Source organism: Rhizobium sp. CRRU65, assembly GCF_048551595.1.
GTDB classification, from domain to species: Bacteria; Pseudomonadota; Alphaproteobacteria; order Rhizobiales; family Rhizobiaceae; genus Rhizobium; species Rhizobium leguminosarum_J.
The window spans coordinates 225,594-450,691 of the sequence record NZ_JBLYZH010000005.1 but is presented as its reverse complement, the minus strand read 5'-3'; the positions used below and the strand labels follow the sequence as shown (position 1 = coordinate 450,691).

Genomic DNA, 225,098 nt, shown 5'->3' with positions numbered 1-225,098 from the left:
AGATCCTGGTTCGCATGGGCGCTCGGCTCGACAGCCGCATCGCTCCCATGGCGCATCAAGTGGCAATCGACATGCCGCGTTTCGGTTTTTCGACCGCAGAAGCTCTGGAGCGCGGGCGCGATGTCGATACGGTTCGGGCTTTCCTCGGTGGCCAAGGCCCAGTCGCCCTATTCGACCTTCCTTGGGTACCCCTCTATCTGATCTTCGTCTACATGCTTCACCCCTACCTGGGTGCGCTCACCTTCGCCGGCGCCTTCGTCCTTTCCATGCTGACGATCGCGACGGAACTCATGACCCGTCGGCTGGCAAGCGCCACACACAGGTCGGGAATAGAGCGCAATGCGATCGCCGATTCCAACGCCCGCAACGCCGACATCCTGAAGGCCATGGGATTTGCGGGACGCGCGGTGGATCGTTTCAACCGCGCCAATCAGGATCATCTCGAGCTACAGACCCGCACGAATGACATCAGCGGCACATTTGGGGCCATATCCCGTGTGCTGCGAATGATCCTGCAGTCGGCCGTTCTCGGTCTCGGTGCCTGGCTGACGATCCAGGGCGAGCTATCGGCTGGCGCAATCATCGCCGCTTCGGTTGCCTCGGCGCGCGCGCTTGCTCCCGTCGATCTCGCCATTGGAAATTGGAAGAGTTTTGTTGCTGCCCGCACCGCGTTCATTCGGCTGAAGGAGACGGTCATAGCACTGGCGGGAACCACACCTCCGATGACACTGCCTGCACCTGCCCACTCGCTGAAGGTGGAGAAGATGACCGTGGCTGCTCCCGGCTCTGGAAGGGTCCTGCTCAGTGAAGTCAGTTTCGAGATCGCTGCGGGACAGGCGCTCGGTATCATAGGGCCAAGCGGCGGCGGCAAGACGACGCTCGCACGCGCGCTGACCGGCATCTGGCCGACCCTTCGCGGTAGCGTCAGGCTTGACGATGCTGAACTCACGCAGTGGTCGGACGCCGATCTCGGTCAACATGTGGGATATCTGCCGCAGGATGTGGCGCTGCTGGATGCAACGATCGAAGAAAACATATCCCGGCTGGAACCAGAGGTCGACGCCCGTGCCATTGTCGACGCGGCCCAAATAACAGGCATTCATGAGATGATCGTGCGAATGCCAGACGGCTATCGCACAGCTTTGGGTCCTCAAGGCGTTTCGCTTTCGGCCGGGCAGCGGCAGCGCATCGGCCTTGCAAGGGCACTTTATCGCAATCCCTTCATCGTCGTCATGGACGAACCCAATTCGAACCTCGATGGGGAGGGGGAGATGGCGCTCACCCAGGCGATCAAGGCGGTCCGCGCCCGCGGCGGCATCGCGATCGTGATCGCCCATCGACCCAGCGCTCTCGCGGCGGTCGATACGGTTGCTGTTATCCAGAACGGAAAGATGGTGGCGTTCGGTCCGAAGGACGAAATCCTCAAGCCATCGGCGACAGAAACCTTCAGCAGACCCGCGGGCGCGACTCAGGTCGGGTCACGCATCACAGCGAGGATGTCGGAATGATTGAGGTAAAGGGAACAAAATCCGCCAAGATAGAAGACGATCCGCACGACCGGTATGTGCTCAAGTCCGAGGACAAACATTCAAGGGTTCCGCTGTTTTTTTCGCTCCTTTTGACGGGATTCGCGCTCTATCTGAAAAGTGCTCTGTCAAGCCGGCAAGAGGCCCCGGATGCAGAACAGCAACCGGCCGACGACCTTCCCGACGCCGCGCCGGTAATCGACACCAGCACGACCGGCTCCACGGTTCAGCCGCAGGACGAGGCGGATGAACGCGCACCAGCGGCAAGGAAGGCGGTGGTTATTCCACTCTCCAACCATAAAAATGCCGTGAGTTACCCTCTGACGGAATCCCTGCCAATAGAATTCAACCGGATCAACTTGCCAAGTTTGGCGCTGCTGAAAACCTTCAACGGCATCTCTGTTTCCTTCCATGCATCGAACGACAATGTCTGGATGGCTCCGAAGCAAGCACTTTCGGTTGTGAGACCTCCTCCGTCCAGCGGAGATAAAGCCCGTCCTTCCAATGCCCAACCCGCAACCGAAAAGGCTGCCAACCGTGCGCCTCGCGTCAGCGGTCCGGTCACGCTCGCGGATGTTTCCGGTTGCGCAGGTGCATTGATCGGTCTGGTCGATCTTCTGCGAGGCAGCGTGGATCCGGACGGCGACGCGATGTCGATCAAGGACATCAGCGTATCTTCGGGCCGACTGGTGCAGACAGCCGGCGGCTGGACATACGATGCCGCCATGCTCGGCCCGGTGACCATCACCTACCAGATCAGCGACGGCAAGGTCTCGGTGTCGCAGACCGCCCAGTTCTCCGTCGTCAAGCCGCCCCCTGTTGTCGGAACGGCTGGCGACGACCTGCTTGTTGGCAGCAATTGCGCCGACGACATCGATGGACTGGCCGGCAATGACAACATTGACGCCAGGGACGGTAGCGACACTGTGAGCGGCGGCGATGGAAACGACAATATCGTTGCTGGTAGCGGGAACGATATTGTTTTCGCAGGCGACGGCGATGACGTTGTTCTTGCCGGATTGGGCGACGATCAGATCTGGGGAGGTGCAGGCAACGACCGCTTGTATGGCGAGGAGGGCAGAGATAGCATCTTTGGCGACGCTGGTGATGATGTGCTCAGCGGCGGTGCAGGCAACGATATGCTGCTCGGAGGTGACGGCCACGACATCTTGACCGGCGATGCCGACAATGACGTCATCGATGGCGAAGGTGGCAACGACAGGCTCGACGGCGGAGACGGCAGGGATATCCTACTCGGGCACAAGGGCACCGACAGCCTTGATGGCGGCGCCGGCGACGACGTGTTAAGCGGCGGTGACGATCGCGACACGGTCAAGGGAGGCTCAGGCGATGACGCGATTATCGGCGATGCTGATCGGGCAAACGACGGTTACGACGGTGGATCGGGTATTGATTTGCTCGATTATTCAGCACTCGCCGAGGCGGTAGAGATCAATCTGGCAAACGGCACAGCTTCCGGCGCCGAGATTTGCAACGATTCAATCTCGAATTTCGAAATCGTGCGCGCCGGTTCCAGCGATGATTCAGTCACGGGCAGTGCAGAGGCCGAGGAAATACACGGCAACAAGGGAAACGATCATCTCCGCGGCGGCGCCGGCACGGACCTCGTGGAAGGTGGTGACGGGGATGATATCGTTGTCGGTGACGCCGATGGGGCCGCAGACAGTTACGATGGTGGAAACGGCATCGACACCCTCGATTATTCTGCAGCCGTCCTGTCGATTGTCGTTGATCTCGTTGCAGCAAATGCAAACGGGGCTGAAATTGGCAGCGACAGCATAAAGAGGTTCGAAGTCATCAAAACTGGCGAAGGCGACGACATATTGCGCGACGATGAAGACGTCGATTGCCTCTCTGCCGGCGACGGTGATGATATCGTGGTGGCGGCTGCCGATGCGTCGGATGACGACTACCGAGGTGAGGAAGGTCTCGACACGATCGACTATTCGCAGGCCGCACATGGCGTGCTCATAGACCTGAATACCGGCACCGCCACCGGTTTTGATGTCGGGCAAGATCTCATCGACGGCTTCGAAAAGGTCGTGGGCGGCGCAGGCAATGACGTTGTCCGCGTCGGGTCGGCGGCCGTTCTCATCGAAGGCGGAGCTGGCGATGACACGTTCGAGTTCAGCGTGCCGGCCGGCGAAAGCAGCGCCGATCTCGTTCATCAGATCCTGGATTTCATGGTGGGAGACCGCATCGATGTATCGAAGTACAAGATCTTCGAGGAGGTCATGGACGGCCTGGAGGAACGCTTCGAGAATATTTATGGCGAAAAGGCTGCTGCAGAAGCCCTGCCGATCCGGGTTCGCCATGAGGGAACGGACGAATTGAGCCAGACCTTCATCGAAGTCGATATGAACAAAGACCAGCATTACGAAATGACGATCAATCTTACGGGCCACCACTTGCTCGTGATCGTCGAGAATGCATGAAAAACGGCTCGGGAGAAAAGAAGTGTTCCATACCCAGACGAAAGCACCGCCTCCGCTCGCACCTGATACGAACAATACGTTTCCGGTGGCATCGCGCGTTCTTGCCGGCGTAACTCTAGGACTGCTGCTCTTTGCTGGCGCAGGCGGATGGGCGGCGACGACCCAACTGCAGGGCGCCATCATCGCACCAGGCATCATCAAGGTTGATCGCAACCTGAAATCAATTCAGCACCGCGACGGCGGCATTGTCAGTGAAATCGCGATCAAGGAAGGTGATTTCGTGTCGAAGGGGCAGATCATGCTACGCCTCGACGACGCCCAGACTCGTGCCGAACTTTCCATTGTCAGGACGCAACTCGTCGAATTGGCGGCGCGGCAGGCGCGGTTGGTCGCTGAACGCGATAACCTGGGTGAAATTCTCTTCGCGCCAGAGTTCGCCGCAATCCTCTCCGAATTTCCTCTTGTCTCCTCCGGCGAGCGCCGTCTATTTGATGGAAACCGGCGCAATCGCCAAAATCAAAAGCAGCAGCTGCAGTACGGAATATCGCAGCTCGAAGAGGAGCTAAAAGGTCTCACTGCCCAGCATACCGCAAAAACCGACGAACTCGAACTCGTGCGGATCGAACACGTCAAGATCAAGGGTCTGGCCGACAAAAAGCTCATCGACACGTCACGCAAATATTTCATCGATCGCGAACTGTCAAAGCTGACGGGCGAGAACGGAGAGGTTCAGGCCAATATTGCGCGCTCAAGAGCACGCATGAGCGAAATTCAGGTTCAGATCATCGCCATCGATGAGGCGGCACGTACGGAGGCGCAGCGCGAACTAAGCATCATAGAACCTAAGATCTCCGAATTGACGGAACGGCGTATCGCTGTTGAAGATCGCCTGTCGCGCACCGATATCAGGGCGCCATTGTCGGGAACGGTGAACGAACTCTTCGTTCACACGATCGGCGGCGTCATCACACCCGCCGAAAAGCTCGTGACGCTGGTGCCGAATGACGCCGCACTTAAGATTCAGGCCAGACTGTCACCCACCGATATCGATCAAATATTTGTCGGGCAGGATGCAAGAATGCGGTTCTCTGCCTTCAATCAACGTGCAACGCCGGAGCTTCACGGCAGCATCGCCTACGTCTCGGCGGCAACCAGCACCGATCCTGCGACAGGGCAAATATTCTACCTGGCAGATGTCGCGGTGCCCCCCGCCGAGCTTGCAAGACTTGGCCACAATCGGCTTCTGCCTGGAATGCCGGTGGAAGTCTTTGTCTCCACCGAAGAGCGAACCGCGATGTCATTTTTTGCCAAACCGCTCACCGATCAGTTCAATCGCGCATTCCGCGAGGAATAACTCGTTTTGTGCAGCTATGCCGGTGAGTGGTAGACCCGCTCGCTGGGCAATGAGGGTAAATAGCCGCGTTTCGACGCGATGTTGGGTGTCGTCGACGACGCCTCGGGCGACCGGCTCCCCGTCCGGCTCGGTCGATCCATTCCCGGCCCACTTAGCATCGGCCTTCGCGTCGACAAAGACGACGCGAAACGGCCTCGAAGTTTCTGAAATTGGTTCCGGTGTCGAAATTGCCTCGCTGCTATCGCCTACAATATGAAACGCAGTTTGAAGTCATCGCCATGGCTGGATAGCGGGCAAAAATACCGCTGCCGCTCATAGGAGAGCGTCAGAAGACACAGCCGACGTGGTCGGCGCTAACATCTTTCCGCCCTTCACGCTCGAAGCCGAAAAGATCTAATCAAGGCGAAGCTCTTCCCGCGCACAGGTCTCATCAATCGCGTCATATCGCGCATGTCGGTTACCATCGGGATCCTTGAAGCAGTACTAGGAAGTTCCATAAATACCCTTTACGCCACTGACCCTGAAAATAGCGGCTCAATGATTCTGGCAGGGCGAGAGCTTCGAGGCCGGCGTCCGACTTGTTGTGGGGTTCACGTTTTAAGCCAGGCAGATCGCATAATGGATTGACGGGAACTCACGATCTACTCGTGGTGATCAGGTGCAAGGCAGCATTGCCCCTTGTAACCGCTGCTGCTGACAGCTTGCGATCGAATGTCGCCAGCTGGCGCCCACGCGCCTTGGCTAGCGCAAGCAGGTAGGTGTCAGTCACCTGCCCCGATGTTAGAATTTTCGTGGGAGCGATATCACCTGACCCGACAAGGCTCACATCGTCCGGCCAAAAACTGTGACCGGGGAGCGACCGCAATTTGCGGACAATTTCCATCACGAGTGACGGTGAACCGGGAGAGTTGGGATATTTGGGGTTGCCGACAATCCGGATGACACCATTTTCGGTAATGGGGCAGGTAGCCCACGCGCTCTGACCTATCGCCGCGAACCATTCGTGCGCATCATCATGGGCTACATGGCCCGGATCGATTAAGGCAATCAGCACATTGACGTCGAGCAAGAAAGTCACGGCAGTTCGTCACGCATGGCGTTCACAATTTCGAGCGTCACCGGCGGCGTATCCGGGCGTGTTGACAGGAGAGGAATGCCATTGCGCTCGCCGCTGCTCGGGGGTCGGCGCAGAGAACGTCTCGCCAGCTCAGAAATGACCTCGCCGACGCTCCGGTGCTGCTGGGTTGCCATCGCTTTTGCGGCGGTCAGCACGTCGTCGTCGATTGTCAAGGTCGTTCTCATCTTCGCCTCATCGCGCATCAAGCATCACGCATCATATAAAGCAAGCGGTCGACCTTCTCAAGGCGGGTACCGAAAGAACGCACCACTACGCCAATCTGTTCACCTGCGAAAACGGTCAATCACGTTCTCAAATGTGCGCAAACACGGGTCTCCGGTTCGAACCTGCTCAGGCGGCCAGATCATTCGAGGTCGCTGACCTTCGGAACCTTATCCGTATCCTCCAAACGCGAAAGCATTCCGCATTTACAGCCGTTGGGAAGTCGTCAGGGAGGTCTGAGTGGAGTTGGGCAACATGCTTAAACCTCCCTGACGTCCTTGCAAGGATCAGGAGAATCTAGGCCGGATGGTGCCGAGGGAAAGGCGGACTTGAGGCCGGCTGGTGATGTCAGGGCACGCCGCTCATATCTAATGCGAGGTAATGTGTACGTCCGTGGAGGGGCGGGACAGGAGGAGAAAATGAAGTTCGGCCCCGATAACTACAATCACGAAGAGCGCTGCTCGCAAGGCCATAGTTCGGCATCCACGATCGCCACAATCGAAGCCACCCTTGCCGCCGATCCTGATATTGACAGCAGTGCCATCGAGATCAGGATGCTCGGCCCTGTCGTCCTGCTCGAAGGCTTTATAACCAAGGCTGTGGACCGCGACAAAGCCATCTCGCTTGCCGCGATGATCGTCGGCTGGAAAACGTCCACGACCGTTTTCCCACGCAGTAGGCGGGCGAATCCTACGCTAGGACCAAGGTCGGATCGGCCCCGGCATGAAGTCCGACATTTGGAACACTTCCTCGATCTTTCGGTTTGTCTCCGCAGCGGAATCAACCGCATCCAAGGAGGAAAACAGACGAATATCAAAGTAGTAGGAACCGCCAACGGGTGCAATTGTCGGCGGCCCGGTCGGTGCTGCTGTCGGCGGCATCGTCGGCGGCGTGGCAGGTAGCGTCATCGATCCGCCGCCGCAGCAGGTGTTGACCTATGTTCAGCAGGCTCCCGCCCCGACCACGCGCGTCGTGGTGAAGGAGAAGGTCGTCGTCGGACAGCCCCTGCCGGAGACCGTGGTCGTCACCCCAATTCCCGACGACCCGAAATATGGATACGCGATCGTCAACGATCAGCGTGTGATCGTCGAACCGTCCTCCCGGAAGGTCATCCAGGTCATTCAGTGACCACGTGCGACCAGGAAGAACGCTCCAGTGCGCTCCGGCGACGGAAGCTGCAAGTTCAACCACAAGCCGCCGATCGAGCCGGTAGCCATCGCTGCGACGAAAGCGGATATTATAGGTAGGAACATGGGCAATACTGAACATATGTCTCTCTCGCAGCGACCGCGAAAGCATTCAGTTCCCGCGCATCGGCCTGGAGACGAATCCGGCCGAGCGAAGGTGAGCCTATTGCTATCATCGCCCCGGTCATGAGGTCGACACCACTTTGATATCGCCCCGGCGGTCGATGACCTCGACGACAACCTGCCGCCCCGACCGGCGCAGCGCGACATCAACCGTGCAGTTCGAAAGCTGCAGGTTCCGCAGCGTGACATCATCAACGAACGACGGCAGGGTGGGCTCGTCAAAGCTGATCTGCCGACCGTTCGGATCAAACTCCAGACCTAGGCATGACTGCAGCAGCAGGAGAGGGGCTGCCGCGGCCCAGGCCTGCGGAGCACAGGCGACAGGGTAGAAGGTCGGACCCTGCGCCCGTTGGCGCGACATGCCGCAAAACAGCTCGGGAAGCCGGCGCAGGTCGATGTAGGTCGACGCTGCAAACAGACCCTCGAAGATCCGCGCTGCTTCAGCGCGATATCCATAACGTGCAAGACCGCTGGCGATCATCGCGTTGTCATGCGGCCAGATCGAGCCGTTGTGATAGCTCATCGGATTGTAACGCGCCTCGGTCGAGGGGATCGTGCGAATACCCCAGCCGCAGAAGGATGAGGCACCCATCAAAGTGTGGGCGACCTGCGCAGCCCTTTCGGGATAGGCGATGCCGGTAAACAATGCATGGCCGGCATTCGAGGAACGGACCCGGCAGGGGCGCTTGTCCCCGTCGAGCGCCAGTGCGTAGGTGCCAATTTCCTCATCAAAGAAACTGATGTCGAAGGCACGGCGGAGCCCTTCCGCCCTTGCCAGGAATTTTGCCGCCCGTTCCGGCCGCTCGAGCCGTCGAAAGATCTCAGCGGCAGCGTTCCACGCACCATAGACATACGCCTGGACCTCAGCAATCGCGATTGGACCTTTGGCAAGGGTCCCATCGCCATGGAAGACGGAGTCGTGGCTGTCTTTCCAGGCCTGGTTGATCAGCCCTTCTTCGCTCAGTCGCCCATACTCGACGAAACCGTCGCCGTCGCGATCGCCGTGCTCGTCGATCCAGGTCAGCGCCGCCTCGATATTCGGCAGGACCGTTTTGATAGTGGTAAGGTCGCCGGTGCGCTTGAGGTATTCGCCGGCCAGCATCACAAACAGGGGCGTCGAATCGATGCTGCCGTAGTAGCGCCGGAAGGGAACCTCGCCAAGTTCTGCCATTTCGCCGTAGCGCACCTCGTGCAGGATCTTGCCGGGCTCGGCATCCGCGGCCGGATTGAACTCCGTCGCCTGGTTGGCAGCCAGATGTCCAAGCACGCCGTGGGCAATCTGCGCATCGAGCCAAAGCGTTTCCAGGGCGGTAATTAGCGCATCACGGCCGAAGACCGTGCTGAACCAGGGGATGCCGGCATAGGGATAAGGTCCTTCTGGCGTATCCGTCATCAGCATGTGGAGGTCGGACACACTGCGTCGCGCCACCTCGTTGAATATCTCGTTGGACGTTACGATCGACGCCGCACGCGAGGCGGACGAGCGCAGTGCGCGGCGGGCGTCGCGAAATGCGAAGAAAAAGGAAAGGTGGTTCGGTGCCCGGGCTTCGGCTTCGTCGCAGCCGATCTCGACAAATAGCGATCGGGTCTCGTGCGGGGCCAGGTGAAGATCATAAACGGCAAGATCGCCTGCCAACCTATCGGGAGTAGGATCGAAGGATAAACGCGTCGACCGCTTTCGATCGTCGAGCCCGAAATACGAAAGGAGGATGCTGTCCGCCTCGATCACTGCTGGAAGAGAGCGTCCTTTCTTTGCCCTGACGGTTCCCCGAACCTCGAAAAGGTCGGCGAAATCGGCCGCAAATGCGATCTCGATGCGGACCTGCTGGGGCCGTTCGTCGTAGTTCTTGACGGTCAGCCGCTCGTAACAGCGCCTATCCCAGAGGAAGCGTGTCCTGCGCAGGTGGACAAGGTCATGCGCGAGCGCAAGCTTGCCCTTGTTATCGAAGAGATCGGGATTGGTGAGGTCACAGGTCAGCGCCGCGTTGTCGTCGCGGAGCGTCGACGACAGCAGCATCGGCCGCGTGCTGTTGATCGTCAAAGAGAGGTGTGAGAGATACCGCGTATCTCGGTGAATCAGGCCTTCGGGGCTGCCGGGCCCGGAAAGCGCGTCGCCATTATGGTCGAAGACAGCGAAGGTGTCGCCGTGCTTCAAGGTGCGCGGCCGCCGCTCCTGCAGCGATGCGGTGGCCGGAATGAAAAACTGGCCCGTAGGCGACAACTGCGTTGACGTTGCCGGCATCCCGTTGCTGTCTGTCAGCTCGCTCGACATGGCTTCTCCTTACGAGGCGACGTTAAGGTCGGGAGCCGTCCCATTGGACCGGCGCATGCGAGCGGTCTCGGTGCGCACTCCCGGCAGACGTCGGTATATATCAAGGTAGTCGGACGCCATGCGGCTTGCGGAAAAGCGTCTCCCGAACGTTTCGCGCACCCTGTGACGATCCATGCGCAGAGCCCATTCGACGTTTTCCACCGCTTCCGTGACTGTATCGACGATGATGCCAGAGAGCCCGGGGTCGATCAGTTCAGGCACCGAGCCGCGGTTGAAGGCGATAACGGGTGTCCCGCACGCCATGGCTTCGATCATCACCAGCCCGAAAGGCTCGGGCCAGTCGATCGGAAAGAGCAGGGCACCTGCATTGCCGAGAAATTCCGCCTTCTGATGTTCGTTGATCTCTCCGATGAACTCGACGTTGGGATGGCTCTTGACCATCGGTTCGATCACCGTGTCCCAGTAGGCCTGGTCGGCATTGTCGACCTTGGCGGCCATCCTTAGCGGCATCCCGGCTTTCGCCGCGATCTGGATCGCTCGATCGGGACGCTTTTCCGGCGAGATGCGGCCAAGGAAAGCGAGATAATTGCCTTTCGGCTTGGCGGTGAAGGGCAGGCCATCAGTGGCAAGCCCGTGATAGACTGTTCCGGCCCAATTGACCGGCGGCATGGGATGGCGCTGGTCGTTGGAGATCGACACCAGCGGAATATCGGGGAACGCCTTGTAGAAGGGCCTGAGGTCTGGCAGATCCAGCCGCCCGTGCAGCGTCGTGACGGTACGATCGGCAAAATCCCGGATCAGCGGGAAATGCAAGAGATCGATGTGGAAGTGTAAGACGTCGAATTCATGCGCCCGGCAGCGGACTTCCTCCAGCATGACGACATGATGCGGCAGGTGGTCCTTGACGGCCGGATTAAGCCGCAGGGCGACGTCAGAGCACGGCACCAGCCAGGCATCGGTGACGGAATCGCCGCTGGCAAAGAGGGTGACATCGTGACCCCGCCGAACCAGCTCGTCGGTCAGGTATGAAACAATGCGCTCGGTGCCGCCGTACAGCTTGGGCGGGACACTTTCAGCGAGCGGCGCGATCTGGGCGATCTTCATCGGCAAAACCTCCGCAATTGAGCAAAGAGTCGACGGTAAAAATCAGATCCGCATCCTTGCTAAGGCATGCGGCAGATTAAGCCGTTTCTACATCTCGAATGGCTGTCGCAGGCGGTCTCCTCTCCGGAAGCTACACAGGCTGAAGCCGCCCATCCGGCGTGGTTGTGGTCTGCGGCGCTGGCTTCGGTGGATGTTGGCGGCAACGGGTAAACCTTGCTCTCCAGCGCGCATATCGCCCTCGTCCAGATGTTTCAGCGCTTGGATGATCTCGTCATAAGAGACGGCCTTATCCGTGCCGGGGTAAAGTCGTAGGGCGGGTGCGGATTCGATCGCGAATATATCGGATGCCCACGAAGCGAGAATGGCCCGCTTCTCTTGCTTGCCAATGCCCTCGGCCGCAAGCACGTCCCGCGGGTGATTGAAATGTTTGGCCGGATGCAGGAGATGGGCAGCACTGATGGCCGCGGTGGCTTGCTTTGGAAGAGTATTCTCGATGTCCTTTCTCATAGGTTGGCTCCATTGATGTTGCTCGACGGAACGGCTGGTACGGATATGAAATGTAAGGGAAGGCCCGCTGTGGCGGCCTGCGCGGGCCTTCCCGCAGGCCTTAGAAGTCCATGCCGGCCCCAGCGGGCAGGGCGGGGGCGGCATCCTTCTTCGGCTTTTCGGCGATCATCGCCTCAGTTGTGACCAACAGACCCGCGACCGAGGCCGCATCCTGAAGCGCGGTGCGCACCACCTTCGCAGGGTCGATCACGCCCTGCGCGTATAGATCGCCATATTCGCCGGTCTGGGCGTTCCAGCCGAAGGACAACTCCGACTTTTCGCGCAGCTTGCCGACGACGATCGAACCTTCGGCGCCAGCATTTTCGGCGATCTGACGCACCGGCGCCTCGATCGCCCGACGGACGATGTCGATCCCGACGCGCTGATCGTCGTTGGCCGTCGGAAGACCGTCGAGCGCCTTGACCGCACGCAGCAGGGCGACACCGCCACCGGGCAGAATACCTTCTTCGACGGCAGCACGTGTCGCATGCAGCGCATCGTCGACACGGTCCTTCTTCTCCTTGACCTCGACCTCGGTCGAGCCTCCGACGCGGATGACGGCAACGCCGCCGGCGAGTTTGGCGAGGCGCTCCTGCAGCTTCTCACGGTCGTAGTCGGAGGTGGTTTCCTCGATCTGAGCGCGGATCTGGGCGACCCGTCCATCGATCTCTGCCTTGGAGCCGACGCCATCGATGATGGTGGTGTTTTCCTTCTCGATCGAGACCGTCTTGGCGCGGCCAAGCATGTTGAGTGTCACGTTCTCCAGCTTGATGCCGACGTCTTCGGAGATCACGGTACCGCCCGTGAGGATGGCAATGTCTTCCAACATGGCCTTGCGGCGGTCGCCGAAGCCCGGGGCCTTGACGGCGGCGATCTTCAGACCGCCGCGAAGCTTGTTGACGACGAGGGTCGCAAGGGCTTCGCCTTCCACGTCCTCGGCAATGATCAGCAGAGGCTTGCCGGACTTCACCACGGCTTCCAGGACTGGAAGCATCGCCTGCAGATTGGAGAGCTTCTTCTCGTGAATGAGGATGTAGGGCTCTTCGAGCTCGACCCGCATCTTGTCCTGGTTGGTGACGAAGTACGGGCTGAGATAACCACGGTCGAACTGCATGCCTTCGACGACTTCCAGCTCTGTCTCTGCGGTCTTGGCTTCCTCGACGGTGATCACACCTTCGTTGCCGACCTTTTCCATCGCTTCGGCGAGATACCTGCCGATTTCCTCGTCGCCGTTGGCCGAAATGGTGCCCACTTGGGCGATTTCCGAATTGCTGGTGATCTTGCGGGCGTTCGCCTTCAGTTCCTTGACAACGGCGTCTACGGCAATGTCGATGCCACGCTTCAGGTCCATCGGGTTCATGCCTGAGGCGACAGCCTTTGCACCTTCCTTGACAATGGCCTGGGCAAGGACGGTCGCCGTCGTGGTGCCATCGCCAGCAAGGTCATTGGTCTTCGACGCCACCTCGCGCAGCATCTGGGCGCCCATATTCTCGAACTTGTCTTCCAGCTCGATTTCCTTGGCGACGGATACTCCGTCCTTGGTAATCCGGGGCGCTCCGAACGATTTGTCGATCACGACGTTGCGTCCCTTCGGGCCGAGCGTAACCTTCACGGCGTTTGCCAGAACGTCGACCCCACGCAACATGCGTTCACGGGCATCGGTATTGAATTTGACTTCTTTCGCAGCCATTGTTCACTCCTTCAATAGGCAGCTTTTTGACTGATGAGCGGCGTGTTACGCGGCCTGCTTCTGTTCGGCCTGGGCTTCGATGATGCCCATCACGTCGCTTTCCTTCATGATCAGCAGGTCTTCGCCGTTGATCTTGATCTCAGTGCCTGACCACTTCCCAAACAGGATGCGATCGCCGGCCTTGACATCGAGCGCCTGGATCTGACCGGCTTCATTGCGAGCGCCAGAGCCTATGGCGATAACTTCGCCTTCCTGCGGCTTTTCCTTGGCGGTGTCAGGAATGATAATCCCGCCCTTGGTCTTCTCCTCAGAGTCGACGCGGCGGACGAGAATGCGATCATGCAGCGGTCTGAACGACATGTTTTCCTCCATGGACAAACAAGATGACGTTGACCCCGCGCCGAACCAGATGACCGGTCCAGCCGGGTGCGAAGCCTCTTCGAGCGTTTCGCGCGAAAGATTTATTTTCCCGATTTTCCGATTTCAAGAGGGTGCCGCAGAAAAATTAGCACTCTCGCACGTTGGCTGCTAACGTGCTGGAAAGGAACAATAAGGCATGGGTTTCCGTTTGAAAAACAACTGATGACCGGGCGTACTTGCGGCATCCGTCCAATGTTACGAAAAGGAGATGAAGCATGCAGTTTTCGTCGGATCTTGAGCGGCAACTCAATGGTTATGGCCTCACTACAGCGCATATCCTGTATCACATCCCCGATTTCGAAACCGTCCTGCAAGCGTACGTCTGGCAGGACTACGATCTGGCGCCGAATTTCCCGGAGATGCAGAAGTTCCTCGACTATTGGCAGGCCAATCTCGACGGGCCTCTGCACTCGGTCCGCTATACCCATCAGCGTCTCATCGGCCCGAACGAATGGCGGCGCGTCGACGGCGAGTTCAAGCTGCACTGAATCTTGAATCCGGATTTTTCTCTTCCCAATTCTCCGAGCGATCGAGGCTCCACGAGCTCGGTCGCTATCGAAGGTCTGTTTAGAGTGAGATGATATGGAAGAGCAGATCAGGAATATCGGAGACCTCAGCATCGAGGAACGGGAAGAGGTCTTCGTCGTTGTCGCTACGGCCCTCGAGGGCACGGCACGTGAGGCCTTTGTTGAAGGTAACCGGCACTTTGCAGCGCTTTCGGCCAATATGGCGCAAGCAATCCGCGTCAACGCCGATGAGCTGGCTCGTGACGATTTGACAAACACCGAACGTATCTTGCGGCAAGCAGCTGCCATGATTTCGCAGTTCAACGCGACGCATCCGTATCGTATGGTCAGTCACGCCGTCCACTAGGCGCTGCTTCGTTGATCCGGGCGCAGTCCTGGGCGGTCGCTCAGAAGTGCCAGAGTGCGGCGGCGGTACGAGCTAGAACGAACGGGCATCGAAATCTTTATCCAGGGCGGCACGTAAGCGTCGCTTCACCGCTGGAGCCTCGTTGCCGATAGCCGAGATGAGGTCGCGCATGGCCATGCGAAGACCGTGAAGCTGATCGACGAGATCCATGATGACGTCGATGCCGGCCTCGTTGACGCCCATGCAGCCGGGCGCGGGCGAGATCTGCATTCCAGGAACTGGCGCTGGTCCTCGTGAGTTTGCGGCTGAAGCCAACCTTCCTGGATCCACAGTTCGAGCTCGGTTACTTCGATCTTGAGGCGATGACGGGATTCACGATCGTCCCCCAGCCAGTTAGCGTTTTCACACGGTCGGGGCCATTTTTCTCGCACGGCGGCGGGCTGTTGGGCCGACGGTGCCGTGGAACCGAGACGGCTGTCAAATCTTTTGCCATTGCTTTGATCGAGATAAGGCAGATGAACACGAAGATAAAACCCGAACGCGCCGAAATCCTCCGTCTTCGCGCCCGCATTGTTGCCGTCGAGCGCGCAACCCTCGCAGCACTCGAACTCGTCCTCCTCCTTAAACCAAAAGAGCTCGAAGCTTTCCTCGAAAGCCGGAGGAAAGAATTATCGCAGAACTATTTGGACGAGACGTTCGCGACGGATTTGGTAGATCCGGCTGAACGAGACTTCGTCGCTGAAGAGGTGGAAAGATTGATGCGTGCGCTTCAATCGGAAATGGATTTCAAGGGTGGAGTTTCAACTCCGGAAAGCGGATGATCAACGCCACGGGCCTATAAGCCGCTCGTACTCTGCTTCCGATACACCGTAGCAACCGTTAGACCGTTTGGCCAAGCCAGCACGGTCAATGATCTCGATTGTGCCCCGGCTGGCCTTGATGAGCCGCTCGCCTTCAAGAATGTGGGTTGCATCAGTGACGCTGGGCCGTCTCACGCCCAGCATCAGCGACAGAAAGTCGTGGGTGAGGGAAAGGGGTGACCCCAGACGATCTGCCGACATCAATATCCAGCGGGCGAGCCGTTCTTCAACGTTGTAGCGGGCATTGGCGTAAGCGGTCTGACCGACTTGCAGCTGGAAGACGTGAACATAGCGCAGGAGAAGCTTTCGCAGGGATTCGCTCTCGTCGATCGCTCTCAAAAGGGGTGCGACCGCTATGCGTCTAGCTGGACCGCCAACCTGCATGAATGTCTTGTGTGGCGTTTGCATGGCGCCAAGGATGACCGGCACGCCAATAAGCCCTTCGTAGCCCTGCGCACCGATCTCGGCCGAGCCGTAAACCTCGTCAGGCATTACCGTCGAACCCAAGCCGCCGTCCAGAAAGTATACGTGGGTCAGCGGTCGCTGGCTCTCTATGCACACATCGCCCCTGTTGAGGGCGACGGGCTCGAGGTGATCCCAAAGCAAATCCCCATCCGCTTGCGATAAGGCGCGGAGCAATAGGTTCGATCGGCCAGCGGGCAATGTAGACAGTTGGTTCATGGTAAAATCGTCGAAATAGCTTTTGGCAGAACGCATGACAGCCATCAAGAGTTCAGTATAAGATTGAAAATGGTCTTCAGTTTTCAGAGGCAACACGTAGCTGTCGGAGGCGTTCGTTCTTCTCCTCGCGTCGTCTGCGTTCCTCTTCAGCGGCTTCGGCCGCGGCCTTGTTTGTTCGCTCGAATGCTTCCGCGCGTTCCTGCACGGTCAGAGTGCGTCTGATCCTGCTTACCATTGGAATGTTCCTTGAGGGTCTTCTGATATATGGGTGGATTGCCAAGCCGCTTCAACACCTTGAGCGAAGTGTCTGTAGCGTACCGCCCTTGAGCGGGCGCTTGCGAAGGGCGCGATCGGGCCACCTCATAATCGTGAATCTCCCCAGATGTCCGCCGGCGTCCGCCTCGATGCTCGCGCGTCGGGTGAGAGGGCGGCTCCCATTCTCGGGTGAGCCCCCTCGGTCCAGTTCAGCAAGCTACGGAAAATCATGGCCGCTTACGATCACCTCGTCATTTTTCTGCACGGCATCGGGGCGTCTGGCGCTCAGCTCATGCCATTGGCATCATCCTGGCGAGCACAGCTTTATCCTGTGTGCAAAGAGAGATGAATGAACCGGCGTTCCACTTAGTTCATGACGCGCTTGCCTGGCAACCCTACTCGGTCGACATTCGCGTCAACCACTCTCCTGCCTCCGCCGCAAACGTCGCCGGGATGGTTCGGGCGCTCCCCATCGGGTCGAGCGTCCTTTTTTAACCGCTTCCTGGTGACACGCTCTCATCGCCCTTGTCGGGCAATGCTCCGGCGCCGGGCGTCTTGCTTTCGTCCTGCAGGTGCTCCTTGTCATGAGGACCTGCAGCGGGTTGATCCTGACCGTCGACTGGTTTCTTGCGTGTCTCCTCGATTGCCTGCTCGGCTTTGATGTCCTGGACAGAGCCGTTCGGCGGCACTTTGAGGATGCCATCGTTGGAACGGCAGTCTCTCAGAGCAGCCCATTTCCCGACGGCGATGGTCAGGGATGCGGCGTCGTTCGGTGTCCCCGGTGCGAACGACCTTCCAGACCTGCGGAACGAAGCTGCAGACGGAACAGACGGAGGCAATATCCGACAATGAGCGCTATATCCATAATTTCGATCTCCTGACTCCGCCATTCACGGCCGTCGGGAACTATCGCCGCTAATCCGTGTTCCAAAACGCTCCCTCCGCCTCAGGGCGGTTACCGATAATGGATGATGGAATGGATCTAACAAAAAGAGACTGCATCATCGTCGGAGGTGGGCCTGCCGGACTGACGGCGGCGATCTACCTGACGCGCTATCACCTGTCTGTGACGGTTTTTGATGACGGAACCAGCCGGGCAGCCAACATCCCGGTGTCCCATAACCATGCCGGCTTCCCCAGCGGCATCAATGGTGCCGACCTGCTCCGCCGGATGCGCGCTCAAGCCGTCATGTACGGCGCGGAAATCGACGATAAACGAGTGACCGCACTGCGCAAGGCAGAAAAGGATTTCGTCGTCTCTTTCGCCGACGGCTCCTTATCGGCCCGAACGGTTCTCGTCGCCACAGGTGTTGTGAACCGCATGCCGTCGATGCCAAAAGACAAGCACGACGAGGCAGTGAAACGAGGGCTCATCCGCTACTGTCCGGTTTGCGACGGCTTCGAAGTCACGGACAAACGCGTGGCGATCATCGGGCAAGGCTCCCAAGCGTTCAAGGAAGCGGTATTTCTCAGAAGTTATAGCCGTGACATTACTTTGGTGTCACCCTCCGGCGAGCATGAACTCAAGGCGAGCGAGGAGACGCGGCTGCAGCAGCTGGGCATATTGGTGAAGGGTGGCCCTTTCGAAATCGATGTCGAACAAGGCGCGATCGCGATCCGTACAAGCAGGGGCACGCATCGGTTCGACTCCATCTACCCCGCGTTGGGATCGGACGTCAGATCGGAGCTCGCCTTAGGGGTGGGTGCAACGGTTTCGGGGGAAGGATGTATTTGCGTCGACGGTCACCAACGCACAAACGTCCGGGGCCTGTATGCCGCTGGAGACGTGGTGATTGGACTGGATCAAATTAGCCACGCGATGGGCCAGGCTGGTGTCGCGGCCACGACGATCCGGAATGATCTTAGCGATTTGTCAGCATTGATCCGCTGAGCCCAGCGGGCCCGATGCGTATAATTAATTGCTGAGCGACGTTGCATGAGTGTCAAGGAAGTCGCACCTCAGCCATATTAGCGACGAAGGCTGGCCGACGCGTTCCGAGAACGCGGCGGATGGACGTCATTAGGTGCTCCTGACCCGATTCGCGTGGGGTGACAAGTTCTGGCCAGACGCAAAAAAGGGCGCTCGTCGAGCGCCGTTTTCCATTCTGGTTGGGATCGGGCTGCCTTGTTCCCCTTAACATTCGCGGACGCTTCGGCGAGCTGCGTCAGTTTCTGGTCGGTCACTTCTTCCTCGGCAAGGTTGGCTTGCAAGAGCGGTACGGCGTCTTTAAGCCCCAGCTGCTTCGCCCATGCGAACAGCGTGCCGTCGCGGGCGATCTCGTAGTGTTCTACACCCTGTGCAGACGAAATGAGACCAGCGTCGAGGGCCACGGTGCCGTTGTATTCCTCCATGATCTCCTGGACTTCGGCGATAATACCCTGGATGGCTTCGCAGGTCTTGCCACGGGCCGTCCCAGGACGGCATGCCGGAGGGTTGAGGAGTGTTATGAAAAATGCTTGAATTACATGGCCGGCCGCAAGGCCGATTAAATATCTCTCGGACGGGACCAATTTGGCTCCGCGGACCGTAAGGAGTCGGGTCGTGGAGAGATTTGATGGCAGCCACCTTACACTTCAATGTGCGGCCCGCCGCAATCCAAACCTGCCCCGTCTTAACTAAGGCGGGGCTTTTCTTGGCGTTTCGCCGATCGGCTTCGACATTCCAGGAGGTTGGATGAGCGATACCGACAAGCCGGCGTTCCGCATCGATGGCCGATATCACTGTCAATGATGCGGTCGACCTCTATAATGAAGGACATAGGACGCGCGAGGAACTGGTCACGCTGCTGATCATGAAGTTTGATAGCCTTCACTCGCTGCAGGTAAACGCGTGTGCCGGTACCAAGTCTGGACGGCATCGGAAAGCACGTTTACGTCGTCCATCTGAAGTGAGAGATTGAAGTCCGTCATCTCATGCTCCTTGAGCGTCGCAACAATTCGCCCGGACCGCGATAGGAAAACTGGTACTGCATTAACCTCCCAAGGACAACCATCAGTACGGTTGCGAACGGTTGCCGCGAGCCTCCGCCAAGTCACCGCGATCCGCTTCTCCAACGATTTGTACGGAACCGCGCAGGAACCGGTATCGCACGCGCCCGGTTAGAAAGGCGGATCGCGGGAGGGGAAGCCATGTTTCCTTGCACAACGCCCTTGCACTCTCCGCGATCCACCCTCCCAGGGGATTGGCCGCGCGGAGGCAGGGTTGTTTGGTGTTTCCATCCAATGCCTTCGGTAACGCTCTGCGCGGCCTCCTGTTTTAAATCTGCCGACGAAGGAACAAGAGTGGCCGCCGAGAGTAAGGCGGATGGGCCACGCATCCGTTTCCTTTTACGCGGCCTACTCCTCCAAACTTCCCCAACTAGCCCCGCCTTTTACGCGGGGCTTTTTTCTGAGTCTCATGCGGCTAGGTTTGAATGTGGTCGATCGACAGCCCGGGTGGAACAACTTTGCTATCGAGAGGTTCGGCGGGATTCTCGTTGGTGGAGCAAACCATGCCGAAGTATTTTTTCCACGTCCGCAGGAACGATGTCTTCGAGGAAGATTTAGAAGGCATCGACTTGGCTTCGCCTGAACAGGCACGGGAGGAAGCGGTCGCGGCCGCTCGTGAAATAGTGGCGGAGGGGATCCGGAGGGGCGATCCGGCAGACGGAGCGACTTTCGAGATCATGACCGAAGAAGGCTCGCTGGTCGCAACCGTTCCTTTCCGGTCGGCTGTCGGCCTGGAATAGCGCCCTCGCGCAAACGGTTTCAATTGTCAAAACCGCACAGAGCCTGAAGCCTTCGAACGAAAGGAGTAGGTTCTCGTTTTACCATTCGACGGATGGTGCGATGTTATGACAGAATTGCTGCAGAGGCGAGTGAATAACAGATTGTTGCGGCGGTTTCCGGAGGATGCCTTCGAGCTTCTGGCGCCGTTCCTCGAACCCGTCGATCTTCCTGTCAAATGCCCACTCATGCTGCCGCGCAAACCGATCGAGCATGTCTGCTTTATCGAAAGCGGCCTCGCCTCGATGGTCGCCGAAAGCGCCGAGGGCAGAAGCCTCGAAGTCCGCCACATCGGCCGCGAAGGGATTGCCGGATACCCCGTTATCCTCGGCGTGGATCGGACGCCAAATAAGACCTTCATGCAAGTGTCAGGCCACGGGCTTCAGGTCGCTAAGGAGAATTTTCTTCCAACGCTTGAGAACGCGGATGTGCGGCAACTGCTGCTGCGCTATGTCCACACCTGCGAGCTGCAGCTTGCCCACACGGCGCTGGCTGCGGCGAAATTCCACACGCATGAGCGCCTAGCGCGCTGGCTGCTCATGTGTCACGACCGCATCGAGGGCAATGATCTGCCGCTTACGCATGATTTCCTGGCATTGATGCTGGGTGTCAGGCGAGCCGGCGTCACCGATGAGCTGCACATCCTTGAAGGCATGCACGCCATCAAATCGACACGCGGTAACGTCCGCATCCTTGATCGCGACATGCTGATCGAAATCGCCGGCGGCTGCTATGGTGTGCCGGAGCAGGAATACGAGCGGCTGATTGAGAACTCGCCGCAGCCGTCGGCTCTGCCCGTCCAACTAAACGGCAATCGCCATCATCATACGCGTTGAGCAGCCGCCCCAGGGCCCAAAGCTTGCACCGACCCGCACCGCGCGTAATATAATCCCACGTCGTCCCCGCGCGCGCCATCTCCCAAAACTGACCCAACAGTGAGGGTTCCTTTTTGAGCACTCCCACTAAGGGCATCCCAGGGGTATCGCTAAGGAACCGAGCGTCGGCGGCATAAAGGATCGCACCGACATTCATTGTTCGGCCCTCAGATCGTATCGGTTCGGCATGCGCAAGCATTCCGTCTGGCAACTTCCGCGAACTGGGCACAGGCTTAATAGCCCGGTCCCGGAGAACCTCACCATATGCATGCAACCAGTCTGCGAGTTTGCGATGAAACCAAATCGCAGCAATATATGGCGTCTCATGCGTGCTCCGTGATTAATGAGCGATCGGCAAAGTAACGTGATGGCGTGGTCCCAAGCGCCTTCCTGAACATGACGATGAAGGCTGTCGTGGATTCATACCCCAAGTCTCCTGCTACCCGCTGGACTGTCGCACCGCCGGCAAGTTCCCGCAGCGCGATGACCAGATGTAGCTGACGCCGCCAACGGCCGAAGCTCAATCCTGTCTGTTGGACCATAAGCCTCTTCAACGATCGCTCGCTCACCGCGACATGCTCAGCCCATTCGCCAAGGGTTCGGCGGTCGCTCGGGTCTGCCAAAAGAGCCGCGGCGATCAGGGCGATCTTTGGATGGTCAGATACGGGCAGCTCCAGCCTCTCCCGCGGCATCAGCGCGAGCTCATCGAGCATGACCCGCACGAGGCGATCGACATGAGCGTCGCGGGCGTGATTTTCCGATAGGTCCGCTACCCGGTGTATCATCTCCCGAAGCATCGGCGATACCGAAAGCGTGCAGCATACAGCCGGAAGCATGGCCGCGCCGGGCTCGACAAACAGGTACGTTAGACGAGCATTGGACGTGACCTGATTGCTGTGAGGAACGCCACCTGGTATCCAAACTCCGCAGTCGGGCGGAACGATCCAGACCCCACTTTCCGCTCTGCAGGTCACCGCGCCATGGAGCGCCAGGATCAGTTGACCCTGCGGGTGCTGGTGCTGCACCCCCTCGGCTTCATAGTCGGCGAAGTCCATCCTGATCGCCATCGCAGGCCCATGCAAGAGGCTTAGATCTATCGCGGCACTGCAGGGTGGCTTATTCGAAGGTTGGCCCGATTTCGAGATCATATGGCATTATCTCCACTTTTGCTCGCGGGGCAATCCTTTAGGCTCCTGGTTTAGCAACTCTCAGGAGATCACCCATGCGTATAGCCGTGGTTGGCGCGACCGGCAGGATCGGTGCCAAACTTACCGAGAACCTCTTGGCCAAAGGCCATTCAGTCAAAGCTCTTTCAAGAGGAGGGCCGGCCCTCGATGACCTTGTCGCGAAAGGAGCAGAATCGTTCCTTGGCAGCTTCGATACGGGTGCTGGTGAACTTAACGCGTTCTTCGAAGACGCTGACGCTGCGTTCCTCATGGTCAAAACCATCTGGGGCTCGGAGGACCTCCATGGGCACTACCCTACGGTAGCGCTTCGGTTTTTCGACGCCCTTCGGGATTCCCCTGTGAAATTGGCCGTGAGCCTGACCGGAATGGGATCCGAGGTCAGCGGAAACACCGGCCATTTTCAGGGCTTTCATATCCTGGATCAGATCCTCAACCGACTACGCGACATCAAAGTGGTGCACCTGCAGGGTGGCTGGTTCATGCAGGATCTTGCCGGGTGGACCGACTCCATCGCGCAGCACGATAGGATCGGCTGGTCGCTTGACCCAAACGTGAAAACTCCTTGGATTGCCATTCAGGACATCGCGGATCTCGCGGCGAAAGAGTTCGACGCGCCGACTGACCAGCACCGATCCGTAAAGCAACTGGGCATCGATTACACGATGACCGAGATCGCCGCGATTATCAGCCGGGCACTCGCTAGAGAGGTGGACTATCGCTTCATCGATAGGAGCGATCGCGAGGTCGAGGCGGTATTCCGGGAGAGGTTCGGAGCTCTCGGACGGTGGGTCTACGATAACGACACCTTGGCTGCTCTTAACGATGGGCGTGTAAAGTTTCACGATGATCGTCCTGCACTGCGCACCACAATGGAAGAATTCGTCAAAGACACACTCCGGCCGCTGATCGAGAAGGCGCGGACGGATGGCGTCAAACCAGAGACCTTCCTAACGTGGAGCTCACATCGCTAGAGCTTTCGGAGATTCCGCAGCGAGCGGGCAGTGGTGGCTGAGCCAATGACAACGATCAACTTCTCGGCGCGTTTGAGAGCCTGATCGTTGATGAATTGGCGACCGATGAAGCGGCTGGAATCTGCCGATGAAGATCAGGCATTCTCGGTGAGCCGCCGCCCACTTTGGACGTGATTGCGCAGTTTCCATCTACACCGCCGAAGGTTTCTTCCGGATCAACGGCTTCGCTAATAGTAAACACGTCGGCGGTTAGACCCCGTTCAAGGCGGCTGCCATGGACCAGGCCCCAGGTCGTTCCAATCATCGGTGGCAGTAAGGATCTGCATCCAGGCCGCCGCATCCGGCGTCGCGGCCAGCTATACGTTTTGAGGCACGTCCACAGCCTTATCACGGGACGATGTTTTAATCGTCTGACCGATCCTGAGCAGAAAGGCGGCGACATATGGCAGCGAGGCGGGCACCCACATCAACAACCCGGCCAACTGCTGATCTTCGAGGGGCGTGAGACCGTAAAGGTCGGTGGTCAAAAAATGCGGGCTGAACAGAGGGTGTGGAGTGAGCGTCAGAAATGCCCCAAGCATCGTCATCTGCAATATCGTGCCACCGCAGATGGCGAGCGCACTGCCTGAGGCGCGTCGCGGGTAGAGGATTTCACGCCAAAGCCACAGGGCCGACAGAAGGAGAGGGATTTCCATTGCCCAATAGGCAAAATTGCTGGAGAGAGCCCAGGCGTAGGGAAGAGGCAGATGCCAGAGCCAGACCATCACTGTGTGTACGACGAATGCGGCCATGGATGGAAAGCGATCAAGCGTAACAGATGATCCAAAGAAAAAGCGCCAACCGAGCGGCGCAGCAAGCGATACCAAGACAATATGATGGAAGGCCCGTGCCGAGAAGAGGGCGGAGCTGAAGGCACATAGGGGCGAGACAAAGGCGAGGACACAAAGACCCATGAACAGGGCCCACTGACCCACCCGGTCTTCCGCCATAGCTCGGCGCCATGTCCACAGCGCCACTAGAGCGATTGCCGACAGCAGGATTGGGTCGAAGTTCCAGTCCGCCATCAGGGCCTCAGGTGCTGGAGCGTTACCGCAGTAGGGTTCGAGCTGGAAGGTCATGATAAAGCCATCACCGGACAATTGACGAGGAACCAACGCTCGGCCGAATTGTTCCAGGCTTGCCAGTTGCGTCGAGCTGGGAGCTACTATGTGTGACCATGTCAAATCGAAAGAAACCTGCGAAGGCCGCGACTTTACCGGACAAGCTGTTCACTGGCCCGTTCCGGCAACAATATGGCGCTCTCTGTTTTCGGCGGACTGAAGGCGCCGCGATCGAGATACTGGTCATCACTTCGCGCGACAGCGGCAGATGGATCATTCCGAAGGGGTGGCCGATGAAGCGAAAGAAACCATACGAGGCTGCTGCGATCGAAGCCTGGGAAGAGGCAGGCATTCGCGGTGCCGTTCATAAGAAACCCGTCGGCCGTTACACCTATCTCAAGGAACTGGATGACGGAGACGTCGCGCCATGCGTCGTTGAAGTGTTTCAGATCGAGGTCCACGAGCTGAATGCGGACTTCAAGGAACAAGGACAGCGTACGCGTGAATGGGTCAGTCCGGATGAGGCTGCGAGGCGTGTGCGGGAAGTGGAACTGAAGTCAATGCTCGCGGATTTCAGGCCAAGGACAGGGCGAAAGATGCAAGCCGAATGATCGCGACTAGGCCGCACTCAGAACGGAGAGATCTCAACGAAATGTCGCGTCTGCGGGAACCGGCTGCCTAAGAGAGGGTTTTCGCCTCAATGTGGAGGTCTCAACTATGCGCTGGCGTTCCTGGTTGACGGATTTAGGCACATGGACTGCCAGCCCCATCGCTTTTGCCATTGTAATTTTCTATGGGATCTCCTGGCTCATCTTCAGCCCCGAGACGCTGGAATGGCACGGCCTCGCCACGCTGATCACCTGGATGATGACGCTTTTCATCCAGCGGGCGGAACATCGGGATACACAGGCAATCCATGCCAAGCTCGATGAACTGCTACATGTGCATGGCGATGCGAAAAACGAAATCACCCAGATTGACGAGAAGGAGCCAGAGCAGATCGAGCGCTTTCGGGCAACACATACCGAATCGGAGTAATGGGTATAGCTGGAATGTGTCGCTGTGGCATAATTTTAAACCGTCTGTCTATTCGAAGACATCCACTCGGCAGGATGTGGGATAACTCGGGAGCGAAGGACCATCGGTGAAGACGCGAGTTCGGACAATTTTCTTGGGGGCCGCTCTTACTGTTGCAATGCTCGCCGCTGGCGCGTGGCTCATCACCAAACCAAATATCCCTTTTGAAGAGAATGATCCGGCGTTCGTGAAGCCGGGCGATCCTGCTCGTGGCGAATTGATATTCGCCGCAGGAGATTGCTCATCGTGCCATGCGACACCTGGGCAAAAGCATCGGTTGCAACTCGGCGGCGGCCTTGCGCTCGCCTCGCCGTTCGGCACGTTCCGGCCTCCCAATATCTCGCAAGATGCGAAGGACGGAATTGGTTCGTGGACCGCCGCCGATCTTGGCAACGCGCTGATCGGGGGCGTCTCTCCCGACGGACAGCATTATTATCCGGTCTTTCCCTATCCAAGCTACACCGGAATGACGGTGGACGATGTTCGGGACCTGTTTGCCTATCTGAAGACTCTACCAGCAGTGTCGGGCGGCGCGCCGCCCCACGACCTCGTCGCACTCTTCCGCATCCGGCGGTTCGTCGGCTTCTGGAAGCTGCTGTTTTTCAACGAGGGAAAGTCCGAAGCCGTGCTGAGTGGCGATCCCATCCATGACCGAGGCGCCTATCTCGCCGAAAGCGTTGCCCATTGTGCCGAGTGCCATTCGTCGCGCAATGTCTTTGGAGCGATCAAGCAGGCGACGCGATATGCCGGGGGCGAGGATCCTGAAGGAACGGGGTTCGTTCCGAACATCACGCCCGCGCGTATTGGCGATTGGTCTCAGGCCGATATTTTCGAGGTTTTGACCAGCGGCAACACCCCGGACCACGGGCGCGTCGGATCCTCCATGGCCGACGTTGTCACTAACACCGCCAAACTCCCCGCAGGTGACCGCGATGCCATTGCAACTTACATTAAGTCGCTGCCAGCACGACCGACACCGCAGCCGTAGTCACTGCCCGTAAAGATAGGCAGCCAAGTCCCGCGCTTCGGCTTCTGAAATACCGGTGTCCGGCATCGCCGTTTTGGCATCGAACGCACTCGGCGCCACAATCCAGTGGACAAGCGCCTCCGCGTCATTATTCGCGACTCCCGCTAGGTAGACGCGCTGGCGTATGTCGACCAGTGGGCCGCCGACCTTGCCGTTGGCTCCCGCGATGCCGGGAATCGTATGGCATCCGGTGCAACCATAACGCCGGAAAATCTCAGGCGCACGGGCGGGATCGCCGCGAGCAAGTAAACTTGCGACTTCTGTCCTCTGGTTGCGATCTCTAACCTGGTACGTGAGGACCCCCGCCGCGAGCCCGAGCATCGTGACCAGTAACAGAACTACGATCTTGACGGGAAACCCTTCGCCGCTCATTTTCTGTCTCCGGCACCGTTTCGGATCAGTGTTGACAAGGGTTTATTATAAAAGTGGCCGCAGCCTGCATCGCCAAGGCAAACGCAAATGCTGATCCCGCGAGAACGCTGATCGTCCTGATGAACGTATCTGACCTCGATTTCGGGCTTCTAGGTGCCGCCAAAGGCGCCAGAACACCGACAACCGCCAACAGTGCTAGAAGCACCGTGGCCATCACGGACCATGGCCTGCCCATCCGGCAGTCCACATAGGGCATGACTTGGCCAATCTGTGTGCTGACGGCCCAAGCTAGTGGGGCGAAAACCAATCCTCCAGCGACTGCGATGGAATATCTCATAGACGCGGCACCCAATAAAGACAGAGATAGAGCGGAACCCACGTTGCGACAACAAAGTTCCAGTACATGACGTTGTCCTCCACATCGCCATAGCGCCTAGGATTGTCGCCGTGCCGCGTGAACATCAGGCACATCAGAACCAGCGTGTCGATCAGATCGGTCAGGATGTGGGTGGTGTGCAGTCCGAGCAGCACCCAGGTGATCGAACCATAGGCGTTGCTGTCCCACATCACGTGGAGGGCCGGGAACTCAAATACCCGCAGGAAGAGCGGGGCGACGCCGAGCAAAGCCATGACGATCAGGCCGATCCGGACCTTTTTTAGCTCTCTGCGTTCAGCCCAGCGCGCCACCAGCACGTTCGGTATTACGCTGACAGCGAGCACAGCGGTCAAAAGAGTGCCAGGCAGCAGATCAGGCGCCGGCGCGTTGATCGGCCAGACGCTGGCGATGCTCATCAGGTAAAGGTAGACGACTATTCCGAGAGCAAAGCCGGTCCCTTCGATCAACATGAACGCCAGTGTTCCCCACCAGGTCGGGCTGGCGGTGCCGGAGCCGTGCAATGGCAGGTGCGAGACATCGAGAACCAGGCGCTCTTTCATGACTCATCCTCCGGGTCGCCCTTTGGCCAAAACCAGCCGGTCAGGGCGATTGCGATCGGGATTGAACCCCAAACGACCGCCCATGGCGAGAACATCGACCATATCAGCATGATCGACGTCGCGATGGCTGCAATGAGTGGCCAGATCGAATTGGTGGGCGAGGACTCCCGTGCTTCAGGCTCGGCCTCGACGACGCCACTGACGATCAGTTCCCGTCGGTCCAGCCGCATTCCGCTGACCACCGGCAGATCCGACGAGCCTGACCATAACGGTTCACGCTGGCTGACAACCGGGATGCGCCGGAAATTATAGGGGCTGGGAGGTGAGGTCGTTGCCCATTCCAGCGTGGATGCGTTCCATGGGTTCTCTTCGGCAACAGCGCCGGAGCGCGCACTGCGGACAACGTCCATGAAAAACAGGAGAAATCCTACGGCGAGAATAAAAGAGCTGAGGCTGACGAACAGGTTCAGACCGGCCCAAGGCATCTCGGGCTGATAGGTATAGATACGACGCGGCATACCGAAGAGACCGAGAAGATGCATCGGGAAGAACGTCAGGTGGAAACCGGTGAATATCAACCCGAATACCCAGCGGCCGATCCGTTCGCTCATCATCCTTCCGGTGAATTTTGGGAACCAGTAATAGATCGCTCCAAGCAGCGGGAAAACAGAGCCGCCAACGAGGACGTAATGGAAATGCGCGACGACGAAGTAGGTGTCGTGCACCTGCGTGTCGAATGGCACCGACGCCACCATGACGCCAGTCAGTCCGCCAAGCACGAAGGTGATGATGAAGCCGATAACGAACAGCATTGGTGACTTGAACACCGGTCTTCCATCCCACAGTGTTGCGAGCCAGCAGAAGATCTGAATGCCGGCGGGCACGGCAATAGCCATGCTGGAGGCCGTGAAAAAGCTCTCGCCAAGTCGCGGTAGGCCGACGACGAACATGTGATGCACCCAGAGGCCGAAGGCGAGGACGCCCGTCGAAATCAACGCCATCACCAGGGCCAGGTACCCAAACACCGGCCTGCGGGCGAACGTCGAAATCATCGTCGACACCATTCCCACCGCCGGCAGGAAGATAATGTAGACTTCCGGATGGCCAAAGAACCAGAAAAGATGCTGCCACAACAGGACGTCGCCGCCCTCGGCGGGATTGTAAAAATGGGTACCAACTAGACGGTCGAGAATCAAGGTGCTGCTTGCAAACATGATCGCCGGCATCGCCAGGATCACAAGGAATGAGGTGACCAGCATCGACCAGACGAAGAGCGGAATTCGATCCAGGGACATTCCCGGTGCGCGCTGCTTGAATACGGTAACGACGATCTCGACAGAGACAGCAAGCGCCGAAACCTCCGTGAACGTGATCATCTGCGCCCAAATGTCAGCTCGCTTTCCGGCACCATATTGGGGGCCGGAGAGGGGGACATAGGCAAACCAGCCCACATCGGGACCGACGTCCAGCGCGAATGCGATCCATAACAGCAGGCCGCCGGCTAAAAATATCCAGTAGGAAAAAGCGTTGAGGCGCGGAAAGGCGATGTTGCGGGTGCCGAGCATCAGCGGCACGAGATACACGCCCATGGCCTCCATCACCGGTACGGCAAACAGGAACATCATGTTGGTGCCGTGCATCGTGAAAATCTGATTGTAGCGATCGGGACTGATATAGCGCGCCTCGGGCGTGGCCAGCTGGAGGCGCATCGCCATCGCCAGGATGCCGCCAAGTAGAAGAAACACAAAAGCCGTGACGATGTAGCGCCGGCCGATGATTTTGTGATCGACGGTCGAAAGCGCGCCCCACAAGCCTGTTGGCGTTTTCCAAATCTGATGAAGCCTGAGGTCGATCACCTCGTCGCCAAGATCCACATCGGTCAGCGGGGGAGGATCAGCGCTCATTTGAGACTTTCTAGGTAGGCGGAGACCTGTTTCAACTCTTCCCCGGAGAGCGGCACGAGCGGCATGTTGTTGCCGGGCTTGAGCGTCTGCGGGTCAGCGATCCAAGCAGCGAGGGACCCGCGAGTATTCGGCAAAAGCCCTGCCGCGATCGTCTGCCGGCTTCCAACGTGCGTCAAGTCAGGCCCGGTTACCCCGGCCGCCGATGTGCCGCGAATGGTATGACAGGCGGCACAAGGCTTGCTCATGAACACCGTTTCGCCGGCTGTGACCTGTGGATCTGCCGGCGGGAGCCGTTCACGCTGCTGCCCCTGCACCCATTGCCGATAACTCACCTCGTCTTCAGCAATGACAAGCACCGCCATGTGGCTGTGCTGCAGCCCGCAATATTCCGCACACTGGCCGCGATAGATTCCCGGTCGATCAGCATGCAACGTCAGTTCGTTGATCCGGCCCGGTATTAGATCCAGCTTTCCCGCCAGGCTCGGAACCCAGAAAGAATGAATGACGTCGGCGCTCTCCAACCGTAGTTTCACAGCTTGTCCGACAGGGATGTGCAGCTCGTTGGCCGTCTTGAACTCTCGCCCCGATCCATCATCGGGATAGATGAACTGCCACCACCACTGCTGACCTCGCACGGTGACGGTCAACGCTGTTTCGGAGGCTTCGCCAATCTTGCGCGTCGTATAAAAACTTATGATCGTCAGACCGGCGATGATGAAAGTGGTGGCCGCCACCGCTCCGGCGATAACTTTACGCGCTTTCTGGTCGTTGCCAGCAACCCCGCGTCCGTCACGCGGTCGTAGCAGGGACCATGCCAGCACCAGCATCACCAAAAGCCAGACAACAGCGCAGACCACGACAATGACAACGATGAGCTGTTTCAGGGCGGAAGCCGATGCGCCGGCTGCGTCAAGCGCAGACTGCGACCCCGTACAGCCTGAGAGACAGAGAGACGCAAGGGACGGGCCGATGATCGAAGAGCGCGTCAAGGCGATGGCCCCTGATCAGGGTGCGCGCCGGCGGGCCCCTCGTCGAAGAGAGCCGCGGCCGGTGCGCGGTTCTCGGACGGCCGGGTGTTCTTGTCGTCATTGCGACTGGGCGCGGTCGTTTTTGCCGAATAGGCGCCGATCGTTCTCACATAGCCGGCGAGCTGCCAGATTTCATCGATCGTCATCTTGTCACGAAAGGCAGGCATTCCGTGGGGCCTGCCATCGCGGATGGATGCTACGACCGAGATCATCTCAGGACCGTAAAGCCACCATCCGTCCAGAAAAGATGGGCCGGCCGCACCCCGGCCGTCGCCGTGGCATGCCGGACAGCCAAACCAGGAATAAAGCCGCTTTCCCTGGCTCAAATCGTAAGCGGTACTTTCGTATGGCTTTCCCAGCTTGAAATAGATTTCTGGCGGCGCTCCGCTGATGTCATTCGGCATCAAGCGGATCTTCTCGAACTCGGCCGAAAGCGGCGGATCCAGGCGCAAGGTGCGGCCTTCTCGTGCCCAGCCCACGAGAGCGCCCGCGCCGACGACAACGGCGCCACCAAGTGCGATGGCTATAGCTGACCGACGATTACCTCGAACACTGCCCATGGAAAGCTTCCCGTGCCGGATCAGTCCTTCGGCTGCTGCTGTGACCTGGTGATGAATACCGGGAGCAGCTTGTAGGACGGCGTCTTCGACTGGGCATCGTGGTGTCCCAACGGAAAAAGCGGGTTGCATTCCGGATAGTATGCCGCGCAGCAGCCTTGCGGAATATCGTACTCGACGACCCTAAGCGCGCCTACCTGGCGCGCGGTCGAGTGATCGATGGCCGTGCGCAAATCGACGCTGTCGCCGTTGGCGAAGCCGAGGCGAGCGACGTCATCGCGATTCATGAAAACGACTTTGCGTGTTCCGTTGACGCCGCGAAACCGATCGCTGTAGCCGTAAATGGTCGTGTTGAACTGGTCGTTCGATCGCAGTGTCGACAGATGCAGGACGTCTTCTTGCGCGCCATCGATTGCAAATTCAGGAAACAGCCGGTCCGGCGTCAGGAAGTTCGCCTTGCCCGTCTTGGTAACCCATTTCCGTTCGCGCGCTGGCAGGGGCCGAGCGAACCCACCCGGCTGGAACAGCCGCTTGTTGAAGTCGCTGAACGTTTCGGGATAGGTGCGCTCGATCGCGTCTCTGATCCGGCTATAGTCGTCGATCCATGCATCCCAGGGGACGTCACCACGGTCCAAGGTGGCTTTCGCCAATCCGGCAATGATCTCTGGCTCAGATCTTAGATGGCTACTCGCCGGTGTCGCTTTGCCGCGCGACCCATGGAAGTGTGCGACTGAGCTCTCGATCGATACAGCCTGTGGACCGGTGGCCTGGTTGTCGATCTCCAACCGCCCCAGACAAGGCAGCAGATACGCGATCTCGCCGTGGAGCACATGGCTGCGGTTTGGTTTGGTCGCGATCTGCACCGTCAGGCGCAATTTCCTCCAGGCCGCCTCCATCGCCTCTGTCTCCGGCACGGCACGCAGAAAGTTACCGCCGAGGCCAATGAAGGCACGCGCTTGGCCATCGAGAATTGCTTTGCAGGTGTCCACCGTCGATCGGCCCGTCCAACGCGGCGGTTCGAATTTGTACAGCTCGGACAGCTTGTCCAGGGGCACGAGCCCCGGCTTTTCGGTAATACCGACCGTTCGTTGTCCCTGGACGTTGGAGTGGCCCCGAATGGAGCAGATATTGGCGCCTGGTTTACCGATGTTGCCACGCAGGAGCGCGAGGTTGGCGATCATATGGATGTTGTCGACGCCCATCACGTGCTGCGTGACACCCATCCCATAGGCTATCAAGACTGCCTTGGCTTTTGCATAAGTCTGTGCCGCATGCGTCATCTGCTCCCGTGTGAGACCGGAAACTCGCTCAAGCTCCGCCCAGCTATAGGACCGGGCCGCATCGGCAAACTGTTCGAAACCGGTTGTGTGCTCCTGGATGAAGTCGTGGTCGAGGACATGCTTCTTGTCGGCAGCTGCAATCGACGCGGCAAATGCGATCGTTCCGGCCTCAGATGGGTCATCTGGGATGTCGTCGTTCCCAGCGATTTTACTTGTTCCTGACGCTTTGAGCGCATCGTCGGCCTCGATCAACGCCTTGCACACGCCAAAGAGCGCTGCGATATCGCCACCATTCTTCACCTGATAGTATTCCGACGAGATCAGTGTTTCCTTCGAGGACAACATCTCGGTTGGCGCCTGCGGGTTCTTGAAACGTTCAAGGCCCCGTTCCCGCAGCAAATTGAATGTAACGATAGGAACGCCGCGGTGTACGGCATCCTGCAGGTCATGCAACAGCCGGGGCGAGGACGTCCCGACATTCTGGGCGATATAAAATATGCAGTCGGTGTTCTCAAAGTCCGAGAGGACCGCCGTTCCGACCGATGCTCCGATACTTTCGGGCAAAGCCACCGAGGTGCTCTCGTGACACATGTTGGAACAGTCGGGGAGATTGTTGCTGCCGAACAGTCGTGCGAAAAGTTGATACATATAAGCCGCCTCCAGAGAGGCGCGACCGGACGTATAAAAGTCGACTTGTTGGGGCGTGAGGGCTCGAAGTTCTTTGCCGATTTCGGCGAATGCCACGTCCCACTCGACCGGCTCATACTTATCAGTTTCTGCGTTCCACCGCATCGGCTGCGTCAACCGACCCTGTTCCTCAAGATCATGGTCGCGCCAGGCTTCTAGCTCCCTCAGCGTATGCGCGGCAAAGAAGCCGGCATCCGCCCTGCGGTTTGTTACCTCCCAGGCGGTAGCCTTGGCGCCGTTCTCGCAAAATTCCAGCGGATGCGTCTTGGCGGGCTTCGCCCACGCGCAGCTGACGCACATATAGCCTTCGGGCTTGTTTTGCTTGTCCAGCAAGGCGGCGCCGCTCGCCGGGATATGCTCACGGAGCAGGATCCCGGCAACTGATTTTGCGGACCCCCATCCACCGGCCGGGCCAGTGTATGGCTTGATCGAGGGTTTGTCTTTCGGATGTGCTGTCATGATCGCTCCCAAACTATCTAAAGCTCTCTGAAAACGACAAGTTCCTTAGTGTGTGCTTTTTTCGCTTCCGGCCGGCTATTTCGCCAAACAGCGCTCGGTGTCCGCGCCCGGAAAGGGCGTCAATGTAAGCCCGAACATCTATCGATCAGCCATTCTCGCGCGTAGGCGTTGGTGATTTTAGCGATAGCCGTCGGAAGCCGGTTGAAACCATGCGGCCCGGCCGGAACGATGCTTAACGATGCGTTTCCGTTTGCGTCTTGCCAAGTGCGGAACATCTGAATGCTGTCATCGACGATGGGATCGAGCTCGCCCGCGATGAACAGAGCCGGCGGGAGGCCTTCGAGCTGCGCATGTAACGGCCCATCCCGTTCATTCCAGGGCAAACTGGAACGTAATCTTTGAAGATTTCGAAGAGCAGCGGGAGCGTCCACGATGAGGGAGGCGCTATTGGCGCTCCTGAGGCTGCGCGATCCCTTGAAATCAAACGCGCCGCATGTCGAGATAAATCCCCGGAATGCTTCGACCATTCCCCGGTCCCGCAGACGCAGCAAGGCCTGGGCGGCAAGGTGAGCCCCAGATGACTCACCGCCCAGAACAATCCGTCCGACGCCGAGATCTGACAGGTTCCGGACCACCCAGTTCAGAGCGATTTCACAGTCGTCTATGGCAAGGTCGACGCGATCATCGAGGGCGTTACGAAAATCGACAGCGACGGCGATGAGTTGGCACTCTTTAGCGACACGTGACGTGATGCCATCATCGAGGCGGGCATTGCCGAGCACCCACGCGCCACCGTGAAAGTGCACATAAACACCTCTTGGCGCTCCATCGGGCAGGAGAAACCGCAAGCCGACGCTACGTTCGCCGGCCGCGATGCTTCTGCTGAAAACGCGGCAGTCGTGAAACAGGCGCGATGGAAAGACGGATTGCAGCCCCAAGACTATGGCGTTGGCGACTTTCGCATTCCACCTGCGATCGGTGTAGTATCGTGGAAGTAAATGCAGAAGCGCGTTCAGCCGCTGAGCGCGGGTGACATGTTTTTCTTCAAGGCGGCCGATCAAGTCGCAGGCGCGTGAGCTCATCCGGCTGCGCCTTCTTCATGCATCCGCGGTCCGACTTCGTCGACGTCTACCGGTTGGGGAGGTGGCGCGCCTGCATCGCAGCCTTGGAATTGTACAGCGAGGCTATGGTCGCCAAGGCGGTCCTGCATCATGCCGGCCATCACGTTGAGAGAAGCCTCGACGCCATGCCTGGCCTCGAAACTGCGACACGCTTCCTTGAGTGCTCTGGCATCAGCGTTCATGATCTCATGCCGTCAGGACGACCTTGATGCAGTTGTCCTTCTTGTCCCTGAAAGTCTCGTAGAGAGCCGGGCCGTCTTCGAGCTTCGCCCGATGCGTGATGATAAAGCTCGGATCGATCTCGCCTTCCTCGATGCGGCGAAGCAAATCGAGTGAATAGCGGTTGACATGGGTCTGACCGGTGCGGATCGTCAGTCCCTTGTTCATTGCGGCGCCAAAAGGAATCTTGTCGAGGAAACCGCCATAGACCCCAGGAACCGAGACGATCCCGGCGGGTCGGCAAGCCATGATCGCGGTTCGTAGCGCATGCGGGCGGTCAGTTCCAAGCAGGGTGGCGGCCTTGACCTTGTCGACGACGGCATCAAATGATGCTGTAGCATGGGATTCCGCACCAACAGCGTCGATGCACTTGTCGGCGCCATGACCCCCGGTCATCTCCTTGATGCGGTCCGGGATTGTGCCGTCCACTTCGTCGAAATTGATGATCTCGGCTCCAGCCGACTGCGCCAGCGCCAGACGCTCCGGAACATTGTCGATGGCAATGATCCGCGCGGCACCCTGCATCAGCGCGCTTTTGATGCAAAACTGACCGACCGGACCGCAGCCCCAGACGGCGACGATATCGGTGGGTTCGATCTCGCAGTTGGCTGCGGCCATCCACCCCGTCGGAAAAATGTCGCCTAAAAACAGCGCCTGCTCATCGGTCATTCCATCGGGAATGACGATTGGAGAAACGTCTGCATAGGGAACACGCACATACTCCGCCTGACCGCCGGCGTAGGCGCCCGTCAGATGCGAGTATCCGAACAAGCCGGCGGTTTGATAGCCAAACGCCTTGGTGGCGTTATCGGCATTGCGGTTGGTGCGTTCACAAACCGACCAGTTGCCTCTGAGGCATTGCTGACATTCCCCACAGCAGATGGTGAACGGCACCACCACCCTGTCACCAACCTTCAGCTTCTTGTTGTCACGTCCGACCTCAACGACCTCGCCCATGAATTCGTGGCCGAGCACGTCGCCCTTTTCCATAAAGGGAATGTAGCCATCCATCAGGTGCAGATCTGAGCCGCAGATGGCGCAGGCGGTCATCTTGATGATGGCGTCGCGCCCATCTTCGATCTTGGGATCCGGAACGCTGTCGCAGCGGATGTCGCCCTTGCCATGCCAGCACAGTGCCTTCATCGATAAGCTCCTTGTAAGTTCAATTGATCGCGGCCGTTCCTTCAGCACGGATTTGCGTGGTGATAGCAAGAATGAGCGCAACAACCCCGATTGCGTAGACCGGCCAGCGCGTATCCATGGGAAAGGGAAAAAGCCAGGGTGAGAGCAGCATTGCTACGCCAAAGATGGCATCAAGCAACGAACGGATCCGTAGGAACCGCACAGCGTCAATTTCATGGTCGGTCAGGAGCCTGTAGAGCACCATAATGATGCCGAGCGCGATAAGCACCATTCGAGGAGTGCCATTGAGTTCGAGAAAAAACGGCAGGCCGATCACAAAGGACCCGACGGCATAGTCAGCAATTCCATGAAGCATGGTCGGCACGAAGCGCATTGTTCCCCCTATCCTTTCCGGCCTTCAAACTTCCAAATGAGGCGCTGGTTCCCGTTTTTCAGGGAGCTTACGGATCCGCAAAAACTCAGCTACGCGTGGTCCCCCGATGGCGGGAAGTGGCTTGGGCAGTTTTTGTAGGATTGTAATCTGCTGTCCACCATGATCGTATATCACCTTGCAGCGACGGCTCCTGACGCGGTGGTTTCACCGAGCGCCGAAATTACGGCGGCCCTTGCACGCGAGATACGGCTTTTGATCGTGCCGAGTTCGCACCCGCACACCCCTGCGATATCCTCGTAGCTGTCGCCATTTGCCGCCATCAGCAACACCTGGCGCTTGTCGGCGTCGAGAGCTGAAATGGCTTTATCGACTTCCCCCGTGCGCAAAGACCATTCCTGGGTCGATTGTACCGCCTGCCCGGATGTAGCGACTTCCATGTCCGCACAGAGGGTAAATCTCTGGCGGATCTTGTATTTCGTGCAATAGGTGTTGCGGGCAATCGTGAACAGCCAGGATTTTACGTTGGTCCCGGGCCGAAATTGATCAATGTGAGCGAGCGCCTTGAGCATGGTATCCTGCGTGAGATCGTCCGCATCTGTCACAGATCGTTCGAACCGCATCGCGAACCGGTGCACCGCCGGCATTAACGCAACGATTTCCTTTTTGATCTCCACACCCGTTCCACCCAGTCCGCTCATGTTCTCTCTCCTCGTGGCCGAAGAAGAATGAGGATGGAAGCTACGCGTTCCCGCTCGTTCGGGAACAGTGCGGAACCGTACGGGCGATTCTAGCGGCGGGAAGGCGTAACGTTTCACCACGACCTAGACTATTGCTGGGCCGCGTCGAACATCATCCTGAGGATGGCGAAGACACAGAGTAGACAGACCAGCCAGGTGAAGGCCGAGTTCAGAAACAGAAGGACGAGCTTTCTCATGTGTCCATGGACGTAGTCGTCGATGATCGTCCGCATGCCGATATCCATGTGGACGGCGCTGAGAAGAATGAACGCGAGGAGGGCGGGGCCAATCCAGAAGCTGCCGATCGAAGCAACGACAAAGTCGCGATCTCTTCCAAGCAGATAGATCCCGATCCCGATCAAATAAGGGGTCAAGATGCCCAATGCCAAACCCGATGCTTGTTTGAGAACGTAAGGCCGGGTGCCTCCCTTCGCTGATCCCAAACCCCGAACGCGTCCGAGCGGTGTCGTCATCGTGGTCCTCCCAACTCGCAAGCGTCCTCTTGCGTCGGCTCGCTGTTGAACCAATTCACCTTTCAAGCAAAGCGAACTTACTTGACCGAAGGCCTTCGCCGTATTCGCTCACCTGCCTTGCTCACGAAGGTCGCGGCCCCTGTTTTAACGACCTGAAGGTCGGGCCGGTCTTCAGGATGAGCAATGGCATGCTCATCAAACTCTAGCTCGCGCTGGCTATCACCATGGTCAGAAATGACTGGGGGTGCAGCTAAGGTTTCACAGGGTCCCGCGCTGGGCCGTTCCTCCGCCGCCCGACAGTGCTCAGACTGCTTTCCGGCCGGTCGGCCCGCTGCTCCCCGGATCCGATTAGCGCGTCGGCCGATGACATCATCTTGACTTGCCATTCCTTCTTTCTCCCCTGGTCGATCATCAACGTGAGACTATCGGTCTACCGGTAGGCGTCGTTTCCGCTCTTGCCAGGCTTTGCCGGGTCGAGCGCATACGGTCGTCCGTCAGGCACGGCAATTGCTGAAAAATTCGCGGCAAGCTCGTGGAGACGCGCACGCATGTGTTCGCCCCGAACCGGCTGGCCGTGCCCCGTGATGACCAGTTCCGGTTCCAGACTAGCCAGCATGACGACCGAGCGTTCGGCCTCGTCCCAATCGGGTGTCAGGTAGCGCGGTGGCCCGTGCATCTCCGGTTTTTGCGTCAGGACCTCGTAGACGGATTCCTGGCCTGTCGTGACGATCGCGTCGCCGGCTATCAAGGTGCGGTCACTTTCACGCCACAACGAGATGTGACCCGGCGTGTGCCCTGGCGTATGCAGCCACTTCCATCCCGGCATGGCTGGTACACTCCGATCCGGCGGCAGCATCTTCAGCCACCGACCCACATCGACGGGGGAGCGTGGAAAGAGAGGCGACAACAGCGCCATGGCGCCACCGCCGACAAAGGCATCGGCCGGCGGATAAGAAGCTTGTCCGTTTAAATATGGAAACTCGAGAGGATGCGCGTAGACTGGAACGTCCCAATGCTCCGCGAGCCCCTCCAGGGAGCCGGCGTGGTCGAAATGGGCATGCGTCATGACGATCGCAGACGGGCGTGTATTTCGTCCGAACCGGGCTTCCGCCGTCTCGACGATTGTATTCTTCGACGTCGGCAGACCGGTGTCGATCAACACCCAGTCATTACCCTTTGCAGGGTCGCCGTGGAAAATCACATTGACGATCGACATCAGGCGGTATGCCAGATCAGGTGCAAAGACCCGTGCTCCAGACGCGCTTTCCGCAGTCGGCGCAATATCGTCGGTCTCAAGTGAAAGCTGAACAACCATCAAAATCTCCTTCGTGAGCGCAACGAACTCCGCTCCGAGGGAGAAGTTCCCTCTGCTCATTCTTCGGAAGGCGCAGACAGGAGGGAACCTGATCGGCTGTCGCTTGTTTGCGGGCTTCACAACGAAGGAGAGCTCCATGTTCGACACTGACGGTAAGCTGCAATATCCTGTGGCAGACGCCGGCGGATTGCGGGCGTCCGCCATTGGAGAGCGATGAGCAACGCGGCACGTCCGCGCTCGTTTGGTGGGCACTAAGCGTCAAGCGCGGGAACTCGCAAGCCCGACAGAGGTTCGTGGGGAAAATATACATGAGGTCTCCCATGAATGAGATTATCGACGCCGATTTCTGCGTCACCTGGCAATCGCCTGTCTTCGTCCGGATCGGTAACGGCATGCGGGAACGTCTCGACAGCCCCGATGCGGCATTGGCGGCGCTTCTCCATCGCTGGCCATCAAGCTATGGTTCCGAATACGAAGTTGCTAAGCGCCGATGTGTCGATGCGATTGCAAGTCACGGCAGCCCGGAGCTTGCCCGCAGAGCGTTCGTAGAAGCGGCGGTCGCTGCCAAGTTGCTCGCATGACGGGCTTGGAGAGGCGACCCACGCGAAGCTTCCCTCTGTCCGCTGGCCTGCTTCTGGGCTTGGGACTCGGAGGTTTCTTTGATGGAATTGTCCTCCACCAGCTTCTGCAATGGCATCATATGCTCAGCTCATGGTATCCAATCACCACGATCGAGAACCTCGAACTGAACACCTTCTGGGACGGCGTCTTCCATTCCGGTACATACGTCTTCGTGCTCGCCGGGCTTTTTATTTTGTGGCGGTGCGGCCGCCTCAGCCATTTCCGCTGGTCGACGGGCGATCTTGTCGCCACCATGCTCATCGGCTTCGGAGCGTTCAACCTCATCGAAGGCGTCATCGACCACCATGTCCTCGGCCTGCATCACGTCAATGAGATGGCTCCCCGCGGGCAGTGGCTATTCTGGGACCTCGGTTTCCTTGCCTGGGGTGGGGCGATGATAGGCGTTGGGTTGTTGATCATGAGGCGGCTCCATGACTGAGATGCTGCGCGAACTCCGCACAGCGGCGATCTGGGCGGCCTTCGGTCTTGGCCTCCTCTTCGCGACGCGACCGGTGTGGTCGTTTCTCCTGTTCGGCCCCCTGATTACCCTGGAAGACCTGCTTTCATTGCGCTGCCTCGGGCTCCCGACATAAAGAGTCGGTTGAATAAGCGATATCGGCGAAGCAGTCGAAAATTTTTTCGATGAACGTAAATGAAGATCGAGCTACCATCGGTGCAGAATGCCGCTCCTCCCGCCGTGTCGTCATCATCGGCGGCGGTTTCGGCGGTCTCGCGTGCGCAACCGAACTCGGTGCCGCTGGGGATATCAAGGTCACGCTCGTTGACCGACGCAACCATAATCTCTTTCAGCCGCTCCTTTATCAGATCGCCACTGCAGCCTTGTCGCCGGCCGACATCGCCGAGCCCATTCCTAAGACGCTCGCGCGTCTCAAAAACTTCAACAAGATCATGGCTGAGGTGTCGGCTCCATCCTCGCGTAGCGTATCACTGTCCGATGGCGACTCGCTCTCCTATAATAAGCTCGTCCTTGCGACAGGTTCTGACTAGAACTATTTTGGACACGATGTTTGGCGGACGTTCGCGCCCAGCCTCAAGAGCATCCATGAGGCGCGCCAGATCCGCCATCGGCTGCTTCTGGCTTTCGAGCGAGCGGAGCGGGCGAAGAGCGAGGCTGAGAAGCAGGCCAGTTATTGGCGGGGGACCCACAGGCGTCCAAATGGCGGTCGCGATTTTTGAGCTCGCTCACTTCATGATCAGCCGCGACTTCCAAAACTTGCAGCCCGACGATATGCGAGTGATCCTGGTTGGGGCCGGACCACGTTTGACGAAACGGCAGGGGAGACCGGCGCCGGCCATCATCTCGCAGCGGCTGATGGCGCTAGCAACAGGCCAGTTGATCGCGTACGACCATAATCTTAATATTCGCCGAGTCTAAGTTCGCGATCCGCGATGTTGAGGGCGCATACCGGGCGATGGCCGCGGGGTGTGCTGATGCAAAGCGAGCGGAGCTCGCTGGCGAGGCTATTCCCATCATCGCAGCGCTTTATGAGGTCGAGGCCACTTTGATATCCCCCCGGCGATCAATGACGTCGACGACTTGCCGCCCCGACCGGCGCAGCGCGACATCGACCGAGCAATTCGAAAGCCGAGGTTCCGCGGCGTGATGCGCCGACCTTTTTCGGAATCTTCAGTTTTGCCATGACGGGCTCCTTTTGAGCGGGAGACTCCAGCAACGCACCTCAAGTTCCTGCGCTAAGTTCAATGGTAGCTAAACTGCTGTCGGTTCCGCTTGAAATCCACGCATTTCATAACCAGGTCGCTCGCCGGCTGCATCGCCGAAGAACTTCTGGGGGCCACGCCAGCCAGAGCCGATATCATGATAGAGCCCTACTGCTCATTTAGCGAAATCGCTTGCCGGACGAGGGCGATTTAATGACGCGTTGCCCGATGCAAACCGCTAAGACATGCGTTGAAGCACTCGTTCGGGCAACGCTGATCCGGAAGGGGATCAAGCAGCATTATGCAAATTTTTGCAACTGGACGGCTGCGCATGATCCCTCCGAGGATGTAGAGTGGTGGAAATGCCGCTTTCAAGGAGCATTTATGGTGATCCTGGCGAGAGAGCAGCGGCATTTCCTGTCGCGAGAGACCTCAGCAAGCGTTGGCCGCACCGGATTGCGCCGAGCTGGTGGGAGCAGGATTACCGGTGCCAGTTCCCGCTGCGCGCTGGCAATCATTCGGATCGCCGCCGGAGGCACCTGAATTGCTGGTGCTGTCCGTGGGATTGCCAGCGTCGGCTCCAGTGCCAGTAGAATTGCCGCCGCTGTTGCCGCTCCCGGATGCGGCGCCGCCAGACGACGAGCTATTGCCCGAGGTCCCGCCGTTAGCAGCCCCCGAGTTTCCCGAGTTTCCCGAGCTTCCCGACGACTGGGCGATGGCGGATGTCGCGAGTGTGAGTGCGAGCGCCGACGTTGCGAGGATCTTTATGATCATGAGTATCACCTTTGGGTTAGGACATCGTTACTATGGTCCAACCTCAAAAACACGACCGGGTTCCTGCGAGAGAGCCCGCGTTTCGGATATGTCCGTCAACGTACAGAGGAAGGCTCGATCAGGCTTTTATCGGCGGGTGGTGATAGGCAGCCATTGATCTGACTTCGGGATGAAAACTGGCCAACGCCACTCATGCGCTTTGGCCGCCGCGCTGGCCAAATTTGGCCGAATGGAGGAAGCAAGAGTGGCCGCAGCTCGCGTGCTCCAGCTTTCGTTTCGACCGCCAGTTTGTCGGTGTAAACTAAGGCTCCAGCTCTGACATCGGTTTTCTGTAGCGTCCCGCGGAACGAAGAATGCCGGAATAAGCCGCCGTTGCCCTTGGCGATACCCGACGCAAATCAATGCATCGCAAGCTAGCAAACTGTGGATCGTTTGCGGAACGCGCGCTTCTGCAATGCCATCAGCATTCTTAGAGCACGTTTACTTGCGTAGGTCGGTTGCCTTTTGATCCAAACCAACGGCGGCGCGCGAGAAAGTTCGGCAGGATGTCGTGGCTGCCAGTTCGGATAACTGCTACTGGTGCCCGGAATATTGGTCGGCCTTGTTTCGTCGGTGAGGTCAGCATGCCAAGCGGCGGAACTTCCATATTTCGTCTATGTTTTATGGACATGAGCAACACAGCGCAAAGAGCCACGAAAGGCATGGTCAAACTCGGTCTGACTATCTTTGTCGTCGCGGTAATTATTGCGGTGGCGTATTTGGCTTTCTTCACGCCGGGAAAAGTCTAGTCCGACGCTGCGACAGCGGCCAACAACAGCAGCACTGACCCGGCGCCGGCGGAAATGGATTTTGCCCCTACTGGAGCAGGCGAGATGGAGCGATAACTTCAGCGCGAAAGAGACCTTGGCCATATATGGCGCGTGCGCGACCACGATCACACTCGTCCGGGATGGCTTTTTCACCGAGGAAAAGACGCCGACGATGCAAGATGCAATCGACTACCTTAAGGCATTGGACGCTGCCCCACTTGGCGTCGTTCTCCACATCCGCGTCCACGGGCGCAACATTCCATTCGGCCGGGACAACGTATCGAAGCTGATGGGGGAGCTTTAAGTAGATGCCGGTCCTTTTTCCGATAGGACATGATCCGGGGTGGCTGCCTTGCGCAACTCGTTTCGCTGCTTAACTGTTGAAGGCGGGGTTCGGCTTCACGCGCTCTTTCTCGTGCGGTCCACCACTCCGAAGACGAGGAATGCAAGCTCGCTGCCAGCCAAAATAGCTGAAATCGCGACGGCGAAATCTACCCGCCGATCGCATCTGCGAGATCTCCGTTGCGCTGCTAATCCGCCCTAGCTCGACTTCCGCGACTGGAACGATGGACGTCCGACAGAATTCGCCCTGCTAGCGACAGCTATTCCACCTGGAGCGATCCCGGGAGAGCTCGGTCATTACTGGTTTCGGTACGGTTTTGGACCGTGCGGTTGGGTTTTGGAACGCAGTCACCATTCGGTTGTTGAGTTCGACGCTACATGGAGATCCTCATGTCTCAATCTGATCACCCACGCAGCCCAATGAACTTCCAGTATCCTGGTGAGCAGACCCGCGGCGATCCTACCATGGGCATGATCAATGCCGAACTGGCCGACAAAGGCTTTCTCGTCACTAGTACGGATGAGTTGATCACCTGGGCCAGAACCGGCTCGTTGATGTGGATGACGTTCGGCCTTGCATGCTGCGCCATCGAGATGATGCAAATGTCGATGCCGCGCTACGACGTCGAGAGGTTTGGTGTTGCTCCGCGCGGCAGCCCCAGGCAGTCCGATTTGATGATCGTTGCGGGGACGCTCTGCAACAAGATGGCACCAGCGCTTCGCAAGGTTTACGATCAGATGCCCGAGCCGCGATACGTAATCTCGATGGGCTCTTGTGCCAATGGCGGCGGATACTATCACTACTCCTATTCCGTCGTGCGTGGCTGCGACCGTGTCGTTCCCGTGGATATCTACGTTCCAGGCTGCCCACCAACGGCTGAAGCATTGCTCTATGGCATCTTGCTCCTGCAGAAGAAAATCAGGCGTAACGGCACGATCGAGCGATAGATACGACCGTTCCTATTGCCGCACCTCTCGGTTTGCCGCGGCGGCCGAGGCCGACCCGAAACTACTCCAAATTCGAAGTCATTCGCTTTCCAGCTCTGGGCGACTTTCAACGAGTTCGCGGTCGAGGATCTGGAAGAATTCTGAGCAGGGAGGAATGCAAGACTCGCCGCCGCCGGCGTCTCCTGGACTTGGCGGGTCCCAATTGTACCAGCACAGCCGGGATCGACACCTTCGACAACGGGCCGCCCTACGACATCCTCAAGACGGTCGAGGATGAATGCCACGTCGAAATGGCTGCGGGATTCTTCCAGGACGAACTGACGATGACGCAGGAGCAGAACCTGCTCGTGGTCGCGGGAAGCAAGGCGGACAGCGATGACGACGCGCAATATCTTCATCGTAGCGTCGCTCGGCTAAGCTTCCAGCGCCGCTTTGAGCTTGCCAACCACATCAAGGCGGATTCGAACATCATCATCAGGATTGCAAACGCACACAGTAGGCAACCGACCAGCTGAACGCAGCATTCAAAAACAGCAAGGCCAGCTTTCTCATGGGACTGTCCAACGTAGTCCTCAATGATGATCCTCATCCCGATGTCCATGTAATGGCGCTCAGGATAACGAAAGCCAGCGAGGGCGCGCCCCAAAAGCTCCCGGCGGCATCACGGTCGCGACCGAGCAATATATCCCAAGGGCAACCAGGTAGGGCGTGTCAGAATGCCTAGCGCGATGCCAGATACCTGCTTTCGAACATAAGATCTCGTCCCCCCTTTGGCTGACCCAAGGCCACGAACTCGTCCCAACGGTGTAGCCATAACTTCTCCAAATATAGGCTGTTCGGCATCATCAGTCGATTGTTACGTACCGTCGGTTAACCGGACCGGCAGCAGGGACAAGCCGCGCCCGGTTGCTCGTGGTGGAGCGTGTCCAGGGAACCGGACAAAGCTACGGAGCTGGCAAACCGATTTGGTTTATTTTCATCGCGGGGACCCAGCAATGACCAGTAGGCGTTTGGGCTTCTCGAATGCGAGTCGTAAGTTTGGGTAAGACGCCGGCGATATCGCCGACGTCTGTCACCTCAGAGCTGCTCCGTCTGCGCACCGCTGTTCGGTTTTGCCGGACCGAGCACCGGTTTCTGTCCAAGCGCTGCCGTCATAGGCATGGAGGTGAATTCGCCCTTTCCATCAACAGAGGAACCCTGTGACCACCGGCCGGGGACCGGATCGCTGGCGTCGGCTTGAAAGCCGAGGAAGGTATAGCTGAATTCCTGCTTTTCCTGCTCTTGCGGAAAGCTGTTTGGGATTGGGAATACACCCGATGTCCCGCCCAATTCCTCGAGAGCGGCTAGCCACTGGTTCTGGTGCATGGTATCGCGGGCGATCAGAAAGGATAACATATCCTTCATGCCAGGATCGTTCGTCATGTTGAACAGGCGGACAGCTAGCACCCGCCCGGTCGATTCGGCAGTTACGTTCGCGGTCATATCCGCGGCAATGTTTCCGCTTGCATAGATATGCGACATGTCGAATGGCACGCCGTCGGAATCGACGGGCATCGCCGAAAGTCCGGCAGAAAGCAGGTTCTTGAGGTTGATGCCGCCAAGGACGGCTCCCCCGATCGGATCGGCGGCAATTTGCTCTTTGAGTTTGAGCGGCGCGCCCTCGAGGTTCATGGCAACCGCGGTCGCGAGCATTTCGATATGTCCGAGTTCTTCCGCAGCGGTGTTCATCAACAGGTCGCGGAACTTGGGGTCCCCGCGAGCGCCGCATGCCTGAAAGAAATATTGCATCGCCACGCGGATCTCGCCCTCGACGCCGCCGATCGCCTGCTGCAAGGCGCGCGCGAACAGGGGATCGGGGTTCTCAACCCGGACAGGATATTGCAGCTTACCGTCGGTATAAAACATGGAGACTCTCCTCTGATGTGAAGCCACACGAACAACTCATGGCGGTTTCGGTTCCATGCCACCCACGAATTTCACCAGTTAAAGGCTGCAGGCGTTGTCGTTCGCTGTCGATCAAAGCTGCATCGGAAAAATTCCCGTACGTTACCGCGCGGTTCTCGAACCGTTCGGAACGCGCAGACGCCATGCCCATTCCTGTTCCAGCACAGTAGGAGAGGGATATGAGTGGACCGGGTTCAGCAGGTGCCAAAATGGAAAGGGAAATTGTTCGTTGATGCCGACAGTGCGCCGGTTTGTAAAGCAGCTCGAGCGATCTGCACATATGCAGACGGATCTCACGCAGGATACGATGTTAAAGGCGCTCGCCCACCGGATAGCACCCCGGCGCAACCGGAAGAATCGCCGTTGGGGGAGAAACCTCTCGCTGCCAAGCGATGGGATTGGGCGACAACAGACACCGGTGGCGCCGCAGCAAGCTTCCCGAACTACAGCGAGGAGATGCACTGGGGCAGTCGCCATGCCTCGTCGCCGCCTCGGGCTGCTGGCCTAACTCTTCCATGGACATTTCCGCTAAAGCCGGCGGTTGGCATGCCACCGCGCGCAATTCTTCAGAAGCGCGCTCCCATTGTTCTCGGTCCCGTCCAGCGGGTGAGCCCTCCCTTATCCAAACGTCATAAGCTCGACGGCGGATTTCTACTTCGGAATCTTTCGGCATCCAAGTGCCTCCTCTGTGCTCGCAATGGCTTGGAAAATCAGACATCACCGCCGGGCTCGCGTTGGTCCGTACAAATTGGTTCGTGCCAACTTTTTATCTGGCCCGCGTCAATCCCGCGTTCTGTCGGCATCCACCCGATGTCTTTGATCACCTAGGGAGACGAGGTTCATTCCAGTGCCTCCGTCGAGTGGGCAAACGCGACCCGGTGCTGGTCGTGCTAATCGGAAACACCTATTGCAGTTAGACCTTGGCAGTCCGCCCATCTTCCTTGAGGCTTGCGAACCTGGTAGTGACAGCAGCCACGTTCTCGTCCAGCCACTGGGCCATTGCCTGTTCTTCTTTCAAGTTCGCCAGGCGCGCGGAGGTTACATTTCCGTGACCGCCAAGCTCAGCAAGGATGAGGAGCGATTTATAAGCTGCGATTTCAAAATTCTCGAATGCAAAGTTGGCGAACGAGTTCTTGAGGATTTCGTCACCTGCTATCGTATGCCCCATCGCCGCCATGCTTCCGGAGAAGGAGAGGGCAAAATCCTTCAACGTAGAACTGTCAGCGCCGAACTGATCTAGCAACTCGTCAATGCGTCCAATCTGACCCTCCGTCTCTTTGATGTGCTGCTCAAGACGGCGGGCGACCTCGGGATAGCTTTCGATGCGAGCGACCTGAGGACGCATGATCGACAGAGCTTGGTTTTCCATGGCGTGTGCGTTCTTTAGGCTGTGACGATAAGGGTTTCGTGTCGTGCGTCGGGCATGTTTCTCTCCTGAGTTGAAGGCGATCTAACTTCCAGGGTGTCCCGCGGCTCCCCTGTCCAGCTTTGAAGATTGGAGGAACTAACCGTCAGCAGGCGGCGCTCCAAAGCGTTGCTTTCCGCAATGGCCGTCGTAGCGATTCATCATCCTGAGCAGCGGGGAAGGCAAAAGCTCGGGTCAATGGGCGTATCAGCGCAACCTTTGTGTCGGAGGTGTTGATGACGGGAACGTTCGCGCGGCGCTTCTTGCAAACGAATTTGAGCACGGCGCGTCACCAAGCGAGCTGCGGTTTTCTGCCCGGCCGACGAGTGGGATTTGAGGGAACCCATCCATCGATCTATAACCAGCCGCAAAGCAGCAGCTACAGCAACATGTATCTGTCATGACACCAGTAGGGATGAAGGAGATGATCCACGCACAAATGACATGACTTGTCTCGTGGTGACGATCCTGCGGTGCCCTGCTCGAATCCGACCAAGGCAAGACGAGTCAAGGACGCACGTGCGGGCCTGTCATCGGCTAGAATGGTTTCGAGCTCGACGAGGAGGACCTCCGGCATGGTCGCAACTATTGTCAAGAGCTCGGTTGTGATTGCGCCGGTCTGGAACTCTTCTCCCACATAAAAAGCTATGAGGGCGTTGTCTTCGAAGGCATCGATAGCCGTTACTACTGCGTTCCCTGGAAAGGCGCTGATCGTGCCGCCAATCATGTTGATACGGTAACCGGCGAGATCGGCGAGCCCGCTGCAGCTCCGACCCCGAAACTGATAGCAGATCCGACCTCTTTTCAGATACTCGACGGAGAACCGGAACGAGAACCCGCTGTCACACGGGTAGGTTAAGGCCGTGAGCTGGGCGAGCGTATCTTGAAAGGCTGTCCGGGCATCAGTCATCGGCTTTCAAACTAGGCCTGCCCCCGGATGTTCCAGGAAGGCAGCAAGCTAGCGAGTTCCAACTGTGATTGGCCAGACATAGCTGCCTGTTATTCAAGAGGGCATATCCGAGGGAGCGATACCGCCGCCTCGAAATCGCCTGAAGTCAAAAGTCTTTTTACATCACGTTCAAGCTAGCCTCCCACTTGCAGCGTCCGCAATCGTACTGGAACTAGCTGCCCCCTGCACGGTTTCAGAGGGCAGCCGCGTCTAAGGACGCAGGCGAAGGAATAGGCGAGAGTACAAGAGCCCCAGGGAACCCAATGTACAATCTGGAAATCGAGCCGGGTCTGCAACCGGCGCAGAAACTTCGCGTGCAAGAGGTCGGCGTCTACCGTGGCCCGAACCTTCACAGTCGAACCAAAATGGTCCGCATCCAGTTGGACCTTGGGAAGTTGGAACAGTATCCGACAAATCTTCTGCCTGGCTTCGTTGATGCCCTTCTGAAACATGTTCCCGGATTGCGCGAGCATGGTTGTAGCTACGGCGAACCCGGAGGGCTAGTTCTGCGCATGGAAGAAGGCACGTGGCTCGGACATGTCGCCGAGCATGTTGCTATCGAACTGCAGAACATCGCGGGCGCTGATGTTGCCCGCGGCAAGACCCGCTCGGTGACCAACATGCCCGGCGTCTACAATGTCATGTTTGAATATGAGAATGAGGATCTCGGCCTGTTGGCGGGACGCTTCGCGCTAGAGCTCGTCAATTTTCTCTTGCCCGCCGATTTGCAGGGGCTCGCTGGCGCCGACATGATAGCGCCGTCCCCCCTTGCGCAGTTCACGATGGCTGAAGCTCTGCGCGTTCTCCGCGCGGCGCATTCTGAGATTGCCTTCGGCCCCACGACTGCATCGATCGTTCGTGAAGCGGAAGCGCGCTCCATCCCCTGGCGAAGACTTGACAACAGCAGCCTTGTCCAGCTGGGCTACGGCAAACATCTCAAGCGCATCAGAGCAAGCTGCAGCTCCCTCACCTCCGAGATTGCAGCGGAAATCGCCAGCGACAAGGAACTGACCAAGCGCCTGCTGATCGAGGCTGGCCTACCGGCGCCGTGGGGGACTGTTGTCAGTAGCGCGGAAGAAGCGGTAGAGGCAGCACAGTCGCTCGGCCTGCCCGTCGTCATCAAGCCGGTGGACGGCAACCATGGTAGAGGTGTCAATATCGGTCTTTCGAGTCAGAGCGAGGTGGAGTGGGGTTTCGAGCAGGCTCGAGCGCATAGCAGCCAGGTTCTAGTGGAGCAGCAGTTTGTCGGCGGGGATCACCGCATCCTTATTATCGGCGGCAGGCTGGTCGCCGCTGCAAAGCGTGTCCCCGCCCACGTCATCGGCAACGGCAGGGTGACGATCGAGCAGTTGATCAACCGCGAGAACGAAGATCCTCGCCGTGGCGAGGGGCATGAGGCGGCACTTACCCGGATCTCGATCGACGAATGCCTCATCCACTACATCGCCCGTTCCGGATTCACTCTCTCTAGCGTTCCGGAAAGGGGGAAACCGGTCATGCTCCTGCCAACTGCGAACCTGTCAACCGGTGGCACCGCCATCGACTGCACCGAAGACATTCATCCGGACAATGCACTGATTGCCTGTCGCGCGGCGCAGATTATCGGCCTCGACATAGCCGGCATAGACTTCGTCGCGCCGGACATCAGACGCTCGGTTCTTCAGACGGGCGGGGGCATCATCGAGGTCAATGCGGGACCGGGGTTTCGCATGCATCTTTATCCCTCCCAGGGCAAGCGGCGTGACGTTGCAGGTGCGGTTTTGGATCTTCTTTATCCGCCAGGCGCGCCCAGCCGAGTGCCGGTACTGGCCGTGACAGGCACGAACGGCAAAACGACAACGACCCGAATGCTGGCTCATATCCTCGCCGCCGATGGCCAGATAGTCGGAATGACGTCTAGCAACGGCGTCTACATCGACGGCCGGCGTATCATGGAGGGCGACTGCACCGGTCCAAGGAGCGCGCGTGTTGTGCTGGGCGAACCGACCATAGACGTCGCTGTTCTCGAAACGGCGCGCGGTGGACTGCTTCGTGAGGGACTGGCATTCAACGCTTGTGACATAGGCTGCGTGACGAATGTGACGGCTGATCACCTTGGCCTTCGGGGTGTCCATTCGGTGGAAGACCTCGCCGCTGTAAAGTCGGTGGTGGTTGAAGCCGTTCATGAAGATGGCTGGAGCATCCTCAACGCCGATGACCCACTGGTCGCCGCCATGCGCGAGGAAGCCGGTGGCCATATCTGCTACTTCTCCACGAAAGCACCCAAGCAGTGGCCGGACTTTTTGAAGGACCACGTTTTCCACGGCGGCCGAGCCCTGGGATGCGACCTGGCTACCGGCCTGTTCGACATGATACTCTACGACAAGGCACAGAAAATGCTGATCTGCCGCGTCGACGAGATCCCTGCCACCATGAACGGAATGGCTGCCTTTAATGTCGAGAATGCGCTGGCAGCGTCAGCGATGGCCGTATGCAACGGTGTTCCTTTGCCCGTCATCCGTGAGGCGTTGCGTTCATTTGGAACATCCTACGAGCAGTCGGCTGGACGTCTTAACATGGTCGAGCGCGAGGGGGTCCGTATAATCGTGGATTATGCCCATAATCCGGGAGGTCTTCGCGCCCTTGGGAGGCTGGTCGGAAAGCTTAGGACCGGGAACAGCAGCTGCATTGGCGTCGTCGGCATCGGCGGTGACAGACGCGACCAGGATATTTATGAAATGGGCGAGATTGCGGCTAGCGTTTTTGACCGCTTGATTCTGAAGGAGGACTATGATTTGCGGGGAAGATCGGCTGGCGAGGTTGTTGCCATTCTTCGTCAAGGCGCGCTCAAAGCGGGCTTCGACGCTTCCAAACTCGAGGTCGTGCTCCGCGAACACGAGGCGGTCGAGCGCGCGCTGGGCTCAGCCCTAAATGACGACTTAATAGTCGTCACCGCTGACGACATCGCCCGTGTTTGGAAGCGGGTCTCTGCCCCGCCGGCCAACGAACTCGATCCTCTCCCATACAAGGGCGCTATTCCACTCCAATCAGAAATTCGGGTTTTCTGATGTGGTCAATGATTCTCCATGGCGGAGCTAAAACAATTGCAATGAAGGATATGGCTGCCAACCGTTCCGGCTGCAGAAAGGCTTTGGAGGCGGGTGCTGCGATCCTCAGGAATGGCGGCACGAGCATTGACGCCGCAGAGGCGGCAGTGCGCGTTCTTGAAGACGATCCGACCTTCAATGCGGGTTACGGCAGTGTTCAGAACGAAGATGGCGAAGTCGAATGTTGCGCGGCGATGATGGAGGGGGAACGCTTCAACGTTGGCGCGATCGCGGCGGCGAAAGGTGTTCGCAATCCGGTTGCGGCAGCAAAAGCAATGTTATTCGATAAGCCCGTGCTGATCGCAGGCGACGGAGCAAGAGCGTTCGCTGCGCAAGCCGGCCTCAGGCTCTGCGATCCGGATGCGCTCATCGTTATGCATGAAGCCAAGCAACCGGATGCCGAAAAACGTCACGACACCGTTGGCTGCGTTGCACTCGATGAACAAGCACTTTTGGCGACTGCCGTGTCAACCGGTGGATTGCAGGGAACTCCGGCCGGTCGCGTCGGCGATTCCCCTCAGCCAGGTTGCGGTTTCTACTGCGACAACAATATCGGCGGGGCAGTATTTTCGGGTGATGGTGAGGATATCGCCAGGATGATGCTCGCCGCCCGGGTCATGTACGCCCTTCACGACCTCTCGCCGCGAGAGGCGGTAGAGGCCTCGCTCGCTCATCTCGAGCGTATCGGAGGAGAGGCCGGTGGAATTGCTGTGACGCCTGACGGCAAGTTCGGCTGGGCTCACAACAGCGAGCATTTCGCCGTCGCCTATGCGAGCAGCGGTGAGCCGTCTCCAAAGGTTTATTTGAGCAAATCGGAAGAGCAAAATGCTTAAGAAGACCAAGACTGCGAACGGTCGAGATGGCACGCTCATCATCATCGGCGGCCATGAGGACCATGACGGCGAGCGCGTCATTCTCAAGGAGGTTGCAAAGAATGTCAGAGACGGAAAGCTCGTGTTGGCAACCGTCGCGTCGCACGAGCCGGAAGGATATCTCGAAAAATACCAGCGGTCGTTCGGCGATTTGGGCATACCCCATGTGACCGAGCTCTATATCGAGGAGCGGGACCAGGCGACGAGCGAAGACAAGCTTGCAGGACTTCGCGACGTCGGCGCCGTTTTCTTTTCTGGCGGTGATCAGCTCCGCATCACCAGCCTCATCGGCGACACGCCGATCGACGAGCACGTCCATGAAATCTTTGCAAATGGCGGCGTCATCGCCGGCACGTCCGCCGGAGCTTCGGCGATGAGCGATACAATGCTGGTCCGCGGCTCAAATGCTAGCTCGTTCCGGATTGGTGATCTAAGCATGGCTCCCGGGCTGGGTCTGCTCCCGAACGTCATCATCGACCAGCATTTTGCCGAGAGGGGGAGGATCGGCAGGTTGATCGGCGCCGTATCGCAGAATCCACGGGTCTTGGGTATCGGCATCGATGAGGACACCGCGATCGTCGTGCGCGGTCACCGTTTCGAGGTCATTGGCACTGGAGCGGTTTACCTCGTCGACGCTGGAGACATCACCCATACCAACATCGCTGAAGCTTCCCCGGACGAGGCACTATCGATCTATGATCTGAAACTCCATGTCCTAAGCTCCGGTGACGGCTTCAACCTCGAGACCCGTCGGCCGGACCGCGAGACCGTCGCAGTCTCTTGAAAAAAGGTGGTAACAGTATGCGGGGGCGCATGGCAACCGCTGTCGCGAGCATTTCAATGTGACCGAGCGCTTATGCAGCCGTGTTCATCAACAGGTCACGGAAATCTCGGATTGCCGCGCGCACCGCATGCTTGAAAGAAGGGTCAATCGCCTGCCGACGAGCCTTCTCAGTAGCCTGGTTCGTAGATGTACATCGCAGACGCGCGCCGCGGCTGACAGCGTTGCCGCTCGTTAATCAGCGATCGACTTCGCCGAAGACGATGTCGAGGGAGCCGAGAACGGCGGAGACGTCGGCAAGCTGATGGCCGCGGCACATGAAATCCATTGCCTGCAGATGGGTAAAACCGGGTGCCCTGATCTTGCAGCGATATGGCGCATTCGTGCCATCGGCGACAAGATAGACGCCGAATTCACCTTTCGGCGCCTCCACGGCCGCATAGGCCTCCCCCTTCGGCACTCGGAAACCTTCGGTGTAGAGCTTGAAGTGGTGGATGAGCGCCTCCATCGACCGCTTCATCTCGCCGCGCTTAGGAGGCACGACCTTGCCGTCGTTCGAGTTCACGGGGCCGGTGGACGCGCTTCCGAGCAGCAGGTCTGCGCACTGGCTCATGATCCGCACCGATTCCCGCATTTCCTGCATACGGATGAGATAACGGTCGTAGCAATCTCCGTTCTTGCCGATCGGAATATCGAATTCGAGGTCGGAATAGCACTCGTATGGATTGGCTCGTCGAAGATCCCACGCAGCCCCCGAACCCCGGATCAGCACACCGGAAAAGCCCCAGGCCCAGGCATCTTCAAGTGAAATGAGGCCGACGTCCACGTTGCGCTGCTTGAAGATCCGGTTGTCGGTGAGAAGGCCGCCGATATCTTCAATAACCTGGGGAAATTTCCGGCACCATTCGCCAATGTCTGCAACCAACTTCGGCGGGAGATCCTGATGAACCCCGCCCGGCCTGAAATAGGCGGCATGCATGCGAGAGCCGGAGGCGCGCTCATAAAAGACCATCAACTTCTCACGCTCTTCGAAACCCCAAAGGGGCGGCGTCAACGCCCCAACGTCCATCGCTTGAGTGGTGACATTCAGCAGATGAGAGAGAATGCGGCTGATCTCGGCGTAGAGCACGCGGATTAGCTGCGCGCGATAAGGCACCTCAAGGCCGAGCATCTTTTCGATCGCTAAGCAATATGCGTGCTCCTGGCTCATCGGCGCGACATAATCAAGCCGGTCAAAATAGGGCAGCGCCTGAAGATATGTCTTCTTCTCGATGAGCTTCTCGGTGCCGCGATGTAGAAGACCAATATGGGGGTCGATGCGCTCCACGATCTCCCCGTTGAGTTCCAGTACCAGCCGCAATACGCCGTGTGCGGCGGGATGCTGCGGGCCGAAATTGAGGTGGAAGTTTCGTACATCGTGCTCTGCCACTTGGTATTCTCCCTGGATCACCGCCTTTACTGCTTGGATGGGTCGGCAGCTGATTTCTCGTCGCCTGGGAGGACGTAATCGGTTCCTTCCCACGGGGAGAGGAAATCGAAGTGCCGATATTCCTGCTTGAGTTCCACCGGCTCATAAATCACGCGTTTCGCAGCGTCGTCGTAACGAACTTCGACGAATCCGGTCAGCGGGAAATCCTTGCGCAGCGGGTGTCCTTCGAAGCCGTAATCCGTCAGAATTCGGCGCAGGTCCGGATGGCCGGTGAAGAGGATCCCGTACATGTCCCAAGCCTCGCGCTCATACCAGTCCGCGCACGGAAAGAGCTCGCAGGCCGATGGCACCGCTGATTCTTCGTCGGTCTCGAGCTTAACCCGAAGCCTCAGGTTTTGCGTCGGAGATAGCAGATGATAGACAACATCGAAACGCTCGGCCCGGCCCGGCCAGTCGACGCCACAGATGTCGAGTAGGCAGACGAAGCGGCAGTTTTCATCGTTCCTCAGGAAACCGAGCAGCTCGATGATGTGCTCCCGGCCGGTGTGTAGCGTAAGTTCTCCCAGCTTGAACTGATGGTCCGAGATTGCCTGCGGCACCTTGTTGACAAGGTATGATGCGAGTTCGGGAAGATTTCCGCTCAAAGGTGGCTCCATGCGCGCGTTGAAGGCAGTCGAACCCACAAGCGCCCGTTGGGTTCCCGCTTCGGCGAGAATTCGGTGGCGGCGGGTTCGTCTTACGTCGAGGGCGCCGCACCTCGGCTGGCCGTCAGCAGAGGGTAGGGTAGCTATTGCTGGACTTATGAGACCTCGCGATGGCCGGAAATAGAGGGCCGACATTGATCGCTGGCAGTCAAGGTTGGCTTGGCTCTGACTACTGAACAAGAGCATCATGAGGTCGGCGGACCGAACCGGCACCATGGTGCTTGCCGTGCGACGCTGGCGACGGCAGGCGGAGGCTGCTGATGTCGCGCAGCCGACGGCGTCGACCACGCGGTGGCGGGTGAGTGTCATGCTTTCGGGGGAGCGGTCGATGGGATCGTCATGGACACAGAGGGTGCCGATCACCTGCAGGGCGGCGAATTCGCCATGGTGGCGAAGATCGCCATGTGTCGGCCGGCTGGTCCTGCAACTGATCGAAGAGCTGCAGAGGCGCGGCCTTGGCGTCCGCCGAGCACCTGATTTCGAAGAGGTCGACGGTACGCGGCCGGCGATCCGTCCAGCACGGTGAAGCCAGTGCGCGATGTCGTGTGGCTGACGAAGCTGTTTTGTGGAGAAGATCGAGCCCGGGATCGGGATCGGAAGCTGACCCTGTTCGCGGCGATGACCGAGCCGCTGGAGGAGCGCCAGGGATCGTCATCGCTGGTCGAGGAGGATGTCACCGACGTTACGCCGCTGATCGATATTTACGGCAGCCGAAGCCAGCTTGTGTATCGGGTGATACGACGGCTTCATGAAATTCCCTCTTGTTTGATTCTGCAGCTCGCAAACTTCGGAGCGAATTGTTTCATCGGACCTGTCTAAACCACACGCGCAAGCAGCCGCCAGTGGCAGAAATCACCAAAGCTGGTGGCTAGAAGCCCAAACGTCCGCTTGCGCCCTAAACAGCTACACGCCGGAGAAACTCCGGTCTCGGGCTGGGCGCAGATGCGATGGGGCGTCTTTGATGTCGGCAAGTATGCCGCGCTTCTTTAGGAACCGGCGAAAATTGTCTGCGACAGCCTGAGCCGGAAGTTGGCCGCTTGCTGCCTTCCTGCATGCGTCCAACATCACCTCGCAGACGATGTCGCGGTTGTTTTGCGGCCATTCGTCCAGGAGATCAAGACGTCGTCGAGACCATTGATCTCCTGTATGAAACGCTTCCGCTGCGCGTAAATCGGGCGGCCGCCGCGAGGGCAATGGATAGGGCAGCCGTTGGCGGCGAATCATTACCATGCAGATGATGCCAGGCGGCAAACGGTGTGGAGCTGACGAAGGAGATTCGCTCGCGCCGCAAGGATCTACCAAGACCAACGGTTATCCGGAGGCGGCGAAACAGGCGGCGGAGAACGAGAGCATCAAGATCCCGCGGAAGCCCAACTGTCGGGACTCGCGGATCGCTTCGGCGAACTAGGACTGTGTGTCCTTTCACCAGTCATTTGTATGGGAGCGCAGAGACGCCGATTGCGCGCCATCTTTCGGCCTCGCTGCGGGCGCTGTGGAGGCCGGGTGCTCTGGGCGTATCCGAATAGAATGCCGTCATGAGCATTGAAGAAGTGTCGAGCCATATCCGTTGCTCCTGAACAGGCAAGAGCAATAAGATTCTCCCAGTCATCCGGCGGCCTGACCGCTGCTGAGCGCGCAAGGCCATGCGCTGTCCAGTGTTCCTGCGGTAGATGCGCCAATTCGTTGTTTCCCGCACTTTGTCGTAATGGCGGGCGATATAGTGAGCAAAAATGTCGCGCATGCCATTCGCCGTCCAGATTTCGATGGGCCACTTGGGATCGAGGATCAGGTCGACGTGTGCGAACATCTCCTCCGCGGGTGGATGGTATTCGGGACCGAGCGTCCGTCCCCAGTGATACCAGACGCTGTCGCCAATAGGCGGCGGAAGCGCCAAGCCGGCCGAGAAGGGATTGACGAAGTCCAATACGGCGACAGTCGCTTGGCGAGCGCCCAACTGGGACAGCACGTCCGACGCCTCAGCCAGAGTGCGATTATACTGCACAAAGTAGTCGTACTGACCAATACTCCATGTCTCGACGAGCCGAATTCTCGAGAATTCCGGCAGCGGCATAGGCTCGCCCTGCCCGGCGATGGCGTAACGGGCATGAATGGCGACAGCCGAGGCATTGCTTATCGCCGCTGGCACAAGCAGAAATGCCAGCAGAAGCGATAGGACGAGGCGAGCCTTCCGGTGCAGTCGGGAAAGCTCGCCATTCAAAAGAGATTGAGTGATGACAGCAGCGCTCGGCCCCAGCGTCAGGATGCCCGCGCGTTGAAAGTTTTGTTCAATCAGCAGCACACCGGTTAAGACGCAAAAACCGATAAAAAAAAGACGGCGGTAGCTTGGTGCGAGGACAAGAAGGATGCCGGCGGCAATCGCGTAGACAGTGAGGTCAGCGAAATTGTTCAGGAAAACGTACCCCAGAGCGCCGAGGGCCGGCAGCCCGCCACTATTCTCGCCCGCAAGGCGCAGATCGGCGAGGTAATTGAGGCTGCCGCGCCAGAAAAGTTCGATGGCAATGACGCTTATCGCGATCATCCCGAACGCCAGCGCCGTCCAGCCGATTTGACGTCGGTCGGTTGCCAGGAAGACCAGAAATGCGAGCTCTACAACGCTATAGGTGATCTTCGTGTAGAGCATGAACAATACGAGGAAGCTTGCACAGGCGGCATCCACGGCCTTGCTCCCAGCGCTGGTTAGGCGGGGCAGGTACATGACCAAAAGAAGACCGAGCGAAGACCAGCCCAGCCGATTGTAGAACATCGCAAATGTGAGATCGCCGATCCGTTCTCCAGGATTGGCAGGAGCCGCGACGAGCAAAAGCAGAAAAGCTGCCAACGGCAAACCGAGCGCCTTGTGCATGCGGCTGCCGAGGATCGCCGCGGCAACGGCCGCGAACAGGAGGGTGACTATGGCCATTCCCACTGGCATCGCACCGCCCATACTTCCCGAAAGGCCATAGCCGACAGCGGGAATATAGAAGGTGAGCGCTCCAAGCGACGTATGGAAATCCACGTTCGGAACTTGTCCCGACCAGATGCGATGCGCACCATCGAGAAAAACAAACAGATCGTTGACGTATTTGGAGGTGATCGTCTGGCTGGGCAGAGCGAGAAGAGCTGAAAGCACCAGAGCAAATGGGACGATGGCGGTCCACCAGACGGTTTGGCGGCCCGCCCGTGGCGATGCGCCTTCCTGCTCCGGCATCGACCTCACTGCCTGGGTCATCGCGCCTCGCTTTCCAACGCGGTCTGTGGTCGCTGGTAAATCGTCCATTCCGGCGTTTTCTGCACCATGTCGTAATTCTTCGAAATGAAGGGGCCATACAGCTCCTGCAAAGGCAGGCTATTGATGCCAGTCTTCGGCACCATCACAATCTTCACGTCGGCGAACAGTGCTTCTGGTGGGATGTAAGCCTTCTCATTGATGTTGCGGTTCCAGTGGAACCACGCAGTGTCACCTGTGGGAGGACGTATCCCGAGACCCGCTGAAAAGGGGTTGACGAAATCGAGCACGAACACCCGTTCGAGCGGAATCGGCAGGGCCTGAAGTAGGGCCCCCCCACTTTCGATACTATCGAGGTAGCGCTGTATGAAATCAGGCTCGCCACCGGGCGGGTCGATTTCCCGGACGTCCTCAAAAAGCGGAGGGCCAAGGGGCTTGCCCACATTCTCCGCCGCAAGAGCCGTGTGGAGAGCGATCGCCTCTCCATGATGGACGATGGGCGGCAACAGAAAGAAGATCAGAAGCAGCGGTAGTGCAGCGGCAAGACGAGCAGGCTTCTCCATTTGCGCGCTTGGATCGACAGATTGAAAGCGCCGTGCCTTTTCCACGACGACGGCCGCTCCGCAATAGAGGGTGATGATACCCCAGCTGTGGGCGTTCTGGTTGATGATTGCCAATCCGGCACCCACGCAGAAGCCACTGTAGAGGAGGTCTCGAAGGCTGCGGATGTGCCAGAAGGCAACCAGCGCAAACACCGTGAAAACCACCAGATCCGACAGATTCTCACGGACATTTTTCAGTATGCTGCGAACGTCGTGATCACCGCTGACCCGTGCGGCGGCCCGCAGATCCTCTATATGATGAAGCGTGCCGCGCCAGAAGAACTCGATTACGATCATTGCCAGTACGGTCAGGAGCAGACTGAGCAGGATCCAGGAACGTTGCTGCCGGTCCAACAACAAGAAGATCAAAAAGGCCACGCCGCAGAGTCCGTAGGTTGCTTTCGTGTAGAATTGGACAAGTAGAAGAAAAGCCGTCGCGAGAATGTCTGCAACGTCGTTGCGCGCGGCGTCGGATCTCGGCTTCAGGTACAAAACCAGGATGAGCCCGAGAGCGACCCAGCCGATGCGATTGTAGAACATCGCGAAAGAAAGAAGCCGGACCGGACTTCCGAGATTGATAGGGACAGCGAGAATAAGAATCAGGAATATGCCCAAGGCGATGGCTAACGGCGAGCTGAGGCGCGAAAGAAGGACACGGATCATCGCAGGCATGAACGCGACGATCAGGAGCGCCATTCCTATCGGTATCGCGGCGCCGAAATTTCCGGACAGGAAGTAGCCAAGGGCAGGGATATAGAAGACCAATGGTCCGAGCGCCGTGTGAAAATCACGGTTTGGCACCTGCCCAACAGCAATACGATGCGCTCCATCAATGAATACCAAAACGTCGTTGATGAAAGCGGTGTTAATGGTCCGTCCAGGAAGGGCAAGCATCGCGGAACAAATAACCGCGACCACCAGGAGCGCAACTTGTGCGGAAAAAAGGCGGCGCTTCATCTAGACCCCATCCTTCCCGGGTGCAGGTCTCGATCCGCATCGAAGCGCGGAAAAAACCGACAAGACGGACAGCGCAATCTACCTCTTGTTCCGCCGGCTTCGATCACAGCCGCAACCTTTTGAAGATCGGTTCCGGGACGCCTCGGATTATCGCCATGAGTGGATACCAAATCCGTCTGACATAGACGACGTCCCCTCCCTTGCTGCCATCGGCAACGGCGAAAATCCTTTGAGCGACCTCTGCAGGCTCGGCCGTAAGCATTGGTGGAAGCTTCATTCCATCAGTCATCCCCGTTCGGACAAAACCGGGTTTAATGGTGAGGACGCGTACCCCGGCTGTGAATAGTCTGTTCCTGAGACCGGACAAGAACGCCGTTAGGCCAGCTTTCGCGGCGCCATACACATAGTTTGATCCTCTCCCGCGGTCGCCGGCGACCGAACTTATGCCGACGATGGTGCCGGACCCACGCGCGGCAAACCGGCTTGCCAGGAGGCCGAGCATCAAAGCCGGTCCTTCGAAATTCGTCCGCATCACCAGAGCGGCGTGTTCGAGTTCCCTTTCGGCGCGGGCCTGCTCGCCGAGTTCGCCGACGACACAAATGGCCGTGTCAGGCAATGGCGACACGGTGCTCAGGAACTCTTCGAAGCGGCCGGTATCAAGAATATCCAGTTCATGGGCTGCGACGGAGGCGCCGGTGCGCGTGACGATGTCATCGGCCTCGCGTTGAACAAGCTCACGCCTGCGTCCGACCAAATGAACGTCCCAGCCCGCCTCGGCATAGACCAGGGCAGTCGCACGACCAATATCCGACGTCGCGCCAATCAGGAGCAATGTCTTGCCGATGGCTTTCATATTCCAAGCCTTTTTCCCAGCTGGGAACTAAAGTGTCGGTCAGCCCCCGTTGTTCGTCGCACCTCCTTGAACGCCTGCAGTTGGGGGTAACCGGCTTCGAATGTGTGGCGGGATTGCCTCGCATCCTTGGCGAGATAGAGCCGTCCTCCCGCCGCGACAACCAGCTTGTCAATTTCGTCTAACAGCTGGAACACGTCGGGCGCGACCGGCAGGTCGAGCGCGAGGGTATACCCTGGCGCCGGAAATGACAGAAGGCCTGCGCCACCCCTCAGCCTTTTCAGAACGGCCAGGAACGAGGCTTTCCCAGAACGAGCGAAACGATCGAGCATACTGCTCAGAACCGCAAGTGCGTTTTCGTCAGGCACCACGCATTGATGCTGCAGAAAGCCGCGCTTGCCGTAGAGGCGATTCCATTCGAGCAGACCATCAAGCGGGAAGAAGTAGCTGTTCCAGTCGACCAACGAGGCTCGGCCTGCTTTGCGGGCACCCGCCTGATAGTAAAGTTCGTTGAATGCAGAAACACTCGCTTTGTTGAGCGCCCAACCAGGCAGATCGACCGGCAGTGAAAAACGGGCTGCCTTGATGTGAGGCAATAGCGCTGCCTTTGGCATTTGAGCGATGTCGTTCGCGATGGCGTGCTCTCCGACAAAGATCAGCGAGCGGCCGAGCGAAGCGCCCCGCGAAAGGCAATCGACCCAGGCGACGGAATAGGCCGCGTCATCTGTCTGCTTCAAGGCTTTCAGCGTATCGCCAAGGTTTTCTGTCACGACTTGGTTTTGGACAATCCACCCGGTAGTGATGGGCCTCAGCGTAAAAGTAGCTTCAGCGATGATGCCCGTCAGGCCCATACCACCGACCGTTGCGAAAAAAAGCTCGGAATTCTGGGTTCTGCTGCAGGTAAGGATCTCGCCACCGGCAACAACCAGCTTGATTTCGCTAAGGTGCTCTCCAAAGCCACCGTCGCGATGATGGTTCTTCCCGTGCACATCGGATGCGATCATTCCTCCAACCGTGACGAACTTCGTTCCTGGCACCACTGGGGGGAAATAGCCCCGGGGGATGAACGACCTGAGAATCTCTGACAGCATGACGCCACCTTCGACGGTCAGGGAGGCAGTCACCTGATCGAAGCTTTTCATCCGGTTCAATCCGCCGCAGGTCAAAGTGAGATGCTCACCGACAGCGGCATCTCCATACGAGCGGCCGTTGCCGCGAGCAATCAGACCCGCGCGCGATGACACCAGTCCAGGCAGCGTCTCCGGCAGCCTGCAATCAATCACTTCACTTTTATGGCGTGGATAACGTCCCCATCCCTCCATCGGTCTGTCACGCCCCCTCCAACTTGAAAACGAATTTTCGGTCCAGCGCGAATTTTGAGACGTAACCGATCGCCAGACCGATCGCGCCGCCGGCATACTTCGCAACATCCGTTCTCCACACTATCCAGAAGACGATTTCGAATCCCCAGAATATGATTGTCGTCACGACGCTGAACAGGCCGTAAAGGACGATCTTGAGCAATTCGTCGCCGTGCGATTCGTATCGGTCAAAGAAGATCCACCTTTTGTCGAGGAAGTACTTAAGCCCGAATCCAGCCGCAGTGCCCGCGAGCATTGACGGCGCGAGGCTTTGCGACGGGTAGATCTTCACGACAGCCGCCTGAATCGCAAAATTTGCCAAAGTCGAGACGATCGCGAACACGACATAGCGAACTGCGATCCGGGGCGGGATTCCTTCACCCCCATAGTGGGAACGCATCTCGGTCACCTCACAGTGCGGCGACAACAAAGGCGCTGGCAACGCCCAGAGTCGCAAGACTCACCTTGTCTTTGATCGCAAATACGACCGGATCGTCATGCATCAGTCCCCTATGGGCCAGCAACAGGATGCGGGCAATCCAACAAGCCAGGATTGGTCCAGCCAGCCATAAAATCCCTGGCCGAGTGTAGAGATCCTGCACGCTGTCGCTTGCAGCGTAGAGCGCATACAATGTGAGCGCGTTCATACCGGCCCCGGCCGCCAACGCGCCGACCATGCCGATGTCACCATTCTTGTAGTCGCGGCTCTTGGAGTCGGGTAGGTTCGCGGCTCGGCGCGAAATGAGCTCCGTGTAACGCTTGACGAGTGCAAGCGATAGGAACCAGCTCATCATGAAGGCGAGCAGCCAAGGAGAAGGCCAAACAGAGATCGCCGCCGACCCTCCTACCACGCGTGCGGTGTAAAGAGCGGCAAGGGTCACGACATCCAGGATCATCTTCCGCTTCAGAACGAACGAATAGGCGGTGGTCAACGCAAAGTATCCGGCGAGCACCAAAATGAAGGCGGGTGTAATCGTCAGGGCGACCATAAACGACAGCAGAAGGAGAACGGGGATTGCCATGAGCGCGTGTGAGAGCGGGATCTCGCCACAAGCGAGCGGCCTGCGGCATTTGCTGCGATGTCCGCGGTCGTCCTGAAGGTCGACCAGGTCGTTCAGCACATAGACGCTCGACGCGCAAAGCGAGAAGGCGATCAAAGCCAGAGCGGCATTGGCGAGACTATGGACGTCGAAGAGCTGATTTGTCAGCAACGGGATAAAGACGAGCCCGTTCTTGACGTATTGATGCGCCCGCAGCAACCGCGCCCAAGTCCGCCAGGTCGGTCTGTCGTGCGCAAGATGTTCGACATTGTCGCATTGGCGCGACAATCGCCGAGCAACCCTGGCGGACGACCGAATTGCGTACGCTTTTCCGGCATGACGCCATACAGGCAGATCTGCCGCGTCGTTGCCGACATAGTCGAAGCCGCCATCGCTAAAGGCCGCGACGAGCTTTTCCGCCTTCAACTCGGCGGCGCAGTTTGTCATCTCGTCGGTTGCAAACCAGCCGTTGAAGACACCTAAATGGTCGGAAATGCGCGAGACAAGGCGCTCGTGAGTCGCGGATGCGAGATAGACCTGACGTCCCTCATGCCGCGCCGTATGGATCAAGTTCAGAACTTCGGGATCAAAGGGCAGGATAGCCGGATCGAAATCCGCCGGTGTGGAAAGACGGTGCTTGAGGCATGCCTTTCCCCTGCACGTTGCCAGGACAAGGTCAACGATGGAAAAGGGGCGGCGCCTGAGTTCAGAAAAGGCGGTCTCGATCAGAAGGTCGGATCGAACCAAGGTGCCATCGAGGTCGATGACCAGCGGCCGCGACGAATCCGAACTTTGCGGTGTCGAAGAGCCACCCACCGATGACATCGTTCGACGAGGCAAAATCCACTCGTTCTCCTGGCCCGTCGGCAGAGAATCTCTTCGAAGTTCAAACTCCTGGCGCAATTCGCTCAAAGGATTTCCCTTTTTTACCTTGGCTCGGTGGAAATCGCCGAACAACGGCCACGCCGCTTAGTTCCATGGCGTCCCAAAAGAGGCGTCGTGACGGCTTGCACGACGTTCCCGCACCTCCACTTTCCAGCAGGCAGCGGATATTCCTGGATGATCAATAATCAAGCGAGCACCTGCTCGTTGCCATGTCACGAGCAGGTTGCGCTGAGCGACGTACTCTACCGGACGGAGTTTCGACGGCGGGAACAAAACGGTCATGTACCGGTTTTGTGCCCCATACAAAGGACCGGATGATCGAAGCGATGAACTTGGCACTTGTTTTTGGGACATTGACACTGACCTGCTGGATGATTGGCGGGGCTATTGCAGTCTTCGGAAATGCGGAGCAATGCCATCCCCACCGTCAGCAGATCAGCGAGTTCGTCACGCTCGGCTTGAACATCCTTGGACTCCTCTGCGCAATCATGATGGGAGCCGTTCTGGTCGCGCAGTAGTGACGATACGGTTGAGCGGCTTTTAATTGCCAGAGGCTCCGCTTGGCGTAAGATCTTTGCCTACCCTTTTGTCAAGCTTGGGGCTCATGTCAGTGGGATGGCCTGCGCCGTCTTTGAAACTGCGCGGCTTCGGCAATCCTACACCTAGCTTGTCAGGTGTAAATCCAGCTCGCGATCGCAACTGCCAGCGCAACAAGAGCCAGTGTGGCGATGAAGATGCGCAGAGGGTTAGAGCGCGTCGTCTGGGGTGTGGTCTCTGCACTCCCCGGTTCACGCATGGCGACATCGTAGTCGCGCTGGCGATCGGCCGCTCCCCTGCTCTGGGTATGAAGCGCCGTTTCGATTTCTTCGTGGCTCATCGGCTGACCGGCGGCCTCAGCATCTGTTTCGAGGGGTGCGGCTGCGGGGTCAAATCCCGACCTGATGTCTCCACTGTCTCCTGATTGGATTCGACCGCGCACCTCGGCAGCGGTCTTGCCATCTTTCTTGGTCATCGCGGTCCTCCGAGTTGGCTTGATGTTGATGCCGCCCGTCACCCCCCACTCAATCTCCGGATCGAGATCGAGCCCCGCGGTGACGATGAGGCCGACAATGATGCCAGCGGCCACATAGGATGACAGCTGCATTTGGGTGAACCTTCTCGATTGTCGGCCCTACTCCTACTCCTGGTAACCCTTCAAAAGAAGGCATATGCCTGCAGATGCCGCTAACAATAAAGGTCGGCAAAGGTTCCAAGGGCGGCTCCTCGATCCGGTAGGCTGCAACAGTCGAGTGCGCCTCCGAGCGCTTGAGAACGACTTATCAACGCTCTCGGACGCGCTGACGACGGAACGCCGATGCTCCACGGGCACGGGCGCTTCGCAACTGGCACGGTTGACGCAAGGCATCGAGGTTCGGAAGTTAAGGGCGCGCCAGGACGCGACGAAGCGATGACAAGTACTCGTCACAATGATCTCCCACTTGATAGGAATCCCTTTTTCAGCGAACCCGTCTTTCAAGCTGTCGATGACGTCGTACCGGGTATCCGTCCACTCGCTGGTCGAAGTCCAGTACTCGATCTTGAGCGTCGTCTTGTCGGCCGTCAGGTCATCGGAAAGAACGCGAGGCGAGGGATTTTGTTTGACGCGATGATCGGCTGAGACGATATCGAGGATGATTTTTTTGACAGACCCTACATCGACATCATTGCCGATGGCGATGGAAAGCTCCTGTAGCCGGTCCGGTTCGCGGCTGTGATTGAGGATCGGCGTGTTCCAGAGGTTCGAATTCGGAGCCATCAAGTATAGTCCGTTCGCCGTTCTCAGTTCAGTCGCAAACAAGCCAACTTCAACCATTTTGCCCTTGACGCTGGACGTCTCGATGTATTCCCCAGTCCGAAACGGCCGAAGCACCAAAAGCATGATGCCGGCGGCGATATTCTGCAATGTTCCTTGCAAAGCAAGTCCGATTGCCAGGCCGGCTGCACCCAGGGCTGCGACAATCGATGCGGTCTGAACGCCAAACTGTCCAAGGACCATGACGAAGACCAGGACCAACAGACCATAGTGCAACACATTTTCGAAGAAGCGAGCAAGCATCTCGTCAATGCCGTGGATCCGGGACAAGCCCTTGTAGGCCCACCTGCTGACGAAGCTCGACAAAATCCACCCCCCCCACGAGGAGAACAACGGCCCCGGCGAGCGAAAGGCCGTAATGAACTGCTAAGGTGCCGATTTGAGCAAGAGCAGTCGGGGTTTTGAGAATGGCATCAGTCGTTTGGTTTTCCATGCTGTTTCGACACTCGGATGAATTACAGTTGGGTTCCGCAGCGACGATCGTCACAAGCGAAGCGAGCGAGATGTCTGAAGGAATGACGGCAGGTGCGTCCTCGGCAAGAACCGTCGTCTTGTTGGTCAGCTCGGCCTCGAGAATCTGATAGAAATCGTGCTCTTCGGCGTTATCACGGTCTTCGATCTTTGCTCCCCATTTTCCTCACCCGTTTCGAGAACTTCTGAACTGGGGTTCACTGCTTTCGGAAGATGTCCTTTCAGGCATCGAGGAGCGCGAAAAGCAGCGGCAGTACTGCGGCGCCTGAATCAGTCCCACAGAAAATCTGGGCCCGTGACCTGATAAGTGAGTTTGAGAGTGCCATCTGGCTGAACCTGATATCGCTCAAAGACCCGGTAGCCGAATTGATCGAGGAAGGTGTTCTTCACGATCGTTCCTGGCTTATACCGGGAGTAGACCACCTTGCCGTAGGTCAGACTGCCTGGCATTGGCCGCTGCGGGTCTGTCAGTGAACAACCGCTGACCGCGATGAGCAGTCCGAGCACCAGGTACATCATTGTTCCTTGTACGATTGCAATCGCTCGCTCCCACAGCCTGTGCCACAGAGAATGTCTCGCTTAACCACTTTGTGCTGGGGATGTTCCCGACATATTGTTGGAAGGAGGTGTATGAAGGAACGGAAACTGGCGCTGATTGCAAAACCTAGGCTGAAACAGCTTTGGCTGAAAAGGGATTTCACCTCGGTGGCGCGGTGGGCAAGACCAAACGCACCGGCTGCTAGTCAATATCTACCGTTCGGGTGGAGAGATCGGTAAGACGCGGTTCAAGGAAGGGTTCGCCAAGAAGTGGAACCGAAACGGAGGAACGACGGGCTCATGACCTATTGACGAAAGCCGGCGTTCCGCATCGATGGCCGATATCACTGTCAATGATGAGACGCGGACGATGGCGCGTTTACTTGCAGCGAGTGAAGGCTATCAAACTTCATGATCAGCAGCGTGACCAGTTCCTCGCGCGTCCTATGTCCTTCATTATAGAGGTCGACCGCCGCGCTGCAAAGCAGCTGCATTGATTGTTCCGTCGGCGCAGCGTGATTGTGCCGGTACCAAGTCTGGACGGCATCGGAAAGCACGTTTACGTCGTCCATCTGAAGTGAGAGATTGAAGTCCGTCATCTCATGCTCCTTGAGCGTCGCAACAACTCGCCCGGACCGCGATAGGAAAACTGGTACTGCATTAACCTCCCAAGGACAACCATCAGTACGGTTGCGAACGGTTGCCGCGAGCCTCCGCCAAGTCACCGCGATCCGCTTCTCCAACGATTGGTGCGGAACCGCGCAGGAACCGGTATCGCACGCGCCCGGTTAGAAAGGCGGATCGCGGGAGGGGAAGCCATGTTTCCTTGCACAACGCCCTTGCACTCTCCGCGATCCACCATCCCAGGGGATTGGCCGCGCGGAGGCAAGGTTGTTTGGTGTTTCCTCTCATCCAATGCCTTCGGTAACGCTCTGCGCGGCCTCCTGATTTAAATCTGCCGACGAAGGAACAAGAGTGGCCGCCGAGAGTAAGGCCGATGGGCCACGCATCCGTTTCCTTTTACGCGGCCTACTCCTCCAAACTTCCCCAACTCGCCCCGCCTTTTACGCGGGGCTTTTTTCTGAGTCTCATGCGGCTAGGTTTGAATGTGGTCAATCGACAGCCCGGGTGGAACAACTTTGCTATCGAGAGGTTCGGTGGGATTCTCGTTGGTGGAGCAAACCATGCCGAAGTATTTTTTCCACATCCGCCGGAACGATGTCTTCGAGGAAGATTTAGAAGGCATCGACTTGGCTTCGCCTGAACAGGCACGGGAGGAAGCGGTCGCGGCCGCTCGTGAAATAGTGGCGGAGGGGATCCGGAGGGGCGATCCGGCAGACGGAGCGACTTTCGAGATCATGACCGAAGAAGGCTCGCTGGTCGCAACCGTTCCTTTCCGGTCGGCTGTCGGCCTGGAATAGCGCCCTCGCGGAAGCCGGGCTTAGCTCTCCACCGTTCAAAGATGGATGGATTGACGGCGTTGTTTGGAACTGTGGCATCTCCAGTGCGTGAGCGTTCGACATTTCTATCCTTCATCTTTGCAGCCAATAAGTTCGCATTTTGGCTTCCGGCCCCTGCTCACGAAGTTTTTTATTCGCAAGGCTACCACTGAACGCACTTCCCGCAATCACTCTCCGTCAACGTAACTGTCAGCAGGCGACGCGAATTTGCTGAGGGCTTTTGCAATGGCAAGCACCAGTCCTGCGGCCGCTTCTGTCCGTCCTTCCTCAGTTGTTGCGTTGACGAGCACGAAGCCGTGCCGGCGAACAATGCCTAGTGCTTGGTCCACAGCCCAGGAAGGAAGAGTGTGGGCGGGACGGGACATGCCGCCAGCCCCTTCATTTGCGCGCATCATCATGAGTATGGTGGCTGTCGCGTTCGCCACCTCCTCCCGATACGCCGCTTCGCGCTTTGTTATCCGATACCGCCGGGGGCTTTTTTACCTCCAGCGGCGCTCTGCTGCTTTCGTGCGACGCACCAGGGCCGCCCTGACGAACTGTGGATGGATGCTTCGATGATGTCGACATGGCTCCTCGCTTTATCGATCCTGCTGGTAACCCTGATGGGTCGTGTTGACCTTGCTGTTGCCTTGCTGTCCGACCTTGTCTGGGTTCTTGGCGGCAGCTACCAGCCTGCCGTCATTATCCGCGTGGGAAGTTTCGCCGGAACCCTTGTCGGAACGGTTGGCCTCCGGCGTCGGCGGCACTTTGCTGCTCATGATATCCTCCTAATCTGGCTCTCTGTTGGCGGCATGGTCTTGATACTGCTCTGTCTGCACGGTTTTGCCATCGAGACCGCGCTCGCGTGAGTGCTGCGCCTTGTCTCTGTTGGACAGGACCATGTTGGGCGGCAGAGTGTCCGGGTCGAGATCAGTCATTGCGCCTGACCCGTCACCTTTGCCTTTGGCGCCGGCGCCGATGTGCTTTCGATCCGCATTGGGCATGAAGCTCCTCCTTCTTGGCTTGCTTCGTGGGCTCTCAACAACGAAAGGCTCCTGAAGTTCCCGACGGAGTGATTATTGGAAATCAGAGCTTACTTCGAAGGGCTCAACCGATTTTGCCGCACGAAGCTTCGAGACGGATGTGCTGGAATAGTGGTCCTCATGTCGAGGAGCCGGTGATTGCCGAAAGCACCCCTTGGTGGTTTAAGCCTCGGCTCATTGAGCCGACCCAAACCTGGATCCACGACGTGCCGCCAGCGGACGACAAACTAAAAAATCATTGGCATAGTCCGCTGCAGATGGAACTTGACCAATGCTGCTCGGTTCGCGGGTCACAGGAGGCAACACATGTCAAACAAAGCGGATAACGGAAGCAAGCCATTGGCAGCACCGATGGTGGCCAAGATAGAGCCGGAGGATCAGCGGTCGCTCAACCTGGAGGACGTCGACATGAGCCGGGCGTGCGTCCAAGGAGACGTGCTGGTTTCCAAAGGCCAGTCGAGCACCTTCGTCTCGAAGCTCAGAAAGCCGAAGGATGGCTGACGCAGCTTACATTCCTGAAGCCGGCTTCTTCCACTCGTTGCAGGTCAGCGCAGCTTGAATTGGACCGTGAATACTGTCGACCGTTGGACGTTCGGCTGCTTTGGCGGGTGACTGGATGGTCGTGGCATATCCCCTTTCGGGATTCGGTGATCGACATCACCCCGGGATGGGGCGCCATCAGCCAAAGTGGTGAGATCGATCTTATGAAGGGATTGGAGGGACTGCAGGCCGTCAATAGTGTGGTGCTGTCCCTCCTTCGCACAAAGCCCGTCAAGGTTCCGGATCGCGCCACCGCACCCGATGGCGGTGACGGTGCCCATTCAGGCCATAGATGAGAACGGCTCCGGTCAAGGCGATGGCGACAGCTGTGATCGTTTTTGCAGACGGCACACGCTTTCTCACGCGCCAGCCGCCGCTGGTCCCGGTTCCAGCAGCATTTGGTGACATCACGCTGCCGTCGGTGTTAGGCACTGGTTTGGCTTTCTTCCGGATCGCTGCAGCAGTGGCGCCGACGAGACGCTCGACGGGACCGCGTGCAACCGTATAGGCCACCTGACCGGCACGGGCCGGCCACCCAACGGCGACCTCGTCGCGCGGTATAAGAGCAACGCCGACGATGGCCTCGGCCACATCCTCAGGATCGTACAGGAAAGGGGGCGGCTCCAAAGCATGGCCAGTGTAGTTCGCACCGTGCTCGATAATCGGCGTGTCGATGACGGCGGGAAATACTCCGCAGACGTGAATGTGGGGCATGCCTACCAGCTCCTGTCTCAGGCTGGCGGCAAAACCTCTCAGCCCGAATTTGCTGGCCGTGTAGGACGCGGCAAAGGGGTTCGGCACCCACGCTGCCATGGAGACGACATTGATCAGGGTTCCTCGGTTCTGTCGCATGAAGATCGGCAACACGGCGTAAGCACCGGACATCGCGCCAAGCAGATTTACCTCGATCGTCTTGCGATGCAGTTCGAGTGGCGCGTCGTGGTATGAGCCTGCGACGCCAGTGCCAGCATTGTTGATCCACACGTCAATCCCGCCGAACGCGACTTCGGCGGCATCGGCCAGCGCTGCCACTGCGTCAGCATCCGTGACATCCATCGGTACTACGATTGCTTGAACACCCAGCGACTGACATTCGCGAGCCACTTGCTGCAAGACATCTGCGCGGCGCGCTGCAAGGCAGACACGAGCGCCACGTCTGGCGAAGGCGAGCGCTGTCGCACGACCAATCCCGCTCGATGCGCCGGTGATGACGACCGATGATCCGCGAAGATCCTGCACGCTTTTGGCTCCCACTTATTTTACAGTATTCGACTGTTTCCAAGAACCCTGTCGCCGGGCTGTGGTTCCGATCTTCGACTACGCGCTGCCGAAGGTCTTCCATTGGCCGATCATCCGGAAGAAATGTGTAGTGCCACTCCGCGAATTCGTCGGGATGGCGACTACCTTGTCCCTCACTGTGCTCGTTCCCGTTCGATGGCGAGACGTCGCCGGAGCCAATCAAAGCCACAACGTCGCGAGCTAAAGACCGCGGCTGCGTGCGTTATCGTACTGGAACGGCTGTTACCTGGCTTGGTTCGGCTGCCGAGGAGGATGCATGCAGTACCAAGAGGCAATTCGATCACTGACAGATGCGGTGGCGAGACGGCAGGCGATCCTATTCGTTGGAGCCGGGGTTTCCATGAGCGTTGGTCTTCCATCATGGGAAAGCCTGATTGCTCATATCCAGTCAGACCTTGGAATTGACTGTTCGACCAACGATTGTCATCGAAGCTCGTACCAGGAGATTGCGGAGTTCTATCGTCTCAAGCATGGCTCGATTTGTCCGCTCGTCGAGTGGATGAGCCAAGAGTGGCGAGTCGATCCTGATTGTCTGCGGAAATCGCATCTGCACCGCCTGATAGTGGATGCCGATTTCCCGTTTATTTACACCACCAACTACGATGCTAATCTTGAAGCGGCCTATGAGGCGTTCGGCAAACCATACGTTAAGATAACGGGGGCCGCGGATCTGGCCGCAGCTTTGCCGGGCCTCACGCAGATCATCAAGTTCCACGGGGACTTTTCCAATCCCGAGGGTCTCGTCATCACTGAATCCGATTATTTCGACCGGCTGTCATTCGACGCTCCGATGGACATAAAGTTCAGAGGTGACGCATTTGCCTCGACGCTTCTTTTCGTCGGCTACAGCATGACGGATCTGAACATCCGCTTCCTGCTCCACCGGTTATGGAAGACGTGGCGCGATACCGGCCAGGAGCGGGCCCGACCCCCACTCTACATCGTGATGCACGACGCCGACGATGTGCAGAAGCATGTTCTTGACCGATGGGGCGTTACAGTGATCGAAGGAAGGGGTGGAAACGCTGAAGAGTCTCTTTTGCTGTTTCTACAGGAGTTGAAAAACTCTCTTGCGGCTCAGAGGGCGTCCTGTGGATCAGCGGACGCTTTGACTTTCAGCCGAGCCTCGCGACAAACGAAATCCGACAAACTGGTCTCCGATGAACCTCGTTCCTGTTCGACGACAGCCTCTTCGTTGCAAGGAACATCTGTCGCGGCTTTCGATGAGGCTTCGAAAACATGATTGGCGAGCTGGAAATCGATCTCGCCGCGATAGCGTTCCCCATCGCATCGGTTCTTCATGAGGTCAGCACTTGAGGGCGAGCCGGATGTGGAAGACCGCGGTGCGTCTGGTCGGGTGCGGCGGTCTGGGAATCGTATCATCATGACGCCCGAATTGGCCGCGCCTCTATTTGCGACGAGCAATTCATCCGGTGCCAGTGCTACATACATCCGCGCAATCGCAATTCGCGATATTGTCATCGGCCTCTGCTTGGTGGTTGGTCCTTATTTTTCGATTGCCGGCACAACCATGTCGATCGCTGCAATCAGCGTCATTCCCTGCGGCGATCTTGTTCTTGTCTGGCTCGCGGGTGGCGGGCTGCTTTCGCTTCTCCCTCATGTCGGGAGCGTGGTGTCGCTACTGGCGCTTGCTGCGTGGGGAAGCCGCGTTGCCTGACCCCCAGACGCTTGATCATAGTACGATGTCGTACAGGAACAGCAACGACAAAAGTGACGTTCGGCAGCACGATATTTGAGGTTCCCCAAGCATGATCGAATGGTGGCAACGTGCCGCGATCTACCAGACTTTCCCTCGATCATTCCAGGACAGCGACGGCGATGGAGAGGGGGACATTCAAGGTATCATCCGGCGCTTGGATTACCTCCCCTGGCTCGGCATAGACGCGATATGGCCAGGGCCGACCTACAGGTCGCCGCTCCTCGATAGCGGTTATGATGTCAGCGACTTCCGCTCCGTCGATCCTGTCTTCGGCAGCATGCAGGATTTCGATGCGCTGATCAGTGAAGCTCACGCCCATGGCGTAAAAAGTCATTCTCGTTCAGCTAAAGTGAAGAAGATTGAAGACAGGCAGGAACCTCCAGGCGCGATCAAAGTTCGCGTTGACATAAATGAGAACCCACTTGGAGAAAGCAATGAGCAGCTCTGACACGACAAACGATCACGGCACCATTCAAAAATGGGCAGAAGCGCGCGACGGTCGGCCCTCCGTTGTTCGTACTGGCGGAAAGGGTGGCGTCCTTCGGATCGATTTCGGCGAAAAGGAAGCGGATTTCGAGGAGGTCAGTTGGGAGGAGTTCTTCAAGATCTTCGAGGAGAACAAGCTGAGCTTCCTTTACCAGGACAAGACAAAGGACGGGAAGACGAGCCGCTTCAACAAGTTTGTCGAACGTGAGTGACGTTTGTTTGCCCTTCATGAAGTCGCCGTCACCGGTGATAATGCGCGTGCCTGCAGATGCCCTGCGAGGATACCAGATAATGCTTGTTCGATCTTCGCCGGGCTGTCTTGGAGCAGCCGAACGACAAAGACGTGCCCCCTACCGCTTTTGGGCTCCCCTTTACGATTAGATCCATGGCGGCGTTCTCCGCCCCGCCCACCGCGCAATCGTCGAGCTGATGCCAGCGCAAGAGGGACGCGTTCTCGAGGTGGGAGTCGGGCCCCGGCTGTTGCTGCTTCAATACCCGGCGCACCTGCAGGTGACCGGTCTCACATGCTCGCCAAAGCACGCCAAAGAATACAGGATCACCGGCTTGAACATGTCGTCCTGCAGGTGGGTGACGCGCAAAAGCTTGATTTCTCACCCGCGAGCTTCGGCGTTTTGGTGCTGCCGTTCGTGTGCAGGGAGCGATAGAGCGAGCAATCGCTCCGGCGTTCGAGCGGATCTGCTGGAGTGCGACATTTTGGTCTCAGCGTCTTTTGCGATGGATCGAGGGCCGAGGCGATTTCGAAGTTAGCGAATGGCGGCCTGTTTCCCCGCTTGGACTGTTCAAGGTGATCAAGTTGACACGGGTGGCGCGAGGTAGGCGAAGCCTGATACATTCTCTGCTTTCACCCAGCTTCATAGCGCGAGGGATCGCACGGTGCGAATTCCGACAATGCCGGACGAGGTCGCCAGGACGGTGTATAACTGTGGCGCTTGCACAGAAGGAGCTGAAAATGACGCTTTTGCCGACGGTGTTGCTGTTAGAGGACGAAGCTTTGATCGCGCTCGACATCCAACAGACTTTGCTGGGCGCCGGTGCGAAAGACATCGTACATCTCACGTCGTGCAGCGCCGCAACTGACTGGCTAGGGATTTACATGCCTGATCTTGTGATCCTCGATATATTCTTGCTCGACGGCGAAAGCACGGACATTGCGAGCCACCTCGTCGAGCGCGGCATTCCCTTTGTGGTCCATACGGCTCGTCGGAAGGTGACGCAGGAGAGCCATCAGGTGTTGCTCAATGGAGAATGGGTTTGCAAACCGGCACGACCTGACGAACTAATCCGGGCAATCGGTCGGTGCCTCGAACAACGCCGCGACAAAGGCGGGCTTGGCTGCCGCGATCTGAATACACGTCACGCGGCTTGATTGTGGCTAGTCGCGACAGTTGAGTCGTAGTTAGACCAAGGCGGCTGTGCCGGCATAGCCTGCGTTGCTGGCGACGGCCTCGAGGCGCTGCGGAACGACTTACAGCAGGTTTTTCAGGTGTTTTTTTGTGGTCAGCTTGTAGATGTCCAGCCGATTTCGCCGTGGCGGCATCTGATCGAGAGCACGATCAGCCGTGTTCCGTCCTGGTAGCCCCGGCCCCAACGCGCACCGATCGACTTCCGGGAGTAATCGAACGTCTTCATCCCGATTTCGCCTGCGGCGTTTTCGTAAGCCAGGGGGATGATCTCGATCTCGGGACCATCCTACCGGCGAACCGGCTTTTCAGCGCGGCAAGCCCATGCTCGCGCTCTTGGCAAAGAGGGGGTCGGTTGTCCCGCCTAGCGCTCCATCAAGCGAGGCCGGGACAGCGCCTTCTGTCGAAAAGAGATCGACGCGAATACACGTCACCGGATCGGTGGGTTCTTCCGATAGCAGGCAAGCTATTGGGAGGTTGGCTGACACTCCAACAAGTTCCCGACCGCCAATTTCGACCGGCGGGTAGAAGATTGGCAGCGCAGTACCTTTCATGATGTGATCGACGTTCAAAGCCACGATATCGCTGTCGAACACGATGTCCTCGCCCTTCATCCAAGGTGGTAACGACCAGAGAGATGCCGCCGCTGCCGATCCGGTCGAACTCGATCAGGCGTTCCAAGGTTTTGCGCTGGGGCTGGGTGTCGAATAGGCTGTCGTCTACGCCCATGAAGGGAAGCGTCGACCACAGCCGGGGAAGCCCGGCTTGTACAGCGCGGGTCGCCCCGTCAGCAATTCCTGCACGGTCACGGTCGAGCAGCTTTTACCAGGCGGCATGAACATCGCCGGACCGTCGTCGCTAACAAACTGCCAGAACTCCCGCAGTCGCGCCATCCGCTGGTCGAGGGCGTTTCCGGCGATCAAGGCGCCAGTGACTGCTCCTATCGACGCGCCTGCGATGCGCGATGGTTCGACCCGAGCGTGCAGCGCCTGGTAGACTCCGGCATGGTAAGAGCCGAGAGCATTGCCACCGGAAAGACAGAGGCAAGGGCCGATCGTCATTTCGATGCCCCCAGAATGAACGGGAGGTCGCATCAGCCGCCATGGGCGTCATGCCTTGCTGGCCGCGCCTAACATTGTAGACGTGATCAAGCGTCATGATGGTTTGAAGACCTAGGCTTTGAATGGCCTCGATGTAATGAGCAGCGTGCGGCGAAAATGACCCTGAGGATGGATCGGCACCAAGTCATCGTCGTCATTCCCCTGGGCCGTCAAAAACTGCAGACAAACTTGATTTTGCCATTGTGGTTCCAACGAGGGCAGCCTTCGCTGAGCGGGAACATTGGGGCTCCGCAGAAGTTCGCGACCGATCATGAAACGTCACCGCTGTTCAGGAGGATAAGATGGGACAGGAAGGCAGAGAAGATCTCATACGGGATCGCGCCCAGCAGATATGGGAGCGAGAAGGTAAAAAGGATGGTGATCACGAACGCCACTGGAGGCAGGCTGAGCAGGAGATCAGAGAAGAGCAAGTCGGCGAGGAGGGGGCCAGTGATACCGGAAGCCAAACCGGCCGCAAAGCGGGTGGCGCGAAAGGCATCGCCAGCGGCGTGCAGCCAGGCGGGATGTCTCCAGGAGGAGGACCGGCAGCCGGCGCCGATAGCATGGGCGTCAAGAATAAAGGCGGCAAAGGCATCTCCGGTCCGAATTAACAAGGCATACTGATATGAATGATGTTACCGAGAACGATGCTGAATTTCTCGAACCAGGTCCAGGCCGGCGGGTCGAGGCGCTCGCCGGTCGCGTCGCTGTGGTCACCGGCTCCGATTCCGGAATGGGCCGCGCAATTGCCGAAGCCTTCGCGCTGGAGGGTGCCGACGTTGCAGTTACCTATCACAGAGGAAGGCGCCTGAGCGACTGCGGCGCAAGTGGAAGCCGCCGGTCCACCCGCGATGGTACAAAGTCGCGACGTGCGCGACGAGGCGAGCGTGATGATGTTCATGGGTTCATTCCAAGAAACGCTTGGGTTGACCGATATTCTCGTCAACTGCGCCGGCATCGGCTGCTCCAAGCCCTTTGTAGAAACAAGGTTCGAGGACTTCGACAATGTCGTCAAGACGGATCTCTACGAAAAACGTTCTTCTTCTGCCGCGAGTTCGTGCGCCGCGGTCAGGGAAAGCTTGGCGGCAAGATCATCAACATCACCTCTGTCCACCAGGCGATCCCCAGTCGGGGAAACCCCAGCTTGCGCACGGACGATCCGCAAGCGCGGGCTAAGGAGATGCCACGCATCCCGTGGCGCGACTTGCCGTTTACCCTGCTTCTGACCATATGTCACCTGGCAAAGCTTCACTATCGACAGCAGGCTTGAGATGAACTAGGGCCAGGGCGCAAGCGGATCGGTTGAAATTTGGATGTACCCGCGGCTAGGCCGCCTGGATTTTACCTGCGATGGTTCTTGGGTCTCCGGCTGCTGTCCGCTTTCGCACAATGGCGGAACCGGCGACTAGCAGCCCAGTTTGCTAGTAATGAAACCAAGGCAGCCACACGCCCCGCTTCGGGGCTTCGACCGAGTCGTCAACGGACGCAACGTGCATCTCCTGAACGTCGGCGATGACGCTTATCCGCCCGTCGTCCTGCTGCATGGCTGCGGCAGCCTCGCTCAGGAAGTTCTGGCGCCTTTCAGGAAAACGGGGCTGCACATCGTCGCGCCCGATCGGCCTGGCTACGGTTTGAGCGACCCGCTACCACAAAGGCTGCGAGGGCCGCTGGCCCAGTCCCTATGGCTCGAGGACTTTGTCGACGCCCTTGGGTTCTCCAGCCTGACAATCGCTGGCCATTCCATCGGCTGCGCGCCGGCTATTCTTCTGGCGCGGCGGCGGCCCGATCTGGTGAAGTCTCTGGTGCTGATCGCGCCGTTTTGTCGCCCGACACCGGAGCAGGCAATGTTGCTGCTTCGGCTGGCCATCGCTCCTTGGATCGGCGGCATGTTCTCACAACACCTCCTGTATCGCTTTGCCGACTATTTTGGCGAACGAGTGATGCGCAAGGCACATCATCCCAATCCTGTTCCGGACACCCTGGCCGATTTCCCCTATCGACACGCGGCGAGCCCGCAGTCGCTGCGGATGATGGCCGACGAGCTGCTGCAGTTCAATGCCGATATGGCAGCCGTCGGCGATGAACCGATACCATGCGTTACGCATATCATCTACGGAATGGAAGATGCCGTCCTCGATCCGCATTGGCACCTCGACTGGCTTGTCCAGAGAGTGCCTCAAGCGAGAATCCGGTTGCTGCAAGGTGTAGGCCACAATCCTCACCATGCAGCATCCGCCGTCGTTCGCTCCGCTCTGCAAGATGCCGTATGGGCTGGAGCGGTACCGGGGCGCTGCGAACGCCCGCCGGTTGCTGAGGGTCTTGTACGGACATCGTAACTCGGCTCAATTGCCGTTCATTCACCCGCAATCACGATGTCCGTCAGGTAAGCGCTTCCACCCACTGTCAGGCGGTAGCTTCTTGCTCTGAGGTCATCACCCTTGGCCTCGATCAGGCCAAGCTCCTCGGCAACGAGCGCTGTTTTCAAACCGACCTGTTTCGGAAGCTTGCGCCACCGGCCTTTTCGCAGATGGTCGAGGAGCAGCTTGAGGCGGACCTGCTTCGCCCCTGATGTCACTTGCTTCCAATCAAGCGTTCGTATTCTTTCTCGGGCGCTCCGTAACAACCGCCGGCAATCTCTTCCAGCTTGGCCCGGTCGCGCACGCGTATCCGACCGCGCGTCGCCTTGATCGCCAGCATGCCTTCGAGAATATGCAAGTGGTCTGTCACACCGGAGCGGCGCACGCCCAGCATCAGGGAGAGGAATTCGTGCGTGAGCGCCATGTCGTCATCGCGGATGCGGTCGTGGCACATCAGCAGCCAGCGCGACAGTCGCTCCGCCATATTATACCTGCCGTTTGCCAGCGCCGAATGGGCAAGCTGCAGTTCACAGGTGTGGATGTAATGAAGAAACAGATCTCGGGATCGGGCATCTTCGTCGATCAGCCGGTAGACGAGTTCAACTGGAACCCTGATGCCGCTTCCATCGATCTGCATGAAGGTGCGATTGGGGGTCGTGTCGAGTCGCAGCAGCCGATGTGTGCCACACAATCCTTCCCAGCCGATATGGCCGACCTCAATGGCCTCGTCATCTACTGTCCTTGCAACGATCGACGCCAATCCCGTTTCGAGAAAGAACACGTGATGGGTTGGCTGATCACTTTCGATCAGCACGGTCCGTACGGGCAGATCGACCCACTCCATTCCGGGCTGCAGTGCGTCGAATGCTTCCCGGCCAAGGGCGGCAAGCAGCCGGTTCTGAACGTCTAATTTTTGAATCTGAGGCATCTTTGGGCTCCAGCGGGGAGGAGCCCGCACTCGAACCCATCAAGTGACAAGAGAGGCATAGAAAGATTATGGCGCAGATTGCCGAAATAGCCTAGCGTCGTCCGATAACCGTGCGGTTTTGACATAACTTAGGATTCGCAACCCGCAGCGTATCTGTTCTCACCAGCCGGCACAGGTCCTGACTGACGTTGGCACATTCCGCGAAAGGCGGTCGATGCCAAGATTCTTTTTCCACATTTTGACGCGAACGAACATCATCAGGGACGAGGAGGGCACCGATCTTACGGACTTGGGCGCGGCGCGAAGCGAAGCGATCAAGGATGCCAGGGGTATGATGAGCACGGCGATCCGGGAGGGCAAGGACATCTCGCACCGCCAGATCGAGATCTGCAATGCAGATGGCAACATGCTGCTGAAGGTACCGTTTTCTGAGGCGTACGAACCAGGCGACTGACCGTCCTGAGCAGCCTCCTCTCGCCCGAGGTTACAATCTCTTGATCGGAAACCCGATATAGTCCGCATATTCCTGCTCGGGAACGCCGTAGGAGCCTCCGGCAATGTCCTCCAGCTTTTTCCGGTTCACAATCCTGACGTTCCCGCGCGTGGCCTTAATCGCATGCACGCCTTCCAGAATGTGGATCTCGTTGGTAACGCCCGAGCGGCGAACGCCGAGCATGATCGATAGAAACTCGTGGGTGAGCGGCAAATCGTCGGTCAGTAGCCTGTCATGGCACATCAGAAGCCAGCGCGCCAACCGTTCCGGCATGTTGTAGCGGGCATTGGCAAGGGCGGAATGTGCTAGTTGCAACTCACAACAATGCACGTAGCGCAGCAGCAGGTCGTTGGCTGCCGGCACCTGTTCGACCATATTGAGGAAGACAGAGGTCGGTACGGATATTCCGCTCCCCTCGGCCTGCATAAATGTCCTGTTGGGGGTTTTCGGCACTTTCAGCAGGGCGTGCGCGCCCGACATGCCCTCATAGCCGATGTGCCCAACTTCGACGATTTCGTCGTCGCTGCTTGTGGCAACGACAGATCCGAGCCCGCGCTCCAGGAAGTACACCCGGTCGTTCGCCACACCAGGGGTCACCAACTCATACTTCAATGGAAGATCGACCTGCTGCATCGCCGGTCTCAGAAGCTCGAATGCTTCGAGAGGCAAAGCCCGCAACAGCAAATTTGAAACGGTCGATTGCGAACAGTCGGGCATCGCCCAGCCTCCGGCGGGAATGAGCCCGATCTCATGTCGACGAAAAACGAGGCGTCAGCACTGGATAGCTTATGCCGCAAACTGCCGCCCCAGGCCAAGAGCGCTCGCCGCTCTGTGCGGTTTTGACATTTGTCCATTGTGGCGGTCCTTGGAGCAGAGACACCAGGTTGGTCGATGACTTTGACTCCCCGCTCAACGACGGGACGACACGGCGTTCAACTATAGTCTCTACCGCTTCGCTACGGGCGCTTTCGATGTCGGTATGCTCAGTGCCTACCAAGTCCGGCATAGAGATGCCGTCGTGAACGTTGAAGAAATGGCCAGCCATCGATCCTCGCTCCTGTGCAGGGAAGAGCAAAAAAGACTCTCAGCCAGCCTCGCCCGTGATAAATGCCGGATGATCATCCCATATCGCATGTCACAAAGTTCTGAAGAAGATCCGACTCTCGGTCACCCTTCAACTCGGCTTGGACCAGAACCACTGCTGCCATCTCGATGATGTTCAAGCGCCCCGGAAGATTACGCGACGATGCCGCGATTCACGTCAAACGCAGTTTACCTAGGCGCTGCCAGTTTTTCTTTTGAGATCATATCGGAGATCTTCTCGGCGAGGACCTCGACCGCAAACGGCTTACCGATCATCGCCATATTGGAACCGAGAAACTCGGCCTTCGCTGTGGCATTCTGCGCATATCCCGTCACGAAAATCACGGGGAGCTCAGGACGGTGCTGACGCGCGACCTCGGCAAGTTGACGCCCGTTCATCCCGGGCAAGCCGACATCGGAGATCAATAGGTCAATCGCGCGTGGGGAGGCAATGATCGGTATCGCTGCGTCCGCATTCGAGGCTTCTACCGCTTCGTAAGAGAGATCGGCGAGAACCTCGCAGATCAGCAGGCGGACTGAATCGTCGTCTTCGACGACGAGCACTGTCTGCCCCTGACCCGCTTCGACGGCCAGGCTCTCACGGCTTTGATCCTGATCACCATTATCCGTTGCAGGAAGGAGCAGCCTGATCGTCGTGCCCTCACCAACCCGGCTGTCGATCTCGACCTGACCGCCTGACTGTTGCGCAAAGCCATAGATCATTGAAAGGCCAAGGCCCGTCCCCTGACCAATCGGTTTGGTGGTGAAAAAAGGTTCAAACGCTCTTGCGACAATCTCCGGCGGCATGCCCACCCCCGTATCGCTGACACCGATGGCAACGAACGCTCCGGGCTTCAGACCTGGCAGGGATCGCGCCTCGATTTCATCAATTCTTCTGGTCGCAGTGGAGATCGTCAGACTGCCTCCGTCCGGCATCGCGTCGCGGGCGTTGATCGCCAGGTTCAGCAGAGCGCTTTCCAGCTGATTGGCATCTGCAACGATCCAACCGGCCTCGGGATCAGCCTCGATGTCGATTGCTATGTTCTCAGGCAAGGTCCGCCGCAGCAATTCCCGCGTCGCAACGAGATGGTCGTTGACATCAAGGGGTTTGGCATCAAGCGTTTGGCGACGGGAAAAGGCCAACAACCGGGCGATCAGCGCTGCTGCGCGGTTAGCCGCGTCCGCAGCGGCATCCATGAATCGATCAACATCGTCCAGTCGGCCGCCGGCAATGCGACGCTTGGCAACGTTGATCCCGCCGATGATCCCTGTCAGCATATTGTTGAAGTCGTGTGCAATACCGCCGGTGAGCTGACCGACGGCCTCCATTTTCTGAGACTGCCGAAGCGCTTCTTCTGCCCGATTGCGCGCCGACATTTCCTCTTCGAGTTCGGCCGTGCGCTGCGCGACCCGCTCCTCGAGCGTCCGATTGAGGTCGTCAAGCGCTTGCCGCTCGATCCTCAACGCTGCTTCCGATGCCGCAAGGGCTTCCTCGGTCTTCCTTCGCTGCGTGATGTCGATGACCGTCCCAATGAAGCGAACTGGTTTACCGCCGGCAAACATCGCCCCACCCTTGGCCGCGACCCAGCGCTCGATGCCGTCTTCGATCCCGATCGTTCGAAATTCGATATCATAGATCCCGCTGCTACCAGGCTGGAGGGCTTTGGCGACAGCGTCGTCTGCCATTTGCCGGTCATCGGGGTGAAGGCCCGCGAGGAAGCTGTCTTCATAGGAGATCGCGCCGTCCGCAAAGATACCGAACATTGCCTTGCACCGGTCGTCCCAGCTCAGCCGGCCGGTGACCGGGTCGAAGTCCCACGTTCCAATCTCTGCAGCGTTTGTCGCCAGCCGCAGCCGGGTCTCACTCTCATCCAGTTCCAGGAGCCGATCGCGCATCAGGAACTGTTTCTGGCGAAGGCGCATTGCGGACGCGACAGCGCTGTGGAGCGAGGCTCGGCCGAGCGGGCGTTCGAGCACGACGCTGTTGATGGCGATGTCAAAGAGCTTTAGGTTCGTCAACTGCGCGTTGGTCGTTCGTCCGGAGCGAGGGGCGGCAAGCAGCACAAACGGCACATCCGACCACGTTGGTTGCTTTGCCAACGCGTCTTTTAAAGGAGTTAGGTCGCCGGACAGAGTCTCCTCAGTCAGGAGAATGACGCCGATATCGTCGCAGATCTCGCTGGACAACTCTTTTAGGTCACGGCAGACATCGACCTCGAACTGCTGTTCCCGCAAAAGCGCTGCGAGCGTGTCACCGTCGCGGCCGAACGGTGCGCTGACGAGAACACGCTGCCCCTCCTGCTGACGTTCAAGCATCGCTGCTGCGGTCTTCCAGTAGGGGATCCCTGGACCCGAGATATTCCGGCGTCCCGGTCAGCACACCCCGGAACTGCGACAAGGGTTCGCCGATACGCAGACCTCCACGATCGACCCGCAGCTCGCGGATCGCATCCTCATGCATGCCACCGCGGTTCTTCAGCACAGAGATCGCCTTGCGCACACGGCCTTCAGCCTCGAAGAAGCGCAGCAGTACGACCGTGTCGGCAACATAGGAAATGTTGAGGCTTGTCGACATTGTCCCGACGAGTCCGTGCTGTGGATTGAGCAGGAAAGTCACCACGCCCTTGTGGCTGAGATAGGACAGGAGCTCATGCATCTGCAGGATCAGTTGTTGTTCCTGCGGCATCGCCGCCATGTAACCATTGAGACTGTCGATAACGATCAGCCGTGAGCCGCGGTCTTCAACTTCGCGACGTACCCGAGCTGCGAACTCACCGGGGGAGATTTCCGCGGGATCGATCTGCTGCACGACGAGAGTTCCGTCGTCGATGAAAGCCTGGAGATCAAGGCTGAACGCCTTCGCGCGGGTGAGAAGCGTGCCGATGCGCTCATCGAACTCGTAGACTGTACAACGCTCACCGCGAGCACAAGCTGCATAGAGATACTGCAGCGCCACTGTCGTCTTGCCGCTTCCGGCTGGTCCGGTCACCAATGTGCAAGTTCCGCGCATCGGGCCGCCGCCGAAGAGATCGTCCAGTTCTCCGATTCCGCTTGCGATCGTTTCGCCAGTGAACTCTGTATGGTGCGTCGCGGCGATCAAGCGCGGATAAACGTGCAGCCCGCCTTTGCGAATGTTGAAATCATGGTAACCGGCGGCGAAATCCACACCCCGTAGCTTCTGGACCTGCAGGCGACGGCGCGCAGCACCGAAATCGAGCGTCAGGCGCTCCAGAGTAATGACCCCGTGACAGAGGCTATGAAGGTGCGAATCCCGCTCACTGGCATTGCCTAACATGTCGTCGACCAGAATGACGGTCGTGTCGCGACCGGAGAAGAACTGCTTCAGGGCAAGAACCTGTCGTCGATAGCGCAGGGGATCCTGGGATAGAAGACGCATTTCGGATAGGCTGTCGAAGACGACCCGTTTTGGCTGGACCTTCTCGACCTCCTCTTGGATCAGCCGGATCGTTTCGCCAAGCTCCATCTCCCAAGGATGCAGGATAGACTGTTCGCGCCCGTCTCCGAAGACGTCGGATGCCGAACTGAATTCAAAAACGTCAAATTCGCTGATGTCGAAACCGTGCGAGGCCGCGACCTCGGACAGCTCCTCCTTTGTTTCCGACAAGGTGATGTAGAGCGCCTTTTCGCCCTGCCTCACCCCCTCGCGTAGAAACTGTAGAGCGAGGGTGGTTTTGCCGGATCCTGGCGCCCCTTCGAGCAGATAAAGCCGGCGAGCCGGCAGCCCACCGGCCAGGATTAGATCAAGACCTTCATTCCCAGTAGATATAGTGGCAGACAAGTTTCGATCCCGGCCTCTGCGACCTCGGTCGCGTTTTTTGATAAAATGTATGCAATTGTTATCCGGCGACAAGATGCAACGCAATATTTCCGCGAGTACAACGAAGCCTCAGCGATTGCCCTGTTCATCGCTTGACCCAATAGCTTCGCAACCAAGAGTGGCAAGGCGGTTCGCGCAACCACGCAGGAAAACTTGTGCTGATAAATCTGCATTTCTTATAGCTCCGCAGTTTTTCTTATGCGGGCGAACCCTGATCGGATTGCTACCCGCGGAGCAATTTTGATGCCTGCGTCAGTGTGGAAGCCAATACCTCGAATTGATGGCTGGCGAACTGGTAGGCCAAATTGGCATCCGTTGTGCCGCGACACGTTTAGGGTCGCCATGGAGCTCAGGGTTGCCTCCTCGCGAGAATTCGGCACGATTACAGCTGAGATTCGAGAGGCAGCCATTTTATGAGCCACGCTGTCGCGCGCCTCGCGATACCGGCATCCGGCTCGTCGCGGACGAGGGTACGTTTCCCATCGACAACTTTCAGCCACCGCAGGGATCCGTTTTCGAGCCTTAAGGGATAGCTCAGGTCTGTTTCGGTTTCCTTGGCAAAGATCGCGTCCATTTGCGCGACAAGATCCGATGACTTAAACAGCACGCCCATCTCCGTGTTCAAGGAAACGGACCTAGGATCGAGGTTGAGAGATCCTATGAAGCCATACTTGCCATCCCTGGCAAAGGCTTTCGTGTGCAGGCTGGCTTGTTTGGAACCGCGCAAGGAGAAGGATCCCACGTCGGCGATCGATTTCAGCTCGTAGAGCTCAATGCCGGCTTTCAGCAGGGCGGGGCGGTAGCGCGAATACCCCGCGTGTACTGCAGCAACGTCGGTAGCTGCGAGCGAGTTTGTCAGGACGGAAACCTTCACCCCTTTGTCGCGGAGCTTCGTCAGGGCCCTGACACCGCGTTCGCCGGGAATGAAGTACGGCGAGGTGATATGGATGAACTCGGCTGTGCCGGTGATCACAGGAAGAAGCGTTTCCATCAGCACGTTTTGCCCGGTGCGCAGCTTCCCCGCAGCTTTTTCCGGGGGATCGGCAAGAACATCGACTTTATCGACCCAAATGTAATGGTTTTCGGCGACAGCGTCTTCCAGTGATGTTCTGTCTTGAACCCGATCAAGATAAGGCCGGGCACGCTGTTCGAAATCGAGGCGGTCCATGTTGCGTCGAAGCTTCCTCAACTTGTTGGGGCGGCGCGACAGCAACGAGCGTACAGGCACGGCAACAGAACTGTTCCAGTAGTCGTCGAAAAGACGCTCGGTTTTCGCAACGGCTTGACCGACCATCACCAGATCGAAGTCCCTGAAGTTTGCGTCCTCGCCGGCATCGAAATACGGGTCGCCGATATTGCGTCCCCCGACCATCGCGATCCGGCCGTCGGCAATCCATGCCTTGTTGTGCATGCGACGGTTGACGCTTCGAAACCGCAAGACCATCTCGAGGCCGCGGCGCAGGACATTCTCTCGCGCCTTCGTTGGATTGAAGAGCCGCAGCTCGATATTCGGATGGCAGTCAATCGCATAGAAGATCTTGTCGGACATGGAGACGCCGAGATCGTCGAGAAGGATCCTCACGCGTATGCCACGGTCAGCGGCAGCGACGACTTCCCGCATGATCAGCATTCCGGTCAGGTCCGCATTCCACATATAATACATGAGGTCGAGGCTGCGGCCGGCGGAACGGGCAGCTAAAAGGCGGGCTGCGAACGCTTCCAGGTTAGAGGTGATCAAAACGAGCCCGCTTGCCGCCTCCCGCTCGTAGCAAAGCCTGGCGCCATATCGATCAAGCTCGGTGTCTGCAGCGGCTATCTTGAGGGCTTGAGAATCCACTTGCTGGACCCGCTTCAGAAACCCGGGATCGCCTGATGCTGCCAAAACCACCCACAGGGCTAGCAGCGCGACAACCGCGATGATGGCAATGCTGAACCAACTCACACGATACCCCTCAGCTGCGACCATGAAGCAATATATTCGATCCGCCCGAGCAAAATAGGGTGTACCGACTTGCGAGCAAGATGCCGCCGAAAGAGGCGCGAGGAGGAGATAGGACCGACTTTCGAAACCTTCTCTACGCCACCTGCTTTCGAGCCGGCCATAGCAGGCGGTCTGAAAATTGCGGAACCCCAATCAAAGCAGAAAGTTATAGGTCGAACGGGAGGCGGGACCTGCGCAATGGCAATGAAGATACTCGTGGTGGAAGACGAACCAATGCTCCTGATGTTGGCGGTAGACATCGTCGAGGAAGCGGGGTTCGAAGCAGTCGAAGCCCGTAATGCTGATGAGGCAATGGTTGTGCTTGAGGGCGACGAAGACATCTCCATCCTTTGGACAGATATCGACATGCCGGGCTCCATGAACGGATTGATGCTTGCGGCCACCGCTCGCAACCGCTGGCCACCCATGGAAATCCTCATCGTCTCCGGTATGAAGCGCCCGGCAAGTTCCGACATACTCGACCGCGGCGTGTTCCTTCCCAAGCCCTACGATACTCACAAGATCACCGAAACTCTGATGAGAATGGCGGCCTGAAGATGGCCGGGCGATCTGTCCGAATCTAGCCGTCGAGAGCGCTACGCACTTTGCGGGCAAGATCGCCGAGTGTCGTGGGTTTCTGCAAGAATATGACGCCGGGAAGACGACAGGCAGGCGCGGATGCTTGCTTCGGACCTCGTCTGCCAGCTTGCGGCCATTCATTGGCGCCATGACGATGTCGGTCAACAGCAGGCGAATGTCGGCGCGCTCGTCAACGATCTTGAGAGCCGTGACTGGTCCATCTACTGCAATGACGCTGTAGCCGAGTTCTTCCAGCATCTTGGTGTGGATCTCACGGACACTGGCGTCGTCCTCCACCAGCAAGACGGCTTCGCTCGCGGTCCCTCGCGGCACACTTTCGTCCTTCACGTGGGGCGCGATGTCGTTCGTGCCATAGTCACGCGGCAGGTAGATTTTCATCGTCGTGCCGGTTCCGACCTCTGAAAAAATCTTCAGATGTCCACCCGACTGCCTGGCAAAACCAAAGGCCTGGCTGAGGCCAAGGCTGGTCCCCTTACCGACAGGCTTGGTGGTGAAGAACGGGTCGAACGCCTTCTTGATGATCTCCTGCGGCATGCCGCAGCCGGTATGCGTGACCGCAATCATCACATACTGTCCGGGCGCGACGTCGTGTTCTGCCGCGTAAGCTTCGTCGATATGAGCGTTTGCTGTCTCGATCGTCAGCTTGCCGCCGTCCGGCATCGCGTCACGCGCATTGACGGCGAGGTTGAGCACCGCGTTTTCGAGCTGGTTCGCATCGGCCTTGGTCCTCGTCTCACCAAGGGTCGAGGACAGGATCTCGGCCATGTTAGCAACCAGCTTGTTGGCATCGACAGTGTCAGGAGAAAGCGGTTGCTGTCGCGAAAACGCCATGGCGTCAAGTCGAAGTGTGGAGGTATGGACCAATTGATCTCTCAGACGAGCGTGAAATACCGCTGCGGCCTCGAACCAAGCTCCCGCCCGTGCGTTTCTGTGGTATCTGCAGAGGGCGACTTTACTCATGACAACTGACATTGCGAACCATGTAGCAAGACTTGCGTTGGATTCGACCGTGCTTCGCGCAGTCCAGGCATTGCCTCAGCATCAGCCCATCGCGGCCGACGAGCGTTTCAATGAACTCCTCAATCGCCTTTCCCAGTCAGAGCAAGGATCCTCCCTGCCGGTGCATTCGTCACCTGCGACGCAAGAACTCAGGCACGATCATAGGTAAAGGACGTCAAGAGCGTGGTGACGAAGTTGCTCACCCTTTCCTTGACAACCACTTCCGTCCATTCGTCCGTGCCAAGCAGTCGCAAATCGGTATAGTTGCTGTCGACAGAAGCTTCCTCTATGCGTTTGATATTCCTGTTCTCACTGCCGGCATGATACATGTCCCTGATGACCATGCGCAGGATTTCCTGAATGGCGTTCTGCCAAGGGGTATTGATAGCCTGAAGCTCGTGAGCGTCCTGCGTCATAGGAAGTCCTTCGATCGGGGAAAGGTCAGCCCGCTAATGCAGGAGTTTAACGGGCGCGACGATTTCAAAGGTGGCATCCATCCGGGGCCGCAGCCTGCTACTGCGGCACCGAAGAACGCTGTGGTTGACAAGAAATCTCTACGGTACATGATTCACCTTTTCCGTTATCGATCAAAGAGAGAAGTCGACGACGATCTTGCCAAAGGCTCCCCGATTGAGCTGCTCCAGAGCCGACTGGAGATCCGATAGGCCGTAGCGGGCGTCGACGATGGGCTTGATCTGAAGTTCGTCGATCGCCATCACAAGCTCTTCCTGCGCGCGTTGATGACCGACGGCAATACCCTGAATGACAGGCCCTTTCAGAAGGAGTGGGCCAACGGAAGCAGACAACTGCCCGCCTTCCAAAACGCCGATCATCGATATGCGGCCACCAGGCGCGACTGCTTCGAGAGCCTTTGCGAGGTGAGGGCCGCCAACAATTTCGAGAACATGGTCGACGCCGCGGTCCGACGTGATGTCGTAGACTTTACCGACCCAGTCCTCGCGAGTTCGGTTGATCACGAAATCGGCAAGGCCGAGTGCCTTCGCCCGTTCGAGCTTCTCGTCGCTTCCGGAAACGAGGATCACGGTCGCACCTTTTGCCTTGGCGATCTGCGCGCCGAAGATCGCGACGCCGCCCGTTCCCTCAATCAGGACGGTCTGGCCCTTCTCGACCCGGCCGAGTTCGACGAGCGCGTACCAGGCGGTGAGCCCCGCGCAAGGAAGCGTGCTGGCCCCGAGCTCGTCGAGTGATGATGGGCCTTTCGTCAGCCATGCCGCCGGAAAAGAGACGTATTCGCTCAAGACACCCGGATAGAAGCCGCCGAGGGATTGGTAGTTTGGATGTCGACCGGACCCGAGAGGACGACCATCTTTCCAGTCCGGAAAGAATGTCGAGATCACCCGGTTTCCGACCGCGAACTTTTCAACAGACTTGCCCACCTCGACAACCGTACCAGACATGTCGGAGCCAATGGTCATTGGCAGGTTGAACGCGCCCATGCGCCCGGCAATAACGTCCTGGTCGCGATAATTGAGTGCGACCGCATTGACCCTGACGAGCACTTCGTCTGGCCCAACTATTGGGGCTGGCACTTGTTCAAGGCTCAGTCCGTTCCGGTTGAAGGCTGATAGTTCCCAACGCTTCATGAGGTTTTGCATGGATTTAATCCTTCCGATTTTTGATGACCAGAAGGTAGCACCTCGAACAGCGCACCAGTCGCGCCGTTTCGGCTCGACTCTGGTGCGTAAGATGCTACAATCATTTATGACGATCTCCATGAGCGACATCCCCGTTTTCGTCTGTGCCGTCGATACCGGAGGCTTTTCCGAAGCTGGGCGACGGCTGAACCTGTCACGCTCTTCGGTCGGAAGGGCGGTTGCCCGCCTCGAAGCAGGTCTAAATGTCCGGCTGTTCGACCGAACCACCCGTCATCAGAGCGTCACGGCGGACGGACAGCTCTTTTACGAGCACTGCCAGCGGGCGATGGCCGAACTTCGTGCCGTCGAGGCCGCGCTGGATTCGGGATCGAGCGCGCCGCGGGGCAAGCTTCGGGTGTCTATGCCTGTTCTCTTCGGTCGAATGTGTGTCGCTCCCATCCTGACCAGGCTTGCCAGAGAAAACCCCGGCCTTGAGCTGGAACTCAGCTTCAGCGATCGTAAAGTCGATCTCCTGGAGGACGGCTTCGACCTCGCGATACGAAACGGTTCGCCGGGCAATGCCGCGGGCACGCGCATCCGTCGGGTCGGCCATGAGGAGACGATGCTTTACGCCGCGCCGGGCTACCTCGAAAGGCAAGGCGTTCCGGAAGCTATCTCAGAGCTCGACGCCCATGACACGGTCACGTATTCCCGCGCGGGGCGGGTGCAGTCCTGGACGCTCGAGGTCGAAGGTGTCGTCCATGAATTCAATCCTGTCTCCCGGCTCCGGTTTGACGACATCGACGCCATAGCAGACGCCGCGACAGAGGGTTTCGGACTAGCGTGGCTGCCGTTCTGGCTCGTCAAGAAACGGGTCGAGGCCGGTGAGCTCGTGCCTGTGATGCGGCAGATGCCTCCCTATGTATCCGAGGTCTGGGCTTTGTGGCCGGATGGCGCTCACCTGCCAACCCGGGTGCGGGCGGCCATAGATGCACTCGTAACGGAACTGCCGAAGCAAGCATCATCGTCGAACGGCGCTGGGAGGGATGATACATGTGTGTAAAAGTATTGCAGGAATGGTCGGAAATATCCCAGCCTTCCATACCGTAAAGGCATAAGATGGACCGGCTTTCCGAGCTCAAGGCGTTCCTTGCGGTCGTCGAGACGGGCGGCTTTACGGCGGCCGCCCGCAGAACCGGCACGTCACAGCCGGCGGTCAGCAAAGCGATCGGTGCGCTCGAAAACCGTCTGGGCGTCGCACTCTTCAATCGCAGCACCCGAAACGTCACCTTGACGGATCAGGGGCAAAGATACTTCGACAGGATGAAGCCGTTGCTCGAGGAGATCGACGACGCCAATCGCGAGGTCATAGGCAGCGCGGTTGACATGTCGGGGTCGATACGCATTGCTGTCCCCACCACCCTCGGTCGCCTTCATATCCTGCCAATCATTCCGGATCTGCTGTCCAGATTTCCCAAGCTCGAAGTGGATCTGGTTCTATCGGACCTCATGCGGGACATGGTCGAGGATCGGGTCGATTTGGTGATAAGAGTGGGGTCTGTCGAAGAGCCCGATGCCGTCGTCAGACGGGTGGCAAAGACTCCTCTCGTATGCGTCGGATCTCGCCAGTATTTCGAAAAGCATGGTATTCCCACAAAGCCTGCCGATCTTGCAGATCACAACTGCCTCGTCTACGGCGGCTTCAAGGAGTCGGCGAATTGGCCATTCGTCGGTCAAGAAGGTCACTTCAGCGTCGCAGTGCGCGGCAACCTCACCTCCAACAGCATCGAGACGATCCGTGCGGGTGTGCTTGCAGGCGTCGGGATCGGCATGTTCACCAAGGCATCGCTCGTCGAAGAGCTCTCGCATCCTGACGTCGTGACGATCCTCGGCGAATATGTTCAGGGCACAAGGGACATCAGCTTTGTCTGGCCGAAGCGTCGGCTGGTTTCTGCGCGGGTTCGGCACGTGACAGACTTCCTCGCCGCGTCGCTCGAAGGGCGGATCTAGCGGCATTTGAACGCCTTGGTGACCTTCGGTAACAAGCGCCGGAGTGTGAGATCCGCACTTTAAGCTCGCTGCTATTTATTCCAATATCGCATCAATTTCATGCCATTCGTCCGTATTATCGTTATTTTCGCCATGCGCTACAAACAGTGATCGTCACAATTCATCGAGAACACGATCATGAACATTTCACTTGAAGGTCGCAAAGCAGTCGTCACCGGATCCACCGCCGGCATTGGTCGGGCGATCGCACAGGGCTTGGCGCGGGCCGGCGCATCCGTGGTTATCAATGGCCGTAGCGAGGGCCGGGTCTCCACAGCGGTGGCTGAAGTCAAGGCGCTCTTCCCAGACATCGAGATCACCGGCGTGGTTGCGGATCTGGCCACCAAGGAAGGCAGCGCGGTTCTTGCAGCCCAGGCGCCCGATGCCGACATTCTTATCAACAACGCAGGCACAGCCAATCCCAAACCCTTCTCCGATCTTACCGATGAAGACTGGCTGAGCCTGTTTCAGCTCAACGTCATGAGTGGCGTTCGTGCAGCGCGCCATTACCTGCCGAGGATGACCGCGCGGGGCTGGGGGCGTGTTGTGTTCATCAGCAGCGAATCCGCACTCGCAATCCCAAGGGATATGATCGACTACGGCATGACCAAGACGGCGCAGTTGGCGATCTCGCGAGGTTTGGCTGAGACGGTTGCGGGGACGGGCGTGACGGTCAATTCGGTGCTTCCTGGTCCGACGAACTCTGAAATCATGGCGAACTGGATGGCGGGAACGGCTCGGGAACAGGGCATCACCCAGGAAGAGGCGGAACAGCAATTCCTGAAGGCCATGCGCCCGACAACGCTCATCAATCGGTTCACGAGCACGGAGGAGGTGGCCAACATGGTCGTCTACATATGCTCGGAGCAGGCATCCGGAACAACCGGGGCCTCCATGCGCGTTGATGGCGGTGTGCTTAGACAGATCGCATAGCTCATTCAGACAAACACACTCAAGGAAGCTATCATGGCAACGGCACAGAACGAGCTGAAGCGTGCGCAATCACCTTCATATGATCTCACTGGAAAACGTGTGGTCGTCGTCGGCGGCAAAACAGGGATAGGGCTCGGCATCGCTCAGGCCGCTCACGCGGCGGGAGCGAGCGTAACGGTCGCCAGCCGGCGCTCGGTTTCTTCAGCAGACCATCCAGAGCTGGCGCCCTTCGAGCAGCTAGTGCTCGACATTAGCGATGAGGACGACGTTCGGGCTTCCTTCAAGGCAATTGGCAATCTGGATCATTTGCTTGTCGCTGCGGGGCCAACCGATGGCAGCTGGGGTGCATTCATGGACGAAGACATGCGAGGGGCGCGCAGCTACGGCAATAGCAAGTTTCTCGGCTCCTGGGCATGTGCGCGCTATGCTGTACCAAAACTCTCCTCTAACGGGTCGATCACCTTTATGACCGGAGGGATCGCGGCCCGTTCGAAGTTCGGCATGACGAGCGTCACATCGACTTTTGCCGCAGTGGAGGCACTCGCGCGCTCGCTGGCGCTCGAACTTGGCCCAATCAGGGTAAACGTCATTCGGCCTGGGTTCATCGATACCGACCTTTGGAACTTCCTTTCCGCGACAGACGCCGCTGATGTCCGCGAAAAGGTGCGCGCCAATTTCCCAGCGCGCCGGATCGGTCAACCGGCCGACGTGGGGCACGCTGCGGTGTTTTTGATGACCAACCCCTACGTTACAGGCACTGTGCTTGAGGTGTCTGGCGGAGAGCAGCTCGTCGATTGGCAGTTCTGAGCGGTTTCTTGCCGTTTTAACATTCCAAACCCGAGACGGTTATCATCGCGCATCATACTCGTGCCCCTCGTCACCCCATCACGATTACGGATTTTCCTGGAAGCCGGTTGCCGGCTTCGAGGTCTCCGATCAGGGAAATCGCCTCGGATAAAGGGGCGGTGCGGCTGATCGGTATCGTGAACTGGCCGGTGGTGGCCAGGTCGATGATCTTTTGCAGGATGGATGTGACCTATGCTCTCGACCGTTATACTGTTTTTGAAGAACAGTATAACGCCGGAGTCGAGCTTATGAAGTCCGTCGATCTCATGTATCAGACGATGCTCGCCGAGTTGCCAGCGCTCGTTAGGTGCTAAGCTTCCCGGGCCAGGCCGTGAGTGCGATGTCGATCATCCGCTTCAGCCGCGCATTGCAGGCGCCATCGCAGGCCTGTGCGGACATGCCCTGGATAATCGCACCATAGAAGCGCGCGAGCGTATCGGTATCGGTTTGCGCCGGCAATTCGCCTTCCTCGACGGCCCGGTCAAACCGGGCTTTGAGTGTCTGCATCGAGGTCTCGCGCAATGCCGCCGTCATCCGCGCCACTGACGCATTCTCTTCCGCGTGCTGCAGGACCGCCGTCGAGACCATGCAACCTCGCGGCTTGTCCGGCTGGGTGTCACCATCAGCGATGTCGTAAAGGTAGAGGCTTAGGGCTTTGTGAACCGGAAGGTTGGACGCTAAGATTTCTGACCGGCGGCTGTTTTCACGGGCAATGCTGAAGTCGAGCGACTGACGGTATAATTCCTCCTTTGAGCCGAACATTGAATAGAGAGTCGGCGGATTGATCCCCATGGCCTTCGTGAGGTCGGCCGTCGAGGTTCCTTCGTAGCCGCGTTCCCAGAACAAGCGTGCCGCGATGTCGAGCCCGACGTCGCGATCAAGCACGCGTGGTCTGCCTCGTTTGCGGACTGGATCCGTCATTAAAATAGCAATCCCTATTAAATTGTTGACAGACTAGCTTCGCCGCTTATGATAGCGATCACTACTTAAATTAGCAACGGAGTGACCCATGTCCCAAAGACTAGCAAACAAGATAGCCCTTATCACAGGAAGTTCGCGCGGTATCGGCCGGGCGGTTGCTCTTGCGTTTGCGAGGGAGGGTGCCGCACTGATTGGCGTGCACTACACCGCCAACGCGGATGCGGCCAAGGCCACCGTACGCGACATCGAGGCGCTTGGTGTCAAGGCTGTCGGTGTCAAAGCTGATCTGAGACAGGGCAAGGAGGCGGCCGACAGTCTCTGGGCGCAGTTCAGCGAAGCCGCGCGTACCGAGACGGGCTCGTCCGCTCTTGATATTCTGGTGAACAATGCAGGCATTGCGCCGGCACTGCCGTTGAAGCAGACGAGCGAAGCTGCTTTCGATGAGGTGATGACGATTAACTACAAGGCGCCGTTCTTCCTGATCCAGGCAGTGGCCGACCACATTCTTGACAACGGCCGCGTCATCAATGTCTCCACTGGGTTTACGCGGATCGCGGCGCCGACCCATCCCGCCTATGCGGCCTCCAAGGGGGCGCTGGAGACATTGACACTGGCGCTGGCACCTGAATTTGCAGCTCGCGGGATTACGGTCAATGCCGTGCTGCCGGGCGTAACGGAGACGGATATGAATGCCGAGTGGCTGGCATCGCCGGATGCGCGCGCCGGCGCCGAAGCCCTCTCGGTCTTTTCACGTGTCGGACAGGCGGAGGACGTCGCCGACGTCATCGCCTTCCTCGCATCGAACGATGCGCGTTGGACGACGGGCCAGATGATTGATGCGACGGGTGGCGCCCGGATCTGATCGATCCCGACACTCCGCTATGTTTGTAGCCATTGCAGCTGCGGCAGAGGACGCACCCTTGACAAGGCGCCGGTTGAGGTCCGGCTCCCCGTCAAACTACTAGACAGGATCGCGCTCGCCGAGCGCGATCCTGCCTTCATCCACTCGGCGGGGCGGCTGCCCCAAGCTGGCGGGATCATTGCTCACATCGTGCAGAACGATGGAGCGGTCCGGATCGATAGTGGGAATGCATTGCTGCGCGGCCGCCGGCCCAGACCGGCGGCGTTGAGCTGCCTCCCTGGACTTGTGAGCTGGTCAGCTGGAAGTGCCTGGCCGTCAGGTGTTCGACCTCGGTCCTGGACCTGATGTCGAGTTCTCGACTGTCGTCGAAGCCGCCCGTGAAATCCGGCTGGAGGAGCTCGGTCGATGTGGCGCTGGATCACCGGTTGCTCCTAAAACCGTTCGGCAAAACACCAGTGGCTCACTTGGCTGCCACGGTTTAGCAGATCGACCAATTTATTGGCCTCCTCGGCGGTGAGCATGTCCATGACAAACCCATCGATGATGGCAGCCTGTCCGATGACTTTATCGAACACCGTCCAGTAAATGTTGAGGTTCTTGCAACGGCTGTATCTTTGTGCTGCCATCGTGAACGGCCTCCGTGTGGTAACGACTTTCGTCAATTGTGAGCGGTCGTTCAGACATGGCTGCCGGGCGTCTCTTGGACATCTGCGAGGCTCGTGACACTAGTCGGCGGCTCATCAGGAAGAGGGCTCGCACTTAGCGGGTGGCAAATGAACTCTTGCACCACGAAGAGTTAGGCCGCTCGTTGCCTTCAAGAAGGCGCTCACAGTAGAGCATTCTTGTACCCGATAATGAAGAGATGCGTTGGAATCAGGCATGCTATCTATTCGTATAACGGCCGCTTGCATCGCTGGTTTATCCACCATGCGCTTGCCGCCGCTTCCTACAGTCCTTCCCAGCTCGTGCTTCCAGTTACCGCGGCCTCGATGAAGAGCTTGCGCGCCGAGGATGGCTCAGGTGACGACCATGGCGAGCCATCGGAGGGCGGACGCAATGGCGGGCGCGACTTCCGCAGGACTGCCATTTCATTCGGCCGTTGGGCTGTGCATCGATATGCGTGGACCTCCATTCGCGCGGCAAAGAATACTGAGGGCATCTTGCAATCTAAGGGCGGCCAGCGCCCGCGTTGCTTCCTCGGCTGGCCATCCGGCTGCCATTGCCGCCGAAAGCAAGGTGGATTCGGTGTGCAACGCCAGTCTTTCGTAGAGGGGCTCAAGCGCCTCGTGGGCGGTGACAACGCGCTCGTCTCGGGGCGTGATCGGAGTCGGAGATACCGTCGGCATTCTGCGTCCTTCCCTAACGGTGACCTGAAAACTGGCCATAGTTCCAACGTTTCTGTGAATGGCTAGCGACCCCGGTGCGAGGATGAGCAGCGTGGCGAAGCCTGCACTTGCGAGCAACGTTAAAACAAAGTGCACAGGTCAACCATCATACTTGTGTATGCGGAAATTATACGGCCGCAGCAGACAAGCGGGAGCTGGGGAGCCATCCCAGGCTCAACCAGTCGTTTTCGAGGATGTTGCCCTCGGAAAAGGAGCGCGATATCGGCGTCATGGTCGTCTGTCTTTGCCGAGGGCATCTCATCGCGAAGCGGGTGACGGTCGACTTTTCAGCAGAGCCACCACGCGGCCGGCCTCGAGCAAGGCCTCCTAAACCACCGTATAAGTCATCCCCTCCTGTTTGCTACCCGATCCTAACCTCCGATCAATGGCAGGTCGGGCAGCGTCCTGCTATGGTCAGGGTACATTCTCCCGCGCGGCCATTTCGGCAAGCTCACGGGAGTTCAGCGGGGTACCTGAATCAAGAGCATTCCGGACGGCGGCTCCACCGCCGGCGAGCCCACGGGTCGCACCGTTTGCGTCGTTCTTTGCGTTCTTCCGAGGATTGGCACCATGACATATGAACTCAACCGAATCGAAATCGAGCTGGTCCCGTTGACGCTGTTTCCCAGCGCACAAGGGAAAGCTGGGCCCTGGGTTCTGACCTCTCCGCTCTCGATGCCGCCAGATGGTGCATCATGGCCGAATACGGCCTTTGAGGCTCATTTGATGACTTTTTCCACCAAGCCAAGCCAAGCAATCACGCCTCCCTGGGGACAAGCTTTGCACGCCTGGAGATCTGTCTTTACCCTATATGTGACTGGGACGCGGTTCGATCTTTGGTGCTACTCCCTCGGGCTTGTCCGTCTTGTGGAGGACCTCGAGAATCTTTGCCCTTCAGAGAGTTCCGCGACCATGCAGTAAGCCCAAGCGATCCGCGTCTTGGAAGGGGTTTTTGGGTCCGTACCCGAGGACCATCGAGCTTGGGGCCCAGACCGTTTTGCTGGTGCGGACATGGTGGTGCTGTCCATCGAGTCCAGCTTACGTCGCAAGATTTCGTGCGATGCGATGCGCTTGTTGCTTTCGCCACTGCTGCCTCCATTGGCCTGAAGACCGCGCCGTGAAGGTGAATTCAACTTCGGAAGCACCTCAGTCGCCTCGCGATGGAGAGGAGAGGCCCGCCGACGGCCTTCACACTTCGCGGAGAGCACTGCCTGCGTGAGCTTCAGCCAGTCGTTGGCCCTATTTTCCAAACATCGCGATTTGGTCGGCATGGGTTGCGCCAGGGGTTTCGTCTCGTTCTAGAGGCAGGGTAAACAGAAACGCCGCCCCACGAGGGCCACTAGCGGTGGCCCACATCCGACCGCCATGAGCCTCGATGATCGAACGGGAGATCGCCAGGCCCATACCCATGCCGCTGGATTTGGTGGTGTAGAAGGCCTCGAAAATGCAGTCCATACTTTGTGGGTCAAGGCCCGGACCCGAGTCGCGCACCCCGACGACCACATCTCCCGAGGCCTCTGTCCCCGTGCTGATCAGCAACTCGCGCTCTTCCTCATTAAGGCCGATCATCGCCTCGATGGCGTTCATGATCAGGTTTAGGATCACCTGTTGCAGCTGGACGCGATCTCCTTCCACGGATGGGAGGCTCGTCGCGAATTGGGTCCGCAGCGTGACGCCTTGTCGGAGCACTTCATTGCCGGTCAAGGCAATCACGTGACGAATGGCCTCGTTGAGGTCGAATTGCCCCTTGCGAGTGGGTTCCTTCTTGACCAAGGCACGGATCCGGCCAATGACATCGCCGGCTCGATTGGCGTTCTCGACAATCCGGTCGAGCGCCTGAGTCACCTCCTCCAGGTTCGGCGGACGGGTAGCGAGCCAGCGCAAGGCCGCCTGGGCGTTGGTGAGCGACGCGGCGAGCGGCTGATTGACTTCATGGGCGATGGAGGCTGTGAGCTGCCCCATCGTGGCGACGCGGTTTGCGTGGGCCAGTTGCACCAGCGCTTCGCGCAAGGCCTCCTCGCTCTCCCGTAACGCCTCTTCGGCCTGCCGGCGCTCCGTCAAATCGAGGACGAAAGAGACACCTTCGTTCCTGCTTTCTTCTAAAAGAGCACCGCCCATCAGCACGGGTAGACGGCTGCCGTCTTTCCGAAAGTACTCCTTCTCGAACGGTTGGACCGACCCGATCGTCTTTAACTCCGCGACGTTCCGAGCATCGCGGTCGCGCCATTCGGCCGGCGTCAGGTCCGTCCAGCATAGCCGACCCGAGGCGAGATCCTCTCGGTCGTATCCCACCATGCGGAGGAACGCGTCGTTGGCCTCAAGGATGCGACCTTCGATATCCCAGATGACGATCCCGATGATGTTGGCCTTGACGAGGCGACTGATCTTGGCTTCGCGTTCATCGAGATCGCGGTACAGCCGGGTATTCTCCAGTGAGATCGCTGCCTGAGAGGCGAGCAGCTTCAGCACTACGATCCGGGTCGGCGCGAAGACCCGAGGGGCGAGGTTGTTCTCAAGATAGAGTACCCCGGCAAGTTGGCCCTGATTGAGCAACGGAACACAGAGAATGGAACGAGCACGGTGGTGACAAATGTAAGGGTCCGCGGAGAATGGATTCTGAGCCATGGCGTCGTCGAGTACGACGCTTTCGTTTGTGCGCAAGACATAATGAAGGAGCGATTGCGGCAGGGTTGTCCCTGTCACGATCTCGTCACGCATCCGCACCACCACCGTTTCGCCGCCCGTCGTGGCCTCCGCGGTGATCCGTGACTCACCGCCACGCGGCAGGATCAACAGGCCGCGCTCGGCGCCTGCCTGCTCAACGGCTGTGCGCAAGACCGTGTCGATCAGCTTTTGAAGAACAATCTCGCCCGACACGGCTTGCGAGATTTTGATAACGGTCGCGAGATCGAGTTGTTCGACCGGTGCACCAATAGTGCTCGTTGGAGCGGGAGCACGTTCTTCCCCTCTCAGGTCGGGATAGAGTTGGTCGAGTTGCCGCACCTTGCCGTCGGCACCCCAGCGCAGATAGCAGCCACGCGCGTTGCGGAGATAAAGACGAGTGAAGTCCTCGAAGCCTCCTCGCGCATAAAAGCAGGCGGCGAGTTCATATGCGAGGGCTTCATGATGAACGAAGCCGTTTGCGCGCGCCGAGCGGATAGCTTGTTCGTAAAGGCGCGCCGCGTCGATATCGCGGCCTTCAAGGCGTGCTATCTCGGCGCCGACCAGCCCGGCTCGGTTCTCGAAGTTCTCCCGGCAATTCTTCGCGTAGATTTCAAGCTGTCGGTGGTGGGCGAGCAGCGCCTCCGTATGCCAGGCCCGCTGGTCAGCTGCGGCAGAGTCGCAGCATGCGGCGCGCGCCAAGGCGCCGTAGAAATGATGCTCCGGCGTTTCTTCGAAATGCGACACCGATGTCCATGGCAGTCTCTGTGCCCGCAATGAGGCATCCACGGCCGCCTCATGGTCGCCCGCGAAGAACCGCGCCTGCAGTTTTCTGACGAAGTAGCAGGTTTCCGCAAGATTCGGATTTTCGGAAAACCGGCGTTCGATCTCACCTTCGTCAAATCCGTCGTCGTCAAAGGAGCCGAATTTCCGTGTCAACCCGCGCAGTGTCCGGACGAGTCCCAGCTGCGCGCTGGCGAGGTCTTCAACGAACTGGAACCGCACCTCGCGCGCGAACGCGAGGCCAATCTCTGCTTGCTGTTGCACGTCGATAAGCGGATCGCCAGCCGCCAGCAGGTTCGAGTTCAAACTGACATGGCTGTATCCGGCGAACGTGAGGTCGCCGCTCTGGTTGGCGATGTCAAGCGCGCGCCGCAAGATGTCGCGGCCGGTCCGGACATGTCTCGTCCACGGTATGACGTGAGCCCCGAAGTCTTTGTAAGTCCTGGCCTGAAAGCGCTTCAGGTCGTGCTTTTCGACGAGATGGCAGCCTAGCTGACCGAACCGAAATCCGGCCTCATAGTCGCCGAAGCGCGGCCCGGCAATATAGCCAAGCGACACATAATGGTAGCAGGAGCCGTCGCTGTTACCCCGCTCGAGGCTCAGGTTCACAGCTAGGCAGATTGCCATGCAGGCCAGATTCGCATCCGTATGCCATACCGCCCCAACGAGCCGCGTGAGAATATCCAGGGTCGCGGAGGATGCTGGGTCGCTCATCAACGGAAGATCAATGAGCTCCTCGATGGCGTGGCTCCCGAGCCCCGACCATATCCGGTCATATTCTCGCTGCACCTCCTCGTCGGCCGGATGCGGCGACCAGTCAATGGCGAGATGCTGCCTGAGATAGTCGAGACCGACCGCCGCGGATCGATTGGTCTGACCGAGCGCCGCATAGAGATCGATGCGCAGGCCGGCGACAGCAGCCTGGTCGTCGCAGCAGAGAGCATGATTGGAAAGCTGAGCCAGCCGCTCCTCCGCGTCCGGCAGCGCGCCCAGGTGGAACTCGCATTCGGCTCGGTTCAGCTCAAGCGCGAAGGTCAGATTGGGCCGGCGCTCCCAGGCGTCTTCGGGCAGCAGCTTCGTGCCGGCGACAAAGTAGTTGAGCGCCGAGGCGTATGCCGTCGACGCCTCGGCGCGCTTGCCAGCCAGCAGATTGAACTCGGCCAGTTGCTCGCGCTCCTCGGTTGACTTGATCAGTGCGGCTCCCCGATTGAGCTGGCTGACAATCTCGAAAACATAATCGTCGATCAACCCCGGCGCGGTGTTCGCCGCAAGCAGTCTGCCTATGCGTAGGTGCAACTCGCCGCGTCGCTCCTCCGGGATCAGCGAATAGGCGGCCTCCTGAACGCGATCGTGGACGAACCGGTAGGCGTCCGGCAGCCGCTCGAGTAGCTCATGAGCGACGGCGGGCCACAAGGCCCCGGCGACTTGCTCTTCCGGGATCCCGAGGACGAGTGAAAGCATCGTGGTATCAGCGATGTTTCCAAGACAGGCCAACTGCTGCAACGCCTCCCGCGTTTCGAGTGGCTGGCGCGCGAGCTTGCCGACCATAAGGTGCACGACGTTGTCGGTGTATCCTTTGGCGTGAATGCGCTCGAGATCCCAGGACCAGCATGCCGCGTCATGATCAAAGGTGAGCATTCCCTCTTCGGCGAGCGAAAATAGAAACTGACGGACGAAGAACGGATTGCCACCAGTCTTGTCGTGCATCATTTGCACGAGCGGGTCTGCACGGTCGGGCTGACAGTAGAGCGCATCCGCGATCAAGGACTGGAGACAGCCTTTGGTAAGCGGCGCAAGCGTGATCTCCGCGACCTTGCCGCCGGCGCTTTTGATCGCGTGAAGTTTCCGCATCAGCGGATGGGCGGCGGTTACTTCGTTGTCGCGATAGGCACCAACCAGCATCAGGTATTGTAGATCCGGCCGGGTCAAGAGATCTTCCAGCAGATCGAGCGTCGCTGTGTCAAGCCACTGCAGGTCATCCAGGAACAGTGCCAGCGGATGCTCCGGCTGGGCGAAGACACCAATGAACCGCCGCAGTACGAGCTCAAATCGCCGTTGCGCCTCCGATGGCGGAAGGTCAGCCACCGGCGGCTGTTCGCCGATGATGAGCTTCAGTTCGGGGACGAGATCGACCATCAGCCGTCCGTTCGGTCCCAGAGTCTCTATCAGCGTCTCGCGCCAGGGTGCCAGATCGGCGTCGCTCTTAGCGAGCAGTCCTCGGATAAGGCTTTGGAACGCCTGTGCCAGGGTCGCATACGGAATGTCGCGCTTGTACTGATCGAACTTGCCGGACGCGAACAGGCCGTGCGGCGGCACCAGAACTTTGTGGAGTTCATTGACCACCGCCGACTTGCCGATGCCGGAATAGCCAGAGACCAACACCAACTCCGGCGCCCCGCTCGACACCACGCGTTCGAAGGCGGTGAGCAAGGTCTCGACCTCGTCGTCCCGCCCGTAGAGCTTCTCGGGAATCAGCAGGCGGTCGGGGATATCGCGTTCGCCGAGCGGGAATGCGTCAGTCGGGCACTGCATTTCCCATTGGCTGAGACAGCGGCTCAGATCGTGCTCGACGCCGCCTGCCGTCTGGTATCGTTCCTCGGCCGTCTTAGCGAGCAGCTTCATGACGATGGCCGAGACCGCCGGTGAAACATTCACCACCCTCTCGTTGGGCGGTGTCGGCTGCCGTGCGACATGGCAATGGACCCATTCCATCGGATCGGAGGCGGAAAAGGGCAGGCTCCCGGTAAGCATTTCGTAGAGCGTCACGCCGAGCGCATAAAGGTCGCTGCGGGAATCGATCGAGCGGTTCATGCGCCCGGTCTGTTCGGGGGCCATGTAGGCAAGCGTTCCGGCGACCACTTCGGGCGGCTCGAGGGCCTGCCGCTCGCGGGAGAGGCGCGAGGCGATTCCGAAGCCGGTTAGCCGCACCTCGACGCCCGTGCCCGCTACCAGGATATTGGCGGGTTTGATGTCCTTGTGGACGAGACCGCGTTGGTGGACCTTGCCGAGCGCAGCGGCGATGCCGATCGCGAGGCGCAAGAAAAGCTCCGTTTCCATTGCCGTTCCGAGCAGCCGGGCGAGCGGCTCGCTGCCCGGGTCTTCGAGCACCAGCATGGTCCGGCCGCCTTCGCGCACCAACTCAAGCGGTCGCGCCGCCCATGCACCATCAAGTTCGTCCTTCAATCCATATTCATGGTCGAGGTGGCCTAAGCTTGAAGGTGTCGGGTACTCGAGGGCCGAAAGGACGACCAGCACCGGGTTCAGCTTGCCGTCGGTACCCCGACGCCATTCCCGGTGGAACACGCGATCACCGTCCTCCCAAAGAACCTCCAAACTCCCATCTCCACCAACGCCGAAGAAAGAACATGTGCCTGCTTGCCGACTTCGTCATCTCGAGTGGGGCATCTGGCACCGCCACTTTCGCTTCGGAGATCCTTCCAGTCAATTTGGCCAGGGTGAGCATATATGACGAACCGCGACCACTCCCCCACCTTCTTATCACATCTCGCCTGATCGTCCCAACAACGAGCGGCCATCGCCCGCCCGTTCGATACGTGGTCCACCTATACGAAGGACCGCCCAGCGGCTGCTGGGCGGTCGGGCGGGTCGTGGACCCGCAGAGCTCCGGATGGAGGGAGCGCCGAAGCTTGGTGGTAGCATCGGGGGGATTCGCCACCTATCTCCCGAGGCAACGAATAGACTCTAGCGATAGACGGGACGATGGGAAATTATACCGTGGTTTCGTCTTTGCGATACTTTGGAATACCCATCGGCGAACTTCTGCCCGGCGGGTCATGTCGGCGAAGTCATCCTGCGCCCCGATAATGACTGGGGCTATGGTCTGAGGTACTCCAGCGCGCATGAACGTGCCGTCAGTTGCGAACCGTTGCCGGTGTTGGAGTCGAAAGTGTCTTGCCGGGACCGAGGCCAAAAAGAAAGCCTCCCGCGGGGTGGGAGGCCAAGGCGGGCCGATCGGTGGCGATCCGGCCTCTGGGAGGAGGGGAGAAAAGGAACGCTCACCATACCGCAGGGCTCCCGCCGGGGCTATTGGCCACCAGGAAGGATCGATTACCAATGAGGAGGAGATGACCTATACGCGCGGCCAAGACCTTTATATCTGCGTTTGTGGCTTTCCCGGAGCGAGCATCAGCTTATCGGCCATACGCGCAAGTTCGGGCAGGGATCTGGTGCCCATCTTCTGCATGACCTGGCTGCGGTGAACTTTCACGGTAATCTCGCTCACGCCTAGATCGCCGGCAATCTGCTTGTTGGGCCTTCCGGTTACCACCAATGCCATCACCTCGCGCTCCCGCGGGGTCAGGCTATCGAAACGCGCTCGCACCGTCGCCAATGCCTTTTCATTTTCAAGCCAGGCGCGGTCGCGCGCCAGGCCGACGTGAACGGCGTCGAGCAGATCCTGGTCTCTGAACGGTTTCGTCAGGAACTCGACCGCGCCCCCTTTCATCGCCTTGACAGACATGGGAATGTCGCCGTGCCCGGTGATGAAGACGATCGGCAGCTGAATATTTTCCCGCGACAGCTCGAGCTGAAAATCAAGGCCGCTTTGCCCCGGAAGCCGGACATCGAGCACGAGACAGGTTGGTCCGCTGGGTCGCCCAGACCTGAGGAAGTCGCCCACCGAAGCGAGGAGATTGACGGCAAAGCCGACGGAACGCAGCAGACTGCCAAGCGCCTCGCGGATTTCCGGGTCATCATCGATGACAATGATGGTTGCTGGCGCCTCGGTCAATCGTCAGAGCCCTCAAGGTGAATCGACGTCTTGGGATATATACTATCCACCCCCACTGCAGCAGCAGCGGGCGAAGCCCAACCAGCAGAGCGCCAGTCATGCGATGAGAACACTCCTCCTCTCTCCTTCGCTAGTGACGAAACGGAATTTCTTCGAACACCAGAATGCGCGATAATTACCTCGGCCACAAGGCTAGATGCGGGCGGTCCCCAAAAGCGCTTGCGCGTCCTGGAGTCCGCCATGGCGTGCCGATGCGCCACATGGCTGCGTCCACCGTCAAAAGGGGACGCGTGCTGCAAGTATCGGGCGGCGCGAGGCAAGCAAATCTCAACCACTTGCGACGCTGTGCCGAGTGATACATCGCGACGATCGAAAGAATTCCTTCGCCGGAGTATCGCAATCAGGACACCGGCACTTTTTGGGCAGATGCCCCGCTCGTTGCCGCAAGTCTTCTCTATACGATCGTATAGCTTGCGCCGCCTTTGTCTCCGTTCAATATTAAATCCATCCAGTCGAGCGCGCCACGACGCTAATTGGGATGATGCTGATCGGCGAAGTTGGGAGGCGGCAGTGCCAACCAAGAGACCTCTGATTGCGATCGTCGACGACGACGAGTCGATGCGGGAGGCTATCAAGGGGCTCATGAGGTCAATGGGATTTGATGCCGAGACCTTTTCATCCGCGGATGACTTCTTGAGATTCCCTCATATCCGCCGCACGGCCTGCCTCGTGACGGACGTCAATATGCCGGGAATGAGCGGGCTCGATCTGCACCGCCGGCTGGTCGCGCTGGGCAAGAGCATTCCGACTGTTCTGATCACCGCCTTTCCGGAAAAGAATGTGCGCGTGTCTGCGTTGGGCCCGGACATCGTCGGCTGCCTGACAAAACCGTTTGGCGAACAGATTTTGATTGATTGCATCCGTTCTGCGCTGGCTCTCAATAGCGAGGGCAAGAGCGGTTCGTGAGGTCGCAAAAGCCAATGGAATCTCACATCAAACGGCTTCGACGAACCCCCCGAGCTCTGCGCTTCGATTCGCCGCAGCAGGTCAAGGAACTTGAGCGAGGGGCGGTACCACTGGCAGGCGCCGGAACGCCGGTGATCGGAGCCCATCCAATCTAGAGCCACCCACCTGCTGTCGGGCATGGTGGCGGCCGAGAAGATCGCTGCGGTGATTTATCAGGCCGCATCTGGAAGATAGTCTCATGCGACCCGCAACGGGCCGAAGGCGACGGTTTCAGTCGGGGACGGCCTCAAAAGCCTTGACCGAAGAAGGCCGGATGAGGCCTATTTGATCCCAGCACCGCTGCTCAATGCGGCTTACCCAATGGCGGAGTTTCACTAAGTTAGGAAATCCTATTCACTCAGGCCGCGACTCCTTGTTTACGAAGTCGTCAGCAAGGATCCAGCAAGCCACTTTTAACAAAGCCAACACAGAAGGAAACCCGTGGCACTCAAATTGAAAGCCGGAATCATGTTGATTGTGGCAATTGCCGCAGCCTGTCAGGCGCGCGCCGAAGATAGTCTCCTGGTCCATGCTTTGACCTGTGAACTGCCCTATGGGGAGGTGAAGAACTTGCCGGCAGACCTTGAGGCTTCCGTGCCCGGCTTTGCTGCGCCAAAGAAAGAATTCACCTTGCCTTCCATGGATCTCTACAGCCTGGAAAAGCCAATTTTGGCCTTTGGCTATACGAGTTCAGAGGTCTTGATACAGCCGGGGCGCATATTGCTTGCGATTTCTGGCACCAACTTGGACGCTGTGATCAAATCGCAAGAATTGACGGTAGCCGATATGGATATCTTACCTGCGCTGAAACAGGTCGGCCTAAATACAGCGATCGTTGCGTTTCGGAGCGGCCAGGAAGATTTAGCATCGAAGGTATTATTAGGTTGCGAATATCAGATGCCTGAGGCTGCCTGGCCCATCGGCGGATCGGTCGATGATCTGAAGTTGGCCCAATAACCTATCGAGCCTGTCAGTCTATGATATGATAAAAGGATTAAAATATCAGGCTTTGATATGTTAATCGGTCATATAGAAGCAGGCTACAGTCTGTCTCAACGAGATCGTCTCCCGCTCCGGCTTCAGGACATGAAACCTGACTCCAAACCCAAGCCTGTCAACAAGATAGCCGATCTTACAAAGGCATCTGGATCGGCATTGCGCGCAAGCCGCAATGGCGCTGCCTGATCCTGCTCACGGGGCTTCGCCGAGATAGTTGGCGAGGGAGTGCCTGGTTCAGAGCACTCGAACCTGTTGGTCGGACGGCCGTCCGAACTTGGTGGATCAATCTCGCCTCAAGCTTGCCAGTTCCGGCGTGACGTTCAATTCGTTTGAGAGCCGGGTTCCTGCCAACGGGCGCCGTAAACCCTGCCACGGGACCGAAACGGCTCCAAAGCATCTACGGCGATCGCAACCTTTGGCGACTTGGTAGAGGCGCTCGAGGAGAGCTGGACGCAGTTCGACCGCTTTCAGTTGGGCGTCGAGGGTCACCCGCGTGGGACGCGCTCAACCGAGCAGCTGGTACATCATTATTCGAAATTCTTGGTCCTGTTTCCTGGTTCAGCGCAAAATTACATCCGGCTTGCGACAAGGAGAAATACGATGAACTTCCGAACCATCATCGCAGCCACCTGCACCGCCCTTGCAGTTATTGCTGGCTTGACCGCTCTTTCGAAAGAAGGCCGAGCCGAACCGCTTGTACTCGAGACTGATCTCAACACGAGCATCCTTCAAGCAGAGATACCGGACACTGAATTGACTCGCGACGCAACGCGCCTGGTTCGGAAGGCGGAGGGCGACTTTCTGTTTGAGCACTCTGTTCGCGTCTATCTCTGGGCTTCCCTGGCGGGCCGGCGCAAAGGCCTCCCCTTCGATCCAGAGCTACTGTATGTGGCAGCCTTGTTTCATGACTTTGGTCTGACAGGCAGGTACGGCCAGAGCCATCTGCGTTTCGAGGTGGACGGCGCAAACGCCGCACGTGACTTCTTGAACAGCCACCGCGTGTCTGAAGCTTCAAGCGAGAATATCTGGCTTGCGATTGCGCTGCACACGACGAATGGAATTTCCGCCAATCTTTCCCCGATCGCGGCTCTGGTTGCCGAAGGCGCCAATATCTTGTCGGGGCAGGCTACGATAATTTCACGAGTGCCGAGCGCAATGCTGTCGAGGCGGCTCATCCACACCCACCCCCGTTTGCGGATGGCTTCATGCAAATCCTCTACAAGAGTCTTGAGCATCGTCCAGAGACCACAAGGCACCGGGCTTGCCGACGTCATGGCTTATAAAGACCCTGCCTTTCGCCGCAGGGACTTCAGCAATCTGATGCGCAATTCGAAATGGGCCGTTAGCGACTAAGTGGACAGGCAAAAAAACCGTGCTTCCAGGAGCAGCAAACTCAAGGAGTTCATCATGACACCCGACACCACTAATCCATATCCAGAACAACAGGAGGCATCCATGATGGCGTGGCGCGTCCATGACTTCGGCTCGCCCGAGGCAATGAAATTCGAGCCTGTCCCGAAGCCGGCACCTGGCCCAGGCGAAGTTCTGATCAGGGTCAGGGCCGCTGGAGTGGGTCCATGGGATGGATGGATCAGGGCAGGCAAGAGCGCCTTGCCTCAGCCCCTGCCGCTGACGCTCGGCTCCGATCTATCCGGAGACGTCGTCTCGATCGGCGCCGATGTGGCCGATCTTGCGGTTGGGGACCCGGTCTATGGCGTAACCAATCCGAGGTTCATCGGAGCATATGCGCAGTATGCGGTGGCGTCGGCGGAGATGATTGCTCGCAAGCCTGCAACGATCAGCTACGCAGATGCTGCCTCCGTACCGGTGATCGCGGTCACGGCCTGGCATGGCCTGTTTGATCAAGCGCAACTCGTCTCCGGGCAAAAGGTGCTCATTCATGGCGCCGCCGGAAATGTCGGCGCCTACGCCGTGCAGCTGGCTAGGCGTGCGGGTATCGAGATCATCGCCACTGCTGCCAGGAGAGACTTCGCCTACCTCCGTGAACTGGGCGCGGATACTTTGGTCGACTATCACAGCGAGCGCTTTGAAGACGTTGCCCGGGATGTGGACGCTGTCCTTGATCTCGTCGGCGCCGAAACGCAAAGGCGTTCGTTTCAGATCCTGAGGCGCGGCGGAAAACTGATTTCGGCTGTCTCACCTCCCGATCAGGATCTTGCCAGGCAGCATGGGGTTGAAGCGGCGTTTTTTCTTGTCAGGGTCGGAACCGAGTACCTGACGAAGATCGCCGAGCTGATCGACAATGGCGATTTGAAGACGCGGGTGGGTGTGATCCTCCCGCTTGAGGAAGCGTACGTGGCCCATCTGATGCTTGAGGGCGTGCGCATTGCGCCAGGGGGGAAGATTGTTCTCTCAGTTTAAGCTAACTGCCCGGTAAGGTATCAGGGAGCTTGTTCAGGATGGAGCGGGCAAGCGTGACTGACCTATCACCTCGAGCAGCCGATCACACGATCGGGTAAGGTTCTTCATCGGCGTCGTCGCGACGCCGAGAAGGAGCCCGGATGCCGCGTCGTCGGACGACACGTACCAGGCCGACAGCGGCGATGGCGACATTCCAAAGCTGAAAGCTGCGCGAGCCGCTGCCACGTCTGATACATCCTCGGGCAATCTCAGTAAGACGGCCAAACCGGTCGCCTTGGCCCTATCAACACCAACACGCGACCGCAGGTAATCCAACAGCGCCTCTTGTCTGGCTGCGTAGGCGCGCTTGGTTCGGCGCAGATGGCGGATATAGTGACCCTCCTGCATGAACTCTGCGGTGGCGACCTGTATCGCAGGTCCAGGGGCCGGCGCCAGACAGGCTGCCATCTCAGAAAACCGGCCGACGAGATCGGCCGGCGCGACAACGAAACCAAGCCGTATTGCCGGGCTGATCGTCTTGCTGAACGAGCCGATGTGGATGACGCGCCCACCCCGGTCGAGTGATGCCAGCGCCGGCGCGGCGCGTCCCGTCAACTGAAGCTCGCTCAGATAGTCGTCTTCGATGACCCATGCGCCAGCGTTGCTGGCCCATTCGAGGAGACCAAGACGTCGGTCAAGCGACAACGTCGGCCCGAGAGGGGCCTGCTGCCCTGGAGTCACGACGGCAATCTTGGCGTCGGGATGCTGACGCAATCCGAAATCAATATCGATACCATCCGCATCGACGGGAATTGGTGCGAGCGAAAGGCCGGAAAGCTCAAGGCCTTTTCTTGACCAAGGGAATCCCGGATTTTCCACCCAGGCGGCATGGCCAGACAGAGCCAGGACGCTGAGCGCTAAGCCTAGGCCCGCGCCGAATCCACCGGTGATGATCACCTGCGAAGGCGAGCAGTTGATCCCTCGGGCGACGGCGAGGTAGGAGGCAATCTCGCGCCTGAGCTCGAACTCGCCGCGCGGATCGGGATAAAGCGGCAACGCACCTGCCTTTGTGCGGGCAGCCTTCGCGTGGATGCGTGAGAACAACGTCGCTGGGAAGGTGTCGGTTGCTGGGACGCCCATCTGGAAGAGCGCCGGTCCCTTCGTCATCTCCAGATAGGTCTCCAGAAACGAGCCTGCCTGTGGCAGAGGGTCGCCTTTTTTGATCGCGTGAGGGCGCTGCGCAACCCGGGTACCTGAGGCTCGGGACGCTTCGATCAATTGTGCGGCGGCTAGTTTTGCGTATGCAGTTCGAACTGTTCCCCGCGCGACACCAAGCTGGGCAGAAAGATCCTGCCATGACGGGAGTCGTGCGCCGGGCACCAACACCCCGCTTTCAATTGCCAAGACGATCGCTTTGCGGATCTGCTCCGATAGGGACGTTTTGGCTGACCGATCGACATTGAAGTTCAGTGGCTTGTTCATGAGCCATGGTACAGGATTTTGCTTCGTTCTTGGTACTTTATTCTGACCTTCCGACTGGCCATCTTTCCAGTGTCAGAAGGAGAAAACCATGAAAATCCGCATTATCCTCCCCGCAATCTGCGTCGCACTCGCCTTTAGTCTCGGCGGGCACGCCGTTGCCCATGACGGCCAAGCCGAAACGGTCATACCCAAATTCGATCAGGCGATTGCTAATATCCCCGGTAAGTCGCTTCGTGTCGTAGAGGTTGATTATGCACCGAGCGCAGCATCGCCGGCACATAGCCACGCCAGGTCCGCCTTCATCTACGCCTATGTGCTCGCAGGCGCGATTGAATCAAAGGTGAACGACGGCCAAATCAGGATATACAAGGTTGGCGACAGCTGGTTTGAACCACCTGGCGCGATCCATTCGGTGAGCCGTAACGCGAGCAAGACAAAACCCGCAAGGTTGCTCGCAGTCTTCGTTGTCGATGCTGACGAGACCACTCTTACCACCCCGATCAAATGAATGGGATCCGGACGCTAACCAATGACAAGCCGGTGGGACGACAGCCATCTCGCTCACAACCGCACCGACCCGCTCGGCGGGATACCCCATGTCATGCAGAGCGGCTCAGCCGGCCGGTTGTCTAGTTTATCGACCGGCCTCGCAGCGAAGGAGATATAGATATGAATACAGACGAGCTTTGCACCTTAGGAATTCCTGACAGCAAACTGACCCGCGATGTGACGCAGTTTATTCGCGACACGGAGAGCGATCTGCTTTTCCATCATTCTGCGCGCGTCTTCTGTTGGGGTGCCATGACAGGAAACCGCAAAGGCATGATCTTCGATCCCGAGTTGCTCTACACGGCTGCGATGTTCCACGACATTGGCTTAACGGCGCACTACGAGAAAAGCCAGCTACGCTTTGAGGTCGATGGGGCCAACGCCGCGCGCGAATTCCTCCAGAGTTACGGCGTCACCAACAACGACCTGCAAATCGTCTGGAACGCAGTCGCTCTACACACGACGCCCGGCATACCGGAATTCATGGATCCTGAGATCGCGCTGCTCCAGAGCGGGGCCGGCATGGATGTGGCCGGCCGCGGCTACGATCGGTTCACAGATGAAGAACGACAGGCTGTTGTCAAAGCTTTTCCGCGTGAAAACCACTTCAAGGAAGGGATCATTGACGCGTTCTATCATGGCATGAAACACCGCCCCCACACCACCTTCGGAACCTTCAATGATGATGTCCTGGCGTTCAAGGACCCGAAGTTTCAACGGATCGATATGTGCAGCGTCATTTTAGGTTCAAGGTGGCCGGGTTGAACTGGGTCACCGGCAGGGTGCAGTGCCTTGATGACTTCGTGTCTCGGAAAAAGCACCTCTAGCTCGCCTCGCTCACGAATTCGCGCGGGGAGCTCTTCGACAATCGGATGTCGGCTGTCGAGGGCTCGACAGATTTGCACGACGGAAGTGAGAACGAGGGTCAGGGCGCAACTCGATTTGTTGTGTGGCCGACTTCTCATCTGCCCCCCATGGGCGCATGGGCGGAACCGCCCCTTTATGAACTTCTGGCGGTCGGGTTACAGCCATCCAGCTTTTCTGAAGCGGGAGTAGAGGATACCACAGACGACGACGATGACGGTTAGGACGACGTAGTAGCCGTACTCTGTCCCTAGTTCCGGCATGTGCTCGAAGTTCATGCCGTATATGCCCGCGATCGCAGTCGGCACGGCGAGAATCGCGGCCCATGCGGCGAGCTGCCTCGTAATGGTCCCCTGCCGCTGCTGCTCCAGAAGGTTGGATGCCTCGAAGACCGATGTGATGATGTCCCGCAGGCCGCCCACGACGCTCTCCACGCGCCGGACGTGATCATGGACGTCGCGGAAGAACGGCTTTGAGTTCTCGTCGACGCAGGGCAGGTCCAGGTGGGTCAGCTTTCCGACGACTTCCGACATCGGCCCCAGCACGCGCTGGAACTTGATGACCTGACGTCTCATTCTGAAAATGCGCCTGATCTGCTCGCGTTCCAGGAAAGAGATCAGGACGTGCTTCTCGAGCTCGAGGACCCTGTCTTCCATGGTTTCCACCATCGGAAGATAGCCGTCGACAACGAAGTCTATAATGCCATGGAGAACATAGTCCGGGCCGTGCTCGAGGAGCTGCGGCGAATGCTCAAGCTGTTCCCGCAGGCCCTTATGCGACTTCGCGGATCCATGCCTCACCGAAATCAGGTGATGCTTGCCCACGAAGATGCATGTCTCGCCATAGGCTATCTTGTCGCCTTCCAAATGCGCCGTCTTGATGACCACGAAGAGTTGGTCGCCGTAGACGTCGACCTTCGGCACCTGCTGCCCGTTCATGGCGTCCTCCACTGCCAGCGGATGCAGCCCGAACATCATCTTTAGACTGTCCATTTCGTCGGAAGTGGGTTCTGCGAGCCCTATCCAGACAAACTCGCCGTCTCGGGTTACGAAGGACTGGGATTGAAGCGCTACCTCCTCGGCGCGCTTGCCGTTTCGGTAGATGTACGATGCGATGACTGTCATAGCATACTCGGAAGTTGGGGGTAGCAGCGTGGCTATTCACCGCTTCATCAACGCGGAGCGTTGGCGAAGGTTCGCTCCCGGCGCTACAGCCAGCGCAGATCAGATGCTGAACTGTTCGCCGATTTCCACGACCTTGTTTGCGGGAAGCTCGAAGTAGGTCGATGGGTCGACGCTAGCCCCGACTGCGCGATATGGAGGTCATCCTGCCACCGCGTAACGCCGAGGTCGGGTTGCCCATCAGCGTGCGTCGACCGCGATAAAACGACGTCGCGGAGGCGATCATGGTGTCGCCAATGAACAGCGCCGAACCTGTCAATCCTGCGAAGAGCGTCGCCGTACCAATGCCAGTGACGCGACGAGGCGCGATACCTGCTCGAACAGGCGCAACTTGCTTAGAGAAAGACATCCGTGGTTAGGTCTGAACAACCCGTCATGCGCTTGCACAGCGCCGCCGGTGCGTTTGCGAGGAGGGAACGCTGGCCGATTGGGTCCCAATGCTGTTGATGTTTCGAGAAACCGAAATATAACAGCAACTGCCTCCCCTCCCAGACGATGCCCGCCATCGGTCCCATTTGCGCAACACAATCCTAGCGAAAGACGAATATGACAAAACGGAAAAGGACCTCGATCGTCAGCACCGGGATTGGTGGACTTGACGAAATCCTACGCGGTGGCCTGCCGGCATCCAATCTTTACATGCTGCAGGGCGCGCCGGGATCGGGCAAGACAACGGCCGCGCTACAATTCCTGCGGGCCGGCGTCGAGGCGGGCGAAAGCTGCATTTACGTGACGCTTTCGCAGACAGCTGCGGAACTCGAAGCCATTGCCGTGTCGCACGGCTGGACGCTCGACGGGATCCGCGTCGAAGAGCTGTCCACATCCGGCGCGGTCAACGAGGCCGACGACCAGAGCATATTCTTGACCACTGATCTCCGGTTGGACGAGACCAGAAAAGCCATCGAAGCCGCGATCGAGAAACATAAGCCCCGCCGCCTCGTTTACGACTCCCTACTTGAGATCCGCTTGATCACCGGTGACTCGCCGCGTTTCCGTCGCGAGTTGATCGGCTTCAAGTCCTTCCTGGCGAAACAGGACGTCGTGGCGCTGTTGCTGGACACGCAGACAGCCGGCAACGACCGCAGCGGTGAGGAGGTGGAGGGGCTGGCGCACGGTGTCATTCGCTTCGACAAATCACTGGAAGAATATGGCGGCGTACGCCGCCGCATCGAGGTCTCGAAGATGCGTAGCGTGCCTGTGGCTGACGGCTACCACGATATGGCGATACGTGAAGGCGAAGGCGTCGTCGTCTTCCCTCGTATCACGCCGAGCACAGCGCCAGAGATCGCCAAGCCACAGCTGATCAAGTCTGGCGTGGCCGAACTCGACGAGATGTTCGGTGGTGGTCAGGAGGCCGGAACAACCACACTCGTAATCGGGCAGTCCGGCACCGGCAAATCAACGATGTCATCTCTTTATGCGACGGCGGCGCTGGAACGAGGCGAGAATGTCGCGCTGTTTCTCTTCGAGGAGCGCTTGGAGACGTTCTTCCGCCGCTCCGAAGGTTTGGGCATGGAATTGCGGCAATTCCACAAGGATGGTAAGCTGGTCCTGCGGGATTTTAACCCGAACGAGATTTCGCCCGGTGAATTCGGGCAGATCGTTCAGGAGGCGGTTACCCAAAACAGATCGCGAGTGGTGGTGATCGACAGTTTGACCGGTTACCTCAACTCTCTGCCGCATCGAGAGAAAGCCGTTCGCGACATCCAATCGCTCCTGAAATACCTCGCCCGGTCCGGTGTCCTGACCATGCTCATCGTCGCGCAGCACGGCCTGCTTGGTCAAAATGTTGGGATCGACGTCGATGTCAGCTTTCTTGGCGACACCGTCCTCCTGCTTCGGATCGTTGAGCACGAAGGCCGCCTCCGCCGAAACATCACGGTGGTCAAGAAGCGTCATGGACCGCACGATCTCAACGTCCGCGAGCTGCTGATCGAAAGCGGCAGCGTAAGTGTCGTGGCCTACAATCCCTTGCCTGATCCGAAATGAACATCGTTACGCCCGAAAGCGAACTGGACTGGGTTCTCGTCCTCGCTCCTTTTCGCAAGGACGCGGAGTATATAGCGGCGTCTCTTCGTGAGCAGGCGGTCGAGGTCAAAGCAGTCAAGGCGGACGAAGATCTGGTCCAGCATCTTGCCGTGTCACCCGGGATCATCGTTATCACCCACGAGGCACTCAGTTCCGAGGTCGTAGGCAAAATCGCAGAACATCTCGCCGAGCAGGCTGGCTGGTCTGAAGTTCCAATCGTCGTTTTGTTGGAGCGTTCTGCGCCAGTCGCGAGAATACGCACCCGATTGCAGGCTTCCTGGCCAGATGCTCGCCTTCTGTTCCATACCCGCCCGATCGCACCGTTGGAATTCGTGAACGCCATCCAGTCGAATATGCTGGTGCGACTGCGCCAGCGCCAGGTTCGCGATTCCATCGAACGGGAGCGAGAGCTGCGTCTGGAGCTTAATCATCGGGTAAAGAACATCCTGGCGAGTGTCAGCTCGATCTTCCGGATGACCAGGCGCGGCGCGGCATCTGTCGATGACTTGGCCGACGATTTTACAAGCCGCCTTCAGGCGCTTTCCAACGTCCATACTGCTGTCTTCGAAGCCGGCGGGGAGGAGGTCTCGCTGTGCGACGTCGTGGGCCTGACGGTTTCTCCGTACAACAGTGATGGCATGAGCCGCATCAACGTCAGCGGCCCTGAGATCACGGTCGGCCGCGAGGCCGGAACCACGATAGCGCTGTGTTTGCACGAACTCATAACGAATGCGATCAAATACGGCGCATTGTCAGAGCCCGATGGAACGGTCGAAATCGTCTGGACGATCGCGGAAGCGGGCGGCCCCAAATTAAGCTTGAAATGGATTGAAACGGGCGGTCCGCCGGTGCGTGAACCGACGCGGCAAGGCTACGGCACGAGATATGTTCGCTCAGCGTTCGCGTCCTTGTTCGGATCGCTTCCCGACATCTCCTTTGCCCCAGACGGCTTTCGGTGCAGCGTGAGTGGTCCGTTATCGCGCGTCACGCCGCAAAACCACAATACGGCAGATTAGCATTTGTTCAGGCAGCACTTTTCCTGCGCCGCGATTTAACCAGAGTGGTTCACCGAGCGCGAGGCCTTGCCGGGATCCCGCCGCGGTTCCATTGCCCACATCCCAGTCGAAGCCCGCGGGCCCCAGGCTGCCAATCGACCACTGTCACAACAAATCCATCAGAATCCTATCACCGTACCCCTTTGCGGCGCGTGGCGTGGTCGGACCATCCGACACCCTCTCGCATGAACTCTTCCGAGGCTTTTGCGTTGTGGTAGTTCTGCCCGCAATTCAGGTCAGCCACGAGGCACGATGGAATCCCCAATCAATTTTCCCGCCGAACGCCTTCAACAAATCCTCAACAGCGCCATCGATACCGGGATCATAACCCTCGACGCTGAAGGCAATATCACCAGCTGGAGCAAAGGTGCCGAGAGGCTGCTTGGGTGGTCGCAGGAGGAGATGCTCGGAAAGACGCTGATCGAAATCTTCCTAGATGACGAGGGCGCCCCCGATTTGCTGGCAGCTGAGCTGGAAGATGCTCGACTGAACGGCAAAGGAGGAGGCGAAGGCTGGCGGATGCGCAAGGACGAGGGACGGATATGGGCGGTGGGAGAGACAACGCCGCTCTTCGATGACGGGCGCGAGCTGGTTGGGTTCGTGAAAATCCTCAGGGATCGTACCGAGCAGCGACAAATCGAGATCGCCCTTCGGGAGCGCACCCGAGCTTTGGAGATCCTCAATCGCGCGGGCGCCAGCCTTGCACGCGAGAACGATCTGGAGAAGGTCGTTCAGTTGGTGACCGACGCAGGCGTCGAGCTGACCGGTGCGCAGTTCGGCGCGTTCTTTTACAATGTCATCAACAAGGCCGGCGAGAGCTACATGCTCTACACACTCTCAGGTGTGGCCCGGGACGCGTTTTCGAAGTTTCCCATGCCGCGCAACACCGAAGTCTTTGCGCCGACGTTCCTCGGCCAAGGCATTTTGCGCTCTGACGACATCACGAAGGATAGCCGCTACGGAAAAAACCCACCACGCCACGGTATGCCGGAAGGCCATCTCCCGGTCCGAAGTTACCTTGCAGTTCCTGTTATTTCCCGAACAGGAGAGGTTATCGGCGGACTCTTCTTCGGCCACGAGAATGTGGGTGTATTCGATGAGGAATCTGAAAAGGGCTTGGCGGGTCTTGCTGGCGAGGCAGCAGTCGCCATCGACAATGCGCGGCTATTCGACGCCGCTCAGCGCGAGCTGCTTGAGCGGCGGCGCGCCGAGGAGGCTCTAAGGGAGCTCAATGCCAATCTCGAAGATCTTGTCAGGCAAAAAAGGGATGAGCTTACACGCAACGCCGATGCTCTTCGACAAGCACAAAAGATGGAAGCGGTCGGGCAGCTGACGGGTGGTGTCGCCCATGACTTCAACAACCTCTTGCAGATTATTGTCGGCAACCTGGACACGCTGATGCGAACTTTGACGCCTGAAGCTGGCCGCCTGCGTAGAGCGGCCTCACAGGCGATGAATGGTGCGCGGCGCGCCGCGGCGCTGACCCAGAGACTTCTGGCTTTCGCTCGCCGACAGGCGCTTGACCCGAAGCCCGTTGACGCGAATGCGCTCATACGAGGCATGTCGGAGCTGCTGCACCGTACGATTGGCGAGATCTACCAGATCGAAGTAGTGCTAGCTGGTGGCCTCTGGAGGACAGAAGCGGATCCGAATGAGCTTGAAAGCGCCTTGCTCAACCTGGTGATCAACGCACGAGACGCGATGCCCGGTGGTGGGAAACTGACGGTCGAGACTTTCAACGCTCATCTCGACGAGGCGTATGCCGCAATGCACGCCGAAGTCATTCCCGGCCAGTATGCCGCAATCAGTGTTTCCGATACTGGAACGGGTATGGAGGCCGAAACCCTTTCTCGCGTTTTTGAGCCGTTCTTCACAACCAAGGATCAAGGTAAAGGCACAGGCCTCGGGCTCAGCCAGGTCTACGGTTTTGTCAAACAGTCAAAGGGTCATGTGAAGATTTACTCAGAGGTCGGAGAAGGCACGACTGTCAAAATCTATCTCCCCAGGCTGTTGGCCGAAGGCGCGGAGGAAGAGGTGGCCGAGCGCGCGCCGATCCCTGAGGCAGCAGACGGCGAATTTATCCTCGTCGTCGAGGATGATCCGGATGTGCGGGCATATTCGGTGGAGTCGCTGCGAGAGCTGGGCTCCCAAATATTGGAAGCGAAGGATGGCCCTACTGCCCTCCAACTACTGGCGGCCCACGGACCGGTTAATCTGATCTTCACCGATGTTGTCCTTCCCGGGGGGATGAGCGGAGCGGACGTCGTCGCTAGGGCAAGAGAAATGTATCCAGAAATGAAAGCGCTGTTCACCACCGGCTATTCGCGCAATGCTATCGTGCATCATGGCCGCCTGGATAAGGGCGTAAACCTTCTGACAAAGCCGTTCTCGTTCGAAGACCTGGCGGTACGAATAAGGGACGTTCTTGACCTCTGAAATAAAGTTTCAGTATGGATCCCCAGGGCGGCGAGGTGGTGGCTGAAAAGTCTCGGAAACTGCCCCATATTTGGTCCCCGCTTCTGGCGCGGCAACCGGCGGCCTTTGTGTTTTCCGGAGGCCTAGTCAGGCTTCGATCAGCCAATGGCCTTGATGCTGGTAGTCTTCTAGGGTTCCATCGACTGAGACGTCATATGACCAGCAGCGCGCCACGCAGCCCTTAAGCGGTGTTGGACATTGTATTTTAAATTGGCGCCTTTAGATTTTAAATTAGACGGAATGTGAATTAAGAATGGCCGGATGAAGACCGATCCTACCATGGGTTTCTCCTGTCTGCGTTGATCGTTTGACCGGTAAAACGGCTTCCAAACGCCAGGGATTGATCTGCTGGTCACTCACCGATGGCGGCGCGAACCAGACCGGCCGGGAAGGGTCCCCGTGTGAGGCAATTTGATTGAGCCCGGGTGACCTTTAACCCACACGGAGGCCCAACATGCTCCGGCTCGGCCGCTTGAGGGAAATCAATGAAGCGAAGAGACGGAACCTGAAGGTCAAAACGAAGTTCGGCACCGAAATTCTCCAAAAGGAGCCAATGATGGTACCGAACGCATCCCTTGTTTCGCGCCTCGCCGTTGCAGGCGCGTTCATCTCGCTCGCACAACCTGCAAGCGCTCAAACCTCTGACAAGCTGACGAACAAAGCCAAGGAACTGGTTGCCTCGATTACCGGCCAGACCGACGAGCGCCTGCAGAAGGTCGCAACCTTCGACCATCAACCAACCGGCGTTACCGTGTCCGAAGATGGTCGAATTTTTGTGAACTTTCCACGCTGGTCGGAAGATGTGCCCGTCTCCGTCGCCGAGGTCATGACCGACGGTTCAATCAAACCCTATCCCAACAATGAGTGGAACGCTTGGCGCAATGCCAAGATGTCGGAGATCTCGCCGAAAGATCACTTCGTCACGGTACAGAGTGTCGTTGCGGATCAGAAGAGCTCCCTCTGGGTCGTCGACCCAGCTGCACCCAACAGCGAAAAGACAGTCAAGGACGGGCCGAAACTGGTCCAGGTCGACCTCAAAACCAATGCCGTCAAGAAGGTCTATCCCTTTTCGCCAGACGTCGCTGGACCCGCAAGCTATCTCAACGACGTGCGAATCGCCCCCGACCGCGCCTTTGCCTATTTCACGGACTCTGGCATTCCGGGCGGCCTGGTCGTGCTGGATCTTCGCTCGGGCAGGGCTTGGCGGGTGTTGAGCGGTGATCCATCAACGCAGGCCGAAAAGGATGTTATCGTCGAAACCGACGGCAAACCATTACGCCGTCCGGACGGCCGCCAGCCGCAGTTCAACGCCGACAGTATTGCGCTTACGCCTGACGGCAAGACCCTCTATTGGAAGGCATTGACCGGCAAGACCATGTATCGGCTGCCGACCGATGCCTTGCAGAAGGCGGAAACGGATCCCAATGCGGTTCGGCCCGAGAAGGTCGCCGAGACCGAGCCGACGGATGGCCTTTGGATCGACCAGCAGAACCGCATCTACCTCAGCACGATGGCGAACAATGGCATCAAAATCCTTGGCGCTGATGGAACGGTGACGCCATTGCTCGAAGACAGCCGATTACGCTGGCCGGACACATTCGCCCAAGGACCCGATGGCACAATGTACGTGACCGCATCGCATATTCAGGACTCGCCTTGGTTCAATCAGGCTTGGACCGACAAAACCTTTACTCTCTTCAGATTCGCTCCGCCGAATTGAAAGGCACGTACCTGCTCACGCAAAACACGTTACCGCTTCAACGTGATCCACACTTAAAATAACCGCGCTAAATTTGCCGGCTTTAGCGTAAGCGGAAAGTGGCCCAATCTTGCTGAAATCCAACAGAAGCTGACCAGAGCGGGTCGGGACGCCTGTGACGACGTCGCGACGTCAAGAGGTTCTGGCGCTGAAAGCGAGGGAAATTTGTTCAAGTTGCAGGAAACTCTCGTGAAACGCGTTTCCGCAGGCGTGCTCAACGTTGGCTATTACGAGACAGGGCCTGCGGATGGCATGCCGACCATTCTTCTTCATGGCTTTCCATACGATGCTCATGCCTATGACGAGGTGGTGACTAATCTTGCCGGCGCTGGCCACCGCTGCATCGTGCCATTTTTGCGTGGCTACGGTCCAACCCGGTTCTTATCGTCGGAAACGCGGCGCTCAGGCGAGCAGGCGGCACTAGGCGCGGATTTGCTGGCGTTGTTGGACAGCCTCGGTATCGAAAGAGCTATCCTCGGAGGCTATGACTGGGGTGGTAGAGCCGGCTGCATCGTCGCTGCGCTATGGCCTGAAAGAGTAGTCGGCCTTGTGAGCGCCGGTACGGGCTACAACATCCAGGACATCGCTGGCGCCGCCGAGCCGGGACCGCCTGATCAGGAGGCACGTGACTGGTATCAATACTACTTTCACACAGAGCGTGGCCGCAAAGGCCTGGACGAGAACCGGGGCGAGATCAGTCGTTTTCTATGGAAGACCTGGTCACCATCCTGGTCCTTCGATGACGCCACATTCAAGAGAAGCGCGGCCGCTTTCGACAATCCTGACTTCATCGATGTCGTAATCCATTCCTATCGGCATCGTTATGGCGTCATTGGAGGCGATCCAGCTTATGCAGAAATCGAAGAGAGATTGGCACGCAAACCCGATATTGCCGCTCCGACCATCGTAATTTTGGGCGCGGACGATGGCGTCGACCCTCCTCAATCGAATGACGAGGAGGCCAGAAAGTTCATCGGGTTCTACCACCGTCGCATACTGCAGGGTGTCGGGCACAACGTGCCGCAGGAAGCGCCGACCAGTTTCGCGGATGCTATCCGGGAACTGCGCGAGCGGGATTGAGCGGCGTTTGGCCTTGCGATGTGATTGCTCGACCAAGCTTCTACCTCACCAAACGATTTGGCACACTCGGCCGGCCTTATCAATGCAGCTGTGCGATGAGGCGGTTACACGACCGCCTGTCCAAAAGCGATCACCTGCCATTCGCTGTTGGCAGAAATCATTTGTGGGTAGCGGCGAAGACTGGATTGGGTCATCGCCCATCGTCAATATCTTCCCTTCCCTGGCATCGGCTACATTCGTGCTGCAGGCCGGGCTCGTTCTCCTGGGGTCGAATATCGCAACCGCGCCGCCCAATAGAGCCGGACGAAACGCGCCCCCGAGCCTTGCCAGGCCAGTGAACGAACCGGCGCGGCGCGCCTATCCGAACCTTCAGGTCATCGATGAGACGGGACTGGTCGTCGCGCCGTTTCCGCAGGCGGCGCTGTTTCTTGCCGGAAAGGCCCTAACGCCGTATAGCCGGGCCGGTGGCTCGGCCGGGTGCCTGACTGATTTCTTCGTCGGCGCGCATGCTGCGGTTCATTAGGTTTTGCTACCAACGCGAGAGGTTGGTCGACACCGGTCATACTTCCCAACTGTCGTTGCGATCTCAGCGGCTCATTGATTTCGGAATTTCGGCCGGTTCGCCGCCGGGACGACCCGCTCGAAGAAAAGCAGTTGCTCCTCGCCAGTCATATTTGAGGCTTCAAATATCAGCCTGTCTACCCGCCGAACCGCCCCAGCCTTCTTAGTCAAAGCTGCAATGACCTTGGCCGGTGTCTTTGGTGTCAGCGTCATCGCAAGGGCTTTTGGCCCCGCCTCGAGTTTGGCGATGCCAAGCCGTCCCGCTGCAAGCTGCAGTCGGGTTGTCCGCAAAAGCAGGAGTACATCCTGCGGCAGTTCGCCAAACCTGTCCTCGAACTCCTCTTCGAGGTCGTCCATCTCGCTCAGTGTGGATGCCCTCAAAAGCTTGGCGTAGAGATTGAGCCTCACCGCCGGATCCGACACATAGTCCGACGGTATAGTGCCCGCCACACCGAGGTTCACGATGGCACGCAGCGGAGTACCCGCTGGTTGTTTGCGCAATCTCGCGACGGCACCTGCAAGCAGCTTCTGGTACAGGCCGATGCCAATAACCTTCATGTGCCCGGCCTGGTCCTCGCCAGCAATGTCGCCCCCGCCGCGCAAGTCGAGATCTCGAAGGCTGATTGAAAGGCCGGCGCCCAGGCGGTCGTTCTCGACGAGGGTCGAAAGCCGCAAGCGCGTTTCATCGGAGAGCTCGGCGTTTTCTGTCAGAAGAGTGGCGATGCCCTGAGCTCCGCCGCGCCCGACACGCCCGCGCAACTGATGGAGCTGTGCCAGCCCGAACCGGTCAGCCTGCCATACGAACATGGTATTGGCGCGCGGCACGTCGAGGCCGTTTTCGATGATGTTGGTGGCGAGAAGGACGTCGCCGTCGCCTTCCGCAAAGCCAACGATTGCTTCATCGATGGCCGCCGCCGGCATGTCGCCATGCGCGACCTTGACGGAAAGTTCCGGAACGATCTTTCGCAGTATCGTCTTGACGACGTCTATGTCCTCGATACGAGGCACTACAACAAAGCTCTGTCCTCCGCGGCGCTTTTCGCGCATAAGGCCGGTCCGCATTGACGCGTGGTCGAATACCGAAAGCGAGGTACGGACCGGCCGGCGTCTAAAGGGCGGGGTGGTCAAGAGGCTCACTTCGTGCACGCCCACCATCGCCGACTGCAAGGTCCGGGGGATCGGCGTCGCCGACATGGCGAGCGTATGAAGAGACGGTACGAGAGTGTTCATCGCCCGTTTTTCTTTCAACCCGAAACGGTGTTCCTCGTCGACGATTACCAACGCAAGATGGGCAAAGCGGACGTCTTTCGCAAGGATCGCCTGAGTCGTGACAATGACGCCAATCTCGCCAACGGCCAGTGCCGCCTTCACCTTTTTCGCCTCCCTCGGCTTGAGCAGGCGAGACAACATGCCGACCGAGACGCCGGTCCCTGCGAAGCGACGCGTAAACGTGGCAAAGTGCTGACGGGTCAGCACGGTGGTCGGGGCAATAACGACCACTTGCCCGCGGGCAAGTGCTACTGCTGCTGCAGCACGTAGTGCGATTTCGGTCTTGCCAAAGCCAACGTCTCCGCAGACAAGGCGATTCATCGCGCGTCCAGTCGCGAGATCGGAGAGGACTGATCTGATGGCTTCGGCCTGATCATGAGTTTCGGTAAATGGAAAACGCCGCGTGAAGGCGGAAAATCCGGCACGGGGCGGAACGAATGCCTCTGCCCGCGATGCCTGCCTGTGCTTGGCGAGCTTTATGAGATGACGCGCAGTCGACTGGATGTCCGCTGCGATCTTTTCACGCTTGTTCTGCCAAGCAGCGGTGTGAAGGCGGTCGAGTGTGACGGCCTCGGGTTCGGAGCCATAGCGCCACAGCTTTCCAAATTCCTCCATCGGCACGAGCACCGAATCCCCATCGCGGTATTCAAGGCGAGCGGCGTCGCGACAAACGTTCTCGACGGCTATGCTTTCCAGGTCTCTCAGAACCCCAACGCCATGGTCTTCGTGAACAACGACATCGCCGATCCGAAGCTCCGGCTCGACCAGAAGTGTACTGCAATTGGAAGCCGTGCTTATTCCATCGGCTGCGGCGACGACCGCTATCCTTTCTGTCACGTCGATAAACCCCTGGTCCAACTCACAGGCCAGTTTAAGAACAGTTCCGGGCTCGGCCTTCAGGACCGCCTCCCAGGTATCGATGGACTGGGGCGCCGTCCCGGTTGCTTGTCCCAGACGCCGACAAAGGGCTTCCGAGCCGTTGCCTTTCCCGGAAATGACGACCTTCAGCCCATGTCGCAGGCAGTCCTGCATCCAATTAATCAAGGCTGTGCGAGGGTAGGTGTCGGATGCCTCTGTAGGTAGGTCACCGCCTTCTTCGAGATCCAGTTCGCGTGCCGACACGCTGCTGGCCTGCCGCTCCCATTCGGCGCGGTCGAGGTAGAGCGAACGAGAGGAGGGGGCCTCCACCTCGCCGAAATCCTTGCGGGACTGGCGAGCGTCGTCGACGATCTCAAGATAGCGCTCCACCTGGTCGGCCGCACCCGGAGCGAGAACTACGGTGGCGTCGCCCAAGAAATCGAATACGGTTGGCATGTCTTGATAAAGGCGCAGAAGCAAGCGCATCACGGTATCCGAAGTCGGAACAAATTCTTCTGTAATGCCTTCGGTCAGAATAGCTTCGGATGCCGGACCGAATATCACCTTATCGAAATAACTCTCTGTCCGCTGAGACACACGGTCAAAGCCTCTCAATTCCAGAACGCTATCGTCCTTTGAAAGGACGATACGCAGAGGTCCTGGTGCGCCAGCAGGGTAGATGTCAATCACGCCTTCCCGAACTGCGAGCTCGCCGGGATCGTCCGCAACGCCTTCCTCCACATAGCCGGTCCGTTGGATGAAGTCTGAGAATGCGTCGCGATCGAACGCTTTTCCGACGACGAGTTCGAGACGGCTGTTTGCGATGACGGTCGCTGGCGGAATCCGTTGAAGCGTTGCATCGAGCGAGGTCAGAAACAATCGCGGCGCGTCGCTGGGCATGCTCCAGATCCGTAATGCGTCCATCCGCAAACCCATACAGCGCTGCGAAGGCGGCACGCGATCATAGGGCAGGCAGTCCCAAGGCGGCAAAACAATAATCTCGATGTCGGGGAAAAGGGCGCTGACGGCGTCAGCAATTTTGGTAGCCGCGCCTTCGCTCAATGCGACATAGCACAGCGATCGTTCCGAACGTCGTAGCGAGGCAACCAGCCTCGTTGCTACCAAGCCGGGCGGCGGCTTAAAACCTTGCATTTTTTGGGCTGCGGGAGGAGATGCGGATGCCTTTTCATCTCTATACTCAACGATGCTCACAGGAACTGCCATTCTCTCGTCAGTGATATTACCAACGTGTAAGAACGGGGTCTTAATCAGCTTGTTCCACTCAGACAGAGGCAGCCTATCAATCCGAAGGCATCCTCAGCGGTTTCGCCCAGTGCCCTCACGCTGAAATTCTTCGGGCTGAAGGTCGGCGAGGTCTCGGGCGGCAAGTTCGAGGAGAGGATACGCGAACTCGTCGAGGCGGACCCCGATCTGGCGGAAATCATGGAGCCCTTCCTCGCTGGTCGACGCAAGCTGCGCGAAGAGTTCGCCAAACTGGACAAGAAGGTTCTCCAGGAGGCAAAGCATGATGAAGTTTGCAAGCGCCTGATGACGGTGCCAGGGGTCGGGCCGGTTGTCTCCCTCGCCTATGTCTCGACGATCGATATTCCCAGCCGGTTTCGCAATTCGCGGGCGGTGGGAGCCGTACTGGGCCTCACCCCGGTGCTCAACCAGTCCGGCGAAAGCAAGCGGGTCGGTCACGTCTCCCTATGCGGGGATGCCATGATGCGAAAGCTCTTCCGTTCCAAGGCATGCCGACTGTTCGATACCTATCAAGGCGGCCAAGCCTAAAGTGTCCATACCGAAGACGTAAGCATCAGATCGTAACTAATACACAGGTAACAATCTCGCGCCAGACTCACGCCGGTCCGCACGCCATTTTCCGAGCAAACGCCTCTTTCGAGCTTCGTCGAGACTCCATATTCGAGTACGTTGGCGAAAAAAACGCTCCACCTTTCACCTGCCGGTTTCCTTTTGTTTTCTGCCTGAGCGGAGAGGCTTTGGCTTTGGCGCGCGTGGATCAATTTCTGCGAACAAAGCTGAAACGTTCACCGAAAGAACCCGCGCAAACGCCTCGAGCGTAGCGACGGTGACATTTTCCATGCCTCTCTCGACCCGTCCGACATACGAGCGATCGATCTCGGCCTCGAGAGCCAGTCTTTCCTGAGAGAGACCTTTGGCCACACGAAGTCGTCTGAGATTCCAGCCGATGGTTTGTCGAACGTCCATCCCATAACAAACGCATATTCACGGCTTGACAATCGACGGACTGATAGTCCCTAATTAAAGCTGCAAAGAGGGACGCTCCCATGGAACTACGCCAGCTCTCCTACTTCGTCGCGGTGGCCGAGGAGCTGCATTTCGGCCGGGCAGCGGCCAAGGTGCGCATCGCCCAGCCGGCGCTCTCCAACCATGTGCAGGCGCTGGAGCGCGAACTCGGCTGCGCGCTGTTCATCCGCTCGACCAGGCGGGTGGAACTGACCAGGGCAGGGGAGATCTTCCATGAGCGCTGCGTCGGTATCCTGAGCGAGGTCGATCTGAGTGCCGAGATCACCAGGGCGGTGGCCGGCAAGACCATCCGTCAGATCAGGATCGGCACCGTCTATCCGGCGACCACCGGCGTGCTGCCGGCGTTTCTTGGAAAGATCGCCCGCAAGTATCCGGATATCCGCATCCATATATCAAGCGGCAACACCGGCGACATCATCCGCGGCCTGGAGAACGGCCAGATCAATCTCGGCTTCATCAGACCGGTGGAAAACATCGGCTCGTTGCGCTTCTCCTCGATCGCCCGTGAACGATATCTGCTGGCGGTGGCGAGGAGCAACCCACTGGCGGAGCAGGCCGAGATTGGCATCGACGATCTGCGCGGGGAGAAGATCATTGCCTTCAATCGCAAGAACCTCTCCTACACCGAGCGGTACTTCAATGAGAAGTTCGAGGAATATGATCTGACCCGCAACATCGCCTATAGCTGCGACGACACCTATTCGCTGGTGTCGCTGGTTTCTGCCGGCCTTGGCATCGGCTTTGCGCCGGAATGGACCGAGGGCCTGCCGAACAGGGCCTTCGAGCTGAAGGCGGTCAGGGGCATCGACTTCAGGATCGGGCTGGGCGTTGCCTGGAACAAGGAGGATCCAACCGCCTCGCGCGACGACATCGTCGATATCGCGAGGTCGTTGGCACGGCCGGGCAGGTGAGGCGAGGGGTATCGCGGGTGCACCCCAAGCGGAACGGCTTGCCGGGGGCAGTCGGTCCCGGGTTCCGCTCGTTCCCGAGCGGCGCTCCGCCAACCCTCCTGCGGCTGCCCTTTTAACCGGTCAAGCCGTGCGCGAACGGGCGCCGGCGCGGACGCGCCCTCGCCTGATATGCTCATTGTTTGGAGGGGCGCCCTTGCCGTGGCAGGCAGGGCGTCGACACGAGAATTCGACCGGCCAGGAGCAGCGCATGTCGATCGCTGCCATCGCTAAAACACCGGCTCTCGACGAAGGCAGGATCGGCCTGAGCACTCAATGGGATCTGTCGACCGGTATGTGCAGGGAAGCTCCCGCCTTTTCGGCGGCTGCTCGCAAGTGCTTGTCTCTTGTCCACAACGTTGCTCGCTGCTCCAGGAGGATCGACGCCAACAAGTAGGCATCCGTGTAGCCAATACCCATGCTGAAAATGTCATGTCGATCGATCATTGTCATGACATCGTCATGCGTGGCGACGATTGCTTTGCGCTGGGCCGCAAGAAAAGCTAGGACGCTGCGGCGATTCCGCAGGCTGCCAAGAGCCATTTCGCCGATGACGCTCGGGTGCAAAGTAGTCGATCATCTTCGATCACGCAGCGCAGCTCGGCATTCATATGGCGGAAGTGATCAATCCAAATCGAGGTGTCCGCGAGTATCACTTAGACGCCGGGCTCCGGCGGCGCGGAGCTGCCTCGGCGTCGGGCATGGTTCCTCCCAGCGCAATGAGGCGTTTTCCCGATTCCACGCGAACAAGTGTCTCCAACGCTTGGCGGACGAGCGCTGCGGTCTCCTTGGTGCCGGTCAAGGACCTTGCTTCGTCCAAGAGTGCGTCATCGAGATTGATTGTTGATCGCATCATTCGCCTCCGTGATTGAGCATACCAACTAGCACCAATTGATGATAAATTCTATGCCTGGGAGCAGCCAAGGCGCGCGTCGGCCGCGTTCGCAGAAGGATGACGTCCTTGCCCTGGTCAATTCCAGTGGTCTCGTCGAGCCGAGGGACAGTGGACAGCCTACATCCCGCGTCAGCGCCTGCACGTGATTGGAACGCGACGGCTGGGCGTCTGCGCCGTGGTAGCATCCGGTCCTGTTTCAAGGGCGGCGGGAAGCAACCCAATGAGAGATGCGCTGAGGGCTGCTTTTGCCGTTGCCAGCGAGCTTGGCGCACCGGATCGACCGGCACGCCAGGCTCAAAGGTTCGTTTCACTTATTCAGCGCATCTTTTAAAGCCTTGGCCGGCGTAAACGCCAGCTTCTTGGCCGCGGCGACCTTGATGGTCGCGCCAGTTGCCGGATTGCGCGCCTCGCGCTCCGGCGTTGCTTTCACTTTGAACTTCCCAAATCCTGGCAACGAGGTTTCGTTACCGTCAATCGCAGCTTGAGTGATCGAGGCAATCACGGCCTCGACGATCGCCTTGCCCTGTGCCTTCGTCAGGCTGTGGTCGCCTGCAATCTTGTCTGCGATTTCATTCGTGGTGGTCATTGTGCTTCTCCGCATCATTGTTCCTGCGGAATCCCTGACAGCGGATTGAGCTTCTGTCATTGAGGCACTGCGGCATCGTGTGTTGAATTGCCCGGATTTCCACAGTTTCCGAAAGTCGCCAGCCTAGCCCGCCTTATCCGTGCCGCTTCCAGGAAAGGAAGCGCAGCTTCCGTCCACCGCGGACACCTGTTCCTTCTCTGCGCCCGCTTTCCAATTCTGCCCGCGCAACTCTTAGCATCGCAGGAATGAGCGCGTTGATCGAATTAGTCTCGAAGCAAAACGTCTGGCGGCCCATACTATTGCCGATCTCGGAAATCAGCAGTCGCCTTGGCTTTGACGAAGCGACCAATTTTGTAAAATTCTTTCGGCGAGAGACAGGCTCAACTCCGGGAATATTCAGACGCGAACTTCGCTGAGAGGCTATCTCCGAAACGCCGGATCGTGACCTGTCGGACGCGTTGCATCGAGGCGCAGGTGTCCATGCTGCCACACTGTCGGGCTGCGCTACGTCTAGCTCTCTGCCTTTAAGGCATGCTTGACGCGGAGGATGGTAATCACAACAGATCCCACAACCACCGGAACAGCGACGAGCATGATCACCGGATCGAAATGGAATCCTGCGTGGTCTGCTGTCTCAAATATAAATTTCAGCAAGCTCAGCAAGTAGTAGCTAATCGCGATCATCGAAAAGCCTTCGACCGCGCGCTGGATCTTGACCTGCGTCGCGGCCCGATCAGCCATCGCCTGGATCTGTGTAGAGTTCTGGAACTCAATCTCGACCTGGATTCGGGTTTGTAGCAGGTCGAGCAGGTGCATCGCAGCCCTTGATAGGTGCTCAAGCCTCAACGCGGTTGCTTCGCAGGTACGCACCGCAGGCTTGAACCGGCGCTCCACGAAGGTTCCGAAACGTTGAAAGCCGGGGACATGGGTTTCCCGTAAAAGGGCGATCCTTTCTTCAACGATTTTGGCATAGGCAGCGGTTGCGCCAAACCTGTTTCTGGTCTCCGCGGTGGCTGAAATGATATGCGACGAGAGAACAGTAATTTCCTCGAGCAATTGTTTGTGCTGATGTGCAGGCGTACTCAAGTTTCGATTGGTCAGCCGAACGAGCTCCGCGTCATATCCGCCCAGAAGCGGGGCAAGACGACGCGCCTCCGGCAATCCGAGCAGCGCCATTGACCTATAGGTTTCGATCTCAAAGATCCGCCGTACCATGCGCCCCAGCCGATGTGCATTCAGGTCCTTGTTGAACAGGATGATCCTGCTTGAATTGTCCCCTCGAACGCGAAAATCGGAGCAAACTTGCGCCGCCCCTCCGCCGATTGATGACGCGGCGGTGTCGCCGAAGTCGAGGGATTTTAGAACCGTTCCCAGCTGGTCCGGAGGGTTTCCGAGGACAAGGATACTCACGTGGCAAACGAGGAGAGGAGAGCTCAACCCTGCTAGCCGCGCAAAATCACCTTCACAAAGGTCAGTTTCCGGCCAATCCTCGGGCTCGCTGGCCAATTTTCGGACCCGCGTGACAGTCACGAACTCAGTGTGCCGTTCCACTCTGACGGAAATTCCACCATCAGCTTGGAGACTATCGTGGAACTCCTTGATCACGCCATCCGACGGCATGAAAGCAAAGTGTTCGACGATCGCCGGACCGGTGAAATAAATCGACGGTCGAGCGTGAAGCTCCGAGTTGAAGTCTGCGGGTTTCTGTTCAAAAGCAGCTGGACGAGAGACCTGTGGTGCGGAAGCAGACACCGTTGGGAAGAATGCTTCCTCTGCGCCCTTTGAATTCATGTCTGTCTTCCCCATTTCCGAAAGCACACCAATCGGCAAGCGTATATGAAGCCAATGCAGTCAACTTGAAAAGCCCTGCGTGAGTGCAAATGATTTGGCGCCCTCGTCGAGGTGCGAGCTGTTGCGGTCGACTTGTGCGGCAAGCCAGGGGCTTTGCTTTCCTGTTAACAGGACTAGACACTCGGTCGGCTGACGCCGAGCGTGCCCCCATGCACACCTCCGAGCTTTTGAACGGACATTCGGGAGGTAAGGCGATACACCTGCGTCAGGTCCGACGACGCGTTTCCTTGTTAACACGCGTCTTAAGCAACCATTCAGACGACATGAATTGTCATCTTCTAGTCTTTCCAGGCATCTTGCTCGGGCAGCTCAAAATGGCCGCAACATTGTGACGCGAGGTGAAGTTATGCTGACCGAACGCGAGGATCAGTTTTACATTGGTGGGAAATGGCAGGAATCTGGGGACGCAAACCGTCTGCCTGTTGTGAATCCCGCGTCGCAACGTGTTGTCGGGCATATTGCTGCGGGCGGTGCTGATCACGTCGATCTCGCGGTTGCTGCTGCGCGCGACGCGTTCCCAGCCTTTTCTCAAACAACGGTGGCTGAACGGCTCGGTCTGCTCGGCAGGATGCATTCTCTCCTGAAAGAAAGAGCAGAGACGTTCGCGGAGGCGCTTGTTATGGAAATGGGGGCGGCGATCAGCTTCGCGCGGGCTTCCCAGGTTCCTTTTGCTTCCGAGCACATCCGTGTCCAGATGGAAACTCTCTAGTAGTACCGCTTCGTAACGATTGATGGGCGTACCGCGACCGCCAAGGAGGCGACCGGGGTTTGTGCGCTGATCACCCCCTGGAACTGGCCACTTTAACTGCGAAAGGCGCTCCCGCGATTGCGGCAGGCTGTACCGTCGTCCTCAAGCCCAGTGAACTAGCGGCCCTCGTCGCACTGGACAGACAGATCATATGTTTGGCATTCGCGACGGCAGCACGAGCCACGGATATCAGAAGCGCGGGCGCAAGCCGGGTAAAAGGAAGGATTTCATGAGCGATCCGGACTTGATTGCTAAGCGACAGAAAGCTCTGGCTCGTATGGAGGCTGCAGAATGAATGGTGGCGAGCATATCTCAAAGCTAAAGCCGAAGGCATCTCATCAGCCCCCGCTCCTCCCTAGCAACCCGGCCTAGCCGGTCGGATCGGGGGCTGATCCGAGGAACAAGTGTCGCGTTTCTAATTGGCTGGAACCGTCGCGGCTCTAACCAGCTTTGACAAGTCGAAATAGTGGGTCCGGCGTTCTGATCCTTTCAAGAGCTGAGAATGAACGCGTAACGACATCATCTTTACGAACTTACCTTGTAAAGATGATGTCGTTACGCTATATGGTCCTTCCAGACAGGAGCTTCCCATGCCGACCTCGCACACAGGCAAAAGCCCGGACGCAAGCGTGGCGCTGAATATGCGCATCAAGCCTTCGACGCGCAACTTGATTGACCGCGCCGCCGAGATGCTAGGCAAGACACGTACAGATTTCATGCTGGAGGCTTCCGAGCGCCGTGCCGAGGAAGTACTACTTGACCGGACGATCTTCACTGTCAGCGCAGAAATCTACGCTGAGTATCTGGCCCGGCTCGATGCGCCAACACAGCCCAATGAGCGTCTTAAACGCACCATGTCGACCAAAGCGCCGTGGGATGAGGTGTGACCTTAAGCGTACCCGCGCCACTTGGTGACCATCACGAGCTAGCCGAATTCCATTCTGGTGTCCCTGAGCTTGACGATTGGCTGCGTCTCCGCGCCCGCGCCAATCAGGCGCGCGGCGCATCACGTACCTTCGTCGTGTGTGAGGCGAACCGCGTCATCGCCTACTACGCCCTCGCTTCCGGCGCGGTAAGGCAATCGGAAGCGCCGGGGCGTTTCCGGCGGAACATGCCTGATCCGATACCAGTCGCCGTGCTTGGACGCCTTGCCATTGATCAAACCTATCAGGGACGTGGTTTCGGCAGGGCGTTAGTGCGCGATGCAGGTCTGCGCTTGATCAATGCCGCCGAGATACTGGGGATTCGCGGCGTTTTGGTCCATGCGATCTCGCATGACGCACGAGCCTTCTACGAAGCGGTTGGTTTCCTGCCTTCCCCGTCCGACCCCATGATGCTGCTAGTCGGGTTGCATGACCTCAACAACGCGTTGACCTCCTTACCAAGCTGATTGCTAAATCGCTGAAACCAAATCACGAACTTCGGCGAAAGTAATGAGGTGCCGAGGGTTCCGATCCGTTCAAGAGCACTAACGGGCGGGGCCTCGGCTCAGTCGCACCGATTTACAACGATTGCTTCGAGTCTTTCTCGCAACACCTGAGCGGGAACTGTAATCTTGGACAGATTTGGCTGGATTAGAGTGATTCAGTTACGGTATCCGTCGGACTGCGAAGCGATTTGCGCGAGCGGGACAGCGAGAGAAGGCACGTCCGCATCTCCTAAAGCAGGACCTTGATGAACGCGGATATGATAGTCGCCTGGGCGGTGGAAAATGGATTCCATGCGATGGATTCCGGGAATTATCGTCGCCATGACAATGCGGGCGTGATCACGATCGAGATAAAGAGGATGCCTCTCGCACTGTCCTCCAGCTCCTGAACCGGATGAGGCTGGACTTTGCCGTTTGTAGAGCGCCCCATTCTAACATTTTGGTGCCGACGCTTGGGAGCCTTTCAAGCGATCATCGCGCGATTGTGGATGCCATCCCACGCCTGCCATTCGCGCATGGTGAAAAAGGTTAGGCGCTTGTGGTAATCCCCGTTGACGATCTCACCAATCGCGCACCTTATCACGCTTTGATAGCGCAACGATACCGGAGCCAGTTCTTGATTGGACAGCCAGCTCCGATTACGAGTCCGATGGCGACTTGCAATAAAAAGGTAGCGATGTCACCAAATGAACCAGCAAAAGCCTAGAGCAACGCTACGAACCGTTGCCCAGCACCTACTTCGGCTTTCTGTTTGCGGCGGTCGTGATCTCCAGCCTGCCGCTGCTCGTCCTCTACCTTCTGTTCAGAAAGCACCTTCAGGCCGGGTTCTCCATGGGTGCGGTCAAGGGCTAGGCTCAGCCCGTGTCGTCACTAATTTGCAAAAGCAGGAGTAACGAACATTCTTTGTGTAGAAATCCTTGGACCGCGTCAGGCGCAGGTCTCCCAACGGCCGGAACCGCAAGCCTCCGGTGATATAGTCAAGATCCAGGTCCTGATCGCGCCCATGTGCACGGAATGGCAATCTTGGCGTTCTGGCAAGCTTTCGTGTGAGCTCGGTCATGAGGCGGTCGGCGTTGTTGTCGATGCCGCACAATCAAAGCGCCTGAAGGTCGGCGACCGCGTCATCGTCATGCCGCATGCCGGCTGTGGCGTCTGCCCGGCTTGCCGCTCGGGGGAACATATCCACTGCGCCTCGCAGCGCGATCTTTTGGACGAGACGGGTTCATCGTCCGGCATCGGCTGTTACGCCGAATTCCTGTTGAAGCCGGATTACCTGTTGCAACTTGTCCCTGACGACATCGAGACGCATCACGCCGCAATGGCGATTTGTGCCCTCGGTCCGAGCTTCACGGCGATGCACCGCATGCACGTAACCGCACAGGATACCATGCTGATTTCCGGCTGCGGCGCCGTCGGCCTTGGGGCGATCATCAATGCGCGAACAATTGGCGCGCGCGTCATCGCGCTCGAATTGAACCCATATCGCGCTGCACTGGCGCAGGAGTTGGGAGCAGAGCTGGTCATCGACCCCCGTGCGCCGGACCTTATCGAGCAGGTGCGGGCCGCAAGCGGCGGTTATGGCGTGGATGGGGCCCTCGACACCAGTAACAATGAGGGCGCTCCCGCAGTGGTCCTGGAGTTGCTGCGGGCGCGGGGGAGGCTTGCCTTCGTCACCTGGAGCGGTTCGCTACCGGTCAACCGCATCACGGGCAAGGGCATCGACATCTTTGGCGCTTGGCACTGGAACCATGACGTCTTCGCCGAAGAGTTGTTGCAGCGCGTGCGCGATGCCAGGCCGCTTCTCGACAGATTGACCACGCATCGTTTCGCCATGTCGGAGGTCGCGTCTGCCTTTGCTCTTCAGGAAACCGGCAATTGCGGAAAGGTGCTGCTCTATCCGGGCAAAATTCCTCAGGCTTGAAGGCCTCAGAGACAAGATGCGGCCGGGGACGCGTTGGCCGCCGCCCGCCAACAGAATCAATTTGGGAGACTATTCATGACGTTCAGACTCGGTGGCTATGGGATCGAATATGGGGGTGATCCCGAAGCCTATGCACGCGCACATGTGGAATTCGGGTACAACGCGGCCTACATGCCGACCATCAAGCTCGAGAACCGCCAAGAAATCGCCGATCTGGTGAAAAGCTTCGCCGCCGCCGATCTCGTCATTGCCGAGGGAGGTGCCTGGAAAAACCTCATTGCCCATGATGATGTGACGCGGAAAGCCAATCTCGAATATGCCGTGCATCAACTGGCTCTGGCGGACGAACTGGGAGCAGGCGCCATCGTCGCCTACCACGGAACCGTTGGCCATCCCGATGACCGGTGGCAGCTGAGCGACAATTACGACTATGGCCCGCATCCAGACAATCAAAGCGAGGCTGGATTCCAGCGCGCGGTCGATACGGCCCGCTATGTCATCGATATGGTGAAGCCCAAGCGCACCAAGTTCTCGTTGGAGATGGTGCCGTGGCTGGTGACCGATACCCCGGAAAACTATCTCAAATTGTTAAAGGCGATCGACCGGCCGCAGTTCGGAGCCCATATTGATGCGGCAAATATGGTCATCTCGCCGCGGCTCTATTTCAATACAGGAAAGATGATCCAAGATTGTTTCGCCCTTCTTGGACCTTGGATCGTTTCGTGCCACGCGAAGGATCTGGTGATGAAAGGCGGACCTGGAACGATCTCTTTCCATTTGGATGAAGTCGTGCCCGGCGAAGGTAATCTCGACTACAAGGCTTATGTCACCGAGATTGCCAAACTCGGGCGCGAAGTTCCGCTCATGCTCGAGCATTTCGATGTGCCCGGCTATCGGCGTGGCCTCGCGCACATCAAGACGGTCGCACGCAGCGCAGGGGTTGTTTAAGAGCGGTGACCAGCTACGAAACTCTTGTGACGATTGGACGGGCCGTGCGCCCCAGGCGCGTCACCGTTCGTTTATACTCCCGAACGCATCGAGCAGGCACGCTGAACGAGCCGCAGGCGAAACCTTTCAGGTGGAAGGGGTGTTCATCGGATGCGGAATGCCGCGAGCAAATGTCACGGCTTCCTCCTTCAGCCAGTCGGCAAACCGGACCGCGCTTTTCTTCTTGCCAAATGACGGGCCCTCGATCAGGCGATAGGCATAGCCGGGCAGAATGGGTCCCTCAATTCTGCGCAACGTTCCGTCGCGCAGTTTCTCATCGACGAGTACATTGCTCGTCAACAATGGACCCAGGCCACGTTCGGCGGCGTGGAGCGCAAGTGTCTCTTCGCTGAACCAGGATATCTTGAAATCGCCGTCAAGCTCGTGGGGCGTCTCCGCCAGCCACGTTGACCACGTCGGGCAAAGGAATTCGGGGTTCTTCCACTTGTAGGCAAGCAGGGGTCGCTTGCGGTAGTCGTCGATCACGGGCTGCCGCTCGGAGTTCGATATCGATGAGGCGGCCACAGCCAGATAGACGTCCCGCAGAAGTATCATGGGCTTCGCCGCGAGATCGACCGGCCCGTACCGTATGGCGAGATCGATGCTTTCCGCCCGGAGGTCGACCACGTTTTCCGAGGCGTGGACGTTCACGATTACATCGGGAAAAGAGGAATGAAACCGGTCGAGCCTCGGCATGAGCCAGCGCTCGGCAAAAACCTTCGTCATCGAGACGGCGACGACATCGGCTTCTTTTTCTCCGGAAACCTGAGCAAAGGCTTCGGCCAACTGATCAAAGCCGTCACGCAATCTCGGATAAAACGCAGCGCCCGCCTCGGTTAGGACGACAGACCTTCCCGAGCGTTCGAAGAGCTTCTTGTCGATCAATTCTTCCAGTTGCCGGATCTGGTGGCTCACGGCCGTGACCGTGACGAAGAGTTCCTTCGCCGCTGCGGTGAAGCTGCCGTGTCTTGCGGCAGCTTCGAAGGCCCTCAACGAATTCAGCGGGGGAAGTTTTCGCATTCCAGCTCCTCGACGTATGGATCGGCGGGTCTTCATAACACGGCTGCATCTCTTGGAAGGGCGATAGAACTATTCCATCCTTGTTAGAGCCGTTGAAGCCTTGATGCCGGCCGGACGCAACGTCCTGGGCGGTCCTGCTATCTGATATCGATACCCGCATCCATGGAAAGACAAAACCCGCCTGTCCGGCGGAGCGCGCCGTCTTCATCCGATTTTGAAATGCGCCTCGGTCGGGTCCATGTTGTTTACGGGTACCATGTCCTGGGGGCAGGCGGAGAAGACGATGATGAGATCCATCTCCGCCCTGAGGGCGATGTACTCGCCCGGCTTGCTGGCCGGAGGCTGGAATGAAAGGGCACCGTCGGCTTCGACCGGAACGTTCATGAACAGGTTGAGAGGGCTCGGGGTTCCCCCGGCCTTGAGCTGGATTGCCGCAAGCGCATTGTGGAGATTGTCGGTGCAATTGTCGTGATAGCCGTGTGCACCGAGTTGTTCGTATCGGTGAATGTCGCAGGCTGCCATCAACGTATCGTGGATACCGGGGGTCGTATCCTCGACGATGGTGAGAATTGGTTGGCGCCTGTTCGTCTTGAATACATCCCCGGCTTTCGGAAACAAGGTGAGCATCGACGCCCGGCTGTGCTCCATCGACATGAATTCGGTCAGGTCGGTTGCGTTATAGGCCCAAGTATCGACAACCTGGGATCCATGGGTGTTGATGACGGTGACCACGCGACCGGCGGCGACATGTGCGGCGATCCCTTTTCGGGCGGGAATCCGATACACCGAATTCGAATCCAGCTCTGTCTGCTTGTTCATTCCTCGAGACCTTCCGTGTCGTATCGTTGTGAATCAAAGAAGCAGAGTGGCTTAGCGAATTCCAATAATAATAATGGCATTCACTATAGCTAAAACCTATAATCAAATGAACCGATCACAGGGCGACAGGTTTGGCGTAATAGGGTAGATCATCCGTCCGCGCCTGATAACGGCCGGCCTTTTCCAGCTCATCGACATAGGACACAATTTCCTCCAGCGGAGCGAACCAGACATCTTTCGTGGAAAGGGTGTGTTCAAGCCAGCGCTCGACGACGCGCCATCGGGCCAGACGCCCCGTCAGGAACGGGTGCCAGATGCCCATCCAGAATCCACCAGCCTCGTATTGCGCATCGAACTCCTCGAAGGAGGCCGCGAGACCTTCCGTCGGCGACTTTACGGGCATCATGTAGCCGATCTCCGCGAAATGCGCGAAGGGAGGCCAATCGTCCGAGCCCCAGTGCGGCGGCACCTCGAAAAGCGCGCCTCCCGCGGTTTTCATTCTGTAGGGAATGTCGTCCGCCATCAGGGATGAATCGTAGGTGAAGCCGTGTTCGATCAGGAGGTCGATCGTCGACTGAGTCGCGTTGTAGACGGGCGCTCTGTATCCCCGCGGTCTGCGTCCCGTCATCCTGACATGCACGTCGAGCGCCTTTTCGAACCAGTGGCGCTGTTCCGGCGGCGAAATCTCGCTCGGGTCCTCGTGGATGTATCCGTGATGGCCGATCTCGTGGCCGCCCGCCAAGATGGCATCAACGATGTCGGGATACTGGTTCATCGTCCAGGCCGGGATGAAGAAGGACTGCTTCAGACCAAGGCGCCTGTAGGTCTCCAGAATGCGCGGGACGGCAACCTGATCGTACCTGCCCATGGTGATCGGGTACAAACGGTCGAAACTGTCTTTTGGTTTCGCGATATGGATGAGACTGTCCGCGTCGATGTCGAAGGAGATCGAGCAGGCGCATCGTGCTCCGTTTGGCCAGGGGATCGGGTTCTGGATCATGGTTATTTTCCTTGTGATCTGAGAATATGGTCGATGCGGACCGCCGATCGAAGCAGGCGGCCATCGTGGCCATTCGGTGCTGAGAACAGAGCCGAGGTATTGCCGCCGGAACCGTCAGTGCCGGTCGGGATCGCGAAGCCCGGCATGTCGAGAAAGCTTCCGATCATCGTCAGCGACAGGGTTTCCAGGTTGACCCGCGAGAACACGTCGTCGTCTTCCACATCGAGAAGGTGCGGAGCCGCATGTTTGACCGTGGGGATGACAAGTATCCGGCCTCTGAGTGCCTGTGCCGCGTCGAGCATGAGTTGTCGCCGCTCGCGGTAAAGCGTGGTGACCTGCTCCTGAGAAAACCCTGATGATGCGAGGAGCCGCGAACGGACCCTACGGTCCAGGATGATACCGTTCTTGCTTGTCACGACGTCCTTCAGAAAAATCCACGCCTCATGGGAACCCAACCAGCCGCTTGTGGCGATGAGGTCGCGCACCCGTGAAATGACATCGACGCGGCCGGAGGTCACTCTGGCACCGGCCCGCGCAACCGCTGCCAGCGCGATTTCCAGATTTTTCCTGACGTCGGGCTGGACATCCAGTTCATTGAGGATCGCGCTATCGATCACGAGATCGAGTTGGTCCGTCGGGAGGGGGCGGACAGGCTCCGGGGCGATCCCGCGCATGGCCTGATCGATCAGCAGGCAATCCGAAGCGGAGCGCGCGATGGGGCCAAGCGTATCGAAGGAGCTGGCAAGCGGATGGACGCCCCGCATGGGATATCGACCCGTGGAGGGCCGAAATCCGTGCAAGCCGTTGAAAGCGGCGGGAACGCGAATGGACCCGGCCGTATCGGAGCCGATAGCGGCGAGGACGACGCCCCGCTCGACCGCGATCGCCGAGCCTGAAGACGACCCGCCCGGGACGCGCTGTTCCGGGGCATAGCCGGGAATCGGAGTTCCAAAATGGGGGTTGATGCCAAGGCCGGAGAACGCAAACTCGCTGAGGTTTGTTTTTCCGATCGATATGAGCCCCACACCGTGGATCGAGGAGACAACCTCGGCATCCTCTCGGGCCGGTGCCAGATTTCTGCGGATCTCCGATCCCGCGGTCGTCACGGTTCCGGCAATGTCGAGGAGATCCTTGACCGCAATCGGAACACCGTCGAAGGCACTCAGCGGCTTGCCCTCCCGGTGGCGACGATCCGACGCTTCGGCCCGAACCAAAGCCTGATCGGCCTGGATGGATATGAAGGCATGGGGCGCGGAGACGGCCCGCGACAATGCCTCATCGACAAGCTGCATCGATGTTGTTCGACCGGTGGCAAGGGCCAGCGCGACTTCGGAAAGGCTTTGCATTTGGAGTTCTTTCCGGCTCACTCGGCAGCGATCGGGCAAACTTGGCCGATCAGCTGGTCGACGAGGCACGGCACCGCCTCAAAAGCCTCCCGGACCGATTTTTCATGCCTTTCGTCGCCGAATTCCTGATAGTCGATGGCAAGCACGTGGCTCTCTTCGACGCCGAGATAGTTGGCGCAGGTGACAATGTGCGTCTCCAGATGGTTCATGTGTTCGCGAACCCCACCGACGCCGAAGCCGAACTCGCCTCTCGCGCTGAGTATGACGAGCGTCTTGCCCGACATGATCGGTGCCAGGGGGTAGTCGCCTCTTTGAAGATCGAAAGTGAAGGTTTTCCCGATCCGGATGACTTTGTCGAACCAGGACTTGAGAGCCGCGGGCATTCCATAATTGTGCATCGGCGCGCCGATGACGATCAGGTCTGAACGGCCGACCTCGTCGATGAGGGTGTCGGAGAGCTTCAGTTCCCGCTGTTGAGCCGGAGTGAGCGTCTCGGCGGGCGTGAAGACGGCGGCGATCCATTCTTCGGTGATGATCGGCGGTGGAGACCGTCCGATATCACGCGTTATGACGACCGCCGACGGATCCTTTGTCTTCCAGTGATCGACAAAGGCCGCAGAAAGCCGACGGCTTAAGGATCGGTCGCCGCGAGGGCTCGCATCAATATGCAAAATCGTGGTCATGAATATGCCTCTCGCTGAAGATCTAAGACCGTTGGATCATCGCGCAGATCGGCATGCATGCGTTATTGAGGTTTCTTTTGGAACTCTTGAGTTAAACTTAAGAATAAATCCCGGCCAGAACGCAGAGGCAGCCATATAGGGCTGCCAAGCAATCCCGTCTTACATGCTTCTCCCCTACTTTCCACTTTGGCTCAACCCGGGTTGAGAAGTTTTCATTTTCATAAATCTGTCACACCTGCGGAAAGTGGCGTCCGGGAGTAGGAGCAACAACCTGACAGGGGAATCCAATGTCAAAATCCGCCAATTTCACCTCAGACGAACTGTCGGCATACGACGTCCATGGCATCGCGCCGGTTCCAGTGTCGCACCGAACGTCGTCACCACTCGACCAATTCTGGATCTGGGCCGGCGCGAACGTCGCTCCGATCAACTGGGTTCTGGGAGCGCTCGGAATCCAGATGGGGCTTAGCCTCTGGGATACGTTTCTCGTCATTGCGATCGGCAATCTCGTGGGGGCAGCGCTTTTCGCCACATTCTGCCTCATGGGATACCGGACCGGCGTTCCGCAGATGGTTCTCACTCGGCTCGCCTTCGGTCGCCGCGGCGCCTACCTGCCGACTTTCGTGCAGCTTCTCATGGCGATGGGCTGGGTGGCGACGAACACCTGGATCGTACTCGATCTTTCGGTCGCTGCGCTCGATCGCATGGGAATTGGTGGCGGGATGGAGGTGAAATATGCGATCGCCCTCGTCATCATGGTGGTCCAGATCGGGATCGCCGCCTGGGGCTTCAATGCGATCAAGTATTTCGAGCGCTACACGATGCCGGCGATCCTGCTGATCATGGTCGCAATGACATTCATGGCGTCTTTTACGGTTGATATCCAATGGTCCACCTCAACAGTCACGGGTATCGCGCGGTGGTCCGCGATGAGCCAGCTGATGACGGCAATCGGTATTGGCTGGGGCATATCCTGGCTGGTCTATGCGTCTGACTACACGCGGTTTTCAAACCCAGGCTTGAAACCGTCCAGCGTCTTCAAGGCAACGTTCCTGGGAATGTTCGTGCCCACGGTCTGGCTCGCCACGCTCGGCGCGGCGATTGCTTCCGCCGGCGTCGGGTCCGATCCGGCCCAGCTCATCATCGCGGCGTTTGGCGTGATGGCCTTGCCGGTCCTGCTCGTGCTGGTTCACGGGCCGATCGCAACGAACATCGTCGTCATCTATTCCGCCGCGCTTTCAAGCCTTGCCATGGATATCAACAAGCCCCGCTGGGTCGTTTCGCTCGCTTGCGGCGTTGCGGGATCGATCATTCTCTACGGCTTCATGCAGTCGCAAGATTTCGCGCATGCGTTCGAAACGTTCATGGTGACGATGGTCGTCTGGATCAGCCCCTGGGCTGGCGTAACCGCTGCCGATTTCTTCGTTATGCGCCGCGGGTCGATCAATGTCGACGAATTGTACAAGCCGCACACGACGAGCCGGCTCGGTGACGTCAACTGGACCGGCGTCCTGTCATTGCTGGTCGGCGTCTTCGCTGCCTATCTCTTCCAGATGAGCGTCGTCGAAGTCCTTCAAGGCCCCCTTGCCCTTGGCCTGGGCGGAATTGATCTTTCCTGGCTGGCCGGCTTTGTCGTCGCGTTCATGGCCTACATCGTTTCTCACAAGCTCCGAAGGACCGCGGATGTCGGCGCGTCCGCACTGACGTTGCCTGTCCGTGGCGAATGAGACCGAAGGGGTCGCGGCAGCGCGACCATCTCTCCGAGAAAAGGAAATGCAATGACTATCGTTCTTCAACAGGACAGCGTCCTGAAGGCGCTTTCCGGCGGGGCTGAAACCGATTCTTTCCTCGGCAACGTGGTGGAATTGGCGATCGTCACGAGCGATCACAAACGTACCATGGACGGCCTGCTGAAGCTCGGCATTGGACCTTGGCGCGTTTACAAGTTCAGCCCCGAAAACACGGAAAACCAGACCTACAGGGGTGAAGCGGTTTCATTCGAGCTCACCGTCTGCTTTGCGCAGTCTGGCAATATGGTCTGGGAACTGATGGAGCCGGTCTCCGGCCCGACGATCTTCGCGGACTTCCTCAAGGCGCACGGCGAAGGCATTCATCACGTGGCCTATGACTGCAACAATATCCCCTTCGAGGAACGGATCGCGGAATTCGAGCGCCGCGGTTTCAAGAAGATACAATCGGGGTCGTGGATGGGGCGTAACCACTTCGCATTCTTCGCCACCGAGGAGGATACAACCACCTGCTTCGAGACATATGCGTTCCCGGATGACTGGGACTATCCGGAACCCGACTCCTGGTATCCACCGCTGCGGGATTGAGCCCGACTTAAAAATCCTGCCCGCCCTTTGAGGGGGTGGACAGGACCGACGGCTTCAAGGATGCCGAAATGGCTTGGTTTTATCTCGCGCTGGCGGGGTTTTTCGAGTGTGGGTCGGGGATCGAACCGAAATATACGCACGGCTTCACACGGACTCGGTAACCGTCCGGTGGCTCCGTTTCATGACCATACGCCCGCGTCAGGAAAACCTAGGCCGCTAATCCACGCGACCGTCATTGAAAGCCTTGCGCAGGATCTCCACGAAATCCAGTGCTACACGCGATAGCTGGTCGTGAATGGGGTAAAGAATGGCGATCTGGTATGTGATCGTCGGCTCGAAAGGGCGCAGTTCGACCTTGTCGGTAAAGGCCGCGCTGATCACAGGGTCGATAAGCCCGACGCCGTGACCGGAAGCGACGAATTCGCAAGCGCTCGTGAGGAATTCCGTCTCAACAATGACATTCCAGGCGGCATTCATCTTTGAAAAAGCAGCGGCGGTACTGAGGTAGAGGGGATCGCCCTTGAAAAGAGTCACGAAGGGAATTCCGTCGAGCTCTCGTGGCGTGAGCGTGTCGAAGCGACACAGCGGATGTCCCTTCGGAAGCATGCATACGCAATCGAACGAGAACACCTCCATATGCGAGATAGGATAATTCGTCGGAAGTTCGGAGATCGCGATGTCGAATGTATTCGTAGAGATTAGTTCCTTGACCGCCTGGGATGGCCGCGTGATGATCTTGAGTTGCAGGTCGGGCCTGTCCGCCGCGAACGATGACATGAGCCGTGGCAGCAAGCTTATCGAAACATTGGGATAGGCAACGATGCTGAGGGAACCGCGCCGGCCGGACCTGATCTCCCGCGCGGCCTGCGCAGTTCCTTCGATCGCGTCGAGGGCCTTGCTTGCTTCAACGTAAAATAGCTGGGCTTCGGGGGTCGGATGCAGCCGCGAACCACGTCTGACGAAAAGCGTCAGGCCAATCGAATGTTCAAGTGCGGCAATCGTGGTGCTGACGGCAGGCTGCGACATTCTAAGCATTTCCGCGGCGCGGGTCATGGTGCCGTGGAGCATGAGCGCGCGAAAGCATTCGAGTTGTCGTAATCTCATGCCTTCTGGTAATTTCTTCTTCGGCCAACCACAATCGTTTTTCTGCTGTCGCGGATTGATACCTTCAATCGGCATCGGCAGACCTGGTCGTCGGCGCTCCAGGTGCGGCTCGATGCATCATCGCGATCTTGCACGGCTATCTGTTCGGGAAAATATTCCGTGAAATCGAGCATGGAGGCTCAGGCGAATGAGCAGTATCAAGGTTCGGCCGCCTCTTCTGGCGATTTTTGTCATTGGCGTCGTGGGTGTCGGATTCGCGATCGGTCTAACCATCAGGCCGGGCGCGTGGTACGAGCCGCTCGAGAAGCCGTTCTTCACCCCTCCAAACTGGGTGTTCGGTCCAGTGTGGACAGTCGTATATTTGCTGATCGCGATAGCGGGCTGGCGCGTAGCGTTGAGCGAAGGTTTCAGCTCGTCGGCGTTCCGTCTTTGGGGATTGCAGATGGTGTTGAATTGGGCGTGGACCCCGATCTTCTTTGGTGCCCACTCTATCTCGCTGGGGCTGATAACGATCCTGAGCTTGTCGGCGGTTGCTATGTTTTTTATGGCCAAGGCTCGTGACGGGTGGGCGTTCTGGTGTTTCGCACCGTATATTGTCTGGCTGTGTTATGCTTCCGCATTGAACGCGGCAATCCTGGCGCTCAACTGAGATGGATTATTTCCGAGGTGCTCCTCAGGCAAACCGCAAACTATCCTTCGCGATCGCCTGGAGGACGAAGTGCTTCCCCATTTTGCCGAACGGAAGGCGATCGCAAGGCGGATGGATATATTGCGGCCACCGCCGTAGCGAACGGCCTTGCCGTCGCAACTCGCGACACAAGCCCTTTGAGGTCGCTGGGTTGAAAGTGATTAGCCCCTGGCTCCCATAAACATCCTGTGATTTTAGGTGCCGTGGGTTCGACTCCCATCAAGCCCGGCTATGCTCAGCGACTGATTGCATAGTTATTCATTCGGTATCTTCGAATTCCGGAGGACGGGATCTGCATTGCTTCACAGATGGTTGGTCTGGGCGGCAAGGCAGATAGCTTCACGAGATTCCTGATGGTTTCAGATAATTCTCACAGAAACCGGCGACCGGTGGACAACCTGTGTCCGGGATCAAGACGCTGTCACCAGGCATGATGACGGTGAGGAAAACCGACACCATAAGGCTTTGCCAGAAGACATTACCGCATCAAACGGCCCAACGAGCTTGCGCATCACATTCCATTCAAACGAGGAAGGCGTGAATTTTCAGGTGGTTCACCAAGTTCCGAACCAATTAGTCGCTTCGGGCGCGACCACTGCTCACGTGATACTTCGCTAAGAACAAGACCATGACCTGGCCGATCGGGAGCATAGGCGAATCCATCGCGAATTAGGATCGGCTGCTCCACAAGGTGATCAAAATTCTGGAACGAGTATTCGAGCCACTCGACTTCCGGGAGTGCGACGGCCATGTGGACGCCTACTTCCAGGAACGTATTTCCCAAGCAAACCGGAATGCCAAGCTCGGCAGCCAGCCATCCGATGCGCATGACGTCCGTGACCTGGCCATGAACATTGAGCAGATCGGTTGCGAAGTTCTCCATGAGAAGACGCTTTCCACTGGCATCCAGATACTCTCCGCTGTTGATCTGCGTCCAGTTCACGGCGTGACGGAGCGTACGCAAGCCCTCGAAGTCATGGCGAAGAATTGGATCCTCTACCCACAGCAGGTCATGGCCCGCATCGCGGATCGCCGTCAATTTGACGAGCGCCTCCTTGGAATTCCAGGCTTCATTCGGGTCGATCATAATCTGCGACCCGGCGGGGACGACCTCTTTGAGCAGGTCGAGCCGGCGCATGTCCCGCCGGAAGTCGGGATGACCGACCTTGATCTTGAATGCCTGGTAGCCGAGGGCGGCGGCGTGCGAGAACAGCGCGCGGAATGCCTCGTCGCTGAGATGAAAGTCTAGACCGCTGGCATAGGCGCGGACCCGGTCACGGCGGCTTCCGAGCAGCTTATGCAAAGGCAATCCCACTTCCTTGGCCGCCAGGTCCCACAATGCGACCTGAAGAGCTTCGTGAAACGGCAGCGAGAAAGCCCGCTGATTGCCGCCTCGCGGGCGGTTGACGCGATGGACCAGCCCGATCGCTTCTTGCCCCGCGATCGCGGGCCATGCTTCATGCTTGAACACGGCTTCGATCTCTGCTTGATCCGGCAGGGGATGAAAGAGCGTTTGAATAAAGCCGAGCCCAACCTTTCCGGTTTCGCCGATAAGTTCGAGAGCGGCCACGTTGACGTCATCTGCACGGACCTGACTGTCGCCGATTACCCTGTCGCGGGCGAATTGAAATCGGGTTATACGAAATCCGGATAGGGGCATGGAGCGTGCTCTCTGATCGCTTTATATTGATAACTGATCTATCAGAGGTATTATCGGACGGATGAAGAAATCGCAAGCGCGCAAAGCGAAGGCAACTGTACCGGAGGTCGCTGCCCCCCGGCTCAGCGATCTCGCCTATGATCGCATCCTCGAAAGCCTGTTTGAACGAAGGGTCCCTGTTGGCGCATTTATCTCCCAAAGCGAACTGTCCGAGATTGTCAGCGTGCCAGTTGCGCCGCTTCGCGATGCGTTGCGCATGCTGGAAGCCGAAGGCATTCTGACAATCCATCCTCGTTCCGGCATCCAGTTCGTGAGGCCCGGCCTTGAGCTGACGCGCTCGACGTACCAATTCCGCGCGATCATTGAACGCTCAGCGATTCGCGTGTTCGCCGAGGAAGCCGGAGAGGACTTGATGAACAGCCTGGAAGTCCGGCATTCCAGGCTTTTGCGAAAGCTCGAGAAGGATGGTCTAACGCCTGACCATATTGCGGAAATGGACCTCATCGAGCTCGATCTTCACGGTCAAATCATCGCCGCCTTGCGCAATCCACTCATCGATACCGCATACCGGCGCATGCACAACTATCTGCGTTTGCTGCGATTGGAGCGCAAGGTGACGCCCCCCATGCTTATTCGAACGCTGAAGGAGCATCTGGAAATCCTTGAAGCATGCTCTTCGAGAAACGCCGACACGGCCGAGAAGGCGCTTCAAGCCCATTTCCAGGCGGCGATAAATCGCAATCTCGGCTTGGCTTGATCCCAGGCTATCTAGGTCAACTCCGGTGTTGCCGTACCTTCAAAAGGCTGCTATCTCCATCTGATCGATCAGATCGCCATTCTGATATCTGGGAGGATGAAGAGATGCAGATCACCAAACGCGAATTCCTTGTTGCGACAGCAGCGCTAGCGCTTGCCAGTGGTGTCCGCTCCGCAAGTGCTGCCACAGCGATCAATTATTGGCATCACTTCGCCAGCCAGTCGGAAATGGCCGGCCTGGTGAAAATCATCGAGCTGTTTGGGAAATCCCATCCAGGCATCACGGTCACACAAGAGAGCATTCCGAATTCGGAATATATGGCCAAGGTTTCATCGGCTGTCGTGGCCGGCGGGCGGCCCGACACCGGAATGGTCATTGCGGAACGCTTTGCCGATCTGACGGCGATGGGCGCGCTGACCGATATCACCGAGCGGGTAAAAGGATGGAAGGGAAAAGCCAATCTGCCGGACAACCGGTGGGCTGGCATGTCTCAGGACGGCGCGATATACGCGGTTCCGGCCTATGCTTTCGTCGACTGGATGTACTACCGGAAAGACTATTTCGAAGAAGCGGGCCTTTCGGGCCCACCAAGGACTTTTGATGAGTTTGTCACCGCTTGCCGGAAGCTCACCGATCCGGCAAAGGGACGCTACGCTTTCGGAATGCGCGGGGGCGCGGGGGCGTTCAAATACGTCATCGACGTCATGGAGGCCTTTGGCTCGCCAATTGTAAAGGACGGTCAGGCGGCCATCGATAAGGCTGCCGCGGTGGAGGCGATCACCTTCTACTCAAGTCTGTTCTTGAAAGAGAAAGTCGTTCCTCCAAGTGTGCCGAACGACAGCTATCGGCAGATCATGGAAGGTTTCCGAACTGGCCAGACAGCCATGGTCTGGCACCATACCGGATCGCTGATCGAAATCTCGGCCGCCTTGAAGCCGGGAGAGCAGTTCGCCACCGCTCCAATGCCCGCGGGACCGAAGGCACATATCGCGCGTGTTGCCTACGCCGGCAACGGCATCATGAAGGACGACAATATCGACGCTGCCTGGGACTGGATCAGCTTCTGGGGAGAAAAAGACGCGGCGATAGCCTTGTTGGAAGCGACGGGTTATTTCCCGGCATCAACGGCAGCGCTTGAGGATGAGCGCATCAAGACCAATCCAATCTACCAAGCCGCTTCGCAGACGCTCGACTTCGGTCGTCTGCCGAACAGTTTCGTCGGCGCTGCGGGCTGGTCCGAAAATGTCGTCAATCCCACGTTCCAATCCGTTCTGACGGGTCAACTCACCCCTGAGCAGGCCGTCGACCGAATGATCGAGGGTCTGGAGACCGCGCTCCGGTAGTGAAGCCGACGCGACGAGAAGTCGTCGCGTCCCAGAGGACGGCAAGTCGCCGTGAAAAAATGAAGCCAGCCTTGCACCGTGGTCCACTTACGCTTCTCGGCGACCTGTCCGAAACACGCTACTGGGTCTACTTTCTGCTGTTTCCGAGCCTGATCCTGCTTTTGCTGGTGGTCGCCTATCCGACCCTTTATGGCTTCGTCATCAGTGTACGTGAAATGCGTCTCACCCGACCAGCTCTCAACGGCTGGGTCGGGGCAAAGCACTACGTCGCGATGATGTCGGATCGGGTGTTTTGGATATCATTGAAGAACACGGCGATCTGGGTGGCCGCAGCCATCGCAATCGAGGTGACACTTGGCTTCATCGCCGCAGTCGCGCTGAACCGCAATGTTCCAGGCACGAAGCTATTTGGTGTGTTGATCCTGCTTCCCTACTTTTTGCCGAACGTTGTCGCAGGGCATATGTGGGCGCTTTTGCTCGACCCTCGTCTGGGTGTCATCAACGATCTGCTGGTGCGCAGCGGCGTGTTGAGCACCTACAAGGCATGGTTCGCCGATCCGGCCACAGCCCTGGCCGCGACTATCCTTGTTGAGGCATGGCATGGGTTTCCATTCTTCGCACTGCTGTTTCTGGCCGGTCTCAAAGGCATTCCCGAAGATCTTTACAAAGCCGCTGCTGTCGACGGCGCAGGGCCGGTTCGGCAGTTCAAACTGATCACCGTGCCGATGCTGAGAACGGTGATCACCGCGGCCGTTATCCTGCGCGTGATCAGCCTGGTGAACTCACCCGATTTGCTGCTTGTTCTGACAGGTGGGGGGCCAGGAAACGCCACGCAGGTGCTGTCGCTCTATGCCTTCCAAACCGCCTATCGCGAATTCAATTTCGGATATGCCGGGGCACTCTCGGTCGTCATGTTCGTCATCCTCATGGTGTTCGCAACCCTCTACATCAAGTTCACGCGGGTCTCCAAGGAATGACGATTTTCAAAACCCGTCGCGGTCGCCGCCTCATGGCCGATATCCTGACCTATGCCGTGCTCTTGATGATGACGACTTTCTGCCTCGGACCCATCGTCTGGATGTTTTTGACGTCCCTGAAGAACGAAGCCGACATCGTGACCTCCCAGATGCAGTACATTCCCCGCACGATTACGTTGCAGAACTACCGCGCAATCTGGACGCAATCGAATTTTCCGGTGCTGATCACAAACAGCCTGGTGGTGACGACGATCACGGTGGCGATCTGCGTCCTGACTGGAACGCTTGCAGCCTACGCATTCTCGCGGCTATCGTTCAGGGGCCGCGACAGACTAATGCTCAGCTACCTCCTGGTGCGGATGTTCCCGGCCGTCATGGTGATCATTCCGCTCTTTGTGATGATGCGGACCGTTGGCCTCGTCGACAGCCGCTTCGGCTTGGCGCTTGCCTATACCAGCTTTCTGCTGCCGCTGTTCGTCTGGATGCTTAAAGGTTTCTTTGACGCGGCCCCGAAAGAGCTTGAAAGCGCCGCCCGTATCGATGGGTCCACCAGATTGGGCGCCATGGTGCGCATCGTCTTGCCGCTCGCGCGCAACGGTCTTGTCGCCAGCTCGGTGTTTATCGCGATCGCCGCCTGGAACGAGTTCATTTTCGCGCTGATGCTGACGACCGGACAGGGATCGAGGACCTGGCCGGTCGGTCTGCAACTGATGGTCGGCGAGTTTCAACTGCCCTGGGGCGTTCTTGCTGCGGGTGGCATGCTCAGTATTCTGCCAGTCGTCATTCTGTTTGCGTTCGTCCAGCGCGCGATGGTCCAGGGCCTCACCGCAGGCGCGGTCAAGGGTTAGGAGACGATCATGTCGAGCTTGTCCATCAGGGATGTTCAAAAGTCTTATGGCGCATTCAAGGTGCTGCACGGAGTAGACGTCGACCTCGAGGATGGTGGCTTTCTCGTGCTCCTTGGACCGTCAGGATGCGGCAAGTCGACCTTGCTCAATATCATTGCGGGATTGGATGAGCCGTCGTCTGGTGATATCGCGATCGGCGATCGATCCGTGACGGCCCTCCCACCGAAGGATCGAAACATCGCCATGGTATTCCAGTCCTACGCGCTCTATCCGACCATGTCGGTTGAGCGGAACATTGGCTTTGGCCTCGAGATGCGTGGTGTTCCGGAGCAGCAGCGCAGGGCGGAGGTGCAAAAGGCGGCCGAACTGCTGCAGATCGGCCACCTTCTCGATCGGCTTCCAGCCAACCTCTCCGGCGGGCAGAGGCAGCGCGTTGCCATGGGGCGGGCGATTGTTCGCAGTCCGGATCTGTTTCTCTTCGACGAGCCGCTCTCAAACCTTGACGCGAAGCTGCGCGTCGAGATGAGGACCGAGATAAAAAGGCTGCACGAACGCCTCGGCACGACTATCGTCTACGTGACCCACGATCAGATCGAGGCGATGACGCTGGCGACCAAAGTCGCGGTGATGAAGGGCGGCTATGTCCAGCAGCTTGCCGATCCCAGGACCATCTACGAACGACCTGCAAACATGTTCGTCGCCGGCTTTATCGGATCTCCCGCGATGAACTTCATCAGGGGCGAATTGATCTCGGACGACGGCGGCTCCCGGTTTGAGAGCGGTGGCGTGATCGTGCCTGTCAGTATACCAGATAGCGCAGCCAGACGCCGGGATTGTGTCCTTGGGGTAAGACCGGAAGAGCTTAAGGTCGTCGAGAGGGATAATGCCGCGATCCACGGAGTGATAGACGTCGTGGAACCAACGGGTCCAGACACAATGGTCACCGCTGTGGTTGGCGACCACGCGATCGTGGCCAGAGCTGAAGCGCGCTTCCAGGGACGCAGAAGCGATCAGGTTCGTTTTAGCGTCGATGCGCAGAGCATCAACCTGTTCGATGCTGAAACTCAGGATCGAATAGAAACGGGGGTTAACCCACAGCACTTGTGAATTATCGGACCGCGAGTCCGGTCTCTGTCGAGAGCAAGATGACATTGGATAAAGCCACCTCGACATTGCCCACCATCCCTCTTGCGAATGTCTTTCGCCGCGCCCAATCCCTCGCGGATTGACGAAGGTACAGCGCGAAAACGCCGCAGACAGGCCAGGAAAGCGGACGTCGTCGATGTCGTTTCGCGACCATCTCCACGCCTTGCCATCGTTTCCGACGATGCAATCAGGCTTGATGGAGAAATCAGGCTGCTCCGGGATCAACTGGCGGGGAAGCTTCGGCTGCAAAACGCACAACTGAAGAGCATGCTGGATCGGTTCGAACGCTGAACGCCGCATTATCCACTCTCCGGGTTTCGGCCTGAAGAACATATAGTCTTTAAGGCGTCGCCGAAAACGCGGCTTAGGGCTGACTAGCGACCGAAACAGTAACCTGCGCTCGCGCTCGGATGTCCGCTGATCAAAAGAACTGGCGCCGGTTCGTATCTCGCGATGACGTTTGAATCCACGCAGGCGCCGGCATTATAATCGGGCTCAAAATCGACGAGCATAATGTGTCCATCAATTTGCGTTGCTTCATCGATGGCGAGGAACAATGCGGCCTTTGCGACTTGCGGCTCACCAAGCGATGACGCTTAGTCGTGGATGTTTGTGTTTCGTTGCCTGCCTAAGACCTGCGCTGGTGCGGACCGGCAAAAGCAGGGCAACCGGGATGTTTGGAGTTCGCCCCATGACGGATCAGACCTATACGCTTAAGCAATTGGCACAGGGGCATCGACCGATCCGGATCGGCTTTTTCCTGGTGCCGGACTTCCCTCTGATGACCTTTGCAGCGGCGCTCGACTCGTTGCGGCAGGGCAATCGTCTGGCCAAGCGAAAGGCCTTTGAGTGGCTCATCCTGTCGGCGGATGGCGGCCATGTGAAGTCCAGCAGCGGACTAGGCTTCGATGCAGATGCGGCAATCGGCAGGGCGCCGCGCTGCGATATCGTCATCCTCTGCGCAGGCATCAATTATGCCGATGCCTATGATGCCAATGTCTTTGCATGGTTGAGGCGCATCCATTCGGAGGGGTGCGTGCTTGGAGCAGTCAGCACTGCGGTCTTCTTCCTGGCAAAGGCGCGATTATTGGAAGGGCGACGATGTGCCGTTCATTGGGAGTCGCTTGCAAGCTTTCGCAGCGAGTTTCCGAACTGTCTCGCCACCGACGACATTTTCGCGATCGACGGACGTTTTCTGACCTCGTCGGGCGGAACGGTTACATTGGACATGATGCTTTACCTCATCTCTGCAGTGGAGGGTCGGGAGTTGGCAGCACTCATCTCGGACCAGTTCAACCACGCGCGGATACGGCGCCAGGATGACGTTCAGAGGATGTCGCCCGAAGATCGTTTCGGCATCCGGAACGCCAAGCTCGCCTTCGTTGTTCGTCGGATGGAAGCCAGCCTCGGCGATCCGGTCGAAATTTCCGATCTCGCCAGTAGCGTGGCGCTTTCGCTTCGACAGCTCGAGCGGCTGTTTCACGCCAACCTCGGCAAGAGTCCTACCAATTTCTACATAGAGCTTCGCATGACACGCGCGAAAGAACTGCTGGTCTACACGGAATTGGCGATCGGTGAGATCGCCGAAATCTGCGGTTATCAGTCGGCTTCGCATTTCGGCCGTTCATACCGCACGCGGTTTCGCGAGAGCCCTGCCGCGACTCGAAAGGCGGAGAAACGGCGAGAGGAGCCAATGTCATGAACAATGTCGATTCGCGCAGAGAAGATGTCGGATCACCGCATGTCACAGAGGTCCATCCCGTCTTAACGTAAATCAAGACGGATGGGTGACGGACAAAAAGTCCGCTGCGACCGAGCCTGGGGCGAGTGTCTTGCCGGCCGGTCCGACCAACAAAAATTCGGAACAGTTAAAGCGCTAACCAGGAGATGACAACCGTGGACAAGTCTGAGCATTCCTATATCCCGACTCTGGTCGAACAGATGTCGAGCGGCTCGATCGGCCGCCGAGAATTTCTGCGAAAAGCGACGCTTCTTGGTATTTCGGCCGCAGCCGCATATTCTCTGGCCGGCGTTCCGGTGCCAGGCGGCGCCCGGGCCGACGATATGCCGAAGGGCGGAAACCTGCGCATCGGCATGCGTTGCATGGAAATCAAGGATCCGCATCTGGCCGATTTCGCTGAAAAATCGAACGTCATCCGCCAAGTCTGCGAGTATCTGACCCTCACCGATCGCCACAACATTACCCATCCTTATCTGCTGGAAAAGTGGGAAGTCAGCGACGACCTGAAGACGTGGACGCTCCATCTCCGCACGGACGTCAAGTGGCGCAAGGGCAGGCCATTGACCGCAGACGACGTGATCTGGAACCTGAAGCGCGTCTGCGATCCAGCAATCGGTTCGTCGATGCTCGGGCTCTTCACCGGTTATCTCGTGCAGGAATACGAAACCGGCGAAAAGGACGAGAAAGGCAATCCCAAGAAGTCGAGCAAGCTCTGGGCCGACAACGCCATCGAGAAAGTCAACGACCACACCGTCCGTCTCAACTGCTCCTCGCCGCAGATTGCCGTGCCCGAGCACCTCTATCACTACCCGATGTTCATCATCGATCCCGAAGAAAATGGCGCTTTCGGTCCTGACGCGAACGGCACGGGTCCCTTCGTTATCACCGAATACGTCGTCGGCAAGGGCGCCAAGTACAAAGCCCGCACCGACTATTGGGGCACCGGGCCTTATCTCGATACGTTCGAATATGTCGACCTCGGCGACAATCCGGGGGCCGGTATCGCGGCCATAGCTTCCAAGCAGGTCGATGGCCTGTCGGAAGCCGACGCGGTCCAGATCAATGCGATGAAGAATTTCCCGCATGTGGCGGTCCACCAGGTCGAGACGACCCAGACGGTCGTTGCCCGCATGCACCCCGATATCGAGCAGTTCAAGGACAAGCGCGTGCGCCAGGCGATGCGCTATTCGATCGACCGCGACAAGGTCATTCAGACGGCACTCCTCGGCGCCGGCATTCCCGCCGAAGACCATCACGTCGCGCCCTCGCATCCCGAATACGCGGCACTGCCGAAATATCCGCGCGACATCGAAAAAGCGAAGAAGCTTCTGGCAGATGCCGGCTATCCGGATGGTTTCGAATTCGACATGGTCACACGTCCCGATCCGATCTGGGAACTGAACACGGCGCAGGTCCTTGCCGAGCAGTTCAAGGACATCGGCGTAAAGATCAACATCAAGTCCCTGCCCAGCGCCCAATACTGGGAAGTCTGGACAACGGCGCCATTCAGCCTGACTGCCTGGGGTCACCGGCCGCTGGCGATCATGACATTGTCGCTTGCCTATCGTTCGAATGCCGCCTGGAACGAGTCCAATTATTCCAACGCGGATTTCGACAAGCTGCTGACCGAAGCCGAGGGCATCCTCGATCCGAAGCAACGCAGCAAGGTCATGGCGAAGATCGAGGCGATCATGCAGGATGACGGGCCCATCGTTCAGCCCTTCTGGCGCGTCTTCTCGACCGTCATGGACAAGAAGGTCAAGGGCTTCGAGCTCCATCCTTCTCAATACATCTTCGCGCATCAATACGCGATCTCGGCGTAACCTCCCGGCTGGCGCCTGGCCGCGTTCGCGCGGTCGGGTGCTGGGCTCGGACATTCGGATTCCTCCGGCTATGGCGAATTTCTTCCTCAAGCGCTTGGCGATGATGGTCGTGACGATGCTCTGTGCTTCGTTTCTCGTCTTCGCCGTTTGCGAGTTCACTCCCGGCAGCGTGGCGCGCAAATCGCTCGGTCCTTTCGCTACCCAGCAGCAGGTGGACCTGCTGTCCCAGAAACTGAAGGCCAATGATCCGCTGCTGGTACGCTACGGCCGCTGGCTCGGTGTGCTCGTCGGCGCAATTCCCGATCCGCTTCAGGATCCGACCACCGGGTTAAACTTCAAGGATCCGCGCGGCGCCCAGTACTTCGGCAACTTCGGCTACTCCACCCTGAATAAGCTGCCCGTCAACGATGTCATCTGGGATCGTCTCGGCAATACCTCGATCCTCGCCGGGCTGGCGTTCTTGCTGATCGTCCCGCTGTCGATCATTTTCGGCATCCTGTCGGGGTTGAAAGAAGGTGGGGTGCTGGACCGGACGCTATCGGTCATCTGTATCACCTTCACGTCTATTCCGGAGTTCGCGTCAGGCGTCTTCCTGGTGACGCTTTTCGTGATCCTCTGGCCGATCCTGCCAGGCACCAGTCCGCTCAACAGCGATGGCGGCTGGGCTGTGCCGTATCAGTTCGTCCTGCCCGTCGCGGTGCTCGTCATCTATGACTTCGGCTATGTGGCCCGCATGATCCGGGTCTCGATGATCGGCGTCATGGAGCGGCCCTATATCCGCACCGCAATCCTCAAGGGCATGAGCACGCGCCGCATGGTTCTCGGCCACGCGTTGCGGAATGCGATGATCGCGCCGTTCACCGTGTTGCTGCTGCAAATTAACTTTCTGATCAGCGGCGTCGTCGTCACCGAGCTCGTCTTTGCCTATCCGGGCTTCGGCCGCCTGATCCTCGATGCAAGTCTGTTCGGCGATATCGCAACGCTCGAGGCCGCTACATTGATCACCGTCGCCATCGCCGTTGTCACGCAGCTGCTTGGCGACCTTGGCTACATGCTGCTCGATCCACGCATCCGGGTGAGGTAAATCATGGCTGTTCGAGGCAATATCAGTGGAGTGATCGCCGCACCGCCAAAGCGTGCTGCAAGGCCCAACTGGATGCGCATCCTTCATTCGCGCACGGCCGTCGTCGGGTTGTGCCTTGTTCTCTTCTGGGTGCTTGCAGCCCTTCTTGCGCCCGTCCTGCCGCTACCGTCGCCGACTGATTCCGATGTCATGGCGATGAGCAACCCCTATCCTTCCGCTGCCCACTGGCTGGGAACCGATATTCTCGGTCGTGATATGCTGTCACGGTTGATCTTCGGCGCCCGCACAGTGCTCTCCGTTGCGCCGCTGTCGGTGGCGGTTGCCATGATCGTCGGCATCACGATGGGGATGATTGCAGGCTATTATGGGGGCTGGGTCGACGTGTTGATCAGCCGCTTCTCGGACATCATACTGGCATTTCCGGTTCTCGTTATCTACGTCATCCTGATCGCCAATATCGGACCGTCGGTCCTGAACATCGTCATTGCGACGATGATCGCCTCGGCGCCGGGTATCGGTCGCATAACGCGCGGCCTAGTGCTGGGTCTGAAGCAGCAGGAATATGTCGCGGCAGCAAAGCTGCGTGCGGAAAGCACGCTCTACATCATGATCGTCGAACTGCTGCCGAACTGCCGCAGCCTCCTGATCGTCGATGCCTGTCTGCGCATCGGCTACACGATCATCACCATCGGCATCCTCGGTTTCCTCGGCCTCGGTTTGCCGCCACCGAACCCGGACTGGGGTGGCATGGTCAAGGAAAGTGTCACTGTACTGAACGTCTGGCCACACATGTCGCTTATCCCGTCTGCCGCGCTCGTCAGTCTGGTCCTCGGCTTCAACCTGCTCGCCGACGGCATGCGGGAGGCATGGAAACCATGAACATCATCGCGTCCAGTCTTCAAGGAGCGGCCATGTCCATCACGCCAATGATCGATCGCGAACCCCTTCTCGACATTCGAAACCTGCGCATCGAGTTTCGCGGCAAGAGCGAAACGGTGGTTGCGATCCCCGATCTCTCGTTCAAGGTTATGCCCGGCGAAAGCTACGGTCTCGTGGGTGAATCGGGCTGCGGCAAGAGCACGACGGCCATGGCGATCATGGGTTATCTCGGCGCGACCGGCGTTGTTGCCGGCGGCAGCATCCGCTTCAACGGCAAGCAACTGGTCGATGCCGCCCCCAAGGAACTGCGTTCCATCCGCGGGCGGCAGATTGCGATGGTCTACCAGGATCCGATGAGTGCGCTCAATCCGGTGAAGACGATCGGTGCGCAGCTTGCCGAAGTCCCCCTGCTTCACATGGGCGCCAGCAAGAAAGACGCGATGGCCATGGCGGCAGCGATGCTTGCCGACGTCCGCTTGCCGGACCCTGGTGACATGATGAAGCGATATCCGCATCAGCTCTCCGGTGGCCAGCAACAGCGCGTGGTCATCGCCATGGCATTGCTTGCTAAGCCATCCCTTCTGCTGCTCGACGAACCAACGACCGGCCTCGATGTGACTGTCGAGGCTGCGGTCATCGATCTGATCGAAGAATTGCGCCAACGCTATTCGACCAGCCTGCTGTTCATCTCGCACAATCTCGGTTTGATCGCGGAAAGCTGCGATCGTCTCGGCATCATGTATTCCGGCGAGATGGTAGAAGAGGGAACGACATCAGAAGTATTCCGCCGGCCGAAACATCCGTATACGCGCGGCCTTATCGATTGCATTCCCGACATTACCGGCGATAAGCGCAGCCGCACGCTCGCTGCCATCCCGGGTTCGATCCCGCTGCCGCAGGAACGGCCGCAGGGCTGTCTGTTCGGGCCGCGCTGTTCGAGTTTTGTCTCCGGCCTCTGCGACCGTCCGGACCTTGCTCTGGAGCCGGCGGCGGAAGAGCATCTGGTGCGCTGCGTCCGCTGGCCCGAAATTTCGGCAGGAGAAGCGACGGTTGCTCCGGTCGAGACACAGATGATTGCAAGATCGACGGCGATAACATTGTCTGATGTGAACCGTCTCTACCCCGTCGGCCGCCGGAAGACCGTCAAGGCAAACGAAGCGGTCAGTTTCGAAGCGGCAACAGCCGAGATCGTGGCGCTGGTCGGCGAGTCCGGCTGCGGAAAATCCACGCTGGCGCGCATCGTGACGGGTCTCGACAAGGCGACGTCGGGCGAAATCCGCATGGCTGGCGAGAATATCGCCGAACTGCAGGCCAGCGAACGTCCACGCGCGCTGTTGCAACAGATCCAGATGATCTTTCAAAATCCGGATAGTACGCTCAATCCCTCGCATTCGGCCGCTTTTTCCATTCGTCGTTCGATCAAGAAATTCGGTATCCGCAAGGGAAAGGCGGAGATCGAACAGCGCGTCCGCGCGCTCCTGGAAATGGTGCGTCTATCTCCAGCCGTCGCGGACAGAAAGCCGAACCAGCTGTCCGGCGGTCAGAAGCAGCGTATCGCCATCGCACGCGCGTTTGCGGCGGAACCTTCGCTCATCGTCGCTGACGAACCTGTCTCGGCACTCGACGTTTCGGTGCAGGCCGCGGTCGTGACGCTTCTTCTCGATATTCAACGGGAAAAGCATGCCACGATGCTGTTCATCAGCCACGACCTGGCGCTGGTTCGTCACGTAGCAGACAAGGTTGTGGTCATGTATCTCGGCAAGATCATGGAGCAGGGGACCGTCGAGGAAGTCTTCAGTGAGGGTGCGCATCCCTATACCGAAGCACTTCTCTCAGCGATCCGCAGCCCGCACCCGGATGAAGCGCCGCGCGAGCGTATTCGCCTGTCCGGCGAAACACCGAGCGCGGTCAACGTACCCGCCGGCTGCCGTTTTGCGACGCGGTGCCATCGCAAGCTCGGCAGCATCTGCGACACCGCTCCGCCCCCACTGCGCAAGATGTCCGATACGCACGAGATTCTCTGCCACATCGATCAGGCAGATCTGGCCGCCCGGCCTTCCGTCCTTGCTTTCGCCGAAAAGGCATAATGATGCGCGATCCCGATCGGATTGGTGAATTCTGGCGGAAAGCCGCAGGGCTTCGTGCAATCCTGCATGTCATGGCGAGCATCTGCATCGTCGCGACTGGCAATTCTCTTCTGACGACCACGGTTTCCCTGCACCTCAGTGACCCCGCAATCGATCCCCACATCGTCCAGTTGTTGCTGACGGCGTTTCCCGTAGGCTTCCTTGCCGGCTGCCTCTCAGCTCGTGTCATGGTCGTCCGCTTGGGACACGAGCGGGCTTTCCTGGCCGTCGCATTGCTCGCTGCTTTCGGCGCCTGCGGCTACATGCTGACGCAAGCCGCTCCGGTCTGGTTCTGCCTGCGTCTGATAAACGGTTTTTCCATCGCAACGCTGTTCGTCGTGTCCGAAAGCTGGATCAATCTCTACGCTGACCAGAAGAACCGCGGAGCTTATTTCTCGCTCTATATGCTGATGACGTCGCTGGCGACCCTGTTTGCGCAATTGCTTGTCGAAGCGGCCGGAGCGGACTCTCCCCATCTCTTTCAGATCGTGCTCGGCGTCATCCTTCTTGGACTGATCTACGCCCGCTTTATCGGTGGACCCTGGCCCACCTTGCGCCTGCCGCTGGCAGTAGCGGTCGAGGCCGGCAACGCCCACTCCGGGCATCGCTATGGCATCTGGCGGCTCGTCGCTCTCGCACCGGTGGCTGTCGTCTGCGTCTTTCAAGCGGGCATGACGAATATGAATGTCTATACGATGACGCCGATCTATGCGGAGCGGGTGCACCTCGACGCGGCGGTGGCGGTGACACTGGTAACCGCTTTCAGCCTGGGCGGCATGCTCGCTCAGGCCCCGGTCGGATGGTTGTCGGATCGTATGGACCGGCGCGTTCTACTTCTCGTTCAGGGATTGGCGGGAGCAGGACTGTGCGCAGCAATCGCCTGGCCCGGAAGCTATCCGCAGATGCTTCTCTACGGTCTGTTTTTCGCCTATGGCGCAATTGCGCTGACGATCTATCCGGTCGGTATCGCTTACGCTAACTCACAGCTCGATAGCCGCCATATGGTCTCGGCATCGGGTAGCCTGCTGCTCCTTTATTCGATCGGCAACATCATGACACCTGGGCTCGCCGCCCAGCTGATGGAGCTGTTTGCACCGCAGGCACTCTTCCTTCTGCTCGGGAGCGGCGCGTTCCTGGTTGCTGTCGCTGCCTGCTTCAATCTCTTTCGCCGTCCGATCGGCGCCACCAAACCTTGCCTTGTTTCGGGAGGAAGCGAATGACGCCCGCCAAGCCTTATGACCTCGTGATCCGTCGTGGCCGTGTGGTACTGCCGGATGCGACCAGACAGATCGATATCGGCGTTCGCGACGGCGCGATTGCGGCGCTCGGGCCGGATCTGCCCGAGGGGAAACATGAAGTCGTGGCTGAGGGGCGCATCGTGCTGCCCGGCGGCGTCGATAGCCATTGCCACATGGATCAGCAGCCCTGGGAAGGGAAGGCGACAGCGGACGATTTCAACACCGGCACGCTGTCGGCGATGTGCGGCGGCACGACAACTGTCGTGCCTTTCGCCATGCAGATGCGTGGCCAGTCGCTACGCGACATCGTCGAGGATTATCACGAGCGCGCCCGTTCGAAAGCGCGTATCGACTATGGTTTTCACCTGATCGTCGGCGATCCATCAGCCGAAGTGTTGCGCGACGAGATCCCTCAGCTGATTGCCGAGGGCTGCACTTCGATCAAGATCTACCTGACCTATGACGGGCTGAAGCTCGACGATTATGAGGTGTTGAATGTGCTCGACCTTGCGCGTGCTCAAGGCGCGATGGTCATGGTTCACGCGGAAAACGATGCCTGCATTCGCTGGTTGACCGAAAAGTTCATCGCCTCGCGCAAGACTGAGCTGCGCTATCACGAAAAGGCGCATTCGGCGATCGGCGACCGTGAAGCGACCTTCCGGGCGATCAGCCTGTCGGAGCTGATCGAGACGCCGATTCTCGTCAGCCATGTCGCTGCGGGCGGCGCCGTCGAAGAAATCCGCCGCGCCAAGGCGCGGGGGCTTCCGATCTACGCCGAAACCTGCCCCCAATATCTTTTCCTTTCGGCCGAGGATATCGACACCCATGATCTCTCAGGCTCCAAATGCGTCTGCACGCCGCCGCCACGCGACAAGTCGAACCAGCCTGCAATCTGGGCCGGTATCCTGGACGGCACGCTGGAGGTTTTTTCTTCGGACCATTCGCCGTGGCACTATGCGGATAAGATAGCGGGCGGGCCGGGGACACCGTTCCACCGTATTCCTAACGGTATTCCCGGTATCGAGACACGGCTCGCCTTGCTCTTTTCTGCTGGCGTGAACGGCGGCCTGATCTCGCTGCAGAAATTCGCTGACCTGACCGCCGGCGCCCCGGCGCGGCTGTTCGGTCTTCATCCGCGCAAGGGCAGGATTGCCGTAGGCGCAGACGCCGATATCGCGATTTGGGATCCGGATCGCAGCATGACGATCACCAATTCGCTCCTGCATCACGCGACTGACTACACGCCTTATGAAGGACAGGTCGTCAAGGGCTGGCCCATCATGACGATCTCGCGGGGCGATATCGTCTGGGACGACGGAAGAATCATGGCCGAGCCCGGGCGCGGCCAGTTCATTGCCCGACAGCGACCTTTCCCACCGCAGCAAGGTCTTTCGAAGGTCCTCGCATCATGACCGCATCGATGTCACGTCTTGACGGCAAGGTGGTCTTTCTGACGGGCGCTGCGAGCGGTATCGGCGCGGCAATTGCGCGCCGCTGCATCGATGAAAGCGCTTCGGTGATCTGTGCGGATCAATCGCCGGAGGGCGTCTTGGCGCTCGCGCAATCCCTTGGCCCCCGTGCTTTCGGCATCCAGTGCGATGTGACCGACAATATTTCGGTCGGTCGCGCGGTAGGGACCGGTACCAGACATTTCGGTCGACTCGACGGTCTTGTGCACAATGCCGCGGCACCTTCGATGGACGGCACGGTCATCGATCTTGCTGAAAAGCAATGGCGACTGGAAATTGATGTCATCCTGACGGGTGCCTTTCTAGTCGGCAAGCACGCGCTTCCGGCGATGATCGAAGGCGGCGGCGGATCCGTCGTCTTCATCGCATCGCAGTTCGCGCATGTGGCGACCGGCAAGGCCGTCGCCTATTGCGCGGCAAAGGCCGGGCTCGTGCATCTCGCCAGGGCCATGGCGGTCGATCACGCCGGCGATGGTATCCGCGTCAACAGCCTGTCGCCTGGTGCCGTGGCGACGCCGAGATTGCTGCAGCGGTGGCCGGACCTCGAGGCGGCCAATGCCGGGCTCGGGCCTGCGCATTTGCTCGGCCGTATCGCCAAGCCTGATGAAATCGCTGCCGCCGCCGCCTTCCTCTTGTCGTCGGATGCATCGTTCGTCACCGGAACTGACCTCCTGGCCGACGGCGGCTACGTTACCCGCTGATACCTGCGTTGAAGATCTTTTGGATGGATTTGAAATGACCCTTCTTGTCACCGGGGGAACCGGCTTCGTCATGAGCGTCCTTGCGCGGGAATGGCTCGAACGCGATGCCAAGGCGCGTGTCGTCATTCTCGATCGCGCCGGCCTTGATGCGATGGCGGAGCGCTATTTTGCGCCGGTCCGCGATCGACTGACCGTGATCACGGCCGACATTTGCGAGCCCGCCCAATGGGAAGCGACACTCGACGACCACGATATCCGCTACGTGGTCCACGGCGCCACCGTCACCCCCATCTCGCGCGGCAGTGCCGCCGAGGCAAAGCGCCAACCCGAAGCCGAAGATCCCGCCAGGATCGTCGATATCAATTTCATGGGCACCGTGCACATTCTCGAATGGCTGAGAAAGCGTCCGGGCTTTCAACGCCTCGTCTTCGTCAGTTCGGGCTCGGTCTACCGTCATCACGGGCCGGACTGGACGGGCGAACCGCTTCCCGAAGACGGCTATGTTGCACCGCTGACACTCTATGGCATCTCCAAATTTGCAGCGGAGATGGTGGTCAACCGCTACGCTGATCTTTTCGGCCTGTCGGCGGCCTCCGTCCGGCTTGCATCGGTTTATGGGCCGATGGATCGGGTCACCGGCAGCCGTAATTTCCGGCATGTTCCGAACCGCGTCGCCCATATGGCGCTTGCAGGGGAGACCGTGCGGCCGAATAGCCTGGAACCTGTTGGCGACTATGTCTCTTCGACGGATGTGGCCGGCGCAATCATCGCGCTGCTTCTCGCAGAGCGCCTGCGTTATCGGCACTACAATATCGGAAGTGGCGGGACTTCGACCATCGGCGACATCATCGGCTGGGCAAAGGAGCGCGCGCCTTCCCTGCAGGTCGAAGTGAGCCCTGCGGAAACCGCCAACGTCATCCAGGACCTTTCACTGAAGGACGGCATGTGGGGAGCCTACGACATCGCCCGGATCGCGCGAGACACGGGCTGGCAGCCACGCAGCGCCAGGCAGTCGTTCCACGACTACATGGATTGGATCGTCGAGAACGAAAATCAGAGCGAGGGAAAGTGATGAGCGCTGGTGCAAAAGATCAGTTGCGCGATTTTGTCGGCTATGGCCCGAACCCCCCGGTCATCTCCTGGCCAGGCGGGGTCAAGCTGGCGATCAACCTCGTGCTGAACTACGAGGAGGGCGCGGAGTATTCCTGGCTCGAGGACGGACGAAACGATAATTGGGGCGAGTACAATATTCCCAACAGCCCGCCGCTGCGCGACCTCGGCACCGAGACCCATTTCGAATACGGCAGTCGCGCAGGCGTCTGGCGCCTGGCTCGCATGTTCGACCGTTACGATATTCCGGTAACGATCTCGGCCTGCGCCGTTGCGCTGGAGAAGAACCCGGCTGTCGTCGATTGGATGAGTGCCCGCGGCCACGATCTGCTCGGCCACGGGCTGCGCTGGAGCGAATATTCCGGCATGCCGCGCGATGAGGAGGAGCGGCAGCTTCACGAAGCACTGGCCCTTTATGAGAAATTGACCGGCACAAGGCCGATGGGTTGGAATTGCCGATCCTTTCCAAGCGTCAACACCCGTGACCTGATCGTCAGGGAAGGCGGCTTCCTCTATTACTCGGACCCCTGCAACGACGATCTTCCGTATTTCCTCGATCACGAGGGTACGAAGCTTCTCGTCGTGCCCTATTCGAAGACGCTGAACGACAGCCGCTATCTGATCGCGCCCGGCTACAGCAATCCGCGCGATTTTGCCGAGGATTGCCGATCGGCGATCGACTACATGATCGGCGAAGCCGACGAGACAGGCGGGCGTATGCTGACGATCGGCGTGCATGCCCGCTGGATGGGCCAGCCTAATCGCGCCTCGGGTCTGCGTGACGTGATCGAGCACGTCAAGAAAACGCCAGGTGCGGCCTTCATGCGGCGCCAAGATATCGCCCGTTACTGGATCGATCATCATGGCTGACGGCACGCATGCACTGCCGAATGACCATTTGCCCGCCGAGGCGAAAACGATGAGCGGCGCCGAATATGTTGCAGGGGTCCTGAAGGAGGAAGGCGTCAAGCAGATCATTGGCTTTCCAGCAAGCGAGCTTTTCGATGCCTCAGCGGCGCTTGACATTCCGCCGCTCATTGCGCGGACGCAGCGTGTCGCCGTCAATATCGCAGAGGGCTATGCCCGGGCGACGGCCGGCAGGGAGCTTGCCGTTGTCACTGTGCAATATGGCCCGGGAGCCGAAAGTGCATTTGCCGGCATTGCCCAGGCTTTCAACGACCGCGTACCGATGCTGTTCTTGCCGACCGGCTACCCGCGCGGATCAGAAGCCATCGCCCCGAATTTCGAATCCCGCCGCAACTTTCGGCACATTACCAAATGGTGCGAGGCGGCAACGCAGGTCGATGATCTGCCCAAGCTCATGCATGCGGCGATATCGCGTGTCAGGAATGGGTCGCCGGCGCCGGTCCTGCTCGAATTGCCTGTCGATCTGCTGGCCGAAAGGCTTGATGCTCTGCCGGCGGATCATCGCCGACCGCGCCGCAGCGTACCGCAGGCCGGTGATCGTGAGGTGGTCGATCTGGCCAAGAGCCTGCTGGCCGCCAAAAATCCCGTTATTCTCGCGGGGCAGGGAGTGCTGTCAGCCTCGGCGACGCCGGAACTGATCGAGCTTGCCGAACTCTTGAACATTCCCGTCATGACGACGCCGAACGGCAAGAGCGCTTTTCCCGAAGACCATCCGCTTGCTCTCGGAACAGCCGGGCGTGCCCGACCCGCGACCGTCGACCATTTTCTAGCAAAGGCCGACGTGGTGTTCGCGCTCGGCAGCAGCCTGACGCGCTCCTACTACATCCTGCCGATCCCCGAAGATAAAACCATCCTTCATGTCACGCTCGACGATGCGGATCTCGGCAAGGACTATGCGATCGCCCAGGGTGTGGTCGCAGATGCCGCCTCGGTCCTGAAACAGATGATCGCACTGATCCGTCGCGATCACCTGCCTCTCGGCGAACGTCAGCAGCCGGCGGCGGAAATCGCTGCCGTTCGCGCGGCTTTCATGGAAAAATGGATGCCGCTCCTGACGTCGGACAGCACGCCGATCTCACCTTACCGTGTCGTCTGGGAGATCATGCAGGCGATCGATCCGAAGACCTCGATCGTCACACACGACGCCGGCAATCCGCGCGACCAGTTCTGCCCATTTTATGTGGCAAGCACACCCGGCGGCTACATCGGTTGGGGAAAGACCACCCAACTCGGAAGCGGCCTAGGCTTTGCGATGGGGGCCAGGCTTGCTCGCCCCGATGCGACCGTCGTCAATCTGATGGGAGAGTCCGCGTTCGGAATGGTCGGCATCGACTTCGAAACTGCGGTCCGCTGCAATCTGCCTGTCTTGACCATCGTGCTGCGCAACAACGTGCTCGGCGGCTACGCGAAAAGCATGCCGATCGCCACCACGAAATACGGCGCGAATCGGGTAACAGGCAGTTACGCACCGATCGCGGAAGCTCTCGGTGGTTACGCGGAATGCGTCGTGGATCCGGAAATGCTGCGCCCCGCGTTGCTGCGTGCCCTCGACAAGGTCAAGGCCGGGCAGGCGGCGCTTATCGAGGTCGTCACGCACGAAGAGCCGCGGCTCGCGGGTCTATGGTAGGGGAGGCGAGGGCGACTATGTTCGACACGCTGATCACCGGCGGCATGGTCGTCAACGCAAGCGGTCAACTTCCTGCGGATATCGGCATTCTCGACGGAAGCGTCGCGGCCGTCCTAGCGCCTGGCGAGCCCGCCATGGCGCGCGGCTTCGTCAATGCGAGCGGCAAAAAGGTGCTGCCCGGCCTGGTCGATGCGCATGTTCATCTGCGCGAACCGGGAATGACGCAGAAGGAGGATTTCGAAAGCGGCACACACGCAGCGGCGCTCGGCGGCGTGACGACCATTCTCGACATGCCGACGGACGATCCCTGGACGGCGACTGCGCAGCAATTGTCGGATAAGATGGCGAGCGCGGCGGGCAGAATTCATGTCGACGTCGGCTTTCAGGCCGTGGTTTCAAAGAGTTATGACAGCCTGGAGGCCCTGCTTGCTTTGTCGCCGGTCTCTCTTGAACTGTTCACGGCTGACGTACCCGTCGACTATCGGTTCGATAGTCTGGATGCTGTCACTGAGACGCTGCGCCGGCTGGCGGGTACCGGCGCGGTGATAGGCGTTTCCCCCGGCGACCAGTCGATCCTCGAGGGAGCCGGCGTGCGGGAGCGCAGTGTTGGCGTTCCGGCATTTTTGGCCAGCAGACCGCCGCTCGCCGAAGCCGGCGGTATTGCACGCGCGGTACTGGCGGCGGCTGAGACCGGCGCGCGCGTGCATGTGCGTCAAATCAATTCGAGGCTCGGCGCCGAGACCTGGAGCCGTCTTCGGAGCATGGCTGATGTCACCGTGGAAACGACACCGCAGAACCTGTTCTTCACATCCGACGACTACGAGACGGAAGGTGCCCGGCTGAAAGGATCGCCTCCGTTTCGCGGTCGCGACGATGTCGCGGCCTTGCGCCGAGCGGTCTCTGAGGGCCTGATCACAATCATGGCGACGGATCATGCGCCGCACAGCCCGGCCGAAAAGTCGGCAGTCTATGGATCTTTCGCAGATATTCCCGGCGGGATGCCGGGTCTTCAGACATTGCTCTCGGTGATGCTGGACCTTGTGGCGGAGAAGGTAATAGGGCTTTCGGATCTCGTGCGGATCTGCGCCTACAATCCCGCTCATCGCTTCGGACTTGGACGTTCGAAAGGCTCGATTGCCGTCGGCAGCGATGCCGACATTCTAATTGTCGATATGGACCGACCGACTGTCATCACCAATACCGAGCAGGCCTCTCGTGCCGCCTATTCACCATTTCACGGCAGGCGCTCGGCCGGCCGGTTGACCGACGTCTTCCTGCGCGGCGCTCGCATCGTCAAAGACGGAACGCTTATTAATCCCCGTCGCGGCCAAGTCGTCCGCAGGACTGCATAAAGGAATGCCGATGCCTTTGCTCGACAGGAAAATTGCCATTGTCACCGGCGCGAGCTCCGGCCTCGGCCGGGCGATCGCACTTCGCTACGCCGAAGAGGGCGCGGTCGTCGTGATCGCCGACGTCTGCGAGGCTCCGATCGAGGGGGGTGAAACGACCCTTTCCTGCATCGTTGCGGCAGGCGGAGAGGGCATGTTCGTAAGGACCGACATCTCCAACTGGGCTGACGTCGATGGGCTGGTCTCACAAACGGTGAAAGAGTTCGGTCGGCTCGACATCATGGTCAACAATGCCGCGATCTATACCTCGACCAATCTCCTTGAAACCTCGCCCCAACAATGGGATAGGGTGATCGCCGTCAATGTCACCGGGTTCTTTTATTGCTGCAAGCGAGCCGCGCAGCAATTTCTGGCGCAGGAGCCGACCGGTGAAACGCGTGGCCGCATCATCAACATTTCATCGCAGCACGGCATGGTCGCTTGCCCTGGTGATTTCCCATACGGCGTCAGCAAGGGTGCAGTCGTACAAATGACCCGGCAAATTGCCGTCGACCATGCTGCGACAGGTATCGTTTGCAATGCGATTGCCCCCGGCAAGATCGTCACCGGCAAACCGGGTGTCGCCAACGATCCCGACGCTCTCGATTATTCGCGCCGTCGCACCCCTTGGCCGCGGCTCGGCGAGCCACACGATGTCGCGAGTGCCGCGCTTTTCCTCGCCAGCGACATGGCGAGCTACATGACCGGCGTTAACCTGATGGTCGATGGCGGCTGGATGGCGGGCTGATGATCACAGCGTATGAAGATCGCAAATAACGGAAAGGAAACGGACCATGGATCTCGGATTGAAAGGCAAGACTGCCCTGGTATTGGGCGCCGGCGGCGGGCTTGGCGGGGCAATTGCTAAAACGCTCGCCGTCGAAGGCGCGCGAATCGCGGTTGCAGATATCGACAGGGAAGCAGCGGATAAAACGGTTGCCGATATCCGCACGGCTGGCGGCTTAGCGATGGCGCTTCAATGGGACCTTGCCGAACTCGGCGTGATCGAGCCCAATCTCGCCGCCATCGACGAGCAGCTCGGCTCGGTAGACATTCTTGTCAATATCACCGGCGGCCCGCCGCCGACGCTCGTTTCCGGTCAGAGTGCCGAGAGCTGGCGTAAATACTTCGACAGCATGGTTCTGTCGGTCATAGCAATCTCCGATGCCGTACTTCCCAGGATGCGTGAAAAGAAGTGGGGACGCATCATCACCTCGACATCATCTGGCGTCGTCGCGCCCATTCCCAATCTTGGCCTGTCGAATGCCCTGCGCATGTCGCTTCTCGGATGGTCTAAAACACTGGCGGGCGAGGTCGGTCGTGATGGCGTGACCGTCAATGTCGTCTTGCCAGGTCGTGTCGCCACACAGCGTATCGCCTTCCTCGACGAACAGAAGGCGAAGCGCGAAGGGAAGGCCGTCGAGGAGGTTTCAGCGGCAAGCACTGCATCGATCCCAGTCGGGCGCTATGGTGATCCGCAAGAATATGCCGATGTCGTCACGTTCATGGCAAGCAGGCGCGCCTCCTATCTGACCGGATCGGTGATCCGGGTGGACGGGGGGCTAATCTCAAGCGTGTGATTGCGCCCTGCCTTCGCTTTCTGTTGACAAGCAGGGCCTTTGACTGAAATTTCGACTGCTTTGACTGCGAGAAGAAGCCATCGGTTGACCAGCGATGTTTGCTATGGCTTTAACTCTCAGTCATGGGCGGAGCCATTGAATTTCCAATGGACAGGCGCGGCTAACATATTTGATTGGCCGCATGCTCGCCGGGCGAGAGGCCGCTCCTCCGATGGCCTGTTGTCGCGAACGATGCGCCGCGCAGGCGCTGATTTGCATCACTTTTCAAGCAAGAGTGTTCTGACGCCAAACGATGGGTCTCGGCCGTCTTTTTCAAAAGCTGCGTGACGCGATCAAATACAGCGTCGCCTGCAGCCTTCGGTCCTTGCGCTCGAGTGCCAGCACCATCTTTTCGAGTTCGACAATCTCGGCGACGTCCGGCGTGTAGCCGCCAAACCCGTCTCCGACGGATCCGACAACCCGTTTGCCGTACGAGCTCGGCCCCAGCACGTCGTCCGCGCGGATTTAGCGGAACTCGCTTCCGCCCTCGAAAAAGCTTTCGCCAGCGGCGAGATCGACTTTGCGTCGCGTTTGGCCGAAGCGAAGGATCGAGCTGACATTGCGCGAGGCCGTGAGCCTAATCGTCAGCGGTTCGCCATCCTCCCAATCAAGGTCGAGCAGCATGCCGCCGCGGAGGCGCAAGCCACGGATACTGCCGCCCGGCCATGCCGTCGGCAACGCAGGGAGTAAATGGATTTCCCCCGGACGCGACTGCACGAGCATTTCCACGATGCCTGCCGCACCGCCGAAATTTCCGTCGATCTGAAAGGGCGGATGAGCGTCGAACAGGTTTCTGTAGCTTCGTTCCGGTGTGAGAAGCAGTTTCAGTACGTTGTGAGCATGGTTGCCATCGCGCAGCCGCGCCCAAAGGTTGATGCGCCAGCCGATGCCCCACCCCGTCGCGTCGTCCCCGCGGATCTCCAGTGAACGGCGAGCGGCGGCGGCGAGGTCGGGCGTTCTGTCCATGTCGATCTGCCAGCTCGGGTAAAGGCCGTAGAGATGCGAGACATGGCGGTGATGCATCTCCGGCGCCTGCATGTCCCAGTCTTCGAGCCATTCCTGCAACTGGCCATTCGCGCCGATCCTGTCGGGCGCAAGGCGCGGCAGCACACGATCGATGTCGGCGACAAGCTCGGGCTCTCCACCGATTGAGACCGCGAGAGGGCGCAGGAGACCCAAAAAATCGCGGATGAGTTGGCTGTCCATCGCCGGACCGGCGCAAATCGACGCTCCGTACGGGTGGGCGTTTTCGGGTGAAAGCGATGGGTTCGTCACCAGATACTCCGTGCCGGGGAACGGAACAAGCACGTCGAAGAGGAAGTGCGCCGCCTCCAGGGCGATCGGAAATAGTCGACGTCGCATCGCTTCGGCGTCATCAAGGTAGTCGCATGCGTCCAGCAGCTGCGCCATCAACCAGATACCGCCCATTGGCCAGAGTCCCCACTTGGCGCCGTCGATCGGTCCCGTTGCGCGCCAGAGATCGGTATTGTGATGCATGACCCAGCCGCGGGCGCGATAGTGTACGTGTGCCATCACCTTGCCGGTCTCGGCAAGCTCTTCGGCCATTTCGACGAGCGGCTCGAGACACTCGCGCAGATTGGCCGGCGCCGGCAGCCAATAGTTCATCTGGAGATTGATGTTGGCTGTGTATTTGCTGCCCCAGGGTGGATCCGTTTGCGCATTCCAAATGCCCTGCAGATTGGCCGGTTGCGTCCCGGGACGCGACGAGGCAATCATCAGATAGCGGCCGAACTGGACATAAAGCGCTGCCAGCGCCGGATCATCGCCGCCAGCGAATCCAGCGATACGTTGGTCGGTTGGAAGCGACGCCGCAGGCGTCGATCCGAGATCAATGGCGAATGCGCTAAACAGTCGCCGATGCTCCGCGATATGGTCGTCGCGCAACGATACGAAATCGCGCGAAGCGGCTCTTTCAAGTCTATCGATGATATCGCGCTCGGGATGTCCCAACACGTCGTCGTAGCGCCTGAAGCTCGTCGCCGCGTCGAGAAAGACCAGAACCTCGTCAGCGCCTTCTACCGACAAGCCTCCCCCAGAAGCGTTCACCGTTCCACCGCTGTTGATAAGCCGGACGCCAAAGGCGAACCGGAGAGCGGCGGCAATGCCGGATTCCGCTTTGCCCTTCCCCGAAAAGCTCAACTGCGATCCCTCTCCTATGCTCATCTCTCCCTGCTGCGGACTGTCGATGGAGATCCGGCAGCTGATCGCGCGTTTCCGGTCAGCCGAGAGGCGTAGGACGAGCACACCGTCGACCGGCGACACGAAGGCTTCGCGCAGGTAGGCGATGCCGTTGGCGGTGTAAGACGAGGTAGCGATGGCGGTATCGAGATCGAGCGCACGCCGATACCCGGAGACACTCTCGGCGAACTTGAATTCGAGGCGGAGATCGCCGATCGGCTGGTAGGACATCTGCTTGATCGGCCGTGCCATCAGACGTTTTTCGGCCAGCGCCTCGGCGTCCGCATAATGGCCGTCGAAAATCAGCTGCCGCACGGTTCCCAGATGACCAAAGGCGTCTGGATTAACGGGCTGATAGGGACCGCCGGCCCAGAAGGTGGATTCGTTGATCTGCAGGTGTTCGCGCAGGGGATCGCCGAAGACCATGGCCCCGAGCCGGCCGTTGCCGAGCGGCAGCGCGTCCGTCCATAGCTGTGCGGGCGCATCGTACCAGAGAAGATGAGACGTCATGACTACCCCGCCGGAAGGGTGTTTGCCGGGCGCGCGCCGCGGATGCGCTCACCGTCCCCACCGAAGAGCAGGGCCCTTCGTGCGGGGAAGCCGGCGGTGACGCTTTCCCCGGGGCGGCGGATGGTCTCGGAGCGGTCCTCGATGATGACGGCCTGCCCGGAACTCAGCGTGCCATAGATGAAACGGGTGCCGCCGAGATTTTCCACCACGTCGACCTTGAGGTCAATTGCGCCGCCGGCATCGTCGTGTCCGGTGAAGTGCTCGGGCCGAATGCCGGCCTTGATCAAGATGTCGCCTTCGCCGTGCAAAAGGCCCGTCTTGAAGACAGCGCCGCAATCGAGCCTGACAACGCCATTGGGGTCCAGCGTGCCATCCAGGAAATTCATCCGCGGGGAGCCGATGAAACCGGCGACGAAGAGGTTGTCGGGGTCGGCATAGAGCGTATCCGGTGTCCCTGTCTGCTCGATCTTGCCTGCTCGCATGACGACGATCTTGTCGGCCAGCGTCATCGCTTCCGTCTGGTCATGGGTGACATAGATCATCGTTGCGCCGATGCGCCGATGCAGTTTCGCGATCTCGACACGCATGGACACCCTGAGTTCAGCGTCGAGGTTCGACAGCGGCTCGTCGAACAGGAAGACGGCGGGATTGCGCACGATCGCCCGGCCGATGGCGACACGCTGACGCTGACCACCGGAGAGTTGCGCCGGCTTGCGCTTCATCAGCGGTTCTATCTGCAGTGTTGCCGCCGCAACGGCAACGCTGCGCTGGATCTCGGCCTTTCCAAGGCCCGCCATGCGCAGCGAGAAGCCGATATTCTGCTCAACGGTCATATGCGGGTAGAGCGCGTAGTTCTGGAAAACCATGGCCACGCCGCGCTCGATCGGATCGGCTTCATTCATCCGCCGCCCGTCGATCTTGAGGTCGCCTGCCGTGATCTTTTCGAGGCCGGCGATCATCCGTAGCAGCGTCGATTTTCCACAGCCGGAAGGGCCGACGAACACCGTGAACGAGCCATCGTCGACGCTCAGATTGAGATTGCCGATCGCCTCAAAGCTCCCATAGGTTTTGTCGATATTCTGCAATTCTACGCTGGCCAAAATTTCCTCCCTTTGACCGCTTGGCAAGCAGAGCGCGTCAGGTGATCCGTCGCGTCGAGCCTCGCAGGATGATGTCGCATTCGAGAACGATGCTGTGCGTCGCGCCGCTCGAGGATTCCGTCAGGCGTTCCACGAGAATGTCCGTGATCTTTTCCGCGATGCCGGCGACCGGCTGGGCGACCGCGGTAATGCCAGCTTCGTAGAGCCGGAAGACCGCTACGTCGTCGAAGCTCGCCAGCGAGATATCGTCGGGCACGTGACGGCCGTTCTCCTTCAGCCAGCTGAGTGCCCCGACCGCCATGCCGTAATTGGCGGAGAAGATAGCTGTCGGTGGGCGCTCCAGCGACATCAGTCGCTTGGTCGCCTCGTAGCCGCCATCCATGCGCCAGTTGCCGCGCACTGCCAGGGAAGCATCCACGACGATGCCCCGCTCGCGCAGCGCCTGCTCGTATCCGGCCAGGCGTTCGATGCCCGACGAATTGCGCGGGTCACCCGTCAGCATGCCGATGCGCGTATGGCCGAGATCGATCAAATGGCTGATTAGGCGGTAGCTCGCGCGGTGGTTTTCGACCATCACCCGGTCAGCCGCGAGCCCACGCACGTCGTTATTGTAGAAGATGATCGGCACGTCATGTTCGATCAGGTCGTCCACCCGGTCATAGACTTCGGCCGTACCATCCATGATCAGCGCATCGACGCGCTGCGCGGCGAAAAAGTCCAGCGCTTCAGCAACAACGCGCGGATCGCCGCCATGGCAATAGGTCAGGAGCGCGCGACCAGTCGAGCGGACCGAAGTGGCCAGGTGCTCCAGCATGCGGGCATGAAACTCATCGAAGGTCGGGACCAGAAAGCCGATCATATGGGTTAGATCGGTACGGATAGACGCTGCCGCCGCATTTCGCCGGTAGCCGAGCTCCTGGATCGCCCGCTCGATCTGCTCGCGGTTCGAGCGACGGACCGTCTCGCCGTTGAGATAGCGCGACACGGTGCCGACAGCGACGTCCGCCACCCTGGCAACGTCGATGATCGTGGCTCCCCGCCGCCTTCCGGCCGTCCGATCCGTTTCATGCATTTCAAGCGGGCTCCTGCAGTTATCATCGGATTGTGACGCGTTTTCGCGTCCATCTCCCTCGTATAGCCCGGCGCCTGGCCGCTCACCAGCATTGAGAGCGGCGGTGCGAAGTCTGACGCACGGAAGGCGTCGATCCTCATCACGCGCCTTCGAAGACCACGGCACTATGGATGCGCAGTCGTGGTACCGTGATGCTGATGGCGCCGTCTGGGCCGGCTTCCCAGGCCAGATCCTCTCCGGTCATGGCATCGAAAACCCGCTTCGGCTTTGCCGGCAACCGCACGCTGGCGTTAACCGGGCCGATCGCCGGGATGTCCTCGATCATTTCCATCACCCGTGTCGAGCCGTCATCGCCACGAACATCCTTGCCGCGGATCTGCGGCGGTCCGTAGAGAAGATGCAGGATGTGGCGATTGTGCCCAATCTGTCGGGTCAGCGTTGCCCGGCCGGATGAGGGAAGATCGGTAACCATCGCCGGATCGGGAACGAGACGATCGAGAAGCCCGCGAACAACATATTTATAGAGCGGCTGACCGATGGCCCGGTAAAGCCGAAAGATCGGGTAGGCGATATAAGCGGTGCCCCCATGCTCGGTCACGGCAGCGCCAAGCATCTCAGCGGCTGTATCGTCCGGAGCATGCTGGTGCGAGCAGAAATGTTTGTAAGACCGGTTGAAGTAGGAGGGGTAGATAGCGGCCAGCACCGTTGCGTCGACCGGGCGGACGGTTTCGGCTTCATCGTAGAAAACGAAAGCCGTTTCCGGCATGGACGGATCAAGGTCCTTGCCTGCCTTCACATAGCTCGGTTTGAACGCGACTGGCGTTGGCTGCCGCTCGATGCCGAAATCGACGGCAAATGCACCATCATCCCCGATGCCCGAATGCCAGGAGGCGATGATCTTGCCGCCACTGGCGAGATAAGCTTTCAGCCGCGACGCAAGCGCGGCATCGACCGGGATTTCGTCCGGCAGGATCAGCAGCCGGTATTCCTCGAAACGAGCGGAACTGTCGAGCACGTCGAAGGGCCGCTTCAGTTCCTGCAGCATCTGTGCCGCGCCATCGTCGCTCGGATGGTTGCGCGCGCCCTTGGGGTTCATATGCTCGGCCGACAATATGGCGATCTCGGAGACCTGCTTGGCTCCATGCAGAAACGGCTCCAGCTTTTCGACGCGTCGATAGGCCGGCGCGATCGAGGCATAGGTATCAGGATTGATGGCGCCGTTCGGATGCAGCTGGTCGCCCACCAGGCACTTCGATCCGAGCGCGATCATCTGCGCACATTCATATTCCAGTGCGTCAGGGTGCTTGAAACCGCCGAACTCGCCCCACGAAGTGTGGAACTTGCCTGTATGAGCCAGGAAATCCATGCCGAGCGTTGCCGCGTAGCGCGCGCTGGACGGAAAGTGATCGTAACCCCAACCGCCGGTCGGCAGGCTTTCGAGCTCGAGATGAGAATAGGTGGAAAAGCGCTTCGGGCCCTGCTTGTGGATATGTCCGCAATTGTAGAAGACGCGAAGATTGGGGAACTCCTTAAACAGCGCCTCGCTCGTTTCGCGGCGGAACTGTTCGTTGACGGCCTCGTCGTTCTTCAGCCGGTCCGCCGAATTTTCCGGATCGAGACCCTCGCACTGCATGCGCTCGATGCAAGCCGGGCAGACACAATCCGGCGTGAGGATGATATCGAAGAACAGACCCTGCGTGGGATAGCTTTGCGCGACTTCGCGCGCCTGGTCGAGAATGTATTTCCGTAGGCCGGCATGGTTGAGGCAGAGCGTATGCCACGCCGGGCTGAGCTGCTTACCCGCCGAAGGGTCGTCCGGACGGTCGTGGTGGTATTGGTTCGACGCGGTCATGGCGCGCCATTCGGGATGTTCGCGCGCCGTCAGCTCGTCCCACTGTACCGATATATAGATCGGGCTTTCGATATCGGCTGCCGACAGCGCCTTCACCATGTCGCCGAGGAGGTCCGGGCGGGCCAACCGCGGATGCGGCTTGCCGACCTTGGTCGGATAGTAGGACCAGCCGTGATGGCACTTGGCGAAGATCGTAATCGAGTCGACATGCGCCGCCTTCAGCGTTGAAACGAAGATATCCGGATCGAAGTCGGCGCCGATGCCGGGAATATGTTCCGACGTATGGAAGTCGAGATGGATCTGGCGGTAGCGCAACGGCTTGTTTTTGGTGTTCGGCATGGTCCTATTCCTTTGCGCCGGTGCGGGTTTGAGAGCCGGCGGCGAACTGACGTTGGAAGACAAGAAAGACGAGGAGGGGAACGATTGTCGTGATGATCGCCGCCACCGAGCGCAAGTCCCAATTGATCTCGTAGCTGCCGGAGATGCGGGCAAGCAGCACGGGCAGGGGTATGTCGTTGCGCAGGAAAAGCATCGGCAGCAGCAGGGCGTTCCAGGTCCAGAGGAACTGCAGGATTCCGACGGCGAAGATCGGCGACAGGCTGTTCGGCAGTACCACATGACGGAAAGTCGCAATCGGTCCGCAGCCGTCAATCTTGGCGGCTTCCACTAGTTCGCGCGGGAAATCCTCGAAGAAATTTTTGACGAGGAAGATCGACCAAGCAAAGGACATCCCGACATAGGGAATGAGAACGGAGAGAATGTTGTCGATCAGCCCGAGATCGCGCCACAGCGTGAAGAGCGGAATGATGACAACCTGCTGCGGCAACACGAATGCGTTGATGATGATGATCAGCAAGATGCGGCGGAACGGGAAATTGAGGAAATGAAAGGCGTAGGCCGCCGCCGGCGTCAAAAGCATCGTCAGCGCCGTCGCGATCCCCGCTGTTTTCATCGTCACCCACATGGATTGGGACAGCGGATATTTGTCCCAGACGCGGTGCCACGCGTCGAAGGTCAGATCGAAGCGCTCGAAGTGCCACCAGCCAAGCGAGACGCCCTCGGGAGGACGCAGGGAGGTAACAACGATACCGACGATTGGGATGACCCAGATGCAAGCGATGATGCCGACGAAGATGACAATCCAGCGGGGAGCCTTGCCGATCATTTCGCACCTGCCGTTCGCTGGATGATGGCGGGGATCGAGACGATGAGCACGGCCAGCAGCAGGATGACGGTCGCGGCGGCGCCATAGCCCAGTTTGAACTGGGTCATGGATTCCCGGTACATGAAATAGCCGACCGTCTCGGTTGAGCGCACCGGTCCGCCGCCCGTCAGGATGTAGATGATGTCGAAGGCGCGCAGCGAACCCAGAAGATTGATGAAAACCGCGACACGCACGCCGGGCATCGACAGCGGCATCATGATATGGCGCATGGTCGAGAGCGGCTTGGCGCCGTCCATATAGGCTGCCTCGAGCACGGATTTCGGGATTGCCTGGATGGCGGCGAAGATCAGCATTAAGGGCAAGCCCACGCCGCTCCACGATGCGGCTATGATGAGCGCCCACAGTGCGGTATTGGCGTCACCGAGCCAAGCATGCGAGAAGCCGGAAAACCCGAAAAGCTGAATCAGCGAATTGAGCAGGCCGCCGGCATCGGCCCTGTAGATGCCGATCCACATGTAGCCCGAAACTGCCTCCGAAATACCGAAGGCGGCAAAGATCATCACGCGGAACGGCAGCGTCTGTCGTGGCGCGAACGCGCACGTCATTGCCAGAGCCCAGCCAATCGAGACGGAAATCACCGTCGTCCCGATCGTGAAGATCAGGGTCGTTAGCAGCGTGCTGCGAAAGGCGGCGTCCGAAAACAGCCGCACATAATTGCCGAAGCCGATGAAGGAAGGCTTCCGCAGGCCCTGTATGTCCCAGAAGCTCAAGCGGATAGTGTCCACCAGCGGATAGACGACGGCGACGGCAAAGAGCACGATGACGGGTGCGATCAGGATCAATGCGGCGGGCGTGTCCCTGAGCAGACGCCGACGGCCTTGAATGCTGACCGCCAGCGGGGAAACCTGCATCACGCCCGCCGCCTCCCGCGCCGGGGAAGCGGAGGTGCCGGCCATCAGTAGGATCCCTGGGCCTTGGTTTCGATTGCCGCAAGGACGGTATCGATATTGGCAGCCGAGGGATCCTGGAGAAATTTCTGCAGTTGCACCCGATATTCATCGACGAGATCGCCGGGCAAGAGATCTCCGAGCACGAATTGCAGCTTCGAGCTTGCGACCGCTGATGTCGCCACCTTCTGCGTCTCGCCATAGAGCGACGTGTCGGTATTGCTGCTTGGTGACGCATAGCCGTTCTTGGCAAGAATGTTGGCGGCCTCGGCGCTTGTCCAGAAATCGAGGAAGGCGTCTGCTGCCTTCGGATTGGGGCCGTTTGCCGTGACGAGCAGTTCCTTGGTATCGACGCTCGACGTGTCGTCATGACCCATCCCGAGGGCGGGGAACTGGAAGAGACCGTAATCCTTACCTTCGGTGAGTTTGTAGTCGTTCTTGGCGCGGTTATTCATCCACATGCCGATCAGCAGGTAATTTTTGGCATTCGCCTGGAAGATTTGGTCGGCTTCCCCGTCCCAGTCGTTGGCGAGCATGCTGTTCGGCGCTCCGCAGCAGCCCGCGGTCAACATTTCGGCATATTTTGTAAGCGCATTCTTCACGGCCGGATCGGTCCACGAAATTTCGTGCGCGCCTAGCTTCGAAGCCGTCTCGACGCCTGCCGTTCTCAGCAGCAGCGTTTCAAACCATTCGGCATGCGCCCAGTATTTGCCGGGAATAGCGACCGGAGCCGCGAACCCGGCTTTTGTAAGCTTCGCAAAGCTGGCGACGAACTCGTCCCAGCTCCTCGGCGGCTCGGTGATGCCCGCCTTGGCAAGGTGCTCCTTCTTGTACCAGATGCCGGAGCGGTCGCCGAAGGTGTAGGTCAGGCCATAGGTCTTGCCGGCTATAGCGCCGAGATCCTTCCAGGATTGGCTGATGAGCCTGTCCCAGCCGAAGGATTTCCATTGGTCGTCGATCGGCCGCAGCATGCCGGCATCGAGCAATTCCTTCCGGAAGGCCGGCCAGGTGTTGTAGAGAACATCGACCACTTCGCCGCCCATGAGTGCCGTGCGGATGCCACCGCGCATGTCTCCTTGGCCGGTAATGGCAACTTCCCTGATCGTCACTTTCGGATATTTCGCCGTGAATGCAGTCTGGATCTTATGCATCATGTCGAGCTCGGAACCGCCGAGCCAATTCAGCACCACAAGTTCGCCACTGACGATATCCTGCGCTTTGGCGCTGCCCGCCAACGCCATCAATGCGGCACCTCCCGCACCCGCAAGCAGGGTGCGGCGACGTATCTCATGCGTGAATCCACTGCTGTTGGTCATGTCACATCCTCCCAAACGTTGACTTTGCCATTCGCACTCAAATTAATTGAAACGTTATCATCTATCTTGAAACTGGCAAGGGTTTATCTGATAGTGCTGCAAAACATAGGAGCATAAAATGACCCGGCTTAAGCACAGTGTAGCGGTCGTCACCGGTGGCGGTAGAGGAATCGGTCGGGAGATCGCCCTTTGGCAGGCGCGAGAAGGCGCCAAGGTCGCAGTGCTTGCGCGAACCGCCACTGAGATCGAGGAAACAGTCTCGCTGATCGAAGGTGAGGGCGGGCAAGCGATCGCTGTGACGACCGACGTCACCCAATACAGCGCCGTCGAAAACGCTTTTGTCCGGATCGCATCTGAGTTCGGTCCGGTTGATACGTTAGTCAACAATCACGGTTCCTTCCAGGCTTTCGGACCAATATGGGAGTGTGATCCTGTTGCCTGGTGGCGGGATGTGGAGATCAACTTGCAAGGGACGTTTCACACCTCCCGCACGGCTTGTTCGACCATGTTGGCGCGCGGCAGAGGCCGGATCATCAATCTCGTTGGCGGAGGGACGGGCAACAGTTTCCCGCACGGTTCTGGATACGCATCGAGTAAAGCAGCGATCATGCGGCTGACCGAGTGTCTCAATGATACGACGATCGCTCATGGCGTACGCGCCTTTGCCGTCGACCCGGGGCTCGTACGCACTGACATGACGGAAAAGCAGTTGTTTTCGGAGGCAGGCAAAACTTATCTGCCCGCCATCCAGCAGCTCTTCGACGATGGCATCGATATCCACCCTTCTCGAGCTGCACTTCTTATCGCGGACATCGCCGCCGGCCGTTTCGATGTGCTTGCTGGTCGCCTGTTGCGCGGCGTCGACGATCGAGATGTGCTCGAAAAGGAAATGGACGCTTTGGCTGAAGCCGATGGAAGGGCATTGCGCTTCAGCGCGATTGAGCAACAGAAACTCTGATGGCGATGAAACGGCGCGCCGAGCAGCAGCAGCGCTACCTCCGCCGGCAGCCCGGAGCGCCGCGCGATCTGTGCGTTGGGCGGCCGCCGAGACAGCGAGAGGATAGACCGCGTGCAGCCGGCGTCCATCAAGGCAAAGCCCGCCAGCGCGACATAGGGATGCGGCGCCGCCGACACGGCGCAGATGCCGATGGCCGAAAGAACAAGCAACATCGTGGCGACGGCGCGCGCGTCAAACCGATCGACGAGCGGATCGACGAACAGGCGCGCCAGCGCCATGCAGAAGGTAAAGAGCGTCAATCCCAGTCCGCCAATGAAGGGCTCGACCGAAAACACATCGCGCATATAGATCGCCGACCAGTCGATCCCGGCGCCTTCGACGAGAAAGGCCGCGATGCCGATCACGCAGAGCGGCATGAGGCCCCAGGTGGGAAGCGCTACCAGCGGTGCCTTGCCTTCATGCAACGCGATCCGCGCCAGCGTATGCCGATGACAACAACCCCGACAAAGGTCACGGCGAGATGGAGTTCCATCGAAATGCCCGCTTTGGCGGACGACCGATGAGAAAAGCGCCGTGACGAGGCGAACCGGACGGCGGCTCGGCCACCGTCCCAGTCCACGAACTACCGCCCACCCTCGATCTTGCGATGGCGCTGGTTGATGCCGCCCTTGCCGTAGGGATAGTCGAACGGCTGAGGCGCGCTCACATCGTTCAGTCTCGCCATCTCGTCGTCGGAGAGTTTGAGCTTCATGGCGCCGAGATTGTCGGCGAGCTGTTCCGGTGTGCGGGCGCCGAGGATCACGGAGGTGATCGCCGGCTGCGCCGCTGTCCAGGCGAGCGCCACCTGCGCCATGCTGACGCCATGCACCTTGGCGATCTCTTCGACGACAGCGATGATCGCCCAGGTTCTCTCCAGCGCATTGCGCGGTGCATAGGATTCGCCGCCGCGATTGGGGTTTTCACCGAGGCGGGTGGCGCCGGTCGGCATCTCGTCGCGCTTGTACTTGCCGGTCAGCCAGCCGCCGCCGAGCGGTGACCACGGCAACAGACCCATGCCGGCATCCTGGCAGGCCGCGACGATCTCGAGTTCGATGTCGCGCACCAGCAGGTTATATTGCGGCTGCAGCGTCACCGGACGGGTATAACCGCGCGCCTTGGCGATCTCCGAGGCCTTGGCAATGTGCCAGCCGACATAATTGGAGAAGCCGTAATAGCCGATCTTGCCGGAGGATACCGCATCATCGAGGAAACGCAGCGTCTCTTCGATCGGCGTCAGCGCGTCCCAGGCATGCATCTGGTAGAGGTCGATCTGCTCGAGGTCGAGGCGGCGGAGCGAATCGTCGAGCGCCTGGCTAAGATGCCGACGCGACAGGCCGATATCATTGGGTCCGTTGCCCATCGGAAAGCGTCCCTTGGTGGCGACGATCGCCTGGCGGGCCTCGGTCGGGCGGGCCTTCAGCCAGCGTCCGATGATCTCTTCCGACTTGCCGGCGCTGTAGACATCGGCGGTATCGATGAAATTGCCGCCCCAGGCGAAATAATCGTCGAGCAGCTTGTGCGAGGCGGCCTCGTCGGCCTCCGCGCCGAAGGTCATGGTGCCGAGGCAATAGGCGGTGACGACGGTCCCGCTGGGACCGAGCTTGCGATAATCCATTTCTTCCTCCTCTTTGAACACAACCGCGGCATCAATGGCGGCTGTCATTTCGATGTCGACGGCGGTGAATGAACGAGCAGCGAACTGCCTTCGCACGTCCCAAACGGGCACCAACCGCCGTAATGCAGCAAAATGCTACAATGTCGTTTGCGTCTCTGAAAAGCCGCGCGGCGTTGTCGTCAGAACCCGGCGACGTGCAGCGATTTGTAGGGGGCTTCGAGCGCCTTGACGTCATCACCGGTGAGTTCGAAGCCGACCGCGGCGATCGCATCCTCGAGATGGCTCATCTTGCTGACGCCGACGATCGGCGAGGTAACGACCGGCTTCTGCAGCACCCAGGCCATCGCGACCTGCGCCATGGACGTCTTGCGCGCCTTGGCGACGGCTTCGACGGCCTCGACGACGTCCCGATCGCCGGTCTTCTCATACATGCTCTTGTTGTAGCGGTCGGTGGTGGCGCGCTTGGTCTCGGTGCCCCAGGGACGCGTCAGCTTGCCGCCGGCAAGGGGGCTCCAAGGAAGGACGGCGATACCCTGATCGCTGCAGAGCGGCAGCATTTCGCGTTCTTCCTCGCGATAGGTGAGGCTGACCTGGTTCTGCATCGAAACGAACTTCGTCCAGCCGTTGACCTCGGCTGCATGCTGGAGCTTGGAAAACTGCCAGGCCCACATCGAGGATGCGCCGATATAGCGGGCCTTGCCGGCGCGCACGACGTCGTTCAGCGCCTGCATGGTTTCTTCGACCGGGGTGAACGGGTCGAAGCGGTGGATCTGGTAGAGATCGACATAGTCGGTGCCGAGGCGGTGCAGGCTGTTGTCGATCTCGCTAAGGATCGCGGCGCGGGAAAGACCCTGGCCGTTCGGCCCGGGACGCATGCGGCCGAAGACCTTGGTCGCCAGCACGATCTCCTGGCGGGGCGCCAGTTCCTTGAGCAGGACGCCGGTGATCTCTTCGCTGGTGCCCTGCGCATAGACATTGGCCGTATCGAAGAAATTGATGCCGGCATCCCATGCGCGCTTATAAAGTGGCCGCGCCTCTTCGAGCCCCAGAACCCACGGGCGTTCGTCGGTCTGCTTGCCAAAGGACATGCAGCCGAAGCAGATGCGGCTGACTTCCAGCCCTGTCTTGCCAAGTCTTGTGGTCTTCATGGTCTTTCCTCAAAGTTGATGATCGGCGGTGCCGGAAATGCGCCTCGCGGCATCATGCGCCGGTAACGTATTTTCGCCAGTTGTGTTCTTCCTTGAAACCGAGAACCTCCCGGATCTTCCGGTTCGAGAGCGGCGCTTCGAATTCGCCGAGCTCCCGGAGGATCGGCGTGTTCGGCGCCCATTTGCCGAGGAAATCCCGCGTTGGCTCGCTTGCCGTGATCGTGTCGTTGACGGCATTGAAGACCTGGAAACCGAGGCCGTCGGCCCGCAGGCAAAGATCGACGATCTGCCCGAGATCGCGGGCATCGATGTAGCTCCAGGCGTTGCGCTTGCGCGATGGCGGATCGGCAAGAAAGCCCGGAAAACGCTCATATTCATGCGGTTCGATGACGTTGGCGATCCGCAGGGCGTAGATGTCGATGCCGCTGCGCATCGCAAAGGCGCGGGCCGTCTTCTCGTTGACGACCTTGGAGAGCCCATAGCTGTCCATCGGGTCGATGTCATAGTCTTCTTCGAGCGGAAACGAATGGAAATCCTTGTCGCCCTCGGCAAAACAGACGCCGTACGTGGTTTCGCTCGACGCGATGATCACCTTGGGAATGCAGAGTTTCACCGCCGCTTCGATGACGTTGTAGGTCGAGGCCGCATTGACCAAAAAAGTCTGGTTGTCGGGCTTGAGCAGCAGGCTCGGTATAGCGGCGAAATGCACGACGGCATCGACCTTGGCCGGTCCGCCCGGCGCCTGCAGATCCTCGCCGCTGAAATGCATCGACAAGGCGTTGAAGGTCTGGCCGCTATCGCTGAGATCGGTGATCAACGTCTGCACGCCGGGGCAGTTCAAGGGAACGAGGTCGAGGTTGCGGACCTTGTGTCCTTTCCCCACCAGATATGGAACCGCATGGCGGCCGGCCTTGCCGCTACCGCCGGTAAAGATGATCCGCTTGCTCATGTGATGTGTCCGCTTCCTGATGAAGGTTCGATGGAAGCGGTACAACGCGGGAGAGCGATGAATCAATAGAGTGGAAATCACTGTACCGATGAATCAGGCTCATCGATTGGAAACAGTCGCTAAAATCCGTTCAAGCCGCGAACGATCTTGATCAGCGCGTCGACGCCGAAGGGAAGCTGCCGCCGGCTGGAATAATACATCGAAAACGGCGGGCCCATCGATGCCCATTTGGGAAGGACGACTTCCAGGCGGCCTGCGGAAACGTAGGGGCTTGCCAACCGTTCCAGGCAATAGCACAACCCGGCGCCTTCCAGAGCCGCATTGATGGCAAGATCGGTTTCGCCTGATATCAGCGCTCCGGGAACGTCGATCTCGCGCCGGTCATCGCCGCGTTCGAATTCCCACTTGTAGATCTGGCCGCGGCCCGTCCGTATCCGGATGCAGTGGTGGGAATTGAGGTCCTCCGGCATGACAGGGCGACCATGACTTCTGAGATAATCAGGAGCAGCAACCGCGACCCACTTTAAAGGAGGAGTGAGAGGAACTGCGATCATGTCTTCCGGGATGGTGCCGCTGTACCGGATACCGGCATCGAACCCGTCCGCGGTGACATCGATGAACTGGTCATCCACGGCGACCTCAAGCTCGACATTCGGGAAGCGTTGCTGGAACACCGGAATGGCTGGCCGCAAAAGCAGAACGGCGGCATCTTTCAGAACATTGATGCGAATGCTGCCGGCGCCACCTTGATAATGTCCGTTCAAGTCCTCCAATCCGGAGTTGATAAGCTCGAGCCCGGCAGAGATCTTCTCGGCGAGGGCTGTTCCGGCGGCGGTTGGTGCAACGCTGCGGCTGGTTCGATTAAGGAGGCGCACGCCCAGCCTTTGCTCAAGCGCCTTCATGCTGTGGCTCAGGGCGGAAGCTGTTACTTCTAGGTGATCCGCCGCTTTGCGAAAACTACGGTATTGGACTATCGCGAGAAAGATCGACAGCTCGTGAATTTCATTGCGCTTGAACTGCATTATTGATCTCAGGAGGCTAATTTGGCGATACTTCGCAACCGGTCTTAAAGGCTCTAGCTCGTTCGGTGCAACTCAGCACCCGGATCCTGCTTTACCGGCTCGGATTCGCCACTGCTGATCACAGAAGTACCCTGTATCATAGAGCCTTTCAATCTCCGGCCATGGTATCGAAAGCGTGAGGGCGCTCTACGACCTGATGTCGGAGCGCCCTGAGCTGCGTTGGCCAATGTTGCGATGGTTCCGTGGGTTCTTTCCGAGGCGCGGTCATTGTCGAGCACGTCCCGACCACTTGCCCTGCAGCTCGGGATCCTATTTGCAATTGGGATGCCACGAGGTGGCGCGACAACGCGACGGCAATGGCCGCGCTATTGCCTAATGGCGGCGAATGGCGCCAAGTCGAACTAGCAGGTATCCCGCACCGCCGATCTCAATCAAAAGATCTGCTCTCATTTCCCTGTCGGTTACGACCTTGATTTTGGTCCATTTGTCGACGTCAGCATCAAGAGGAAAGGGCAAACCCTCTCGCAGCATGAGGGTAAGCTCAGGCGTTCTGTCCGACTTATAGATGCAGATCCTCGTCGCACGGCGCCCAATTGCACGATTTCATGACGGTTATATTGCACTGCGTCATGATCTATTGCAACGCCGCAAAATCCTTTTCGGCAGTGCCCTCGTCGACGGCAGTTCCCTTGTCGCTAACCCCGCTGACTTCCCCACTGACCTGGGTCACGAAAGGTTAACCACGCAGAATGCCGCCCACCGTTTCAAGGCCGAACGGGTGTTCGCCGATGCTTCGATGGTCGTCGACCTCCTGATTTTGATCGACATCTCGGAGATGATCCGCGATGCCGGCTACTATGTAGCCGAGGCGACTTCCGGCGACGAGGCGTTCGCGTTCCTCGAAACGCCCGGCTCCCTGGAGCTCCAAACTCGCAGCCGTCGAGACGACGGCGAGGATCCACCAATGTCCCCGTCGTCATTGCCATGATGATTTGCCGAGAACGCCTGGATCGCAACCTGCCGACCGCTATGGAAGCTTGCCTTCCCGTTCAACGCAATCTATATTCTGTTCAACGCAGGAGCATCTCATGGGCACCCAACCACAAAGTGCGGCGGAACGCGAAGCGAAGGTCGCGTTAGCCCGCAACAAGCTCGTGCTCGAGCAAGCGAAGGCCGTCGGTCTCCTTGGCACGGCGAAGAATACCCGCTTGTCGGGGCGAGTGCCTTCGGAGCTGATCGAGGCAGCTAAGAAGCGGGCCCATGTTACCTCCGACACCGAGCTGCTGGAATTGGCGCTTTCACGGCTGGCTCTCGAAGACGACTTTGGCTCGCGCCTGGTGGGCCGCAAGGGCCGCATCCCGACGGATATCGATCTTGGGATTTGATCTCTCTGAAGCCCTCCGATCACTAAAACCCCAGAAGCACGTCGGGTCGCTCGAGCGCAGGCCCGACGAAGATCTTCCCTGGGTTGCTGACGAACCGGCAATTGGAGGGCCTCTGTTCCTGGACACCAGCGTCTATCTGGATGTGCTTCAAGGTCGCTCGCCGGTGGAGGTCGATAGGCTGATTACGTATCGACTATGCCACCATTCGGCGGTCTGCCTGTCTGAGTTGACCCATGCCTTCGGCCGACTGGACCCCAGGCACGCCTCAACAAAGGCGGTCCTCGACACAATCGCGGCGACGGTCGATGACATTCCGGAACACCGACTTCACGCCCCAGATGCAGCCATCTGGGGACATGCCGGCGTGTTGGCGGGTCTGCTCTTTCGTCTGAGCAGCCTGCCAAAGGGGGAGCGACATGAGCGCCGCTTCGTCAATGACGCCATGGTCTTCTTGCAGGCACGGCAGCTGGGTGCGAGCGTGCTGACTGGCAATGTCCGCGACTTCGATTTCCTCTCACAGATCATACCGACCGGTCGGGTCATCCTCTATCGAGCCCGAGTGGAGGCGCGATCATTATGAACGCCCAATTCTCACTCTCGGTCGCTATTCTGCACGAACTGGAACAGCTGGGGCTGGCACCGGCAACAGATGTCAACTGCCCGCGGCATACGCAGGTATTCTGCGTTTTGTGGCGGCCGGCTTGATCCGGTAGGTGATGCGCGCCGCCGCAAAGAACCTTGACGCCCGCCGTTGTCAGAGCAAGGTACGACCGCCTCGGTCGATCAGATCACGCCCCAGCCGCGTTAAGCAGCATTGATTGGCATCTCGAATGCGATGCGCGACGTCCGGTCGAACGTCACCCGTCGACGCTAGGAAGCTAGCGGCGTTGCTCGATGTAGCCCTAAAGCTGGAAGAGTGATGGCCACACGCAGACCCCCAGTCGCCTTGTTTTGCGCGGTTGCCGAACCACCGTGCCATTCTGCCGCCCGTCGTGTGATCGCCAAGCCAAGGCAGATCGCACGGATCCGTGCCGCGAGCTCGCCCGGTGAACAAGGACGTAATCATCCGCCCCGAGATTGAGACAGGAAATGCGGTCGACATCATCTCCACGAGCCGTCAGCATCAACACGGGCACATCGCTTACCTGTCGAATTTTCCGCAAGACCTCAATGCCGCTCACGCGGGGCATCATGATATCCAGAACGACGATATCGGTTGAAGGCGACATCGCTTCGCAACACCGATCCTACCATCCGCGGTTGTCTCGACAACGAAACCCTCCTCGGTCAGGTATTCGCCGAGCAAATTCGTAAGCTCGATATCATCATCGATCAAAAGCACGTTGGTCATGTAATTGCACCCGTCAATTCGATGGGTGCAGCTTAAGGCTAGCAGGCGGGGAATACAGCAGTTTTACCTAACTTAACACGTTCTTGACCGACATTAACATCGCGATCCCTATAGTGCGGCCGACAGCTTCAGGGCAGCCGGGATTTCATGCGCATAGTTTTCTCCTCAGTTTCCATCCTCGCCATTTTGGCGGTACTCAGCGGTTGTACCAGTCTTGGCGCACTCAAACCTTCGAGGTCTGTCGTGGCGCCCTATTGGCACGCGACACTGCCGCACGGAGGTCGCTCCCCCGAGCTCGTCGCGTGGTGGGCAAGCTTTAAAGATCCTTCGCTGACGGAGTTACTGACGCTGGCTGAACGGGAAAATCCCACGGTTCAGGAAGCTGTCGCCAACATTGACAAGGCGCGTGCGACGCTCGATAGCGCAAGGGCTAGCCTCTTCCCGTCGCTGGGCGGGTCCGCCTCGGCAACGCGCGAGGCTAACAACGGGGACGACCTCAACAAAATCGTGGCTGGAACGAACAGGAGTGGCGGTCTCGACGCCGCCTGGGAACTCGATTTGTTCGGCAAGACCAAGAAAGAGACACAGGCCGCGGCCTTACGAGCCCAGGGCAAGGTCTGGTCGTGGCATGACGCGCGGATCTCGGTCGCTGCCGAGGTCGGTGATTACTATGTCCAATATCGCGCCTGTCGTCAGTTGGAACAGCTTTACCGTGACGAGCTTGCATCGCAGAGAGAAACGATACTCGCGACTGAAAAATCGGCGCAGTCCGGCTTTACATCAACAGCCGATCTGGCGCTCTCCCGAGCGAGCGCTGCGACATCCTCTTCCAATCTGACGGCCCAGCGCGGGGACTGCGAAATCATCGTCAAGTCATTGGTCCAACTGACGGCCACCGATGAGTTTGTGATCAGAACATTGCTGGATCACGGTAAGAGTCGCATTCCACAGCCGTCATCGTTGCGGATCCTCTCTGTACCGGCGGATGTTTTGCGACAAAGGCCCGACATCAACGAGCTGGAAGCGGAAGTCGCGGCAACGATTTCAGATGTCGGCGCTGCGAAGGCCGACCTCTATCCCAGTCTCAGCTTGAGTGGATCCATCTCAATCAGCCAGTCCACCGTAACCGGCAGATCGGTTCCGTGGTCATTTGGGCCCGCATTGTCGATACCGCTGTTTGATGGCGGGACGAAAAGGGCTGCCGTCAGAAGCGCAGTTGCGGATTACGATGTTGCTGTCGCAAGTTACAAGTCCGGCGTCTTGACGGCTGTCGCCGACGTGGAGACAGCTCTTATTCGTGTCAACACAGCTCTGAAGCGTATCAGCGATGCAAAGACCGCCGCTGACAATTATCAAAGCTACTTCCGCTCGGTCGATGAGAACTGGAAATCCGGTGGCGCCAGTATCCTCGACCGCGAGGAGGCCCGTCGTTCGGCACAGTCCGCCGCCATCACCCTCATCGAAATCAGGCGCGACGCGGTCCAGTATTGGATCGCCCTCTACAAGTCTCTCGGCGGCGGTTGGGCTGCCCCGGCTGGCGCGCCAATTGCCTCTGCCAATGGAACACACTGATGCGTAGATTTGCTTTCATCCTGGTCGCGACGACGGTCGCGTTAACGCCCTATCTTGCGCGTAGCGAGGACACCGAACAGAGTACCGCTCAAGCAGCTGCCTTGACCGTTGCCGTCGCCGCTCCGCGGACCCTGGAGTGGCCCGTGACGATACCCGCGAGTGGTCGCCTTGCCGCCTGGCACGAGGCGGTCATCGCGGCCGAGGTCAGCGGCCTAAAGATCTCCGATGTTAGAGCGGATGTGGGCACCGCGGTAAAAAAAGGCGATCTGCTCGTCCAGTTCGACGCCGAGACCTCTCAAGCGGAACTGGAACAACAGCAGGCCACCGTTGAAAAGCAGGAAGCGGCTCTCGACCAGGCAGTCGCGGACGCTGATCGCGCTCGTGGATTGACCGGCTCAGGTGCGTTGTCCAAGCAGCAGACGACGGAATATCTGATTTCCGAGCGGAAAGCGAAAGCCGACGTCTTATCTGCCAAGGCAGCACTTGCCTCTGCCCAACTCACCTTGGAGCGCACGAAGGTTTACGCGGTAGACGACGGGGTTATTTCCGAACGCTCCGCATCTCTTGGAAACGTTGTGAATGCCGGTGATCAGCTGTTCAAGCTGATCCGGCAAAACAGAGTCGAATGGAAGGCCGAGTTGCCGGTCAAACGGCTGGCCGATGTCAAGGAAGGGACCAAAGCCGTCATAAAGACGCCGGTCGGTGACGTCGGCGGCGAGGTGAGGTTGGTTTCGCCGACGACCTCGACAGACAATGGGCGCGTGACTGTTTACGTGACCTTGCAGCCGGACCAGGGAATGCCAGCACCCAAGACGGGCATTCTGGCGAGTGGCTATTTTGAGTTCGACCAGAAAGACGCTCTGACCGTGCCTGAGACCGCGGTGACCCTCAAGGACGGATTTTCTTACGTTTTCATCCTGAAGGAGGCTGAAAAGCTCACCGTGGCGCGCAAGCGCGTCGAAACGGGCCGGCGCCAAGACGATCGTGTCGAAATCGTCTCGGGGATAGACAAGGTCGACAAGGTCGTGACATCCGGCGGCGCCTTCCTGGCTGATGGTTCGGTTGTAAGAGTGTCGGAAGACGCTCAGTCAGCGAAGAACGAGGAGGCGAAATGAATTTTTCCTCCTGGTCCATTCGCAATCCCGTTCCGCCAATTCTGCTTTTCATTTTGTTGACGGCCTGCGGGCTATGGGCCTTCAACCGTCTCGATATCCAAAATTTCCCCGACATGGACCTTCCAACGATCGAGATCAGCGCGTCGCTCGATGGAGCAGCCGCATCTCAGCTTGAAACGGAGGTCGCGCGCAAGATCGAGGATGAGCTGACGGGCCTCACCAAGCTGGACTCCGTTACCACGACGATAACGGACGGTTCGGTCAGCATCTCGGTAGCATTCGAAGTCGGAAAGGACACCCAAGAAGCCCTCGATGAGGTTAAAAGTGCTGTCGACCAGGCGCAAGATGAGCTGCCGGAAGAGATGAATGCGCCGACCGTTACGAAACAGTCGCTAAACTCTTCGCCCTTGATCACCTACGTCGTGCGTTCGGATAAGCTGGATTCGGCTGAACTTTCTTGGTTCATCGACAACGACATGTCACGTGCGCTGATGGCGGTGGACGGGGTTGGCGAAGTCGGCCGCCTGGGAGGGGTCGACCGGGAAATCAGGGTGGAGCTGAACGCAAACCTGCTCGACGGCTTGGGATTGACCGTAAACGACGTCAACAGCCAGGTTGAAGCGGTACAATCCGACCTGTCAGGTGGCAAAGGTAGAATTGGCGGCGAAAGCCAGTCCGTTCGCACATTGGCTGCCGTAAAGAGCGCCGAGCAACTTGGTGCGATGGCGATCCCCTTGCCCGAAGGCAGCTGGGTTGGCTTGGATGAACTCGGAACGGTGACCGATTCACACAGCGATCTAACCTCGCTCGCTTATCTGAATGGCAAGCCGGTGATTGCCGCTCAGATCAAACGGTCGAAAGGTTATTCGGATACGGCGGTCACTGACAAAGTCCGTGACGCCATGAAGGTATTCGCCGCGGCCCATCCCGAAGTGACGATTGAAGAGGCTTACAACACCATCGTGCCGACCGAGCAGAACTATGAGTCGTCGATGCATATGGTCTACGAGGGGGCGTTGATCGCTGTCTTCGTTGTCTGGTTGTTTCTTCGCGATTGGCGGGCGACGCTTCTGGCTGCGGTGGCATTGCCCCTATCGATCATTCCCACGTTTCTCGTGATGTATATGCTCGGCTATTCGCTGAACACCATAACGCTGTTGGCAATCTCGTTGGTGGTCGGCATTCTCGTAGATGACGCGATCGTCGAGATCGAAAATATCGAGCGACACCTCAACATGGGCAAAAACCCATTCGACGCGGCGATGGAAGCGGCAGACGAAATCGGTATGGCGGTCATCGCCACCACGTTTACACTGGTTGCCGTGTTCCTACCCACGGCATTCATGGGTGGAATTCCCGGCATCATCTTCAAACAGTTCGGTATCACGGCTTCCGTTGCCGTTCTGACTTCTCTCTTGGTCGCACGGTTGGTAACGCCGATGATGGCGGCTTATATGATGAAAGCCAGCGGCAAGGCGCACGAAGAAGACGGTCGCATCATGAGATGCTATCTTTGGCTCGTGAAAGGCGCACTCCGCCGCCGCTGGATACCAATACTCGGAACAGTCGGGTTTCTCGCATTCACGGCACTGCTTCTATCTCATCTGTCCACGGGCTTTTTCCCGGCATCCGACGATGGGCAGACCCAGGTTAGCCTAACAACGCCATATGGATCGACGATCGAAGCGACTGATGAGGCCGCGCGCAAGGCATCGGCGATCATTGCTGGCGTTGACCATGTCACGTCGGTTTTTCAGGCGACGGGCACAGCCTCCACTGGAGGGATGAACGGCACCTCGAATGCGAGCACCAACAGCGCGACGCTCGTCGTCAATCTCACGCCGATCGATGACAGAGATGTCAAGCAGTCACAAATCGAAGCCGATTTGCGCAAGGCATTGGAACAGCTGCCCGGCGTTCGCCTGGAAATCGGTTCCGGCGGCAATGGCACGCAACTCACCCTGACACTGGCAGGCGACAATTCCGAACTTCTTGAAAAGGCCGCGTCAAACCTCGAGGCTGATCTGCGTACTCTTTCGGGCATCGGTAACGTTACGTCATCGGCTGCCATGCAAACGCCTGAAGTCACGATCAAACCTGACTTGGCGGACGCAGCATCCCTGGGTGTCACGTCCAAGGCCATCGCCGAGGCTATTCGCGTTGCAACGGCCGGTGCCTACGACACCGCTTTGTCCAAGCTCAACCTGCCGGAGCGCCAGGTCGCCATTCGGGTCATGCTCGATACGGCAAATCGACAGTCGCTCGACGCCATATCGCTCATTCCTGTCGAGGGAAAAGAGGGTAATGTCGCGCTGGGTGCCATCGCCGATATCTCTCTTGGATCCAGCCCAAGCCAGATAGATCGGCTGGACCGGTCACGAAACGTCTCTTTGACTGTCGAACTGAACGGCAGAAACCTTTCCGACGTGACGGCAGAGGCCGCGCGATTGCCCAGCTATCAGAACCTGCCACAGGGTGTGAAATTCGTTGAACAGGGCGAGCTCAAGCGTCAGAGCGAGCTGTTCACCAGCTTTGGTACGTCGATGGCGATCGGCATCTTCTGCATTTACGCCGTTCTGGTCCTTCTCTTCCATGATTTCCTTCAGCCGGTGACAATCTTGATGGCACTGCCGCTGGCACTTGGCGGCGCCCTCTTGCCACTCGTTTTGACTGGCACCAGCTTCTCCATGCCAGCGGTTATCGGCCTTCTTCTCCTGATGGGTATCGTATCGAAAAACTCCATTCTCCTTGTCGAGTACGCAATCGAGGCGCGCCGTGCCGGAATGTCTCGTTACGACGCGCTCGTGGACGCCTGCCACAAGCGAGCGCGACCCATCATCATGACAACCATTGCCATGGCCGGCGGCATGCTTCCGGCAGCACTCAGCCTTGTTTCCGGTGACCCAAGCTTCCGCCAACCCATGGGTATCGTCGTGATCGGAGGACTGATCACCTCGACATTCCTGAGCCTTCTTGTCATCCCCGTCGTCTTTACATTTCTGGATGATGTTCTGAACTGGCTGAAAACAAGGCTCCAAGAAGATAACAGGCACGCCGCCGAATAGCCCTTGGAGCGTCCGATGCGTTTTCTGGCGAGGATCCCTCATCTCACCGCGGTTCCACTGACGCGCATGACCCTTGCTGGGCTTGTTTGCCTTTTGATCGGTTGCACCACGGCGCGACCAGTCTTTCAGGAGGTCGATGCACGTCAGGCGGAAATCGCGGGGTTTGAAAACATCCGCGCCCCGTTGGATGGCGAGATCGATTCAGCGATCAGGAAACGCTTTCAGAGGGCTGGATCCCGCGTCCCTCGGAAATACTTGGCGATCTCAGGCGGTGGAGCCGGTGGAGCTTTCTCCGTCGGTGTTCTAAAGGCATGGTCTGAGCGCGGCGATCGGCCAACCTTCGACCTCGTGAGCGGCGTTAGTACCGGGGCCCTCATCGCCCCCTTCGCTTTCCTGGGAACGAAGTATGACCTCGTCCTCGAACATCTCTATACAAGCGGCGTCGCGACGGAACTGCTCGACCGAAAATTCATCGTCAGCGGTCTGCTCGGCGAAAGCTTGTATTCTCAGAAGCCCCTGAGGGAAATGGTCGAGAGATATGTGGACAACCTCCTTCTCACCGAAATTGCTGACGAATACCGAAAAGGCCGAAATCTTTTTGTCCTGACGACCAATCTCGACACTCAACGTGCCGTTCTTTGGGATATGGGCGCCATAGCGAATAGCCCGCGGCCAGACGCTCTCGGCCTCTTCCAAAATGTCCTGATCGCATCGGCCAGCATTCCGGGCGTTTTCCCCGCCGTGCGGATCAATGCGGTGGTTGACGGGCGGCCGATCGTTGAGTTGCACTCCGATGGTGGGCCGTCAGCTCAGATCATGACCGTTCCGGAGGCCGTGTTGTCGAACGTCGATCTGCCGGTTCCCGCTGGGGCCCGGGGATCCGACATGTACTTACTGGTGAATAACGCGTTGATGCCCGAGTTTGCCGTGACGGCAAATTCGACGTTGTCGGTTAGCACAAGGGCGTACTCAATCCTTGTGAAGTCGCAGACGCGTCAATCGCTTTACGCGGTCTATGAATATTGCCGCCGGGTTGGTGCCCAGTTCCATATGGCTACCATCGACGTCATGGTGCCCTATAAGATAAGCGACCCATTTAATACTGGATACATGAGAGCCGTTTTCAAGATCGGCTATGACCGGATGTTAAATGGTCGGCTATGGCGTGATCGACCGACGTTCTCCACAACACAGTAATATTACGAAGGCGACTGGCTCTTCCATTCAACTCTATCCGCGCCCGCGGGCCGCCGCCGACAGGTTGCGATGATCGAGGAATTGCGAAGAAATTGCATTATGTATTCGATAAAATATGACAAGCTGATCGATGAGACGCCATCCTGGCTTGACGACCACGAGAAAATCACCCGCGCATACATTGAAAAACGGACTGACGATGCCGCGGGTTTACTCAAGGACCACATCGAGGGGGCAAGGAAGTGTTTGCTCGGGGTGCAAACCGGATGATCCTCAGGAGCGTTGAGATTGCCCTGCTCATGGAGCACCGTTCGTCGGTCTTCCGATTTTCCTGGTGCGCCAGTTCTGCTTCTCGTGCGTCCCTACCGCAATCGATCTTATCGCTGCCCCTCGCAGCCGAATATTCCATCGACCACAAGGGCCTCTACGCTACGGGTCAGTCGGGTGGCGGCATGATGACGATGGCAATGGATATCAAATACCCCGAGCTATTTTCGGCCTCGGTCGCCGGACAATGGGACCCGGCGCTGGTGAAGCCCCTGGCCCATAAAATTCTCTGGATCCTCGTGTCCCAGGACGATGACAAGGCTTGGCCCGACGAAAGTGCCATGATTGACGTGCTTTCCAAGGAAGGCGCCACTGCCGCGCGGTTTTGGGACGGCACCTGGAATGCAGAGCAGTTTCACGAACCGTTGCGGAGATCGACGCAGAACGGAGCCCGATCAACTTCGTGGCCTTCCGACAGGTAACGGTAATGTATCCAGCCTCGACGACATCTTAGAGTCGTCGTCGGCGATGATCTCTACATATTGAGGCGCGAGCACGAAGGCGGGTCGCGCGATCTGATCGGCAGGGCTCGCCCATGCCACCGCACCGAGACCCTGGAACAGCGTGGCCTCCGTCTCGGTGCTTGTGGCACCGGCGCCGTGCATGTACAGCACCAGCGGATAGGAGCGCGCGGGATCGTAATCCCGAGGTACGAAAAGATTGTACGGCAGTGTTCGCCTGGTTCGTGGGTCCATGAATTCGCGTTGGCGGAACTCATCGACGACCAGGTTGCGGACCGTGGTTGTTCGCAATGCCAACGGCCTGGCGATATGACTGTTCCATCGCTCGTCCGAATGGGTTCGATCTGGGTAATGACAGCCACCTCGCGGCTCTAACCAGCTTTGACACTATGACATCACGGTCTGCGGTTCGCAGCTCTTCAAGACCAGTCTCTTGCTACAGGCTCCGCCGATAATCGCCATGGTGCAATGAGGCGCGGTTCAGCTGGTAGATCTCCTAGACAACTGCTCGCGCAGTAGAATTCGGCGGCCTACTCCCTAGCAAGTCGGCCCAGGGCGTCCAAAGGATCAAAATTCAGTATTCTTGCCAGCTCGAGGAACTCGATGACGTCGACGCGACGTTGGCCGCTCTCCAATCGGGCGACAAACGACTGGTATTCGCCAAGTTTGTCAGCAAGCTCCGTCTGCGTGAGACCTGATGCCTCTCGCTTCTCGACCAGCAGCGCTATCAGCGCTCTATGCCTTTCCGTGCCGAGCGTCTTCGCCACGTTCACCCACCTTGTCTAAGATGGGGTCTTCGATTATATCTGATTTCCAGTTATCTTAAATTCAGATAATTTGCTTAATCCTCGCATCGATCGTGGAACCCCTCATGGAACTACGCCAGCTCTCCTACTTCGTCGCGGTGGCCGAGGAACTGCATTTCGGCCGGGCGGCCGCCAAGGTGCGCATCGCCCAGCCGGCGCTCTCCAACCATGTGCAGGCGCTGGAGCGCGAACTCGGCTGTCCGCTGTTCATCCGCTCGACCCGGCGGGTGGAACTGACGAGGGCAGGGGAGATCTTCCACGAGCGTTGCGTCGGGATCCTGAGCGAGGTCGATCTGTCCGCCGAGATCACCAGGGCGGTGGCCGGCAAGACGATCCGGCAGATCAGGATCGGCACCGTCTATCCGGCCACCACCGGCGTGCTGCCGGCGTTCCTTGGAAAGATCGCCCGCAAGTACCCGGATATCCGCATCCATATATCAAGCGGCAATACCGGCGACATCATCCGCGGCCTGGAAAACGGCCAGATCAATCTCGGCTTCATCAGACCGGTGGAAAACATCGGCTCGTTGCGCTTCTCCTCGATCGCCCATGAGCGGTATCTGCTGGCGGTTTCCCGTACCAACCGGCTGGCGGAACAGGCGGAGATCGTCATCGACGACCTGCGCGGGGAGAAGATCATCGCCTTCAATCGCAAGAACCTCTCCTACACCGAGCGGTACTTCAACGAGAAGTTCGAGGAATACGACCTGACCCGCAACATCGCTTACAGCTGCGACGACACCTATTCACTGGTGTCGCTGGTTTCTGCCGGGCTTGGCATCGGCTTTGCGCCGGAATGGACCGAGGGCCTGCCGAACCGGGCGTTCGAGCTGAAGGCGGTCAGAGGCATCGACTTCAGGGTCGGGCTTGGGGTTGCCTGGAGCAAGGATGACCCGACGGCTTCGCGCGACGACATCGTCGATATCGCCCGCTCGCTGGCACGGCCGAGCAGGTGAGGCGAGGGAGCCCACGGGTACCACTCAAGCGGAACGGCTTGCCGGGGGCAGTCGGTCCCGGGTTCCGCTCGTTCCCGAGCGGCGCTCCGCCAACCCTCCTGCGGCTGCCCTTTTAACCGGTCAAGCCGTGCGCGAACTGGCGCCGTCGCGGACGCGCCTTTGCCTGGTATGCTCATTGTTTGGAGGGGCGACTTTGCCACGCCGGGCACGGCGCCTAGGAGGTCAACCCAGCTGTCATCCAATACAATTTAAAGCTCAGCCGCACTAAGCTCCGCTCCAGCAAGCGTTCCTGCTCATGTCATTGTTGCGGCTTTTTCGTAGCGCCACAATTATTTCGCGACGGGTGGGGGCAACACAATGCGCCTCGGATGCCCTGTGCCGGGCAGACGAGCTGGACTGACCTTAGCTACGGAAAAATTCCCCACCACGATAGGCGGGGTTTCGATCTTGCTGGTTGGCCGACGGTTCTTAGAACTTTACGCCAATGCCAAACTTGAGTTCGTGCTGATCGAGGTCGACGTCAACGCCGAGAACGTCCTTCTCGCCAAAGTCGTTGTACCGATATTCACCACGAGCGAAGATGTTGTTGGTGATCGCGAAGTCGAGGCCGGCTCCTACGGTGTAGCCGTTGAAGGTCTCCGTTTCCTTGTCAAGGCCAGGCAGATCTACGTAACCGCGCGTCGCGGTCCAACCGGCTGCGCCATAGATCAGCGCCTTGTCGAAAGCATAGCCGACACGACCACGAACAGCGCCGGTCCAATCGGTCCCAACGTCAGCTCCCAGCGCTTCCTCTTCATTCCAGTTGTGTTCGAGGTTGCCCTCGATGCCAACAACAATGTTATCGAACTGGAAGTTGTAACCCACAAAACCGCCGAAGATGCCGCCGTTAAAATCCTCGGAAGCGCTGGCACCACCGGCGCTGAAGTCACCGTTAAGCCATCCCGCGCCGCCATCGATACCCAAGTACGGACCGGACCAGGTAAATGCAGGAGCGGCCGCAACGGGAGCGTCCGAAATGACCGGGACCGCATCGGCCGCAAGCGCGGTGGTCGAGACAAGAGCGAGTAGCGTTGCGGCGGCTATCAACTTCATTTTCTGTACTCCGTGTCATACTAATACAACCAGAGGATATAACTCAATCCAACAAAAAGCTGTAGCAGCGGGGGCACACTCGCGAAAATGTACGGTACAGTACACGGTGCGCGCGGCGATCTTGAAAGGCCATCGGCCACGGCTGGCGCGCGTCGCGCCCCTCCCCAGTGCTCAGGCGCGCTGTCCGCTCCGCGCTGACAATGCAGCCGCTCCACGCAAAGTCGGATTGCTCACCGGCGCGCGGTCCCTGAGCGTCTCTCGCCACAAGTTCCCTGCCGGACAAAGACGCTCCCGTTGCGGTGCCCATGAACGCCGCGGGGTAGGTTGGGACGCTCACTGGCCACCAAGCGAGGGTAGTCCGCTCATTCGCATCTCCGACTGTGCTCCGCCTCGCAAATTGGTAGAACGAGCGCCTGCGGAAATTGATAAGCTTCCACCGCCGGACCCGGGCGGTAGCAGGTGAACAATCTAGCTTGGTCGACCTAGACTTCCGTTCCTGCGAGCTTCATCTCATGGACTCTATGGCAAGTGACGCCGCGCGGGCGAACTTAGCGCTTGAACGGATAGCCTTCGCCACAACCTCCGTCGCCGCGTAAAGGATTACAGTCATGCTCGCAAAGAGTTCCAATTCGGTTCGCCTGCGCCTCGCCTGGGGTGAAGTCAGAGCAATCGAGGTCGTTAGGTTGAGCCGTAGGCTCGAAATTGAAATCGAACAGCAGTCCCCATCGCGGTCCTGATCGTCTCCGGGATCAAGCAACCGGCTAGCGCCACGATACCTGGCGTCCCAGTGTCGTCGGTTTTTGCGAAATATCGTCCGCAAGGATGCCATTACGACTGCAGCGTCCATCCGACGGCCATTGATTCAGATTTTATTAAACATGTAAGCGGATCCTAAAACGAGGGTGCAACACACCCGTGTCGAGCCGCGTTAGGCGATCACATATAGTAGGGATCGAACTTATGGCCGTTATTCTCGTCGTCGAAGACGAGCCGTTAATCCGCTTTCTCTTGTCGGATGAACTCGTGGATGCTGGACATACCGTCATCGAAGCCGCCAGCGCTTTGGAAGCCATCGCGGTGCTGGGCAGATGCGATCATTTGGACGTAATGATTACCGATGTCGACATGCCGGGCGGATTGAGTGGAATTGACCTGATGAAGCTAGTGAGATCCGCTCGACCCGAGACGAGCGTATGGGTCGCGTCGGGCCGCGATGTCCGCTCGCAGATCGACCCCGGCGTTTTCTTCTTGCCCAAGCCATACGACTACCGCGAACTGGTCTATATTATTTCCGAACGCGCTCACGTAAGGCAAGTGCTCGCGACCGACCAGCAGCGATCCGGTTGAAAGATTTCGAGAGAGCTCTTCCCGCCGCGCTAGGTACCGCCTACATCTTTCGAAACTGTGCCAGAGCCATCGCCAGGCCGGCTTCGTCGTAGGGTTTACCGAGAAGTACAGCGTCAGAGATCAGCTGGTGGCCATCGATCTGCGGAATGCCGATCATCCCCGATGAGAACACAATCCCCAGCTCTGGTTGTCGGCGCCGACACGCTACAGCGAGATCGGCGCCGGACATACCGGGCAGTCCATGGTCCGTGATCAGCACATCGAGGTCTTCCTGCCGGATCGATCCTCAGCGCGTTTGTCGGCGGACAGCTCCACGGCCTCGTCCCGATGTCGTCATGCTACAAGTCTTGCGGCGATCCTGGTGATTTCCGCGATCAAGGTATGGCGGCACGCGTGAGCTGCCTATTGACCACGAGGGTCGTCTTCCGCAACTGCATGAGCTTCAGCCTGCGACGACCAAACCTCGCATCCTGTTCTTCCGACCGTTGCCTAGCAGCGTATCCCTCTATCGTAACGGTGGGCCAGGGAAGCGGCGGCTTGATTAATGCCACTTCACTTACCCGTGATTGCGCTGTTCGTCGCTCAACTGGTTGTACTTTTTCCAAACTTCTTCGACTTCACGCGAACACCAGGCTTGCCGATCGGCATCATTTTTTCCTTCTCGTCGGGAGCCGGCGCCATGCCCTGCTGTTGACTAGACTCCTTGATGGGGGGTTCGAGGCCTGGATGTTGGTCTGGAGTATCTGTTACCTTGGTCTTGTCTGCCATGTCGCTGCTCCTCGCAGGCTCGAAACGGGGTGCGCGGCGGGCTCCTGGCGAGCGGCTGCCGCATTTAAATCGGCGGCTTTCGGCGGGGGCAGTTCGGCCTGTAGTTGATCGATGCGCTTGAACATGATTGGGCTCCTCGTTGATGGTTGCATCCTGCAAACCTCGACCGTGACGTGTTGTTCCCAAAAATCGGAACGAGGCGTACGGTCTCAAGACTGGCTAATGAAACGGCCTTCCTAGATCGACCTTGGTTGCCCCTGCCGTCCTCGGCACCAAAAGGGGTGAGCAAATCTTTCTCAGTAAAGATAGTGCCAGCCGTCGCTATTAGCGATGTCTGGCGTCCGGATGCCCTGCCAGACCTCGTTCGCGATGGCGCCAACTGACAACTTCGAGGCCGAATAGAATTTTATCAGACTATTGTCGCCAAAATCGACGATGGCCGCCACCACAGATGGCCTGGCAACGCGGTGACGCCCCCGAGGCTCGCTTCGATGTGATAACCGTCCATTTCCGCCAAGCCGTCGCCCCTGCGACCTATGAACTGAAAGCAAACCTTTCTGCGCGTCAGGTATTCGACCGAGAAATGAAACGTGTCACCGTCGGCTGGGTTCGTAAGCAAATGCCAGTTCGGCAAGGATTTCGTGGAAGACAATCGGGCGTTTGCCATTTCGTGCAAACCAGCCGAGCCATCGATTGTTCCCGCACGATGCGGCTTTCCGGCTCGACATGAGGGCCAACCAACACGTGCGACGACAAGCGGAGCTCAGCCGGACCAAGGACTTGGTACCTCGGATCCGCCGCTCGACGTGCATGCATCCGCTGTCTGGATGCGTGGTCTCGAAATCTGTTCAAGCCCTGATGTCGAAGCAATTTATCGTGCTGTGTGGGAACACCTCCCGTGACGACCATTTTGTACCATTACAGACAAAGCTCTCGCGACCCTCGCCCGAATCTCCAATCGCTCCATTTCAGGCTAAACGAAGGGTTGGCAGATGATCGACAATCGAAACGAATGGATCGCTGCGCGTGCTTATGCGCTATGGGAGCAGGCTGGTCGCCCGTTAGGCCAGGACGAACTGCATTGGGAGCAGGCGGTTCTGGAACGCAACTTGCTTGAACGGACACGTGCCTCGAGCGACGGCGCAGAGGTTTACGCTCGCGTGCCAAGGCGCGCGGATCCGGATCCGGTCGAGGGGAGAAGCGTCCTGATCGTGGAGGACGAGCCACAGCTTCGCTACAACATCGTCGATTTCCTCGACAAGGCCGGATACCGCACCCTCGAGGCGGCCAACGCAGACGAGGCGTTGATCCACTTACGGCACAACGACGTCGATGCGCTGTATACCGATATTAATATGCCGGGAAGCATGGACGGCCTGGGGCTTGTCGCCACCGTCCGCAGTCGGTGGCCGCACATGCGGATCATCGTAACGTCAGGCTTCGTGAATCTCTCGCATCGTGACCTAGAGGCTGGAGTAACGTTTGTATCGAAGCCCACCAGCGGACTTGAATTGCTCAATCTCATGGCCAATTCCGCCTAGGCGTGACCGACAATTGTGCTTGGCCGGTCGAAGCCTGGTCGTCTGCTTGAGACCGGGCCTAGTAACGTCGCAATTTGAACAGGGCATTCACAGCAAACAAAAAGTGAAATTTTCGCCCTTGTTCGAAACTAGCCTGAGTCTGCTGGTCAACCATGCACTACGAGACCAGGCGCAATGCGGAACAAAAGTGTACGACCCATGTATCTGGGACGCAGTTGCCGTGCCTCTTAGCCATCAAGAGCGACCCCGATGAACTTGCTACTTACCGTCTGGCTGAGGCCGATCGCCAGCACCTGCTCGCGCGAGCTGAACGGGTACTGCTGCCAAAAGGGATGGTACTTTTGCAGCCAGACCGTCGGCGGAGTACGTTTATTTTGCATCGACGGGCATAGGCAGGGGCGGCGATGACCTTTATTCCAGCAGAGATGCCGAAGACATACTTCTCGTGGTTGGTAGCCCCCGTCGCTCAACACGCTAGTTCCTTCAAGCGGCCGACTGGCCGGCCATTCTTCAGATGCCATAGCGCCGATCGAGTTCATCGAGGGCGGACCGCACGTCATCGATCGAAACTGGCTCTGGTGTACCGGGCGGCCGACGGAGGGCGGGCTTCGACTCGACCGCGTAAAAATCCGACGCCCAGGCGGCCAGGATCGTGCGCTTATCATCGACCGATAGGGACGGCTCTCTCACCACGTCGACCGGGCGCTTGAGCTGCATGCGCGGAACCAGAACCGCGGGGCCCATCGCCATCGCGTTGCCGATGGCCTGCCGCAGCATGTCGTGCATCATCGGACTACCTCAACGAACGTGTGGATCGCTGTCGCCTGGCAGACGAGACGCGGCGATCATGTTGTTTTCCGGCGCGAGAAGATCGTGTTTCTTCGCGAAGGCGGCAAACAGGCCCCGCGCGGTCTCTGCTTCGATCTCACCGCGCAACGCGGCTCTGCATGCCTTTAGTGCGACCGCGTGCGCCGCGTCTCTCGGTGAACCCGGGCATTCGACGAGATGCCGGTAGGCGTCCATCACACTGCGAACCTCGGCCGGAAAGCCTAAGCCGACAAAAATTGAGACAGGCTGTTTGAACATATCGGGTTTCATCGCTCTCTCCTCCTAACCCGTGTTGACGGGCGCCGTGGTCACGGCGCCCTTGGTCTGCGAACGACGCGGTCAAGCGGCCTTTTGTGCTTCGATCTGCGCGGGAGCAGCGGAATTCGGTGCGGGAGCGTTCAGTATGGAGATTTTCCGCGGCTTCAGTGCCTCTGGAATCTCGCGAACGAGTTCGATCGAAAGAAGACCATTGCTGAGCTCCGCCCTATTCACCCTCACGTGGTCGGCAAGTTCGAACCGATGTTCGAACGGCCGGCCGGCTATGCCGCGATGCAGGTAGCCTTCATGTGCGGCCTCCTGCTTCTTGCCCGTCACGGACAGCAGATTGGATTGGAAGGTGATGTCGAGATCGTTTTGGGTGAAGCCCGCCACCGCGATCGAAATCCGATAGCTGTCATCCCCGCTCTTGATGATGTCATAGGGCGGCCAGTCGTTGATCGAGCGGGCGCGCTGGGCGTTTTCGAGAAGATGAAAGACCCGGTCGAACCCGACGCTCGAACGGTAGAGCGGTGCATAGTCGTAAGATGTTGCCATAGCCATATCCTCCTTGAAGCAACATGGTACCGAAGCGCCGAAAGACGGCGCCTCCAGCAAGGCCAGCCCTTCCTTAGCGGCTGGCGGCATCGATTTGGTTTTTTACAATTTCGGATTCAAGAGCCGCAACAGAAAATTTTTCGCGGGCCTCGTCACCCGGCCTCCGCCTTCCATTGACCTCGGACTTGCTTATGCCGAGAGAAGCCTGCAAATTTTGGACGGAGTACGGATCATCGCCCCGCGCCTCCAGTCGCAAGCGTTCAGGCCTCTGCTCTTGTTCCTGCTCCTGGAGGCTGATCAGTTTGGGTAGTATTACAATGTCCTGGCTTTCATCGCGCGTTCCACTTGCTGTCCTCCGTCCTAGGACCAAGGACAGCAAAGCATGCCATGCCCCTTGTCAAAGACCCGCCGCAAACACCGGGTGTTCTCCGTTCCGCAGTGGTCTAGCCGCCGAAGGCCAAAACTTCGTTATTTTCACCAAGACCAGACCGCCTGGATCTTCCACAAAAGAGATTGATAGCAAATTTCTCGCACTAGGAGTGGCTTTACATCGTCGATGTCATAGGGCACCGCCGGAATCGGGATCGAGGGTCTTGCCGTGGATTTAGAGAGCAGTGTGCGAACAGTAGATCTTATCTCGCTGGTATCATCCTGGGAAGACGGCGCCGGGAAAGAGCTTAAAAACAGCCGCGGAGGCCCGTACTTGCTACGGGGTTTCTGGTCGGGCTTGAGGTCACGTGGCTACCTCACCTGTTGCGTATGGTACGCGAGGAAGCATTACGCTGTCTACTCGGTCGTCCCCGGAACTGGCTCTAGCGTTGATGCGCGGAAAACTGGATGTTACCCATGGCGGCTTCAATGAAAAGGCCGCGAACTTGGCGTCTCCTCTAAAGGTTTTAGACCGAAACAAAGAGAGAACATTGCATTTTTCGCCCCGATATCAATAATCCGAGTTATCGGGTCCTAGATGCGGTGAAACTACTGGCGAGCCGAGGCGTTCTGATCCTGTGACAACAACAAGCAGGAGAAAGTAATGGCGGACGACAGCACCACCACGATCCGGGCGATTTTCGAGACACGCGAGGCAGCCGACCGTGCAGTTGAACACCTTGATCAACAGCACGGCATCTCAAGGCCCGACATCTTCATTCAATCCACCACCGATCGAAATACCGTTGGCTCAGTGCCATCGGGCGGTGATGCTTCCCACGCAGACGGCGCCCGCGATGACGCAGCCCTCGAAGGCGACATCGAGGTTTCGGCGGATATTGCAGCCAGTCAGATCGCCGCCGTCCAACGCAGTCTCGGTGACGCCGGTGCGGTCCATGTATCGCGTCGATAGGTCAGTGATCGGAGCCGGAGTTCATGAGCGACAATCTTTCGAAATACCGCGCCAAGCGCGATTTCAAGAAGACCGGCGAGCCGAGCGGCGAGGCCCAGGTGAAGCCGTCGAACCGCCGGCGGTTTGTGATCCAGAAGCACGACGCTACCCGGTTGCATTATGACCTTCGGCTCGAACTCGACGGCGTCTTTAAATCCTGGGCTGTGACCAAGGGCCCGTCGCTCGACCCGCACGACAAGCGGCTGGCCGTCGAAGTCGAAGACCATCCCTTGGACTACGGGGATTTCGAAGGCACGATCCCGAAAGGCCAGTATGGCGGCGGCACCGTGATGTTGTGGGACCGCGGCTACTGGGAGCTCGAGGGCAACAGGACGCCGGAAGAAGCGCTCGCTAGGGGCGATTTCAAGTTCAAGCTGGAGGGTAAGCGCCTCCATGGCGGTTTCGTTCTGGTGCGCATGCGCAACGACCGCGATGGCGGCAAACGGACCAACTGGCTGCTGATCAAGCATCATGACGATTTCTCGGTCGAGGAGAACGGCGCGGCCATCTTGGAGGAAAACGATACGTCCGTGGCGTCCGCGAGAACGATGGAGGCGATCGCAGCGGGAAAAGGCAGGAAGCCAACGCCATTCATGATGCAGAATGGCGACGTCGAGGCGGATGCGGTGTGGAACAGCAATCACGTTTTCGCGGCCGAGGAGCGCAAAGCGGGCGTGAAGACTGCAAAAAAGCCGTCGGCCGGCAAGCGTGCGAACTCCACCATGCCGGTTTTCGTCCCACCGCAGCTGTGCGAAACCCTGGCGCGCCCGCCATCTGCCGATGGCTGGATTCATGAGATCAAATTCGACGGCTATCGCATCCAGATGCGAGTTGAGGATGGCGAGGCAACCCTCAAAACCCGCAAGGGTCTGGACTGGACGGCCAAATATCCGGCCATCGCCGCCTCAGCGTCCGCTCTTCCCGACGCCATCATTGATGGAGAGATCTGCGCGCTCGACGAAACCGGCGCCCCGGATTTTGCTGCGCTCCAGGCGGCGCTCTCGGAAGGAAAGACCGATAATTTGGTCTACTTTGCATTCGACCTCCTCTTCGTGGGAGGCGAAGATTTGCGCGAGCTGCCGCTCACAGAACGCAAGGAACGCTTGGCGACGTTCTTGTCGGATGCCGGCGAAGATCCGCGTCTACACTTCGTCGAGCATTTCGAAACCGGTGGCGACGCGGTTCTCAGATCCGCCTGTCGTTTGTCGCTGGAGGGGATCGTCTCGAAACAGGCTGACGCACCTTATCAATCGGGCCGCACCGAGACATGGGCCAAGTCGAAATGCCGGGCAGGGCATGAAGTCGTTATCGGCGCCTATGCGAAAACCAATGGCAAGTTCCGATCACTGCTCGTCGGCGTCCATCGCGGCAACCATTTTGTCTATGTCGGCCGGGTCGGCACGGGTTATGGAGCGAAGGTCGTCGACACGCTCTTGCCCAAGCTGCAGGCGATGGAGACATCGGAGTCGCCGTTCACCGGTATCGGTGCGCCGAAGAAGAGCCCTGATATCGTTTGGCTAAAACCAGAACTCGTCGCCGAGATCGAGTTTGCCGGCTGGACGGCCGATGGCCAGGTGCGCCAAGCGGCGTTCAAGGGCTTGCGGGAAGATAAGCCTGCGGCAGAAGTCGAGGCCGAGAAGCCGGCCTCACCAGCCAAAACCGAGGTGCCCGATCCCGAGACTTCGAAACCGGCGCCTGCGCGTTTCCGCAAGGGCGCGAAGGTGGAGGTGATGGGCGTGATGATCTCCAGCCCCGACAAGCCGCTATGGCCGGATGCCGGTGACGGAGAGCCGGTGACTAAGGTCGATCTGGCGCACTACCACGAAGCCGTCGGTTCCTGGTTGATCGACCATATCAAGGGGCGGCCATGCTCAATCATTCGCACACCGGACGGCATTGGCGGAGAGCAGTTCTTCCAGCGCCATGCGATGCCGGGGACATCGAACCTGCTGGAACTGGTCACGGTGTTTGGCGACAAGAAGCCCTACCTACAGATCGACCGCGTCGAGGGTCTTGCGGCAATCGCCCAGATCGGCGGCGTCGAGCTGCATCCGTGGAACTGTGAGCCTAATCAGCCGGAAGTGCCCGGCCGTCTGGTGTTTGACCTCGATCCTGGACCTGATGTCGATTTCTCCACCGTCGTCGCAGCGGCTCGTGAAATCCGCGACCGGCTGGAGGAGCTCGGGCTCGTCAGCTTCTGCAAGACGACGGGCGGCAAAGGACTGCACGTGGTGACGCCGCTTGCCGTGCCGAAGAGCAAGAAACTCAGCTGGGACATCGCGAAGGGTTTCGCCCATGATGTTTGCGAACAGATGGCGCGCGACAATCCGAATCTTTACCTGATCAAAATGGCCAAGAATCAGCGTGAGGGGCGCATCTTTCTCGACTACCTGCGCAACGATCGCATGGCGACGGCTGTCGCACCTTTGTCTCCACGAGCGCGGCCCGGCGCCGCCGTGTCGATGCCGTTGACGTGGACGCAGGTAAAGTCTGATCTCGACCCCAAGCGGTTCACGGTTCGCACAGTTCCTGCGCTGCTTGCGAAAAGCGCGGCGTGGCAGGATTATTGCGATGGTCAGCGACCGCTTGAGCAGGCGATCAAGCGCCTCGGAAAATCAAAGCAGGCAGCGTGAGCGTTCGGGGGCCGCATGGCGATCGGACGGGAATTCGAATTCGTGGTGAGGCGCCATGGAAAAGGAACTGAACGATACCGCTCCTGCTGAACCACGTGTTGGCGCGACCACTGACCTGCCCCACGATCGCATCGCCGTGCAGCGCTTTCGCTAGTCTTTCCCGCGCGCTAGTTGGAGCGATAACTTGAAGGCCTGGTTCGTGCCCGGTCGCACCGCAGAAAGGCGCATCGGAGTTGGATTGGCCGAGATGGAAGCGGAGGCCGACACGTTTGCCGACGAGAAGGAAAGGGACGCATTCGCCTTTGATCCTATCGGAAGCCGCTATCTCGAAGCCGCGCCATCGGCCTTTCAAATCCGGACGCCATACTCGCGCGCCGTCGTGAACGAAATTCGTGAAATCCCGTTTGCGCGCTGGGACGCAGATCGCCGGTTATGGACTGTGCCCTACCGATCTTACGACAAACTCCGCCGACGGTGGCAGGCAATCGAGGCGGCAGCCGAACGCAATGAACCCGAGGTTAGGAAAGCGCGCCGCGAGGCAATGAAGGGCACGGAGGAAGAGGAGGCATCGAAGGCGAGACTGAGCGAGCGTCGGCGAGCCTTGCTGAAACCAAGCCGCCGAAGGGCGACGACTGGGTTTATGAGATCATATTGGATGGCTCGCCTGTCGGTTCATATCGAGCCGACGGGCATTCGCATCCTGACGCGCGGCGGCCATGACTGGACGCATCGTTTCCCGGCGAAACAGGCGGCCATGTGGCTTCCGGCTGGCACTGCAATCCTCGATGGCGAGGGGCTGTTCTCGACGAGGAGGGCCGGTCGTGTTTCAGCCTGCTGCAACAGTCGCTCAGCGGCGGGGGCGCAAGAAGAGCTCGAGCGACGCCATCTTCATGGCCTTCGAACTATTTCGATGCCCATGATCTCAGGAGGTCGGAGCTGGACGCGCCGGCATTAGTCGAGGTTCTTGTGCCGGCCAGCGAGCAGGCGATATCAGCCTTTCCGAGGAGATCGAGGCCGACGGCGATCAGCTGCTGGCAAGCGCCTGCGCGCATGGGCTGGAGGCATCATCGCCAAGCGTAGGAGTGAGCCCTATCGATCCGGCGGCTCGGCGATTGGGTGAAGATCAAATGCGTCCAGGATGAGAGCTTTGTGATCGTCGGCTACGGGCGATCAACCGCCGCGCGCGTGCCGAGATTGGTCGGCTTCTGCTGGCCGCGCGCAAGGCTGTCTAAATATAGCTGCTGCCTAGCAAACCTTTTGTCAATTTTGACGTTGTCGGACGAGAATAAGGTCGACGGAGCAACCTATGACAACATTCTTTTTTTCGATAAAAGATGGCGACGGCGAATTCCACGTCGACAATGGGCTCGAGTTCATCGATTTGGCCGCGGCGCTTGGTTATGCCCACCATGTACTTTCGGAAATGGCGGTGGACGGTATTCCAAACTCGCCCGAGGAAGAAAAGTCAGTCGCGATCGAGGGCCCGGACCGGCAGCCCATGGCGGTGATGTCCATTCGGGTTACACTGGACTTCATCCAGCCATCGGCGCCCGAGGAATGTCGTCTGGCCGCAGCCGACATTGATCGCGGAGAGCGAACACCCAGCTTTGACGGATGACGGAAAGCTGCCGTGTCCTCCTATAAGGAGCCGCGGGCGGCTGATGAGGTGGCGGTTTATAAAAATAGATTAGGTTTAGGACTAGCGGACGTTGCCAGAATGACGCGATGTAGTGCGGAGCATTATCGACATTCTCAACCTTGAGCGCGCCAACGGGCCACTGAACCACCACAGGGTTCAGCAGACTTGGGAAGAGGCACTCATCCAGGCATTTCCATAGGCCACGGCAAGACGGATGGAGCACGGCCAGTGCCGTTACGACAGGCGCGGCGACGATATCATCAACTGCCGCTACCTGGCGGACGACACGCCACGTAGACCACTAGTGCTATGGAAAGCGCCATCGCCGTCGCTCCAAAGACAAGGCGATAAATCGCCGCCGCATCCAGAGGAAGTCCCGCGATGATGCCAAAAACGGACGACGACGCCGAAACTCCGAGAAAAACAAGTGTGTTGAGCGCTCCGAGCCCGATGCCTCTCATTTGATACGGCAGCAATGCCTGCGCCTCGGTCATCGCCACGGGATGAACATTGCCCATCGCGTAAAGCAAGGCCAATCCCGCGGATGCGGCGTAAATGCTGATATCTGGCGAGACCGCGAGAAGAAGGCCACTCAAAAGGCCCACGACGTAGGTTGCGGTCACGATCGTAGGCCCGCGCCATCGCAGAAGCGCGAATGGCAGCGCAAATGAAGTCGCTATGCCGACGACACTGACGGCCGTCAGAACAGCGCCGGTATCGGTGCCGTGGCCGAAGATGTCGGTGAGGTATGGTCCCGCCCAAGCGTTACGAAACGTGCCGCCCAGCGAAAGTGTGAAACAGATCGGTATCAGATAGGCGAGACGAGGCAACCTCCACGGTGCGCCCCCGGTCGTGTGTTGGCTGCTTCTCGCCGGCGGGGCGTGGCGCAACGAAGTCGCGACAGCAAGGGCGCATGCCAACATCATCGCGGACGCGGTCGAGCACGCGACGCGCCAGCCCCATTCGGCCGTAAAGAAGTATAGCGGGGATGCTGAAACCAGCGCGCCGATGGAGCCTACCGAACTCACGGTGGCCGCAATTCGCCCAGCCCGGTCCGGCGAGTGGAGGCGACCGAGATAATAAAGGGCGCCCATGAAGATCGGCGCGCAACCTATGCCGATCGCGATCTGGCCGATGAACGCCGACCAGAAGCTGGATGATGAAGCGAGGAGCGCCGACCCCGCGGCGCCAACGACCATCATCAATGCCATGGGCCAGCGCACCCCCCAGCGGTCGAACGCGATACCCACGGGGATCTGTAGCAATGCGAATGACCCGAAAAACGCGGACGCGAGCCATCCGAATTCAGCGGGCGACAGCGCGAGGTCGTCCGCAACCAGCGGCCCCACCACGCCAAAATAGCTTCGGAAGTACATGCTCGCGAAGAAGGCGGCGCTTAGGGCTGATAGGGACATCCACATCCTTCTGCTGGTTCAACCGGAATAACTCTGCCGGTCGCGGCGGCCAACGCCGCTGCGCTTTACTTGCGACAAGCGAAGCAGGCCAATCTTCAGCGCTCCGCTAGGAGCCCTGGCGCCATCTGATTGCTGCTTCCGTCCGATTGCTGGCGCCAAGCTTGGACAGTATTTCGGTCATGTGATGCTTGATCGTTTTCTCCTGCAGGTTCAGCTGGCGCCCGATATGCTTGTTGGAAAGTCCTTCGGCGACCAATTCTATCACCTCGGTTTCGCGGGCAGTCAGTGAAGCCGGTCTGTCGAAGAGACTTTTTTCAACCTTGGCCCGCATGGTCGGCGAGATGTATCTGGAGCCTCCAGCGACTGTCCGAATGGCCTCTGCAAGTCCGCGTGATCCGATACCCTTGACGACGTATCCCGCCGCCCCTCGTCGTAGCGCTGCAACAAGCGGGTCGACTTCCTCCGAGGCGGTCAGCATCAGGACTTTTGTCTGTGAGCTTCGCACCACGATCTCGGAAATCGCTTCGATCCCTCCTCCGGGCATGGACACATCGAGCAGAACGACGTCAGGCCTTTGGGCCGCCACCAGCATGGTCGCGTCATCGGCACTTGCCCCTTCATCGACAACGACGAAATCCTCGATTTCGGACAGACTGCGGCTCACCCCTTCTCGAAAAAGAGGGTGGTCGTCCACAATCGCTATTGTGATGGCTGTCAAGCTGCACTCTCCATTTCCTCGGTGAAGAAAAACATCCGCCACCTGTCGATTGGCTATCCAACAGACATGGCAAGCAATCAGAAAACGTCCAGAGAGACACTGGAGTGGCGAACGAAGGCTTTTAGTTAGGCCTGTCTGATTTCGCCTCCGGCTACGAAGACCGGGTTTGTGATTTTGCCACCTGGCCGAGCCGGTCCGCCACGGGCTCAAGGGCTGAACTCAGCTCGGCATCCACCTCCGTCAGCTGCATCGGGTGACGTCGAGATTGCGCGGTCTCGTCCGGGCGTTCGACAGACGAAGGGACGATTTGCTGGTCGAATTTCGACCGGTTCACTCGCGGTGGATCTCGACCGTTCGCCGTTGCGGTCACGAGGCGAAGACAATGTTGTCTCAGGCGCAGGCACTTCTCGAGTGCAAGCCGAACCACGAAAGATGGTTCGCTTTTTAAGATCGACCAGATCGTCGCAAGTGAGAGATACGTGTTCCTGGCTTGGCGGAACTCCCAAAATGCGTATTTCTGGGTGGCGTTGATTGCGCTCCGCGTTGCGTATTGGGGGAGTTGAGGGTTTGCCGCCAGCGAACGCCTGATAACTTCCAGTGCGCCTCGGCCCATTGGCAGGTGATTGGACGACATGTTGCCGGGATACTGCCGGTATCCAACCAGCCGTTCGGGGATGACTTCGATTTGATAGCGCGCGGCCAGCTTGAGTTCGAAGTCGAGATCTTCGCAGCCGCCAATTCCTGCAGCTGCATATGAGCTGTCAAATCCGCCAATCTCGAGCGCGACATCCCGACGGACAAGAAGCGCGCTTCCGTTGCCGACATATTTGAAAGTCAGATGCCGGGCGAAGATATATCCTCTGGCGACATCGGGCCGGCAGGAGCGAAGGATCTCGTCGTCACTATTGATGATGTAATGCAGCACATAAACCGCAGCCCACTGTGGGGTTAAGCGATTGAGCGCATTCACCTGCTTTTCGATTTTCGTGTGATGCCAGAGATCGTCCGCGTCAAGAAATGCCACAAACCGACCTGCTGCTTCCCGGATGCCGGTGTTCCTTGCTGCGGCAACGCCGCGGTTTGGCGTGGACAGCAGGCGGATCCGCGAATCTGCCAGCGCCACTTGCTCGACCACCCTTGCCGTATCATCGGTAGAGCCGTCATTGACGACGATGATCTCCAGGTTCCGGTAGGTTTGGCGCCCGGCGGATCGAAGTGTGCGTTCGATATAACGGGAAGCATTGAAGGCCGGGATGACCACCGAAACCAGCGGCCCGTTGAAATGACGAGCGTCCCTCCGATCCGTGTCTGAAGAGAAAAGCATTTCAGATCCTCATTCGGCCGAACAATGATGCTATTCGTTTCAGACGGAGTTCGTTTGGATTTTCGCCTTGTTCCGACATATCCTCGGAGCGTCACGCAAATCTCACCCGCCATGGTATGGAAGCCCGCAGTTGCGTTGCACTCTAATTTCGTTGCTGGTGTCTCATAATGGACTTTAGTCCGATGTAGCCCATCAGCCATAATCATTGCGTGTACATCCTCCGACTTAGATATGATTGGAAGGCGACGCAATTCGAATGAGCTGGGAGTACGGAAATCGGGCACATCACCCTGGCGATGCATGAATCTTCCGTCGAACGCGCGTCGCTCCGGCGCGAATCCCGCGCGCCGTCAGACGTTGGCGGAGAGACGCATTTGGACGTTCCAATTGGAAAGCATTTGAAGTGCCTCGTCCGGCCTCCCGAAGAGATAGCCCTGTCCCGTCTCGCATCCGAGCCGATGTAGCGCCTCGGCCTCCAGCTCGGTTTCGACGCCCTCGGCGACAACTACCAAGTTCAAGCCGTGCGCCAAGGAGACGATCGCCCGCACTATTTCGAATATGCTTGGATTGCCGTTCATTCGCCGGACAAAGGACTGATCGATCTTGAGCTTGTCGAGAGGAAGATCGGCAAGATAGTTCATCGATGAATAGCCGGTCCCGAAGTCGTCCAGGGCAATGACGACCTCTCGATCGCGAAGTGCGCGCATCTTGGCGATTGAGGCGCCGCCTTTGTCGAGGAATGCGGATTCCGTCAATTCCAGGCACAAGCGGGAGGCGGGAAGCCCGCTGCAGGATAATGCGTCCCGCACGTCGGCCTCGACGTCGGACCCCTCGAACTGAAGTGCCGAAACGTTGACTGCGACGCTGAGCTCGGCAGGCCAAGCGGCGGCCTCGGTGCAGGCCTCAAACAGAGTCCAGCGGCCGATATCGCAGATCAAGCCAGAGGATTCAGCGATCGGGATGAACTCGGCCGGAGATATCAACCCGAACTCCGGATGGTTCCATCTGATCAAAGCCTCCGCGCCGACGAGGCGCCTGCTTCTGAATTCGATCTGCGGCTGGAACTGCAGGAAGAACTGCCGGTTCTGGAGAGCATCGCGCATGTCCCGCTCCAGCCGGCGCGACCGCGCTTGGCGAACGGCGGTAGAAGGATCGAAGGACGACCATCGTTGCCCAGGGCTGGCCTTGACGGCATCCAGCGCAGATTCAGCGGCGGCCAGACGAGCGCCGGGCGCCGCGTCGCCCGAGCGGGCTACTCCGAGGCGAACCGAGACCGGGACTACCGCGCCGCGGAGCAATATGGGCTCTTCGAACAGCCGCGAAAGACTATCTGCAAAATCCTCGATCCGACGTTCATCGTTTGTGAGGGTGGCGATGCCGAAATGGTCACCGTCCAGTCTTGCCAGCAAATCGTCGGCGAACGCGCTCGCCAGCCTGGCCGCCACAGCTTTCAAAAGCTCGTCCCCGGCGTCGCGGCCAAGAGTGGCGCAAAGCGACGAGAAACGTTTGATATCCAGCACCGAAACGAGGACCTCGCCTTCAATGGCGGCCAGTCGGGACGCGAATTCCCGACGATTGAGCAATCCGGTGAGGTCGTCCCGTTCGGATAGCTTCTTCAACCGGTGCTCATATTCGCGTCGCGCGGTGACGTCTCGCATGATCAGGCAACCGGCGAACCGCGAGCGCGCCGCCGTCGTCTGTTCGGTAGGCGAAATTGTGATGGACACCTCGTAGTGAGCGGCATGCGAACCACCGCTGCCGGTGAAATCGGCAAGAGCCGTGTGTATCCTGTTTGGTTCAGCATCGTGTTCTGAAACCAGCCTTTGCAGAATGTCGATCATGGCGGTGTCGGTGCCATCGAGAAGCAAGGTACCGACATCGACCCGCAGCAAGGCTTTTGCGGATTCGCTCGCCTCGACGATCCTCAGATCGCCGTCGAATGCAACGACGCCGTCCGAACTGTCGGCAATAATCCTTCTCATGAGGCGTCTGGTGTTTCGAGCTTCCCTGTTGGCCACGGCAACAAGCATTTGACCGAGGTCGACGCGTTCGTTCAGAGCCAGTATCCACGCGAGCAGGAGCATCGACCACGGCACCGCTGTCCCCACAAGAAGGCCGTACTGCCGTTGCAGCAGGAATGCGCCGATTTCGCCGACGATGACCGTGGTCAGTCCGGCCGCCGCCATCGTCATAATTCGGGTCGAGCGCCCGCAGATCACAAGGACAATAAGCAAGACCGCAAACAGGAGTTCCAGCGGCGCCTGATCGAATATTCTCAGGAAGCGGTTCTGGAGGAGCGTTTCCGCGGCAAGCACGTGGATGAGCGGGCCGGCGATCGCTCCATATACGGGAACAGGGAAAATGTCTTTCAGCTCGGTCGCAGATGCTCCCACGACAACCGAGCGGTCTCTCATCGCCTCGGCCGGTACGCTTCCATTCAGCACCTCGGACAAGGAGATTGTCGGGACGGTCTCGGGCCTTATCGAGTAGTCGATCAGCAGGGAACCGGAACTGCTGTCGATCCTGCCAATAGCCGATGCAGCGGACTGAGTGCGGTTCCCGTCAAGCTGGCTTCCCAGATCGAAACGGCGGACGACCCCATCCGCATCCATCGCGACATTGGCGAATACGGGCCAGGCATTCTCAAGAAATTGTGGGATCGGCCTCGTCACCGCCGTCTGAGACGATGACGCCGTCTCCTGCTGCCGGAACACCGGCAAAAGCACACCTCCTCCGGCTCTCTTTAGCGCCGCCGCCAGACGGTCGTCCTCGTGCTTGCTGGAGAACGCACTGAAATCGACGTCGAGGAAGATGTCCCTGGCGCCTGACCCAATCAGCTTATCGACTAGGGTCGCATAAATGCTCCGCGGCCACGGCCAGGTCCCAACGGCGTCGAGAGAATGTTTGTCAATTGCAACGAAGATGACGTTGCCGGAAGCTTGGCGAGGAGCCCATTCGAAGCGCTTCGCAAAAAGGCTGTTGTTGAAGGCTTGAAAGATGCCGACGTTGGCAGCGGTGAGCGGCAGCGCCAGCATCGCGGCGATCAGCAGAATACGAGCCGAGATGGTGCTGACGCTACCCGAGACATAGTCTCCGCCCGCTGTGGTGCTTCGACTCACTTGTCCTTGCCTTTGCCGTTTCCGCCGGAATTACCGTTACCATTGCCCCCGCTATTGTTGTTGCCCTTGCCGCTGTTCCCGTTGCCATTGCCACCGGAATTGCCGTTGCCCCCGCTATTGTTGTTGCCCTTGCCGCTATTTCCGTTGCCATTGCCGCCGGAATTGCTGTTGCCGTTGCCCCCGCTGTTATTATCGCTCTTGCCACTGTTTCCGTTCCCGTTTCCACCGGAATTGCCGTTACCATTGCCGCCGCTGTTGCCATTGCTCCCGCTGTTGCCGTTTCCGTTACTGCTGCTGTCAGTGCCCTTGCCGTTCGCACTATTGCCATCGCTGCTGGCACTGGAATTCTTATCCTTGCCAGCAGTCGGAGACTTGTTCTTAGCCTCGGACGCCTCGACTGCACCCGCGATATTCGTGGTGCCGACGGCAGGGACCTTGGCGGCCGACGGTGCAACAGATATGATCTCGGGCTTGGATAGCTGGCCCCTTACCGTCATGCCAGCCTTGCTATCGACCGCTGCGCTCTGGCGCGGCCCTACATTGGATTGCTGGCCGCTTGCGAAGGACGTGACCTGGACTAGGCCGCGATCGACGGAGACGGATGCCTTCGTACGATCTACCGTCACGTGGAAGATCGTTCCTTTCACGACGGCCGCCAGATAGGGCGTCTGCACCGTCGTATGGGGCTGGCTTCGCTTTTCGATCTCAAGGTCCAGCGAACCGACCTGCTGGACGATCTCGGTCTTCCTGGAAAGAAATCCGTTGGTGGTGATGGAGGCCAGCGTATTTGGTTGGAAAGTGATGCTCTCCACGCCTCTGGCAAGCTGCATCCGTCCGCGCGGACCTGTCGAAACCCATGCCCGGTTAGGGACCACGTCTCCTGGGCTCAGGTCCAGCCAGTTCGTTCGGTCGACGGAATATTTCGCTTGATTCGTGGCTTTGACGACCCGCCAGTCGTCGGCGGCCGCGAACGCGGCTGTCGTCAACAATATCAGTGCGGCTATCAGAATTCGATTTATTGCAGGCATGAATGCTTCCCCGACGTTTCGGGTAGTGAAGCACTACCTAATTAAGAATGATTTTAAGACCGAATGCGGATTTTCGTATGAAGCGATTGGTACGAACGCGTACGAGCCAGGGGATTTGAAAATTGGCTACGACAACGGACGCGCTCATGCTGCCGGCACTTGGACGCACCACGTCGCGCGCTCCAATTGCTCGGGCATCTCACTCGCGGGATCCGCACTCTCGCGCCCCATTCGATCTGCTCCCCGAGCGGAGTTGCCACGCGGTCCACTCGATGTCATGCGCGGCCGATGACGCGACCCCTTCCATGCACGCTCACTAGCCCCGGACTACCTGGGGGCTTTTTTGACAGCCCAGCAAGTTCCGCTCGAGCGTAAGCGGTTCTCTCCACCTGCAACCTAACTTGCGATTTACCGGGCCACGCCGATGGGTGATTGTGGAGTCACTCAACCAACCGTGCGGGTGCCACGGGGGCAACCTCACGCCGCTCGCTGCCGACGATGGGCGAGCCTGCGATGCTCATCCTGGGCGCTGCCAAAATAAACTCCTGTTCTTATTGGCGTCACCCCTCCGCCATACGCCCAGTCCTTGGCATCATCAGACCAAGCGAGTGGTCATCGCACCCGAGCACCTTCCGGCGAAATCGTAGACACCGTCCGATATCAAACTCGATCGGGGGGGCCGGTCTAGGCAAAACATTTTCCATCGATGTGCGAGCTGCACACCACTAAGCGTTCTCCATATGCTGCGATCGGAAACCCTACAACGTTCGACAACTTTGAGACGTCATCAGGGAGGTTCTGACTGGACTTGGCAACATTGCTAGAACCTCCCTGACGTCCTTTCAGCAAGGATCAGGAGAATTTAATGCGGATCGTGCCGAGGGAAAGCCGGACTTAAGTCCGGCTGGCGACGTCAGGACACGCTGCTCATATGTCATGTGAGGCAACGCGAAGGTCCGTGGAGGGGCCGAACAGAAGGGGAAAATGAAGCTCGGCCCCTTCCGCGTCCACGATCGCCACGATCGAAGCAGCGCTTGCAGCAGGGACCGGATGCTGAGCCGTTCTCCCACTCAGTAGGCGGATCCTGAGCTAGGACCAAGGTCGGACCGGCGGTGAGAAATGGTGCCCGAGATGCAGTATGCGGTAAAACTCCCACTGCTCGTCCCTGGAAAGGCGATCACAGTTTGGGGCGGCGCCTTCGAATAACACCGGTTACCGCGCAAAATGCCCAGTTGAACCCATCAGACCAAGGTCCTAGCTCTGGAACGCCGTTCGCGCCGGGGCATTTACCTGTCAGAGTCATGAGCAGGAGGTATCGATGCCGACGGAAATCTGGCAAACGCCTATCGAGATCGCGGTCGGGGGCGGGGATCACTTCAAGAGCGTCAAAAACAGCCGCGAGGCCCTCGCGACCCTCATGACCTGTTGGCCCGAAAAGGGCGGCAAATCTTTCGCCATTGCGAAACGTGCCTGCATGAAGTCGCTCAGCGGAGAAGCGGAGCATGCCGCGGCAGCACGTGCCTTTCTGGAAGCGGCGATCGAAGTGGGTATTCTTCGCTCTTAGAGACCGCACAACACTTGCGCTCGTGGGCCACCCGCTCGATTTGAATTTGGATCGCCTCGCGAGAGCGCTGAACTGGAGAAGCTTCGTCTTTCGATGCGCGTCACCGCGAGGCGCACCAAATGGTCGAAGCGCGCACACTCTTCGAGCGCATCCGTTCAATTCGACCCCGGTTTGGAAGGCGCGAGACCTGCTCCGAGATCGAGCAGTGCGTCATCCAAGAGAGGAGGCTAGGCTTCCGAGACCCGCTCGCTGAAGTCGGATGAGCCTAATACCCTAGCGGATAGAATCTTTGGCCATCCCATTGGAAAGCCTCTCGACGGAGCTGTCGGGCCTCCGAGCCTTCGGCGACGACTTGCAGGTTCAAGCCGCGCGCCAGGACATAATCGCCCGCACAATCGCGGTCACTGCGAAGCTTCGCCGATCACCGTTCCCTATTCGTCGTCGACGACTTCCGTATCCGGACGGTCGCCGCCATCGGCATGTTCCGTCTGCCACCGACCATCGGCGAGTTGATAGGAGATTTCGGCATCGCGGCCTTCAATATGCTGACGCTGGGCCGCAGATTTGGCGGCGGCGAGCGCGCTATCGTGATCCGGATAGGTCTCCGACCAGACGTCCCCCAAACGGTAGCCGTAGCCGCCGTCATGCTCGCCGACGTGGTAAGTGATAGTGGCCATGCAGTTGTCCTCCTTGGCGTCGATATCAAGTTAGAGCGGAGCGCCAATATTCCAATCGCGGGGTCTCGCGCAATGGGCGGCAACCACCAGTCCGCAGGCTTATGAAGAGAAGTTTGACGACGGCAGGGCGCGGGGTCTGGTCAATCATCACCTGTCTGACGTCGGTACCACTGCGCATAAGCGTCGCGCTCGCCAGGCGCTTCCGCTCCGCTTAAGGCAGGTTCGGATCCGCCTTCCTCCAAAGGCGGCCCCTCACGACGATGTAGCGCGTCCGGCGTCTCCAAGAACGGCTTCTCCTTCGTCAGATACCATCCTCCAGCCTCGACGGGTCAACTATCCCGAGCCTAGACAAGTACGGCCGCTCGTGGGTCCACGCGCCTGGGGTATTCGGCGACCGGCTGACGGTCGTAGACAACAGATGCTCCGCCGTCGATCATATACAGGTTCAGCATCGACGTCGTACCGCGGGAGCGGCGGGCCTGGAGATGCGAAAACAGGTTCCGAGCGTGCGCTAAAGCCGGGCGAACCCATCGCGGGCATGATCGGGAGGCGGCCGGCTCGACGGGAACGACACGACGGACTGTCTTCTGGAAGAGCAGGTCGTCCGTCCTCGCCGATGGTTAGCCGAGCGTGGACTTCAGCCGTCGTCGAATTCTCGCAAGTTCCAACGGTTATGGCAGCAAGATTCTCCATCGACTGGACTCCGAACGGGTTGGTCGTCGTGTTCGATATACGAAAGCCCAATTGTCGGTATGAATATGCAAAAAGGGTGATAGCCGTCGGCCTTTGTAAAGCCAGATGAACGGTTCACTCGGCGGCTTGACGGATAGGGTACTCTCCTGGGAACTCCGCGGGAGCGATGATCTCGAATTCCGTCGGCATGGCGTGCTGATCTGTTCCCAGCAGCGCCAACGTCCAGTAGTCCGGATCCTTGCCGAAGACCGTAGAGACCTGAACGACCGTCGTTCGTCCATCGAAGTACTTCGAGGATTTCGCCCAGTAAAACGCACCCGGTACCAAACTTGCTGCAACCATCACGCCTACTCCACTGACTCGTGGACAATAACAGAAATCCGGGAAATGAGAATGCCTCGGAACGTTCACGTCGTCATCTGGTGGATAAGGATCACCCGTCAACCCGGCCGGCTTCCAATTTCGCATCTTCGCCTGTCGACCCTCCGGCTCAGAGACGGTACGGCTACGAAGGCGTGACCGCTGTGGATCGGGAGCTTGCAGCCATCCTTCCCACCGATGTCGCCGGCTTCAGCCGCCTCAGGGCGCTGGACGAGGAGGGCACGGTCCGTGCACTCAATTTGTGCCACGGTCGGATTGCCGAGTTGGTGCGCGAGCACGGTGGCCGTATCTTCGGGCAGCACGAGTGACGGCCTTGTCGCGGAGTTCCGAGCGCTGTCCAGGCGGTCCGGTGCGCGATTGGAGTCCAGCGCGGCGTTGTCAGCCTCTCGCAAGACCTCCCGATCGATCGGCGCTTGAAATCTCGCATCGGCGTTAATCTTGGTGACGTGGTTGTGGCGACCATTCGCTAGGCGATGGCGTCAACATCGCGGTGCGCCTGGCCGCCTCGTCAGGTATCTGCATATACGGATCGGCACGCGAACATCTCGACGACTTACGCGTGGTCGAAGGGACGGTTCGCCGGGGAAGGGATCGGCTGCGTATCTGCGTGCGACTGGTCGATGCCGAGATACGGACCCAGCTTTGGCCCGAGCGCTATGATGGCGCGACTGAGGACATCTTCGACTTCCAGGACAGGATCGCGGCGCATCTCGCGGGCGCAATCCATTTCGACTCCGCCTACGACAGCCATCCGGCCATTGCGTGGCGGGCTAGGTCGTGAAGAGCCAGATCATGAAGTCGGTGAGGGGGATTTTCGTCGCAGACATGCCACGTTCCTTCCTTCGAGATTAGAGGCCGCTTGCCACCAAATGGCATGGCGTCGGCACACATGCGCCGACGAGTTGTGACTGCAGCGGATTCGTGCCCTCGCTGATCCACTGTTAATTCGCTTGACCGCCCTGCGGACCTGGCTTCAGTGCATCGACCTTGGTTACGACACGCTCCTTAACGGCATCGTGGGCATCTGAGGCGATCGAAGCGGCCTCTTCGTAGACCTCCGTCGCCACCTCTTTGCCTTGGTCGACAACGTCGAGGGCTTGAGCGCTGAGCTTGTCTGTGGTCGCGTCGGAAGCCTCGCCGAACACCTCGTCTTCAGTGTCGGTGTGCGGCAACGCTGCGCCGATAGCGGCTCCGACGGCGAAAGCCAGAGCGCCCCCAACCAGCGGCTGATCGCGGAACTGCGTGAGGATTATCTCGTTGAGCTTGCTGGTTTGCTCTTGGAGACTTGTCGCCGCTGAAGACGATTGGGTAGACAGCGAGCTCGCGGCCGCGGACGCACGCGCACTCATCCCGCTTGCGGCGCTTTTTGCCTGCTCCCATCTCTCCGCCGCCCAGCCAGTCGCCGCGTCGAACATCGCACCCGTCTCGTCGGTGATCTGATCGACGTGTCTGCCGGTGGCATCCGCGAACCCGCGATAAGTCTTACCTGCTTCATCGACGAAGTGACCCGCACGGTGTCCGCTTTCATCGGTCAGTGCCTTAAGCCTCTTGCCAGAGCTGTCTGCGAAGTGACTGTAGCGGGATCCGTTCTGGGTCTCGGGTGGGCCAAGACGACGGACCGTGCCGCTCGCCGGATATAGCGGATACTCAGGTTCGGGCTGATGGCTGGCAGCCGGGCTTGCGGGGGTCCCCTTGGCCATGAGCCACGCAAGGCTCACACCCATCAATGCGACGGGCAGTGGATTTGCCTTCAGCGCTTGGCCGAGGTTGCTAACATACTCTCCCCCGCCGCTGCCCTTTGCGTAGGCAAGGACCTCATCGACTAACTGGCCTGGCGACATCCGTTCTTGAATGGCGTCGATGCGATCTCCAATGCGCTGGCGATCCCGATCGATCTCTCGCTGAAGATCGGCGGATGTTTTTTCGGTTGAAGTTTCCATCAGATCTTTTCCTTCACAACGTCGACGTCGCGGCGAAGCGAGGTCGCGGTTCGATCCAGTTTCATGTTGCTTCGACGAAGTGCGGTGAGGCCTCGAGAGACCATCGCCCACGCGATGAGGGCGATGAACACGCCGACGATAAGGGAGGCGAGCGCACCGGCGCTTGTTTCGGTCAAACCCTGAGTGACCAGGAAGGCCGCAACCCCGGCAACCAGGGCGCTCAGCAGGACGCCCACGGCCCCCACCGCCAGGACAAGGCCGAACATGACCACTTCTACGCCGTTGAGCGCTTGCGAGAACTTTTCGGACACCTCGGTCTTCGCGAGATCGATTTCCTTGCGCAACAGTCCCGTGACATCGGCGACGAGACCGCCAATCAGTTCTGAAAGGGGAGCAGTCTCGGGAGATTTAGCCATTGGTGTAGCCTCCCGTCGTAGATGATCCCGTGGGCGTCGCCGGGGATGTCCGCCTCTTTGCTTGTGATGGCGCTCGCTTGGCGGAAGCCGTCAAAAATCTGCTTGCGCTCAATCCCGCAAGTGCTGCAATGCCAAGAAACGCTAGCGGCTGCTTGCGGCCGAATTCCTCAGCCATGGCCGCGATTTCGCCGATGTCTTTGCCCTGCATCTGGGTCGCGAAGCCTTGGAAGCTTCGTCCGATCTGCTTGGCATAGCGTCCGACCTCCGGTTGATCGGATGCTTCAAGTTCAGCGCCAACTTTCTCAAGCGCCTTTGCCACGCCGCCAACCTGGCGGGCGGCGAAGGTCGTTTGATCGGAAACCACCTCTTTGACCTTCTCGACCGCGGTATCGGCGCCTTCTTTTATGGTGTTCTTGGCGGCGGTCACGTCATCAGCCAACTTTTCCTTCAATCCCGCGAGTGACGCGGAAGGTTGCGGTGACGACATTGCATCTTTAGATTGTAGTGATGTCTCGGATGACGGCCGTGGCCTGCCATCCATTTCTGTGAATTCGTTTGACACTGAAGCCTCCCATGACTGAACCAGCGGCGATTGCCGCACCCACGAACCTTGAGTGGACGGCTTTGTTCCCGACTCCGCCCGGAGCAATTTTTCCAGCCTCACCGTAGTCGCCCACGGCATTGCTGATTTTGTTTGGTGAACGCGCGGAGTTGGCATTTGGGGACGTTGTCGGTATCTTCGCGGGGCCGTTTCCGATCGGGTTCACTTTCGAGAACGGTTGCGTCGGTCGCCGGCACTCCTGACATGGCAAGATAGGCGCCACTCAGCATCACGACGATGCCAATCACATCCATTGCGGTGATCTGCTCGGCGAAGACTGCGGCGCCAAGGGCGACGGCGATCACCGGTGACACGAAGGCGTAGCTGCCTGCGCGAGATGCGCCGATATCCCGCAAAAGGCGCATGAAGGTCGTGTAGCCGATCAGCGAGCCGAAGATCACAAGGAAGAACCAGCCGAGCCAGGCCACCGTGCCCCAGTCGCCGGAGAGGGCGGAAACTGCCCCCGGTTCGAAAGCCAGCGCTGCAATCAGCAGCATGACGCCTCCGACCAAGGTCGTCACACCTGAAACGAACAAGGCCGGATAGGTTCGCAGAAGTGGACGGGCCAGCACCGAGCCGTAGCCATAGGTGAAGGCCGCTGATGCAACCGCCAATCCTCCCCATAGGCTCGCGCCTGGGAAGGCTTCGGCAGCCGGTGGACTTACATGGGCGGAGGCCGGCCAGAACAGGACGACCAGTCCACAGACCCCCAGAACGATCGCCAGGATGCGACGGCCATCCAACTTCTCTTCGTTGAGGACGAGAGCAAACACCAGGAGCGCGATGGGGGTAAGCGCCATTTCCAGAACGGCGGCAGTCCCGGAATCGATATATTGCATGCCCCAGAACAGAGGGCCGTAGCAGAGCGTGATCATCAGGATGCTGA

At 58.8% G+C, this 225,098-nt stretch carries 206 protein-coding genes and 20 pseudogenes (2 of these 226 cut by a window edge); 112 read left to right on the top strand and 114 right to left on the bottom strand.

All coding sequences use genetic code 11. The features are described from left to right. The 3 genes in view from ACM5SV_RS13740 to ACM5SV_RS13730 are tightly spaced (at most 22 nt apart) and all read left to right on the top strand, a layout consistent with a single transcriptional unit that may run on beyond the window. A protein-coding gene (locus ACM5SV_RS13740; protein ID WP_221974705.1) for a type I secretion system permease/ATPase crosses the window boundary here: on the top strand, positions 1-1,508 show its 3' portion. The gene continues 256 nt to the left of window position 1, outside the view; only the last 1,508 of its 1,764 coding nucleotides appear in the window; the start codon falls outside the window, past its left edge; the stop codon is at positions 1,506-1,508. Next, on the top strand, positions 1,505-3,982 hold the full coding sequence (locus tag ACM5SV_RS13735; protein ID WP_419425312.1) for a cadherin-like domain-containing protein: 2,478 nt from the start codon (positions 1,505-1,507) through the stop codon (positions 3,980-3,982). The genes ACM5SV_RS13740 and ACM5SV_RS13735 overlap by 4 nt, the downstream gene beginning before the upstream one ends. A 22-nt stretch (positions 3,983-4,004) precedes the next feature. Then, complete coding sequence (locus ACM5SV_RS13730; protein ID WP_313903197.1) at positions 4,005-5,336, top strand: HlyD family type I secretion periplasmic adaptor subunit; 1,332 nt, start codon at positions 4,005-4,007, stop codon at positions 5,334-5,336. A 634-nt stretch (positions 5,337-5,970) separates the two neighbouring features. Here ACM5SV_RS13730 and ACM5SV_RS13725 read toward each other — a convergent pair. Both ACM5SV_RS13725 and ACM5SV_RS13720 read right to left on the bottom strand, forming a co-directional pair. Next, positions 5,971-6,414, bottom strand: a complete 444-nt coding sequence (locus ACM5SV_RS13725) for a TA system VapC family ribonuclease toxin (RefSeq protein ID WP_221995545.1) — start codon at positions 6,412-6,414, stop codon at positions 5,971-5,973. Beyond that, on the bottom strand, positions 6,411-6,638 hold the full coding sequence (locus tag ACM5SV_RS13720; protein WP_221995598.1) for a ribbon-helix-helix domain-containing protein: 228 nt from the start codon (positions 6,636-6,638) through the stop codon (positions 6,411-6,413). Before ACM5SV_RS13720 ends, ACM5SV_RS13725 begins: the two co-directional genes overlap by 4 nt. Positions 6,639-7,094: 456 nt before the next feature. On the opposite strand from ACM5SV_RS13720, the pseudogene ACM5SV_RS13715 reads away from it, so the two are divergent. Both ACM5SV_RS13715 and ACM5SV_RS13710 read left to right on the top strand, forming a co-directional pair. Beyond that, positions 7,095-7,354 (top strand): annotated as a pseudogene (locus ACM5SV_RS13715) (BON domain-containing protein). 155 nt (positions 7,355-7,509) lie between these two features. Beyond that, positions 7,510-7,803 (top strand): annotated as a pseudogene (locus tag ACM5SV_RS13710) (DUF1236 domain-containing protein); the annotation flags it as partial. Between the two features lie 243 nt (positions 7,804-8,046). Here the strand turns inward: ACM5SV_RS13710 and ACM5SV_RS13705 are convergent. From ACM5SV_RS13705 to groES, 5 genes are all read right to left on the bottom strand, one after another. Further along, on the bottom strand, positions 8,047-10,257 hold the full coding sequence (locus tag ACM5SV_RS13705) for a glycogen debranching N-terminal domain-containing protein (RefSeq protein WP_419425311.1): 2,211 nt from the start codon (positions 10,255-10,257) through the stop codon (positions 8,047-8,049). Between the two features lie 9 nt (positions 10,258-10,266). Next, on the bottom strand, positions 10,267-11,361 hold the full coding sequence (locus ACM5SV_RS13700) for a glycosyltransferase family 4 protein (RefSeq protein ID WP_003555341.1): 1,095 nt from the start codon (positions 11,359-11,361) through the stop codon (positions 10,267-10,269). A gap of 87 nt (positions 11,362-11,448) precedes the next feature. Beyond that, on the bottom strand, positions 11,449-11,868 hold the full coding sequence (locus ACM5SV_RS13695; protein ID WP_003555342.1) for a hypothetical protein: 420 nt from the start codon (positions 11,866-11,868) through the stop codon (positions 11,449-11,451). 100 nt (positions 11,869-11,968) lie between these two features. After that, positions 11,969-13,597 (bottom strand): chaperonin GroEL, encoded by a 1,629-nt coding sequence (gene groL, locus ACM5SV_RS13690; RefSeq protein WP_003555343.1) that lies wholly within the window; start codon positions 13,595-13,597, stop codon positions 11,969-11,971. Between the two features lie 45 nt (positions 13,598-13,642). Next, on the bottom strand, positions 13,643-13,957 hold the full coding sequence (gene groES / locus ACM5SV_RS13685) for a co-chaperone GroES (RefSeq protein ID WP_003555344.1): 315 nt from the start codon (positions 13,955-13,957) through the stop codon (positions 13,643-13,645). Between the two features lie 275 nt (positions 13,958-14,232). Between groES and ACM5SV_RS13680 the strand changes: the two genes are divergently transcribed. Together ACM5SV_RS13680 and ACM5SV_RS13675 are read left to right on the top strand one after the other, a co-directional pair. Then, the gene (locus tag ACM5SV_RS13680; RefSeq protein WP_003555345.1) at positions 14,233-14,505 is read left to right on the top strand and encodes an usg protein; all 273 of its coding nucleotides are present in this window, start codon (positions 14,233-14,235) and stop codon (positions 14,503-14,505) included. A 94-nt stretch (positions 14,506-14,599) separates the two neighbouring features. After that, a complete protein-coding gene (locus tag ACM5SV_RS13675) occupies positions 14,600-14,890 on the top strand; it encodes a hypothetical protein (RefSeq protein WP_003555346.1) in 291 nt (96 codons plus the stop codon). A 72-nt stretch (positions 14,891-14,962) separates the two neighbouring features. Here ACM5SV_RS13675 and ACM5SV_RS13670 read toward each other — a convergent pair. Next, positions 14,963-15,279: pseudogene (locus ACM5SV_RS13670) on the bottom strand (transcriptional regulator). Here ACM5SV_RS13670 and ACM5SV_RS13665 point away from each other — a divergent pair. Beyond that, positions 15,184-15,711, top strand: coding sequence for a hypothetical protein (locus ACM5SV_RS13665; protein ID WP_419425327.1), 528 nt, complete (start codon positions 15,184-15,186; stop codon positions 15,709-15,711). The pseudogene ACM5SV_RS13670 and the gene ACM5SV_RS13665 sit on opposite strands and share 96 nt — an antisense overlap. On the opposite strand, the gene ACM5SV_RS13660 is transcribed toward ACM5SV_RS13665, so the two are convergent. Further along, positions 15,712-16,476 carry a Crp/Fnr family transcriptional regulator gene (locus ACM5SV_RS13660; RefSeq protein WP_012760481.1) on the bottom strand — a complete coding sequence of 255 codons (765 nt, stop codon included), beginning with the start codon at positions 16,474-16,476 and terminating at the stop codon, positions 15,712-15,714. Positions 16,477-17,177: 701 nt separating this feature from the next. Beyond that, on the bottom strand, positions 17,178-17,375 hold the full coding sequence (locus ACM5SV_RS13655; RefSeq protein WP_128439497.1) for a hypothetical protein: 198 nt from the start codon (positions 17,373-17,375) through the stop codon (positions 17,178-17,180). 287 nt (positions 17,376-17,662) lie between these two features. On the opposite strand from ACM5SV_RS13655, the gene ACM5SV_RS13650 reads away from it, so the two are divergent. Beyond that, positions 17,663-18,577, top strand: coding sequence for an NAD(P)/FAD-dependent oxidoreductase (locus ACM5SV_RS13650; protein WP_003555351.1), 915 nt, complete (start codon positions 17,663-17,665; stop codon positions 18,575-18,577). 227 nt (positions 18,578-18,804) lie between these two features. On the opposite strand, the pseudogene ACM5SV_RS13645 reads toward ACM5SV_RS13650, so the two are convergent. Next, positions 18,805-19,095 (bottom strand): annotated as a pseudogene (locus tag ACM5SV_RS13645) (ferritin-like domain-containing protein); the annotation flags it as partial. Positions 19,096-20,099: 1,004 nt separating this feature from the next. Here ACM5SV_RS13645 and ACM5SV_RS13640 point away from each other — a divergent pair. Both ACM5SV_RS13640 and ACM5SV_RS13635 read left to right on the top strand, forming a co-directional pair. Further along, entirely contained in the window at positions 20,100-20,414 is a 315-nt protein-coding gene (locus tag ACM5SV_RS13640; protein WP_419425310.1) for a DUF6894 family protein, read from the top strand. Positions 20,415-20,519: 105 nt separating this feature from the next. Beyond that, positions 20,520-21,287, top strand: a complete 768-nt coding sequence (locus tag ACM5SV_RS13635) for a Crp/Fnr family transcriptional regulator (protein ID WP_419425309.1) — start codon at positions 20,520-20,522, stop codon at positions 21,285-21,287. 362 nt (positions 21,288-21,649) lie between these two features. Here ACM5SV_RS13635 and ACM5SV_RS13630 read toward each other — a convergent pair whose 3' ends face one another. Beyond that, positions 21,650-22,474, bottom strand: a complete 825-nt coding sequence (locus ACM5SV_RS13630; protein ID WP_003555356.1) for a helix-turn-helix domain-containing protein — start codon at positions 22,472-22,474, stop codon at positions 21,650-21,652. Positions 22,475-22,548: 74 nt separating this feature from the next. Here ACM5SV_RS13630 and ACM5SV_RS13625 point away from each other — a divergent pair, with 74 nt between their 5' ends. Continuing rightward, a complete protein-coding gene (locus ACM5SV_RS13625; protein WP_419425308.1) occupies positions 22,549-23,484 on the top strand; it encodes an NmrA family NAD(P)-binding protein in 936 nt (311 codons plus the stop codon). 356 nt (positions 23,485-23,840) lie between these two features. On the opposite strand, the gene ACM5SV_RS13620 is transcribed toward ACM5SV_RS13625, so the two are convergent. After that, entirely contained in the window at positions 23,841-24,602 is a 762-nt protein-coding gene (locus ACM5SV_RS13620) for a cytochrome c oxidase assembly protein (RefSeq protein ID WP_032997101.1), read from the bottom strand. A gap of 98 nt (positions 24,603-24,700) precedes the next feature. On the opposite strand from ACM5SV_RS13620, the gene ACM5SV_RS13615 reads away from it, so the two are divergent. The 3 genes from ACM5SV_RS13615 to ACM5SV_RS13605 all read left to right on the top strand — a co-directional run bounded on the left by ACM5SV_RS13615 (position 24,701) and on the right by ACM5SV_RS13605 (position 26,649). Continuing rightward, positions 24,701-25,195, top strand: coding sequence for an NUDIX hydrolase (locus ACM5SV_RS13615; RefSeq protein ID WP_003555358.1), 495 nt, complete (start codon positions 24,701-24,703; stop codon positions 25,193-25,195). A 106-nt stretch (positions 25,196-25,301) separates the two neighbouring features. Continuing rightward, positions 25,302-25,622, top strand: a complete 321-nt coding sequence (locus ACM5SV_RS13610; RefSeq protein ID WP_003555359.1) for a low affinity iron permease family protein — start codon at positions 25,302-25,304, stop codon at positions 25,620-25,622. Positions 25,623-25,779: 157 nt separating this feature from the next. After that, positions 25,780-26,649 (top strand): c-type cytochrome, encoded by an 870-nt coding sequence (locus ACM5SV_RS13605; protein ID WP_419425325.1) that lies wholly within the window; start codon positions 25,780-25,782, stop codon positions 26,647-26,649. Here the strand turns inward: ACM5SV_RS13605 and ACM5SV_RS13600 are convergent, their stop codons facing one another. From ACM5SV_RS13600 to ACM5SV_RS13540, 13 genes are all read right to left on the bottom strand, one after another. Further along, complete coding sequence (locus ACM5SV_RS13600; RefSeq protein ID WP_003555361.1) at positions 26,650-27,060, bottom strand: c-type cytochrome; 411 nt, start codon at positions 27,058-27,060, stop codon at positions 26,650-26,652. Positions 27,061-27,393: 333 nt separating this feature from the next. Next, positions 27,394-27,996, bottom strand: a complete 603-nt coding sequence (locus ACM5SV_RS13595) for a cytochrome c oxidase subunit 3 (protein WP_003555362.1) — start codon at positions 27,994-27,996, stop codon at positions 27,394-27,396. Next, positions 27,993-29,900 (bottom strand): cytochrome c oxidase subunit I, encoded by a 1,908-nt coding sequence (ctaD, locus tag ACM5SV_RS13590; RefSeq protein ID WP_419425307.1) that lies wholly within the window; start codon positions 29,898-29,900, stop codon positions 27,993-27,995. Before ctaD ends, ACM5SV_RS13595 begins: the two co-directional genes overlap by 4 nt. Continuing rightward, positions 29,897-30,889 carry a cytochrome c oxidase subunit II gene (gene coxB / locus ACM5SV_RS13585; protein ID WP_419425306.1) on the bottom strand — a complete coding sequence of 331 codons (993 nt, stop codon included), beginning with the start codon at positions 30,887-30,889 and terminating at the stop codon, positions 29,897-29,899. The genes ctaD and coxB overlap by 4 nt, the downstream gene beginning before the upstream one ends. After that, complete coding sequence (locus ACM5SV_RS13580; protein ID WP_012760471.1) at positions 30,886-31,488, bottom strand: c-type cytochrome; 603 nt, start codon at positions 31,486-31,488, stop codon at positions 30,886-30,888. Before ACM5SV_RS13580 ends, coxB begins: the two co-directional genes overlap by 4 nt. 20 nt (positions 31,489-31,508) lie before the next feature. Continuing rightward, positions 31,509-33,911, bottom strand: a complete 2,403-nt coding sequence (locus tag ACM5SV_RS13575; RefSeq protein WP_419425305.1) for an FdhF/YdeP family oxidoreductase — start codon at positions 33,909-33,911, stop codon at positions 31,509-31,511. A gap of 119 nt (positions 33,912-34,030) precedes the next feature. Next, positions 34,031-34,993, bottom strand: coding sequence for an alpha/beta hydrolase (locus ACM5SV_RS13570; protein ID WP_221970495.1), 963 nt, complete (start codon positions 34,991-34,993; stop codon positions 34,031-34,033). Beyond that, a complete protein-coding gene (locus ACM5SV_RS13565) occupies positions 34,990-35,214 on the bottom strand; it encodes a permease (RefSeq protein WP_128439502.1) in 225 nt (74 codons plus the stop codon). The genes ACM5SV_RS13570 and ACM5SV_RS13565 overlap by 4 nt, the downstream gene beginning before the upstream one ends. 4 nt (positions 35,215-35,218) lie before the next feature. Further along, on the bottom strand, positions 35,219-36,394 hold the full coding sequence (locus tag ACM5SV_RS13560; RefSeq protein WP_012760468.1) for a zinc-dependent alcohol dehydrogenase: 1,176 nt from the start codon (positions 36,392-36,394) through the stop codon (positions 35,219-35,221). Positions 36,395-36,413: 19 nt separating this feature from the next. Continuing rightward, positions 36,414-36,767, bottom strand: a complete 354-nt coding sequence (locus ACM5SV_RS13555) for an SPW repeat domain-containing protein (RefSeq protein WP_128439503.1) — start codon at positions 36,765-36,767, stop codon at positions 36,414-36,416. A 170-nt stretch (positions 36,768-36,937) separates the two neighbouring features. Continuing rightward, positions 36,938-37,465 carry a sigma-70 family RNA polymerase sigma factor gene (locus tag ACM5SV_RS13550; protein WP_128439504.1) on the bottom strand — a complete coding sequence of 176 codons (528 nt, stop codon included), beginning with the start codon at positions 37,463-37,465 and terminating at the stop codon, positions 36,938-36,940. A gap of 128 nt (positions 37,466-37,593) precedes the next feature. Next, a complete protein-coding gene (sdhD, locus tag ACM5SV_RS13545) occupies positions 37,594-37,977 on the bottom strand; it encodes a succinate dehydrogenase, hydrophobic membrane anchor protein (protein ID WP_128439505.1) in 384 nt (127 codons plus the stop codon). Between the two features lie 430 nt (positions 37,978-38,407). After that, complete coding sequence (locus ACM5SV_RS13540) at positions 38,408-39,292, bottom strand: MBL fold metallo-hydrolase (protein ID WP_128439506.1); 885 nt, start codon at positions 39,290-39,292, stop codon at positions 38,408-38,410. Between the two features lie 320 nt (positions 39,293-39,612). Here ACM5SV_RS13540 and ACM5SV_RS13535 point away from each other — a divergent pair, with 320 nt between their 5' ends. The 5 genes from ACM5SV_RS13535 to ACM5SV_RS13515 all read left to right on the top strand — a co-directional run bounded on the left by ACM5SV_RS13535 (position 39,613) and on the right by ACM5SV_RS13515 (position 41,309). Then, the gene (locus ACM5SV_RS13535) at positions 39,613-39,873 is read left to right on the top strand and encodes a DUF982 domain-containing protein (protein WP_003555376.1); all 261 of its coding nucleotides are present in this window, start codon (positions 39,613-39,615) and stop codon (positions 39,871-39,873) included. Continuing rightward, positions 39,870-40,352, top strand: a complete 483-nt coding sequence (locus ACM5SV_RS13530) for a DUF2243 domain-containing protein (protein ID WP_003555378.1) — start codon at positions 39,870-39,872, stop codon at positions 40,350-40,352. The genes ACM5SV_RS13535 and ACM5SV_RS13530 overlap by 4 nt, the downstream gene beginning before the upstream one ends. Next, a complete protein-coding gene (locus ACM5SV_RS13525; protein ID WP_003555379.1) occupies positions 40,345-40,506 on the top strand; it encodes a hypothetical protein in 162 nt (53 codons plus the stop codon). The genes ACM5SV_RS13530 and ACM5SV_RS13525 overlap by 8 nt, the downstream gene beginning before the upstream one ends. A gap of 49 nt (positions 40,507-40,555) precedes the next feature. After that, a complete protein-coding gene (locus ACM5SV_RS13520) occupies positions 40,556-40,921 on the top strand; it encodes an FAD-dependent oxidoreductase (protein WP_244432296.1) in 366 nt (121 codons plus the stop codon). 169 nt (positions 40,922-41,090) lie between these two features. After that, the gene (locus tag ACM5SV_RS13515; RefSeq protein ID WP_244432295.1) at positions 41,091-41,309 is read left to right on the top strand and encodes a hypothetical protein; all 219 of its coding nucleotides are present in this window, start codon (positions 41,091-41,093) and stop codon (positions 41,307-41,309) included. A gap of 716 nt (positions 41,310-42,025) precedes the next feature. On the opposite strand, the gene ACM5SV_RS13510 is transcribed toward ACM5SV_RS13515, so the two are convergent. Beyond that, positions 42,026-42,367, bottom strand: a complete 342-nt coding sequence (locus tag ACM5SV_RS13510; RefSeq protein ID WP_080518618.1) for a hypothetical protein — start codon at positions 42,365-42,367, stop codon at positions 42,026-42,028. An 849-nt stretch (positions 42,368-43,216) separates the two neighbouring features. Between ACM5SV_RS13510 and ACM5SV_RS13505 the strand changes: the two genes are divergently transcribed. From ACM5SV_RS13505 to ACM5SV_RS13495, 3 genes and pseudogenes are all read left to right on the top strand, one after another. Beyond that, the gene (locus ACM5SV_RS13505; RefSeq protein ID WP_012760463.1) at positions 43,217-43,480 is read left to right on the top strand and encodes a hypothetical protein; all 264 of its coding nucleotides are present in this window, start codon (positions 43,217-43,219) and stop codon (positions 43,478-43,480) included. Between the two features lie 458 nt (positions 43,481-43,938). After that, on the top strand, positions 43,939-44,466 hold the full coding sequence (locus ACM5SV_RS13500) for a NuoB/complex I 20 kDa subunit family protein (protein WP_221995594.1): 528 nt from the start codon (positions 43,939-43,941) through the stop codon (positions 44,464-44,466). Between the two features lie 215 nt (positions 44,467-44,681). Further along, positions 44,682-44,930: pseudogene (locus ACM5SV_RS13495) on the top strand (Hsp20 family protein); the annotation flags it as partial. 613 nt (positions 44,931-45,543) lie between these two features. Here the strand turns inward: ACM5SV_RS13495 and ACM5SV_RS13490 are convergent. The 4 genes from ACM5SV_RS13490 to ACM5SV_RS13475 all read right to left on the bottom strand — a co-directional run bounded on the left by ACM5SV_RS13490 (position 45,544) and on the right by ACM5SV_RS13475 (position 48,725). After that, complete coding sequence (locus ACM5SV_RS13490; RefSeq protein WP_012760461.1) at positions 45,544-46,371, bottom strand: manganese catalase family protein; 828 nt, start codon at positions 46,369-46,371, stop codon at positions 45,544-45,546. Between the two features lie 349 nt (positions 46,372-46,720). Further along, positions 46,721-47,083, bottom strand: a complete 363-nt coding sequence (locus tag ACM5SV_RS13485; protein WP_221970485.1) for a DUF2934 domain-containing protein — start codon at positions 47,081-47,083, stop codon at positions 46,721-46,723. Between the two features lie 240 nt (positions 47,084-47,323). Further along, entirely contained in the window at positions 47,324-47,779 is a 456-nt protein-coding gene (locus tag ACM5SV_RS13480) for a DUF892 family protein (RefSeq protein WP_221970483.1), read from the bottom strand. A 415-nt stretch (positions 47,780-48,194) separates the two neighbouring features. Beyond that, entirely contained in the window at positions 48,195-48,725 is a 531-nt protein-coding gene (locus ACM5SV_RS13475) for a hypothetical protein (RefSeq protein ID WP_003555386.1), read from the bottom strand. A 302-nt stretch (positions 48,726-49,027) separates the two neighbouring features. Here ACM5SV_RS13475 and cphA point away from each other — a divergent pair, with 302 nt between their 5' ends. From cphA to ACM5SV_RS13460, 3 genes are read left to right on the top strand one after another with little or no spacing between them, the layout of a single operon-like run. Then, complete coding sequence (cphA, locus tag ACM5SV_RS13470) at positions 49,028-51,811, top strand: cyanophycin synthetase (RefSeq protein ID WP_050786665.1); 2,784 nt, start codon at positions 49,028-49,030, stop codon at positions 51,809-51,811. Next, a complete protein-coding gene (locus tag ACM5SV_RS13465; protein WP_419425304.1) occupies positions 51,811-52,683 on the top strand; it encodes an isoaspartyl peptidase/L-asparaginase family protein in 873 nt (290 codons plus the stop codon). Before cphA ends, ACM5SV_RS13465 begins: the two co-directional genes overlap by 1 nt. After that, a complete protein-coding gene (locus tag ACM5SV_RS13460) occupies positions 52,676-53,506 on the top strand; it encodes a cyanophycinase (RefSeq protein WP_222017502.1) in 831 nt (276 codons plus the stop codon). Before ACM5SV_RS13465 ends, ACM5SV_RS13460 begins: the two co-directional genes overlap by 8 nt. A 235-nt stretch (positions 53,507-53,741) precedes the next feature. Here ACM5SV_RS13460 and ACM5SV_RS13455 read toward each other — a convergent pair whose 3' ends face one another. Both ACM5SV_RS13455 and ACM5SV_RS13450 read right to left on the bottom strand, forming a co-directional pair. Further along, complete coding sequence (locus ACM5SV_RS13455) at positions 53,742-54,932, bottom strand: NADH-quinone oxidoreductase subunit D (protein ID WP_003555391.1); 1,191 nt, start codon at positions 54,930-54,932, stop codon at positions 53,742-53,744. Between the two features lie 26 nt (positions 54,933-54,958). Continuing rightward, positions 54,959-55,576: an NADH-quinone oxidoreductase subunit C gene (locus tag ACM5SV_RS13450; RefSeq protein WP_003555392.1), complete on the bottom strand. Its 618-nt coding sequence runs from the start codon at positions 55,574-55,576 to the stop codon at positions 54,959-54,961. Between the two features lie 256 nt (positions 55,577-55,832). Between ACM5SV_RS13450 and ACM5SV_RS13445 the strand changes: the two are divergent. Both ACM5SV_RS13445 and ACM5SV_RS13440 read left to right on the top strand, forming a co-directional pair. Continuing rightward, positions 55,833-55,958 (top strand): annotated as a pseudogene (locus ACM5SV_RS13445) (damage-inducible mutagenesis protein); the annotation flags it as partial. An 84-nt stretch (positions 55,959-56,042) separates the two neighbouring features. Next, positions 56,043-56,395, top strand: a pseudogene (locus ACM5SV_RS13440) (DNA polymerase Y family protein); the annotation flags it as partial. Positions 56,396-57,065: 670 nt separating this feature from the next. On the opposite strand, the gene ACM5SV_RS13435 reads toward ACM5SV_RS13440, so the two are convergent. The 6 genes from ACM5SV_RS13435 to ACM5SV_RS13410 all read right to left on the bottom strand — a co-directional run bounded on the left by ACM5SV_RS13435 (position 57,066) and on the right by ACM5SV_RS13410 (position 64,497). Next, entirely contained in the window at positions 57,066-58,865 is a 1,800-nt protein-coding gene (locus ACM5SV_RS13435) for a hypothetical protein (protein WP_419425303.1), read from the bottom strand. Next, complete coding sequence (locus ACM5SV_RS13430; RefSeq protein WP_003555396.1) at positions 58,862-60,421, bottom strand: hypothetical protein; 1,560 nt, start codon at positions 60,419-60,421, stop codon at positions 58,862-58,864. The genes ACM5SV_RS13435 and ACM5SV_RS13430 overlap by 4 nt, the downstream gene beginning before the upstream one ends. A 103-nt stretch (positions 60,422-60,524) precedes the next feature. Further along, positions 60,525-61,274 (bottom strand): SDR family oxidoreductase, encoded by a 750-nt coding sequence (locus ACM5SV_RS13425; protein ID WP_222017500.1) that lies wholly within the window; start codon positions 61,272-61,274, stop codon positions 60,525-60,527. After that, positions 61,271-62,593 carry an FAD-binding oxidoreductase gene (locus tag ACM5SV_RS13420; RefSeq protein WP_003555400.1) on the bottom strand — a complete coding sequence of 441 codons (1,323 nt, stop codon included), beginning with the start codon at positions 62,591-62,593 and terminating at the stop codon, positions 61,271-61,273. Before ACM5SV_RS13420 ends, ACM5SV_RS13425 begins: the two co-directional genes overlap by 4 nt. 7 nt (positions 62,594-62,600) lie before the next feature. Then, entirely contained in the window at positions 62,601-63,032 is a 432-nt protein-coding gene (locus ACM5SV_RS13415) for a GtrA family protein (RefSeq protein WP_003555401.1), read from the bottom strand. Positions 63,033-63,042: 10 nt separating this feature from the next. Next, positions 63,043-64,497, bottom strand: coding sequence for a UbiA family prenyltransferase (locus ACM5SV_RS13410; RefSeq protein ID WP_003555402.1), 1,455 nt, complete (start codon positions 64,495-64,497; stop codon positions 63,043-63,045). Between the two features lie 374 nt (positions 64,498-64,871). On the opposite strand from ACM5SV_RS13410, the gene ACM5SV_RS13405 reads away from it, so the two are divergent. Then, positions 64,872-65,075, top strand: a complete 204-nt coding sequence (locus tag ACM5SV_RS13405) for a hypothetical protein (RefSeq protein WP_003555403.1) — start codon at positions 64,872-64,874, stop codon at positions 65,073-65,075. 152 nt (positions 65,076-65,227) lie between these two features. Here the strand turns inward: ACM5SV_RS13405 and ACM5SV_RS13400 are convergent, their stop codons facing one another. The 4 genes and pseudogenes from ACM5SV_RS13400 to ACM5SV_RS13385 all read right to left on the bottom strand — a co-directional run bounded on the left by ACM5SV_RS13400 (position 65,228) and on the right by ACM5SV_RS13385 (position 68,016). Then, the gene (locus ACM5SV_RS13400) at positions 65,228-65,701 is read right to left on the bottom strand and encodes a hypothetical protein (RefSeq protein WP_419425302.1); all 474 of its coding nucleotides are present in this window, start codon (positions 65,699-65,701) and stop codon (positions 65,228-65,230) included. Between the two features lie 339 nt (positions 65,702-66,040). Next, positions 66,041-66,842 (bottom strand): annotated as a pseudogene (locus tag ACM5SV_RS13395) (mechanosensitive ion channel family protein); the annotation flags it as partial. Between the two features lie 308 nt (positions 66,843-67,150). Next, positions 67,151-67,399 carry a hypothetical protein gene (locus ACM5SV_RS13390; protein WP_221964734.1) on the bottom strand — a complete coding sequence of 83 codons (249 nt, stop codon included), beginning with the start codon at positions 67,397-67,399 and terminating at the stop codon, positions 67,151-67,153. Between the two features lie 368 nt (positions 67,400-67,767). Continuing rightward, positions 67,768-68,016 (bottom strand): hypothetical protein, encoded by a 249-nt coding sequence (locus tag ACM5SV_RS13385; RefSeq protein WP_003555407.1) that lies wholly within the window; start codon positions 68,014-68,016, stop codon positions 67,768-67,770. Positions 68,017-68,601: 585 nt separating this feature from the next. Here ACM5SV_RS13385 and ACM5SV_RS13380 point away from each other — a divergent pair. Beyond that, positions 68,602-68,838, top strand: a complete 237-nt coding sequence (locus tag ACM5SV_RS13380; RefSeq protein WP_003555408.1) for a DUF6894 family protein — start codon at positions 68,602-68,604, stop codon at positions 68,836-68,838. A 417-nt stretch (positions 68,839-69,255) separates the two neighbouring features. Here the strand turns inward: ACM5SV_RS13380 and ACM5SV_RS13375 are convergent, their stop codons facing one another. Genes ACM5SV_RS13375 through ACM5SV_RS13365 form a run of 3 tightly spaced genes read right to left on the bottom strand, consistent with a single transcriptional unit; the run spans position 69,256 to position 69,860 of the window. Next, entirely contained in the window at positions 69,256-69,444 is a 189-nt protein-coding gene (locus ACM5SV_RS13375) for a hypothetical protein (RefSeq protein WP_003555410.1), read from the bottom strand. Positions 69,445-69,455: 11 nt separating this feature from the next. Further along, entirely contained in the window at positions 69,456-69,635 is a 180-nt protein-coding gene (locus ACM5SV_RS13370; protein WP_003555411.1) for a hypothetical protein, read from the bottom strand. Positions 69,636-69,644: 9 nt separating this feature from the next. Beyond that, positions 69,645-69,860 (bottom strand): hypothetical protein, encoded by a 216-nt coding sequence (locus tag ACM5SV_RS13365; RefSeq protein ID WP_003555412.1) that lies wholly within the window; start codon positions 69,858-69,860, stop codon positions 69,645-69,647. Between the two features lie 345 nt (positions 69,861-70,205). Here ACM5SV_RS13365 and ACM5SV_RS13360 point away from each other — a divergent pair, with 345 nt between their 5' ends. After that, a complete protein-coding gene (locus tag ACM5SV_RS13360; protein WP_003555413.1) occupies positions 70,206-70,400 on the top strand; it encodes a hypothetical protein in 195 nt (64 codons plus the stop codon). Between the two features lie 270 nt (positions 70,401-70,670). On the opposite strand, the gene ACM5SV_RS13355 is transcribed toward ACM5SV_RS13360, so the two are convergent. Next, complete coding sequence (locus ACM5SV_RS13355) at positions 70,671-71,678, bottom strand: SDR family oxidoreductase (RefSeq protein ID WP_012760448.1); 1,008 nt, start codon at positions 71,676-71,678, stop codon at positions 70,671-70,673. 316 nt (positions 71,679-71,994) lie between these two features. Here ACM5SV_RS13355 and ACM5SV_RS13350 point away from each other — a divergent pair, with 316 nt between their 5' ends. The 5 genes from ACM5SV_RS13350 (at position 71,995) to ACM5SV_RS13330 (ending at position 75,331) form a co-directional block, all read left to right on the top strand. Beyond that, complete coding sequence (locus tag ACM5SV_RS13350; RefSeq protein WP_012760447.1) at positions 71,995-72,981, top strand: SIR2 family protein; 987 nt, start codon at positions 71,995-71,997, stop codon at positions 72,979-72,981. A gap of 57 nt (positions 72,982-73,038) precedes the next feature. Further along, positions 73,039-73,416, top strand: coding sequence for a DUF4267 domain-containing protein (locus ACM5SV_RS13345; RefSeq protein WP_419425301.1), 378 nt, complete (start codon positions 73,039-73,041; stop codon positions 73,414-73,416). 91 nt (positions 73,417-73,507) lie between these two features. Next, complete coding sequence (locus ACM5SV_RS13340) at positions 73,508-73,906, top strand: alpha-amylase family glycosyl hydrolase (RefSeq protein ID WP_222027209.1); 399 nt, start codon at positions 73,508-73,510, stop codon at positions 73,904-73,906. Then, positions 73,893-74,156 (top strand): hypothetical protein, encoded by a 264-nt coding sequence (locus tag ACM5SV_RS13335; RefSeq protein ID WP_003555419.1) that lies wholly within the window; start codon positions 73,893-73,895, stop codon positions 74,154-74,156. The genes ACM5SV_RS13340 and ACM5SV_RS13335 overlap by 14 nt, the downstream gene beginning before the upstream one ends. A gap of 758 nt (positions 74,157-74,914) precedes the next feature. Beyond that, entirely contained in the window at positions 74,915-75,331 is a 417-nt protein-coding gene (locus tag ACM5SV_RS13330) for a response regulator (protein ID WP_041935869.1), read from the top strand. 131 nt (positions 75,332-75,462) lie between these two features. Here ACM5SV_RS13330 and ACM5SV_RS13325 read toward each other — a convergent pair whose 3' ends face one another. From ACM5SV_RS13325 to ACM5SV_RS13315, 3 genes are all read right to left on the bottom strand, one after another. Beyond that, entirely contained in the window at positions 75,463-75,636 is a 174-nt protein-coding gene (locus tag ACM5SV_RS13325; RefSeq protein WP_313903267.1) for a hypothetical protein, read from the bottom strand. 37 nt (positions 75,637-75,673) lie between these two features. Beyond that, positions 75,674-75,961 carry a hypothetical protein gene (locus ACM5SV_RS13320; protein ID WP_419425300.1) on the bottom strand — a complete coding sequence of 96 codons (288 nt, stop codon included), beginning with the start codon at positions 75,959-75,961 and terminating at the stop codon, positions 75,674-75,676. A 123-nt stretch (positions 75,962-76,084) separates the two neighbouring features. Next, a complete protein-coding gene (locus ACM5SV_RS13315; protein WP_419425299.1) occupies positions 76,085-76,426 on the bottom strand; it encodes a patatin-like phospholipase family protein in 342 nt (113 codons plus the stop codon). A gap of 341 nt (positions 76,427-76,767) precedes the next feature. Between ACM5SV_RS13315 and ACM5SV_RS13310 the strand changes: the two genes are divergently transcribed. Further along, positions 76,768-77,076: a DUF2934 domain-containing protein gene (locus ACM5SV_RS13310; RefSeq protein WP_003555421.1), complete on the top strand. Its 309-nt coding sequence runs from the start codon at positions 76,768-76,770 to the stop codon at positions 77,074-77,076. On the opposite strand, the gene ACM5SV_RS13305 is transcribed toward ACM5SV_RS13310, so the two are convergent. Next, positions 77,073-77,366 (bottom strand): hypothetical protein, encoded by a 294-nt coding sequence (locus ACM5SV_RS13305; protein WP_222017515.1) that lies wholly within the window; start codon positions 77,364-77,366, stop codon positions 77,073-77,075. The genes ACM5SV_RS13310 and ACM5SV_RS13305 overlap by 4 nt on opposite strands. Here ACM5SV_RS13305 and ACM5SV_RS13300 point away from each other — a divergent pair. Both ACM5SV_RS13300 and ACM5SV_RS13295 read left to right on the top strand, forming a co-directional pair. Then, the gene (locus tag ACM5SV_RS13300) at positions 77,317-77,691 is read left to right on the top strand and encodes an SDR family oxidoreductase (protein ID WP_419425298.1); all 375 of its coding nucleotides are present in this window, start codon (positions 77,317-77,319) and stop codon (positions 77,689-77,691) included. The two genes, ACM5SV_RS13305 and ACM5SV_RS13300, sit on opposite strands and share 50 nt — an antisense overlap. A gap of 201 nt (positions 77,692-77,892) precedes the next feature. Next, positions 77,893-78,801 (top strand): alpha/beta fold hydrolase, encoded by a 909-nt coding sequence (locus ACM5SV_RS13295; protein ID WP_419425297.1) that lies wholly within the window; start codon positions 77,893-77,895, stop codon positions 78,799-78,801. 17 nt (positions 78,802-78,818) lie between these two features. Here the strand turns inward: ACM5SV_RS13295 and ACM5SV_RS13290 are convergent, their stop codons facing one another. Together ACM5SV_RS13290 and ACM5SV_RS13285 are read right to left on the bottom strand one after the other, a co-directional pair. After that, entirely contained in the window at positions 78,819-79,040 is a 222-nt protein-coding gene (locus tag ACM5SV_RS13290) for a hypothetical protein (protein ID WP_012760442.1), read from the bottom strand. Then, the gene (locus tag ACM5SV_RS13285; RefSeq protein ID WP_419425296.1) at positions 79,037-79,750 is read right to left on the bottom strand and encodes a Crp/Fnr family transcriptional regulator; all 714 of its coding nucleotides are present in this window, start codon (positions 79,748-79,750) and stop codon (positions 79,037-79,039) included. The genes ACM5SV_RS13290 and ACM5SV_RS13285 overlap by 4 nt, the downstream gene beginning before the upstream one ends. Positions 79,751-79,964: 214 nt before the next feature. On the opposite strand from ACM5SV_RS13285, the gene ACM5SV_RS13280 reads away from it, so the two are divergent. Continuing rightward, positions 79,965-80,204, top strand: coding sequence for a DUF6894 family protein (locus ACM5SV_RS13280; protein ID WP_003555424.1), 240 nt, complete (start codon positions 79,965-79,967; stop codon positions 80,202-80,204). Positions 80,205-80,234: 30 nt separating this feature from the next. On the opposite strand, the gene ACM5SV_RS13275 is transcribed toward ACM5SV_RS13280, so the two are convergent. The 5 genes from ACM5SV_RS13275 to ACM5SV_RS13255 all read right to left on the bottom strand — a co-directional run bounded on the left by ACM5SV_RS13275 (position 80,235) and on the right by ACM5SV_RS13255 (position 87,106). Continuing rightward, the gene (locus ACM5SV_RS13275) at positions 80,235-80,960 is read right to left on the bottom strand and encodes a Crp/Fnr family transcriptional regulator (protein ID WP_419425295.1); all 726 of its coding nucleotides are present in this window, start codon (positions 80,958-80,960) and stop codon (positions 80,235-80,237) included. Between the two features lie 31 nt (positions 80,961-80,991). Further along, a complete protein-coding gene (locus ACM5SV_RS13270) occupies positions 80,992-81,288 on the bottom strand; it encodes a DUF6894 family protein (RefSeq protein WP_003555426.1) in 297 nt (98 codons plus the stop codon). Between the two features lie 227 nt (positions 81,289-81,515). Continuing rightward, a complete protein-coding gene (locus tag ACM5SV_RS13265; RefSeq protein WP_221964712.1) occupies positions 81,516-83,642 on the bottom strand; it encodes an ATP-binding protein in 2,127 nt (708 codons plus the stop codon). Then, positions 83,635-85,125: an ATPase domain-containing protein gene (locus ACM5SV_RS13260; RefSeq protein ID WP_419425324.1), complete on the bottom strand. Its 1,491-nt coding sequence runs from the start codon at positions 85,123-85,125 to the stop codon at positions 83,635-83,637. The genes ACM5SV_RS13265 and ACM5SV_RS13260 overlap by 8 nt, the downstream gene beginning before the upstream one ends. A 421-nt stretch (positions 85,126-85,546) precedes the next feature. Beyond that, entirely contained in the window at positions 85,547-87,106 is a 1,560-nt protein-coding gene (locus ACM5SV_RS13255) for a phospholipase D family protein (RefSeq protein WP_012760436.1), read from the bottom strand. Positions 87,107-87,343: 237 nt separating this feature from the next. On the opposite strand from ACM5SV_RS13255, the gene ACM5SV_RS13250 reads away from it, so the two are divergent. Next, positions 87,344-87,700 (top strand): response regulator, encoded by a 357-nt coding sequence (locus tag ACM5SV_RS13250; RefSeq protein ID WP_419425323.1) that lies wholly within the window; start codon positions 87,344-87,346, stop codon positions 87,698-87,700. Positions 87,701-87,856: 156 nt separating this feature from the next. Here ACM5SV_RS13250 and ACM5SV_RS13245 read toward each other — a convergent pair. The 3 genes and pseudogenes from ACM5SV_RS13245 to ACM5SV_RS13235 all read right to left on the bottom strand — a co-directional run. Beyond that, positions 87,857-88,405 (bottom strand): annotated as a pseudogene (locus ACM5SV_RS13245) (ATP-binding protein); the annotation flags it as partial. A 488-nt stretch (positions 88,406-88,893) separates the two neighbouring features. After that, on the bottom strand, positions 88,894-89,160 hold the full coding sequence (locus ACM5SV_RS13240) for a hypothetical protein (protein WP_003555433.1): 267 nt from the start codon (positions 89,158-89,160) through the stop codon (positions 88,894-88,896). 171 nt (positions 89,161-89,331) lie between these two features. Then, the gene (locus tag ACM5SV_RS13235; RefSeq protein WP_419425322.1) at positions 89,332-90,360 is read right to left on the bottom strand and encodes a zinc-dependent alcohol dehydrogenase family protein; all 1,029 of its coding nucleotides are present in this window, start codon (positions 90,358-90,360) and stop codon (positions 89,332-89,334) included. A gap of 106 nt (positions 90,361-90,466) precedes the next feature. On the opposite strand from ACM5SV_RS13235, the gene ACM5SV_RS13230 reads away from it, so the two are divergent. From ACM5SV_RS13230 to ACM5SV_RS13215, 4 genes are all read left to right on the top strand, one after another. Further along, a complete protein-coding gene (locus ACM5SV_RS13230) occupies positions 90,467-91,402 on the top strand; it encodes a LysR substrate-binding domain-containing protein (protein WP_419425321.1) in 936 nt (311 codons plus the stop codon). Positions 91,403-91,458: 56 nt separating this feature from the next. Further along, positions 91,459-92,349, top strand: a complete 891-nt coding sequence (locus ACM5SV_RS13225) for a LysR family transcriptional regulator (RefSeq protein ID WP_017997362.1) — start codon at positions 91,459-91,461, stop codon at positions 92,347-92,349. A 177-nt stretch (positions 92,350-92,526) separates the two neighbouring features. Next, complete coding sequence (locus ACM5SV_RS13220) at positions 92,527-93,321, top strand: SDR family NAD(P)-dependent oxidoreductase (RefSeq protein ID WP_419425294.1); 795 nt, start codon at positions 92,527-92,529, stop codon at positions 93,319-93,321. A 33-nt stretch (positions 93,322-93,354) separates the two neighbouring features. Further along, on the top strand, positions 93,355-94,128 hold the full coding sequence (locus tag ACM5SV_RS13215; protein WP_419425293.1) for an SDR family oxidoreductase: 774 nt from the start codon (positions 93,355-93,357) through the stop codon (positions 94,126-94,128). 342 nt (positions 94,129-94,470) lie between these two features. Here the strand turns inward: ACM5SV_RS13215 and ACM5SV_RS13210 are convergent, their stop codons facing one another. Next, complete coding sequence (locus tag ACM5SV_RS13210; RefSeq protein ID WP_419425292.1) at positions 94,471-95,088, bottom strand: TetR/AcrR family transcriptional regulator; 618 nt, start codon at positions 95,086-95,088, stop codon at positions 94,471-94,473. Positions 95,089-95,176: 88 nt separating this feature from the next. On the opposite strand from ACM5SV_RS13210, the gene ACM5SV_RS13205 reads away from it, so the two are divergent. Further along, positions 95,177-95,950 (top strand): SDR family oxidoreductase, encoded by a 774-nt coding sequence (locus ACM5SV_RS13205; protein WP_419425291.1) that lies wholly within the window; start codon positions 95,177-95,179, stop codon positions 95,948-95,950. Between the two features lie 431 nt (positions 95,951-96,381). On the opposite strand, the gene ACM5SV_RS13200 is transcribed toward ACM5SV_RS13205, so the two are convergent. The 4 genes from ACM5SV_RS13200 to ACM5SV_RS13185 form a co-directional block, all read right to left on the bottom strand. After that, on the bottom strand, positions 96,382-96,576 hold the full coding sequence (locus tag ACM5SV_RS13200) for a hypothetical protein (RefSeq protein WP_128450261.1): 195 nt from the start codon (positions 96,574-96,576) through the stop codon (positions 96,382-96,384). Between the two features lie 462 nt (positions 96,577-97,038). Continuing rightward, positions 97,039-97,296 (bottom strand): hypothetical protein, encoded by a 258-nt coding sequence (locus ACM5SV_RS13195; RefSeq protein ID WP_419425290.1) that lies wholly within the window; start codon positions 97,294-97,296, stop codon positions 97,039-97,041. Positions 97,297-98,574: 1,278 nt separating this feature from the next. Then, positions 98,575-104,112, bottom strand: coding sequence for an AAA family ATPase (locus tag ACM5SV_RS13190; RefSeq protein ID WP_419425289.1), 5,538 nt, complete (start codon positions 104,110-104,112; stop codon positions 98,575-98,577). A 778-nt stretch (positions 104,113-104,890) separates the two neighbouring features. After that, positions 104,891-105,529 carry a response regulator transcription factor gene (locus tag ACM5SV_RS13185; RefSeq protein WP_003555145.1) on the bottom strand — a complete coding sequence of 213 codons (639 nt, stop codon included), beginning with the start codon at positions 105,527-105,529 and terminating at the stop codon, positions 104,891-104,893. 570 nt (positions 105,530-106,099) lie between these two features. Between ACM5SV_RS13185 and ACM5SV_RS13180 the strand changes: the two genes are divergently transcribed. The 4 genes from ACM5SV_RS13180 (at position 106,100) to ACM5SV_RS13165 (ending at position 109,915) form a co-directional block, all read left to right on the top strand. Then, a complete protein-coding gene (locus tag ACM5SV_RS13180; RefSeq protein WP_221964700.1) occupies positions 106,100-106,495 on the top strand; it encodes a response regulator transcription factor in 396 nt (131 codons plus the stop codon). 480 nt (positions 106,496-106,975) lie between these two features. After that, positions 106,976-107,491: a hypothetical protein gene (locus ACM5SV_RS13175; protein ID WP_419425288.1), complete on the top strand. Its 516-nt coding sequence runs from the start codon at positions 106,976-106,978 to the stop codon at positions 107,489-107,491. 642 nt (positions 107,492-108,133) lie between these two features. Then, positions 108,134-108,886, top strand: coding sequence for an HD domain-containing protein (locus tag ACM5SV_RS13170; protein WP_419425287.1), 753 nt, complete (start codon positions 108,134-108,136; stop codon positions 108,884-108,886). 102 nt (positions 108,887-108,988) lie between these two features. Next, positions 108,989-109,915, top strand: a complete 927-nt coding sequence (locus ACM5SV_RS13165) for an NADP-dependent oxidoreductase (RefSeq protein WP_012760422.1) — start codon at positions 108,989-108,991, stop codon at positions 109,913-109,915. A gap of 33 nt (positions 109,916-109,948) precedes the next feature. On the opposite strand, the gene ACM5SV_RS13160 is transcribed toward ACM5SV_RS13165, so the two are convergent. Continuing rightward, positions 109,949-111,376 carry a PLP-dependent aminotransferase family protein gene (locus tag ACM5SV_RS13160; RefSeq protein WP_419425286.1) on the bottom strand — a complete coding sequence of 476 codons (1,428 nt, stop codon included), beginning with the start codon at positions 111,374-111,376 and terminating at the stop codon, positions 109,949-109,951. An 88-nt stretch (positions 111,377-111,464) separates the two neighbouring features. On the opposite strand from ACM5SV_RS13160, the gene ACM5SV_RS13155 reads away from it, so the two are divergent. Both ACM5SV_RS13155 and ACM5SV_RS13150 read left to right on the top strand, forming a co-directional pair. After that, the gene (locus ACM5SV_RS13155) at positions 111,465-111,884 is read left to right on the top strand and encodes a cupin domain-containing protein (RefSeq protein ID WP_221964696.1); all 420 of its coding nucleotides are present in this window, start codon (positions 111,465-111,467) and stop codon (positions 111,882-111,884) included. A gap of 161 nt (positions 111,885-112,045) precedes the next feature. Beyond that, positions 112,046-112,690 carry an HD domain-containing protein gene (locus ACM5SV_RS13150; RefSeq protein ID WP_419425285.1) on the top strand — a complete coding sequence of 215 codons (645 nt, stop codon included), beginning with the start codon at positions 112,046-112,048 and terminating at the stop codon, positions 112,688-112,690. A gap of 257 nt (positions 112,691-112,947) precedes the next feature. On the opposite strand, the gene corA is transcribed toward ACM5SV_RS13150, so the two are convergent. After that, positions 112,948-113,913, bottom strand: a complete 966-nt coding sequence (gene corA / locus ACM5SV_RS13145) for a magnesium/cobalt transporter CorA (RefSeq protein WP_012760421.1) — start codon at positions 113,911-113,913, stop codon at positions 112,948-112,950. Positions 113,914-114,516: 603 nt separating this feature from the next. Between corA and ACM5SV_RS13140 the strand changes: the two genes are divergently transcribed. The 6 genes from ACM5SV_RS13140 (at position 114,517) to ACM5SV_RS13115 (ending at position 122,890) form a co-directional block, all read left to right on the top strand. Then, positions 114,517-115,959, top strand: coding sequence for an ATPase domain-containing protein (locus tag ACM5SV_RS13140; RefSeq protein ID WP_003555124.1), 1,443 nt, complete (start codon positions 114,517-114,519; stop codon positions 115,957-115,959). Further along, entirely contained in the window at positions 115,956-117,014 is a 1,059-nt protein-coding gene (locus ACM5SV_RS13135; RefSeq protein ID WP_419425284.1) for a sensor histidine kinase, read from the top strand. The genes ACM5SV_RS13140 and ACM5SV_RS13135 overlap by 4 nt, the downstream gene beginning before the upstream one ends. Positions 117,015-117,305: 291 nt before the next feature. Continuing rightward, entirely contained in the window at positions 117,306-119,489 is a 2,184-nt protein-coding gene (locus ACM5SV_RS13130) for an ATP-binding protein (protein WP_419425283.1), read from the top strand. Between the two features lie 493 nt (positions 119,490-119,982). Further along, positions 119,983-121,248: an SMP-30/gluconolactonase/LRE family protein gene (locus ACM5SV_RS13125; RefSeq protein ID WP_419425282.1), complete on the top strand. Its 1,266-nt coding sequence runs from the start codon at positions 119,983-119,985 to the stop codon at positions 121,246-121,248. A 228-nt stretch (positions 121,249-121,476) separates the two neighbouring features. Then, a complete protein-coding gene (locus tag ACM5SV_RS13120; RefSeq protein WP_041935914.1) occupies positions 121,477-122,367 on the top strand; it encodes an alpha/beta fold hydrolase in 891 nt (296 codons plus the stop codon). 163 nt (positions 122,368-122,530) lie between these two features. Further along, entirely contained in the window at positions 122,531-122,890 is a 360-nt protein-coding gene (locus tag ACM5SV_RS13115; protein ID WP_245460545.1) for a hypothetical protein, read from the top strand. A gap of 71 nt (positions 122,891-122,961) precedes the next feature. Here the strand turns inward: ACM5SV_RS13115 and ACM5SV_RS13110 are convergent, their stop codons facing one another. After that, positions 122,962-126,267 carry a DEAD/DEAH box helicase gene (locus tag ACM5SV_RS13110; RefSeq protein ID WP_419425281.1) on the bottom strand — a complete coding sequence of 1,102 codons (3,306 nt, stop codon included), beginning with the start codon at positions 126,265-126,267 and terminating at the stop codon, positions 122,962-122,964. A gap of 69 nt (positions 126,268-126,336) precedes the next feature. Here ACM5SV_RS13110 and ACM5SV_RS13105 point away from each other — a divergent pair. Beyond that, a pseudogene (locus ACM5SV_RS13105) lies at positions 126,337-126,807 on the top strand (transposase); the annotation flags it as partial. Between the two features lie 204 nt (positions 126,808-127,011). Here the strand turns inward: ACM5SV_RS13105 and ACM5SV_RS13100 are convergent. Then, the gene (locus tag ACM5SV_RS13100; protein WP_003555113.1) at positions 127,012-127,284 is read right to left on the bottom strand and encodes a helix-turn-helix domain-containing protein; all 273 of its coding nucleotides are present in this window, start codon (positions 127,282-127,284) and stop codon (positions 127,012-127,014) included. A gap of 80 nt (positions 127,285-127,364) precedes the next feature. Here ACM5SV_RS13100 and ACM5SV_RS13095 point away from each other — a divergent pair, with 80 nt between their 5' ends. After that, on the top strand, positions 127,365-128,255 hold the full coding sequence (locus tag ACM5SV_RS13095) for a LysR family transcriptional regulator (RefSeq protein ID WP_419425280.1): 891 nt from the start codon (positions 127,365-127,367) through the stop codon (positions 128,253-128,255). A gap of 309 nt (positions 128,256-128,564) precedes the next feature. Here ACM5SV_RS13095 and ACM5SV_RS13090 read toward each other — a convergent pair. The 4 genes and pseudogenes from ACM5SV_RS13090 to ACM5SV_RS13075 form a co-directional block, all read right to left on the bottom strand. Next, a pseudogene (locus ACM5SV_RS13090) lies at positions 128,565-128,947 on the bottom strand (PIN domain-containing protein). Next, complete coding sequence (locus tag ACM5SV_RS13085; protein WP_222004420.1) at positions 128,944-129,144, bottom strand: type II toxin-antitoxin system VapB family antitoxin; 201 nt, start codon at positions 129,142-129,144, stop codon at positions 128,944-128,946. Before ACM5SV_RS13085 ends, ACM5SV_RS13090 begins: the two are co-directional and overlap by 4 nt. Positions 129,145-129,493: 349 nt before the next feature. After that, positions 129,494-129,772 (bottom strand): HU family DNA-binding protein, encoded by a 279-nt coding sequence (locus ACM5SV_RS13080; RefSeq protein WP_003555109.1) that lies wholly within the window; start codon positions 129,770-129,772, stop codon positions 129,494-129,496. Between the two features lie 510 nt (positions 129,773-130,282). Beyond that, on the bottom strand, positions 130,283-131,563 hold the full coding sequence (locus ACM5SV_RS13075) for a DUF3422 domain-containing protein (protein ID WP_221995484.1): 1,281 nt from the start codon (positions 131,561-131,563) through the stop codon (positions 130,283-130,285). Positions 131,564-131,969: 406 nt separating this feature from the next. Between ACM5SV_RS13075 and ACM5SV_RS13070 the strand changes: the two genes are divergently transcribed. The 8 genes and pseudogenes from ACM5SV_RS13070 (at position 131,970) to ACM5SV_RS13035 (ending at position 136,669) form a co-directional block, all read left to right on the top strand. After that, positions 131,970-132,332, top strand: coding sequence for an aldehyde dehydrogenase family protein (locus ACM5SV_RS13070; RefSeq protein ID WP_419425279.1), 363 nt, complete (start codon positions 131,970-131,972; stop codon positions 132,330-132,332). Between the two features lie 59 nt (positions 132,333-132,391). Beyond that, positions 132,392-132,466: pseudogene (locus tag ACM5SV_RS13065) on the top strand (hypothetical protein); the annotation flags it as partial. A gap of 26 nt (positions 132,467-132,492) precedes the next feature. Continuing rightward, a pseudogene (locus ACM5SV_RS13060) lies at positions 132,493-132,666 on the top strand (ISNCY family transposase); the annotation flags it as partial. Positions 132,667-132,961: 295 nt separating this feature from the next. Next, on the top strand, positions 132,962-133,258 hold the full coding sequence (locus ACM5SV_RS13055; RefSeq protein ID WP_017997340.1) for a DUF1778 domain-containing protein: 297 nt from the start codon (positions 132,962-132,964) through the stop codon (positions 133,256-133,258). After that, complete coding sequence (locus ACM5SV_RS13050; protein ID WP_128407782.1) at positions 133,255-133,761, top strand: GNAT family N-acetyltransferase; 507 nt, start codon at positions 133,255-133,257, stop codon at positions 133,759-133,761. Before ACM5SV_RS13055 ends, ACM5SV_RS13050 begins: the two co-directional genes overlap by 4 nt. 762 nt (positions 133,762-134,523) lie before the next feature. Beyond that, positions 134,524-134,652: a hypothetical protein gene (locus tag ACM5SV_RS13045; protein WP_017997338.1), complete on the top strand. Its 129-nt coding sequence runs from the start codon at positions 134,524-134,526 to the stop codon at positions 134,650-134,652. A gap of 46 nt (positions 134,653-134,698) precedes the next feature. After that, positions 134,699-135,721, top strand: coding sequence for a zinc-dependent alcohol dehydrogenase (locus tag ACM5SV_RS13040; RefSeq protein ID WP_128439534.1), 1,023 nt, complete (start codon positions 134,699-134,701; stop codon positions 135,719-135,721). Positions 135,722-135,796: 75 nt separating this feature from the next. After that, on the top strand, positions 135,797-136,669 hold the full coding sequence (locus tag ACM5SV_RS13035; protein ID WP_012760408.1) for a sugar phosphate isomerase/epimerase family protein: 873 nt from the start codon (positions 135,797-135,799) through the stop codon (positions 136,667-136,669). Between the two features lie 126 nt (positions 136,670-136,795). Here ACM5SV_RS13035 and ACM5SV_RS13030 read toward each other — a convergent pair whose 3' ends face one another. The 5 genes from ACM5SV_RS13030 to ACM5SV_RS13010 all read right to left on the bottom strand — a co-directional run bounded on the left by ACM5SV_RS13030 (position 136,796) and on the right by ACM5SV_RS13010 (position 141,576). After that, entirely contained in the window at positions 136,796-137,728 is a 933-nt protein-coding gene (locus ACM5SV_RS13030) for a LysR family transcriptional regulator (protein WP_419425278.1), read from the bottom strand. 204 nt (positions 137,729-137,932) lie between these two features. Further along, positions 137,933-138,547 (bottom strand): DUF1989 domain-containing protein, encoded by a 615-nt coding sequence (locus ACM5SV_RS13025; RefSeq protein ID WP_003555093.1) that lies wholly within the window; start codon positions 138,545-138,547, stop codon positions 137,933-137,935. Positions 138,548-138,662: 115 nt separating this feature from the next. Next, positions 138,663-139,547 carry a polysaccharide deacetylase family protein gene (locus ACM5SV_RS13020; protein ID WP_221966172.1) on the bottom strand — a complete coding sequence of 295 codons (885 nt, stop codon included), beginning with the start codon at positions 139,545-139,547 and terminating at the stop codon, positions 138,663-138,665. A 2-nt stretch (positions 139,548-139,549) separates the two neighbouring features. After that, a complete protein-coding gene (locus tag ACM5SV_RS13015; protein WP_017997335.1) occupies positions 139,550-140,893 on the bottom strand; it encodes an amidase family protein in 1,344 nt (447 codons plus the stop codon). A 17-nt stretch (positions 140,894-140,910) separates the two neighbouring features. Further along, a complete protein-coding gene (locus tag ACM5SV_RS13010) occupies positions 140,911-141,576 on the bottom strand; it encodes an FMN-dependent NADH-azoreductase (protein ID WP_003555084.1) in 666 nt (221 codons plus the stop codon). Between the two features lie 287 nt (positions 141,577-141,863). On the opposite strand from ACM5SV_RS13010, the gene ACM5SV_RS13005 reads away from it, so the two are divergent. Both ACM5SV_RS13005 and ACM5SV_RS13000 read left to right on the top strand, forming a co-directional pair. Continuing rightward, positions 141,864-143,303 (top strand): purine-cytosine permease family protein, encoded by a 1,440-nt coding sequence (locus ACM5SV_RS13005; RefSeq protein ID WP_419425277.1) that lies wholly within the window; start codon positions 141,864-141,866, stop codon positions 143,301-143,303. Positions 143,304-143,354: 51 nt separating this feature from the next. Then, positions 143,355-143,912 (top strand): VOC family protein, encoded by a 558-nt coding sequence (locus ACM5SV_RS13000; RefSeq protein WP_003555081.1) that lies wholly within the window; start codon positions 143,355-143,357, stop codon positions 143,910-143,912. 216 nt (positions 143,913-144,128) lie between these two features. Here the strand turns inward: ACM5SV_RS13000 and ACM5SV_RS12995 are convergent, their stop codons facing one another. Further along, a complete protein-coding gene (locus ACM5SV_RS12995; RefSeq protein WP_003555080.1) occupies positions 144,129-145,091 on the bottom strand; it encodes a LysR substrate-binding domain-containing protein in 963 nt (320 codons plus the stop codon). 112 nt (positions 145,092-145,203) lie between these two features. Here ACM5SV_RS12995 and ACM5SV_RS12990 point away from each other — a divergent pair, with 112 nt between their 5' ends. Together ACM5SV_RS12990 and ACM5SV_RS12985 are read left to right on the top strand one after the other, a co-directional pair. Then, positions 145,204-145,665, top strand: a complete 462-nt coding sequence (locus ACM5SV_RS12990; protein WP_419425276.1) for a TspO/MBR family protein — start codon at positions 145,204-145,206, stop codon at positions 145,663-145,665. Positions 145,666-145,689: 24 nt separating this feature from the next. Further along, a pseudogene (locus tag ACM5SV_RS12985) lies at positions 145,690-145,885 on the top strand (VapC toxin family PIN domain ribonuclease); the annotation flags it as partial. 330 nt (positions 145,886-146,215) lie between these two features. Here ACM5SV_RS12985 and ACM5SV_RS12980 read toward each other — a convergent pair. Then, positions 146,216-147,364, bottom strand: coding sequence for a mandelate racemase/muconate lactonizing enzyme family protein (locus ACM5SV_RS12980; protein WP_012760402.1), 1,149 nt, complete (start codon positions 147,362-147,364; stop codon positions 146,216-146,218). Between the two features lie 61 nt (positions 147,365-147,425). Between ACM5SV_RS12980 and ACM5SV_RS12975 the strand changes: the two genes are divergently transcribed. From ACM5SV_RS12975 to ACM5SV_RS12880, 20 genes and pseudogenes are all read left to right on the top strand, one after another. Then, the gene (locus ACM5SV_RS12975) at positions 147,426-148,121 is read left to right on the top strand and encodes a GntR family transcriptional regulator (protein WP_017997329.1); all 696 of its coding nucleotides are present in this window, start codon (positions 147,426-147,428) and stop codon (positions 148,119-148,121) included. A gap of 104 nt (positions 148,122-148,225) precedes the next feature. Next, positions 148,226-149,464, top strand: coding sequence for an ABC transporter substrate-binding protein (locus ACM5SV_RS12970; protein ID WP_012760400.1), 1,239 nt, complete (start codon positions 148,226-148,228; stop codon positions 149,462-149,464). Positions 149,465-149,523: 59 nt separating this feature from the next. Next, a complete protein-coding gene (locus tag ACM5SV_RS12965) occupies positions 149,524-150,441 on the top strand; it encodes a carbohydrate ABC transporter permease (RefSeq protein WP_017997327.1) in 918 nt (305 codons plus the stop codon). After that, positions 150,438-151,289, top strand: a complete 852-nt coding sequence (locus ACM5SV_RS12960) for a carbohydrate ABC transporter permease (RefSeq protein ID WP_017997326.1) — start codon at positions 150,438-150,440, stop codon at positions 151,287-151,289. Before ACM5SV_RS12965 ends, ACM5SV_RS12960 begins: the two co-directional genes overlap by 4 nt. Positions 151,290-151,298: 9 nt before the next feature. Beyond that, positions 151,299-152,396, top strand: coding sequence for an ABC transporter ATP-binding protein (locus ACM5SV_RS12955; RefSeq protein WP_012760397.1), 1,098 nt, complete (start codon positions 151,299-151,301; stop codon positions 152,394-152,396). A gap of 96 nt (positions 152,397-152,492) precedes the next feature. Continuing rightward, positions 152,493-152,726: pseudogene (locus tag ACM5SV_RS12950) on the top strand (hypothetical protein); the annotation flags it as partial. Positions 152,727-153,126: 400 nt separating this feature from the next. After that, entirely contained in the window at positions 153,127-154,137 is a 1,011-nt protein-coding gene (locus ACM5SV_RS12945) for a GlxA family transcriptional regulator (protein ID WP_012760395.1), read from the top strand. A 185-nt stretch (positions 154,138-154,322) separates the two neighbouring features. Beyond that, positions 154,323-155,999 (top strand): ABC transporter substrate-binding protein, encoded by a 1,677-nt coding sequence (locus tag ACM5SV_RS12940; protein ID WP_245459858.1) that lies wholly within the window; start codon positions 154,323-154,325, stop codon positions 155,997-155,999. A 70-nt stretch (positions 156,000-156,069) separates the two neighbouring features. Then, entirely contained in the window at positions 156,070-157,083 is a 1,014-nt protein-coding gene (locus ACM5SV_RS12935) for an ABC transporter permease (RefSeq protein WP_012760393.1), read from the top strand. 3 nt (positions 157,084-157,086) lie between these two features. Further along, positions 157,087-157,962, top strand: coding sequence for an ABC transporter permease (locus tag ACM5SV_RS12930; RefSeq protein ID WP_012760392.1), 876 nt, complete (start codon positions 157,087-157,089; stop codon positions 157,960-157,962). Continuing rightward, entirely contained in the window at positions 157,959-160,049 is a 2,091-nt protein-coding gene (locus ACM5SV_RS12925; protein WP_419425275.1) for a dipeptide ABC transporter ATP-binding protein, read from the top strand. Before ACM5SV_RS12930 ends, ACM5SV_RS12925 begins: the two co-directional genes overlap by 4 nt. Next, positions 160,049-161,308 carry an MFS transporter gene (locus ACM5SV_RS12920; RefSeq protein WP_017997318.1) on the top strand — a complete coding sequence of 420 codons (1,260 nt, stop codon included), beginning with the start codon at positions 160,049-160,051 and terminating at the stop codon, positions 161,306-161,308. Before ACM5SV_RS12925 ends, ACM5SV_RS12920 begins: the two co-directional genes overlap by 1 nt. Continuing rightward, on the top strand, positions 161,305-162,738 hold the full coding sequence (gene hydA / locus ACM5SV_RS12915) for a dihydropyrimidinase (RefSeq protein ID WP_012760389.1): 1,434 nt from the start codon (positions 161,305-161,307) through the stop codon (positions 162,736-162,738). Before ACM5SV_RS12920 ends, hydA begins: the two co-directional genes overlap by 4 nt. Continuing rightward, entirely contained in the window at positions 162,735-163,496 is a 762-nt protein-coding gene (locus ACM5SV_RS12910) for an SDR family NAD(P)-dependent oxidoreductase (RefSeq protein WP_012760388.1), read from the top strand. Before hydA ends, ACM5SV_RS12910 begins: the two co-directional genes overlap by 4 nt. Before the next feature lie 34 nt (positions 163,497-163,530). Then, complete coding sequence (locus ACM5SV_RS12905) at positions 163,531-164,568, top strand: NAD-dependent epimerase/dehydratase family protein (protein WP_419425274.1); 1,038 nt, start codon at positions 163,531-163,533, stop codon at positions 164,566-164,568. Next, positions 164,568-165,476, top strand: coding sequence for an allantoinase PuuE (locus ACM5SV_RS12900; RefSeq protein WP_012760386.1), 909 nt, complete (start codon positions 164,568-164,570; stop codon positions 165,474-165,476). Before ACM5SV_RS12905 ends, ACM5SV_RS12900 begins: the two co-directional genes overlap by 1 nt. Further along, positions 165,469-167,160 carry a thiamine pyrophosphate-requiring protein gene (locus ACM5SV_RS12895; protein WP_012760385.1) on the top strand — a complete coding sequence of 564 codons (1,692 nt, stop codon included), beginning with the start codon at positions 165,469-165,471 and terminating at the stop codon, positions 167,158-167,160. Before ACM5SV_RS12900 ends, ACM5SV_RS12895 begins: the two co-directional genes overlap by 8 nt. Before the next feature lie 17 nt (positions 167,161-167,177). Then, positions 167,178-168,512 (top strand): dihydroorotase, encoded by a 1,335-nt coding sequence (locus ACM5SV_RS12890; protein WP_419425273.1) that lies wholly within the window; start codon positions 167,178-167,180, stop codon positions 168,510-168,512. 10 nt (positions 168,513-168,522) lie between these two features. Beyond that, a complete protein-coding gene (locus ACM5SV_RS12885) occupies positions 168,523-169,296 on the top strand; it encodes an SDR family NAD(P)-dependent oxidoreductase (protein ID WP_012760383.1) in 774 nt (257 codons plus the stop codon). Positions 169,297-169,342: 46 nt separating this feature from the next. Next, on the top strand, positions 169,343-170,128 hold the full coding sequence (locus tag ACM5SV_RS12880) for an SDR family oxidoreductase (RefSeq protein WP_017997312.1): 786 nt from the start codon (positions 169,343-169,345) through the stop codon (positions 170,126-170,128). A gap of 312 nt (positions 170,129-170,440) precedes the next feature. On the opposite strand, the gene ACM5SV_RS12875 is transcribed toward ACM5SV_RS12880, so the two are convergent. The 8 genes from ACM5SV_RS12875 to ACM5SV_RS12840 all read right to left on the bottom strand — a co-directional run bounded on the left by ACM5SV_RS12875 (position 170,441) and on the right by ACM5SV_RS12840 (position 180,328). Then, positions 170,441-170,617: a hypothetical protein gene (locus ACM5SV_RS12875; RefSeq protein WP_171815740.1), complete on the bottom strand. Its 177-nt coding sequence runs from the start codon at positions 170,615-170,617 to the stop codon at positions 170,441-170,443. Positions 170,618-170,632: 15 nt separating this feature from the next. Then, the gene (locus ACM5SV_RS12870; RefSeq protein ID WP_221970449.1) at positions 170,633-172,876 is read right to left on the bottom strand and encodes a glycosyl hydrolase family 95 catalytic domain-containing protein; all 2,244 of its coding nucleotides are present in this window, start codon (positions 172,874-172,876) and stop codon (positions 170,633-170,635) included. A 2-nt stretch (positions 172,877-172,878) separates the two neighbouring features. After that, complete coding sequence (locus ACM5SV_RS12865; protein ID WP_012760380.1) at positions 172,879-173,976, bottom strand: ABC transporter ATP-binding protein; 1,098 nt, start codon at positions 173,974-173,976, stop codon at positions 172,879-172,881. Positions 173,977-174,013: 37 nt separating this feature from the next. After that, complete coding sequence (locus ACM5SV_RS12860; protein ID WP_003554807.1) at positions 174,014-175,048, bottom strand: LacI family DNA-binding transcriptional regulator; 1,035 nt, start codon at positions 175,046-175,048, stop codon at positions 174,014-174,016. A gap of 139 nt (positions 175,049-175,187) precedes the next feature. Beyond that, the gene (locus ACM5SV_RS12855) at positions 175,188-177,239 is read right to left on the bottom strand and encodes a beta-galactosidase trimerization domain-containing protein (protein ID WP_221974675.1); all 2,052 of its coding nucleotides are present in this window, start codon (positions 177,237-177,239) and stop codon (positions 175,188-175,190) included. Positions 177,240-177,243: 4 nt separating this feature from the next. Beyond that, positions 177,244-178,065 (bottom strand): carbohydrate ABC transporter permease, encoded by an 822-nt coding sequence (locus ACM5SV_RS12850; RefSeq protein WP_003554805.1) that lies wholly within the window; start codon positions 178,063-178,065, stop codon positions 177,244-177,246. Next, complete coding sequence (locus ACM5SV_RS12845) at positions 178,062-179,021, bottom strand: carbohydrate ABC transporter permease (RefSeq protein WP_419425272.1); 960 nt, start codon at positions 179,019-179,021, stop codon at positions 178,062-178,064. The genes ACM5SV_RS12850 and ACM5SV_RS12845 overlap by 4 nt, the downstream gene beginning before the upstream one ends. Next, positions 179,021-180,328, bottom strand: coding sequence for an extracellular solute-binding protein (locus ACM5SV_RS12840; RefSeq protein ID WP_017997306.1), 1,308 nt, complete (start codon positions 180,326-180,328; stop codon positions 179,021-179,023). The genes ACM5SV_RS12845 and ACM5SV_RS12840 overlap by 1 nt, the downstream gene beginning before the upstream one ends. 118 nt (positions 180,329-180,446) lie before the next feature. Here ACM5SV_RS12840 and ACM5SV_RS12835 point away from each other — a divergent pair, with 118 nt between their 5' ends. Continuing rightward, positions 180,447-181,286: an SDR family NAD(P)-dependent oxidoreductase gene (locus ACM5SV_RS12835; RefSeq protein WP_221970515.1), complete on the top strand. Its 840-nt coding sequence runs from the start codon at positions 180,447-180,449 to the stop codon at positions 181,284-181,286. Between the two features lie 57 nt (positions 181,287-181,343). Here ACM5SV_RS12835 and ACM5SV_RS12830 read toward each other — a convergent pair. From ACM5SV_RS12830 to ACM5SV_RS12810, 5 genes and pseudogenes are all read right to left on the bottom strand, one after another. Then, positions 181,344-181,864: pseudogene (locus tag ACM5SV_RS12830) on the bottom strand (MFS transporter); the annotation flags it as partial. A gap of 44 nt (positions 181,865-181,908) precedes the next feature. After that, on the bottom strand, positions 181,909-182,940 hold the full coding sequence (locus ACM5SV_RS12825; protein ID WP_017996911.1) for an aldo/keto reductase: 1,032 nt from the start codon (positions 182,938-182,940) through the stop codon (positions 181,909-181,911). A 179-nt stretch (positions 182,941-183,119) separates the two neighbouring features. Further along, a complete protein-coding gene (locus tag ACM5SV_RS12820) occupies positions 183,120-184,088 on the bottom strand; it encodes an aldo/keto reductase (protein ID WP_419425271.1) in 969 nt (322 codons plus the stop codon). Between the two features lie 52 nt (positions 184,089-184,140). Continuing rightward, a complete protein-coding gene (locus tag ACM5SV_RS12815) occupies positions 184,141-185,037 on the bottom strand; it encodes an NAD-dependent epimerase/dehydratase family protein (RefSeq protein WP_419425270.1) in 897 nt (298 codons plus the stop codon). A gap of 119 nt (positions 185,038-185,156) precedes the next feature. Beyond that, a complete protein-coding gene (locus ACM5SV_RS12810; protein WP_012760372.1) occupies positions 185,157-186,059 on the bottom strand; it encodes a LysR family transcriptional regulator in 903 nt (300 codons plus the stop codon). Positions 186,060-186,624: 565 nt separating this feature from the next. Here ACM5SV_RS12810 and ACM5SV_RS12805 point away from each other — a divergent pair. From ACM5SV_RS12805 to ACM5SV_RS12795, 3 genes are all read left to right on the top strand, one after another. After that, a complete protein-coding gene (locus ACM5SV_RS12805; protein ID WP_419425269.1) occupies positions 186,625-187,047 on the top strand; it encodes a hypothetical protein in 423 nt (140 codons plus the stop codon). Positions 187,048-187,147: 100 nt separating this feature from the next. Beyond that, entirely contained in the window at positions 187,148-187,444 is a 297-nt protein-coding gene (locus tag ACM5SV_RS12800; RefSeq protein WP_003554796.1) for a hypothetical protein, read from the top strand. Beyond that, complete coding sequence (locus ACM5SV_RS12795) at positions 187,434-188,024, top strand: type II toxin-antitoxin system VapC family toxin (protein ID WP_012760370.1); 591 nt, start codon at positions 187,434-187,436, stop codon at positions 188,022-188,024. The genes ACM5SV_RS12800 and ACM5SV_RS12795 overlap by 11 nt, the downstream gene beginning before the upstream one ends. A 377-nt stretch (positions 188,025-188,401) precedes the next feature. Here ACM5SV_RS12795 and ACM5SV_RS12790 read toward each other — a convergent pair. Continuing rightward, a pseudogene (locus ACM5SV_RS12790) lies at positions 188,402-188,795 on the bottom strand (response regulator); the annotation flags it as partial. Positions 188,796-188,942: 147 nt separating this feature from the next. Here ACM5SV_RS12790 and ACM5SV_RS12785 point away from each other — a divergent pair. The 6 genes and pseudogenes from ACM5SV_RS12785 (at position 188,943) to ACM5SV_RS12760 (ending at position 196,493) form a co-directional block, all read left to right on the top strand. Further along, on the top strand, positions 188,943-190,367 hold the full coding sequence (locus tag ACM5SV_RS12785) for an efflux transporter outer membrane subunit (RefSeq protein ID WP_419425268.1): 1,425 nt from the start codon (positions 188,943-188,945) through the stop codon (positions 190,365-190,367). Further along, positions 190,367-191,482 carry an efflux RND transporter periplasmic adaptor subunit gene (locus tag ACM5SV_RS12780; protein ID WP_221971934.1) on the top strand — a complete coding sequence of 372 codons (1,116 nt, stop codon included), beginning with the start codon at positions 190,367-190,369 and terminating at the stop codon, positions 191,480-191,482. Before ACM5SV_RS12785 ends, ACM5SV_RS12780 begins: the two co-directional genes overlap by 1 nt. Continuing rightward, positions 191,479-194,547, top strand: a complete 3,069-nt coding sequence (locus tag ACM5SV_RS12775; protein WP_221993326.1) for an efflux RND transporter permease subunit — start codon at positions 191,479-191,481, stop codon at positions 194,545-194,547. Before ACM5SV_RS12780 ends, ACM5SV_RS12775 begins: the two co-directional genes overlap by 4 nt. 15 nt (positions 194,548-194,562) lie before the next feature. Further along, positions 194,563-195,744, top strand: a complete 1,182-nt coding sequence (locus tag ACM5SV_RS12770; RefSeq protein ID WP_419425267.1) for a patatin-like phospholipase family protein — start codon at positions 194,563-194,565, stop codon at positions 195,742-195,744. A 12-nt stretch (positions 195,745-195,756) separates the two neighbouring features. After that, positions 195,757-196,014: pseudogene (locus ACM5SV_RS12765) on the top strand (FCD domain-containing protein); the annotation flags it as partial. Then, positions 196,011-196,493: a peptidase gene (locus ACM5SV_RS12760; protein ID WP_419425266.1), complete on the top strand. Its 483-nt coding sequence runs from the start codon at positions 196,011-196,013 to the stop codon at positions 196,491-196,493. The pseudogene ACM5SV_RS12765 and the gene ACM5SV_RS12760, both read left to right, overlap by 4 nt. Before the next feature lie 569 nt (positions 196,494-197,062). Here ACM5SV_RS12760 and ACM5SV_RS12755 read toward each other — a convergent pair. Then, on the bottom strand, positions 197,063-197,305 hold the full coding sequence (locus tag ACM5SV_RS12755) for a helix-turn-helix domain-containing protein (RefSeq protein WP_017997293.1): 243 nt from the start codon (positions 197,303-197,305) through the stop codon (positions 197,063-197,065). A gap of 98 nt (positions 197,306-197,403) precedes the next feature. Here ACM5SV_RS12755 and ACM5SV_RS12750 point away from each other — a divergent pair, with 98 nt between their 5' ends. Next, positions 197,404-198,294 (top strand): LysR family transcriptional regulator, encoded by an 891-nt coding sequence (locus ACM5SV_RS12750; RefSeq protein WP_419425265.1) that lies wholly within the window; start codon positions 197,404-197,406, stop codon positions 198,292-198,294. 468 nt (positions 198,295-198,762) lie between these two features. Here the strand turns inward: ACM5SV_RS12750 and ACM5SV_RS12745 are convergent, their stop codons facing one another. Then, positions 198,763-199,386, bottom strand: coding sequence for an outer membrane protein (locus ACM5SV_RS12745; RefSeq protein ID WP_003554784.1), 624 nt, complete (start codon positions 199,384-199,386; stop codon positions 198,763-198,765). Between the two features lie 960 nt (positions 199,387-200,346). Between ACM5SV_RS12745 and ACM5SV_RS12740 the strand changes: the two genes are divergently transcribed. Further along, a complete protein-coding gene (locus ACM5SV_RS12740) occupies positions 200,347-200,733 on the top strand; it encodes a response regulator (RefSeq protein WP_419425264.1) in 387 nt (128 codons plus the stop codon). Positions 200,734-200,773: 40 nt separating this feature from the next. Here the strand turns inward: ACM5SV_RS12740 and ACM5SV_RS12735 are convergent, their stop codons facing one another. Then, positions 200,774-200,992, bottom strand: a complete 219-nt coding sequence (locus ACM5SV_RS12735; RefSeq protein WP_003554781.1) for a hypothetical protein — start codon at positions 200,990-200,992, stop codon at positions 200,774-200,776. 323 nt (positions 200,993-201,315) lie between these two features. Beyond that, a complete protein-coding gene (locus ACM5SV_RS12730) occupies positions 201,316-201,501 on the bottom strand; it encodes a hypothetical protein (protein WP_003554779.1) in 186 nt (61 codons plus the stop codon). A gap of 992 nt (positions 201,502-202,493) precedes the next feature. Between ACM5SV_RS12730 and ACM5SV_RS12725 the strand changes: the two genes are divergently transcribed. Next, positions 202,494-203,042: a response regulator gene (locus ACM5SV_RS12725; RefSeq protein WP_003554775.1), complete on the top strand. Its 549-nt coding sequence runs from the start codon at positions 202,494-202,496 to the stop codon at positions 203,040-203,042. 510 nt (positions 203,043-203,552) lie between these two features. On the opposite strand, the gene ACM5SV_RS12720 is transcribed toward ACM5SV_RS12725, so the two are convergent. From ACM5SV_RS12720 to ACM5SV_RS12710, 3 genes are all read right to left on the bottom strand, one after another. Next, positions 203,553-203,831 (bottom strand): hypothetical protein, encoded by a 279-nt coding sequence (locus tag ACM5SV_RS12720; protein ID WP_003554773.1) that lies wholly within the window; start codon positions 203,829-203,831, stop codon positions 203,553-203,555. Between the two features lie 9 nt (positions 203,832-203,840). After that, positions 203,841-204,140, bottom strand: coding sequence for a DUF982 domain-containing protein (locus ACM5SV_RS12715; RefSeq protein WP_017997555.1), 300 nt, complete (start codon positions 204,138-204,140; stop codon positions 203,841-203,843). A 69-nt stretch (positions 204,141-204,209) separates the two neighbouring features. Further along, complete coding sequence (locus ACM5SV_RS12710) at positions 204,210-204,683, bottom strand: Hsp20 family protein (RefSeq protein WP_017997554.1); 474 nt, start codon at positions 204,681-204,683, stop codon at positions 204,210-204,212. A 1,033-nt stretch (positions 204,684-205,716) separates the two neighbouring features. Between ACM5SV_RS12710 and ACM5SV_RS12705 the strand changes: the two genes are divergently transcribed. The 5 genes and pseudogenes from ACM5SV_RS12705 (at position 205,717) to ACM5SV_RS12685 (ending at position 210,315) form a co-directional block, all read left to right on the top strand. Continuing rightward, positions 205,717-206,025, top strand: coding sequence for a hypothetical protein (locus ACM5SV_RS12705; RefSeq protein WP_419425263.1), 309 nt, complete (start codon positions 205,717-205,719; stop codon positions 206,023-206,025). A gap of 23 nt (positions 206,026-206,048) precedes the next feature. Next, positions 206,049-208,697, top strand: coding sequence for a DNA ligase D (gene ligD, locus ACM5SV_RS12700; RefSeq protein WP_017997552.1), 2,649 nt, complete (start codon positions 206,049-206,051; stop codon positions 208,695-208,697). A gap of 184 nt (positions 208,698-208,881) precedes the next feature. Beyond that, a pseudogene (locus tag ACM5SV_RS12695) lies at positions 208,882-209,295 on the top strand (hypothetical protein); the annotation flags it as partial. Next, positions 209,295-209,929 (top strand): annotated as a pseudogene (locus tag ACM5SV_RS12690) (ATP-dependent DNA ligase); the annotation flags it as partial. The pseudogenes ACM5SV_RS12695 and ACM5SV_RS12690, both read left to right, overlap by 1 nt. Positions 209,930-210,003: 74 nt before the next feature. Next, positions 210,004-210,315 carry a DUF6894 family protein gene (locus ACM5SV_RS12685; RefSeq protein ID WP_003554763.1) on the top strand — a complete coding sequence of 104 codons (312 nt, stop codon included), beginning with the start codon at positions 210,004-210,006 and terminating at the stop codon, positions 210,313-210,315. 281 nt (positions 210,316-210,596) lie between these two features. Here ACM5SV_RS12685 and ACM5SV_RS12680 read toward each other — a convergent pair whose 3' ends face one another. The 5 genes from ACM5SV_RS12680 to ACM5SV_RS12660 all read right to left on the bottom strand — a co-directional run bounded on the left by ACM5SV_RS12680 (position 210,597) and on the right by ACM5SV_RS12660 (position 217,940). Next, positions 210,597-211,751 (bottom strand): MFS transporter, encoded by a 1,155-nt coding sequence (locus tag ACM5SV_RS12680; protein ID WP_128440371.1) that lies wholly within the window; start codon positions 211,749-211,751, stop codon positions 210,597-210,599. Positions 211,752-211,857: 106 nt separating this feature from the next. Next, positions 211,858-212,469 carry a response regulator gene (locus tag ACM5SV_RS12675; protein ID WP_419425320.1) on the bottom strand — a complete coding sequence of 204 codons (612 nt, stop codon included), beginning with the start codon at positions 212,467-212,469 and terminating at the stop codon, positions 211,858-211,860. A 151-nt stretch (positions 212,470-212,620) separates the two neighbouring features. Beyond that, a complete protein-coding gene (locus ACM5SV_RS12670; RefSeq protein ID WP_419425262.1) occupies positions 212,621-213,793 on the bottom strand; it encodes a glycosyltransferase family 2 protein in 1,173 nt (390 codons plus the stop codon). A 350-nt stretch (positions 213,794-214,143) separates the two neighbouring features. Then, on the bottom strand, positions 214,144-216,828 hold the full coding sequence (locus ACM5SV_RS12665) for an EAL domain-containing protein (RefSeq protein ID WP_245274083.1): 2,685 nt from the start codon (positions 216,826-216,828) through the stop codon (positions 214,144-214,146). 80 nt (positions 216,829-216,908) lie between these two features. Beyond that, positions 216,909-217,940 carry a FecR domain-containing protein gene (locus ACM5SV_RS12660; protein ID WP_128439395.1) on the bottom strand — a complete coding sequence of 344 codons (1,032 nt, stop codon included), beginning with the start codon at positions 217,938-217,940 and terminating at the stop codon, positions 216,909-216,911. 1,318 nt (positions 217,941-219,258) lie between these two features. Here ACM5SV_RS12660 and ACM5SV_RS12655 point away from each other — a divergent pair. Next, the gene (locus tag ACM5SV_RS12655) at positions 219,259-219,504 is read left to right on the top strand and encodes a DUF982 domain-containing protein (protein ID WP_003554756.1); all 246 of its coding nucleotides are present in this window, start codon (positions 219,259-219,261) and stop codon (positions 219,502-219,504) included. Positions 219,505-219,935: 431 nt separating this feature from the next. Here the strand turns inward: ACM5SV_RS12655 and ACM5SV_RS12650 are convergent, their stop codons facing one another. Then, a complete protein-coding gene (locus ACM5SV_RS12650; RefSeq protein ID WP_003554754.1) occupies positions 219,936-220,181 on the bottom strand; it encodes a DUF2188 domain-containing protein in 246 nt (81 codons plus the stop codon). 807 nt (positions 220,182-220,988) lie between these two features. Continuing rightward, positions 220,989-221,216, bottom strand: a complete 228-nt coding sequence (locus tag ACM5SV_RS12645; protein ID WP_003554751.1) for a hypothetical protein — start codon at positions 221,214-221,216, stop codon at positions 220,989-220,991. A 173-nt stretch (positions 221,217-221,389) separates the two neighbouring features. Between ACM5SV_RS12645 and ACM5SV_RS12640 the strand changes: the two genes are divergently transcribed. Then, entirely contained in the window at positions 221,390-221,563 is a 174-nt protein-coding gene (locus ACM5SV_RS12640; protein WP_245274082.1) for a hypothetical protein, read from the top strand. A 245-nt stretch (positions 221,564-221,808) separates the two neighbouring features. Here ACM5SV_RS12640 and ACM5SV_RS12635 read toward each other — a convergent pair whose 3' ends face one another. The 5 genes from ACM5SV_RS12635 to ACM5SV_RS12615 form a co-directional block, all read right to left on the bottom strand. After that, the gene (locus ACM5SV_RS12635) at positions 221,809-221,982 is read right to left on the bottom strand and encodes a hypothetical protein (protein WP_017997545.1); all 174 of its coding nucleotides are present in this window, start codon (positions 221,980-221,982) and stop codon (positions 221,809-221,811) included. Between the two features lie 214 nt (positions 221,983-222,196). Continuing rightward, complete coding sequence (locus ACM5SV_RS12630; RefSeq protein ID WP_012760348.1) at positions 222,197-223,195, bottom strand: DUF3618 domain-containing protein; 999 nt, start codon at positions 223,193-223,195, stop codon at positions 222,197-222,199. Next, positions 223,195-223,611: a phage holin family protein gene (locus ACM5SV_RS12625; protein ID WP_003554747.1), complete on the bottom strand. Its 417-nt coding sequence runs from the start codon at positions 223,609-223,611 to the stop codon at positions 223,195-223,197. Before ACM5SV_RS12625 ends, ACM5SV_RS12630 begins: the two co-directional genes overlap by 1 nt. Beyond that, the gene (locus ACM5SV_RS12620; protein ID WP_003554744.1) at positions 223,604-224,173 is read right to left on the bottom strand and encodes a hypothetical protein; all 570 of its coding nucleotides are present in this window, start codon (positions 224,171-224,173) and stop codon (positions 223,604-223,606) included. Before ACM5SV_RS12620 ends, ACM5SV_RS12625 begins: the two co-directional genes overlap by 8 nt. Positions 224,174-224,271: 98 nt before the next feature. Beyond that, a protein-coding gene (locus ACM5SV_RS12615; protein ID WP_017997542.1) for a DMT family transporter crosses the window boundary here: on the bottom strand, positions 224,272-225,098 show its 3' portion. 220 nt of this gene lie beyond the right edge of the window; the window shows 827 of its 1,047 coding nt (coding positions 221-1,047); its start codon lies beyond the right edge, outside the window; the stop codon is at positions 224,272-224,274.

What these genes read in the sequence shown, in the direction of transcription:
- ACM5SV_RS13605 (WP_419425325.1), top strand. Translation starts at nt 25,780, where the DNA reads ATGCTCGCCGCTGGCGCGTGGCTCATCACCAAACCAAATATCCCTTTT.
- ACM5SV_RS13300 (WP_419425298.1), top strand. Translation starts at nt 77,317, where the DNA reads ATGGTACAAAGTCGCGACGTGCGCGACGAGGCGAGCGTGATGATGTTC.
- ACM5SV_RS12770 (WP_419425267.1), top strand. Translation starts at nt 194,563, where the DNA reads ATGCGTTTTCTGGCGAGGATCCCTCATCTCACCGCGGTTCCACTGACG.
- ACM5SV_RS13595 (WP_003555362.1), bottom strand. Translation starts at nt 27,996, where the DNA reads ATGAAAGAGCGCCTGGTTCTCGATGTCTCGCACCTGCCATTGCACGGC.
- ACM5SV_RS13350 (WP_012760447.1), top strand. Translation starts at nt 71,995, where the DNA reads ATGCAGTACCAAGAGGCAATTCGATCACTGACAGATGCGGTGGCGAGA.
- ACM5SV_RS13435 (WP_419425303.1), bottom strand. Translation starts at nt 58,865, where the DNA reads ATGACCCAGGCAGTGAGGTCGATGCCGGAGCAGGAAGGCGCATCGCCA.
- ACM5SV_RS13565 (WP_128439502.1), bottom strand. Translation starts at nt 35,214, where the DNA reads ATGAACGCTGATGCCAGAGCACTCAAGGAAGCGTGTCGCAGTTTCGAG.
- ACM5SV_RS12930 (WP_012760392.1), top strand. Translation starts at nt 157,087, where the DNA reads ATGGCTGTTCGAGGCAATATCAGTGGAGTGATCGCCGCACCGCCAAAG.
- ACM5SV_RS13080 (WP_003555109.1), bottom strand. Translation starts at nt 129,772, where the DNA reads ATGACCACCACGAATGAAATCGCAGACAAGATTGCAGGCGACCACAGC.
- ACM5SV_RS13070 (WP_419425279.1), top strand. Translation starts at nt 131,970, where the DNA reads ATGCTGACCGAACGCGAGGATCAGTTTTACATTGGTGGGAAATGGCAG.
- ACM5SV_RS13360 (WP_003555413.1), top strand. Translation starts at nt 70,206, where the DNA reads ATGTCAAACAAAGCGGATAACGGAAGCAAGCCATTGGCAGCACCGATG.
- ACM5SV_RS13285 (WP_419425296.1), bottom strand. Translation starts at nt 79,750, where the DNA reads ATGCCTCAGATTCAAAAATTAGACGTTCAGAACCGGCTGCTTGCCGCC.
- ACM5SV_RS13640 (WP_419425310.1), top strand. Translation starts at nt 20,100, where the DNA reads ATGTGGTCGATCGACAGCCCGGGTGGAACAACTTTGCTATCGAGAGGT.
- ACM5SV_RS13695 (WP_003555342.1), bottom strand. Translation starts at nt 11,868, where the DNA reads ATGAGAAAGGACATCGAGAATACTCTTCCAAAGCAAGCCACCGCGGCC.
- ACM5SV_RS13020 (WP_221966172.1), bottom strand. Translation starts at nt 139,547, where the DNA reads ATGATCCAGAACCCGATCCCCTGGCCAAACGGAGCACGATGCGCCTGC.
- ctaD (WP_419425307.1), bottom strand. Translation starts at nt 29,900, where the DNA reads ATGAGCGCTGATCCTCCCCCGCTGACCGATGTGGATCTTGGCGACGAG.
- ACM5SV_RS13520 (WP_244432296.1), top strand. Translation starts at nt 40,556, where the DNA reads ATGAACGTAAATGAAGATCGAGCTACCATCGGTGCAGAATGCCGCTCC.
- ACM5SV_RS13560 (WP_012760468.1), bottom strand. Translation starts at nt 36,394, where the DNA reads ATGAAGGCACTGTGCTGGCATGGCAAGGGCGACATCCGCTGCGACAGC.
- ACM5SV_RS12885 (WP_012760383.1), top strand. Translation starts at nt 168,523, where the DNA reads ATGCCTTTGCTCGACAGGAAAATTGCCATTGTCACCGGCGCGAGCTCC.
- ACM5SV_RS12855 (WP_221974675.1), bottom strand. Translation starts at nt 177,239, where the DNA reads ATGCCGAACACCAAAAACAAGCCGTTGCGCTACCGCCAGATCCATCTC.
- ACM5SV_RS13475 (WP_003555386.1), bottom strand. Translation starts at nt 48,725, where the DNA reads ATGACTGATGCCCGGACAGCCTTTCAAGATACGCTCGCCCAGCTCACG.
- ACM5SV_RS12655 (WP_003554756.1), top strand. Translation starts at nt 219,259, where the DNA reads ATGCCGACGGAAATCTGGCAAACGCCTATCGAGATCGCGGTCGGGGGC.
- ACM5SV_RS12635 (WP_017997545.1), bottom strand. Translation starts at nt 221,982, where the DNA reads ATGGATTGCGCCCGCGAGATGCGCCGCGATCCTGTCCTGGAAGTCGAA.
- ACM5SV_RS13620 (WP_032997101.1), bottom strand. Translation starts at nt 24,602, where the DNA reads ATGACCTTCCAGCTCGAACCCTACTGCGGTAACGCTCCAGCACCTGAG.
- ACM5SV_RS13630 (WP_003555356.1), bottom strand. Translation starts at nt 22,474, where the DNA reads ATGATCTCGAAATCGGGCCAACCTTCGAATAAGCCACCCTGCAGTGCC.
- ACM5SV_RS13610 (WP_003555359.1), top strand. Translation starts at nt 25,302, where the DNA reads ATGCGCTGGCGTTCCTGGTTGACGGATTTAGGCACATGGACTGCCAGC.
- ACM5SV_RS13250 (WP_419425323.1), top strand. Translation starts at nt 87,344, where the DNA reads ATGGCAATGAAGATACTCGTGGTGGAAGACGAACCAATGCTCCTGATG.
- ACM5SV_RS13100 (WP_003555113.1), bottom strand. Translation starts at nt 127,284, where the DNA reads ATGGACGTTCGACAAACCATCGGCTGGAATCTCAGACGACTTCGTGTG.
- ACM5SV_RS13235 (WP_419425322.1), bottom strand. Translation starts at nt 90,360, where the DNA reads ATGCAAAACCTCATGAAGCGTTGGGAACTATCAGCCTTCAACCGGAAC.
- ACM5SV_RS13295 (WP_419425297.1), top strand. Translation starts at nt 77,893, where the DNA reads ATGAAACCAAGGCAGCCACACGCCCCGCTTCGGGGCTTCGACCGAGTC.
- ACM5SV_RS12680 (WP_128440371.1), bottom strand. Translation starts at nt 211,751, where the DNA reads ATGTCCCTATCAGCCCTAAGCGCCGCCTTCTTCGCGAGCATGTACTTC.
- ACM5SV_RS12925 (WP_419425275.1), top strand. Translation starts at nt 157,959, where the DNA reads ATGAACATCATCGCGTCCAGTCTTCAAGGAGCGGCCATGTCCATCACG.
- ACM5SV_RS13015 (WP_017997335.1), bottom strand. Translation starts at nt 140,893, where the DNA reads ATGCAAAGCCTTTCCGAAGTCGCGCTGGCCCTTGCCACCGGTCGAACA.
- ACM5SV_RS13615 (WP_003555358.1), top strand. Translation starts at nt 24,701, where the DNA reads ATGTCAAATCGAAAGAAACCTGCGAAGGCCGCGACTTTACCGGACAAG.
- ACM5SV_RS13230 (WP_419425321.1), top strand. Translation starts at nt 90,467, where the DNA reads ATGACGATCTCCATGAGCGACATCCCCGTTTTCGTCTGTGCCGTCGAT.
- ACM5SV_RS13335 (WP_003555419.1), top strand. Translation starts at nt 73,893, where the DNA reads ATGAGCAGCTCTGACACGACAAACGATCACGGCACCATTCAAAAATGG.
- ACM5SV_RS13265 (WP_221964712.1), bottom strand. Translation starts at nt 83,642, where the DNA reads ATGCTTGAACGTCAGCAGGAGGGGCAGCGTGTTCTCGTCAGCGCACCG.
- ACM5SV_RS13490 (WP_012760461.1), bottom strand. Translation starts at nt 46,371, where the DNA reads ATGTTTTATACCGACGGTAAGCTGCAATATCCTGTCCGGGTTGAGAAC.
- ACM5SV_RS13220 (WP_419425294.1), top strand. Translation starts at nt 92,527, where the DNA reads ATGAACATTTCACTTGAAGGTCGCAAAGCAGTCGTCACCGGATCCACC.
- ACM5SV_RS13130 (WP_419425283.1), top strand. Translation starts at nt 117,306, where the DNA reads ATGGAATCCCCAATCAATTTTCCCGCCGAACGCCTTCAACAAATCCTC.
- ACM5SV_RS12665 (WP_245274083.1), bottom strand. Translation starts at nt 216,828, where the DNA reads ATGCTGGCGCTGCCGCTCACCGCTGCCAACGTCGGCATCTTTCAAGCC.
- ACM5SV_RS13000 (WP_003555081.1), top strand. Translation starts at nt 143,355, where the DNA reads ATGACTATCGTTCTTCAACAGGACAGCGTCCTGAAGGCGCTTTCCGGC.
- ACM5SV_RS13340 (WP_222027209.1), top strand. Translation starts at nt 73,508, where the DNA reads ATGATCGAATGGTGGCAACGTGCCGCGATCTACCAGACTTTCCCTCGA.
- ACM5SV_RS13380 (WP_003555408.1), top strand. Translation starts at nt 68,602, where the DNA reads ATGCCGAAGTATTTTTTCCACATCCGCCGGAACGATGTCTTCGAGGAA.
- ACM5SV_RS13575 (WP_419425305.1), bottom strand. Translation starts at nt 33,911, where the DNA reads ATGACAGCACATCCGAAAGACAAACCCTCGATCAAGCCATACACTGGC.
- groES (WP_003555344.1), bottom strand. Translation starts at nt 13,957, where the DNA reads ATGTCGTTCAGACCGCTGCATGATCGCATTCTCGTCCGCCGCGTCGAC.
- ACM5SV_RS12965 (WP_017997327.1), top strand. Translation starts at nt 149,524, where the DNA reads ATGAAGCCAGCCTTGCACCGTGGTCCACTTACGCTTCTCGGCGACCTG.
- ACM5SV_RS13205 (WP_419425291.1), top strand. Translation starts at nt 95,177, where the DNA reads ATGTCCCAAAGACTAGCAAACAAGATAGCCCTTATCACAGGAAGTTCG.
- ACM5SV_RS12970 (WP_012760400.1), top strand. Translation starts at nt 148,226, where the DNA reads ATGCAGATCACCAAACGCGAATTCCTTGTTGCGACAGCAGCGCTAGCG.
- ACM5SV_RS13485 (WP_221970485.1), bottom strand. Translation starts at nt 47,083, where the DNA reads ATGCCGAAAGATTCCGAAGTAGAAATCCGCCGTCGAGCTTATGACGTT.
- ACM5SV_RS12880 (WP_017997312.1), top strand. Translation starts at nt 169,343, where the DNA reads ATGGATCTCGGATTGAAAGGCAAGACTGCCCTGGTATTGGGCGCCGGC.
- ACM5SV_RS13535 (WP_003555376.1), top strand. Translation starts at nt 39,613, where the DNA reads ATGAATGAGATTATCGACGCCGATTTCTGCGTCACCTGGCAATCGCCT.
- ACM5SV_RS12775 (WP_221993326.1), top strand. Translation starts at nt 191,479, where the DNA reads ATGAATTTTTCCTCCTGGTCCATTCGCAATCCCGTTCCGCCAATTCTG.
- ACM5SV_RS13310 (WP_003555421.1), top strand. Translation starts at nt 76,768, where the DNA reads ATGGGACAGGAAGGCAGAGAAGATCTCATACGGGATCGCGCCCAGCAG.
- ACM5SV_RS13460 (WP_222017502.1), top strand. Translation starts at nt 52,676, where the DNA reads ATGCTTAAGAAGACCAAGACTGCGAACGGTCGAGATGGCACGCTCATC.
- ACM5SV_RS13215 (WP_419425293.1), top strand. Translation starts at nt 93,355, where the DNA reads ATGGCAACGGCACAGAACGAGCTGAAGCGTGCGCAATCACCTTCATAT.
- ACM5SV_RS13500 (WP_221995594.1), top strand. Translation starts at nt 43,939, where the DNA reads ATGAACTTCCAGTATCCTGGTGAGCAGACCCGCGGCGATCCTACCATG.
- ACM5SV_RS12960 (WP_017997326.1), top strand. Translation starts at nt 150,438, where the DNA reads ATGACGATTTTCAAAACCCGTCGCGGTCGCCGCCTCATGGCCGATATC.
- ACM5SV_RS13420 (WP_003555400.1), bottom strand. Translation starts at nt 62,593, where the DNA reads ATGGAGGGATGGGGACGTTATCCACGCCATAAAAGTGAAGTGATTGAT.
- ACM5SV_RS13270 (WP_003555426.1), bottom strand. Translation starts at nt 81,288, where the DNA reads ATGGCTGGCCATTTCTTCAACGTTCACGACGGCATCTCTATGCCGGAC.
- ACM5SV_RS12715 (WP_017997555.1), bottom strand. Translation starts at nt 204,140, where the DNA reads ATGAAACCCGATATGTTCAAACAGCCTGTCTCAATTTTTGTCGGCTTA.
- ACM5SV_RS13155 (WP_221964696.1), top strand. Translation starts at nt 111,465, where the DNA reads ATGAAAATCCGCATTATCCTCCCCGCAATCTGCGTCGCACTCGCCTTT.
- ACM5SV_RS12980 (WP_012760402.1), bottom strand. Translation starts at nt 147,364, where the DNA reads ATGCCCCTATCCGGATTTCGTATAACCCGATTTCAATTCGCCCGCGAC.
- ACM5SV_RS13425 (WP_222017500.1), bottom strand. Translation starts at nt 61,274, where the DNA reads ATGAAAGCCATCGGCAAGACATTGCTCCTGATTGGCGCGACGTCGGAT.
- ACM5SV_RS13085 (WP_222004420.1), bottom strand. Translation starts at nt 129,144, where the DNA reads ATGCGATCAACAATCAATCTCGATGACGCACTCTTGGACGAAGCAAGG.
- ACM5SV_RS12975 (WP_017997329.1), top strand. Translation starts at nt 147,426, where the DNA reads ATGAAGAAATCGCAAGCGCGCAAAGCGAAGGCAACTGTACCGGAGGTC.
- ACM5SV_RS12940 (WP_245459858.1), top strand. Translation starts at nt 154,323, where the DNA reads ATGACAACCGTGGACAAGTCTGAGCATTCCTATATCCCGACTCTGGTC.
- ACM5SV_RS13030 (WP_419425278.1), bottom strand. Translation starts at nt 137,728, where the DNA reads ATGCGAAAACTTCCCCCGCTGAATTCGTTGAGGGCCTTCGAAGCTGCC.
- ACM5SV_RS13210 (WP_419425292.1), bottom strand. Translation starts at nt 95,088, where the DNA reads ATGACGGATCCAGTCCGCAAACGAGGCAGACCACGCGTGCTTGATCGC.
- ACM5SV_RS12625 (WP_003554747.1), bottom strand. Translation starts at nt 223,611, where the DNA reads ATGGCTAAATCTCCCGAGACTGCTCCCCTTTCAGAACTGATTGGCGGT.
- ACM5SV_RS12920 (WP_017997318.1), top strand. Translation starts at nt 160,049, where the DNA reads ATGATGCGCGATCCCGATCGGATTGGTGAATTCTGGCGGAAAGCCGCA.
- ACM5SV_RS12820 (WP_419425271.1), bottom strand. Translation starts at nt 184,088, where the DNA reads ATGAAGACCACAAGACTTGGCAAGACAGGGCTGGAAGTCAGCCGCATC.
- ACM5SV_RS13150 (WP_419425285.1), top strand. Translation starts at nt 112,046, where the DNA reads ATGAATACAGACGAGCTTTGCACCTTAGGAATTCCTGACAGCAAACTG.
- ACM5SV_RS12730 (WP_003554779.1), bottom strand. Translation starts at nt 201,501, where the DNA reads ATGGCAGACAAGACCAAGGTAACAGATACTCCAGACCAACATCCAGGC.
- ACM5SV_RS12745 (WP_003554784.1), bottom strand. Translation starts at nt 199,386, where the DNA reads ATGAAGTTGATAGCCGCCGCAACGCTACTCGCTCTTGTCTCGACCACC.
- ACM5SV_RS12800 (WP_003554796.1), top strand. Translation starts at nt 187,148, where the DNA reads ATGGGCACCCAACCACAAAGTGCGGCGGAACGCGAAGCGAAGGTCGCG.
- ACM5SV_RS12670 (WP_419425262.1), bottom strand. Translation starts at nt 213,793, where the DNA reads ATGCTTTTCTCTTCAGACACGGATCGGAGGGACGCTCGTCATTTCAAC.
- ACM5SV_RS13035 (WP_012760408.1), top strand. Translation starts at nt 135,797, where the DNA reads ATGACGTTCAGACTCGGTGGCTATGGGATCGAATATGGGGGTGATCCC.
- ACM5SV_RS13705 (WP_419425311.1), bottom strand. Translation starts at nt 10,257, where the DNA reads ATGTCGAGCGAGCTGACAGACAGCAACGGGATGCCGGCAACGTCAACG.
- ACM5SV_RS13660 (WP_012760481.1), bottom strand. Translation starts at nt 16,476, where the DNA reads ATGGCTGTCATGCGTTCTGCCAAAAGCTATTTCGACGATTTTACCATG.
- ACM5SV_RS12995 (WP_003555080.1), bottom strand. Translation starts at nt 145,091, where the DNA reads ATGCCGATTGAAGGTATCAATCCGCGACAGCAGAAAAACGATTGTGGT.
- ACM5SV_RS12780 (WP_221971934.1), top strand. Translation starts at nt 190,367, where the DNA reads ATGCGTAGATTTGCTTTCATCCTGGTCGCGACGACGGTCGCGTTAACG.
- ACM5SV_RS12860 (WP_003554807.1), bottom strand. Translation starts at nt 175,048, where the DNA reads ATGCATGAAACGGATCGGACGGCCGGAAGGCGGCGGGGAGCCACGATC.
- ACM5SV_RS13515 (WP_244432295.1), top strand. Translation starts at nt 41,091, where the DNA reads ATGGCGGTCGCGATTTTTGAGCTCGCTCACTTCATGATCAGCCGCGAC.
- ACM5SV_RS13550 (WP_128439504.1), bottom strand. Translation starts at nt 37,465, where the DNA reads ATGAGCGGACTGGGTGGAACGGGTGTGGAGATCAAAAAGGAAATCGTT.
- ACM5SV_RS13055 (WP_017997340.1), top strand. Translation starts at nt 132,962, where the DNA reads ATGCCGACCTCGCACACAGGCAAAAGCCCGGACGCAAGCGTGGCGCTG.
- ACM5SV_RS13140 (WP_003555124.1), top strand. Translation starts at nt 114,517, where the DNA reads ATGACAAAACGGAAAAGGACCTCGATCGTCAGCACCGGGATTGGTGGA.
- ACM5SV_RS12725 (WP_003554775.1), top strand. Translation starts at nt 202,494, where the DNA reads ATGATCGACAATCGAAACGAATGGATCGCTGCGCGTGCTTATGCGCTA.
- ACM5SV_RS13385 (WP_003555407.1), bottom strand. Translation starts at nt 68,016, where the DNA reads ATGACGGACTTCAATCTCTCACTTCAGATGGACGACGTAAACGTGCTT.
- ACM5SV_RS12805 (WP_419425269.1), top strand. Translation starts at nt 186,625, where the DNA reads ATGCAGATCCTCGTCGCACGGCGCCCAATTGCACGATTTCATGACGGT.
- ACM5SV_RS12645 (WP_003554751.1), bottom strand. Translation starts at nt 221,216, where the DNA reads ATGGTTGCAGCAAGTTTGGTACCGGGTGCGTTTTACTGGGCGAAATCC.
- ACM5SV_RS13225 (WP_017997362.1), top strand. Translation starts at nt 91,459, where the DNA reads ATGGACCGGCTTTCCGAGCTCAAGGCGTTCCTTGCGGTCGTCGAGACG.
- groL (WP_003555343.1), bottom strand. Translation starts at nt 13,597, where the DNA reads ATGGCTGCGAAAGAAGTCAAATTCAATACCGATGCCCGTGAACGCATG.
- hydA (WP_012760389.1), top strand. Translation starts at nt 161,305, where the DNA reads ATGACGCCCGCCAAGCCTTATGACCTCGTGATCCGTCGTGGCCGTGTG.
- ACM5SV_RS12825 (WP_017996911.1), bottom strand. Translation starts at nt 182,940, where the DNA reads ATGGATTATCGCAAGCTCGGTCCCAGCGGGACCGTCGTCACCGCCTAT.
- ACM5SV_RS12955 (WP_012760397.1), top strand. Translation starts at nt 151,299, where the DNA reads ATGTCGAGCTTGTCCATCAGGGATGTTCAAAAGTCTTATGGCGCATTC.
- ACM5SV_RS12810 (WP_012760372.1), bottom strand. Translation starts at nt 186,059, where the DNA reads ATGCAGTTCAAGCGCAATGAAATTCACGAGCTGTCGATCTTTCTCGCG.
- ACM5SV_RS12870 (WP_221970449.1), bottom strand. Translation starts at nt 172,876, where the DNA reads ATGACGTCTCATCTTCTCTGGTACGATGCGCCCGCACAGCTATGGACG.
- cphA (WP_050786665.1), top strand. Translation starts at nt 49,028, where the DNA reads ATGTACAATCTGGAAATCGAGCCGGGTCTGCAACCGGCGCAGAAACTT.
- ligD (WP_017997552.1), top strand. Translation starts at nt 206,049, where the DNA reads ATGAGCGACAATCTTTCGAAATACCGCGCCAAGCGCGATTTCAAGAAG.
- ACM5SV_RS13280 (WP_003555424.1), top strand. Translation starts at nt 79,965, where the DNA reads ATGCCAAGATTCTTTTTCCACATTTTGACGCGAACGAACATCATCAGG.
- ACM5SV_RS12720 (WP_003554773.1), bottom strand. Translation starts at nt 203,831, where the DNA reads ATGATGCACGACATGCTGCGGCAGGCCATCGGCAACGCGATGGCGATG.
- ACM5SV_RS12895 (WP_012760385.1), top strand. Translation starts at nt 165,469, where the DNA reads ATGGCTGACGGCACGCATGCACTGCCGAATGACCATTTGCCCGCCGAG.
- ACM5SV_RS13570 (WP_221970495.1), bottom strand. Translation starts at nt 34,993, where the DNA reads ATGAGCTCACGCGCCTGCGACTTGATCGGCCGCCTTGAAGAAAAACAT.
- ACM5SV_RS12710 (WP_017997554.1), bottom strand. Translation starts at nt 204,683, where the DNA reads ATGGCAACATCTTACGACTATGCACCGCTCTACCGTTCGAGCGTCGGG.
- ACM5SV_RS13135 (WP_419425284.1), top strand. Translation starts at nt 115,956, where the DNA reads ATGAACATCGTTACGCCCGAAAGCGAACTGGACTGGGTTCTCGTCCTC.
- ACM5SV_RS13480 (WP_221970483.1), bottom strand. Translation starts at nt 47,779, where the DNA reads ATGGAAAACCAAGCTCTGTCGATCATGCGTCCTCAGGTCGCTCGCATC.
- ACM5SV_RS12840 (WP_017997306.1), bottom strand. Translation starts at nt 180,328, where the DNA reads ATGACCAACAGCAGTGGATTCACGCATGAGATACGTCGCCGCACCCTG.
- ACM5SV_RS13075 (WP_221995484.1), bottom strand. Translation starts at nt 131,563, where the DNA reads ATGAATTCAAAGGGCGCAGAGGAAGCATTCTTCCCAACGGTGTCTGCT.
- ACM5SV_RS13195 (WP_419425290.1), bottom strand. Translation starts at nt 97,296, where the DNA reads ATGCCGACGGTATCTCCGACTCCGATCACGCCCCGAGACGAGCGCGTT.
- ACM5SV_RS13650 (WP_003555351.1), top strand. Translation starts at nt 17,663, where the DNA reads ATGGATCTAACAAAAAGAGACTGCATCATCGTCGGAGGTGGGCCTGCC.
- ACM5SV_RS13465 (WP_419425304.1), top strand. Translation starts at nt 51,811, where the DNA reads ATGTGGTCAATGATTCTCCATGGCGGAGCTAAAACAATTGCAATGAAG.
- ACM5SV_RS13365 (WP_003555412.1), bottom strand. Translation starts at nt 69,860, where the DNA reads ATGCCCAATGCGGATCGAAAGCACATCGGCGCCGGCGCCAAAGGCAAA.
- ACM5SV_RS12845 (WP_419425272.1), bottom strand. Translation starts at nt 179,021, where the DNA reads ATGGCCGGCACCTCCGCTTCCCCGGCGCGGGAGGCGGCGGGCGTGATG.
- ACM5SV_RS12890 (WP_419425273.1), top strand. Translation starts at nt 167,178, where the DNA reads ATGTTCGACACGCTGATCACCGGCGGCATGGTCGTCAACGCAAGCGGT.
- ACM5SV_RS13165 (WP_012760422.1), top strand. Translation starts at nt 108,989, where the DNA reads ATGATGGCGTGGCGCGTCCATGACTTCGGCTCGCCCGAGGCAATGAAA.
- ACM5SV_RS13010 (WP_003555084.1), bottom strand. Translation starts at nt 141,576, where the DNA reads ATGACCACGATTTTGCATATTGATGCGAGCCCTCGCGGCGACCGATCC.
- ACM5SV_RS13635 (WP_419425309.1), top strand. Translation starts at nt 20,520, where the DNA reads ATGACAGAATTGCTGCAGAGGCGAGTGAATAACAGATTGTTGCGGCGG.
- ACM5SV_RS13170 (WP_419425287.1), top strand. Translation starts at nt 108,134, where the DNA reads ATGAACTTCCGAACCATCATCGCAGCCACCTGCACCGCCCTTGCAGTT.
- ACM5SV_RS13415 (WP_003555401.1), bottom strand. Translation starts at nt 63,032, where the DNA reads ATGCGTTCCCACTATGGGGGTGAAGGAATCCCGCCCCGGATCGCAGTT.
- ACM5SV_RS12630 (WP_012760348.1), bottom strand. Translation starts at nt 223,195, where the DNA reads ATGGAAACTTCAACCGAAAAAACATCCGCCGATCTTCAGCGAGAGATC.
- ACM5SV_RS13410 (WP_003555402.1), bottom strand. Translation starts at nt 64,497, where the DNA reads ATGTCATCGGTGGGTGGCTCTTCGACACCGCAAAGTTCGGATTCGTCG.
- ACM5SV_RS13160 (WP_419425286.1), bottom strand. Translation starts at nt 111,376, where the DNA reads ATGAACAAGCCACTGAACTTCAATGTCGATCGGTCAGCCAAAACGTCC.
- ACM5SV_RS12705 (WP_419425263.1), top strand. Translation starts at nt 205,717, where the DNA reads ATGGCGGACGACAGCACCACCACGATCCGGGCGATTTTCGAGACACGC.
- ACM5SV_RS13680 (WP_003555345.1), top strand. Translation starts at nt 14,233, where the DNA reads ATGCAGTTTTCGTCGGATCTTGAGCGGCAACTCAATGGTTATGGCCTC.
- ACM5SV_RS13095 (WP_419425280.1), top strand. Translation starts at nt 127,365, where the DNA reads ATGGAACTACGCCAGCTCTCCTACTTCGTCGCGGTGGCCGAGGAGCTG.
- ACM5SV_RS13555 (WP_128439503.1), bottom strand. Translation starts at nt 36,767, where the DNA reads ATGCGCTTCGTGCCGACCATGCTTCATGGAATTGCTGACTATGCCGTC.
- ACM5SV_RS13375 (WP_003555410.1), bottom strand. Translation starts at nt 69,444, where the DNA reads ATGTCGACATCATCGAAGCATCCATCCACAGTTCGTCAGGGCGGCCCT.
- ACM5SV_RS12815 (WP_419425270.1), bottom strand. Translation starts at nt 185,037, where the DNA reads ATGAGCAAGCGGATCATCTTTACCGGCGGTAGCGGCAAGGCCGGCCGC.
- ACM5SV_RS13405 (WP_003555403.1), top strand. Translation starts at nt 64,872, where the DNA reads ATGATCGAAGCGATGAACTTGGCACTTGTTTTTGGGACATTGACACTG.
- ACM5SV_RS12905 (WP_419425274.1), top strand. Translation starts at nt 163,531, where the DNA reads ATGACCCTTCTTGTCACCGGGGGAACCGGCTTCGTCATGAGCGTCCTT.
- ACM5SV_RS12945 (WP_012760395.1), top strand. Translation starts at nt 153,127, where the DNA reads ATGACGGATCAGACCTATACGCTTAAGCAATTGGCACAGGGGCATCGA.
- ACM5SV_RS13005 (WP_419425277.1), top strand. Translation starts at nt 141,864, where the DNA reads ATGTCAAAATCCGCCAATTTCACCTCAGACGAACTGTCGGCATACGAC.
- sdhD (WP_128439505.1), bottom strand. Translation starts at nt 37,977, where the DNA reads ATGACGACACCGCTCGGACGCGTTCGGGGTTTGGGATCAGCGAAGGGA.
- ACM5SV_RS13025 (WP_003555093.1), bottom strand. Translation starts at nt 138,547, where the DNA reads ATGAACAAGCAGACAGAGCTGGATTCGAATTCGGTGTATCGGATTCCC.
- ACM5SV_RS13125 (WP_419425282.1), top strand. Translation starts at nt 119,983, where the DNA reads ATGCTCCGGCTCGGCCGCTTGAGGGAAATCAATGAAGCGAAGAGACGG.
- ACM5SV_RS12650 (WP_003554754.1), bottom strand. Translation starts at nt 220,181, where the DNA reads ATGGCCACTATCACTTACCACGTCGGCGAGCATGACGGCGGCTACGGC.
- ACM5SV_RS12760 (WP_419425266.1), top strand. Translation starts at nt 196,011, where the DNA reads ATGATCCTCAGGAGCGTTGAGATTGCCCTGCTCATGGAGCACCGTTCG.
- ACM5SV_RS13580 (WP_012760471.1), bottom strand. Translation starts at nt 31,488, where the DNA reads ATGGGCAGTGTTCGAGGTAATCGTCGGTCAGCTATAGCCATCGCACTT.
- corA (WP_012760421.1), bottom strand. Translation starts at nt 113,913, where the DNA reads ATGACAGTCATCGCATCGTACATCTACCGAAACGGCAAGCGCGCCGAG.
- ACM5SV_RS12935 (WP_012760393.1), top strand. Translation starts at nt 156,070, where the DNA reads ATGGCGAATTTCTTCCTCAAGCGCTTGGCGATGATGGTCGTGACGATG.
- ACM5SV_RS13275 (WP_419425295.1), bottom strand. Translation starts at nt 80,960, where the DNA reads ATGCCCGACTGTTCGCAATCGACCGTTTCAAATTTGCTGTTGCGGGCT.
- ACM5SV_RS12900 (WP_012760386.1), top strand. Translation starts at nt 164,568, where the DNA reads ATGAGCGCTGGTGCAAAAGATCAGTTGCGCGATTTTGTCGGCTATGGC.
- ACM5SV_RS13330 (WP_041935869.1), top strand. Translation starts at nt 74,915, where the DNA reads ATGACGCTTTTGCCGACGGTGTTGCTGTTAGAGGACGAAGCTTTGATC.
- ACM5SV_RS13200 (WP_128450261.1), bottom strand. Translation starts at nt 96,576, where the DNA reads ATGGCAGCACAAAGATACAGCCGTTGCAAGAACCTCAACATTTACTGG.
- ACM5SV_RS12850 (WP_003554805.1), bottom strand. Translation starts at nt 178,065, where the DNA reads ATGATCGGCAAGGCTCCCCGCTGGATTGTCATCTTCGTCGGCATCATC.
- ACM5SV_RS13625 (WP_419425308.1), top strand. Translation starts at nt 22,549, where the DNA reads ATGCGTATAGCCGTGGTTGGCGCGACCGGCAGGATCGGTGCCAAACTT.
- ACM5SV_RS12750 (WP_419425265.1), top strand. Translation starts at nt 197,404, where the DNA reads ATGGAACTACGCCAGCTCTCCTACTTCGTCGCGGTGGCCGAGGAACTG.
- ACM5SV_RS13345 (WP_419425301.1), top strand. Translation starts at nt 73,039, where the DNA reads ATGAGGTCAGCACTTGAGGGCGAGCCGGATGTGGAAGACCGCGGTGCG.
- ACM5SV_RS13305 (WP_222017515.1), bottom strand. Translation starts at nt 77,366, where the DNA reads ATGAACATCATCACGCTCGCCTCGTCGCGCACGTCGCGACTTTGTACC.
- ACM5SV_RS13430 (WP_003555396.1), bottom strand. Translation starts at nt 60,421, where the DNA reads ATGAAGCGCCGCCTTTTTTCCGCACAAGTTGCGCTCCTGGTGGTCGCG.
- ACM5SV_RS13735 (WP_419425312.1), top strand. Translation starts at nt 1,505, where the DNA reads ATGATTGAGGTAAAGGGAACAAAATCCGCCAAGATAGAAGACGATCCG.
- ACM5SV_RS13390 (WP_221964734.1), bottom strand. Translation starts at nt 67,399, where the DNA reads ATGATGTACCTGGTGCTCGGACTGCTCATCGCGGTCAGCGGTTGTTCA.
- ACM5SV_RS13600 (WP_003555361.1), bottom strand. Translation starts at nt 27,060, where the DNA reads ATGAGCGGCGAAGGGTTTCCCGTCAAGATCGTAGTTCTGTTACTGGTC.
- ACM5SV_RS12910 (WP_012760388.1), top strand. Translation starts at nt 162,735, where the DNA reads ATGACCGCATCGATGTCACGTCTTGACGGCAAGGTGGTCTTTCTGACG.
- ACM5SV_RS13315 (WP_419425299.1), bottom strand. Translation starts at nt 76,426, where the DNA reads ATGACGATCGGCCCTTGCCTCTGTCTTTCCGGTGGCAATGCTCTCGGC.
- ACM5SV_RS12740 (WP_419425264.1), top strand. Translation starts at nt 200,347, where the DNA reads ATGGCCGTTATTCTCGTCGTCGAAGACGAGCCGTTAATCCGCTTTCTC.
- ACM5SV_RS13370 (WP_003555411.1), bottom strand. Translation starts at nt 69,635, where the DNA reads ATGAGCAGCAAAGTGCCGCCGACGCCGGAGGCCAACCGTTCCGACAAG.
- ACM5SV_RS12990 (WP_419425276.1), top strand. Translation starts at nt 145,204, where the DNA reads ATGAGCAGTATCAAGGTTCGGCCGCCTCTTCTGGCGATTTTTGTCATT.
- ACM5SV_RS13540 (WP_128439506.1), bottom strand. Translation starts at nt 39,292, where the DNA reads ATGGTTGTTCAGCTTTCACTTGAGACCGACGATATTGCGCCGACTGCG.
- ACM5SV_RS13530 (WP_003555378.1), top strand. Translation starts at nt 39,870, where the DNA reads ATGACGGGCTTGGAGAGGCGACCCACGCGAAGCTTCCCTCTGTCCGCT.
- ACM5SV_RS13675 (WP_003555346.1), top strand. Translation starts at nt 14,600, where the DNA reads ATGGAAGAGCAGATCAGGAATATCGGAGACCTCAGCATCGAGGAACGG.
- ACM5SV_RS13525 (WP_003555379.1), top strand. Translation starts at nt 40,345, where the DNA reads ATGACTGAGATGCTGCGCGAACTCCGCACAGCGGCGATCTGGGCGGCC.
- ACM5SV_RS13400 (WP_419425302.1), bottom strand. Translation starts at nt 65,701, where the DNA reads ATGCAGCTGTCATCCTATGTGGCCGCTGGCATCATTGTCGGCCTCATC.
- ACM5SV_RS12835 (WP_221970515.1), top strand. Translation starts at nt 180,447, where the DNA reads ATGACCCGGCTTAAGCACAGTGTAGCGGTCGTCACCGGTGGCGGTAGA.
- ACM5SV_RS13720 (WP_221995598.1), bottom strand. Translation starts at nt 6,638, where the DNA reads ATGAGAACGACCTTGACAATCGACGACGACGTGCTGACCGCCGCAAAA.
- ACM5SV_RS12785 (WP_419425268.1), top strand. Translation starts at nt 188,943, where the DNA reads ATGCGCATAGTTTTCTCCTCAGTTTCCATCCTCGCCATTTTGGCGGTA.
- ACM5SV_RS13700 (WP_003555341.1), bottom strand. Translation starts at nt 11,361, where the DNA reads ATGAAGATCGCCCAGATCGCGCCGCTCGCTGAAAGTGTCCCGCCCAAG.
- ACM5SV_RS13510 (WP_080518618.1), bottom strand. Translation starts at nt 42,367, where the DNA reads ATGATCATAAAGATCCTCGCAACGTCGGCGCTCGCACTCACACTCGCG.
- ACM5SV_RS12685 (WP_003554763.1), top strand. Translation starts at nt 210,004, where the DNA reads ATGACAACATTCTTTTTTTCGATAAAAGATGGCGACGGCGAATTCCAC.
- ACM5SV_RS13240 (WP_003555433.1), bottom strand. Translation starts at nt 89,160, where the DNA reads ATGACGCAGGACGCTCACGAGCTTCAGGCTATCAATACCCCTTGGCAG.
- ACM5SV_RS12660 (WP_128439395.1), bottom strand. Translation starts at nt 217,940, where the DNA reads ATGCCTGCAATAAATCGAATTCTGATAGCCGCACTGATATTGTTGACG.